The 203,761-nt window shown below is 72.2% G+C and carries 158 protein-coding genes, 6 pseudogenes and 1 riboswitch (1 of these 165 running past the window's edge); of the genes and pseudogenes, 91 read left to right on the forward strand and 73 right to left on the reverse strand.

Annotated features, from left to right (window positions below):
* The 3 genes from ACGF5U_RS24730 to hflX form a co-directional block, all read left to right on the forward strand.
* On the forward strand, positions 1-662 hold the end of the coding sequence (locus tag ACGF5U_RS24730; RefSeq protein WP_392713277.1) for a RelA/SpoT family protein. Its footprint begins 1,534 nt before the window's first position; only the last 662 of its 2,196 coding nucleotides appear in the window; its start codon lies beyond the left edge, outside the window; the stop codon is at positions 660-662.
* A 161-nt stretch (positions 663-823) separates the two neighbouring features.
* The gene (locus tag ACGF5U_RS24735) at positions 824-2,317 is read left to right on the forward strand and encodes a M1 family metallopeptidase (protein WP_392713279.1); all 1,494 of its coding nucleotides are present in this window, start codon (positions 824-826) and stop codon (positions 2,315-2,317) included.
* Between the two features lie 201 nt (positions 2,318-2,518).
* Entirely contained in the window at positions 2,519-4,012 is a 1,494-nt protein-coding gene (gene hflX, locus ACGF5U_RS24740) for a GTPase HflX (RefSeq protein WP_392713281.1), read from the forward strand.
* A 213-nt stretch (positions 4,013-4,225) separates the two neighbouring features.
* Here hflX and ACGF5U_RS24745 read toward each other — a convergent pair whose 3' ends face one another.
* A complete protein-coding gene (locus ACGF5U_RS24745) occupies positions 4,226-5,404 on the reverse strand; it encodes a trypsin-like serine peptidase (RefSeq protein ID WP_392713282.1) in 1,179 nt (392 codons plus the stop codon).
* A 328-nt stretch (positions 5,405-5,732) separates the two neighbouring features.
* Between ACGF5U_RS24745 and ACGF5U_RS24750 the strand changes: the two genes are divergently transcribed.
* The 3 genes from ACGF5U_RS24750 to ACGF5U_RS24760 all read left to right on the forward strand — a co-directional run bounded on the left by ACGF5U_RS24750 (position 5,733) and on the right by ACGF5U_RS24760 (position 10,336).
* Positions 5,733-7,196, forward strand: coding sequence for a diaminobutyrate--2-oxoglutarate transaminase family protein (locus ACGF5U_RS24750; RefSeq protein WP_392713283.1), 1,464 nt, complete (start codon positions 5,733-5,735; stop codon positions 7,194-7,196).
* Positions 7,197-7,230: 34 nt separating this feature from the next.
* Entirely contained in the window at positions 7,231-8,082 is an 852-nt protein-coding gene (locus ACGF5U_RS24755; RefSeq protein ID WP_392818906.1) for a GNAT family N-acetyltransferase, read from the forward strand.
* 283 nt (positions 8,083-8,365) lie between these two features.
* Complete coding sequence (locus ACGF5U_RS24760) at positions 8,366-10,336, forward strand: ATP-dependent DNA helicase (protein ID WP_392713285.1); 1,971 nt, start codon at positions 8,366-8,368, stop codon at positions 10,334-10,336.
* Between the two features lie 175 nt (positions 10,337-10,511).
* Here the strand turns inward: ACGF5U_RS24760 and lexA are convergent, their stop codons facing one another.
* A complete protein-coding gene (gene lexA / locus ACGF5U_RS24765) occupies positions 10,512-11,297 on the reverse strand; it encodes a transcriptional repressor LexA (protein ID WP_392713286.1) in 786 nt (261 codons plus the stop codon).
* Between the two features lie 476 nt (positions 11,298-11,773).
* On the opposite strand from lexA, the gene nrdR reads away from it, so the two are divergent.
* On the forward strand, positions 11,774-12,286 hold the full coding sequence (nrdR, locus tag ACGF5U_RS24770; protein WP_392713287.1) for a transcriptional regulator NrdR: 513 nt from the start codon (positions 11,774-11,776) through the stop codon (positions 12,284-12,286).
* A gap of 143 nt (positions 12,287-12,429) precedes the next feature.
* Positions 12,430-15,312 carry a vitamin B12-dependent ribonucleotide reductase gene (locus ACGF5U_RS24775; RefSeq protein WP_392713288.1) on the forward strand — a complete coding sequence of 961 codons (2,883 nt, stop codon included), beginning with the start codon at positions 12,430-12,432 and terminating at the stop codon, positions 15,310-15,312.
* An 87-nt stretch (positions 15,313-15,399) separates the two neighbouring features.
* Here ACGF5U_RS24775 and ACGF5U_RS24780 read toward each other — a convergent pair whose 3' ends face one another.
* Complete coding sequence (locus tag ACGF5U_RS24780; protein ID WP_392713290.1) at positions 15,400-15,930, reverse strand: TerD family protein; 531 nt, start codon at positions 15,928-15,930, stop codon at positions 15,400-15,402.
* 195 nt (positions 15,931-16,125) lie between these two features.
* Here ACGF5U_RS24780 and ACGF5U_RS24785 point away from each other — a divergent pair, with 195 nt between their 5' ends.
* The 5 genes from ACGF5U_RS24785 (at position 16,126) to ACGF5U_RS24805 (ending at position 20,499) form a co-directional block, all read left to right on the forward strand.
* Entirely contained in the window at positions 16,126-16,731 is a 606-nt protein-coding gene (locus ACGF5U_RS24785; protein ID WP_392713292.1) for a YdbC family protein, read from the forward strand.
* Between the two features lie 237 nt (positions 16,732-16,968).
* Positions 16,969-17,628: a histidine phosphatase family protein gene (locus tag ACGF5U_RS24790; RefSeq protein ID WP_392713293.1), complete on the forward strand. Its 660-nt coding sequence runs from the start codon at positions 16,969-16,971 to the stop codon at positions 17,626-17,628.
* 12 nt (positions 17,629-17,640) lie between these two features.
* Entirely contained in the window at positions 17,641-18,552 is a 912-nt protein-coding gene (locus ACGF5U_RS24795) for an ADP-ribosylglycohydrolase family protein (protein WP_392713295.1), read from the forward strand.
* A gap of 516 nt (positions 18,553-19,068) precedes the next feature.
* Positions 19,069-19,779 (forward strand): ribonuclease HII, encoded by a 711-nt coding sequence (locus tag ACGF5U_RS24800; RefSeq protein WP_392713296.1) that lies wholly within the window; start codon positions 19,069-19,071, stop codon positions 19,777-19,779.
* 90 nt (positions 19,780-19,869) lie between these two features.
* Positions 19,870-20,499 carry a hypothetical protein gene (locus ACGF5U_RS24805; RefSeq protein WP_392713298.1) on the forward strand — a complete coding sequence of 210 codons (630 nt, stop codon included), beginning with the start codon at positions 19,870-19,872 and terminating at the stop codon, positions 20,497-20,499.
* 481 nt (positions 20,500-20,980) lie between these two features.
* Here ACGF5U_RS24805 and ACGF5U_RS24810 read toward each other — a convergent pair whose 3' ends face one another.
* Positions 20,981-21,619: a hypothetical protein gene (locus ACGF5U_RS24810; RefSeq protein WP_392713299.1), complete on the reverse strand. Its 639-nt coding sequence runs from the start codon at positions 21,617-21,619 to the stop codon at positions 20,981-20,983.
* A gap of 218 nt (positions 21,620-21,837) precedes the next feature.
* Positions 21,838-24,075: a RecQ family ATP-dependent DNA helicase gene (locus ACGF5U_RS24815; protein WP_392713300.1), complete on the reverse strand. Its 2,238-nt coding sequence runs from the start codon at positions 24,073-24,075 to the stop codon at positions 21,838-21,840.
* Between the two features lie 405 nt (positions 24,076-24,480).
* Between ACGF5U_RS24815 and ACGF5U_RS24820 the strand changes: the two are divergent.
* The 7 genes and pseudogenes from ACGF5U_RS24820 to ACGF5U_RS24850 form a co-directional block, all read left to right on the forward strand.
* Positions 24,481-25,791, forward strand: a pseudogene (locus ACGF5U_RS24820) (DUF4192 domain-containing protein); the annotation flags it as partial.
* A 392-nt stretch (positions 25,792-26,183) separates the two neighbouring features.
* Positions 26,184-28,205 carry a glycogen debranching N-terminal domain-containing protein gene (locus ACGF5U_RS24825; RefSeq protein WP_392713302.1) on the forward strand — a complete coding sequence of 674 codons (2,022 nt, stop codon included), beginning with the start codon at positions 26,184-26,186 and terminating at the stop codon, positions 28,203-28,205.
* A 98-nt stretch (positions 28,206-28,303) separates the two neighbouring features.
* Positions 28,304-29,074 carry an NUDIX domain-containing protein gene (locus ACGF5U_RS24830; protein ID WP_392713303.1) on the forward strand — a complete coding sequence of 257 codons (771 nt, stop codon included), beginning with the start codon at positions 28,304-28,306 and terminating at the stop codon, positions 29,072-29,074.
* A 277-nt stretch (positions 29,075-29,351) separates the two neighbouring features.
* Positions 29,352-31,460, forward strand: coding sequence for an ATP-binding cassette domain-containing protein (locus tag ACGF5U_RS24835; RefSeq protein WP_392713305.1), 2,109 nt, complete (start codon positions 29,352-29,354; stop codon positions 31,458-31,460).
* A 157-nt stretch (positions 31,461-31,617) separates the two neighbouring features.
* Positions 31,618-32,562: a FadR/GntR family transcriptional regulator gene (locus ACGF5U_RS24840; protein WP_392713307.1), complete on the forward strand. Its 945-nt coding sequence runs from the start codon at positions 31,618-31,620 to the stop codon at positions 32,560-32,562.
* Between the two features lie 397 nt (positions 32,563-32,959).
* A complete protein-coding gene (locus tag ACGF5U_RS24845; RefSeq protein WP_392713308.1) occupies positions 32,960-34,510 on the forward strand; it encodes an RNA polymerase sigma factor in 1,551 nt (516 codons plus the stop codon).
* Between the two features lie 160 nt (positions 34,511-34,670).
* Positions 34,671-35,576 carry a S1 family peptidase gene (locus ACGF5U_RS24850; protein WP_392713712.1) on the forward strand — a complete coding sequence of 302 codons (906 nt, stop codon included), beginning with the start codon at positions 34,671-34,673 and terminating at the stop codon, positions 35,574-35,576.
* A 139-nt stretch (positions 35,577-35,715) separates the two neighbouring features.
* On the opposite strand, the gene ACGF5U_RS24855 is transcribed toward ACGF5U_RS24850, so the two are convergent.
* Positions 35,716-35,946: a hypothetical protein gene (locus tag ACGF5U_RS24855; protein WP_392713309.1), complete on the reverse strand. Its 231-nt coding sequence runs from the start codon at positions 35,944-35,946 to the stop codon at positions 35,716-35,718.
* A 438-nt stretch (positions 35,947-36,384) separates the two neighbouring features.
* Here ACGF5U_RS24855 and ACGF5U_RS24860 point away from each other — a divergent pair, with 438 nt between their 5' ends.
* From ACGF5U_RS24860 to ACGF5U_RS24870, 3 genes are all read left to right on the forward strand, one after another.
* Positions 36,385-38,502 (forward strand): type IIA DNA topoisomerase subunit B, encoded by a 2,118-nt coding sequence (locus ACGF5U_RS24860; protein ID WP_392713311.1) that lies wholly within the window; start codon positions 36,385-36,387, stop codon positions 38,500-38,502.
* Positions 38,503-38,833: 331 nt separating this feature from the next.
* Positions 38,834-39,334 (forward strand): DUF485 domain-containing protein, encoded by a 501-nt coding sequence (locus ACGF5U_RS24865; protein WP_392713312.1) that lies wholly within the window; start codon positions 38,834-38,836, stop codon positions 39,332-39,334.
* Positions 39,331-40,923 (forward strand): cation acetate symporter, encoded by a 1,593-nt coding sequence (locus ACGF5U_RS24870; protein WP_392713314.1) that lies wholly within the window; start codon positions 39,331-39,333, stop codon positions 40,921-40,923. The genes ACGF5U_RS24865 and ACGF5U_RS24870 overlap by 4 nt, the downstream gene beginning before the upstream one ends.
* Positions 40,924-41,026: 103 nt before the next feature.
* Here ACGF5U_RS24870 and ACGF5U_RS24875 read toward each other — a convergent pair whose 3' ends face one another.
* Positions 41,027-42,697, reverse strand: coding sequence for an ATP-binding protein (locus ACGF5U_RS24875; protein ID WP_392713714.1), 1,671 nt, complete (start codon positions 42,695-42,697; stop codon positions 41,027-41,029).
* A 277-nt stretch (positions 42,698-42,974) separates the two neighbouring features.
* Between ACGF5U_RS24875 and ACGF5U_RS24880 the strand changes: the two genes are divergently transcribed.
* The gene (locus tag ACGF5U_RS24880) at positions 42,975-44,165 is read left to right on the forward strand and encodes a CobW family GTP-binding protein (protein ID WP_392713315.1); all 1,191 of its coding nucleotides are present in this window, start codon (positions 42,975-42,977) and stop codon (positions 44,163-44,165) included.
* Positions 44,166-44,397: 232 nt separating this feature from the next.
* Here the strand turns inward: ACGF5U_RS24880 and ACGF5U_RS24885 are convergent, their stop codons facing one another.
* Positions 44,398-46,851 (reverse strand): DNA topoisomerase (ATP-hydrolyzing) subunit A, encoded by a 2,454-nt coding sequence (locus tag ACGF5U_RS24885; RefSeq protein ID WP_392713316.1) that lies wholly within the window; start codon positions 46,849-46,851, stop codon positions 44,398-44,400.
* A 428-nt stretch (positions 46,852-47,279) separates the two neighbouring features.
* Here ACGF5U_RS24885 and ACGF5U_RS24890 point away from each other — a divergent pair, with 428 nt between their 5' ends.
* From ACGF5U_RS24890 to ACGF5U_RS24905, 4 genes are all read left to right on the forward strand, one after another.
* A complete protein-coding gene (locus ACGF5U_RS24890; RefSeq protein WP_392713318.1) occupies positions 47,280-48,635 on the forward strand; it encodes a M16 family metallopeptidase in 1,356 nt (451 codons plus the stop codon).
* 26 nt (positions 48,636-48,661) lie between these two features.
* A complete protein-coding gene (locus ACGF5U_RS24895; protein WP_392713716.1) occupies positions 48,662-50,029 on the forward strand; it encodes a M16 family metallopeptidase in 1,368 nt (455 codons plus the stop codon).
* Between the two features lie 327 nt (positions 50,030-50,356).
* A riboswitch (cyclic di-AMP (ydaO/yuaA leader) is annotated at positions 50,357-50,518 on the forward strand.
* Between the two features lie 13 nt (positions 50,519-50,531).
* Positions 50,532-51,308 (forward strand): M23 family metallopeptidase, encoded by a 777-nt coding sequence (locus ACGF5U_RS24900; protein WP_392713320.1) that lies wholly within the window; start codon positions 50,532-50,534, stop codon positions 51,306-51,308.
* Between the two features lie 302 nt (positions 51,309-51,610).
* On the forward strand, positions 51,611-52,309 hold the full coding sequence (locus ACGF5U_RS24905; RefSeq protein WP_392713321.1) for a GntR family transcriptional regulator: 699 nt from the start codon (positions 51,611-51,613) through the stop codon (positions 52,307-52,309).
* A 306-nt stretch (positions 52,310-52,615) separates the two neighbouring features.
* On the opposite strand, the gene ACGF5U_RS24910 is transcribed toward ACGF5U_RS24905, so the two are convergent.
* Positions 52,616-52,897, reverse strand: a complete 282-nt coding sequence (locus ACGF5U_RS24910; RefSeq protein WP_053655224.1) for an HPr family phosphocarrier protein — start codon at positions 52,895-52,897, stop codon at positions 52,616-52,618.
* Positions 52,898-53,082: 185 nt separating this feature from the next.
* Here ACGF5U_RS24910 and ACGF5U_RS24915 point away from each other — a divergent pair, with 185 nt between their 5' ends.
* From ACGF5U_RS24915 to ACGF5U_RS24930, 4 genes and pseudogenes are all read left to right on the forward strand, one after another.
* Positions 53,083-56,085, forward strand: a complete 3,003-nt coding sequence (locus tag ACGF5U_RS24915) for a GNAT family N-acetyltransferase (protein ID WP_392713324.1) — start codon at positions 53,083-53,085, stop codon at positions 56,083-56,085.
* A gap of 219 nt (positions 56,086-56,304) precedes the next feature.
* Positions 56,305-56,889 (forward strand): DUF5998 family protein, encoded by a 585-nt coding sequence (locus tag ACGF5U_RS24920; protein WP_392713325.1) that lies wholly within the window; start codon positions 56,305-56,307, stop codon positions 56,887-56,889.
* On the forward strand, positions 56,889-58,094 hold the full coding sequence (locus tag ACGF5U_RS24925) for an alkaline phosphatase family protein (protein WP_392713327.1): 1,206 nt from the start codon (positions 56,889-56,891) through the stop codon (positions 58,092-58,094). Before ACGF5U_RS24920 ends, ACGF5U_RS24925 begins: the two co-directional genes overlap by 1 nt.
* Before the next feature lie 134 nt (positions 58,095-58,228).
* A pseudogene (locus ACGF5U_RS24930) lies at positions 58,229-58,870 on the forward strand (thymidine kinase); the annotation flags it as partial.
* A 163-nt stretch (positions 58,871-59,033) separates the two neighbouring features.
* On the opposite strand, the gene ACGF5U_RS24935 reads toward ACGF5U_RS24930, so the two are convergent.
* Positions 59,034-59,807, reverse strand: a complete 774-nt coding sequence (locus ACGF5U_RS24935) for a VOC family protein (protein WP_392713329.1) — start codon at positions 59,805-59,807, stop codon at positions 59,034-59,036.
* Between the two features lie 245 nt (positions 59,808-60,052).
* Here ACGF5U_RS24935 and ACGF5U_RS24940 point away from each other — a divergent pair, with 245 nt between their 5' ends.
* Positions 60,053-60,943 carry a sulfurtransferase gene (locus ACGF5U_RS24940; protein ID WP_392713718.1) on the forward strand — a complete coding sequence of 297 codons (891 nt, stop codon included), beginning with the start codon at positions 60,053-60,055 and terminating at the stop codon, positions 60,941-60,943.
* Positions 60,944-61,193: 250 nt separating this feature from the next.
* Here ACGF5U_RS24940 and sepH read toward each other — a convergent pair whose 3' ends face one another.
* Complete coding sequence (gene sepH, locus ACGF5U_RS24945; protein WP_392713331.1) at positions 61,194-62,279, reverse strand: septation protein SepH; 1,086 nt, start codon at positions 62,277-62,279, stop codon at positions 61,194-61,196.
* A gap of 444 nt (positions 62,280-62,723) precedes the next feature.
* Here sepH and ACGF5U_RS24950 point away from each other — a divergent pair, with 444 nt between their 5' ends.
* Positions 62,724-63,527 (forward strand): hypothetical protein, encoded by an 804-nt coding sequence (locus tag ACGF5U_RS24950; protein ID WP_392713332.1) that lies wholly within the window; start codon positions 62,724-62,726, stop codon positions 63,525-63,527.
* A gap of 3 nt (positions 63,528-63,530) precedes the next feature.
* Here ACGF5U_RS24950 and ACGF5U_RS24955 read toward each other — a convergent pair whose 3' ends face one another.
* Both ACGF5U_RS24955 and ACGF5U_RS24960 read right to left on the reverse strand, forming a co-directional pair.
* On the reverse strand, positions 63,531-64,838 hold the full coding sequence (locus ACGF5U_RS24955; RefSeq protein ID WP_392713720.1) for a D-arabinono-1,4-lactone oxidase: 1,308 nt from the start codon (positions 64,836-64,838) through the stop codon (positions 63,531-63,533).
* Entirely contained in the window at positions 64,810-66,108 is a 1,299-nt protein-coding gene (locus tag ACGF5U_RS24960; protein WP_392713333.1) for an MFS transporter, read from the reverse strand. Before ACGF5U_RS24960 ends, ACGF5U_RS24955 begins: the two co-directional genes overlap by 29 nt.
* A gap of 384 nt (positions 66,109-66,492) precedes the next feature.
* Between ACGF5U_RS24960 and ACGF5U_RS24965 the strand changes: the two genes are divergently transcribed.
* Positions 66,493-67,620 carry a ferrochelatase gene (locus tag ACGF5U_RS24965; protein ID WP_392713335.1) on the forward strand — a complete coding sequence of 376 codons (1,128 nt, stop codon included), beginning with the start codon at positions 66,493-66,495 and terminating at the stop codon, positions 67,618-67,620.
* 33 nt (positions 67,621-67,653) lie between these two features.
* Positions 67,654-68,490, forward strand: a complete 837-nt coding sequence (locus tag ACGF5U_RS24970) for an inositol monophosphatase family protein (protein ID WP_392713722.1) — start codon at positions 67,654-67,656, stop codon at positions 68,488-68,490.
* 102 nt (positions 68,491-68,592) lie between these two features.
* Here the strand turns inward: ACGF5U_RS24970 and ACGF5U_RS24975 are convergent, their stop codons facing one another.
* Positions 68,593-68,766: a hypothetical protein gene (locus ACGF5U_RS24975; protein WP_392713337.1), complete on the reverse strand. Its 174-nt coding sequence runs from the start codon at positions 68,764-68,766 to the stop codon at positions 68,593-68,595.
* A gap of 314 nt (positions 68,767-69,080) precedes the next feature.
* Here ACGF5U_RS24975 and ACGF5U_RS24980 point away from each other — a divergent pair, with 314 nt between their 5' ends.
* From ACGF5U_RS24980 to ACGF5U_RS24995, 4 genes are all read left to right on the forward strand, one after another.
* Positions 69,081-69,734 carry a response regulator transcription factor gene (locus tag ACGF5U_RS24980; protein ID WP_392713338.1) on the forward strand — a complete coding sequence of 218 codons (654 nt, stop codon included), beginning with the start codon at positions 69,081-69,083 and terminating at the stop codon, positions 69,732-69,734.
* Between the two features lie 3 nt (positions 69,735-69,737).
* Complete coding sequence (locus ACGF5U_RS24985; RefSeq protein ID WP_392713339.1) at positions 69,738-70,976, forward strand: sensor histidine kinase; 1,239 nt, start codon at positions 69,738-69,740, stop codon at positions 70,974-70,976.
* A 393-nt stretch (positions 70,977-71,369) separates the two neighbouring features.
* Positions 71,370-71,666, forward strand: coding sequence for a DUF4193 domain-containing protein (locus tag ACGF5U_RS24990; RefSeq protein WP_345688234.1), 297 nt, complete (start codon positions 71,370-71,372; stop codon positions 71,664-71,666).
* Positions 71,667-71,679: 13 nt separating this feature from the next.
* Positions 71,680-72,591 (forward strand): hypothetical protein, encoded by a 912-nt coding sequence (locus ACGF5U_RS24995; protein ID WP_392713341.1) that lies wholly within the window; start codon positions 71,680-71,682, stop codon positions 72,589-72,591.
* A gap of 346 nt (positions 72,592-72,937) precedes the next feature.
* On the opposite strand, the gene ACGF5U_RS25000 is transcribed toward ACGF5U_RS24995, so the two are convergent.
* Entirely contained in the window at positions 72,938-73,423 is a 486-nt protein-coding gene (locus ACGF5U_RS25000) for a DUF3093 domain-containing protein (RefSeq protein ID WP_392713343.1), read from the reverse strand.
* Here ACGF5U_RS25000 and ACGF5U_RS25005 point away from each other — a divergent pair.
* The 6 genes from ACGF5U_RS25005 (at position 73,422) to ACGF5U_RS25030 (ending at position 77,758) form a co-directional block, all read left to right on the forward strand.
* The gene (locus tag ACGF5U_RS25005; RefSeq protein ID WP_392713345.1) at positions 73,422-74,057 is read left to right on the forward strand and encodes a PaaI family thioesterase; all 636 of its coding nucleotides are present in this window, start codon (positions 73,422-73,424) and stop codon (positions 74,055-74,057) included. The two genes, ACGF5U_RS25000 and ACGF5U_RS25005, sit on opposite strands and share 2 nt — an antisense overlap.
* A complete protein-coding gene (dut, locus tag ACGF5U_RS25010; protein ID WP_392713347.1) occupies positions 74,057-74,569 on the forward strand; it encodes a dUTP diphosphatase in 513 nt (170 codons plus the stop codon). The genes ACGF5U_RS25005 and dut overlap by 1 nt, the downstream gene beginning before the upstream one ends.
* Before the next feature lies 1 nt (position 74,570).
* A complete protein-coding gene (locus tag ACGF5U_RS25015) occupies positions 74,571-75,338 on the forward strand; it encodes a DUF3710 domain-containing protein (RefSeq protein ID WP_392713349.1) in 768 nt (255 codons plus the stop codon).
* Between the two features lie 527 nt (positions 75,339-75,865).
* Entirely contained in the window at positions 75,866-76,552 is a 687-nt protein-coding gene (locus ACGF5U_RS25020; RefSeq protein WP_392713350.1) for a response regulator, read from the forward strand.
* A 45-nt stretch (positions 76,553-76,597) separates the two neighbouring features.
* Positions 76,598-76,996 (forward strand): OB-fold nucleic acid binding domain-containing protein, encoded by a 399-nt coding sequence (locus ACGF5U_RS25025; protein WP_392713351.1) that lies wholly within the window; start codon positions 76,598-76,600, stop codon positions 76,994-76,996.
* Positions 76,997-76,999: 3 nt separating this feature from the next.
* Entirely contained in the window at positions 77,000-77,758 is a 759-nt protein-coding gene (locus ACGF5U_RS25030; RefSeq protein ID WP_392713353.1) for a DUF3159 domain-containing protein, read from the forward strand.
* Positions 77,759-77,935: 177 nt separating this feature from the next.
* On the opposite strand, the gene ACGF5U_RS25035 is transcribed toward ACGF5U_RS25030, so the two are convergent.
* Entirely contained in the window at positions 77,936-78,598 is a 663-nt protein-coding gene (locus tag ACGF5U_RS25035; RefSeq protein ID WP_392713354.1) for a potassium channel family protein, read from the reverse strand.
* Entirely contained in the window at positions 78,598-79,266 is a 669-nt protein-coding gene (locus ACGF5U_RS25040) for a TrkA family potassium uptake protein (protein ID WP_064071475.1), read from the reverse strand. The genes ACGF5U_RS25035 and ACGF5U_RS25040 overlap by 1 nt, the downstream gene beginning before the upstream one ends.
* Positions 79,267-79,659: 393 nt before the next feature.
* Here ACGF5U_RS25040 and ACGF5U_RS25045 point away from each other — a divergent pair, with 393 nt between their 5' ends.
* From ACGF5U_RS25045 to ACGF5U_RS25055, 3 genes and pseudogenes are all read left to right on the forward strand, one after another.
* The gene (locus ACGF5U_RS25045) at positions 79,660-81,708 is read left to right on the forward strand and encodes an APC family permease (RefSeq protein WP_392713355.1); all 2,049 of its coding nucleotides are present in this window, start codon (positions 79,660-79,662) and stop codon (positions 81,706-81,708) included.
* Between the two features lie 87 nt (positions 81,709-81,795).
* Complete coding sequence (locus tag ACGF5U_RS25050; RefSeq protein ID WP_392713357.1) at positions 81,796-83,121, forward strand: class I SAM-dependent RNA methyltransferase; 1,326 nt, start codon at positions 81,796-81,798, stop codon at positions 83,119-83,121.
* 455 nt (positions 83,122-83,576) lie between these two features.
* Positions 83,577-83,657 (forward strand): annotated as a pseudogene (locus tag ACGF5U_RS25055) (SAM-dependent methyltransferase); the annotation flags it as partial.
* On the opposite strand, the gene ACGF5U_RS25060 reads toward ACGF5U_RS25055, so the two are convergent.
* From ACGF5U_RS25060 to ACGF5U_RS25075, 4 genes are read right to left on the reverse strand one after another with little or no spacing between them, the layout of a single operon-like run.
* Entirely contained in the window at positions 83,641-84,066 is a 426-nt protein-coding gene (locus ACGF5U_RS25060) for a hypothetical protein (protein WP_392713359.1), read from the reverse strand. The pseudogene ACGF5U_RS25055 and the gene ACGF5U_RS25060 overlap by 17 nt on opposite strands.
* A gap of 14 nt (positions 84,067-84,080) precedes the next feature.
* Entirely contained in the window at positions 84,081-84,971 is an 891-nt protein-coding gene (locus ACGF5U_RS25065; protein ID WP_392713360.1) for a virginiamycin B lyase, read from the reverse strand.
* Complete coding sequence (locus ACGF5U_RS25070) at positions 84,968-85,606, reverse strand: CatB-related O-acetyltransferase (RefSeq protein ID WP_392713361.1); 639 nt, start codon at positions 85,604-85,606, stop codon at positions 84,968-84,970. The genes ACGF5U_RS25065 and ACGF5U_RS25070 overlap by 4 nt, the downstream gene beginning before the upstream one ends.
* Before the next feature lie 11 nt (positions 85,607-85,617).
* A complete protein-coding gene (locus tag ACGF5U_RS25075) occupies positions 85,618-86,004 on the reverse strand; it encodes a nuclear transport factor 2 family protein (RefSeq protein WP_392713362.1) in 387 nt (128 codons plus the stop codon).
* 121 nt (positions 86,005-86,125) lie between these two features.
* Between ACGF5U_RS25075 and ACGF5U_RS25080 the strand changes: the two genes are divergently transcribed.
* The 11 genes from ACGF5U_RS25080 to ACGF5U_RS25130 all read left to right on the forward strand — a co-directional run bounded on the left by ACGF5U_RS25080 (position 86,126) and on the right by ACGF5U_RS25130 (position 98,601).
* A complete protein-coding gene (locus tag ACGF5U_RS25080) occupies positions 86,126-88,849 on the forward strand; it encodes an ATP-binding protein (RefSeq protein ID WP_392818909.1) in 2,724 nt (907 codons plus the stop codon).
* A gap of 775 nt (positions 88,850-89,624) precedes the next feature.
* Positions 89,625-90,287 (forward strand): hydrolase, encoded by a 663-nt coding sequence (locus ACGF5U_RS25085; protein ID WP_392713365.1) that lies wholly within the window; start codon positions 89,625-89,627, stop codon positions 90,285-90,287.
* Positions 90,288-90,292: 5 nt separating this feature from the next.
* Entirely contained in the window at positions 90,293-90,799 is a 507-nt protein-coding gene (locus ACGF5U_RS25090; RefSeq protein ID WP_392713367.1) for a DoxX family protein, read from the forward strand.
* 91 nt (positions 90,800-90,890) lie between these two features.
* Entirely contained in the window at positions 90,891-91,469 is a 579-nt protein-coding gene (locus tag ACGF5U_RS25095) for a Dps family protein (RefSeq protein WP_392713369.1), read from the forward strand.
* Complete coding sequence (locus ACGF5U_RS25100; protein WP_392713371.1) at positions 91,469-92,893, forward strand: dihydrolipoyl dehydrogenase family protein; 1,425 nt, start codon at positions 91,469-91,471, stop codon at positions 92,891-92,893. Before ACGF5U_RS25095 ends, ACGF5U_RS25100 begins: the two co-directional genes overlap by 1 nt.
* Positions 92,894-92,939: 46 nt before the next feature.
* Entirely contained in the window at positions 92,940-93,770 is an 831-nt protein-coding gene (locus ACGF5U_RS25105) for an alpha/beta fold hydrolase (protein ID WP_392713373.1), read from the forward strand.
* Positions 93,771-93,796: 26 nt separating this feature from the next.
* Entirely contained in the window at positions 93,797-94,618 is an 822-nt protein-coding gene (locus ACGF5U_RS25110) for an alpha/beta fold hydrolase (RefSeq protein ID WP_392713375.1), read from the forward strand.
* Between the two features lie 55 nt (positions 94,619-94,673).
* Complete coding sequence (locus ACGF5U_RS25115; protein WP_392713377.1) at positions 94,674-95,627, forward strand: alpha/beta hydrolase; 954 nt, start codon at positions 94,674-94,676, stop codon at positions 95,625-95,627.
* Positions 95,624-97,513 carry an amidohydrolase gene (locus ACGF5U_RS25120; RefSeq protein WP_392713379.1) on the forward strand — a complete coding sequence of 630 codons (1,890 nt, stop codon included), beginning with the start codon at positions 95,624-95,626 and terminating at the stop codon, positions 97,511-97,513. The genes ACGF5U_RS25115 and ACGF5U_RS25120 overlap by 4 nt, the downstream gene beginning before the upstream one ends.
* 18 nt (positions 97,514-97,531) lie before the next feature.
* Positions 97,532-98,263, forward strand: a complete 732-nt coding sequence (locus tag ACGF5U_RS25125) for a GPR1/FUN34/YaaH family transporter (protein ID WP_392713381.1) — start codon at positions 97,532-97,534, stop codon at positions 98,261-98,263.
* 23 nt (positions 98,264-98,286) lie between these two features.
* Positions 98,287-98,601, forward strand: a complete 315-nt coding sequence (locus ACGF5U_RS25130) for a GNAT family N-acetyltransferase (RefSeq protein ID WP_392713383.1) — start codon at positions 98,287-98,289, stop codon at positions 98,599-98,601.
* A 19-nt stretch (positions 98,602-98,620) separates the two neighbouring features.
* Here ACGF5U_RS25130 and ACGF5U_RS25135 read toward each other — a convergent pair whose 3' ends face one another.
* The 5 genes from ACGF5U_RS25135 to ACGF5U_RS25155 all read right to left on the reverse strand — a co-directional run bounded on the left by ACGF5U_RS25135 (position 98,621) and on the right by ACGF5U_RS25155 (position 105,697).
* The gene (locus ACGF5U_RS25135; RefSeq protein ID WP_392713724.1) at positions 98,621-99,370 is read right to left on the reverse strand and encodes a carbohydrate ABC transporter permease; all 750 of its coding nucleotides are present in this window, start codon (positions 99,368-99,370) and stop codon (positions 98,621-98,623) included.
* 85 nt (positions 99,371-99,455) lie between these two features.
* Positions 99,456-100,391: a carbohydrate ABC transporter permease gene (locus tag ACGF5U_RS25140; RefSeq protein WP_392713385.1), complete on the reverse strand. Its 936-nt coding sequence runs from the start codon at positions 100,389-100,391 to the stop codon at positions 99,456-99,458.
* Entirely contained in the window at positions 100,372-101,601 is a 1,230-nt protein-coding gene (locus tag ACGF5U_RS25145; RefSeq protein ID WP_392713387.1) for an extracellular solute-binding protein, read from the reverse strand. Before ACGF5U_RS25145 ends, ACGF5U_RS25140 begins: the two co-directional genes overlap by 20 nt.
* 68 nt (positions 101,602-101,669) lie before the next feature.
* Positions 101,670-104,522, reverse strand: coding sequence for an AAA family ATPase (locus ACGF5U_RS25150; RefSeq protein ID WP_392713389.1), 2,853 nt, complete (start codon positions 104,520-104,522; stop codon positions 101,670-101,672).
* A 122-nt stretch (positions 104,523-104,644) separates the two neighbouring features.
* On the reverse strand, positions 104,645-105,697 hold the full coding sequence (locus tag ACGF5U_RS25155) for a helix-turn-helix domain-containing protein (protein WP_392818911.1): 1,053 nt from the start codon (positions 105,695-105,697) through the stop codon (positions 104,645-104,647).
* A 378-nt stretch (positions 105,698-106,075) separates the two neighbouring features.
* Here ACGF5U_RS25155 and ACGF5U_RS25160 point away from each other — a divergent pair.
* Positions 106,076-106,432, forward strand: a pseudogene (locus ACGF5U_RS25160) (SsgA family sporulation/cell division regulator); the annotation flags it as partial.
* 141 nt (positions 106,433-106,573) lie between these two features.
* Positions 106,574-106,981: an SsgA family sporulation/cell division regulator gene (locus ACGF5U_RS25165; RefSeq protein WP_392818914.1), complete on the forward strand. Its 408-nt coding sequence runs from the start codon at positions 106,574-106,576 to the stop codon at positions 106,979-106,981.
* 256 nt (positions 106,982-107,237) lie between these two features.
* Here ACGF5U_RS25165 and ACGF5U_RS25170 read toward each other — a convergent pair whose 3' ends face one another.
* The 3 genes from ACGF5U_RS25170 to ACGF5U_RS25180 form a co-directional block, all read right to left on the reverse strand.
* The gene (locus ACGF5U_RS25170; protein WP_392713395.1) at positions 107,238-107,852 is read right to left on the reverse strand and encodes an FMN reductase; all 615 of its coding nucleotides are present in this window, start codon (positions 107,850-107,852) and stop codon (positions 107,238-107,240) included.
* Positions 107,849-108,934 (reverse strand): LLM class flavin-dependent oxidoreductase, encoded by a 1,086-nt coding sequence (locus tag ACGF5U_RS25175; protein ID WP_392713397.1) that lies wholly within the window; start codon positions 108,932-108,934, stop codon positions 107,849-107,851. The genes ACGF5U_RS25170 and ACGF5U_RS25175 overlap by 4 nt, the downstream gene beginning before the upstream one ends.
* Before the next feature lie 218 nt (positions 108,935-109,152).
* On the reverse strand, positions 109,153-109,989 hold the full coding sequence (locus ACGF5U_RS25180) for an alpha/beta fold hydrolase (protein WP_392713399.1): 837 nt from the start codon (positions 109,987-109,989) through the stop codon (positions 109,153-109,155).
* Positions 109,990-110,683: 694 nt separating this feature from the next.
* On the opposite strand from ACGF5U_RS25180, the gene ACGF5U_RS25185 reads away from it, so the two are divergent.
* From ACGF5U_RS25185 to ACGF5U_RS25195, 3 genes are all read left to right on the forward strand, one after another.
* Entirely contained in the window at positions 110,684-112,255 is a 1,572-nt protein-coding gene (locus ACGF5U_RS25185; protein ID WP_392713401.1) for a sigma-70 family RNA polymerase sigma factor, read from the forward strand.
* A 568-nt stretch (positions 112,256-112,823) separates the two neighbouring features.
* The gene (locus ACGF5U_RS25190; RefSeq protein ID WP_392713403.1) at positions 112,824-115,181 is read left to right on the forward strand and encodes a non-reducing end alpha-L-arabinofuranosidase family hydrolase; all 2,358 of its coding nucleotides are present in this window, start codon (positions 112,824-112,826) and stop codon (positions 115,179-115,181) included.
* A gap of 41 nt (positions 115,182-115,222) precedes the next feature.
* On the forward strand, positions 115,223-117,838 hold the full coding sequence (locus ACGF5U_RS25195; protein WP_392713405.1) for an RICIN domain-containing protein: 2,616 nt from the start codon (positions 115,223-115,225) through the stop codon (positions 117,836-117,838).
* Between the two features lie 348 nt (positions 117,839-118,186).
* On the opposite strand, the gene ACGF5U_RS25200 is transcribed toward ACGF5U_RS25195, so the two are convergent.
* The 5 genes from ACGF5U_RS25200 to ACGF5U_RS25220 form a co-directional block, all read right to left on the reverse strand.
* Entirely contained in the window at positions 118,187-118,921 is a 735-nt protein-coding gene (locus tag ACGF5U_RS25200; RefSeq protein WP_392713407.1) for a DJ-1/PfpI family protein, read from the reverse strand.
* Positions 118,922-118,964: 43 nt separating this feature from the next.
* Positions 118,965-119,573 (reverse strand): DJ-1/PfpI family protein, encoded by a 609-nt coding sequence (locus ACGF5U_RS25205; RefSeq protein ID WP_392713409.1) that lies wholly within the window; start codon positions 119,571-119,573, stop codon positions 118,965-118,967.
* A 92-nt stretch (positions 119,574-119,665) separates the two neighbouring features.
* Positions 119,666-120,313, reverse strand: coding sequence for a DJ-1/PfpI family protein (locus ACGF5U_RS25210; RefSeq protein ID WP_392713411.1), 648 nt, complete (start codon positions 120,311-120,313; stop codon positions 119,666-119,668).
* A gap of 161 nt (positions 120,314-120,474) precedes the next feature.
* A complete protein-coding gene (locus ACGF5U_RS25215) occupies positions 120,475-121,422 on the reverse strand; it encodes a GlxA family transcriptional regulator (RefSeq protein ID WP_392713412.1) in 948 nt (315 codons plus the stop codon).
* 480 nt (positions 121,423-121,902) lie between these two features.
* Positions 121,903-122,505 (reverse strand): TetR/AcrR family transcriptional regulator, encoded by a 603-nt coding sequence (locus ACGF5U_RS25220; protein ID WP_392713414.1) that lies wholly within the window; start codon positions 122,503-122,505, stop codon positions 121,903-121,905.
* A gap of 149 nt (positions 122,506-122,654) precedes the next feature.
* Here ACGF5U_RS25220 and ACGF5U_RS25225 point away from each other — a divergent pair, with 149 nt between their 5' ends.
* Both ACGF5U_RS25225 and ACGF5U_RS25230 read left to right on the forward strand, forming a co-directional pair.
* Positions 122,655-123,284: a flavodoxin family protein gene (locus tag ACGF5U_RS25225; RefSeq protein WP_392713416.1), complete on the forward strand. Its 630-nt coding sequence runs from the start codon at positions 122,655-122,657 to the stop codon at positions 123,282-123,284.
* Positions 123,281-124,366, forward strand: coding sequence for an NAD(P)H-dependent flavin oxidoreductase (locus ACGF5U_RS25230; RefSeq protein WP_392713418.1), 1,086 nt, complete (start codon positions 123,281-123,283; stop codon positions 124,364-124,366). Before ACGF5U_RS25225 ends, ACGF5U_RS25230 begins: the two co-directional genes overlap by 4 nt.
* A gap of 681 nt (positions 124,367-125,047) precedes the next feature.
* Here the strand turns inward: ACGF5U_RS25230 and ACGF5U_RS25235 are convergent.
* A complete protein-coding gene (locus ACGF5U_RS25235) occupies positions 125,048-125,347 on the reverse strand; it encodes a hypothetical protein (RefSeq protein ID WP_392713420.1) in 300 nt (99 codons plus the stop codon).
* Positions 125,348-125,451: 104 nt separating this feature from the next.
* Here ACGF5U_RS25235 and ACGF5U_RS25240 point away from each other — a divergent pair, with 104 nt between their 5' ends.
* From ACGF5U_RS25240 to ACGF5U_RS25270, 7 genes are all read left to right on the forward strand, one after another.
* Entirely contained in the window at positions 125,452-125,997 is a 546-nt protein-coding gene (locus ACGF5U_RS25240) for an ABATE domain-containing protein (protein ID WP_392713422.1), read from the forward strand.
* Positions 125,998-126,445: 448 nt separating this feature from the next.
* Entirely contained in the window at positions 126,446-127,078 is a 633-nt protein-coding gene (locus ACGF5U_RS25245; protein ID WP_392713424.1) for a TetR/AcrR family transcriptional regulator, read from the forward strand.
* The gene (locus ACGF5U_RS25250; protein WP_392713425.1) at positions 127,068-127,685 is read left to right on the forward strand and encodes a hypothetical protein; all 618 of its coding nucleotides are present in this window, start codon (positions 127,068-127,070) and stop codon (positions 127,683-127,685) included. Before ACGF5U_RS25245 ends, ACGF5U_RS25250 begins: the two co-directional genes overlap by 11 nt.
* Positions 127,678-128,280: a GNAT family N-acetyltransferase gene (locus tag ACGF5U_RS25255; protein WP_392713427.1), complete on the forward strand. Its 603-nt coding sequence runs from the start codon at positions 127,678-127,680 to the stop codon at positions 128,278-128,280. The genes ACGF5U_RS25250 and ACGF5U_RS25255 overlap by 8 nt, the downstream gene beginning before the upstream one ends.
* Before the next feature lie 293 nt (positions 128,281-128,573).
* Positions 128,574-130,958, forward strand: coding sequence for an NACHT domain-containing protein (locus ACGF5U_RS25260; RefSeq protein WP_392713429.1), 2,385 nt, complete (start codon positions 128,574-128,576; stop codon positions 130,956-130,958).
* Positions 130,959-131,369: 411 nt separating this feature from the next.
* Positions 131,370-132,245 carry a universal stress protein gene (locus tag ACGF5U_RS25265; RefSeq protein ID WP_392713431.1) on the forward strand — a complete coding sequence of 292 codons (876 nt, stop codon included), beginning with the start codon at positions 131,370-131,372 and terminating at the stop codon, positions 132,243-132,245.
* 224 nt (positions 132,246-132,469) lie between these two features.
* Positions 132,470-133,129 (forward strand): phosphatase PAP2 family protein, encoded by a 660-nt coding sequence (locus tag ACGF5U_RS25270; protein ID WP_392713433.1) that lies wholly within the window; start codon positions 132,470-132,472, stop codon positions 133,127-133,129.
* A gap of 22 nt (positions 133,130-133,151) precedes the next feature.
* Here the strand turns inward: ACGF5U_RS25270 and ACGF5U_RS25275 are convergent, their stop codons facing one another.
* The 25 genes from ACGF5U_RS25275 to ACGF5U_RS25395 form a co-directional block, all read right to left on the reverse strand.
* A complete protein-coding gene (locus ACGF5U_RS25275; protein ID WP_392713435.1) occupies positions 133,152-134,540 on the reverse strand; it encodes a glutamate-1-semialdehyde 2,1-aminomutase in 1,389 nt (462 codons plus the stop codon).
* A gap of 7 nt (positions 134,541-134,547) precedes the next feature.
* A complete protein-coding gene (locus ACGF5U_RS25280) occupies positions 134,548-135,099 on the reverse strand; it encodes a dTDP-4-dehydrorhamnose 3,5-epimerase family protein (RefSeq protein ID WP_392713437.1) in 552 nt (183 codons plus the stop codon).
* Positions 135,096-136,313: a polysaccharide pyruvyl transferase family protein gene (locus tag ACGF5U_RS25285; protein ID WP_392713439.1), complete on the reverse strand. Its 1,218-nt coding sequence runs from the start codon at positions 136,311-136,313 to the stop codon at positions 135,096-135,098. Before ACGF5U_RS25285 ends, ACGF5U_RS25280 begins: the two co-directional genes overlap by 4 nt.
* A complete protein-coding gene (locus ACGF5U_RS25290; RefSeq protein ID WP_392713441.1) occupies positions 136,310-137,266 on the reverse strand; it encodes a glycosyltransferase family 2 protein in 957 nt (318 codons plus the stop codon). The genes ACGF5U_RS25285 and ACGF5U_RS25290 overlap by 4 nt, the downstream gene beginning before the upstream one ends.
* On the reverse strand, positions 137,263-138,561 hold the full coding sequence (locus tag ACGF5U_RS25295) for a hypothetical protein (RefSeq protein ID WP_392713443.1): 1,299 nt from the start codon (positions 138,559-138,561) through the stop codon (positions 137,263-137,265). The genes ACGF5U_RS25290 and ACGF5U_RS25295 overlap by 4 nt, the downstream gene beginning before the upstream one ends.
* A gap of 5 nt (positions 138,562-138,566) precedes the next feature.
* Entirely contained in the window at positions 138,567-139,820 is a 1,254-nt protein-coding gene (locus ACGF5U_RS25300; protein WP_392713726.1) for a DUF4910 domain-containing protein, read from the reverse strand.
* A 77-nt stretch (positions 139,821-139,897) separates the two neighbouring features.
* On the reverse strand, positions 139,898-140,932 hold the full coding sequence (locus ACGF5U_RS25305; protein ID WP_392713445.1) for an NAD-dependent epimerase/dehydratase family protein: 1,035 nt from the start codon (positions 140,930-140,932) through the stop codon (positions 139,898-139,900).
* A 6-nt stretch (positions 140,933-140,938) separates the two neighbouring features.
* Positions 140,939-141,586: a PIG-L deacetylase family protein gene (locus ACGF5U_RS25310; protein WP_392713447.1), complete on the reverse strand. Its 648-nt coding sequence runs from the start codon at positions 141,584-141,586 to the stop codon at positions 140,939-140,941.
* On the reverse strand, positions 141,583-142,410 hold the full coding sequence (locus ACGF5U_RS25315) for a glucose-1-phosphate cytidylyltransferase (protein WP_392713448.1): 828 nt from the start codon (positions 142,408-142,410) through the stop codon (positions 141,583-141,585). Before ACGF5U_RS25315 ends, ACGF5U_RS25310 begins: the two co-directional genes overlap by 4 nt.
* Positions 142,407-143,726, reverse strand: coding sequence for a class I SAM-dependent methyltransferase (locus ACGF5U_RS25320; RefSeq protein WP_392713449.1), 1,320 nt, complete (start codon positions 143,724-143,726; stop codon positions 142,407-142,409). The genes ACGF5U_RS25315 and ACGF5U_RS25320 overlap by 4 nt, the downstream gene beginning before the upstream one ends.
* Positions 143,723-144,934 carry a glycosyltransferase gene (locus ACGF5U_RS25325; protein ID WP_392713728.1) on the reverse strand — a complete coding sequence of 404 codons (1,212 nt, stop codon included), beginning with the start codon at positions 144,932-144,934 and terminating at the stop codon, positions 143,723-143,725. Before ACGF5U_RS25325 ends, ACGF5U_RS25320 begins: the two co-directional genes overlap by 4 nt.
* A 2-nt stretch (positions 144,935-144,936) precedes the next feature.
* Positions 144,937-146,187, reverse strand: a complete 1,251-nt coding sequence (locus tag ACGF5U_RS25330; protein WP_392713451.1) for an O-antigen ligase domain-containing protein — start codon at positions 146,185-146,187, stop codon at positions 144,937-144,939.
* A gap of 1 nt (position 146,188) precedes the next feature.
* Positions 146,189-147,709, reverse strand: coding sequence for a right-handed parallel beta-helix repeat-containing protein (locus ACGF5U_RS25335; protein ID WP_392713453.1), 1,521 nt, complete (start codon positions 147,707-147,709; stop codon positions 146,189-146,191).
* 9 nt (positions 147,710-147,718) lie between these two features.
* Complete coding sequence (locus ACGF5U_RS25340; protein ID WP_392713455.1) at positions 147,719-149,680, reverse strand: alginate lyase family protein; 1,962 nt, start codon at positions 149,678-149,680, stop codon at positions 147,719-147,721.
* On the reverse strand, positions 149,677-151,860 hold the full coding sequence (locus tag ACGF5U_RS25345; protein WP_392713457.1) for a bi-domain-containing oxidoreductase: 2,184 nt from the start codon (positions 151,858-151,860) through the stop codon (positions 149,677-149,679). The genes ACGF5U_RS25340 and ACGF5U_RS25345 overlap by 4 nt, the downstream gene beginning before the upstream one ends.
* A 19-nt stretch (positions 151,861-151,879) precedes the next feature.
* Positions 151,880-153,802, reverse strand: a complete 1,923-nt coding sequence (asnB, locus tag ACGF5U_RS25350) for an asparagine synthase (glutamine-hydrolyzing) (RefSeq protein WP_392713459.1) — start codon at positions 153,800-153,802, stop codon at positions 151,880-151,882.
* Positions 153,803-153,805: 3 nt separating this feature from the next.
* Complete coding sequence (locus ACGF5U_RS25355; RefSeq protein WP_392713460.1) at positions 153,806-155,335, reverse strand: Wzz/FepE/Etk N-terminal domain-containing protein; 1,530 nt, start codon at positions 155,333-155,335, stop codon at positions 153,806-153,808.
* Positions 155,332-156,729: a Wzz/FepE/Etk N-terminal domain-containing protein gene (locus tag ACGF5U_RS25360; RefSeq protein WP_392713462.1), complete on the reverse strand. Its 1,398-nt coding sequence runs from the start codon at positions 156,727-156,729 to the stop codon at positions 155,332-155,334. Before ACGF5U_RS25360 ends, ACGF5U_RS25355 begins: the two co-directional genes overlap by 4 nt.
* Positions 156,726-158,006: a glycosyltransferase family 4 protein gene (locus ACGF5U_RS25365; protein WP_392713464.1), complete on the reverse strand. Its 1,281-nt coding sequence runs from the start codon at positions 158,004-158,006 to the stop codon at positions 156,726-156,728. Before ACGF5U_RS25365 ends, ACGF5U_RS25360 begins: the two co-directional genes overlap by 4 nt.
* On the reverse strand, positions 157,996-159,321 hold the full coding sequence (locus tag ACGF5U_RS25370; RefSeq protein WP_392713466.1) for a nucleotide sugar dehydrogenase: 1,326 nt from the start codon (positions 159,319-159,321) through the stop codon (positions 157,996-157,998). The genes ACGF5U_RS25365 and ACGF5U_RS25370 overlap by 11 nt, the downstream gene beginning before the upstream one ends.
* A gap of 82 nt (positions 159,322-159,403) precedes the next feature.
* The gene (locus ACGF5U_RS25375) at positions 159,404-160,882 is read right to left on the reverse strand and encodes a sugar transferase (RefSeq protein ID WP_392713467.1); all 1,479 of its coding nucleotides are present in this window, start codon (positions 160,880-160,882) and stop codon (positions 159,404-159,406) included.
* 497 nt (positions 160,883-161,379) lie between these two features.
* Positions 161,380-161,709 (reverse strand): sulfurtransferase TusA family protein, encoded by a 330-nt coding sequence (locus ACGF5U_RS25380; RefSeq protein ID WP_392713468.1) that lies wholly within the window; start codon positions 161,707-161,709, stop codon positions 161,380-161,382.
* Entirely contained in the window at positions 161,706-162,383 is a 678-nt protein-coding gene (locus ACGF5U_RS25385; RefSeq protein WP_392713470.1) for an ArsR/SmtB family transcription factor, read from the reverse strand. The genes ACGF5U_RS25380 and ACGF5U_RS25385 overlap by 4 nt, the downstream gene beginning before the upstream one ends.
* Positions 162,384-162,557: 174 nt before the next feature.
* Positions 162,558-163,487: a M56 family metallopeptidase gene (locus ACGF5U_RS25390; protein ID WP_392713472.1), complete on the reverse strand. Its 930-nt coding sequence runs from the start codon at positions 163,485-163,487 to the stop codon at positions 162,558-162,560.
* A 7-nt stretch (positions 163,488-163,494) separates the two neighbouring features.
* Positions 163,495-163,899: a BlaI/MecI/CopY family transcriptional regulator gene (locus ACGF5U_RS25395; protein ID WP_392713474.1), complete on the reverse strand. Its 405-nt coding sequence runs from the start codon at positions 163,897-163,899 to the stop codon at positions 163,495-163,497.
* Positions 163,900-164,332: 433 nt separating this feature from the next.
* On the opposite strand from ACGF5U_RS25395, the gene ACGF5U_RS25400 reads away from it, so the two are divergent.
* From ACGF5U_RS25400 to ACGF5U_RS25430, 7 genes are all read left to right on the forward strand, one after another.
* On the forward strand, positions 164,333-164,554 hold the full coding sequence (locus tag ACGF5U_RS25400) for a hypothetical protein (RefSeq protein WP_392713475.1): 222 nt from the start codon (positions 164,333-164,335) through the stop codon (positions 164,552-164,554).
* Between the two features lie 121 nt (positions 164,555-164,675).
* The gene (locus ACGF5U_RS25405; protein WP_392713476.1) at positions 164,676-165,707 is read left to right on the forward strand and encodes a sporulation protein; all 1,032 of its coding nucleotides are present in this window, start codon (positions 164,676-164,678) and stop codon (positions 165,705-165,707) included.
* An 83-nt stretch (positions 165,708-165,790) separates the two neighbouring features.
* Positions 165,791-166,246: a tellurite resistance TerB family protein gene (locus tag ACGF5U_RS25410; RefSeq protein ID WP_392713477.1), complete on the forward strand. Its 456-nt coding sequence runs from the start codon at positions 165,791-165,793 to the stop codon at positions 166,244-166,246.
* A gap of 24 nt (positions 166,247-166,270) precedes the next feature.
* Positions 166,271-166,534: a GlsB/YeaQ/YmgE family stress response membrane protein gene (locus tag ACGF5U_RS25415; RefSeq protein ID WP_392713478.1), complete on the forward strand. Its 264-nt coding sequence runs from the start codon at positions 166,271-166,273 to the stop codon at positions 166,532-166,534.
* A 165-nt stretch (positions 166,535-166,699) separates the two neighbouring features.
* Positions 166,700-167,146, forward strand: a complete 447-nt coding sequence (locus ACGF5U_RS25420; protein WP_392713479.1) for a hypothetical protein — start codon at positions 166,700-166,702, stop codon at positions 167,144-167,146.
* Positions 167,147-167,233: 87 nt separating this feature from the next.
* Positions 167,234-167,899 (forward strand): ABC transporter ATP-binding protein, encoded by a 666-nt coding sequence (locus ACGF5U_RS25425; protein ID WP_392713730.1) that lies wholly within the window; start codon positions 167,234-167,236, stop codon positions 167,897-167,899.
* On the forward strand, positions 167,896-170,316 hold the full coding sequence (locus ACGF5U_RS25430; protein WP_392713480.1) for an FtsX-like permease family protein: 2,421 nt from the start codon (positions 167,896-167,898) through the stop codon (positions 170,314-170,316). Before ACGF5U_RS25425 ends, ACGF5U_RS25430 begins: the two co-directional genes overlap by 4 nt.
* Positions 170,317-170,441: 125 nt before the next feature.
* On the opposite strand, the gene ACGF5U_RS25435 is transcribed toward ACGF5U_RS25430, so the two are convergent.
* The 6 genes from ACGF5U_RS25435 to ACGF5U_RS25460 all read right to left on the reverse strand — a co-directional run bounded on the left by ACGF5U_RS25435 (position 170,442) and on the right by ACGF5U_RS25460 (position 178,554).
* Positions 170,442-172,436 (reverse strand): anthranilate synthase family protein, encoded by a 1,995-nt coding sequence (locus ACGF5U_RS25435; protein WP_392713482.1) that lies wholly within the window; start codon positions 172,434-172,436, stop codon positions 170,442-170,444.
* Positions 172,433-173,116: an isochorismatase family protein gene (locus tag ACGF5U_RS25440; RefSeq protein WP_392713484.1), complete on the reverse strand. Its 684-nt coding sequence runs from the start codon at positions 173,114-173,116 to the stop codon at positions 172,433-172,435. Before ACGF5U_RS25440 ends, ACGF5U_RS25435 begins: the two co-directional genes overlap by 4 nt.
* Positions 173,117-173,279: 163 nt before the next feature.
* Complete coding sequence (locus ACGF5U_RS25445) at positions 173,280-174,482, reverse strand: 3-deoxy-7-phosphoheptulonate synthase (RefSeq protein WP_392713485.1); 1,203 nt, start codon at positions 174,480-174,482, stop codon at positions 173,280-173,282.
* Positions 174,483-175,130: 648 nt separating this feature from the next.
* The gene (locus ACGF5U_RS25450) at positions 175,131-176,324 is read right to left on the reverse strand and encodes an IS701 family transposase (protein WP_392713487.1); all 1,194 of its coding nucleotides are present in this window, start codon (positions 176,322-176,324) and stop codon (positions 175,131-175,133) included.
* 154 nt (positions 176,325-176,478) lie between these two features.
* Positions 176,479-177,702: an IS701 family transposase gene (locus ACGF5U_RS25455; RefSeq protein ID WP_392713488.1), complete on the reverse strand. Its 1,224-nt coding sequence runs from the start codon at positions 177,700-177,702 to the stop codon at positions 176,479-176,481.
* A 198-nt stretch (positions 177,703-177,900) separates the two neighbouring features.
* Positions 177,901-178,554: a ScbR family autoregulator-binding transcription factor gene (locus ACGF5U_RS25460; RefSeq protein WP_392713489.1), complete on the reverse strand. Its 654-nt coding sequence runs from the start codon at positions 178,552-178,554 to the stop codon at positions 177,901-177,903.
* Positions 178,555-178,740: 186 nt separating this feature from the next.
* Here ACGF5U_RS25460 and ACGF5U_RS25465 point away from each other — a divergent pair, with 186 nt between their 5' ends.
* Positions 178,741-179,643: a ScbA/BarX family gamma-butyrolactone biosynthesis protein gene (locus ACGF5U_RS25465; RefSeq protein WP_392713491.1), complete on the forward strand. Its 903-nt coding sequence runs from the start codon at positions 178,741-178,743 to the stop codon at positions 179,641-179,643.
* Positions 179,644-179,679: 36 nt separating this feature from the next.
* On the opposite strand, the gene ACGF5U_RS25470 is transcribed toward ACGF5U_RS25465, so the two are convergent.
* Positions 179,680-180,444 carry an SDR family NAD(P)-dependent oxidoreductase gene (locus ACGF5U_RS25470; RefSeq protein WP_392713492.1) on the reverse strand — a complete coding sequence of 255 codons (765 nt, stop codon included), beginning with the start codon at positions 180,442-180,444 and terminating at the stop codon, positions 179,680-179,682.
* Positions 180,445-180,634: 190 nt separating this feature from the next.
* Positions 180,635-182,017, reverse strand: a complete 1,383-nt coding sequence (locus tag ACGF5U_RS25475) for an MFS transporter (protein ID WP_392713732.1) — start codon at positions 182,015-182,017, stop codon at positions 180,635-180,637.
* 204 nt (positions 182,018-182,221) lie between these two features.
* Between ACGF5U_RS25475 and ACGF5U_RS25480 the strand changes: the two genes are divergently transcribed.
* Together ACGF5U_RS25480 and ACGF5U_RS25485 are read left to right on the forward strand one after the other, a co-directional pair.
* Positions 182,222-182,902, forward strand: a complete 681-nt coding sequence (locus ACGF5U_RS25480; protein ID WP_392713493.1) for a TetR/AcrR family transcriptional regulator — start codon at positions 182,222-182,224, stop codon at positions 182,900-182,902.
* 6 nt (positions 182,903-182,908) lie between these two features.
* Positions 182,909-183,907, forward strand: a complete 999-nt coding sequence (locus ACGF5U_RS25485; protein WP_392713495.1) for an aminotransferase class IV — start codon at positions 182,909-182,911, stop codon at positions 183,905-183,907.
* Positions 183,908-183,958: 51 nt separating this feature from the next.
* On the opposite strand, the gene ACGF5U_RS25490 is transcribed toward ACGF5U_RS25485, so the two are convergent.
* Positions 183,959-184,612 carry a ScbR family autoregulator-binding transcription factor gene (locus ACGF5U_RS25490; protein WP_392713496.1) on the reverse strand — a complete coding sequence of 218 codons (654 nt, stop codon included), beginning with the start codon at positions 184,610-184,612 and terminating at the stop codon, positions 183,959-183,961.
* Between the two features lie 476 nt (positions 184,613-185,088).
* Here ACGF5U_RS25490 and car point away from each other — a divergent pair, with 476 nt between their 5' ends.
* The gene (gene car, locus ACGF5U_RS25495) at positions 185,089-188,586 is read left to right on the forward strand and encodes a carboxylic acid reductase (protein ID WP_392713734.1); all 3,498 of its coding nucleotides are present in this window, start codon (positions 185,089-185,091) and stop codon (positions 188,584-188,586) included.
* Between the two features lie 46 nt (positions 188,587-188,632).
* Here the strand turns inward: car and ACGF5U_RS25500 are convergent.
* Positions 188,633-189,673, reverse strand: a pseudogene (locus ACGF5U_RS25500) (arabinogalactan endo-beta-1,4-galactanase); the annotation flags it as partial.
* Between the two features lie 50 nt (positions 189,674-189,723).
* On the opposite strand from ACGF5U_RS25500, the pseudogene ACGF5U_RS25505 reads away from it, so the two are divergent.
* Positions 189,724-189,987, forward strand: a pseudogene (locus ACGF5U_RS25505) (substrate-binding domain-containing protein); the annotation flags it as partial.
* Positions 189,988-190,200: 213 nt separating this feature from the next.
* On the opposite strand, the gene ACGF5U_RS25510 reads toward ACGF5U_RS25505, so the two are convergent.
* Positions 190,201-193,581 carry a BTAD domain-containing putative transcriptional regulator gene (locus ACGF5U_RS25510; protein ID WP_392713498.1) on the reverse strand — a complete coding sequence of 1,127 codons (3,381 nt, stop codon included), beginning with the start codon at positions 193,579-193,581 and terminating at the stop codon, positions 190,201-190,203.
* A gap of 176 nt (positions 193,582-193,757) precedes the next feature.
* Between ACGF5U_RS25510 and ACGF5U_RS25515 the strand changes: the two genes are divergently transcribed.
* The 4 genes from ACGF5U_RS25515 (at position 193,758) to ACGF5U_RS25530 (ending at position 198,671) form a co-directional block, all read left to right on the forward strand.
* Entirely contained in the window at positions 193,758-194,366 is a 609-nt protein-coding gene (locus ACGF5U_RS25515; protein ID WP_392713499.1) for an NADPH-dependent FMN reductase, read from the forward strand.
* A gap of 8 nt (positions 194,367-194,374) precedes the next feature.
* Entirely contained in the window at positions 194,375-195,178 is an 804-nt protein-coding gene (locus tag ACGF5U_RS25520) for a thioesterase II family protein (protein ID WP_392713501.1), read from the forward strand.
* Between the two features lie 66 nt (positions 195,179-195,244).
* Positions 195,245-197,977 carry a BTAD domain-containing putative transcriptional regulator gene (locus ACGF5U_RS25525; RefSeq protein ID WP_392713502.1) on the forward strand — a complete coding sequence of 911 codons (2,733 nt, stop codon included), beginning with the start codon at positions 195,245-195,247 and terminating at the stop codon, positions 197,975-197,977.
* Between the two features lie 58 nt (positions 197,978-198,035).
* Positions 198,036-198,671, forward strand: coding sequence for a hypothetical protein (locus tag ACGF5U_RS25530; protein WP_392713503.1), 636 nt, complete (start codon positions 198,036-198,038; stop codon positions 198,669-198,671).
* Positions 198,672-198,820: 149 nt separating this feature from the next.
* Here ACGF5U_RS25530 and ACGF5U_RS25535 read toward each other — a convergent pair whose 3' ends face one another.
* The gene (locus tag ACGF5U_RS25535) at positions 198,821-201,118 is read right to left on the reverse strand and encodes a BTAD domain-containing putative transcriptional regulator (protein WP_392713505.1); all 2,298 of its coding nucleotides are present in this window, start codon (positions 201,116-201,118) and stop codon (positions 198,821-198,823) included.
* A 118-nt stretch (positions 201,119-201,236) separates the two neighbouring features.
* Positions 201,237-202,877 (reverse strand): aspartate aminotransferase family protein, encoded by a 1,641-nt coding sequence (locus ACGF5U_RS25540; protein WP_392713736.1) that lies wholly within the window; start codon positions 202,875-202,877, stop codon positions 201,237-201,239.
* A gap of 202 nt (positions 202,878-203,079) precedes the next feature.
* On the opposite strand from ACGF5U_RS25540, the gene ACGF5U_RS25545 reads away from it, so the two are divergent.
* Positions 203,080-203,628 (forward strand): flavin reductase family protein, encoded by a 549-nt coding sequence (locus ACGF5U_RS25545; RefSeq protein ID WP_392713507.1) that lies wholly within the window; start codon positions 203,080-203,082, stop codon positions 203,626-203,628.
* Positions 203,629-203,761 lie beyond the last annotated feature (133 nt).

Raw genomic sequence — 203,761 nt, forward strand, 5'->3', positions numbered from 1 at the left:
TCGGCACGGTCCTGCGCGACGGCGACACGGTGCAGCTGCTGCTCGCCGGCGACAGCACGTCCGGGCCCTCACCCGACTGGCTGGGCCACGCCAGGACGCCCGCCGCACGGATCGCCATCAGCCGCTGGCTCGCCGCCCACCCGGAGAGTACGAAGGACGCCACGGCCACGCCCCGCCCGCCCGCCGCCGTCACCGCCGACCGGCACCGCACCGCGAACGCCGTGGTGGACCTGCCCGACGCGACGGTACGCCTGGCCGGGTGCTGTACGCCCGTACCGCCCGACGCGGTCACCGGCTTCTCGGTACGCGGCGGCGCGGTCACCGTGCACAGGACCGGGTGCCCCGCCGTACGGCGCATGGAGTCACTCGGCCGGGCGCCGGTCACCGTCCGCTGGGACGGGGCCGCCGAATGCCGGGTGACGCTCGTCGCCGAGTCGTTCGGACGCCCGCGACTGCTCGCCGACCTGACCGAGGCCATCGCCACCGCGGGCGCCGCGATCGTCTCGGCAACCGTCGAACCGCCCAGCGAGCAGCGGGTCAGACACACGTACACGCTCCAGCTGGCCGACGCGGCGGAACTGCCCGCGCTGATGCGCGCCATGCGCGATGTGCCGGGCGTGTACGACGTGAGCCGCGCCCAGCACCCCGCGACCACCGGCTGACCGCCCGCCGCACCCACGTCCGCACGGACCACGCGACTCACGTCCGCACAGGCCCCATGTGACCCGCCGACGCCATGGCCGGTCGGCCAGGCGGACGCTGTTCGGGTGCGTGGGTAGCGCGCCGCCGAGGCCGCAGGCGGGGGCGCTGGTAGCGGTTGTCCATGTCCCTCACCACTCGACGACTGCGCGCGGTCCTGGTGGCCGCGACCTCGGCCGGGCTCATCGCCGCGGCCCTTCCGTCGCCCGAACCCCTCGGTATCGGCGACCGGCTCTTCCCCCACCTCGGCAACCCCGGATACGACGTCACGTCCTACGACATCGCCTTCACCTACAAGGGTGACAACAGCAAGCCGCTGGACGCCGTGACCAAGATCCAGGCGCGCGCCACGGAACGACTCGACCGCATCAACCTCGACTTCACGCACGGCACGGTCCGCACCGTCGAGGTCAACGGCGCCCCCGCCGAGTTCGCGACCACCGCCGAAGACCTGGTGATCGAACCCTCCCGGCCGGTCGCCGCCGGAACGGACCTCAGGATCTCCGTCGCCCACACCAGCGACCCGACCGGCCCCAACACGGCAGGCGGCTGGATCCGCACCGCCGACGGCCTGGCCATGGCCAACCAGGCCGACGCCGCGCACCGGGTCTTCCCCTGCAACGACCACCCGGCCGACAAGGCCTACTTCACGTTCCGCATCACCGCGCCCAAGGACCTGACCGCCGTCGCCAACGGCCGCCGGGTCGCCTGGAGCCTCGCCGGTAACACCGCGGAATGGCTGTACCGCTCCAGTCACCCCATGGCCACGGAACTGGCCCAGGTCTCCATCGGCAGCTCCGCCGTCGTGAACCGCCGGGGCCCGCACGGACTGCCCCTGCGGGACGTCGTCCCCGTCGGCGACCGCGAGCTCATGGAACCCTGGCTGAAGAAGACCCCCGGCCACATGGAGTGGATGGAGCGGCAGATCGGCCGCTACCCCTTCGAGACGTACGGCGTGCTGATCGCCGACGCCGAGACCGGTTTCGAGCTGGAGACCCAGACCCTCTCCCTCTTCGAGCGGCGGCTCTTCACCCACCAGGACATTCCCCGGTGGGCCGTGGAGTCGATCATGGTCCATGAGCTGGCCCACCACTGGTTCGGCAACAGCGTCTCGCCCCGCACCTGGTCCGACCTGTGGCTCAACGAGGGACACGCCACCTGGTACGAGGCCCTGTACGCGGAGGAGACCGCGAAGCAGCCGCTGGAGCGCCGCATGCGCGACGCGTACACCGCCTCCGACCAGTGGCGGTCCGCCGGCGGACCCCCGGCGGCGCCCCGCTCGCCCGCTCCGGGCCAGAAGATGAGCCTCTTCCGGCCGGTCGTCTACGACGGCAGCGCCCTGATCCTGTACGCGCTGCGGCAGGAGATCGGGAAGGACGCGTTCCAGCGGCTGGAGCGACGCTGGGTGACCGAGTACGCACACTCCACCGCGTCCACCGCCGACTTCGTGCGCCTGGCCTCCGACGTCGCGGGACGGGACCTGGCCACGTTCATGGAGGGATGGCTGTACGGGGACAAGACGCCGCCCATGCCGGGACACCCCACCTGGCGCAGCAAGGCCCCCGTCCCGGACAAGGCCGCCGCGAGGAAGCCGGAGAAGGCCGCGGCCAAGGGGTAGGACCGCAGGTGGGGCCGAGGGGTGGGACCCCGCGCGAGGGGTAGGAAACCCGCGTGACGCGCCGGGCGGGGCCGTGCGACCATCGACAGGTCGCGCGGCGCCGCCGGGCCCGGGGAAACCACCGGACCCGCCTCGGGAATCTTCCCGGGGCATCACGCGTTGTGACAGACGAATCGGACTTCCCATCGACGTAAGGATCCAATGACCTCCTCTTCTTCCCCTTCCCAGGCCGAGCAGAGCTTTGCGGACACCAACCGCGCCGAGAGCCTTCGGGCCGATGCCCTGATGGAAGAGGACGTCGCCTGGAGCTACGAGATCGACGGAGAGCGGGACGGCGACCAGTTCGACCGTTCGGAGCGCGCGGCGCTGCGGCGTGTGGCGGGCCTCTCCACCGAACTCGAGGACGTCACCGAGGTCGAGTACCGGCAGCTGCGCCTGGAGCGTGTCGTGCTGGTCGGCGTATGGACCTCGGGGACCGTGCAGGACGCGGAGAACTCCCTCGCCGAGCTGGCCGCGCTCGCGGAGACGGCGGGCGCCCTGGTGCTGGACGGTGTGATCCAGCGCCGCGACAAGCCGGACCCGGCCACGTACATCGGCTCGGGCAAGGCGACCGAGCTGCGGGACATCGTGCTCGAAACCGGGGCCGACACTGTCGTCTGCGACGGTGAGCTGAGCCCCGGCCAGCTGATCCACCTCGAGGACGTCGTCAAGGTCAAGGTGGTCGACAGGACCGCCCTGATCCTCGACATCTTCGCCCAGCACGCCAAGTCCCGAGAGGGTAAGGCGCAGGTGGCGCTCGCGCAGATGCAGTACATGCTGCCGAGGCTCCGAGGCTGGGGTCAGTCGCTCTCCCGGCAGATGGGTGGCGGCGGCGGTGGCGGCATGGCCACGCGTGGTCCCGGTGAGACGAAGATCGAGACGGACCGGCGACGGATCCGCGAGAAGATGGCGAAGATGCGCCGGGAGATCGCGGAGATGAAGACCGGCCGTGACATCAAGCGGCAGGAACGGCGCCGCAACAAGGTGCCGTCGGTGGCGATCGCCGGCTACACCAACGCCGGCAAGTCGTCCCTGCTCAACCGGCTGACCGGGGCGGGCGTCCTGGTGGAGAACGCGCTGTTCGCCACCCTCGACCCGACCGTGCGCCGGGCCGAGACGCCGAGCGGCCGCCTGTACACGCTCGCCGACACCGTCGGGTTCGTACGGCACCTGCCGCACCACCTGGTCGAGGCGTTCCGCTCCACCATGGAGGAGGTCGGTGACTCCGATCTGATCCTCCACGTGGTGGACGGCTCGCACCCGGCCCCGGAGGAGCAGCTCGCCGCCGTCCGCGAGGTGATCCGCGACGTCGGCGCGACGAACGTGCCCGAGATCGTCGTGATCAACAAGGCGGACGCCGCCGATCCGCTGGTCCTCCAGCGCCTGCTGCGCATCGAGCGCCACTCGATCGCGGTGTCGGCGCGGACCGGCGCGGGCATCCCCGAGCTGCTGGAGATGATCGACGCCGAGCTGCCGAGGCCGCAGGTCGAGATCGAGGCGCTCGTGCCGTACACACAGGGCGGGCTGGTCTCGCGCGTGCACGCCGACGGTGAGGTCCTCTCCGAGGAGCACACCGCCGATGGCACCCTCCTGAAGGCGCGGGTCCACGAGGAGCTGGCCGCGACGCTGGCTCCCTACGTCCCGGCCGCGTACTGACGGACCCGTACAGAGGGACCCGTACAGACGGACCCGTACCCACGGGACCCGTAGTGACGGATCCGTACGGACGGGACCCGTCGTACGACGGGGGCTGATCGATCCGTCGTACGACAGGCCGACAGAACACAGCGCTCCGCCCCTCCTCGACCCGTCGAGGAGGGGCGGAGCGCGTTCAGGGACCGGCTCGGAGCCGCCCGTGCCCAGCCGGGCTCAGCGGCCGGCGAACTTCTCGCTCACCGCGTTGTAGACGCCCTTCGCCTCCGTGCCCAGCCTCGGACCGGCCAGCCAGCCGGCCGTCACCGGGCCGATGGAGGTGTTGGACACCAGCGTCGGCTTGCCGTCCTTGCCGGTGGCGACCCAGCCGCCACCGGACGAACCACCCGTCATCGAGCAGCCGATGCGGTGCATCGTCGGCTGGTCGGCCTTCACGGACAGCCGGCCCGGCTTGTCGGCGCACTGGAACATCTTCTGGCCGTCGTACGGCGGCGCCGCCGGGTAGCCGGTGGCCTCCATGCTCGCGATCTTCGGCGTGGCGGGGGCGTTGAACTCCACCGGCAGGGCCGTACCGACCGTCTCCTCCAGCGACTTGCCGTTGCCGCCCTTCTCCGGCGTCACATGGATGACGGCGAAGTCGTACGGCGCGCCCTGGCCACCGGTCGAGGCGCCCTCGGCGATCCACTGCTCGGACGTCTGCGCCCAGTCGCCCCACCACACACCGTAGGGAGCGACCTCCTTGCGGGACGCCTTCTCCAGCTCAGCGGTGGACATGCCGCTGTCGTTGTACGACGGGACGAACGCGATGTTGCGGTACCAGCCGCCGTTCTTGCCCGCGTGCACACAGTGGCCCGCCGTCCACACCAGGTTGGACTTGCCGGGGTTCGCGGGGTCCTTCACCACGGTCGCGGAGCACACCATGGGGCCCTTGGGCCCGTCGAAGAGCAGCTTGCCGGCCTCCGGCGCGGCCGTGTGGTACGGCGTCTTCACGGGCGTCGCCTCGACCCGGCGCGGAGTCGGGTCGGTCACGCCGTCGTCACCGGAGATGTCCTCCTCCTCGACCGGCGGCTGGTCCGGCTCCTCCGCCTCCCGCATCCGGTCCGGGTCCCACAGGTCCTCGATGATCGGGTTGACGAAGTCCTTGGCCTCACGCAGCCAGGTGTCCTTGTCCCAGTTCTTCCACTCGCCGTTCTTCCACTTGTCCAGATCGATCCCGTGCTCCTTGAGCCGGTCCTTCAGATCGTCCGGAATGGTGATCTTCCCGTCCGTGGTCTGGCCGGCGGACGCGGTGGGCGAGCCGCCCACGTTCTCCTCGGCCGGACCGCAGGCGGTGGCCGTCAGCGCCAACGCGGCGGCGACGGATGCCGCGGCGAGCAGCGGACGAATGGGTCGCATGTCGTGATCCCCCTGGGAACTTCGTGACCAACCACTTCAAAGAGCACTTCCGCGTGGCCGGCACCGGAGCGCGTCACCACCCTGGGCGCGGCGATACCGGAGTGCGGCAGCACCGGAGTGCGGCCCCCACTATGCCGGTGCCGTTGGGGACGGTGTGCGGCAGGTCCGCGGTTCCCCAGCGCAAGGATCTTCGAAATGCCCGTGATCAGCCGCAGATGCCGTCGTTGCTACGTACGGGGGACAGAAGGTCGACGGCCGGAACCCCTGTGCGGCGGAGCCGCCGTGGACCGATGTGCAACGCAACCGTTACGCGGGAGGACCCGAAGACGTGGCCGTGACCGAGACAGCCCCGACGGCGCCACCGACCGCCGCGCAGCACGAGGGAATCCTGCGCCGGCAGTCGCTGCGCGAATCGGCCGCCCGTACGTACGCCCGCGCGCTGCCCATCGTTCCCGTACGCGCGCGGGGGCTGACGATCGAAGGCGCCGACGGCCGACGCTACTTGGACTGCCTCTCCGGGGCCGGCTCCCTGGCGCTGGGCCACAACCACCCGGTGGTCCTGGAGGCCATCAAGAAGGTCATCGACTCCGAGGCGCCGCTGCACGTCCTCGACCTGGCCACGCCCGTCAAGGACGCCTTCGTCACGGAGCTGTTCGCGACGCTGCCCCGCCAACTCGCCGATGACGCCCGCGTCCAGTTCTGCGGGCCCGCCGGCACGGACGCGGTGGAGGCCGCGTTCACCCTGGTCCGGGCGGCGACGGGACGCGGCGGGCTGCTCGCCTTCAGCGGGGCCTACCACGGGATGACCGCCGGAGCCCTGGCCGCGTCGGGCGGCGCCACGGTCGGCGGCGTCACCCGGCTGCCGTACCCGCACTCCTACCGCTGCCCGTTCGGCGTCGGCGGCGAGCGCGGGGCCGAACTCGCCGCCCGCTGGACGGAGAGCCTCCTCGACGACCCCAAGGGCGGAGTCCCCGCCCCGGCCGGCCTGATCCTGGAACCGGTACAGGGCGAGGGCGGCGTGATCCCCGCCCCCGACGGCTGGATGCGCCGGATGCGGGAGATCACCGCGTCGCGTTCCGTCCCCTTCATCGCCGACGAGGTGCAGACCGGAGTCGGCCGCACCGGGGCGTTCTGGGCGGTCGAGCACAGCGGTGTCGTACCGGACGTGATGGTCCTGTCCAAGGCCATCGGCGGGTCCCTTCCCCTGGCCGTGGTCGTCTACCGCTCCGAGCTGGACTGCTGGCAGCCCGGGGCTCACGCCGGTACGTTCCGCGGCAACCAGCTCGCCATGGCGGCCGGCGCGGCCACCCTCGCGTACGTACGCGAGAACGGGCTCGCCGAACGCGCGGCGACCCTCGGCGCGCGCATGCTGGCCCGGCTCCGGGAGCTCGCCGCCACACAGCCTCGCGTCGGCGACGTACGGGGCCGGGGCCTGATGATCGGCGTCGAACTCGTCGCCCCTGACGGTGACACGGGCCCTGCGGCCCCGAGCCACGCGCCGCCGCCGCCCGCACCCGCCCTCGCCGCCGCCGTACGGCAGGAGTGCCTGGACCGGGGGCTCATCGTGGAGCTCGGCGGGCGTCATTCCGCCGTCGTACGACTCCTGCCCCCGCTGACGCTCACCGACGAGCAGGCCGAGGCCGTCCTCGAACGCTTCGCCGACGCGCTGGCCGCGGCCACGGCCGCGGAGGAGCGCGGGGAGGGGAGGGAGCGGACGGACCGCAGGGACCCCACGGACCGCATGGAACGCAGGAACCCCATGGACCCCAGGGACCGCATGGGGCGGACCTGACCGGCCCCGGACCTGACCGGCCCCGGACCGACCGATGCCCGGACCCCGTAGGCCGGCACCCCGAGGCCCACACCCGAGAGGCAGGAGCCCCGTGCCCCCACCCGACGCGAGCCCCGGCACCTCGCACCCCGTCGACCCCACCAACCCCTCCCATCCGTCCGGCGCCTCCCCTCCGCCCGGTACCGCTACGGAGGACACGCTGGACCTGCGTCTTCCCGGCGACTTCCTGGCCCGGCTCGGTCACCCGCCGGGCCGCCCCCCGTCAGGCGCCCCCTTACCTACGGGCCCGGCTGGCGGTGTGACGGCCGCCGGGTCCGATCTGCTCGACGGGCTCGCCGACTGGGGCCCGGTCTCCACCCCGGCCGGTGACTTCCGGCTCGTCCCGGTACGCGTCGAGCGCGACCTGGCCCTGATCACGTACTGGATGAACGACCCCGCTGTCGCGGCGGTCTGGGGCCTGGCGGGCCCCGAAGCCGTCACCGCCGCCCATCTGCGGGCCCGACTGGACGGCGACGGACGCAGCGTGCCGTGTCTCGGCGTCCTCGACGGCAGTCCCATGAGCTACGTGGAGGTCTACCGGGCCGATCTGGACCCGCTGGCCCGCCACTACCCGGCTCGCCCCCACGACACCGGCATCCGCCTTCTGATCGGCGGCGTCGCCGACCGGGGCCGGGGCATCGGCGGCGTCCTGCTCCGCGCCACGGCGGGTGTCGTCCTCGACCGGCGGCCTCGCTGCGGGCGGGTGGTCGGCGAACCGGACCTGCGGAACACCCCCTCGATCGCCGCCTTCCTGACCGCCGGTTTCCGGCTCCTCGCGGAGATCGAACTCCCCGGGAGGCAGGCGGCGCTCATGATCCGTGACCGGAGCATCGCGCACCTGCTGTGACCACCGGTACCGCCCCGCCCCGCGCCCACCGGCGGTCCCGGCCCGAGCCCGCCGTACAACTGCGGGATCACAGAGGCGACTTCAGGTCACTCGTACGAGTAAGCCGTACCGGACGAGATCGTCTGCTCCCATCTTCCGCCGCCCTGCCGTGTGCCCTCGGTGTGCCCTCGGTGTGTCCTCGGTGTGCGTGCGGTGCGACGGGTGCCCGACCGCCCTCGACAGGTCACCGTGATCGCGCGGCCGTGAACCGGATGTCAGTGGCGCCCCGTAGGGTGGACTGGCTATGACGAAGCCATCCCTCCCCGAGCTCCTCCACTCCGCCGTCAGTGCTGTCGGCGGTATGGAGAGGCCAGGCCAGGTCGCGATGGCCGAGGCCGTCGCCCAGGCCATCGACGACGGTTCCCATCTCCTGGTCCAGGCCGGCACAGGCACCGGTAAGTCCCTCGGCTACCTGGTGCCCGCGCTCGCGCACGGGGACCGTGTCGTGGTGGCCACGGCCACGCTCGCGCTCCAGCGTCAGCTGGTCGAGCGCGATCTTCCGCGGACGGTCGACGCGCTGCATCCACAGCTGCGCCGCCGCCCCGAGTTCGCGATGCTCAAGGGCCGCTCGAACTACCTGTGCCTGCACCGTCTCCATGAGGGCGTTCCGCAGGAAGAGGAGGACGGTCTCTTCGACCCGTTCGAGGCGGCCGCCCCCACCAGCAAGCTCGGCCAGGACCTGCTCCGGCTTCGGGACTGGTCCGACGAGACCGAGACCGGTGACCGCGACGACATGACACCCGGGGTCTCCGACCGGGCGTGGGCGCAGGTGTCCGTGTCGTCCCGCGAGTGCCTGGGCGCGACGAAGTGCGCGTACGGTGCGGAGTGTTTCGCCGAGGCGGCGCGTGAGCGTGCCAAGCTCGCCGATGTCGTCGTCACCAACCACGCCCTGCTGGCGATCGACGCGATCGAGGGTGCCCCGGTCCTCCCTCAGCACGAGGTACTGATCGTGGACGAGGCCCATGAACTGGTCTCCCGGGTCACCGGCGTCGCCACGGGCGAGCTCACCCCCGGGCAGGTGAACCGCGCGGTCCGCCGTGCGGCCAAGCTGGTGGACGAGAAGGTCGCCGATCAGCTCCAGACCGCCGCTGAGGGCTTCGAGCGGCTGATGGAGCTCGCGCTGCCGGGTCGCCTGGAGGAGATTCCCGAGGACCTCGGTTACGCGCTGATGGCGCTGCGGGACGCGGCCCGCGCGGTCATCTCCACGCTCGGCAACACCCGTGACCGGTCCGTCCAGGACGAGGACGCCGTCCGCAAGCAGGCCCTCGCCTCCGTCGAGAACGTCCATGCGGTGGCGGAGCGGATCACCATCGGCTCGGAGTACGACGTCGTCTGGTACGAGCGGCACGACCGCTTCGGCGCTTCCCTGAGGGTCGCTCCGCTCTCGGTGTCCGGGCTGCTGCGCGAGAAGCTGTTCGCCGACCGGTCGGTCGTCCTCACGTCCGCCACCCTGAAGCTGGGCGGTGACTTCAACGGTGTGGGGGCGTCGCTCGGTCTCGCCCCCGAGGGCGTCGAGGGTGAGGACGTCCCGGTGTGGAAGGGCATCGACGTCGGCTCGCCGTTCGACTACCCGAAGCAGGGCATTCTGTATGTCGCCCGGCATCTGGCCACGCCGGGCCGGGAGGGAAGCCGCGGCGACATGATGGAGGAGCTCGCCGAGCTGATCGACGCCGCCGGTGGGCGCACGCTCGGGCTGTTCTCGTCGATGCGGGCCGCCCAGGCGGCGGCCGAGGAGCTGCGGGGCAGGCTCGACAAGCCGCTCCTGCTCCAGGGCGAGGACACGCTCGGTGAGCTGATCAAGGCGTTCTCCGGTGATCCGGAGACCTGTCTGTTCGGGACCCTGTCGCTGTGGCAGGGCGTGGACGTGCCAGGGCCGAACTGCCAGCTGGTCGTCATGGACCGTATCCCGTTCCCGCGCCCCGACGACCCGCTGATGAGCGCCCGCCAGAAGGCGGTCGAGGAGGCCGGGGGGAACGGCTTCATGGCCGTCGCGGCGACGCACGCCGCGCTGCTCATGGCGCAGGGGGCGGGCCGGCTGGTGCGGGCCACGGGGGACCGTGGAGTGGTCGCCGTACTCGATCCGCGGCTGGCCAACGCCCGGTACGGCAGCTACCTGCGGGCGTCACTGCCCGACTTCTGGTACACGACGGACCGTCATCAGGTGCGCCGCTCGCTCGCCGCGATCGACGCCGCAGCGAAGGCCGGCAAGGACTGACCGCTCGGGGGCCGGCCTGGTCCCGGGCCCGCTGCGGCGACGGACCGGGCCGAGCCAGGCCAGCCCGACGGGCAGCGCGGTGCCCGTCGGCGCCCGTAGGGCCGTGGCGGGGGCACAGCAGGGCCCCGGGACCGGCGCAGGGGGTCCCGGGGCCCGGTCGGAGCCGGCGGGCGTGTCACACCCGCCGCAGTACGGCGACCACCTTGCCGAGGATGGTGGCCTCGTCACCAGGGATCGGCTGGTACGCCGCGTTGTGCGGCAGCAGCCAGACGTGGCCGTCCTCGCGCTTGAACCGCTTGACCGTGGCCTCACCGTCGAGCATCGCCGCCACGATGTCGCCGTTCTCGGCGACGGGCTGGCGCCGTACGGTCACCCAGTCGCCGTCGCAGATGGCCGCCTCGATCATCGAGTCGCCGACGACCTTGAGGACGAAGAGCTCACCGTCACCGACGAGCTGGCGGGGGAGGGGGAAGACATCCTCGACCGACTCCTCGGCGAGGATCGGCCCACCGGCGGCGATCCGGCCGACCAGCGGGACGTACGAGGCGGCCGGCTTGCCCGTGGTGTCCGTCGGCTGGGTGCTGGGCTGGTCGGAGCCCCGGACCTCGTACGCCCGGGGGCGGTGCGGGTCGCGGCGGAGGAAGCCCTTGCGCTCCAGCGCCATCAGCTGGTGGGCGACCGACGATGTGCTCGACAGGCCCACCGCCTGGCCGATCTCACGCATCGACGGTGGGTAGCCGCGCCGCTGCACGGAGTCGCGGATGACCTCGATGACCCGGCGCTGCCTGTCCGTGAGTCCGGAGCTGTCCGCCCGGATGCCGGGAGGTCGTCCAGGGAGCGAGCGCGTGGGCTTGGCGGGGCCCTCCGCGGTCGTGGTCACGTCGTTCATGGCGTGCACCGGCTCGAAACGCTGGGAGCGGTCCTGGCCAGTGATGGTGGCACTGTCTGCGGTGGTGGTCACGTCGGCCCCTCTCGAAATGGTCTCCCTGGCTGCACAACGGTAGTTGCTTTCGAAAGGTTGCGCCAAACACACGTTCGAGTGAAAAATTGCAGATTGGCTTACGTGTGCGTGTAGCTAGGTGTATGTGCGACCGCGGGGCTTCCCGGCGATTCCGGTCCTCACGGTAACCGTCGGCGTCGGCCGCCCCGTGTCCGGGTGGTGATCCCAGTCTGTCACCCGGTGCCCCGGAATTCGCGGCGCCGCGCCTTCCCGTAGGCTCGTGGCCGCTCGGTCGACGTGGCGGTGCGCGACACGCGCCATAAGCCGAATAAGCGGGCCAGACACCAGATCTAGTGGTTCCATGGTCCCCGCCGCCCACAAGTTGTGGTCCCCGTCCGACGGGGGTTCGGCGATCGCCTATGCTTGTGGCTGCTTCGAGGGGTCCGGAAGGGCCTGTCGAGGCTATTCAGTCGTGCTGTGAAGGAGGGTTGGGAGCCATGCACTGCCCCTTCTGCAGGCACCCCGACAGCCGGGTCGTCGACAGTCGGACCACCGATGACGGGACGTCCATCCGGCGCCGCCGCCAGTGCCCCGACTGCTCCCGTCGCTTCACGACGGTGGAGACCTGCTCGCTGATGGTGATCAAGCGCAGCGGGGTCACGGAGCCCTTCAGCCGCACCAAGGTCATCAACGGCGTGCGCAAGGCGTGCCAGGGGCGCCCCGTCACGGAGGACGCCCTCGCCCAGCTCGGCCAGCGGGTCGAGGAGGCGGTGCGTGCCACCGGGAGCGCCGAGCTGACCACGCATGACGTCGGGCTCGCCATACTCGGACCACTCCAGGAGCTGGACCTCGTCGCGTACCTGCGCTTCGCGTCCGTGTACCGGGCGTTCGACTCGCTCGAAGACTTCGAGGCCGCCATCGCGGAGCTCCGCGACCGGCGTCCTTCCGCTGAGGGAGGCGGGACCGGAGGGACCCCGGAGGTCCCCGTTCCCGCGGGTGCCGCCGACTGACCGACCGGTCCGGCGGCCGGCCGCCGAGCGGCCACAGACCTGCCATGGGTGCCGGGTATCGGCGCGCATGGCGACAGACAGAGACTGTGCCCTGGGAAGATCTGGGCACTTAAGGGTGTTTTTGCCCGTATATGGGAGGCGGCATGACAGAGACGACGAGCGGCCCGGCACGAGGGTCCCGCGCCAAGGGAGCCAAGGCGAGCAAGGGCCTGCGTATCGAGCGCATCCACACGACGCCCGGCGTGCACCCGTACGACGAGGTGGCCTGGGAGCGCCGTGACGTCGTCATGACCAACTGGCGCGACGGCTCGGTCAACTTCGAGCAGCGTGGCGTCGAGTTCCCCGACTTCTGGTCGGTGAACGCGGTCAACATCGTCACCAGCAAGTACTTCCGCGGTGCCGTCGGCACGCCGCAGCGCGAGACCGGCCTCAAGCAGCTGATCGACCGGATCGTGAAGACGTACCGGAAGGCCGGCGAGGACTACGGCTACTTCTCCTCGCCCGCCGACGCGGAGATCTTCGAGCACGAGCTCGCCTACGCCCTCCTGCACCAGATCTTCAGCTTCAACTCGCCGGTGTGGTTCAACGTCGGCACGCCGCAGCCCCAGCAGGTCTCCGCCTGCTTCATCCTGTCCGTCGACGACTCCATGGAGTCGATCCTCGACTGGTACAAGGAAGAGGGCATGATCTTCAAGGGCGGCTCCGGCGCCGGCCTGAACCTCTCCCGTATCCGCTCCTCCAAGGAGCTGCTCTCCTCCGGCGGCAACGCCTCCGGCCCGGTCTCCTTCATGCGCGGCGCCGACGCGTCAGCGGGAACCATCAAGTCCGGCGGCGCCACCCGCCGCGCCGCCAAGATGGTCATCCTCGACGTCGACCACCCCGACATCGAGGACTTCATCGAGACCAAGGTCAAGGAAGAGGAGAAGATCCGCGCCCTGCGCGACGCGGGCTTCGACATGGACCTGGGCGGCGACGACATCACGTCCGTCCAGTACCAGAACGCCAACAACTCGGTCCGGGTCAACGACGAGTTCATGAAGGCCGTCGAGAACGGCGACAAGTTCGGGCTGCGCGCCCGGATGACCGGCGAGGTCATCGAAGAGGTCGACGCCAAGAGCCTCTTCCGCAAGATGGCCGAGGCCGCCTGGGCCTGCGCCGACCCCGGCATCCAGTACGACGACACCATCAACCACTGGCACACCTGCCCCGAGTCCGGCCGCATCAACGGCTCGAACCCGTGCAGCGAGTACATGCACCTGGACAACACCTCGTGCAACCTGGCCTCGCTGAACCTGATGAAGTTCCTCAAGGACGACGGCGAGGGCAACCAGTCGTTCGAATCCGAGCGCTTCGCCAAGGTCGTCGAGCTCGTCATCACCGCGATGGACATCTCCATCTGCTTCGCGGACTTCCCGACCCAGAAGATCGGCGAGAACACCCGCGCCTTCCGCCAGCTCGGCATCGGCTACGCCAACCTCGGCGCCCTGCTGATGGCGACGGGCCACGCGTACGACTCCGACGGCGGCCGTGCGCTCGCCGGTGCCATCACCTCCCTGATGACCGGCACCTCCTACCGCCGCTCCGCCGAGCTGGCCGCGGTCGTCGGCGCGTACGACGGCTACGCCCGCAACGCCGACGCCCACAAGCGCGTCATGAAGCAGCACTCCGACGCCAACGCCACGGCCGTCCGCATGGACGACCTGGACACCCCGGTCTGGGCCGCCGCCACGGAGGCCTGGCAGGACGTGATCCGCCTCGGCGAGAAGAACGGCTTCCGCAACTCCCAGGCGTCCGTCATCGCCCCCACCGGCACCATCGGTCTGGCGATGTCCTGCGACACCACCGGCCTCGAGCCGGACCTCGCCCTGGTGAAGTTCAAGAAGCTCGTCGGCGGCGGCTCGATGCAGATCGTCAACGGCACGGTCCCGCAGGCGCTCCGCCGCCTCGGCTACCAGCCGGAGCAGATCGAGGCGATCGTCGCCCACATCTCCGAGCACGGCAACGTGATCGACGCCCCCGGTCTCAAGCACGAGCACTACGAGGTGTTCGACTGCGCCATGGGCGAGCGTTCCATCTCGGCGATGGGCCACGTCCGCATGATGGCGGCCATTCAGCCGTGGATCTCCGGTGCCCTCTCCAAGACGGTGAACCTGCCGGAGACGGCCACGGTCGAGGACGTCGAAGAGGTCTACTTCGAGGCGTGGAAGATGGGCGTCAAGGCGCTCGCCATCTACCGCGACAACTGCAAGGTCGGCCAGCCCCTCTCCGCCAAGAAGAAGGAGCAGGAGAAGGCTGAGGTCACCGAGAAGGCCGAGGAGACGATCCGCGCCGCGGTCGAGAAGGTCGTCGAGTACCGCCCCGTCCGCAAGCGCCTCCCCAAGGGCCGTCCCGGCATCACCACCTCCTTCACCGTCGGCGGTGCCGAGGGCTACATGACCGCCAACTCCTACCCGGACGACGGTCTCGGCGAGGTCTTCCTGAAGATGTCCAAGCAGGGTTCGACGCTCGCCGGCATGATGGACGCCTTCTCCATCGCCGTCTCGGTCGGCCTCCAGTACGGTGTCCCGCTGGAGACGTACGTCTCCAAGTTCACCAACATGCGCTTCGAGCCGGCCGGCATGACGGACGACCCGGACGTGCGGATGGCCCAGTCGATCGTCGACTACATCTTCCGCCGCCTGGCCCTCGACTTCCTGCCCTTCGAGACCCGCTCGGCGCTCGGCATCCACTCCGCCGAGGAGCGCCAGCGCCACCTGGAGACCGGCTCCTACGAGCCGACGGAGGACGAGGTGGACGTCGAAGGACTGGCCCAGTCCGCCCCGCGCCAGCAGGAGATCAAGGCCATCGTCCCGCCGAAGGCCGAAGTCCCGGCCCCCCAGCAGGCCCACACCTCCGCCGAACTCGTGGAGATGCAGCTCGGCATCAGCGCGGACGCTCCGCTCTGCTTCTCCTGCGGCACGAAGATGCAGCGCGCGGGCTCCTGCTACATCTGCGAGGGCTGCGGCTCGACGAGCGGCTGCAGCTGAGCACTGACGCGGCGAGCCCTCATGAGGGCGTGAAGCGTGGAAGGTGATGCGGCAGGCACCCCTCGGTGCCTGCCGCATCACCCTTTCTCAGGGGTGACGCGCACCCATCAGCGCGGTGAAGGACTGCGGATCGGTGTCGAAGCCGCGCAGGACGCTGCGGTAGGCCCACACGCCCGCGCCGTCGCGGGTGAACTCCACGATGGTCGCCGCCGTGGCGTCGGCGACCGCCCCGAAGTCATGGCTCTCCAGCTCCGTGTAGCCCTCCCGGACGGCGACCACCGTGTGGGGGATGTCCCCGAACGTGATCCGCCCGCCGCCCTGTTGTATCGCCACGCCCACCACCACGCGCGCGTAGGTGGCGGAAAGCCGGTTCAGCTCCAGCGTCATGGACTCGTCGACACCGAACCCCAGACCGGTGCGGCTGTCCCTGCTGAGGGTGATGGTGCCGTCCGGAGAGCGGCTGTCGAAGTGCACCAGGTAGACCGGCTCACCATAGGGCGCCTCCGCCGGGTAGACCGCCGCGATGATGTCGAGGTCGTGGTCGGGTGCGCCCGCCGGGCTGGGGTCCCACTTGAGCGTCACCTCGACCTTGCCTACCCCCTTGTTGAGACTGCTCACAGGTTCCCCTCTCTCGTACGGACTCGGCCAACTCGCGGTGGCCCCAAGCTCCTTGTCCATGGTGTCACGTACACCCATCCCACCCGGCGTCCATGGCGGACTCCCACCGCCCGGCGGGCGTCGCCGCGGTGTGGCCGGATGAAGCGGTCCGCCGTACAGGGGCCGTGGCCGCTGTCGGCCCCGTACGATGGCGCGGTGCTGGTCAAGTGGATTCGCTGCACCGTGGTCGACCGTCGGGGGTTCGAACGCGCGCAGCGGAAGTGGGCGGGGCTACTGGGTGAGCCGGGATTCCGGGGGCAGGGCGGCGGGTGGAGTCGGCTGCGGCCCGGCGTCGCCCATGTCTTCGCCTTCTGGGAGAGCCGGCCCTTCTACGATTCGTTCATGGCCCGCTCGCACGACCGGCTGGCCGCTGCGCAGTCCGGCACGTACAAGGACATGCAGGTCAAGCTGTTCGACCACCGTTTCGATGTGAAGACCGGCTTCGAGCCGCGGTTCACCGACGCCGACGTGGTCCGGGTCGCGCACAGCAGGATCCGCGAGGAGCGTGTCGAGCACTACGCGCTCATGCAGGAGAAGGTGTGGAATCCGGCGATGGCCGGTTCCCCGGGGATGCTGCGCGGGCTGTTCGGGGAAGCGCCGGGGAACGAGTTCCTGGTGCTGTCCATGTGGCGGTCCGCGGCCGAGCACGGCAAGTACCGGGCCGAACGCGTGGAGCGACTCGCCCTGCGCGCCCAGCTCGCGGCGGACGTCGCCGCGCTCACGGGCGACGTCGTTGACCTCGAAGCCGCCTGGACGGTCTGACCGGCCGCCGTACGACGGACGGCGCACCGCCCGGTACGCCGCTGGACTGCTCTCGGGTGGGCGTTCCACCCCGCGACCGGCCGGCCGCCTCACCGTGTCCGGCCGTGCCGTCTCTACCGCGTCCCGCCGCACAGCCGCTGCACCGCGTGAGCGCGTCACCCACCGCGTACGCCGGACGGCGTCCGGCGACCCGGCCGGCCGAGCCCGACCCGGGCCGCCGAACTAGTGTGTCGTGCCATGGCGCGACCCCGGCGAATCGTCCTCGTCCGGCACGGAGAGTCGGAGGGCAATCACGACGACACGGTGTACGAGCGGGTGCCCGACCATGCGCTGCGACTGACTGGGACGGGCCGCGGGCAGGCCGAGGCGACGGGCGAGCGGCTGCGCGGGCTGTTCGGCGACGAGCGGGTCAGTGTCTACATCTCGCCGTACCGGCGGACGCATGAGACGTTCCAGGCGTTCCGGCTGGACCCGGCGCTGGTACGGGTCAGGGAGGAGCCGCGGCTGCGCGAGCAGGACTGGGGGAACTGGCAGGACAGGGAGGACGTACGGCTCCAGAAGGCCTACCGCGACGCCTACGGGCACTTCTTCTACCGGTTCGCGCAGGGCGAGTCCGGCGCCGACGTCTACGACCGGGTGGGCGCCTTCCTCGAAAGCCTCCACCGCAGCTTCGAAGCCCCGGACCATCCGCCGAACGTGCTCCTGGTGACCCACGGCCTGACCATGCGGCTGTTCTGCATGCGCTGGTTCCACTGGACGGTCGCCGAATTCGAGTCCCTGTCCAACCCGCGCAACGGCGAGACCCGCACCCTGCGGCTCGGCGATGACGGGCGCTACACCCTGGACCAGCCGTTCGAGCGCTGGCGAACCCCCGAGCCGTACGGCACCACCGGATAGAGTGGAGTTGCGATGACCGCTGACTCCTCTCTCGACCGGCGCTTCGAACGCGCCCTGGCCAGCCTGCGCGGGCTGGCCGTGGGAGACGCCCTGGGCTCCCAGTTCTTCGTCCCCGCCAACTATCCGCTGCTGAAACGCCGCGAGCTGCCGCCCGGCACCTGGCAGTGGACCGACGACACCGAGATGGCCTGCTCCGTGCTGGCCGTGCTCGCCGAGCACGGCCGCGTCGACCAGGACGCACTCGCCCGCTCCTTCGCCGAGCACCACGACTTCGACCGGGGCTACGGCCCCGCCGTCAACCGGATGCTCCGACTGGTCCGGGAGGGCGGCGACTGGCGTGAACTCGCCGCCGGCCTCTTCCAGGGCCAGGGCTCCTGGGGCAACGGCGCGGCGATGCGGATCGCGCCGCTCGGCGCCTGGTACGCCGACGACCCCGAGCAGGCGACGCACCAGGCGGAGATCTCCTCGTACACCACGCACCAGCACCGGGAAGCGGTGGTGGGCTGCATGGCGGTCGCGGCCGCCGCCGCGCTGGTCGCCGACCCCGCAGGGCCCCCCAAGCCCGCCGACCTGCTCGACGGAGTCGTCGCGCTGGTGCCGCGCAGCGCCGTCGGCGCCGGACTGCGCAGGGCGCGCGACATGCTCGACTACGACGACGCCCAGACGGTCGCCGCCGTCCTCGGCTGCGGGCGGCGTACGAGCGCGCACGACACCGTGCCGTTCGCCCTGTGGTCCGCGGCGCGGGCGCTCGGGGACTACGAGCGGGTCTTCTGGACCACGGCGCAGGCGGGTGGCGACGTCGACACGACCTCCGCGATCGCGGGAGGCGTCGTCGCCGCGGGCCGCGTCGGCGCCCCTCCGGCGGCCTGGCTGGAGCGGACCGAGGACCTTCCCGGCTGGCTCCCCTCGGGTCCGGCCCGCTGACGCCGTTCCGCAGGGTCCCCAGTGCGGTCCCGTGCTGTGGTCCGTCCATGATCAGCCGGGTGCACCGTCGTGCGACCACCCTGGACCTGTGATTCCCGTCATGATCTTGGTTTTCGGAGGTACACGGGAACTCGGAGGTACACGGCAAAGGAGTCGGGAACCCGAGGACCGGTCGGCATCCGAGGACCGGTCGGCAACCCGGCGACCGGTCGGCAACCCGAGGACCGGTCGGGCACGCGAGGACCGGTTCGGAATCCAAAGACGCGCGGGAGATGGTCCACGGTGTCGTGCACGGGGCCACGGTCCCCAGGCCGTGTCCCGCCCCCGGCCGACGCCCGGCGGGCTCCGGCGAGTTCCCCGGAGGGCGGCAGGGGCGGCGGCCGGTCGCCGGCATGCCCACAGGCCGCCCGGGACACCCTTGACGCCGGTCGGCCGGGCTGCGGAGAGCGGCCCGGTGCACGGGAACGCAATCCGGGTGTCGCGGGAGGGGGCGGGCGGCGTAACCTGTCTGGCGCCATGCCGTACGAACAACCCACCCACACCGTCGAGCGCTCGATCAGAGCGACAACCGGTGCCAAGATCATTGCCGGTGTCGACGAGGTCGGACGCGGGGCGTGGGCCGGGCCCGTGACCGTCTGCGCCGCAGTCACCGGACTGCGCCGCGCACCGGACGGACTCACCGATTCCAAACTCCTCACCCCCAAGCGCCGCGGCGAGTTGGCGATCGTGCTGGAGAACTGGGTGACGGCGTACGCCCTGGGGCACGCCTCACCGCAGGAGATCGACGAGCTCGGCATGACGGCGGCGCTCCGGCTGGCCGCCGTCCGCGCCCTGGACGGCCTGCCGGTACGTCCGGACGCGGTCATCCTCGACGGCAAGCACGACTACCTGGGGCAGCCCTGGCGAGTGCGTACGGTGATCAAGGGTGACCAGTCCTGTATCGCGGTCGCGGCCGCCTCGGTTATCGCCAAGGTCCGACGGGACGCGATGATGGCCGAACTGGCGGTGGCGTCCGAGGAATACACACCCTTCGAGTTCGATGCCAACGCCGGCTATCCGTCGCCTGTGCACAAGGCGGCGCTCAAGCAGTGGGGCCCGACGCCATCCCACCGGATGACCTGGGCCTATCTGGACGCGCTGCCCCAGTGGCGGCATCTCAAGAAGGTCCGTCTCTCCCCGGAGGCGGCCGCGCTGGAAAGCGGGGGCCAGCTCGGTTTCGACTTCTGAACTGTCCGGCAGAGTCCGGCCGTACGGCACCGTCGTGCCTACACACCACCCGCCGGTGCCCTGCGCACCGAAGTTTGATAGACATCCCGTATGCCTCTCACCCCCGAGGAGCCTCAGATTCACGAGAGTGCCCAGGGTCCCCGCGCCACCCCGGCCGCAGGCCGTCCCGCGCCGACCCCCCGTCCCGTCCCCGGTCCGCGTTCCGCGGCCTCGCCGCGTCCCGGTCGCCCGGGCCCCGGCCCGGCCAGGCCCACGCCGCCGGCGCAGCGCCCGCACCCCGGTGCCGGGCAGTCCGCCTCCCGGCCGGAGAATCGTTCCGCGTCGCGGAGCCAACCGCAGATCCAGCTGATCCCCGCCCCTGCGGACGGCGCGCTCGACGCCGCCGAAGAGGCGGTCGACCTGCTGCTCGACACAGGCCGCCCGCCCGGCGACATCCTGGTCCTCACCACGGGCGAACCGCACCCGTGGGCGGCTCACGAGCTGTCCTTCGGCGACGCCGCGTACTGGGCGCAGCACGACGCGGGCGAGGACGTGTTCTTCGCGGACGCCGCCGCCGTGGACCGCGCGTCCGCGCGACCCGTCGTCGTCGTCGCGGTCAACGGCGGTGACGACGACGCCGCTGCCCGTGTGCTGCCCTCCGCTCTGACCCGCGCGAGCGCCCTGCTCATCGTCTGCGGCGATCCGCAGCGGATCAACGCCGTGCTCGGAACGGGCGTCTGAGCGAGCTGAGGCCGGCCGCGGCCGACGGCGTCACCCGACGCGAGAGGTTCGCGGGATGCCCGACGGGTCCTCGGGCGGTACGTCTGCGGTGGCGCGTCTGCGGTAGTACGTCTGCGGTGGCGCGTCCCGGTGGCGCGTCGCCCGTGGCGTCCGGTGGCGCGCCCGAAGTGGCGTCCCCCCGGCAGTCCGAGAGAGCGTCCCAAGAGGGCGTCCGAAGGGATGCCCTCGTCCGGTAGCGCTGTTCCCGCGCGGCAGCGGCGACGCCGGAGAGAGGGCCGACTCGCGTGCCCCGACGCGCGTCCCCTGGACGCGGGTCCGGGGCGGCGGCCGGTGCCGGCTGTCCCGTGCCGGCTGTCCCGTGCCGGGCGTGGGCGTCCCCGCTGTGTACTGGCACACCGATGCTTTCGGACACCCCGATGTGTTCAGGCGCCCCGATGCGTACGGACACGCCGGGTGCTCGGTACCCGGGGTGCCCGTCGGCTCAGCGGGCGGCCGTGCGGCGCAGCGGCTCAGTCGCACCGCTCGCCGTACGGGGCCCGGACGATCCACCGCCGGCCATGCTGTCCGCGAGGCCCGCGAGATCCTCGGGCGGTGATCCCGCGTGCGGCCGCCGCCCGCCCCTTCCGTCGCCCAGCACCTGCCAGCCGCCGCCGGTCAGGGTGATGTACGCGCCGCAGCGCAGCCCGTGCAGTGTGCAGGCGTCCCGCAGCCCCCACATCCACGCCCCGTCCTCCTCCGTCCACCGCTCGTCGCCGTCGCGGCAGTAGAGCAGGACGGCCGTGCGCACCGGGGTGCGGCGCCGCAGGTCATGTGGGATGACCCGGCGCAGATGCGCCAGCAGGGCGTTGCGGAACTCCCAGCCGTCCGGGGGTGCCTGGCGACGTGTGAACGAAGCGCTGGCGGCGAGTCGTTCCTCGTGGTCGAGCACGGCGATGACGGCCGTCGCGGGAGTCGGCCGGTGACGTGCGTGCAGTCCGTTGACGACATCGCGTGGGTTGCCCAGGAGCGGAATCCCGGCCGCCGCCCATTCGGCCGGTTCGAGCATTCGGGCGAGCCGACTCGTGGAATCGGCATGGGCGATGGTCGCTGTCGCTGCGGACGGAGCGAATCCGAAGGTCATGGTCCTCCCTTCGCATACGCGCCCACAGAGCGGGCAGAGTCGGGTGAGCCGCACCACGGCACAGCCCTTCCGGACCGCGAACAGGCCGAGCGGCGGGGCGGATTCCAATTCTTGCGGGCATCATGGGTGAGCGGCAACGAGCAAATGGGGCCGCTGCCTGGAATGAGTTGGTATGCCACTCATATCCTGCCCAGTGGTTTCGCGGATGACTCTTCTGCTCACCCTTGAACGGCAAGGACCAGCGGAAACACCCCCTTCGCCCCGGCCCTGCGCAGCAGTCGCGCGGCGACCGCCAGCGTCCAGCCGGAGTCCGAGAGGTCGTCGACCAACAGCACGGGCCCGCCGTCCACCGAGGCCAACTCATCGGCGAGAACGGCCGGAACCACGAGGGCCCTGTGCAGACCGCTCACCCGCTGTGCGCTGTTGGTCCGGGAGATCCGCTCATGCTCAGCCTCCGGCGCGTACGTGACGGAGCCGAGCAACGGCATCCGGCCCACTTCGGCGATACGGCGCCCGAGGGAGCCGACCAGTTCCGGGCGGCCGCGCGAGGCGACCGTGACGACCCCCGCCGGGCGTGGCGGAGCGTCGGGCGCACCCGACGCCCAACCGCCCGGGCCCTTCGCCCAGTCGGCCAACACGCGCACCACGGCGTCCAGTACGTCGTCGGGTACGGGGCCGTCCGGCGCCCGCTCCGCCAGCAGCGGACGCAGCCGGTTGCCCCAGCCGATGTCGGAGAGCCGGCCCAGCGCCCGGCCGGGGAACGCCTGCTCCCCGGCCGGAATGCGCCCCTTCAGATCGATCCCCACGGCGGGGAGCCCGGTGGGCCACATCTTGCGGGGCTCGACCTCCACACCGGGCCGGCCGAGTTCGCCGCGTGCCGCGTCGAGGGCGGCACCGGACACCTTGATGTCGAAACGGGGCCCCGCGCAGTTGTCGCAACGGCCGCACGGCGCGGCCGCCTCGTCGTCCAGCCGCTGGCGCAGGAACTCCATGCGGCAGCCCGCCGTCGCGACGTAGTCGCGCATCGCCTGCTGCTCGGCCCGGCGCTGGCGGGCCACCCACGCGTAACGCTCCGAGTCGTACGACCAGGGCTGTCCCGTGGACGTCCAGCCGCCCTTCACCCGCCGTACCGCTCCGTCCACGTCCAGGACCTTGAGCATCGCCTCCAGCCGGGTACGGCGCAGATCGACCAGCGGTTCCAGCGCGGGCAGCGACAGCGGCCGGCCCGCGTGCGCCAGGGCGTCCAGCGTCCGGCGCACCTGCTCCTCCGGTGGGAAGGCCACCGAGGCGAAGTACTCCCAGATCGCCTCGTCCTCCTTGCCGGGCAGCAGCAGCACCTCGGCGTGGTCCACGCCACGGCCGGCGCGGCCGACCTGCTGGTAGTAGGCGATGGGGGAGGAGGGGGAACCCAGATGCACGACGAAGCCCAGATCCGGTTTGTCGAACCCCATGCCGAGCGCGGACGTCGCCACCAGGGCCTTGACCCTGTTGGCCAGCAGATCCTCCTCCGCCTGCTGCCGGTCGGCGTTCTCCGTGCGGCCCGTGTACGACGCGACCGTGTGACCGCACTGGCGCAGGAACGCCGTGACCTCCTCGGCCGCGGCGACGGTGAGTGTGTAGATGATCCCGGAGCCCGGCAGTTCACCGAGGTGGTCGGCGAGCCAGGCCAGCCGGTGAGCGGCGTCGGGAAGGCGCAGCACGCCCAGACTGAGACTCTCCCTGTCCAGGGGGCCACGCAGGACGAGGGCGTCGCCGTCCCCTCCCGTGCCGAGCTGCTCCGCGACGTCCGCCGTCACGCGCGCGTTGGCCGTGGCGGTCGTCGCCAGGACGGGGACGCCCGGGGGGAGCTCAGCCAGCATCGTGCGAAGCCGCCGGTAGTCGGGCCGGAAGTCGTGGCCCCAGTCGGAGATGCAGTGCGCCTCGTCCACGACGAGCAGACCGGTGGCCGCCGCGAGCCGAGGGAGTACCTGGTCGCGGAAGTCCGGGTTGTTGAGGCGCTCAGGGCTGACCAGCAGGACGTCCACCGCGCCGTCGGCCACCTCCCGCTGAACGGTCTCCCACTCCTCCGGGTTCGAGGAGTTGATCGTCCGAGCGTGGATACCCGCCCGCGCGGCGGCCTCCACCTGGTTGCGCATGAGCGCGAGCAGGGGCGAGACGATCACGGTCGGCCCGCCGCCGCGCCGGCGCAGCAAGGCGGTCGCGACGAAGTACACCGCGGATTTGCCCCAGCCCGTTCGCTGGACGACCAGCGCCCGGCGCTTGTGCGCGACCAGCGCCTCGATCGCACGCCACTGGTCCTCACGCAGCCGTACCGGGCCACGGCCGCCTCCGCCCTCGTCACCCTCGCCGCCTCTGCCGGTGGCGCCCGGGTGGCCGGGATCGCCGACGAGCCGGGCGAGCACGGCGTCGGCGGCCTCGCGGAGCGTGTCCGGTCCTGCGTCGCTGGTGAACTCCATGCCCCCCATGCAACAGCACGGGTCTGACATCCGGCGAACCGGCGAACCGGCGAAGCCCGAGATATCGGCGGAGCGAGGGTAGGGCAACCCCCACCGGCGGAAAAGCCCTGTGGACGACGTTATCCACAGGGGTCGACGGCTCGGGCGGACCACGAGACCGTCGTGACCATGAACCCCTTTCACCACAGCAGCGGACACAACGGACCCACCGAGCCGACGGGCGTCACCGAGCCGACCGGCGTCACCGAGCCGACGAGGGTCACCGAGCCGACCGGCGTCACTGGACCCGCCGGATCCTCCGAACCCGCTGGATCCTCCGAACCCGCCGGATCCTCCGAACCCGCTGGATCCTCCGAACCCGCCGGACCGAACGGACCCGGCGGGCCGAGGGGCGCCACACCCGGGATCGCGCCCGTCGGCCAGCCGCAGATCACCCTTCGCGGCCCGGCGGAACTCGCCGACGCCCTGCCGTACATGCTGGGCTTCCACCCCACTGATTCGGTGGTGATGGTCGCGCTCCACGGCGACCGGGGCCGCTTCGGCGGTCGGCTGAGGCTGGGCATTCCGCGCTCGCCCCGTGAATGGCCGTCCGTCGCCGAGCAACTGGCGGAGTGCCTGATCGAGGGCAGCGAACGGCGCGGCGCACGCCCGGACGGCATCGTCGTCTTCCTCTGCCAGGACCCGGCCGAAGGGGAATCCGCCCGGCAGGTGATGGAACGGCTGCGCCCCTTGGCGCAACGGCTGCGCACCGCCTGCGGAGCACTGGACGTCCCCGTGTACGAGGCGCTCTGCGTATCCGGTGGCCGCTTCTGGTCCTACTGCTGTCCCGACCCCGTGTGCTGCCCCTCGGACGGCAGGGAACTCGTCCCGCCCGGTACGTCGGTGATGGCCGCGGCCGCCGCGTACGCCGGCGTCCATGTACGCGGCTCGCTGAAGGAGATGGAGCGGCGGCTCCGGCCGGCGGCAGCACTGATCGGGGACGAACAGTCGCGGGCGATGGAACAGCAGGCACGTTCACTGGACATGGCCGGCGCCGCGCTGACTCCCCGGATCCTGGACGCGCAAGACCGCGAGCGGGTGCGCGACGACACGATCCGGCTGGCCCGCGAACTCACCCGACGACTCGCGCGGAGCGTCCCGGCAGCCGACCACGCGGCCGCCGACGCCCAGGACGACGGACTGATCGGGGACGATGAGGCCGCCGCGGTCATCATCGGCCTTCAGGACCGGGACACGCGGGACCGCGCGGCGGAGTGGATGGAAGGCCCGGAGGCCGAGCCCGCCCTCCGGCTCTGGCGCGCCCTCGCCCGGCGCTGTGTCGGCCCCTACGTCGAGCACGCCGCCGCACCGCTGACTCTCGCCGGATGGGTGGCCTGGTCGACGGGCGACGAGCCGAGCGCCCGCGTGGCGCTCGGTCTCGCACTGGACGCGGACCCCGAGTACGTCTTCGCCAGGCTCCTGCACCAGGCCTGCAACGACGGCCTCGACCCCGAGTCGCTGCGACAGTGCCTGCGCCAGGAACGCGGTACCCGCGCGGCGTCCCGCGAGCCGTGCGGGAGGCCGCCGACAGAGGAGCACCGCGGTGACCGGGCGGATGCGGTCTGCCGTACCGAGCAGGACCGGGAGGAAGGCCCGCAGGGCGGGGCGGCGCGGAACGAGCGCGACCACGGAGCTGACGGACAGGGCCGCCCCGATCACGCCGACCGCCCCGGCGGCGCCCGCTGTCCCGAACGCTCCGGAAGTGCGACCTGCGCCGACCGCCCCGGTCGCGTCGCCTGGGGTCGCCACCCGGAGTGCGACGGCCGCACCGGTTCCTCCCGCCTCGGCGGAACGCCCCGAGGGGTCCGGTCGCCGGACGGGGGCCAAGGCACGACCCCGGGGCACCGGCCCGCGCGGCGGGCCCCGCGAGAGCGGAAACGGCCGATGACGGGCGTGACCAGTGCGCCGGTGCCGCCGTTCACGTCAGTGGCGGAGTCGCACGACCCGTGCCGCCGTACCTCCAGCGGCTGTCCGGAGCGCACAGAAGGCTCAGCAGACCATCCATGGATCGCACCTTTCCGTCCCGGCCCTCCCCAAGGCCCCCGGGCCCGCCCCGCCCTCCCAGGGCCATGGGCGAGGCCCCCGTCCCTCCGTCCCGGCCGCCGTCCACCGCCGGGCACGGACCACCGCCCGGCGGCGCCACGACCGGCGAACTGCCATCGGTGCACGAAGCGCTCATCTGCGTCGCCCTGCCGTCCATGGCGGTCTCCGCGCGGGACGGACAGCTCATCGGCCGGGGGCTGGAAGGCGTCTACCAGTCGGGCCGCCGTCTCCTCTCCCGCTGCCGACTACGGGTCGCCGACCGGGATCCCGTGGCCGTGCAGGGCAGGCTGGTCTCGGCCGACCGCGCCCGGTTCATGGCCGTCGTGCGCACCCCCGCCGACCGGGGCCCCGACCCGGGCGTCGGAGTGGAGCGCTCACGGCACGCGGACGGAACCGAACGGATCACCTTCCGCAACGGCGCCGGCCGCCCTGTCCGGCTCCCCGTCGAAATCGCCCTCGGCACCGACCTCGCCTCCCTGGGCGCGGTGGCGTCCGGCCGGTCAGGACCCGAACTGCGGGCCAGCGTGTACGGCTCCGGCATGCGCTGGTCGGCGGCGGACGGTGCCCTGGCGGTGGTCACGGCCGAGCCGCCGCCCAAGGACGCCCTCGCCTCCGCCGGGCTCCTGCGCTGGGAGCTGGAGCTGCGGCCCGGGGCAGCCCGCACGATCGAACTGCGGGTCCGCTCCGGGCGCACCGTCAGGCCGGTGGGGAGCACCGGGGGACACGGCTTGTCGGACGCCCAGGCCGAGGGCGACGACCCGCGTGTGGCGCGGCTTCTTCGCGTGGGCCTCGACGACCTGCGGGCGCTCCTGGTCCGCGACCCTGCGCACCCGGGCGACCTCGCTCCGGCAGCGGGTGTTCCCTGGCGGTGCGGCGTGGCGCCCGCGGAAGCCCTGTGGGCGGTCAGGATGGCCCTTCCGCTCGGCACCCGGCTCGCTGCCGGCACGCTGCGGACCCTGGCGCGCGGCCAGATGGACGGTACGGGCCCCGACGGCGGCCGCATCCCCGGGCCGGTGCGGGACGCGGGTCCGCACACCCCGCCCAGCTGCACCGGAACCGAAGCGACCCTCGCCTTCCCCACCGTGCTCGCCGAGGCCAGGCTGTGGGGCCTGCCGGACCAGGACATCGAGGAGCTGCTTCCTGCGGCCGAGCGCTGCCTGGACTGGCTGCGCGGCCGCGCGGGCGGCGGCGTCCCGGTCCGCGAGCCGGGCCCTACCGGACTGCTGCGTGCCGAGACCCAGGCACACGCACACCGGGCCGCGCTCCTCGGGGCGGATCTCCTGGAGGCGTGCGGCCGCCCCGGGGCGGCGGAGTGGCGGGACTGGGCCCGCGCGCTGCGGGAGAGGTTCCGGGAGGGCTTCTGGCTCGACGACCGTTTCGGCGGCCGTCCGGCCGTGGCCCTCGCGGCGGACGGCAGGCCCCTGCCGTACCTCGGGGGCGGTGCGGCCCACCTTCTCGACACCGGGCTGCTCGGTGCCGGGCGGATCGCCGACGGCCTGCTGGACAAGGTGCAGACAGAGCAGGTGGCGCGACTGCTCGGCGGTCCGGCACTCGACTCGGGGTGGGGGCTGCGCAGCCTCGGCGCCAAGGAACCGGGACACAACCCGTTCGGTCACCGGGCCGGGGCCGTCCGGGTCCATGAGACGGCCGTCGCGATCGCCGGCCTCGTGGCCGCCGACTACGAGCGGGAAGCGTCCGGTCTGCTGCGGGGGCTCCTGGACGCCGCCGATGCGTTCGGCCACCGACTGCCCGAGATGTACGCGGGCGAGCAGCGTACGGCGGACGGCGCGCCCGTTCCGCACCCGGCCGCCTGCCGCCCGGCGGCCGTGGCCTCGGCCGCCTCCCTCCATGTGCTGGTCGCGCTCGCGGGTATCCGCCCCGACGCCCCGGCCCGCACGGTGTCGCTGCAGCCCATGCGCAGCGCTCCGCTGGGCGAGCTCCGGTTGTCCGGGCTGACCGTCGCGGGCGAGCCCTTCGCCGTACGGGTCAGCAGGCTGGGCCTCGGCATGGTGGAGGAGGCCGCCCCCGGTCTCCAGTTGGGGGTGTGACCCGCGTGCGCGCCACCGGTATCGATGTTGTGCGGGAAGTGCCTGTCGGAGATCGTGAGACGCGTGTTTATCGTCAGGCAGACGACTATGATCGCGGCATGTCCCCCTACGACCCCTCGGCCTTTCCGCCCTTCGCCGTCACCGTCGACCTGGTCGTGCTCACGGTGCGCCGTCACGCCCTGTGCGCCTTGGTCGTACGGCGTGGAGAGCCGCCGTTCCAGGGGCGCTGGGCGCTGCCCGGTGGCTTCGTACGACCGGACGAGGACCTCGGTTCGGCAGCGGCCCGTGAGCTGGCCGAGGAGACGGGGCTCTGTGTGCACGACCCGGGAACACCGGCGCCCACGCCAGGGAACGGTGCCCACCTCGAACAGCTCGCCACCTACGGAGATCCCCAGCGCGACCCCCGTATGAGGGTGGTCAGCGTCGCCCATCTCGCGCTCGCCCCGGACCTGCCCGCGCCCCGCGCGGGTGGCGACGCCAACAGCGTGCGCTGGGCCCCCGTCGAGGAACTGCTCAGCCAGGAGGGCGGCCCCGGACGCGACGGGGAGTCGCCCGCCCCGCTCGCTTTCGATCATGCGCAGATCCTGGCCGACGGCGTGGAGCGGGCCCGTTCCAAGATCGAGTATTCGTCGCTGGCCACCGCGTTCTGCCCCACCGAGTTCACCGTCGGGGAGCTGAGAAGGGTGTACGAGGCGGTCTGGGGAGTGGCCCTGGACCCGCGGAACTTCCACCGCAAGGTCACCGGTACGCCGGGGTTCCTCGTTCCCGCCGGAGGGACCACCACGCGGCAGGGCGGCCGGCCCGCCCAGCTGTTCCGGGCGGGCGGCGCGCCGCTGCTGAACCCACCGATGCTGCGCCCCGAGGTCTGACCCCCGGCGCCCCCACACCGCAGGGCCGACACCTCGAGGTCCGAAGGCCGTGGCCGGAACGTCGTGGCGTGGTGGGGCGGCTCGGGCACGGGCGGCCGCCACCGTCGACTCGATGGCACGCGCCCGGCCGTGGGCGGCCTCGGGCCTGCGGTTCGCCCATCAGTCGGCCATCCGCGTCCATGCCCGTGACCCTGCACAAAAAGTCCGGATTGTCGCGTTATCGTGCTGCGGTACCCGCCCCTGCCGCCGAGCGGTCTCATCTACCGCGAGAGAAGCGATGCTCCAGGCAATCGGACTCACCAGCATGCCCCGCCGGGGCCTGCCGCCCGCCGTGGACGATCTCACCTTCGAGGCCGCGACGGGCGATGTCACCGCCCTCCTCGGCCCTCCGGGCTCCGGCAAGACCACCGCCCTGCGCTTGATGCTCGCCCTCGAACCCGGCCGGGGTGTCACGTACTTCCGGGGGCGCGCCCTCCACCGCGTCGCCCATCCCGCCCGCGAGGTCGGCGTGCTCTTCGGTGATGTCCCCGGACACCCGTCGCGGACCGTACGCGGTCAGCTCCGCATGCTCTGCGCGGCCGCCGGGGTACCCGCGTCCCGCGCCGACGACCTACTCGACGTCGTCGGACTCGCGGGCCTCCAAGACCAGCGGCTGGGCACCCTCTCCCTCGGCATGGACCGCCGACTGGGGCTCGCCTCGGCCCTGTTGGGCGATCCGCACACCCTGCTCCTGGACGAGCCGGCGGCCGGCCTGTCGCCGCGTGAGAGGAGCTGGCTGCACGGGCTCCTGCGCGCGCACGCCGCTCACGGCGGCACGGTGCTGTTCACCACCGACGATCCCAGAGAGGCGCTCCGCACCGCCGACCGCGTCGTCACCATCGCCGAAGGCCGACTGGCCGCCGACCAGCCCGTGGACGTCTTCGCCCGCAGCCGGTACCGCCCCCGCATCGCGGTTCACACGCCGCACGCGGTGCGCCTGGCCGCGCTCGTGAGCCGCGAGGCCCACGCCGCCCGGCGCCCGGTCGAGGTGGTCGCCGAGGGCGGCACCCGCCTGAGCGTCTACGGCGGCGACTGCGCGGAGATCGGCGAGACCGCGTTCCGCCACGGGATCCTCCTCCACCGCCTGGCCGAGGAGACCGTCGACACCACCCAGCAGGCCGCCGTCCCCCCGGCCGCCCCGGAAGCCGCCACCCGTCCGTGCGCGGAGCAATCCACAGCGCCCCGAGTGCCCCGGGCGGCAGCGGCCGCGACCGCCTCACCGTCCTCCGCCGTATCGACGACCGCCCCACCCACCCAGCCCTCTGCGGTCACTCCGCCCGCCGCCCCGCCCCCCGGAGCCACCCCGTCCCCTGCCGCCGCTGACGCCACCCCGCCCCCCGGAGCCACCCCGTCCTCTGCCGCTGCTGACGCCACTCCGCTCCCCGGAGCCACCCCGTCCTCTGCCGCCGCTGACGCCACCCCGCCCCCGGCAGCCGCCACCCCGCCCCCCACGGCTCTCCCATCGCCCGAGAGCCCCCCATTCCCCAGTGCCGTTCGGGCCGCGCCCGGCCGCGTCTCCAGCGCCCGCCGTGGCGGCGACATCCCGCCACCCCTGCCCCGTGCCCCCAAGCCGCTACGCGGCCCCCTGCAGCCGCTGCGCTACGAACTGCGCAGACTCCTCGGCGTTCCCACGGCGCTGCTCGTCATCGCCGCCGCTCTCGCCGCCTCGGCCGCCATCGCCGTCCTGCTCGCCCGGTCCGGCCGCACGCCGCTGCCGACGGTGATCGCGGCCTGGCACGGGCTCCTGCCCCTGCCCCCCGCGGCCCTGGCCGCGGGCCTCATCGGCGCCCTCTCCTTCGGCGACGAGTACCGCTACCCCGCACTCTCCTTCGGTCGCGGCACCGTCCCGCGACGCCTCGGGCTGCTCGGCGCCAAGCTCGCCGTGACGGCGGTGACCGCTCTGCTGATCGCCCTGCTGGTCGCGGTCGTCGACCTGGAGATCCTCCGCCTCGTGTACGGCGGCGCCTTGATCCCCGTACCGGAGAACTGGGCCATGATGTGTGTGAGTTGGGTGGGGCTCTCGATCGGCTGCGCCTGGGCGGGGCTGCTCGGAGCGGGCGTGTTCCGGGTGACCGCGGCAGGCGTGGCCGCGGTGCTCGCCGTACCCGTGCTCGTCACCCCGCTCGTGCGGAAGGCGCTGCTGGAACCGGCGGCGCGGTCGATCGCGGGGCTGCCCGGCCGGCTGCGCGAGCTGACATGGGCCCAGGGGCCGCAGGACCTCGATCGCTGGCTCGGTGGAGCGATGAAGGTCGTGGCACAACCGGTCGGTACCGCACTGGTGTTGTCGCTGACCGCGCTGCTGTGTGCATATGTGTTCACGACCGCCCGCCGTCGAGCCCGCTGGTGACGACCGGCCGAACACCACGGTCGGGGACCGGCCGAAGGGCGACGCTCGGTGACCAGCGGTTGGGCAATGCGCCTCAATCGGTCGGAACAACTTGGAAATTGCCCGGTTCCTTCCGATAAGGCGTCAATTGAGGAGCGAGCGCCGATCACCCTTTCGTGTGCTTTTCACCAAAGACCTCAAGGGCCGTGGAGGCCGCGCCGACAAAGGATGCGTGAGTACCCTTGCGCACACCATGATGACCGCCGCCCGCCCCGCCGAGGCAGGCATCGCCGCCGCTCCGGGCGGCCTCGACCGCTACCCCTACGCGGAGGCCCCGGCCGTCGACCGCGTCGGTCCGCCTTCCTGGGACACCGCGGACACCGACCTGGGCCGTGTGGGCCGACGGGCGGCGGGCAGCCGCGGCCGCGGACTGCACGGCCAACTCGTCCAACAGCTCGGACAGATGATCGTATCGGGGGACCTCGGCGCGGACCGTCCGCTCGTACCCGAGGAGATCGGCCAGCGCTTCGAAGTCTCCCGAACCGTGGTACGGGAGTCGCTGCGCGTGCTCGAGGCCAAGGGCCTCGTCAGTGCCCGTCCCAACGTCGGTACGCGCGTGCGGCCCGTCAGCGACTGGAACCTGCTGGACCCCGACATCATCGAATGGCGGGCCTTCGGCCCCCAGCGCGACGACCAGCGCCGTGAGCTCGCCGAGCTGCGGTGGACGATCGAGCCGCTGGCCGCGCGCCTCGCCGCCGGCCACAGCCGCGAGGACGTCCAGCAGCGCATCGGCGACATGGTCGAGATCATGGGCCACGCGCTCGCCCAGGGTGACGCGATGACCTTCTCCCGCGCCGACGCCGAGTTCCACTCCCTGCTCATCCAGCTGGCCGGAAACCGGATGCTCGAGCACCTCTCCGGCATCGTCTCCGCCGCCCTGCAGGTCTCCGGTTCCCCGACCATCAGCTGCGACCGGCCCAGCGAGCAGTGCCTCGCGCACCACGCCCGCATCCTGGAGGCCCTGGCCGCCGGGGACGGCGTGGCCGCCGAGTCCGCGATGCGGCAGCTCCTCACCGTCCAGCCGGACGTCGAGCGCGTCGTACCGGCCCCGCGCGAGCACTGAACCCCGGACCGTGACCGGAAACCAAGCGCATGGTGTGCCGCCGGACCCGATGGGTACTCGGCCACGTCGGTGACCGAGGGTCGCAGGCCGGCGACCCGAGGAAACCTTGCCGAGACCCACGAGGTCCGGCGCACAAATGCGGGGTCTTGTCCCTGTCCAAACCGTTCATCCCTTATGGGGTGTGACTCGGGCCACGCGGATTGGGCGTAACGCTCCTCGAAACACTGCGATGACCTAAGAGGTGACAGCCGAGGAGGGAATACAGCCGCCGTTCATGGCGCTGTGCACCTCCGAGGTTCAGCCCGCGTCGTCGGCACATCCCCAGCCGGCGGTCGTCGGCTCCGGCCCGATCATGGGCGGGGCCGGAAGCCGTTTCCATCGTTCCGAGAGGTTGTTCGTGTCGGCCAGCACATCCCGTACGCTCCCGCCGGAGATCGCCGAGTCCGAGTCTGTGATGGCGCTCATCGAGCGGGGAAAGGCTGATGGGCAGATCGCCGGCGATGACGTGCGTCGGGCCTTCGAGGCTGACCAGATTCCGCCAACCCAGTGGAAGAATGTTCTGCGCAGCCTCAATCAGATCCTCGAGGAAGAGGGTGTGACGCTGATGGTCAGTGCAGCGGAGTCGCCGAAGCGCGCCCGCAAGAGCGTCGCAGCGAAGAGCCCGGCCAAGCGCACCGCCACCAAGACCGTCACCGCCAGGTCGACCGTGACGAAGTCCGTTGCGGCCGCGGCGGCGGCCCCCGCGGCGCAGAGCGCGGACGCCCCGGCCGACGAGGCCGGAACCCCCGCCAAGAAGACGGCCGCCAAGAAGACCGCGGCCAAGAAGACGGCGGTGAAGAAGACCGCCGCGAAGAAGACGACCGCGAAGAAGACCGCGTCCAAGAAGGACCCCGAAGAGGTCATCGAGGGCGAGGAACTCCTCGAGGACGTCCAGCCGGGCAAGGGCGAGGAGGAGGAGACCGACGGCGAGGCCAAGGGCTTCGTCCTGTCCGACGAGGACGAGGACGACGCGCCCGCACAGCAGGTCGCCGTCGCCGGTGCCACCGCCGACCCCGTCAAGGACTACCTGAAGCAGATCGGCAAGGTCCCGCTGCTCAACGCCGAGCAGGAGGTCGAGCTCGCCAAGCGCATCGAGGCCGGCCTGTTCGCCGAGGACAAGCTCGCGAACTCCGACAAGCTGGCGCCGAAGCTCAAGCGTGAGCTGGAGATCATCGCCGAGGACGGGCGCCGCGCCAAGAACCACCTGCTGGAGGCCAACCTCCGGCTGGTCGTCTCGCTCGCCAAGCGTTACACCGGCCGCGGCATGCTGTTCCTGGACCTGATCCAGGAGGGCAACCTGGGTCTGATCCGCGCGGTCGAGAAGTTCGACTACACCAAGGGCTACAAGTTCTCCACGTACGCCACGTGGTGGATCCGCCAGGCGATCACCCGGGCCATGGCCGACCAGGCCCGCACCATCCGTATCCCGGTGCACATGGTCGAGGTCATCAACAAGCTCGCGCGCGTCCAGCGCCAGATGCTCCAGGACCTGGGCCGTGAGCCCACCCCGGAGGAGCTGGCCAAGGAGCTCGACATGACCCCCGAGAAGGTCATCGAGGTCCAGAAGTACGGCCGTGAGCCGATCTCGCTGCACACCCCGCTGGGCGAGGACGGCGACAGCGAGTTCGGTGACCTGATCGAGGACTCCGAGGCGGTCGTGCCCGCCGACGCGGTCAGCTTCACGCTCCTCCAGGAGCAGCTGCACTCGGTGCTCGACACGCTCTCCGAGCGTGAGGCCGGCGTGGTCTCCATGCGCTTCGGTCTCACCGACGGTCAGCCGAAGACGCTGGACGAGATCGGCAAGGTCTACGGCGTGACCCGTGAGCGGATCCGCCAGATCGAGTCCAAGACGATGTCGAAGCTGCGTCACCCGTCCCGCTCGCAGGTCCTGCGCGACTACCTGGACTGAGTGAGCCGGTAGCCGGACAGAGTCGCACCGGAGGGCCCCGAATCCGAACAGGATCGGGGCCCTCCGGCGTTGCGCGGGTGTGATGACGGCATGATTGTCTGACTCTGAGTGAACACGTGGTATCCCAGAGTCAGGAGACCGAATGCGTCGTGTACGTCGTATGCGTCGTCCCATCGGCCGCAGGCGCGCGGGCGCCGTGGCCCTGATCGCCTCGGGGCTGCTCGGCCCCGTCCTCCCGGCGGCTCCCGCCGGTGCCGAGAGCGGGGGCGTCCGCGCCGACCGCGCGGTCGTCGGAGGGCAGTCGGTACGTATCGAGGACAGCCCCTGGGTCGTGGCACTGTCCAGCCGTGAACGGTTCGGCGGCAAGCGGTCGGGGCAGTTCTGCGGCGGTGTGGTCGTCGCCCCGACGAAGGTCGCCACGGCGGCGCACTGCCTGCGGGAGGACATCCTCGGCAGGGAGCCCGCCCGGATGCGGGACCTCAAGGCCATCGTCGGCCGCTCCGACCTGCGGGGTCGTGAGGGGCGTGAGATCCCCGTGGCCGGCACCTGGATCAACCCGTCGTACGACCCGGAGACCAACGCGGCCGACCTGGCCGTCCTGACGCTCGCCGAACCCCTGCCGGCCGCCTCCGTGCTGCCCGTGGCCGGCCTCGGAGACCCGGCCTACGCGCCGGGAACCGAGGCCGCGGTGTACGGATGGGGCGATACGACCGGTATCGGCACGTACGCGGCGGGGCTGCGCTCCACGCAGGTGCGGGTGCTGCCGGACGAGTCCTGTGCGCGCGCCTACGACGAGCGGCGGAGCGGCGAAGGCGGGCACGGCGAACGCGGGCACGGCGAACGCGGGCACGGCGAACGCGGGCACGGCGCTCTGTACCGGCCCGACACGATGCTGTGCGCGGGCGACGAGCGGGGTGGCCGGGATGCCTGCCAGGGGGACAGTGGTGGGCCCCTGGTGGCCCGGGGGCGCCTCATCGGGCTCGTGTCCTGGGGGAGCGGCTGCGGGCTCGCGGGCAGCCCGGGGGTGTACACCCGGGTGTCGGCAGCCCTGCCGCCCCTGGCCTGACGCGTCAGGAGGTCATGTGTGGCGCCGCGTAGGGGCGTCGGGGCGCGTGTGGGCGTGAGAACGGGCGGCGACCCCCCTCAGGGGGTCGCCGCCCGTCGGCCGGTCGGAACCGGCCCCTGGCTCGTCGTGGAAGCGCGTGTCAGCGTTCCTGTTCGGCTGCGCCGGCCGGCACAGCGCTGAGCCGGTCCGTCTCATCCTGTATTTCCGCGGCGATCTTCTTGAGTTCCGGCTCGAACTTGCGCCCATGGTGGGCACAGAAGAGCAGCTCACCACCGCTGGTCAGCACGACGCGCAGGTACGCCTGGGCGCCGCAGCGGTCGCAGCGGTCAGCGGCCGTCAGCGGGCTCGCGGGGGTCAGAACAGTAGTCACGTCGCCTCTTCTCTAGCTCGACGAGCTGTCGTACCAGGGTCAACATCCAACCAGGCCGAAAACGTTCCCGCTCGTGGCTTTTCCTTGAAACTTCTTCCAAGGTGGCTGTCTGCTGCCGGTTGGCGGCGAATGAGCCGTATTGCTGTTTCGCTGGCTTTACGGGTTTCGCGTTGCTTGTGTGGGTCGGCCCTCCCGGCTGGGTTGCCGGTTGTTCATGAGGACGTGCCCGGAGCCTAAATGGTTCATGCCTGGAAGGGAACGTGATGTCCACGTCACCCCATCGAGGGATCGAACAGGTATGCGACTCTGGACTAGCATGAGTTTTCACGAGGGTGGCGTGACAACGGCTCTACCAGGCATCTGTACCCTCGGACCGGCGACCGACGCCGACCTCTACCCCACAGAGCCAGATCCCAAATTAAGCGAGGAGCGAACCGCGTGACCGCCGAGACGTCCGTTCCGTCCAGTGCGCTGCTGACCGCAGACCGTGACGGTTCCAACTACACCGCGCGGCACCTTCTCGTTCTGGAGGGGCTGGAGGCCGTCCGCAAGCGCCCCGGCATGTACATCGGCTCCACGGACAGCCGTGGCCTGATGCACTGCCTGTGGGAGATCATCGACAACTCGGTCGACGAGGCGCTCGGCGGGTACTGCGACCACATCGAGGTCATCCTCCACGACGACGGGTCCGTCGAGGTCCGGGACAACGGCCGCGGCATCCCCGTCGACGTCGAGCCCAAGACCGGACTGTCCGGCATCGAGGTCGTCATGACCAAGCTGCACGCCGGCGGCAAGTTCGGCGGCGGCTCGTACGCCGCGTCCGGCGGTCTGCACGGCGTCGGCGCCTCCGTGGTCAACGCGCTGTCGGCCCGGCTCGACGTCGAGGTCGACCGGAACAGCGCCACCCACTCGATCAGCTTCCGCCGGGGTGTGCCCGGCATCTTCACCGAGTCCGGCCCCGACGCGCCGTTCGACCCCGCCAACGGCCTCCGCAAGGGAAAGCGCGTGCCCAAGAACCGCACCGGCACCCGCGTGCGGTACTGGGCGGACCGGCAGATCTTCCTGAAGGACGCCAAGCTCTCCCTGGAGACGCTCCACCAGCGCGCCCGCCAGACCGCCTTCCTCGTGCCCGGCCTCACCATCGTCGTACGGGACGAGCGCGGCCTGGACGGCGAGGGCAAGACCGAGGAGATCTTCCGCTTCGACGGCGGCATCAGCGAGTTCTGCGAGTACCTGGCCCAGGACAAGGCCGTCTGCGACGTCCTGCGGCTCACCGGACAGGGCACTTTCAAGGAGACCGTGCCCGTCCTCGACGAGCGCGGGCACATGACCCCCACCGAGGTCACCCGTGAGCTCGGCGTCGACGTCGCCCTGCGGTGGGGCACCGGCTACGACAGCACGGTCAAGTCGTTCGTGAACATCATCGCCACCCCCAAGGGCGGCACGCATGTCACCGGCTTCGAGCGGGCCGTCACCAAGACCGTCAACGAGGTGCTGCGCGCCGCCAAGCTGCTCCGCGTCGCCGAGGACGACATCGTCAAGGACGACGCCCTCGAGGGCCTCACCGCGGTCGTCACCGTCCGACTGGCCGAGCCGCAGTTCGAGGGCCAGACCAAGGAGGTCCTGGGTACGTCGGCGGCGAACCGGATCGTCGCCAATGTGGTCGCCAAGGAACTGAAGGCCTTCCTGACCTCCACCAAGCGAGACGCCAAGGCGCAGGCCCGCGCGGTGCTGGAGAAGGCCGTCGCCGCCGCCCGCACCCGGATCGCGGCCCGGCAGCACAAGGAGGCGCAGCGCCGCAAGACCGCGCTGGAGACGTCCTCGCTGCCGGCCAAGCTGGCCGACTGCCGCAGCGACGACGTGGACCGCAGCGAGCTGTTCATCGTCGAGGGAGACTCCGCCCTCGGTACGGCGAAGCTTGCCCGGAACAGCGAGTTCCAGGCGCTGCTGCCGATCCGTGGAAAGATCCTGAACGTTCAGAAGTCGTCCGTGTCGGACATGCTGAAGAACGCCGAGTGCGGCGCGATCATCCAGGTCATAGGAGCGGGTTCCGGCCGCACCTTCGACATCGACGCCGCGCGCTACGGGAAGATCGTCCTCCTCGTGGACGCCGACGTCGACGGTGCGCACATCCGCTGCCTGCTGCTGACACTCTTCCAGCGGTACATGCGACCCATGGTCGAGGCGGGCCGCGTGTTCGCCGCGGTGCCGCCGCTGCACCGGATCGAGCTGGTCCAGCCCAAGAAGGGCCAGGACAAGTACGTGTACACGTACTCGGACAGCGAGCTGCGCCAGACCCTGCTGGAGTTCCAGCGCAAGGGCGTCCGGTACAAGGACTCCATCCAGCGCTACAAGGGCCTCGGCGAGATGGACGCCGACCAGCTCGCGGAGACCACCATGGACCCGCGGCACCGCACCCTGCGCCGGATCAACATCGGCGACCTGGAGGCGGCCGAGCAGGTCTTCGACCTCCTGATGGGCAACGACGTGGCGCCCCGCAAGGAGTTCATCACCAGCTCCGCTGCGACGCTGGACCGCTCGCGCATCGACGCCTGACGCGGGCGCGCTCCAGGGCTCGACGCGTCCCTGACGCACGCGGGCCGGAACGGGGACACCCCCGATCCGGCCCGCAGTCGTCTTCTCCCACGGCTCGTCGACCCGCTTTCTCCCCGTCCAAAAACCCGCTCCCTCCCCGTCCAACGGCCTGCCGCCTCCCCTGCGGTCCATAGGGCTGCTCCCTGCCCAGCAGTCGGGTCCGCCGCCGCGACACTCCGGCAACGTCACCTAATGGAGTGAAGAGCAAGGGGAGAAGAGTCCGGGATGCGCCCGGTCTGCCCATCCTTGGGCCACGCGGCCGAAACGGTTCGCTGACAAGGAGAGTTGACCGGTGGACAACAGGGAAGGACTCGACACCGCGGCAGTGCGGATCGATGACCCTTGGTATGACGCGCTGGCCTCCGGCTGGGGCGAACTGGACGGCTCGGGCACGTCCGCCGACACGGTGCCGCCCCGGCAGCAGCCCCCGCCGCGGGGGCGCGGCGCGGCCGACATCTATCTGGAGACCCAGCGCAGCGCCGCCTTCCAGGAGGTACGCCGCAGATACCGCCGCTTCGTCGTCCCGGCGGCCCTCGCGTTCCTCACCTGGTACCTGGCCTACGTCGTCGCCGCGACCACGGCACCCGGGCTGATGTCCCGTCCGGTGGCCGGCGCGGTGAACGTGGCGATGATCGCCGGGCTCGGGCAGTTCCTCACCACCTTCCTCCTGACCTGGGCGTACGCCCGCCACGCCCGGGTGCATCGCGACAGACCCGCCCTCGAACTCCGCTGGGCCGTGTTCGACCAGGGGCGGGCGCACGGCCCGGAGACGGGGCGGGGGAACGAGCGTTGACCCGTGACCACCAGACCCTCGCGCTCGTGCTGTTCAGCGCGTTCATCGCCGTCACCCTGGCGATCACGACCTGGGTGAGCCGCAACAGGCGTGGCTCAGCGGAGGAGTTCTACGCGGGTGGCCGGCTGTTCTCGCCGATGGAGAACGGTTTCGCCATCGCCGGGGACTACATGTCCGCCGCGTCCTTCCTCGGCATCTCCGGCCTCATCGCCCTCTACGGGTACGACGGCATGCTGTACGCCGTCGGCTTCCTGGTGGCATGGCTCGTCGTGCTCATGCTGGTCGCCGAACTCGTCCGCAACTGCGGCAGGTTCACCCTCGCCGATGTCATCGCCGCGCGGATGAGCGAACCGAGGATCCGTATCGCGGCGGGAACTTCCTCGGTCACCGTGTCCGTTCTCTATCTGGTGGCGCAGATGGTGGGGGCGGGCAGCCTGGTCGCGCTGCTGCTGGGCGGTACGAGCGAAGCCGCGCGCGCGTGGACCGTCGTCGGCGTGGGCGCACTGATGGTCATCTATGTGTCGTTGGGAGGGATGCGGGCCACCACCTGGATCCAGATCGTCAAAGCCGTCCTGCTGATGTCGGGCGCGCTCGTCCTCACCGTGCTCGTCCTGCTCCGCTTCCACGGCGACTTCGGACAGCTGCTCAGCTCCGCCGCCGAACGCAGCGGCCACGGACGGGACTTCCTGGCACCCGGGCTGAAGTACGGCGGGAACTGGACATCGCGGCTGGACTTCATCAGTCTCGGACTGGCGCTCGTCCTCGGGACCGCGGGGCTGCCGCACATCCTGTCCCGCTTCTACACCGTGCCGACCGCGCGGGCCGCCCGCCGCTCGGTCGTCTGGTCCATCGGGCTCATCGGCTCCTTCTACCTGATGACGATCGTGCTCGGTTTCGGCGCGGCGGCCCTGCTCGGCTCGGACCGGGTGCGCGAGTCCAGCGCCGCCGGGAACACGGCCGTACCGCTGCTCGCCCTCGACCTCGGTGGCGGGACGGGATCCACCGGAGGCACCGTGCTCTTCGCGGTGGTCGCCGCCGTGGCCTTCGCGACGATCCTCGCCGTCGTCGCGGGCATCACCCTCGCGTCGTCGGCCTCCGTCGCCCACGATCTGTACGCCTCGCTGAAACGGCCCGGCGGACGGCAGTACAGCGAGGTGGCGGTGGCGCGCGTCGCGGCGGTGTGCGTCGGAGCGGCCGCGATCGGACTCGGCCTGCTGGCCCGGGACCTGAACGTGGCGTTCCTGGTCGGGCTCGCCTTCGCGGTGGCGGCGTCGGCGAACCTGCCCGTACTGCTGTACTCGCTGTTCTGGCGGAGTTTCACCACGCGCGGTGCGGTGTGGTCCGTGTACGGCGGACTCGTTCCTGCGGTGCTCCTGGTGCTGCTGTCCCCGGTCGTGTCGGGCAGCCCGCAGGCGCTCTTCCCGGGGGTGGACTTCCAGGTCTTCCCACTGGAGAACCCGGGCCTCGTGTCCATCCCGCTCGGCTTCCTGGCCGGCTGGCTCGGCACGGTCACCTCGCCGGAGCCCCCGGACGAGGCCAGGCACGCTGAGGCCGAGGTCCGCTCCCTCACGGGCGCCGGCGCGGTGTAGCGCCCCCGGCGGGACGCCGGCGGGCAGCGCACAGCCCGGTGCGCCGGTGCGCCCCATGGCGCGCTCGGCGCACCGGTGCCGACCGGTGAGGCGGCCCGCGTCCCTACGGCGCGGGATGCGGGACGCCCGCGCCTGTGGCGGGCTCCGACGGCGGCCCCACCGGAGCGGGCTCGGCGGACGGCCCCGGCGGAGCGGGCTCGGCGGACGGCTCCCGCGGGGGTTCGGCGGACGGCTCCGGCGCGGTCAGGGCATCGGGCAGTACGACGGTGAACACCGCGCCTCCCGTGTCGGAGTCGGCCACCCGCGCGCTGCCGCCCTGCCGCTCCGCAAGCCGGCGCACGAGCGCGAGCCCGAGCCCCCGCTTGCCGCCGTGCGACGGCCGTTCCTTGGTGGACCACCCCTCCAGGAACACCGCCTCCCGCTGCCCCGCCGGCACGCCCGGCCCGCTGTCCGCGACCCGCAGCACCGCCGTACGCCCCTCGGCGGACAGTTCCACCTCGACCAGCGGATCCGGGGAACCGACGGCCGCGTCCAGAGCGTTGTCGACCAGGTTGCCGACCATGGTCACCAACTCCCTCGGCTCCACCAGCCGGTCGGGCAGCAGCGTGCCCGGAGCGATCCGCAGCGCCACGCCCCGCTCCGCCGCCACCGTCGCCTTCCCCACCAGCAGCGCGGCCACCAGCGGGTCGCGTACCTTCTCGGTGACCTGCTCGGCGGTGGTCCGGTGCACCCCCGCCACCTCGGTCACGAACTCCGCCGCCTCCTCGTACAGGCTGAGTTCCAGCAGCCCCAGCACCGTGTGCATCCGATTGGCGTGCTCGTGGTCCTGCGCCCGCAGGGCGTCGATCAGCCCGCGTGTGGAGTCCAGCTCACGCCCCAGCCGCTCCAGCTCCGTACGGTCGCGCAACGTCGCCACGGCGCCGCCGTCGTCCGTCGGCATCCGGTTGGCGACCAGCACCCGCTGTCCGCACACCGTGACCAGGTCCTCGCCCGTGACCCGGCCGGCCAGCACGTCCGCCGTACGGCTTTCGCCGAGCACGTCGTCCAGCGGGCGGCCGATCACATCGGGGCCCAGGCCCAGCAGACGCTGCGCCTCGTCGTTGAGCAGCCGGATGCGGCCCGCCGCGTCCAGGGCGACGACACCCTCCCGGATGCCGTGCAGCATCGCCTCGCGTTCCGTGAGCAGTGCCGCGATGTCGGAGAACGCCAGGTCGCGCGTCTGCCGCTGGAGCCGCCGGGAGATCACATACGCGGCGAGCGCACCCGCGGCGAGGGCTCCGCCCGCGTAGGCGAGCAGCCCGGGGATCGTGGCCAGCAGCCGGGCGCGCACGTTGTCGTACGCGATACCGACCGACACCGCGCCGACGATCTCCCGCTCCGGGCCGCGCAGAGGGACCTTGCCGCGCGCCGAACGCCCGAGTGTGCCGCTGTCGATCTCCATGACGTTCTGGCCGGCCAGGGCGTCGCTCGGGTCGGTGGAGACGACGCCGCCGATCCGCCGGGTGTCGGGGTGCGACCAGCGCACTCCCCGTGTGTCCATGATCACCACATACTCGGCGCCGGTCGCCCGCCGGATCCGTTCCGCCTCGGCCTGCACCGGTCCTCGGGGCGTCGGCGGGGAGTCCAGGAGCGCGTCCGCGACCTCCGGCGACGCCGCGGTCTGTGCGATCGCCAGCGCCCTGCGCATGGCCTGATCGTCGAGATGGGCGCTGAGCGGCGCCAGGAACAGGCCGGTGGCCAGAACGGTGACCCCGGTGGCGATGCCCAGCTGCATCAGCAGCACCTGAGAGAAGACCCGCCGCGGCCGCCCCCGCCGCCACCACCGGTGTGCGGGCGCGCCGCCGACCGGGCGGCCGGGCAGGGACGAGGCGGGACTCATGGGGCGAACGGTAAGCGGTGACGCCACCCGCGCGGAATGGCGGCGGTCACGTACGCGTGCCTCCGCCACCGCCCGGCCGCCCGCCCCGCCCTATCCTGAGCCCTCGGACCACAGGCAGCCCCGCCGGAGCACAGGCAGCCCCGCCGGGCTCCACGATCGAGAAAGGTGCCGCGTGAACGCGCAGCAGATTCCCGTCGTCGTACTCGCGGGATTCCTGGGATCGGGCAAGACGACCCTCCTCAACCATCTTCTGCGCAGCGCACGAGGCACCCGTATCGGCGTCATGGTCAATGACTTCGGGTCCATCGAGATCGACGCTATGACCGTCGCGGGGCAGGTCGGCTCGACCGTGTCCCTCGGCAACGGCTGCCTCTGCTGCGCCGTGGACGCGGGGGAGCTGGACACCTATCTGGAGACCCTGACCAGGCCCTCCGCCCGCCTCGACGTGATCGTCATCGAGGCCAGCGGACTGGCGGAACCGCAGGAACTGGTACGGATGATCCTCGCCAGCGACAACGAACGCGTCATGTACGGAGGGCTCGTCCAGGTCGTCGACGCGGCCGAGTTCGACGCCACCCGTGCCCGGCACCCCGAGACCGACCGGCACCTGCGCATCGCCGACCTGGTCGTGGTCAACAAGGCCGACCGCGTCGCCGGGGACGAGCTCCTGCGCGTTCACGAGACCGTCGCCGGGCTGGTGGACCGGGCCGCGGTCGTCAGCGCGGCGTACGGCCGCGTCGACCCCGAGCTGCTCTTCGACCGGGCCGTCCGCGACGAGGACACCGACGGCGTCCGTCAGCTCTCCTTCGACGACCTGGACGCCTACGCCGACGCGGATGACGACCACGACCACGAACCCGGGAGCGGGCACCACGACCACCCGCACGCCTCGTACGAGACCGTCTCCTTCACGGCGGACGCGCCGATGCACCCCCGCCGCCTCATGGACCTGCTCGACTCGCGGCCGGAGGGGCTGTACCGCATCAAGGGGTTCGTGGACTTCGGCGTCGGCGACCCCGCGAACCGGTACACCGTGCACGCGGTCGGCCGCTTCCTGCGCTTCCAGCCGCAACCCTGGCCCCGTGGCGAGCGGCGGCTCACCCAGCTGGTCCTGATCGGCTCCGGCATCGACGGTGAGGCCCTGCTGAAGGCGCTGGACGACTGCCGGGTGCGAGGGGCGGACGACCTCCCCGACGAGCACCACATGTGGGGTGTGCTGCGCTACGCACCGGACAGGGACACCCCGGCCGACGCGACACACGACGCTCCGGCCGACGCGACGCCAGACGCCCCGGACGACCCGATGGCCGACGTCCCGGCCGCGCGGGGCGGCTGGGCGGCGGGCGGCGAAGACATCCCGTGACGCGGGGGGGGGGGGGGGGGGGGGGCGGGGGGGGGGCGCGGGCGCGCGCCCCCCCCCCCCCCCCCGGCGGCGGGGGGGGGGGGGCCCCGGCCGCCGCCGGCGCCCCCCCGGGGGGGGCGGGGCGGGGGGGGGGGGGGGGGGGGGGGGGGGGGGGGCCCCCCCCCCCCGCCCGGGGGGGCGCCCCCCCCGGGGGGGGGCCCCCCGCCTCCGCGTCGATCACACTCCGGCCGGCCTACGAGGCGGGTCCGGCCAGCACCGCCACCGGCTGCGGCAGCGGCGTTCCCGACCCGTCGCGGCGCGGGTCCGTGTCCGGCAGCTCCACCGGCGCACCGTTCTTCTGCGCCGCCCTGGCCGGGGCCGCCCCCGCCCAGGCCAGTACGAGCACGTCCTCACCCTTCAGGAAGCGCTGGCAGCGCACACCACCCGTCGCCCGGCCCTTGCGCGGGTACTGGTCGAACGGGGTCAGCTTCGCCGACGTACCGACCGAGGCGTCCAGGGCGCCGGTCGAGCCGGCCACCGTGAACACCACCGCGTCCGCCGCAGGATCCACGGCCGTGAACGAGACGACCTCGGCGCCCGCCGTCAGCTTGATGCCGGCCATGCCGCCGGCCGGACGGCCCTGCGGCCGCACCTGAGCCGCCGGATAGCGCAGCAGTTGCGCGTCGGAGGTGATGAAGACGAGGTCCTCCTCGCCGGTCCGCAGCTCCGTCGCCCCGACGATCCGGTCGCCCTCCTTGAGGGCGATGACCTCCAACTCGTCCTTGTTCGCGGGGTAGTCGGGCACGACCCGCTTCACCACGCCCTGGAGGGTGCCGATCGCCAGACCGGGCGAAGCCTCGTCCAGCGTGGTGAGACAGACGATGCTCTCGTCCTTCTCCAGCGTCAGGAACTCCGACAGCGGCGCCCCGCCGGCCAGGTTCGGCGCGGTGGCCGTGTCCGGCAGCTGCGGCAGATCGATCACCGAGATCCGCAGCAGCCGGCCGGAGGACGTCACGGCCCCCACGTCGCCGCGCTGCGTCGCCGGAACGGCCGAGACGATGACGTCGTGCTTGGTCCGCTTGCCGCCGCTGTCCGGGAGCGGCTCCCCGCTCGCCGTACGGGCCAGCAGGCCCGTCGATGACAGCAGAACCCGGCACGGGTCGTCCGCTACCTCCAGCGGCACCGAGGTGACCGCCGCGCCCGCCGACTCCAGCAGGACCGTACGCCGCTCCGTACCGAACTTCTTCGCCACGGCGGCCAGTTCCCCCGACACCAGCTTGCGCAGCTCGGCGTCGGACTCCAGGATCCGGGTCAACTCGGCGATCTCGCCGTTCAGCCGGTCCCGCTCGCTCTCCAGCTCCAGCCGGTCGAACTTGGTGAGCCGGCGCAGCGGCGTGTCCAGGATGTACTGCGTCTGGATCTCGCTCAGCGAGAAGTGCTCGATCAGCCGCTCCTTGGCCTGCGCCGAGTTCTCGCTGGACCGGATCAGCCGGATGACCTCGTCGATGTCGAGCAGCGCGACGAGCAGGCCCTCGACCAGGTGCAGCCGGTCGCGCTTCTTGCCCCGCCGGAACTCGCTGCGCCGCCGGACGACCTCGAAGCGGTGGTCGAGGTAGACCTCCAGCAGCTCCTTCAAGCCCAGCGTGACGGGCTGTCCGTCCACCAGCGCCACGTTGTTGATGCCGAAGGACTCCTCCATCGGCGTCAGCTTGTACAGCTGCTCCAGGACGGCCTCCGGGATGAAGCCGTTCTTGATCTCGATCACCAGACGCAGGCCGTGGGCACGGTCGGTGAGGTCCTTGACGTCCGCGATGCCCTGGAGCTTCTTGGCGGAGACGAGATCCTTGATCTTGGCGATGACCTTCTCCGGGCCCACCGAGAACGGCAGCTCGGTGACGATCAGGCCCTTGCGGCGCGCCGTGACGTTCTCGACGGTCGCGGTAGCGCGGATCTTGAAGCTGCCACGGCCCGACTCGTACGCGTCCTTGATGCCGGACAGGCCGACGATCCGGCCGCCGGTCGGCAGGTCGGGGCCGGGCACGTACCGCATCAGGGTCTCGAGATCCGCGCCCGGGTGCTTGATCAGGTGCCGGGCGGCCGCGATGACCTCGCCGAGGTTGTGCGGCGGCATGTTGGTCGCCATGCCGACCGCGATCCCGGAGGCGCCGTTGACCAGCAGGTTCGGGAAGGCCGCCGGCAGGGCGACCGGCTCCCGCTCCTGCCCGTCGTAGTTCGGCGTGAAGTCGACGGTGTCCTCGTCGATCGACTCGGTCATCAGCGACGTCGCGTCGGCCATGCGGCACTCGGTGTACCGCATGGCGGCCGGCGGGTCGTCGTTGCCGAGCGAGCCGAAGTTGCCGTGGCCGTCGACCAGCGGCAGGCGCATGGAGAACGGCTGGGCCATGCGCACCAGCGCGTCGTAGATCGACGCGTCGCCGTGCGGGTGGAGCTTGCCCATCACCTCGCCGACGACACGGGCGCACTTCACATACCCGCGCTCGCGGCGCAGGCCCATCTCGTTCATCTGGTACACGATCCGGCGGTGCACCGGCTTCATGCCGTCGCGAGCGTCCGGCAGGGCCCGGGAATAGATCACCGAGTACGCGTACTCGAGGAAGGAGCCCTGCATTTCGTCGACGACGTCGATGTCGAGGATCCGCTCCTCGAAGTCGTCGGGCGGCGCGGTCTTCGTGCTGCGGCGGGCCATCGCTGCTGCGGCTCCTTCACCAACAAGATTGCTCTGACGCGGACCATTGTGGACCGTCGCACTGACAACGCCGACCGCGACCCGGACAGCGCGGCCGTCCGCGGTCCCGCAGCCGCGCTCTCGGCGGTCCCGGACGGCGGCCGCCAGGCGCCATGTCGGCGGTCCCGGACGGCGGTCCCGCAGCCGCCACGTCGGCGGTCCCGGGCGGCGGTCGCCAGCCGCTCATGTCGGCGGTTCCCTCTGCGGGCCTGTCGGCGGTCCCGAGACGATCACGGGCGCGGCCGGCGCCGAGGCCGAGGTCAGGATCATGCCCGTTCGCGACCCGGAAGAGGGACGTCGGGATCCACCGGGAACTTCGCGGGGCGCCGGTGCGCTTGCATACAGTGGCAGGACTTTTCCATATCGCGATCGAAGGGACGTACATGCCCATGGGTCACACGGCCACAGCCCAGGCCGGCTCCGGCGGCCTGACAGCGACCGAGCACCGGCTGGCCAACGGCCTGCGCGTGGTGCTCTCCGAGGACCACCTGACCCCGGTCGCCGCGGTGTGCCTCTGGTACGACGTCGGCTCGCGCCACGAGGTCGAGGACCGCACCGGCCTCGCCCACCTCTTCGAGCACCTGATGTTCCAGGGTTCCAAGCAGGTCCAGGGCAACGGCCACTTCGAGCTGGTGCAGGGCGCCGGCGGCTCGCTCAACGGCACCACCAGCTTCGAGCGGACCAACTACTTCGAGACCATGCCCGCCCACCAGCTGGAGCTCGCCCTCTGGCTGGAGGCCGACCGCATGGGCTCGCTCCTCGCCGCCCTGGACGACGAGTCCATGGAGAACCAGCGCGACGTGGTCAAGAACGAGCGCCGCCAGCGGTACGACAACGTGCCGTACGGCACGGCCTTCGAGCGGCTGACTGCCCTCGCGTACCCCGAAGGCCACCCCTACCACCACACGCCCATCGGCTCCATGGCCGACCTCGACGCCGCCACCCTCGAGGACGCGCGGAACTTCTTCCGTACGTACTACGCGCCGAACAACGCCGTCCTGTCGGTCGTCGGCGACATCGACCCGGAGCAGACGCTCGCCTGGATCGAGAAGTACTTCGGCACCATCCCGGCCCACGACGGCAAGCCGGAGCCGCGTGACGGCACGCTCCCGGAGATCATCGGCGAGCAGCTCCGGCACGTCGTCGAGGAGGAGGTGCCGGCCCGCGCGCTCATGGCGGCCTACCGCCTCCCGCACGACGGCACGCGCGAGTGCGACGCCGCCGACCTGGCGCTCACGATCCTCGGCGGAGGCGAGTCGTCCCGTCTGCACAACCGGCTGGTGCGCCGGGACCGTACCGCCGTCGCCGCCGGCTTCGGCCTTCTCCGGCTCGCCGGCGCCCCGTCGCTCGGCTGGCTGGACGTGAAGACGTCCGCCGGCGTCGAGGTGCCGGACATCGAGGCCGCCGTGGACGACGAGCTCGCCCGGTTCGCCACCGAGGGACCCACGGCCGAGGAGATGGAGCGCGCCCAGGCCCAGCTGGAGCGCGAGTGGCTGGACCGGCTCGGCACGGTCGCGGGCCGCGCCGACGAACTGTGCCGCTACGCGGTGCTGTTCGGCGACCCGCAGCTCGCGCTGACCGCCGTCCAGCGCGTGCTGGACGTCACCGCCGACGAGGTCCAGGCCGTCGCGGCCGCACGCCTGCGCCCGGACAACAGGGCCGTACTCGTCTACGAGCCGGTCGACGCCGACGCCGAGTCCGGTACCGACACCGACACCGACCAGGAAGAGGGGGCGGACCGGTGAGTGACGCTGCCGTGTCTTTGACCAGCATGGAATTCCACCCGCAGCCGCAGCCGGGCACCGCCCGGCCGTGGGCCTTCCCGGCCCCCGAGCGCGGCAGGCTCGACAACGGCCTGACCGTGCTGCGCTGCCACCGGCCCGGCCAGCAGGTGGTGGCCGTCGAGATCGTCCTCGACGCCCCGCTCGACGCCGAGCCGCAGGGCCTCGACGGCGTCGCCACCATCATGGCGCGCGCCCTGTCGGAGGGCACCGACAAGCACACGGCGGAGGAGTTCGCCGCCGAGCTGGAGCGCTGCGGGGCCACCCTCGACGCGCACGCCGACCACCCCGGCGTACGGGTCTCCCTCGAGGTCCCGGTCTCCCGGCTGCCCAAGGCCCTCGGGCTGCTCGCCGAGGCGCTGCGGGCGCCCCTGTTCGCCGACGACGAGGTCGACCGGCTCGTGCGGAACCGGCTGGACGAGATCCCGCACGAGACCGCCAACCCGGCCCGCCGCGCGGCCAAGCAGCTGTCCGCCGAGCTGTTCCCGTCCGCAGCCCGTGTCTCGCGCCCGCGCCAGGGCACCGAGGAGACGGTCTCGGGCATCGACTCCGGGGCCGTACGCGCCTTCTACGAGGCGCATGTACGCCCCGCGACGGCCACCGCCGTCATCGTGGGCGACCTGACAGACGTCGACCTCGACGCGGTGCTCGCCGACACCCTCGGCGCGTGGACCGGCGACACGGCCGAGCCGCGCCTGATGCCGCCGATCACCGCCGACGACACCGGCCGGGTCGTCATCGTGGACCGGCCGGGCGCCGTACAGACGCAGCTGCTCATCGGCCGTATCGGCGCGGACCGGCACGACCGTGTCTGGCCCGCCCAGGTGCTCGGCACGTACTGCCTGGGCGGCACCCTCACCTCCCGCCTGGACCGGGTGCTGCGCGAGGAGAAGGGCTACACCTACGGGGTGCGGGCCTTCGGCCAGGTGCTGCGCTCCGCGCCCGACGGGACGGGCGCCGCGATGCTCGCCATCAGCGGATCCGTGGACACGCCCCACACCGGCCCGGCGCTGGACGACCTGTGGAAGGTGCTGCGCACGCTGGCCGCGGAGGGTCTCACCGACGCCGAGCGGGACGCGGCCGTGCACAACCTGGTGGGCGTCGCCCCGCTCAAGTACGAGACGGCGGCGTCGGTCGCGGCCACCCTCGCCGACCAGGTCGAGCAGCACCTCCCGGACGACTACCAGGCGCGGTTGTACGCCCGGCTGGCCGAGACCGGGACCGTCGAGGCCACCGCGGCGGCCGTGAACGCCTTCCCGGTGGACCGGCTTGTCACCGTGCTCGTCGGCGACGCGGCACAGATCAAGGAACCGGTCGAGGCGCTGGGCATCGGTGAAGTGACGGTCGTCGCCGGCTGATCGGAGCCCGCCGAACAGCGCCTACCGCACGGCGCTCGCCGAAGCGTGCCTGCCCGCACAGCGCTCGCCGAGCGGTGCCTCGCCCGACGTCCGGGCGTGGAACTGGCGCGAAACCGGCGCAGAACGGACGAACCATCAGGAACTCCGGCTTCCATCAGGAAGCCGGAGTTCCATTTGCGTGGCCGTATATGTCCGGTTTATTGGAGAGGTTGACTGTCTGACCTGTGGCATGCGCTACAAAAAACCGTGTTCGTTTGGTGATTGAAAGATCGGCCGCTTAGCGTCTGATGCGCTGTCCGACCGGTTCACCGCCGCACCCGCGGCACCGGGCAGCCATCGCCGAGTCCCCGTCAGGCGCGAGCCTGGGGAGCCGGGGACCCACACGTCCCTGGGGTGAATCGGACGCCTTCGCACCGCGCGGAGGGGCCCGTAGGAGACCTTCCTGCTCCGAACCCGTCAGCTAACCCGGTAGGCGAGAAGGAAGGAAAGGATCAGCCACTACATGGCGTTCACCCGTGCCACCGGGAAGCACCGTGCCTCGAACCGCCTGACGCGCAGGGGCGCTCATGTCGCCGGCGTCGCGGCTCTCGCCACCACCGGCGTCATCGGCAGCCTCGCCGCCCCGGCGTTCGCCGCCGACGCGGACGACAGCAGCCGCTCCCTGGAGGACACCGGCCTCAACCAGGCCGTGATCACCGACGCGCTCGCCGACCAGGTCGACGTGCAGGCGGCCGCCCAGGAGCGGGCGGCCGTGGAGGCCCAGCTGAAGGCCAGGGCCGAGGCCGAGGCCAAGCGCAAGGCCGAGGCCCGCGTCAAGGAGGCCCGCGCGGCCGAGGAGCGTGCCGCCCGCGAGGCCGAGCGCAAGCGCCTCAACTCCTTCCAGCTCCCCGTGGCGGGCTCGTACGTCACCACCGCCTACAAGGCGGGCGGGTCCCTGTGGTCGTCCGGCAGCCACTCCGGTGTCGACTTCCGCGCCGCGTACGGCTCCTCGGTCGTCGCCGTGGGCTCCGGAACCGTCGTGGAGGCCGGCTGGGCCGGCGCGTACGGCAACAACATCGTGATCCGTATGAACGACGGCACGTACACCCAGTACGGCCACCTCGCGTCGATCAGCGTCTCCGTCGGTCAGACCGTGGTCCCCGGCCAGCGGATCGGCGTCTCCGGCTCGACCGGCAACTCGACCGGGCCGCACCTCCACTTCGAGGCCCGCACCAGCGCGGACTACGGCTCCGACGTCGACCCCGTCGCCTATCTGCGGGCCCGCGGCGTCAGCGTCTGACCCCGCCTCCCCGACTGGACTCCGCAGCCGCACCGCGCCCCGCAGCCGCACCGCGGCCCCGCAGCCCGCGACCCGTACCCCGCGCTCCGCGTTCCGGCGCGGTCGGCACCTCTCCCGAAGCCCCGGCTCCTCGCGAGCCGGGGCTTCGGCATTGTCGTCGGTCGGCCAAAAGATATCCGTGGATGCCGTGAAGGCGTCGGAAATCGCACCTCGTTGCAATAGAGTCACGGGACGGGTGGAGAACACCCGAGTTTCGCGTGGATTAAGACCAGGTCTAAGCGGATCAAAATCGGAGGTTCGGTATGCGCATTCCGGCGCACTCGGTATGCACGGCGATCCGCGACGACATCGTCTCCGGCGTCTTCCCGCGGGGCAGCCGGCTCACCGAGGAGCAGCTCGCGCGCCGCTACGGCGTCTCACGCGTGCCGGTCCGGGAGGCGCTGCGGACCCTGGAGTCGGAAGGGTTCGTCGTCACGCGCCGGCACGCGGGGGCGTGCGTCGCCGAGCCGACCGAGCAGGAGGCCGCCGACCTGCTGGAGATGCGCGCGCTCCTGGAGCCGCTGGGTGCCGCGCGCGCCGCCCAGCGCCGTACCGACGCCCATCTGAAGGTCCTGCGTGGCCTGGTGAGGCTGGGCCAGGAGCGGGCCCGTCGCGGCCAGGGCGAGGACCTGCGGTCGCTCGGCGCCTGGTTCCACGAGACGCTCGCGCAGGCGTCCGGCAGTCCCGCGCTGACGGCGCTGCTGACCCAGCTGCGGCAGAAGAGCGCCTGGATGTACGCCGTCGAACAGCCCGCCCTGCCGGTCGAGGCTTGGGCCGAACACGGCGCGATCGTGGACGCGGTCGCGCGTGGCGACGCCGAACGGGCCCGTGCGCTGACCGCCCTGCACGCCGAGCGTTCCTTCGGCACGTACCGGCTGCGCCGACCGGACCGGGGTGAGCGGGCCTCCGGGCGCGTGAGGACTTCGCAACATCCTGTAAACAGTGCGAGTGCCGGGAATTAACAGTGCCGCCGTATACAAAGAGAATGCGGCCGGAGGTGAATTCAGGCTGCCCGAAAACAGTCTGAATAAAGTGCCCTGCCGTGTCCGGGTCTTTTGGAATCGGACGCGCATAACGCGAACGACCCGAGTAAGCGGTCCCTAGGCGACCCCGGAAAGCGGACGGGGTGAAGGGGGACGGCGACGGCACAGGACGACCGGGCACGACAACGGCGGAGCCGCACCGCCCGGAGGTCCGGGGCGGTGCGGCTCCGCCGTACAGGGGTTCGGCGCTGTGCCCCGCGGGGCGGCCGAGGGGGTGCCGGAGGCTCAGACGGTCTCGGGAAGCTCCTCGAGGCCCTCGGCGACCAGCTTCGCCAGGCGGTCCAGGGCCACGTCCGCGCCCTCCGCGTCCGAAGCCAGCACGATCTCCTCGCCGCCCTGCGCGCCCAGGCCGAGCACCGCGAGCATCGACGCGGCGTTCACCGGGTTGCCATCGGCCTTGGCGATCGTCACGGGGACGCCGGCGGCCGTGGCGGCACGGACGAAGATGGAGGCGGGGCGGGCGTGCAGGCCCTCGGCCCAACCGACGTTGACGCGGCGCTCAGCCATGGTGTTGCCCTTCAATCCTAGCGGTTGTCTAGACCAGTCTCTCATGTCCTGCGGGGTGCTCGAACCGGGCCATCGGCCCCTTCTCGTCCACCGTCCGGCCCTGCCCGACGGCCGACCGACCCTCCCTTGCCTCGCCCTGCTCCCGAGCACCTACGCGACCGGTGTCCGCACCGTACCCTTGGCCCATGCGGAACCCGCCGGATCAGACGGATCAGCCGGATCACCCGGATCGGCCGGACCATGCGTACCCCGACCACTGGGAGGCCGACGTGGTGCTGCGTGACGGCGGCACCGCACGGATCAGGCCGATCATGACCGACGACGCCGACCGCCTGGTCAGCTTCTACGAGCAGGTCTCGGACGAGTCTAAGTACTACCGGTTCTTCGCACCCTACCCCCGCCTCTCCGCGAAGGACGTACACCGCTTCACGCACCACGACTACGTGGACCGGGTGGGCCTGGCGGCCACGGTCGGCGGCGAGTTCATCGCCACCGTCCGGTACGACCGGATCAACGAGCGGGGTCGGCCCGCCACCGCGCCCGCCGACGAGGCCGAGGTCGCCTTCCTGGTCCAGGACGCCCATCAGGGCCGTGGCGTCGCCTCCGCGCTGCTCGAACACATCGCCGCGGTCGCCCGCGAACGCGGCATCCGGCGGTTCGCGGCCGAGGTGCTGCCCGCCAACAACAAGATGATCAAGGTGTTCACGGACGCCGGGTACACCCAGAAGCGCAGCTTCGAGGACGGCGCCGTACGCCTCCACCTCGATCTGGAGCCCACCGACCGGTCGCTCGCCGTGCAACGGGCCCGCGAGCAGCGGGCCGAGGCCCGGTCCGTGCAGCGGCTCCTCGCACCCGGTTCGATCGCCGTCGTCGGTGCCGGCCGTTCGCCCGGCGGCGTCGGCCGCACCGTTCTGCGCAACCTGGTCGACGCCGGGTTCTCCGGCCGCGTGTACGCGGTGAACCGCGCCCTGCCGGAAGGCCCGCCCGGCGGCCCGCCGGCCACCATGGACGGCGTCCCCGCGTACCGCTCCGTCGCCGACATCGGCGAGCCCGTCGACCTCGCGATCGTCGCCGTACCCGCGCAACGGGTCCCGGAGGCGGTCGCCGACTGCGGCGAACACGGCGTCCAGGGGCTGGTCGTCCTCTCCGCCGGCTACGCGGAGAGCGGCGCGCCGGGCCTCGAGCGGCAACGCGAGCTCGTACGGCAGGCCCGCTCGTACGGCATGCGCATCATCGGGCCCAACGCCTTCGGCGTCATCAACACCTCGCCCGACGTCCGCCTCAACGCGTCGCTGGCACCGCAGCTGCCGGCGCGGGGACGGGTCGGACTGTTCACCCAGTCCGGCGCCATCGGCATCGCCCTGCTCGCCGGACTGCACCGGCGTGGCGCGGGCGTGTCCTCGTTCATCTCGGCCGGCAACCGCGCGGACGTCTCGGGCAACGACATCCTCCAGTACTGGTACGAGGACCCCGACACCGATGTCGTCCTGCTCTACCTCGAATCCATCGGCAACCCGCGCAAGTTCACCCGGCTGGCCCGCCGCACCGCCGCCGTGAAGCCCGTGGTCGTGGTGAAGGGCGCCCGGCACAGCGGCAGCGCACCGGCAGGACACGCCGTTCCCGTCACTCGCATCCCGCACGCCACGGTCTCGGCGCTGCTGCGCCAGGCGGGCGTCATCCGCGTCGACACGGTCACCGAACTCGTCGACGCGGGTCTGCTGCTGGCCGGACAGCCGCTGCCCGCCGGGCCCCGGGTCGCCATCCTCGGCAACTCGGAGTCGCTCGGGCTCCTGACGTACGACGCGTGCCTGACCGAAGGGCTGCGCCCGCTGCGGCCGCGCGACCTCACCACCGCCGCCACGCCCGAGGACTTCCGCGCGGCGCTCGCGGAAGCCCTCAGGGACGACGCGTGCGACGCGGTCGTGGTCACCGCGATCCCCTGGGTCGGCGAGAACGGGGCGACGGAACTGTCGGACGAGGGCGAGGTCCTGGCCGAGGCGCTGCGCGAGGCCTGCGCCGCGTCCCCCGCCAAGCCGGTCGTCGTCGTCCATGTCGAGCTCGGCGCGCTCGCCGACGCGCTGACCGTCGCCACGAGCACGGCGCCGAGGCCGGAGGAGCCGCACACCGCGCCCGAAGCGCCACACGCGGCCCCGACCGCCCCGACGGACCCACGAAGCGCCCCCGCCACACCCACCCCATCAGTCCCACCCGCCCCATCAGCCACACCCGCCCCTCCAGCCGCACCGACCCCGGCAGCCCCCGTACCGTCGGCGGTCACTCCGGCCCCACCCGCCGTGGAAGCACCACTTCGTGAGCCCGGCCCCATCCCCGCGTACCCCGCCGCCGAGCGCGCCGTACGGGCGCTCGCCGAGGCCGTGCGGTACGGGCAGTGGCGCCGGCAGTCCGCCGACCCGGGGCGCGTGCCCGAGTACGAGGGCATCGACGAGGCGGGCGCCGCCGCGCGGATCGACCGGCTCCTCGGCCCGGACGTGGGGGAGCGCGGCATCACCCTCACCCAGGGCGACGCGGGCGAGCTGCTCGCGCGTTACGGCATCCATGTCCTGCCGACCCTGCCCGCCCCCGGGCCCGACGAGGCCGTCCGGGCGGCCGCCGGCCTCGGCTACCCGGTCGCGCTCAAGACCACCGCGCCTCATCTGCGGCACCGCCCCGACCTCGGCGGTGTCCGCCTCGACCTGGCCACCGAGGAGCAGCTGCGCGCCGCCTTCGCGGAGCTGACAGACGCACTGGGCAAGCCGGAGGAGCTCCAGCCGGTCGTCCAGGCCATGGTCCCGCGCGGTGTCGACACGGTCGTACGGGCCGCCATCGATCCGGCGGTCGGCGCCGTCCTGTCCTTCGGCCTCGCGGGCGCGCCGTCCGAGCTGCTCGGCGACATGGCCCACCGGCTGGTCCCCGCCACCGACCGGGACGTCGCGGAGCAGATCAGGTCCATCCGCACCGCTCCGCTCCTGTTCGGCTGGCGCGGCTCGGCCCCGGTGGACACCGCCGCCCTGGAGGAGCTGCTGCTGCGGGTGTCCCGGCTGGTGGACGACCACCCGGAGGTCGTCGCCGTCGGTCTGGAGCCGGTGGTCGTCGCTCAGCAGGGCCTCGCCGTACTCGGCGCGACGGTCCGTCTCGCCCCGCCACCCGCCCGCACCGACCTCGGCCCCCGCCGCCTGCCCAGCTACTGACGCCCCCCGGCCACGCACGCCCCCGTCGCCGCCCCGGCCACGCACGCCCCCGCCTGCCCGCTACTGACACCACCCGGTCACCCACGCCCCCGCCCCCGCCCCGGCCACGCACGCCACCCGCCGCCCGTCCGGCCAGGCGTACCCGCCCTCCGCCGCCCGGTGCCGACGCGGGGCCGTGAGCGTCCCGTGCAGTCACTGTGCCCCCGTAGGATGGAGCCCATGGCGAAGACCGGTACGACGACCCAGGGGCTGCGCGCGGCCATCGAGCGCAGCGGCTACTACCCGGCCCTCGTGGCCGAGGCGGTGGAGGCCGCCGTCGGTGGCGAGCCGATCGCCTCGTACCTGGTGCACCAGGAGACGACCTTCGACGCCAACGAGGTACGTCGCCACGTCACGGTCCTCGTTCTCACGGCCAACCGCTTCATCGTCAGCCACACCGACGAGCAGAACGCCGACACCAGCTCCCCGACGCCGTACGCGACGACCTCGACCGAGTCGGTCAAGCTCGACCGGATCTCGTCGGTCGTGCTCAGCCGGGTCGTCGCCAATCCGGAGTCGTACACGCCCGGCACGCTGCCGCGCGAGGTCGTCCTCACCATCGGCTGGGGCGCCGTCTCCCGTATTGACCTGGAGCCCGCCGCCTGCGGCGATCCGAACTGCGAGGCCGACCACGGCTACACCGGCAGCTCCACCGCCGACGACCTGAGCCTGCGCGTGAGCGAGGCGGGCGACGGTCCCGAGACGGTCCGGCAGGCCCTGCTCTTCGCCCAGGCCCTGTCCGAAGCCACCGCGGTCACGCGCTGATGGTCCAGCCCACCGCCACGGCCGCCCGCTGGCCCGACGACCCGGTCCCGCTCGCCCTCGACACCGCGCCGGTCCCCGAGTACGGCTCGGGCGCCCTCGCCGACCTGCTGCCCACGATCGCCGCGGGACTCGGTGTGCCGGGCTTCGGGCACCGTATCGCCGAGCTGACGCCCGCCGACCGCAACTGCGTCTTCCTGATCGACGGGCTCGGCTGGGAGCAGATCAAGGCCCACCCGGACGAGGCCCCGTACCTCACCTCCCTGCTCGCGACCTCGCGCGGCGGCACGGGCCGGCCGCTCACCGCCGGTTTCCCGGCCACCACGGCCACGTCCCTCGCCTCTGTCGGTACGGGACTGCCGCCCGGCGAGCACGGACTGCCCGGCTACACGGTGCGTGACCCCGCGACCGGTGAGCTGATGAACCAGCTCCGCTGGAAGCCGTGGACGTCGCCCGCCGCCTGGCAGCCGTACCCGACCGTCTTCCAGCTCGCCGACGCGGCGGGCGTCCACACCGCGCAGGTGTCGTCCCCGACCTTCCGGGACACCCCGCTCACCAAGATCGCGCTCAGTGGCGGAACGTTTCACGGCCGGCTCTCCGGCGAGGAGCGCATGGACCTGGCCGCCGAGCAGCTCGCCGCCGCCGACCGGTCGCTGGTCTACACGTACTACAGCGAGGTGGACGGCGCGGGGCACCGCTTCGGTATCGGCTCCGACGCGTGGCGCGGCCAGCTGATGCACGCCGACCAGCTCGTCCAGCGCCTCGCCGAGCAGCTCCCGCCGCGCACCGCGCTGTACGTCACCGCCGACCACGGCATGGTCGACGTCCCGTTCGACGAGGAGTCGCGGATCGACTTCGACGAGGACTGGGAGTTGCGTGCCGGCGTCGCCCTGCTGGGCGGCGAGGGCCGCGCCCGCCACGTCTACGCCGTCCCCGGTGCCAGGTCCGACGTGCTGGCGTGCTGGCGCGAGGTGCTCGGCGAGCGCTTCTGGGTCGCGGGCCGGGACGAGGCGATCGCCGCGGGCTGGTTCGGCCCGCGGATCGACGAGCGGGTGTACGGGCGGATCGGCGATGTCGTCGCGGCCGCGTACGACGACGTGGTGATCACCGCATCGGTCAACGAGCCGCACGAGTCGGCGATGGCCGGCATGCACGGTTCGATGACGGCCGCCGAGCAGCTCGTACCGCTGCTCGAAGTACGCTCGTAGCCCCGCTCGTAGCCCCGTCCGCCGTTCCCCTCCGCCGCTCCCGTCCACCGTCCCCGGCCGGCCCGCCGCGCGTGGTCCACGGCCCCGCCGGACCGCCCTCCTGCCCCACGGACCCGAAAGGTCGTCACCTCCCCATGCCCGAGCTGGTGTTCTTCTCCGGAACGATGGACTGCGGAAAGAGCACCCTCGCTCTTCAGATCGAGCACAACCGCTCGGCCCGCGGCCTCCAGGGAATGATCTTCACAAGGGACGACCGGGCGGGCCAGGGCAAGCTCTCCTCCCGGCTCGGGCTCGTCACCGACGCCGTCGAGGCGGCGGAGGGCTTCGACTTCTACGCGTATCTCGTCGCCCATCTCTCCCGGGGCGGCCGCTGCGACTACGTGATCGCCGACGAGGCGCAGTTCCTCGCGCCCGAGCAGATCGACCAGCTGGCCCGCGTCGTGGACGACCTGGAACTGGACGTGTTCGCGTTCGGTATCACCACCGACTTCCGCTCCCGGCTGTTCCCCGGCTCGCAGCGGCTCGTGGAGCTCGCCGACCGCGTCGAGGTGCTCCAGGTCGAGGCGCTGTGCTGGTGCGGCGCCCGCGCGACGCACAACGCCCGTACGGTCGGCGGTGTGATGGTGGTCGAGGGCGCCCAGGTCGTCGTCGGTGACGTCAACGCCGGCGACGAGGTCGGGTACGAGGTGCTGTGCAGGCGCCATCACCGGCGCAGGATGACCGCCGCGTCCGCCCGCGCGGCCGCGCTCTCCCCTGACGTCCTCCCGGTCGAGTCCCCTTCCCCGCACCCGTCCCCGTCCCCGTCCCTGTCCCCGGCCGTGACCGGGACCGGGACCGGGACCGTGACCGGGACCGGGAGCGTCGGGCCCACGCCGTCCGGAACGCCCGTGGAAGCCCCGGGCGACGCGCCCGCCCCCGGGCGCCGTCACCCCGGACAGATCACCGAGCGTCCGATCGTACGATCGTGAAAACCGCGCCCTCCGGGTCGGCGACCGTCGCCCGTCGCCCGGCCGCGTCGTCGTACGGCGCCCGGAGCACCTGACCTCCGAGTTCCGTGATCCGCCGCGCGGCGGCGTCGGTGTCCGCCACCTCGAACCAGGTCATCCAGTGGGCGCCCCGGTCGCGCGGCAGGTCGGTGCCGACGCCGTGCAGCGCCGCGACCGGCTCTCCGTCCACGTGCAGGGTCACGTAGTCGTCGTCGCCCGTGACGAGCGGCGTCGGCTCATGGCCGAACACCGTCCGGTAGAACTTGCCGACCGACTCCGTCTCCTGCGTCTGCAGTTCGTTCCACACCGGAGTGCCGGGCGCACCGGCCACCGCCGTACCGAGGTGGGCGGCGGCCTGCCACACCCCGAAGATCGCGCCCGTCGGGTCGGAACAGATCACCAGACGCCCGGCGTCGGCGGCGTCGAGGGGGCCCACGGCCACCGTTCCGCCGCTGCACCGGATCGATTCGGCAGTCTCGTCGGCGTCGTCGGACGCGAAGTACGTCGTCCAGGCGATCGGCAGATCACGATCGGCGGGAAGCTGGCCGATACCGGCCACCTCCTTGCCGTCGACCAGCGCGCGCACGTACGGGCCGAGCTGCTGCGGTCCGGGCCGGAAGTCCCAGCCGAACAGCTCCCCGTAGAACTCCTGCGTCGCGTCAAGGCCGTGCACCATCAGGCTCACCCAGCAGGGTGTGCCGGGCTTGCGCCGAGTCGCCTCGGTCATCGTCACTCTCTCCTCGGACCATCGTCGTGGCCGTGCGGGGGGACCGGGGCGGCGACCACACCGGCCGGCGGCTTCACGCCCCGTCAGATGCTCGCACCACAGGCCGAGCGGTGCGCCCCGGCCGCGCCGTGATGTGGCGCGATCCCGCAGGAGGATGCCCGAAAATTCCGTCGCCCATCCTCCGACGCCGTCCCGATGTCGTCCTGATCTGCGCCAGGATGGTACGCATGGGAGCCAAGGCAGGCATGAACGCGATCATCTCCGCACATGAACTCGAAGCGGTACTCTCCGGGGCCGAGGTGTCCGCCGGGGCCGAGACCTCCGGGGAGCCCGCCGGCCGCCCGGATGCCCGCGCAGCGCGTACGCCCGTGGTGCTGGACGTCCGCTGGGAGCTCGGCGGGCCGCCCGGCAGGCCGGCGTACGAGGCGGGCCACATCCCCGGCGCCGTCTACGTGGACCTCGATGCGGATCTGGCCGGCCCGCCGGGCGCGGCCGGCCGGCATCCGCTGCCGGACCCGGAGGTGTTCGGCGCGGCGATGCGCGCGGCGGGGGTCTCGGCCGGTTCACCGGTGGTCGTGTACGACGGCGGCCAGGGCTGGGCGGCCGCGCGGGCGTGGTGGCTGCTGCGCTGGACGGGCCACACCGATGTCCGGGTGCTGGACGGCGGCCTCGCCGCCTGGCGCGGTGCCCTGTCGACGCGGGTTCCGGTTCCGGTGCCCGGGGACTTCACCCCGAGGCCGGGCGCCCTGCCGCTGCTGGACGCGGAGGGGGCGGGGGCGCTGGCGCGGTCGGGGCTGCTGCTGGACGCGCGGGCGGCGGAGCGTTACCGGGGTGACGTGGAGCCCATCGACCCGGTCGCCGGGCATATCCCGGGCGCGGCGTCGGCGCCGACCACGGAGAACGTGGCGGAGGACGGCCGGTTCCTGCCGGCCGAGGCGCTGGCGGCGCGGTTCAGGGAACTGGGTGCGGGTGACGCCACGGAGGTCGGTGTGTACTGCGGCTCCGGTGTGTCCGGCGCCCATGAGGTGCTGGCGCTGGAGATCGCCGGCATCCGCGCGGCGCTGTACGCGGGCTCGTGGTCGGAGTGGTCGCGCGATCCGTCCCGCCCGGTCGCCACGGGCCCGGCCCGAGGCTGACCCGACCGGCCGGTGCCGCCGGCCGGGGATGACCTGACCCGCCTCTCTGCGCGCGCCCCTGCGGGGCGCTTCCCGTGGGCGGGGCCGGACATGGGTGAACCGTCTCCCCGGCCAGAGCCCCAAGGCAGGGGCCGACCGTCTCCCGGGCGCGGGACCGGCGGCCCCACGCCTCCCGGCCCGCCCCTCCCGGCCCGCCGCCCCTCCCGGCCCGCCGTCCCTGATCGGGAGCGGCCGGGGGAAGGGCCGAGGGTCACTCCTGTTTCTTGCGGCGCGTACCGAAGACGATCTCGTCCCAGCTGGGGACCGCAGCCCGGCGGCCCGGACGGACGCCGTCCGCCTCCGCCTGACGGTCCGTCGTACCGGTCAGCCGGTCGCGGTGGCCGCTCACCGAGCGCGGCATCAGCACGTCCGCGTACGCCGAACCCGCACCGGCCGACGCCGCGGGCGCCGGGGGCTCCTCGGCCTCCGGCTCCTGCTCCGCCTCTGCGGCGGGCGCGTCGGACGAGGCCGGCCTGTCCGGTACGACCATGTCGCCCCGGAAGCTCGGCACCGCCTCAAGGAGGCTGGTCAACGAGTCGCGCTCGGGCTCTTCCTCGGAGTCGGCGGCACCCGGCCCGGGCAGCACGGGGCGCTCCGACGGCCGGTCGAGCGTGCGGTCGAGGGGCCGGTCGCGGGGCAGCCGGGCGATCCTCGGGACGAACGGGAACGTCGGCTCCTGGACGGCCACCGCGTCGTCGGTCTCACCGATCAGCGAGCGGGCCTCGTCGTCCACGGCCTGGACGAGCCGTCGCGGCGGGTCGTACGTCCAGCTGGCCGAGTGGACCTCGCCCGCCACCCGGTAGACCAGCAGAACCTCCCAGGTGCCGTCGTCGCGGCGCCAGGAGTCCCACATCACGGTGTCCTTGTCGGCGCCGCGCAGCAGCAGCCGCTCCTGCACGGCCTCGCCGAGCTGCGGGCCGGTGTTCTCACCGGGCCTGCGCACCGGGGTCTTCCGGGCCCGCTCGGCCATGAAGGCACGCTCGGCGAGCACGGGACCCTCGAAGCGGCGCACGCGCTCGACCGGGATGCCGGCGAGCTGGGCGACCTCTTCGGCGGAGGCGCCCGCGCGTATACGGGCCTGGATGTCGCGGGGGCGGAGATGGCTCTCCACCTCGATCTCGATCTGGCCGAGCCGGGCGCGGTCGTTGCGTACCGCGGCGCGCAGTCGCTCGTCGATCGGAAGCGTGTACTCCGTGTTGTCCGCAGCCTTGAGCACCAGTCGTGTGCCGTCGTTGGAGACGGCCACGACACGCAGTTCGGGCATGGGGACCTCCCGGGTGGTGCCTGCCGACGTCACGTGCGTCGCTGCTTCCGCTAGTCGAGTGTGGCCTGCCCGGGTGCAGCCTGCCACAACCTTGCCGAGTTGCCCGGCGTGTCGGGCATGGGCCCTGAACGCCGTTATGGCACGGTTACCTGTTTCGCAACACAGCGTGACTGGTCGGTCACTCTGCGCAGTCGGCCCCCGTGCGGTGCCGCGGCGCCGCCGGATCGAGTGCCACTTTCGGCCCCCTCCCGTTGTTCCCGGACACCAGTGCAGGACTGAGGCCCAGGATTCGCCACAGTACTCCATTCGGGCCATCTGGGTGGACCGGCACGCCGCCGAAGTTCTCCGGGGGCACGGCAGTTGGACGTCCGCAGGACACCTCCGTACGTGGCCTCCTTCACACAATCCACCGAAGTGGAACCAATCGATCTCCCCATAAGTCCCTTTCCGTTGCATGCCGGACAGATGGGTGAAGAGATGCTGACGACGGATCAGGGCGGGACGAGCGGAACGGAACGGAGGAAGCGACTGGACCTCAGTGCCGCCCAGGTCGCGGGCAGCGCCGTCGCGGCGGTCCTGGCGGCGAAACTCGCCGCGAATCTCGGCGTGTACGGCACCGTCATCGGCGCCGGTGTGATCAGCGTCGTCGCCACGTGCGGCGGTTCGGTCCTCCAGCACCTGCTCACGCGCACCGGCGAACGCGTCCGCGGCGTCACGGCCGCCCGTGGCCCGGCGCCGAACCCGCAGGTACCGCCACCGGAGGGCGAGTTCGGCGCCCCCACCACGCACGGGTCCCGTCTGCGCGGCAGGCGGCGCTCGGCGATCGCCGCGGCGGTCGTCTTCGGCCTGGCGATGGCGGGCATCACGACGTACGAGCTGATCTCGGGGCAGGACCTCAGCGGTACCCGGGGGACGACGACGTTCGGCGCGGTCGTACGGGGCGGCGGCGCGCCGCCCTCCGCCGACCCCGCCCGGGACACGGCCGATCCGGACGCGACCACGGCACCGGGCCGGGGCGAGCAGCCGGACCAGGAGCGCGACCGGAAGCCGAGTGGCTCCGGGGGCACCGCCGACCAGGATCCGTCCGCCCCGCCCGTCCCCTCCGCACCGCCCTCGTCGTCACCGACGCCGTCCGATCCGTCCGGACCCGCCCCGCGCCCGACTCCGACTCCAGCCCCGGCCTCCACGCCCCCACCGGCCTCCCCCGGTCCGTCGGCGTCGCAGGCGCCGCCCCCGGGGGACACCGCCACGTCCGGAGCCGCGGTCGGCGGTGGCGAGTAGTCGTCAGTCGCCCAGTACCCGGCGCAGATAGGCGTTGCCGAACACCCGGTCCGGGTCGAGCCGGTCACGCAGCGCCGTGAACTCGCCGAACCGGGGGTAGACCTCGGCCAGGTACGCCGCGTCCCGTGTGTGCACCTTGCCCCAGTGCGGCCTGCCGCCGTGCGCCGTCATGATCCGTTCGGCCGCCGTGAAGTACGCCTGGTACGGCGTCCCGCGGTACATGTGCACCGCGATGTAGGCGGTGTCCCGGCCGGACGCCGTCGACAGCGCGATGTCGTCGGCGGGAGCCGTCCGCACCTCCACGGGGAAGCTCACCCGCAGCGGCGACCGGTCGACCATGGCCCTGAGTTCCCGCAGGGCCGCGACCGCCGCGTCACGCGGAACGGCGTACTCCATCTCCACGAAGCGCACGCGGCGGGGGGATGTGAAGACCTTGTAGGGAATGTCCGTGTACGTACGGGCGGACAGCGCCCGGCTGGACACCTTGGCGATCGCGGGGACGGCCGTCGGTACGGCCCGGCCGAAGGAGTTGGCCACCTGGAAGACGCCGTTGGACAGGAACTCGTCCTCGAACCAGGCGCTGACGCGGCCGGGCGGGGCGGCGGGCCCCGCGCTGCGGTTGTTGCGCTTGGTGTTGCAGTTGCCGGTGTGCGGGAACCAGTAGAACTCGAAGTGCTCGTTCTCCGCGTGCAGCGCGTCGAACTCGGACGTGACCCTGTCGAAGGTCATCGGCTCCTCGCGGGCGGTCAGCAGGAAGAGCGGCTCCACCGCGAACGTGATCGCGGAGACCACACCGAGTGCGCCCAGACCGATCCGGGCGGCGGCGAAGACCTCCGGGTTCTCCTTCTCCGAGCAGGTCGTCACGCGGCCGTCCGCCGTGACCAGTTCGAGCTCCTTGATCTGCGCGGCGATCGACGCGGAGTCCCGTCCGGTGCCGTGGGTCCCGGTGCTGGTGGCCCCGGCGACCGTCTGTTCCATGATGTCGCCCATGTTCGTGAGCGACAGCCCCTCACGGGCGAGGGCGGCGTTGAGCCGCTTCAGCGGCGTGCCCGACTCCACGGTCACGGTCATCCCGGCACGGTCGAAGCGCCGGATGCCGGTGAGCAGGTCGGGACGGATCAGCAGGCCGTCGGTGGCCGCGATCGAGGTGAAGGAGTGCCCGGTACCGACGGTCTTGACCCGCAGCCCGTCCCGTACCGCCGTCCGTATCGTCTCGGAGAGCTCCGCCACGGACGCCGGACGGGCCTCCCGTACGGGTGAGACGGCGACGTTCCCGGCCCAGTTACGCCAGGTGCCGCCCGGACTCCTCAGGCCGACCTGACCGCTCCGGCCGCTCAGCCCCCGCCACGTCGTCCAACTGCTGTGGGTCCTGCTCACGCTGCCCCTCCCGCGTCGGCACCGGCCTGCGCAGCCGGCGGTACCCCAGGAACGCCACCGCGGCCGCGAGCACCCCCGAGATCCCGGGCACCACGAACCCCGCCGGAGCTCCGTGCGCGTCGACCACCCAGCCGGCGGCCGACGAGCCGAGCGCCACGCCCACCGCCAGCCCGGTACCGGTCCAGGACATGCCCTCGGTGAGTTTGCCGCGCGGTACGTGCGCTTCGACGAGGGCCATCGTGGTCACCATCGTCGGTGCGATGGCCAGGCCCGCGACAAAGAGCGCCACGGCCAGGAACGGCAGGCTCCCGGCCAGTTGGAGGGGGATCATACTCACGGCCATCGCGCAGACGCCCACGACCCATCTGCGGGCCGGGTCGCCCTTCAGGTGCAGCAGGCCGAAAACGGCGCCCGCGAGGCAGGAACCCAGCGCGTACACGGCCAGTACCAGGCTGGCCGCCCGCTTGGCGCCGCTCTCCTCCGCGAAGGCCAGCGTCACCACGTCGACGGCGCCGAAGATGGCGCCCGTGGCCACGAAGGCGGCGACCAGCACCTGGAGGCCGGGGGAGCGGAGGGCCGAGCCGCCGGACGCGTGCTTGTCCACGGGATGAGGCGCCGGCTCGGTCGCGCGCTGGGCCGTCAGCCACCAGACACCGACGAGCAGGAAGAGCGCGGCGAGCAGGGGGCCCGCCTCCGGGAACCACACGGTCGACAGACCGATCGACACGATCGGGCCGAAGATGAAGCACACCTCGTCCACGATCGACTCCAGCGCGTACGCCGTGTGCAGCCGGCGCGGCTCGCCCCGGAATATGTCCGCCCACCGGGCCCGGGTCATCGCGCCGACGCTCGGCACGCACCCGGCGGCCGCCGTGAAGACGAACAGCGTCCAGTCGGGCAGCCCCTGCTGCGCGCAGACCAGCAGGCCGGCGACCGCCATGACGGCGATCAGCGTCGCCGGGCGCAGCACCCTGCGCTGGCCGTGCCGGTCGACCAGCCGGGACACCTGCGGGCCCAGCACGGCGGCGGAGAGCGCCAGCGCGGCGGCCAGCGCGCCCGCCAGTCCGTACCTGCCGGTGATCTCGGACACCATGGTCACGATGCCGATGCCGAGCATGGACAACGGCATGCGGCCGATGAGACCGGCGGTGGAGAACCTCAGGGTGCCGGGGGCGGTGAAGATCGCGCGGTAGGGGCTGGCCAACGGGTACTCCGGGAAGGAACCCGGGGACTGACCCGGGGAGAGGTGGAACGGGGGGCTGGTGGAACAGAGGGGGGCTGACGGGGCTGACGGGGCTGATGGTGCGAGCGGTTCGAGTGGTTCGAGTGGTTCGAGTGGTCCGAGCGGCCGGTCGGTCCGAGCGGCCCGAGGACACAGACCGGACCGAGGAGACCGAGCGGCCCGAGGAGACCGGGTGGACCGGCGGAACCCACGGGACCGGCGGTGTCGAGGAGTCCGAGCGGACGGCGGGTAGTCGAAAGCCGACAATCGGTAAGGCGTATCGACAGCTTTCACAGATTACGCGCGAAGGAGCCGGAGCGCACGGCGGTTTTCCGGCTGTCAGTGCCGGGTGGCAGGATCGGCACCATGTCCGATCAGCGTGATCCAGCACCCTACGACGCTCTCCTGCTGCTCTCCTTCGGCGGGCCCGAGGGCCCGGACGACGTGGTCCCGTTCCTGGAGAACGTGACACGCGGCCGGGGCATCCCGAAGGAACGGCTCAAGGAAGTGGGGCAGCACTACTTCCGCTTCGGCGGGGTCAGCCCGATCAACGCCCAGAACCGCGCCCTGCTGGCCGCGCTCCGCGAGGACTTCGCCGCCGCGGGTATCGACCTCCCGGTCTACTGGGGCAACCGCAACTGGGCGCCGTACCTGACGGACACGCTCCGCGAGATGGTCCTGGACGGCAGGCGCCACATCGCCGTCCTCGCCACCAGCGCGTACGCCTCCTACTCCGGCTGCCGCCAGTACCGCGAGAACCTCGCCGACGCGCTGGCCGCACTGGAGGCGGAGGGCCTGCCGCTGCCCCGGGTCGACAAGCTCCGGCACTACTTCAACCACCCCGGGTTCGTCCGGCCCATGGTGGACGGGGTCCTGAAGTCCCTGGCCGAGCTGGACGAGCCGGTCCGCGCGGGCGCGCACCTCGCGTTCACCACGCACTCCATCCCGGACTCCGCGGCCGACACGTCCGGCCCCGTCGACCAGCACGGCGAGGGCGGGGCCTATGTGCGGCAGCACCTCGACGTCGCGGCCCTGATCGCCGACGCCGTCCGGGACGAGACCGGCGCCGAGCACCCCTGGCGGCTCGTCTACCAGTCGCGCAGCGGCGCCCCGCACATCCCCTGGCTCGAGCCGGACATCTGCGACCACCTGGAGGAGCTGAGCAAGGCCGGAGCCCCGGCGGTCGTCATGGTGCCCATCGGCTTCGTCTCCGACCACATGGAGGTCCTCTACGACCTCGACACCGAGGCCATGGCCAAGGCGGAGGAGCTCGGGCTGCCGGTGCGCAGGTCCGCCACCGTGGGCGCCGACCCCCGGTTCGCCGCCGCCGTCCGGGACCTGCTCCTGGAGCGGGCCGCGACCGAGCGGGGGACGGTGGTGAAGCGGTGCGCGCTCGGCGCGCTGGGGCCGTCCCACGACCTGTGCCCGGTCGGCTGCTGCCCGGCCCGTGCCGAGCGGCCCGCGGCCGCCGGTGCCGACAGCCCGTACGCGTAAGGAGACACCGTGACCGACCCCGTGAGCGACCCCCTGACCGGCCCCCTGTCGGACGAGCCGTCGGACGAGCTGTCGGACGAGCTGTCGGACGAGCTTCTGGAACTGGCCCGGGAGGCGGCCCGGCGCGCCGGAGCGCTGCTGCGTGACGGCCGCCCGGCCGACCTCGGGGTCGCGGCGACCAAGTCGAGCCCCATCGACGTCGTCACCGAGATGGACATCGCCGCCGAGAAGCTGATCACGGGCTTCCTCGCCGAGCACCGCCCCGACGACGGCTTCCTCGGCGAGGAGGGTGGCACGACCGAGGGCCGCAGCGGTATCCGCTGGGTCGTCGACCCCCTGGACGGCACGGTCAACTATCTGTACGGCCTGCCCACCTGGGCCGTGTCGATCGCCGCCGAACGGGACGGCGTGACGCTGGTCGGCGTCGTGGAGGTGCCGATGCGCGGCGAGAGCTTCCACGCGGTCCTCGGCCGCGGCGCGTTCCTCGGCGACCGGCGGCTGCGCTGCCGGCCGGCCCCGCCGCTGGACCAGGCCCTGGTGTCGACCGGTTTCAACTACGTGGCGGAGGTCCGGGCCCACCAGGCCGACGTGGCCCACCGCCTCATTCCGCGCCTGCGGGACATCCGCCGGGGCGGCTCGGCGGCGATCGACCTGGCGGACGTCGCCGCCGGCCGCCTGGACGGCTACTACGAGCGCGGGCTCCACCCCTGGGACCTGGCCGCCGGAGACCTCATCGCCCGCGAGGCGGGCGCCCTCACCGGAGGCCGTCCCGGCACACCGCCGTCCCGGGAGCTGACGGTCGCGGCCTCCCCGGGGGTGTTCGAACCGCTCCAGAAGCTGCTGGAGGAGTTCGGCGCCTGGCACGACTGACCGCGTGCCCCGCCCCGACGCCTCCGCGCGCGTCCCCGACGGCGCGGGCACGCGAAAGGGCCCCGGCGCCGTCCCATGACGCCGGGGCCCCTCACACGTCGGTCAGGCCGTCGCGGTCGAGACCTCCACACCGTGCTCGGCGGCGAGGCGGTGCAGGTCGTCCAGCTCGGCCTGCTCCACATCCGCGAGGAAGTCGTCGCCCGACTCACGTGCCCGCGTGAGGTCGGTCTCCGTGGCCCTTATGCGCTGCAGCAGTCCTGCGGTGAAAGCGTCCATCGTGTGCCCCCTCGTCATGGGTCGGTGGCACGGGGGTGTGCCGAGGGTCGGTCGGATCACGCACCAGCGCCTCTGGGGGACAGAGCGGTTTGTGGCGCGCCACATACAGGGCGTGATCTCGGGTGTGCAGTCGTCCTCCCCAGGGGCTTCCCCGGGGAAACCTCGAAGGGGCCGTCAGTCCGGTATCCACCGGTCCGCCTCGGGCCCCCACGAGCCGCCTTACAGCCGGTTTACGCGTGTAAAGGGCAGGATGAGCACGCACAATCGATGGAAGAGAACTGCCCGGAAACGGGCTCGGAGGAAGGACAGACGCCGTGCGCGTACTCGTCGTCGAGGACGAGCAGCTGCTCGCCGATGCGGTGGCCACCGGACTGCGCCGGGAGGCCATGGCCGTCGACGTCGTGTACGACGGGGCGGCCGCTCTGGAGCGTATCGGCGTCAACGACTACGACGTGGTCGTCCTCGACCGCGACCTCCCGCTCGTCCACGGGGACGACGTCTGCCGCAAGATCGTCGAGCTGGGCATGGCCACGCGCGTGCTGATGCTGACGGCCTCCGGCGACGTCAGCGATCGCGTCGAGGGGCTGGAGCTCGGCGCGGACGACTACCTGCCGAAACCGTTCGCCTTCAGCGAGCTCACCGCGCGCGTACGGGCCCTCGGGCGGCGCACCACCGTGCCGCTGCCACCGGTCCTGGAGCGCGCCGGGATCAAACTCGACCCCAACCGCCGGGAGGTCTTCCGGGACGGCAGGGAGATCCAGCTGGCGCCCAAGGAATTCGCGGTCCTGGAGGTACTCATGCGCAGCGAGGGCGCGGTCGTCTCCGCCGAGCAGCTGCTGGAGAAGGCCTGGGACGAGAACACCGACCCCTTCACCAACGTCGTCCGCGTCACCGTGATGACGCTGCGCCGCAAGCTCGGCGAACCCCCGGTCATCGTCACCGTGCCGGGCTCCGGCTACCGGATCTGAGCCGTGGCGACGACACCCGCGCCACCGGAGGCGCCACCGAAACCCACCTGGGACCCCAGGGGCCCGGTCCGGCCGCTGCTGCGCCCGACCATCCGCATACGCCTGACGCTGCTGTACGGCGGGATGTTCCTGATAGCCGGCATCCTGCTGCTGTCGATCATCTACCTGCTGGCCGCACAGGCCCTGCACATCGGCAACGACCTCCCGTTCCGGATCGGGGTCGAGCGCGGCCAGGTCGTGGTCCTCAGCAAGGAGTGCGTCTTCCCGGAGACCGCCGACACGGACACGTTCAACGCCGCGATGAACGAGTGCGTGAACCAGCAGCGCCAGCACGCGCTGGACGACCTGCTGCGCCGCTCCCTGTTCGCGCTGCTCGGCCTGAGCATCATCGCCTTCGCCTTCGGGTTCGCGATGGCGGGCCGCGTGCTGTCCCCGCTCGGCCGGATCACCCGCACCGCACGCCAGGTGGCCGGCTCCGACCTGACCCGCCGCATCGAGCTGGACGGCCCCGACGACGAGCTGAAGGAGCTCGCCGACACCTTCGACGAGATGCTGGGCCGGCTGGAGCGGGCGTTCACCGCACAGCAGCGGTTCGTCGCGAACGCCTCGCACGAACTGCGCACGCCGCTGGCGATCAACCGCACGCTGCTGGAGGTCCACCTGTCCGACCCGGGCGCGCCCATGGAGCTCCGGGAACTCGGCAAGACGCTCCTGGCCACCAACGAGCGCAGTGAGCAGCTGGTGGAGGGCCTGCTGCTGCTCGCCCGCAGCGACAACCAGATCGTGGACCGCAAACCCGTCGACCTCGCCGAGGTCGCCTCGCGCGCCATCGACCAGGAGCGCGCGGAGGCCGAGCAGAAGGGCGTGGAGATCCGCGGCGCGTGCGCCCCGGTGATCGTCCAGGGCAACGGTGTGCTGCTGGAGAGGATCGCCCTCAACCTGGTCCAGAACGCCGTGCGGTACAACGTGCCGGAGGACGGCTGGGTCGAGGTCACCACCGAGGCCCAGCACGGCCAGGCGGTGCTGGTGGTGGCGAACACCGGCCCGGTGGTCCCGGCGTACGAGATCGACAACCTCTTCGAACCGTTCCGTCGGCTGCGGCAGGAGCGCACGGGCAGCGACAAGGGCGTCGGGCTCGGTCTGTCCATCGCCCGGTCGGTCGCACGGGCCCACGGCGGGCGCATCGGCGCGGAGCCCCGAGAGGGCGGCGGACTCGTGATGCGCGTCACGCTGCCGATCTGAGTAAAGGATCCGGGGGCATTCGTGTTCGCTGTCCGCAGAATTTTCGGGGGCATCCGAAGACCGCCCCCTGTGTGATCGATCACAGCGGCGCAATTCCGGCCATCTACGCTCCGTGATCGGAAAAACCCCCGGAAAACCAGGAAAAGTCGGGGTTTTCCAGGGGTGTCATCACGGGAAGTACACGGGGTGGCGCCTGTGAAGCGCACCATCCCGACCGTGTACGGTCCCGTTCGCCACCCAAACCCGATCACTCTCGAGGGGTCCGGTTGGGTGTCGATTGAGTAACAGACCTTGATGTGAGGCAAAATCTCCGCCTCAGGTCGGGCACAAGTCCGGCCTCTCACGCGTTACGTGCGCTGGAGACACCGCAAACACCCAGAGGGGGAGAGTGACATGGCTACGGACTACGACACCCCACGCAAGACCGACGACGACGTCGACCAGGACAGTCTCGAAGAGCTGAAGGCCCGGCGGAACGACAAGTCGACCTCGACCGTCGACGTCGACGAGTTCGAGGCCGCCGAGGGCCTGGAGCTGCCCGGCGCCGACCTCTCGAACGAGGAGCTGGCCGTCAGGGTGCTGCCCAAGCAGGCGGACGAGTTCACCTGCATGAGCTGCTTCCTGGTGCACCACCGCAGCCAGCTGGCTCGGGAGAAGAACGGTCAGCCGATCTGCCGAGACTGCGACTGAGGTCCGGTCGGCCGTGGCAGGCGACAACCCGTCTCGGAAGCGACGCTTCCGGCTCCCTGGGAAGCCGGAGGCGTACAAGGGCGGCGAAGGCCCGGCGCGCGACGCTCATGAGGCGTCTGCCGAGCACTCCGCCCTCCTGCCCTCCCCCGCCGCACGTGACGACGAGCGAGGCCGCCCGGCCTCGCTCGAAGCGACAGGAACGGCGGCCGAACCCGCCCGCGGTCCGGCGGCGCGCTCACGCCGCCTGGCAGCCGTCAAGCGCGGCGTGCAGAGGAGTGGCGAGGGCGCCAGGGCGGGCATCGCGCATCTGGCCGACCGGATCATCGAGAACGCCCCGCGCGTTCCCGTCCGCGACCTCGCCACCCTGCGCAAGCAGTTCCCCGGCCTCGGGCCCGAGCAGCTCGCGGACAAACTGATCGCGGGAGCAGCGAGCGCCACCGCCACGGTGGGCGCCGGGATCGGCGCGGCCGCCATGCTCCCCGTACCGCCCGCGATGCCGGCCGAGCTGGCCGCGGAGGTCACGGGCGTCGCCGCGATCGAGCTGAAGCTCATCGCCGAACTCCACGAGGTCTACGGCCTGCGCCCGCCGGGCAACCTCACCCAGCGCGCGATGGCCTGCCTGACCTCCTGGACGGAGGAGCGCGGCATCGACGTCACCAAGCCCGCGACCGTGAACGCGGCACTCGGCGGCCGGATGAAGCGCGAGCTGCGCCAGCAGATCATGAAGCGCATGGTGCGCAACCTGCCGAACCTGATGCCGTTCCTGGTGGGCGCCGCCGTCGGCGCCGTGATGAACCGCCGCGACACCAAGAAGCTCGCCGAGCGCATCCGCGCCGATCTCCGCGCCCGCCAGGTCCCGTGGGACGCCCTCCCGGCGCTCCCGCCGCTGGACCAGCCGGAGAACCCGAAGCAGATCGAGTTCTGAGCCGCGGCCCACCGTTCGCCGCCCCCAGTCCCCGCTGCCCGCCCCTAGCCCGGTGCGTGCTGCCCCGCCCGGCTGCCCGCAGCCCGGTGCGTGGTTCCCCCGCACGGCTGCCCGGCGCGTGCTTCCCGCAGGCTGGTGCCCGACCGTCCCGCCTGGCTGCTCGCTGCCCGCAGCCGGGCGCCCGCTACCTGGTGCGTGCTGGACGCTGCCTGCTGGACGCGGCCCTGCCCGCATCCCGCCACTCGTGCCGGCTGCGGCGGACGTGCGCTGCCCCGCCGGACGCAACAGAGCCGTACGGACCCCCGGCAGGGCCCCCACGGCCCTTCAGGCGCCCGCCGCGCGGTGCTCAGCCCCGGGTGGCCCCGTTCGCGCGGAGCCGCTCCAGTGCCGCCGCCAGCGCCTCCGGGTCGCGGGTGGACAGGTAGACGTACGGCGTCGGGTCGTCGACGTCGGTCACCTCGATCCGCAGCGCCGTCGGAATGTAGCTGCGCATCAGCATGAACGCGCGCGGGTCCGCCCGGTGCGTGCGCCAGGCGCGCGCCGCCGCGGCGTCCAGGACCTCCGGTTCGCCCAGGGCCCGCACCGGGATCCGGGCGTCGCCCGCGACCAGCGAACCCGCCACCACGCGGATGCGCGCCGAGCCGTACGAGCTGACCCCGGCCGCCGCCAGCGCCGCCGCCACGATCACTCCGCCGAGCATCGGCAGCGGACCCAGCGGCAGCATGACGATGCCGCCGGAGAGCGCCACCAGGGCGGTGATCGCCCACCACGAACGGGGAGCTGTCAGACGTTCGTCGTACTGCGGGGCCGTGCCCGGTGCGGAAGGCTGCATGCGGTCAAGCTTGGCACGGGGCGGCCACCGCCCGGCCGCGCGGGTAAGGTCTGCGGCTGTGAGCACTGCACTGACGCCTCCCGCCGACGCCATACCGCCGGTACGGCACCCCGAAGCGCCCGCCCCGGGTGAGCTCCTCGGCGCCCACTACGAGCACTGCTTCGGCTGTGGCGGCGGCCAGCCCCACGGGCTGCACCTGGAGGCCAGGGCCGGCGACGGCGTCACCGTCACCGCCGAGTTCACCGTGACCACCGACCACCAGGGAGCGCCGGGCCTCGCCCACGGCGGCGTCCTGGCCACGGCGCTCGACGAGACGCTCGGCTCCCTCAACTGGCTGCTGCGGGTCATCGCGGTGACCGGCAGGCTGGAGACCGACTTCGTGCGTCCCGTCCCCGTCGGCACCGTGCTGCACCTGCAGGGCGAGGTCACGGCCGTGCGGGGCCGCAAGATCTACTCCACGGCGACCGGCAGGATCGGGGGGCCCGACGGCCCCGTCGCGGTCCGTGCCGACGCCCTCTTCATCGAGGTCAAGGTCGATCACTTCATCGACAACGGCCGCCCGGAGGAGATCCGGGCCGCCATGGCCGACCCCGACCAGGTCCGGCGCGCTCGCGCCTTCGAGGTGAACCCCTGATGCGTAACCCTGTCGACGTGCTGATCCGCCGCGTGGACCCGGAGGTGCCGATCCCGTCCTACGGGCACCCCGGCGACGCCGGAGCCGATCTCGTCACCACCGAGGCCGCCGAACTCGCGCCCGGCGAGCGTGCCGTCCTGCCCACCGGAGTGTCCATCGCCCTGCCCGACGGGTACGCGGCCTTCGTGCACCCCCGTTCGGGGCTGGCCGCACGCTGCGGGGTAGCCCTCGTGAATGCCCCAGGGACCGTGGATGCCGGGTACCGTGGGGAGATCAAGGTGATCGTGGTCAATCTGGACCCGCGCGAGGCAGTGCGGTTCGAACGGTTCGACCGGATTGCTCAACTGGTCGTCCAGCAGGTCGAGAAGGTCCGCTTCCACGAAGTGGCGGAGCTTCCCGGCTCGGCGCGGGCCGAGGGGGGCTTCGGGTCCACCGGCGGTCATGCCGCCGTGGACGGCTGGACGGGTGGGAATCGATACGCTTCGGTCGTATCCGACCGGGAAGGACAGTGACGTGTTCGGACGTCGCAAGAAGAGCGGTAACGCCGATGACTCGGCGCGCGAGGCCGAGCAGGTCGTCGACGAGGTCGACACTGACGACGCGGAGCCCGCGAGCGAGTCGCGCCGGGTGAACCTTCCGCCGGCGCCGCGGCCCGACGGGCCCTGGGACATCACCGAGGTGACCCGGCCCGACGAGGGCCGCGTGGACCTGGGCGGCATGTTCGTGCCCGGCGTCGAGGGCATGGAACTGCGCGTCGAGGTCGCCGGGGACGCGATCGTCGCCGCGACCGTGGTGCTGCGTGACAGCGCCATCCAGCTCCAGGCGTTCGCCGCTCCGAAGAAGGAAGGCATCTGGGGCGAGGTCCGCGAGGAGATCGCCTCCGGCATCACCCAGCAGGGCGGCATCATCGACGAGGTCGAGGGCGCTCTCGGCTGGGAGCTGCGCGCTCAGGTCCCCGTCCAGCTGCCGGACGGCACCGGCGGTGTCCAGCTGGTGCGCTTCGTCGGCGTCGACGGCCCGCGCTGGTTCCTGCGCGGTGTCATCTCCGGGCAGGGCGCGGTGCAGCCGCAGGCGGCCGGGCTGCTGGAGCAGATCTTCCGGGACACCGTCGTCGTCCGTGGTGAGGGCCCGATGGCGCCCCGCGACCCGATCGTCCTGAAGCTCCCGAACGACGCGCAGATGGTGCCCGAGGGCATCCAGCAGGAGAGCCAGGAGGGCTCGCGCTTCTCCGGCGGCATGGGCCAGCTCCAGCGGGGCCCGGAGACCACCGAGGTCCGCTGAGCGGATCGCACGCCGCGCGCAGCGGTGGACGCGGTGGCCCGCAGCCGCCGGGGACCCACGGAGGCAGTGGCCTGCGGGCGCCGCGGACCTGCGGAGGCGGTGGCCGCGCGGGCGCTGCGGACCCGCTGACGCCGTGGCGGCGCCACAGGCGCTGCGGACCCGTGACGCGGTGGGGCCACAGGCGCGGCGGACCCGTGGACGCGGTGGGGCCGTGGACGCCCGTATCGATGGACCGGTGTGGGCCGTACCCCGAACGACAGGGGTGCGGCCCACCGTCCTGTGCGGTACCCGCGCCGTCCTGTGCGGTGCCCCCGCCGTCCTGTGCGGTGCCCCCGCCGTCCTGTGCGGTACCCGCGTCAGGGCGGGGCGGCCCCCCGGGGCGTCGCCCGCCGTCGCGCGTCAGAATCACGTCAATACGCGTCCGGGAGCCACACACTCGTCCGATTCCGCGCCGGTGACCGCCGTAAGGTCGACGCTGCGCGGCCCCGGCCGCCGTGATGTCCCACCTCCGGAGAAAGCAGGACCCCATGACGCGGGTGCTCGTGGTCGACGACGAGCCACAGATCGTACGTGCCCTCGTGATCAACCTGAAGGCGCGCAAGTACGAGGTCGACGCCGCGCCTGACGGGGCGACCGCACTCGAACTCGCGGCCAACCGTCACCCCGATGTGGTGATTCTCGACCTGGGGCTGCCCGACATGGACGGCGTCGAGGTGATCAAGGGTCTGCGCGGCTGGACCCGGGTGCCGATACTCGTGCTCTCCGCCCGCCACACCTCCGACGAGAAGGTCGAGGCGCTGGACGCCGGCGCCGACGACTACGTCACCAAGCCGTTCGGCATGGACGAGCTCCTCGCCAGGCTCAGGGCCGCCGTACGCAGGGCCGAGCCGGTCGGCGGCGGCGAGGACGGTGTCGTCGTGGTGGAGACGGACGGCTTCACGGTCGACCTCGCGGCGAAGAAGGTCAACCGGGACGGCCGCGACGTCCGGCTCACCCCGACCGAGTGGCACCTGCTGGAGGTCCTGGTCCGCAACAGCGGCCGGCTCGTCAGCCAGAAGCAACTGCTCCAGGAGGTCTGGGGCCCCTCGTACGGTACGGAGACGAACTACCTGCGGGTCTACATGGCGCAGCTGCGGCGGAAGCTGGAGGCCGATCCGTCGCACCCCCGGCACTTCATCACCGAGCCGGGAATGGGCTACCGCTTCGAGCGCTGACCACGGCCCCGGTTCGGTGACAGCGGTGCCCGGTACGCTTTCTGTATGACTGCTGCACCGCGTACAGACAAGCCGGCCGGCCGCTTCCGCCGGATGCTGGACCGGCTGTCGACTTCCCAGGGCGACCTGGAGTCGGAGGAGCTCCAGCAGGACGCCGACGCGTCGGGGTGCACCCGCATATGCGACTGCGGCGACCGGCAGATCGTGAAGGTGACTGGTACCTTGCGGACGGTCACCCTGCGTCCTCGGGCCGGAGTGCCGGCGCTGGAGGCGGAGCTCTTCGACGGCACGGCGCCGCTGGACGTGGTGTGGCTGGGCAGGCGCTCCATCGCGGGCATAGAACCGGGCCGCAGGCTGATCGCCTCGGGCCGGATCTCCCTCAGCCAGGGACGCCGGGTCCTCTTCAACCCCAAATACGAACTCCGACCGCTCGGACAGGAGTAGCCGGTGACGTCTCTCGACAAGCCGACCACGGATCAGGACGACCAACGCGCGAAAGCGGTGACCGAGGCGGCGCTGTTCGACGCGTTCGGCGGCGTGCGGGGCATGGTGGAGACGGTTCTCCCCGGCCTGCTCTTCGTCACGATCTTCACGATCAACAAGGACCTGCACATCTCGGCCATCGCGGCCCTGGCGGTGTCCCTGCTGCTCGTCGTCGTCCGCCTGATCCGCCGCGACACCGTCAAGCACGCCTTCAGCGGCGTCTTCGGTGTCGCCTTCGGTGTCGTCTTCGCGATGATGACGGGCAACGCCAAGGACTTCTACCTGCCCGGCATGCTGTACACGCTCGGGCTGGGCGTCGCGTACATCGCCACCACCCTCGCGGGCGTCCCGCTGATCGGTCTGGTCCTCGGCCCGGTCTTCAAGGAGAACCTCTCCTGGCGCACCAGGAACCCCGGCCGGAAGAAGGCGTACGCCAAGGCGAGCTGGGCGTGGGGCCTGATCCTCCTCGCCAAATGCGCGATCCTCTTCCCGCTGTACTGGTGGGCCGACACCACGCAGCTCGGCTGGGTGCTGGTCGCCCTGAAGATCCCGCCGTTCCTGCTCGCGGTGTACCTGACGTGGGTCTTCCTGGCCAAGGCGCCGCCGCCGATCGACGTCTTCGCCGAGATGGAGGCGGCCGAGCGCGCCGAGAAGGAACGCAAGGCCGCGGCCTCCGCCCAGTCGACCGCCGCCCCGGCGCAACCCCACCAGGGCGAGGCCTGACGGCGAGGCCCGGCACCGTACGCCGCCGTACGCCCGCTGTACGACGAGCCGTACGAGCCGTACGAGCCGTACACGCCGTATAGCCGTCCGCGCCGTACGGGACGTACGCGCCGTCCGCACCGTACGGAAAGGGGCTCGGGACCGTGACCGGTCCCGAGCCCCTTCCGATTGCCGTGCCTAGCGGCGTACGGACAGCAGGTCCTCCAGCTGCTCCTCACGCGCCTGCGCCGCGACGAACAGCAGCTCGTCACCCGCCTCGAGAGTCTCCTCGGCGCTCGGCGTGAGCACGCGGGAGCCCCGGATGATCGTCACCAGCGAGGTGTCCTGCGGCCACGCCACATCGCCCACCGGCGTACCGGCGATCGCCGACTCCGGCGGCAGCGTCAGCTCGACGAGGTTCGCGTCACCGTGGCTGAAGCGCAGCAGCCGCACCAGGTCGCCGACGCTCACCGCCTCCTCGACCAGCGCCGACATCAGGCGCGGCGTCGAGACGGCGACGTCCACGCCCCACGCCTCGTTGAACAGCCACTCGTTCTTGGGGTTGTTGACCCGAGCAACGACCCGGGGGACCCCGTACTCGGTCTTCGCGAGCAGCGAGACGACCAGGTTCACCTTGTCGTCACCGGTGGCCGCGATGACCACGTTGCAGCGCTGGAGCGCCGCCTCGTCCAGCGAGGTGATCTCGCAGGCGTCGGCCAGAAGCCACTCCGCCTGCGGCACCCGCTCCACCGAGATGGCGGTCGGGGCCTTGTCGATCAGGAGCACCTCGTGCCCGTTCTCCAACAGCTCGCCCGCGATGGAACGGCCCACCGCACCGGCGCCCGCAATAGCGACCCGCATCAGTGACCGCCCTCCTCGGGACCCTCGGCGAAGGCCGCCTCGACCTTCTCGATCTCGTCCGTCCGCATCATCACGTGCACCAGATCGCCCTCCTGGAGCACCGTCTGCGACGTCGGCAGCACGGCCTCGCCCAGCCGGGTGAGGAACGCGACGCGGACCCCGGTCTCCTCCTGGAGCCTGCTCACCTTGTGCCCGATCCACGACGGAGAGGTGTGCACCTCCGCGAGCTGCACCCCGCCGCTCGGGTCCCGCCACAGCGGCTCAGCACCGGAGGGCAGCAGTCGCCGCAGCATCTGGTCCGCGGTCCAGCGCACCGTCGCCACCGTGGGAATGCCCAGCCGCTGGTAGACCTCGGCGCGGCGCGGGTCGTAGATACGGGCCGCGACGTTCTCGATGCCGAACATCTCCCGGGCGACCCGCGCGGCGATGATGTTGGAATTGTCACCGCTGCTGACCGCGGCGAACGCCCCGGCCTCCTCGATCCCCGCCTCGCGCAGCGTGTCCTGGTCGAAGCCCACCCCGGTGACGCGCCGCCCGCCGAAACCGGAGCCCAGGCGCCGGAACGCGGTGGGGTCCTGGTCGACCACGGCGACCGTGTGCCCCTGCTGTTCCAGGGTCTGCGCGAGGGCGGCTCCCACTCGTCCGCAGCCCATGATCACAATGTGCACGTCCGCCTACCCCGCACTCCTGGTCGTCGCCTTGCCGACCTGCGAAAACACCTTGGTCACTCTTCTCTCTCAGCCTGCGTGCGGTGTTGCCTCGGCACGAGCTTATGCCGCGACCCGGCGGTTGCCCTCATCCGTCACCGACTCCGTCATCGCTCCGTCACCGACACGGACACTGGCCGTGACCGACCCGTTCACCGACTTCGTCACCGCCACCCACCGCGTCGCACCGTCACGGTCACCCACCTCGACACCGTCACGGTCACGGTCACGGTCACCGGCTCCGCCTCCGCCGGGCGCGCGCCCGGCGCGCGGCCATGCGGCCGCGAGGGAGATTCCGTGGCGATCACGGAGGGGGGTGGGCGTGGCCCATTTCGAACGCTTACGATCCTCTCCGTGTCCAAACTGACCGACGTGCCCAAACGGATCCTGATCGGCCGGGCCCTGCGCAGCGACAGGCTGGGAGAAACGCTCCTCCCCAAGCGGATCGCGCTCCCCGTCTTCGCCTCCGACCCGCTTTCGTCCGTGGCGTACGCGCCGGGCGAGGTCCTGCTGGTCCTGTCCATCGCCGGTGCGTCGGCCTACGCGTTCAGCCCGTGGATCGCGGCCGCCGTCGTGATCCTGATGTTCACGGTCGTCGCGTCCTACCGGCAGAACGTGCACGCCTACCCCAGCGGCGGCGGCGACTACGAGGTGGCCAACACCAACCTCGGCCCGAAGGCCGGCCTCGGCGTCGCCAGCGCGCTGCTGGTCGACTACGTCCTCACCGTCGCCGTCTCCATCTCCTCCGGCGTGGAGAACCTCGGCTCAGCCATCCCCTTCATCGTCGAGCACAAGACGGCCTCGGCCGTCGTCATCATCGTGCTGCTGACCCTGATGAACCTACGGGGCGTCAAGGAGTCGGGCCGGCTCTTCGCCATCCCGACCTACGTCTTCGTCACCGGAGTCTTCGTGCTGATCGTCTGGGGCGCCTTCCGCGGGCTCGTCCTCGGCGACTCCATGCAGGCCCCGACCGCGGACCTGGAGATCAAGGCGGAGCAGCAGGGCCTGGCCGGCTTCGCCCTGTTCTTCCTGCTGCTGCGCGCCTTCTCGTCCGGCTGTGCCGCCCTCACCGGAGTCGAGGCCATCAGCAACGGCGTCCCGGCCTTCCGCAAGCCCAAGAGCCGCAACGCGGCGACCACCCTTGCCCTCATGGGCGGCTTCGCGGTCACCATGTTCTGCGGCATCATCGGTCTCGCCCTCGCCACCGACGTCAAGATGGCCGAGAACCCGGCTCACGACCTGCTGCGCGACGGCACCCCGGTCGGCGCCGACTACACGCAGGAGCCGGTGATCTCCCAGGTCGCGGCGGCCGTCTTCGGCCACGGCAGCTTCATGTTCATCCTGCTCGCCGCGGCCACCGCGCTGGTCCTGTTCCTCGCCGCCAACACGGCGTACAACGGCTTCCCGCTCCTCGGCTCGATCCTCGCCCAGGACCGCTACCTGCCGCGCCAGCTCCACACCCGCGGCGACCGGCTCGCCTTCTCCAACGGCATCGTGCTGCTCGCCGGCGCGGCCGCCGTCCTCGTCTACGTCTACGGCGCGGACTCCACCCGGCTCATCCAGCTCTACATCGTCGGTGTGTTCGTCTCCTTCACGCTCAGCCAGACCGGCATGGTGCGGCACTGGAACCGCCACCTGCGCACCGAGACCGACCCGGCGGCGCGGCGCCGCATGATGCGCTCGCGGGCCATCAACACCTTCGGCGCCTTCTTCACCGGACTCGTGCTGATCGTGGTCCTGGTGACCAAGTTCGAGCACGGCGCCTGGGTGTCGCTCGTCGGCATGGCCTTCTTCTTCGTCCTCATGACGGCGATCCGGAAGCACTACGACCGGGTGTCCGACGAGCTGGCCGCGCCCGAGGGGCCCAGCGACGACAGCCTCCGCCCCTCCCGCGTGCACTCCATCGTCCTCGTATCGAAGATCCACCGGCCGACGCTGCGTGCCGTCGCGTACGCCAAGCTGATGCGCTCCGACACACTGGAGGCCCTCAGTATCAACGTCGACCCGGCCGAGACCAAGGCGCTCCAGGCCGAATGGGAGCGGCGCGGCATCAACGTACCGCTCAAGATCCTCGACTCCCCGTACCGCGAGATCACGCGCCCCGCCGTCGAGTACGTCAAGAACCTGCGCCGCGAGAGCCCGCGCGATGTGATCAGTGTGATCATCCCCGAGTACGTGGTCGGCCGCTGGTACGAGCACCTGCTGCACAACCAGAGCGCCCTGCGCCTCAAGGGACGGCTCCTGTTCACGCCGGGCGTCATGGTGACCTCCGTGCCGTACCAGCTCCAGTCCTCCGAGCTCGCCAAGGAGCGGGCCAAGAAGCGCCAGGACTGGAACGCGCCGGGCGCGGTACGCCGGGGCCCGGTCGAGAAGAGCGGCAGGGAGACGCCGACCAAGCGCTGAGGATCGGTGGGGCTCGGCGGCACGTAGACTGGAGGGCTGTTGTCCCGCCGCACCGTCGGCCCCTCAGACCTCTGGAGTCACCCCGCCATGCAGAACGCACCCGAGTCCTCGCTGGTCGGCGAGGAATACGAGGTCGAGGTCGGGCCCGTCGCGCATGGCGGCCACTGCATCGCCCGCACCGACGAGGGGCGCGTCCTGTTCGTCCGGCACGCGCTCCCCGGCGAGAAGATCGTCGCCCGCGTCACGGAGGGCGAGGAGAGCTCCCGCTTCCTGCGCGCGGACGCCGTACGGATCCTCACGGCGTCCAAGGACCGCGTCGAGGCGCCCTGCCCGTACGCCGGACCCGGCCGCTGCGGCGGCTGCGACTGGCAGCACGCCAAGCCCGGTGCGCAGCGGCGCCTCAAGGGCGAGGTCGTCGCCGAGCAGCTGCGCCGCCTCGCGGGCCTCACCCCCGAGGAAGCCGGCTGGGACGGCACCGTCGTACCCGCCGACGGCGACAAGCTCCCGGCGGGCGAGGTCCCCCAGTGGCGGACCCGAGTCCAGTACGCGGTCGACGAGACCGGCCGCGCGGGGCTGCGGCGCCACCGGTCGCACGAGGTCGAGCCGATCGACCACTGCATGATCGCCGCCGAGGGCGTCTCCGAGCTGGGCGTCGAGAAGCGCGACTGGACCGGTATGGCGTCCGTCGAGGCCATCGCCGCGACCGGCTCCCAGGACCGCCAGGTCATCCTGACCCCGCGCCCGGGCGCCCGCCTCCCGATCGTCGAACTCGACAAGCCCGTCTCGGTCCTCCGGGTCGCCGAGGACGGCGGCGTCCACCGCGTGCACGGCCGCCCCTTCGTCCGCGAGCGCGCCGACGACCGCACGTACCGCGTCGGCAACGGCGGCTTCTGGCAGGTCCACCCGAAGGCCGCCGACACCCTGGTGCGCGCCGTCATGCAGGGCCTGCTGCCCCGCAAGGGCGACATGGCACTCGACCTGTACTGCGGCGCCGGCCTCTTCGCGGGCGCCCTCGCCGACCGCGTCGGCGACAAGGGCGCGGTGCTCGGTATCGAGTCCGGCAAGCGCGCCGTCGAGGACGCCCGCCACAACCTCCAGCAGTACGACCGGGTCCGCATCGAACAGGGCAAGGTCGAGCAGGTCCTGCCGCGCACCCGGATCTCGGAGGTCGACCTGATCGTCCTCGACCCGCCCCGCGCGGGCGCCGGCAAGCAGACGGTCCACCACCTCGCCGCCCTCGGCGCCCGCCGCATCGCCTACGTCGCCTGCGACCCGGCCGCCCTCGCCCGCGACCTCGCCTACTTCGGCGAGGCCGGCTACAAGCCCCGCACGCTCCGCGCGTTCGACCTGTTCCCGATGACCCACCACGTCGAGTGCGTGGCGATTCTTGAGCCTGCCACGAAGGGCCTCTGACCTGCTGGTTCTTCTTGTTCCCAAGTTCTGGGCGGGTGGGGCCGACCTGTTTCCCAGGGTGCACGACGTGGACCTTTTCACGGTACCTGGGGTGCGGCTGACCTGCAGCTTTGTGGAATTGTGTGGGGATGACGGATGCGTTGCCGCGACTCGGAGGGCGCGGTCGTTAACGGTCGTGACGCCCGTTTGACGCTGATGTTGACGGCGCTTCAGGTGTGAGATGGACGGTCGATTGATCGACGGCCGGGCCGAGGGCGACGATGCTGCGTGCGCCGAAGCTCTCGGTGATCCAGCGGCTCTCCCCTCCTGTGGATCTTTCACGCGTATGGACCATTCGCGAAAGCAGCCACCGCGTCCACAACCCGATCACCGCTGACAGGCTCGCCGCACTGGGCCAGTCGCTCCATCTGGCACCTGGCACGCGGGCGCTCGACCTCGCCAGCGGAACGGGCGAAATGTTGTGCACCTGGGCGCGTGACCACCGCGTCACGGGAACGGGGGTGGACATCAGCACAGTGTTCACCGAGAAGGCCCGCGCCCGTGCCGCTGAACTCGGAGTCGCCGACTATCTCGACTTCGTTCACGGCGATGCCTCAGGCTACGTCGTCTCGCCTCGTGTGTCGGCGCCACCTGGGTCGGGGGCGGCGTGGCCGGCACCGTCAGCGTCATCTGAGGATCGGCCCAGTGCTTGGTGCCACCCGCCTGGAGGCGGGCGTAGGCCCGGTCGAACAGGTCGTCATCGACCAAGAACGCGTAGTGGTGCATCTGGATCTGGTCGACGCCGGGCAGCTCGGCGAATTGCAGCAGTACGCCTTGGCCGAGCTGAATGTTGGTGAACGGGCCCCACGACGGCGCCTCGGAGAGTTCGAACAGCTCGCGGAAGAACCGGGCCGACTCATCGCGGTTCCTGGCGGGGATGATCGTGTGGTTGAACGTCACGGGCAAGGTTGTCTCCTGGGCTACGGCAGCGGTTTTTGGGTGATGCGGGCGAGGGCACCGGTTTCGAGCGCCGTCCACAGGGCACCGTCAGGGCCGAGGGTGATGCCGTGCGGTTCCGAGCCGGATGTGGGCAGGTCGTGCACCTCGATCACTCCATCGGCGGTGATGGAGCCGACGCGGTTGCCACCCCACTCCGTGAACCACAGGGCGCCGTTGGCGCCCGGAGTGATGGCGTGCGGTCGGCCGGCGCGGTCGGGCAGCGGGAATTCTCTGATCTCGCCCTCGGTGGTGATGCGGCCGATGTGGCCGGCGGCGATCGCGACGTACCAGACGGCGTCGTCGGGGCCGAGTGTGATGCCGACCGGTGCGGCGGCCGCGGTGGGCAGCGGGTGGACGGTGACCGTGCCGTGGGTGTCGATCCGGCCGATCGCGTTGGCCTGGTTCATGGTGAACCACATCGCGCCGTCCGGGCCTGCGGTGATCGCGGACGGGAACGCGCCGGTGGCCGGGAGCGGGAACTCGGTGACCTCACCGTTGATGGTGATGCGACCAATGCGGTCGGCGGCGGTCTCGGTGAACCATAGCGCCCCGTCGGGTGCGGCCGTGATGCCGAACGGCCCGCTTTCCGCGGTGGGCAACGGGAACTCCGCGACGGCGCCGTCGACGGTGATCCGGCCGATGCGGTGTGCTCGATACTCGGTGAACCACAAGGCGTCGTCCGGCCCCGTGGTGATGATCGTCGGCCCGCAGCCCGGGTCGAGCTGGTAGCTCGCCGGTTCGCAGCCGGGCACGAGCCGGCCGATCTGGCCGCTGTGGACCATCGTGTACCACAGCGCGCCGTCCGGGCCGGTGGTGATCGCATACGGTCCGCTGCCGGCCACGGGGTGTTCCTCGATCGACACCTCTGTCATGCGGCCTCCATTCCGTGGTCGGTGGCGATACGGGCGACGTCCGCCGGGGTGCCGGCCATGATGGTGTGGGCGTGTTCGGTGACCAGTTCGACCGGCCAGTCCCACCAGGCGGCGTGCAGGAGCCGGTCGATGTCGGCGCCGTCGAACCGTTGCCGGATCGGGCGGGCCGGGTTGCCGCCGACGATCATGTACGGCAGAACGTCCGCAGTGACGACCGCGTCGGCGGCGATGATGGCGCCGTCGCCGATGCGTACGCCGGGCATGACGGTGGTCCGGTGGCCGAACCAGACGTCGTTGCCGACCACTGTGTCGCCCCGGCTCGGCATGCCGGTGACGATGTCGAGAGTCCGCTCGGCCCACTCACCGCCGAACATGGTGAACGGGAAAGCGGATACGCCCATCGTCGGGTGCTCGGCTCCGGCCATCAGGAACCGGGTGCCCGCGGCGATGGCGCAGTACTTGCCGATGATCAGCTGTTCCGGTCCGTAGGCATAGAGCACGTTGTGGTGCTCGAAATCGGTGGCACCGTCCGGGTCGTCGTAGTAGGTGTACTCTCCCACGACGATCTTCGGTGAGCTGACCAGCGGTTTGAGGAACACCACCCGGTCATGTGCCGACAGCGGGTGAAGGGCCATCGGGTCAGGTGTCAACTTCCAGCTCCTGGTGAAGGGGTGTGTGCGGGGACGGGGTCGAGGAAGCCGTGAACATGGCGCAGGCGGGTATGCCCGGTGACCATGACGACAAGCCCGGTGATCAGCGGAGGACTGCCTACCGGCCCGGGTTCCCAGGCCGGGCGCGCCACACCGTGTTGGCCGTCGACGTTCCCGGCCGGCCGGTACACCGGGCCGGGGCACTGCCGATGGGCCGTGGCCACCAGGGCCTCGATGGCGTCGCGGTCCTCGGCCGACACGAGCGGCTCGAGGTGGCCGGCGTCGTCGGTCCAGAGTTCATCGACGAGCGCCTGGCGCCTGGCCGGGTCGCGCTCGTTCCAACTCGCCGGGTACCACCTGGCCGGCTCATCGATGCCGGACATGGTCGATCTCCCTCCGCCCGTGCTCTGCTCATCAAGCTACGGCCGGGGACGGAGTGCGGAATCTGTCACGCCCCGGCAATCCTGCCGGGGTTTCCCGGACGGCTTTAAGTACCCTCGGCACGTGTTGCACGGACGGAGTGACGAGATATCAGTCATTGACCGGTTGCTGGCGGACTGCCGGACCGGTCGCAGCGGTTGCCTGCTCATCACCGGGGAGCCGGGCGTAGGCAAGACCGCGCTGCTGGGGTACGCGGCGTCCGCGGCCGGCCGGCTGCGGGTCGTGCGCAGCACCGCGATCGAGTCCGAGGCACATCTGCCGTTCGCCGGCTTGCACCTGCTGCTGCGACCCGCTCTCGACCGGACCGACGCCCTCCCCGCACCGCAGGCGCGTGCCTTGCGCGGGGCCTTCGGCCTCGCCCCGGCCGAACCGGGCGACCGCATGCTCGTCGGCCTCGCCGTCCTCTCCCTCCTCGCCGAATTCGCCGTCGGTGGGTCCGTCCTGTGCCTCGTCGACGACGCGCAGTGGCTGGACCGGGCGTCGGCAGAGGCCCTGCTGTTCGCCGCGCGGCGGCTCGACGCCGAGGGCATCGCGTTGATCATCGCCGCCCGGACCGGCTTCGACGCCCCCGGACTCGCCCACATGCCCCTGACCGGGCTCGACGCGCCCGCCGCCGCCGGACTACTGGCCGAGCACGCCGCCACGCTGTCCCCCGCCAACCGGTACCGGGTACTGGCCGAAGCACAAGGCAACCCACTCGCCCTCCTCGAACTACCGGTCGCTCTCGCCGCCGAGCGGCAGGTCGCCGCTGGTCAGGCCCTGCCCATGACCGACGCGGTCCAGGCGGCATTTCTCGACCGGGTGCGTCGGCTACCGGAGCCGAGCCAACACCTGCTGCTCGTCGCGGCCGCCGAGGACACCGGCGACCGGGATGTCGTCCTGCGCGCGGCCGCTCCTCTCGGCTGCCGCCCCGCGGATCTGGTGCCCGCGGAAACGGCGGGACTGCTCCAGGTGGACAACCACACCGTGCGCTTCCGCCACCCCCTCGTGCGGTCAGCCGTCTACCAGGCGGCGCCGGTCAGCCTCCGCCTCGTGGTGCACACAGCACTCGCCGAAGCCCTCCACAAGCCGGAAGACGCCGACCGGCGCGCCTGGCACCACGCCGTGGTGGCCACCGGCCCCGACGAGCAGGTGGCCGCGCAACTGGAGAGCACCGCCCAACGGGGCCGCGAGCGAAGCGGATACGCCGCCGCCGCGGCGGCCTACGAACGGGCCGCACAGCTGACAGAGCCCGGCACGGACCGGGCCCGGCGCATCGTGCTGGCCGCAGAAGCGATCGCAGAGGTAGGTGACATCGAACGCATGGTGGAGCTCGCCCGTCACGGCGCCGCGAGCACCGACGACCCGGACTTGACCGTCCGCGCCATCCGGGTTCGCGCCGCCGCGGCGTTCCACCACGGCCTGCTCCGCACGGCCCGCCGGTTGCTGACCGAGGCAGCCGAACTCACCCAGGCCGGTGACCCGGCACTGGCCGCCCACATGATGCTCGACGCGGTGCACGCCGCCTGGTATCTCGGGGAGCACGAGATCGCGGACTCCGCGGACCGGCTGGATGCCTTGCCGTTGCCGCCCGACGACCCGCTCACCCACGTCGCCCGCCTGCTGACTTGGGCGGTGCGGTCCGCGAGCGGACAGGGGGACCGGGATCCCGAGACCCTCAGACGACGGATCGAAGCCGCCGAACGGACCGGATTCGGCGGCCCGCACGACACGATCCTGGTCGGAGCCACCAGCCTTCAGACCGCCGGCCAGGACACCGAAGCACACCGGGTGACCGGCGAGCTCCTCGCCCAGTGCCGAGACCGTGGATGGATCGGCCGAACGCCACCGATATTGGCGTGTGCAGCCCGAGCGTCGATGTTCCTCGGCCGTCACACCGACGCCTGGGAGGAGGCGACCGAAGCACTGCACATCGCACAGGAGCTGGGACACCGGCAGTGGACCGCTGAAATCAAGGGCGTGCTGGCCTACCTGTCCGCGGTGGCGGGCGACGAGCGACGCTGCCACGCCTTCGCCGATGACGCGCTGGCCCCGCCAGAGCCTGGCGCGGCCCCACCCGGCATGGCCTGGGCACACTGGGCACTGGCCCTGCTCGACCTCGGTCACGCCCGATGGGATTCCGCCCGCACCCGCCTGACAGCCCTTCACGCCAGCCCCGTGAGACATCAGCTTCCCGGCCTGCGCAGCATTCCCGACCTGGTCGAGGCAGCGGTGCGGCTCGGTCGGCCGGCCGACGCCCATGAGCCGCTCGCACGGCTCACGGACTGGGCACACGAAGCCACGCAGCCGTGGATCGACGCGCACGTCCAACGCTGCCGCGCACTGCTCGCGCCGGAAGCGGACGCTGCGGAGCTGTACCAGGCCGCATTGCGGCTGCACCCCGACGACCGGCAGTTCGAACGCGCGCGAACCGCTCTGCTCTACGGAGAATGGCTGCGCCGCATGCGTCGCAAGTCCGAGGCCAGGATCCATCTCCGCGACGCGATAGAGACCTTTCGGAGACTCGGCGCCACGCCTTGGACGGAGCGAGCCCGCGCCGAGCTCGACGCGACCGGGGAAGCCGTACCGAAGCCCGAGGCCGCGGGCGGAGCACTGGCCAGGCTCACCTCGCAAGAACGGAAGATCATCCGGCTGGCCGCACGCGGCCTGTCCAATCGGGACATCGCCGCACAGCTGTTCCTCAGCCCACGCACCATCGGGTATCACCTCTACAAAGCGTTCCCCAAGCTGGGCGTCACCGCACGGACCGAACTCGCCGCTCTCGAACTCACAGATGCCGCACCATGACCCTGCTTCGTTACCCGGGCACGCCTTGGCCCCGCCGGGCACGGCATTGGTGTACTGCCTGCCATCGGTCCGCAGTACGACGTCACAGCGCAGCGGCTGTGACGCTCATTTGACGCTTCGGGCATCCGACAGCCCGCTGACTGGACTGAAAAGCCGGGCCTGACCTGCACGTCCTCCCATCTCGGGGCATCGTGACATGCTTCCGATGACCCACCACGTGGAGTGCGTGGCGATCCTTGAGCCTGCCGAGAAGGGGCGCTGACATGCGGCTTTGTCGATTGTGCGTTACGTGCGTGACGTGCGATATCTGACGCATATCTGACGCACGTGACGCACGCCTGACGCACGCTCGATGGGTGAGCTGACGCACCATCAACAGCAAAAGGCCGCCTCTCTGACCGGTGAGACATTCCGGTTGGAGAGGCGGCCTTCTGTTGTCCACGCACCCATTGCGTGCCCTGTCCCAGGGTGCCAACCGCCCCTCGGCGATCGACCGCTCTCGGGGCAAGCCACGGCGCCTCTCAAGGGCTGGCGCCTGCTTCGGAAGCTGCGCGGCAGCGCCAATCCATCACCATGACCTTGAAGGCCGTCCTCGCTCTGTACATCGCAGCCGGGCCAGGGTGAAAACCCCTCAGTGCGAGGGAGTGTGCACTGTGGGGTCAGGGGCTGTGCACGAGTGGACCAGCATGGGGGGCGTGGCGGTCATAGCTTCGTGGAGTTCCGTTCGTCGCACCATCGCGGTCGACGGGTTCCCCCAGCTTCGAGAGGACCCCACATGTTCGACATCACCCAGGTGCAGGCCGCCCCGAGCGCGGATCTGCTCACGCCCGACAACTCGGTCATGCTCTTCGTGGACCACCAGCCGCAGATGTTCTTCGGCACCGGGAGCGGTGATCGCGCCGCGATCATCAACAGCACCGTGGGTCTCGCCAAGGCGGCCCAGGCGTTCGACGTCCCGGCCGTCCTCACCACGGTGGCCGCCGAGTCGTTCTCCGGTCCGCTGCTGCCGCAGCTCGCCGAGGTGTTCCCCAAGCAGGAGGTCATCGACCGTACGACGATGAACGCCTGGGAGGACGAGGCACTCGTGGCGGCGGTCAGGGCGACCGGCCGCAAGAAGATCATCCTCTCCGGCCTGTGGACCGAGGTCTGCCTCGTGCTGCCCGCGCTCTCCGCCCTGGAGCAGGGATACGAGGTGTACGTCGTCACCGACGCCTCCGGCGGCGTCAGCCCGGCCGCCCACGAGCACGCGATCCAGCGGATGATCGCCGCCGGTGCCGTCCCGGTGACCTGGGTGCAGGTGCTTCTGGAGCTCCAGCGCGACTGGGCGCGCCAGGAGACGTACCCCGCGGTCATGGAGATCGTCAAGGCCCACGCGGGCGCCTACGGCCTGGGTGTCGTGTACGCGCAGAGCGTCATCGGCGCGCACGCGGCAGGCTGATCTTCGTGGACACCGGCATTCTGATCCTGCGACTGCTGGTGGGCCTGCTCGTCACCGGCCACGGGGTGCAGAAGGTCAGCCGGCACCTGGGTGGCAGAGGACTGGAAGGGGGCGCGGAGGAGTTCCGCGCCGATGGATTCCGTGGCGGAGTCCTCACCGCGGTCGCGGCGGGCGGCGGTCAGATCGGGTCGGGTCTGCTGCTCGCTGCCGGCCTCCTTACCCCGCTCGCGGCGACCGGCGCCATCGGGGTCATGACGGTCGCGCTCACCGTGAAATGGCGCCACGGGCTCTGGGTGCAGAACGACGGGTACGAGTACCCGCTCGTTCTCATCGGATCTGCCGCCGCCCTCGCCGCCACCGGGCCAGGTGCCTGGTCCCTCGACGCGGCTCTCGGCCTCGCGTCGTACCCGCTGTGGTGGGCGGCCGTCGCGCTCGTGGCCGGTCTCGGCAGCGGGCTGCTCACCCGGCTCGTTCTGCACCGGCCGGCTGCCTCGGTGATCAGCGAGCGTTGAGCACGAGCCGCGCAGACCGGGTCCGGCCGCCCGTGCACCCCCGACCGGGCGGCTGGGCCCTCTCACTCTCATTCCCCGACAGGAGTATTCGATGGACGCCCTCACAACCTCGCACGGTGGCGGCCAGCCGCTGCTGCACCAGAAGGGTGCCGAGACCCAGACGTTCGGATCGCTCAAGCAGCTGCCGATCGGCCTCGGCCACGACACCCGCATGTACGCGTGCCAGCGGCTGAACCGCGTGCTCGCCGACACGCAGATCCTGTACTCCCTCTACAAGAAGCACCACTGGCTCATGCGCGGGGCGACCTTCTACTCGCTCCACCTGATGCTGGACAAGCACGCGGAGGCCCAGCTGGCCATCGTGGACGCGCTGGCCGAGCGGGTCCAGAGCCTGGGCGGCGTCGCTGTCGGGGACCCGCGCCACGTCGCGGAGATGACCGCGATTCCTCGGCCGCCGGACGGTGTGGAGCCGGTGCCTGTCATGCTGTCGCGGCTCCTCGACGCGCACGAGCGGATCCTCATCGACGTCCGGGACGCCGCCGCCCGCATCTCGGCGGAGGGCGATGAGGGCAGCGCCGACCTGCTCATCTCCCAGGTCATCCGCACCGGTGAGGCTCAGGTGTGGTTCCTGGCCGAGCACCTCGTGGACACCCCTCTGGTGCGCGGCTGATGGACACGTACGACGTCGTCGTGGTTGGCGGTGGTCCAGGCGGCGAGGTCGCGGCCGACCGGATCGTGCGGTCCGGGCTGACTGCCGTCGTCGTCGAGGCGGAGGCGGTCGGTGGCGAGTGCTCCTACCGTGCCTGCGTGCCGAGCAAGGCCATGCTGCGCCCCGGCGCAGCCCGAGCGGAGGCCCGGTCGGTCGACGGAGCCCGGCAGGCCGTCACGGCGGCACTCGACCCGGCACGCGTCCTGGCCCGGCGGGACCGTTTCACCGGGCGCGGTGACGACACCGGCCAGGCCGACTGGCTCGCCGGTGCGGGCATCACCCTCGTACGGGGACACGGACGGCTCGCCGGTGAGCGGCAGGTGGAGGTGACCGGGGCCGACGGCGCGGTCCGCACCCTGCGGGCCCGGCAGGCGGTCGTGGTCTGCACCGGCACGCAGCCCGCCCTTCCGCCGGTCGAAGGGCTCGACCGGATCGGCGTGTGGACCAGCCGACAGGCCACCACGGCCGATGCGGTGCCCGAGCGGCTCGTCGTCATCGGCGGGGGAGTGGTGGCCTGCGAGATGGCCACGGCGTGGAGCTCGCTCGGTTCCTCCGTCACTCTGCTGGTCCGGGACCAGGCCCTGCTGACCGGCTGGGAGCCGTGTGCCGGAGAGGAGGTCACCCGGGGACTGAGCGATCTGGGGGTCACGGTCCGCTTCGGCGTGTCGGCCATCCGGGTCACCCGTGACGCCGCCACCCGCACGGTCACAGTGGACACGGACGACGGCACCGCCCTCCACTGCGACGAGGTCCTCGCCGCCGTCGGCCGGCGCCCCCGCACCGCGGACCTCGGGCTGGAGTCCGTCGGACTGACGGCGGGCGACTGGCTCTCGGTGGACGACACCTGCCGTGTCACGGCAGCCGAGGGCGACTGGCTCTACGCCGTCGGCGATGTGAACCACCGCGCGCCACTGACCCACATGGCCAAATACCAGGCCCGTGCCTGCGCAGCGGCGATCGCGGAGCGGGCTGCGGGCAGACCGCCCGCCGACGGTCCCCACAAGCCCTGGAGCGTAGCCGCGGGCAGTACCGCCGTGCCCCAGGCCGTCTTCACCCATCCTGAGATCGCGTGCGTCGGCTTGACCGAACGCGCGGCACGCGAGGCCGGGCTCTCGGTCCGCGTCGTCGAGTACCGCACCGACGAGGTGGCCGGCGCCGCGCTTCACGCGGACGGCTATCGGGGTCTCGCCACCCTCGTCGTCGACGAGTCCCGCCGGGTCGTCGTCGGCTGCACCCTCACCGGCCCCCTGTCCACCGAACTCATCCACACGGCAACCGTCGTCATCGTGGGAGGGGTGCCGCTCGAACAGCTGTGGCACGCGGTCCCCGCCTTTCCCACGGTCAGCGAGGTCTGGCTGCGCCTCCTGGAAGCGTACGGCCTCTAGGACCGGCCCTGCCCCTCCCTCCCCGCCACGCACAAGGAGTACGGCCATGCCCTTCGTCAACGTTGCCGACCGTGAGTCCGCTCCCGTCGAGCTCTATTACGAGGACCACGGCACCGGGCAGCCGGTCGTCCTGATCCATGGCTGGCCGTTAAACGGAGCCTCGTGGGAGAGGCAGAGCGCCGCGATCCTCGCTGCGGGATACCGGGTCGTCACCTACGACCGTCGCGGCTTCGGGCGTTCCGACCAGCCGGCGTACGGCTACGACTACGACACCTTCGCCGCCGACCTCCACGCCGTGCTCACTGTCCTCAATCTGCGTGACGTCGTGCTCGTCGGCTTCTCCATGGGCAGCGGCGAGGTCACGCGCTACCTCGGTGCCTACGGCTCCGAGCGCGTCCTCAAGGCCGTCATGATCGGCGCCGTCCCGCCCTTCCTGCTCAAGACCGACGACAATCCCGGCGGTCTCGACGGCAGCGTCTTCAAGGGCATCCAGGAGGCCATCGTCGCCGACCGCCACGCCTTCATGGACGGCTTCCTCGCCGACTTCTACAACGTCGACGACCTGGGCGGCGAGCGCATCAGCGAGCAGGCCGTGCGGGCGAGTTGGAACGTCGCCGTCGGCGCCTCCGCCAAGGGCACCCTCGACTGCGTGCAGGCATGGCTCACCGACTTCCGGGCCGACCTGCCGCGCATCGACGTGCCCACACTGATCATTCACGGCGACGCCGACCGCACTCTGCCCGTCGAAACAACCGCCGTGCCGCTGGCCGGCCGCATCGCGGGTGCCGAGCTGCGGATCGTCCCGGGAGCCCCGCACGGCCTGCTGTGGACCCACGCCGCCGAGGTCAACTCCGCGCTGCTCGCCTTCCTCGGCTGAGCACCCTCACCCGTCAAGGAACTCTCATGTCTGTCCCGAAAACCCTCACTGCCGTCGCCCTCGCGGCGACCATCGCCTCCCTCACCGCCGCCACGGCCCCCGCGAGCAGTGCCGACGTCACCCGCGCGTATGGCGGGCCCAAGCCCACCATCGTGCTCGTCCACGGTGCCTTCGCGGACGCGTCCAGCTGGAGCGGAACCGTCAAAAGGCTTCAGCGGGCCGGTTATCCGGTCGTCGCCACGGCCAACCCCCTGCGCGGCCTCGCCGCCGACGCCTCCTCCCTGCGCGCGGTCCTTGCCGGGATCGACGGCCCCGTCGTCCTCGTCGGCCACTCCTACGGCGGCGCCGTCATCTCCACCGCGGCGACCGGCGACCCCCGGGTCAAGGCCCTCGTCTACATCGCCGCGTTCACCCCCGACAAGGGCGAGAGTGCCGCCGAGCTGGCCGCGAGATTCCCCGGGTCCACTCTCGGTGAGACGGTGAACCCGATGCCGTACCCGCTGCCTGGCGGCGGCACCGGCACCGAACTCGTCATCGACCAGGCCAAGTACCCGCGCCAGTTCGCCGCCGACGTGCCCGCGGCGGAGGCAGCCGTACTGGCCGCCACCCAGCGGCCGGTCGCCACCGCTGCGCTCGAGGAGAAGGCGGCCTCGGCCGCGTGGAAGACCATTCCGTCCTGGGCGCTGATCGCCACCGAGGACCGGAACATCCCCCCGGCAGCCGAGCGATGGATGGCCCGCCGCGCCGGCTCCCACATCACCGAAGTGGCCGCCTCGCACGCCGTCCCCGTCTCCCGGCCGGGCGTCGTCGCCGATGTCGTCCTCGAAGCCGCCCGTACCGCCCGCTGACCTTCACCCACCTCCACCTCCCGATTCCCGGTCTTCCCGAGAAGGAGTACCCGTCATGTCGCAGCCGCCCGTCCTCGAAGCCGCCGCCCAGGCTTTCGCCGACGCCACCGCCCAGCCGCCGTACCTCTACCAGCTCCCCGTCGCCGACGGCCGCAAGGCCGTGGACGGCGTCCAGAGCGGCGAGGGCGTTCCCCTGCCCGATGCCGACGAGGAGTGGATCACCGTGCACGGCGGCCCGGCCGGCGACGTCCGTGCCCGGATCGTCCGTCCGCGCGGCGCCACCGGCGCCCTTCCCGTCGTCCTCTACATCCACGGCGCCGGCTGGGTCTTCGGCAACGCCCACACCCACGACCGGCTCGTCCGCGAACTCGCCGTCGGCACCCGGGCGGCCGTCGTCTTCCCCGAGTACGACCTGTCGCCGGAGGCCCGCTACCCCGTCGCCATCGAGCAGAACTACACGGTCGCCCAGTGGGTGGCCCGCGAGGGGCGCCACAAGGACCTCGACGGCACCCGCATCGCCGTCGCGGGCGACTCGGTGGGCGGCAACATGACCGCCGCCCTCACTCTCATGGCCAAGCAGCGCGGCGACCTCCGCCTCGCCCACCAGGTCCTCTTCTACCCGGTCACCGACGCGGCCTTCGACACCGACTCGTACCACCGGTTCGGCGAGGGCTACTTCCTGCGCCGCGACGCCATGAAGTGGTTCTGGGACCAGTACACGACCGAGGAGGCCGAGCGGTCCCAGATCACCGCCTCCCCGCTGCGCGCGACGACCGAGCAGCTCACCGGCCTGCCGCCGGCGCTGGTGATCACCGCCGAGGCGGACGTGCTGCGGGACGAGGGCGAGGCGTACGCGGCGAAGCTCCGCGCTGCCGGGGTCCCCGTCACCGCGCTGCGCGTCCAGGGGGCCATCCACGACTTCGTCATGCTGAACGCCCTGCGCGAGACGCAGGGCGCGGAACTCGCCATCGGCCTCGCCGTCGACACCCTCCGCAAGGCTTTGGCATGACGGGGCCGTCGACGAGCATGCCGGTGGCGGGCCTGGTGCCCGCCCCGAGCAGGGAAGCCGCGCACGCCGACCTCCTGGTCCGCAACGCCAAAGTGTTCACCGGCGATCCGCACCGCCCCCACGCCGCTGCCGTCGCGATCCGCGACGGCCGGGTGACCGCCCTGGGCGACGACCACGAACTCGCGCCCCTCGTTGGCCCGGGCACCAAGGTCATCGACGCGCTTGGCCGACGGGTGGTCCCGGGCCTCAACGACTCGCACCTGCACGTCATCCGGGGCGGCCTGAACTACGTACTGGAACTGCGCTGGGACGGCGTGCGAAGCCTCCGTCAGGCCCTCGCCATGCTGCGCGAGCAGGCGGGGCGCACCCCGAGGGGTCAGTGGATCCGGGTGGTGGGCGGCTGGACCGCCGAGCAGTTCGCCGAGCGCAGGATGCCGACCGTCGCCGAGCTGAACGCCGCCGCCCCCGACACCCCCGTCTTCGTCCTGCACCTCTACCAGTCGGCGCTGATGAACCGGGCGGCCCTCCGCGCCGCCGGGTACACCCGCGACACCCCCGACCCGCGCGGTGGACAGATCGTCCGGGGCCGGGACGGCGAGCCGAACGGCGTGCTCCTCGCCGCCCCCGGCGCGCTGCTCCTCTACTCCACCCTCGCCAAAGCGCCCGCCCTGGACGCGGCCGACAAGCGCACGTCGACCCGGCACTTCCTGCGCGAGCTCAACCGGTTCGGACTGACCTCGGCGGTCGACGCCGCAGGCGGCTTCCAGAACTTTCCCGACGACTACGCCACCGTCGTCGACCTGGCCAGGTCGGGGGAGCTTTCGCTGCGCATCGCCTACCATCTGTTCCCGCAGACGGCCGGGCAGGAGCTCGCCGACCTCCGCCGCTGGACGGAGACGGTGAAGCCCGGGGACGGTGACGAGTGGCTGCGGCTCAACGGCGCCGGCGAAAACCTGACCTGGGCCGCCGCCGACTTCGAGAACTTCTCGGAGCCCCGGCCCGAACTCGCGGCGGGTTACGAGACGGAGTTCGAGCAGGCGGTCCGGCTTCTGACGGAGAACGGCTGGGGCTTCCGACTGCACGCCACGTACGACGAGACCATCCGCCGCGACCTGGCCGTCTTCGAGAAGCTCGCCGCAGAGGGCCTCTTCCCCGGTGACGGACGTTGGCTGTTCGACCACGCCGAGACGGTCTCGGCCGGCAGCATGGACCGGATCGCCGCCCTCGGCGGCGCCGTGTCCGTGCAGAACCGCATGTCCTTCCAGGGCAGTGCCTTCCTGGCGCGGTACGGCGCCGCGGCGGCGGGCCGCACACCGCCCGTGCGGGCCATGCTCGACCGGGGACTCGTCGTCGCCGCCGGCACCGACGCGACCCGCGTCTCCTCGTACAACCCGTGGGTCTCGCTCCACTGGCTGGTGACCGGGCGGACCGTCGGCGGCACACCCCTCCGCCCGGGCCCGGAACTGCTCGGCAGGGAGACGGCCCTCGCCCTCTACACCCGGGGTGGCGCGCGGCTCACCGGCGAGGAGGACGTCAAGGGTGTGCTGCGGGAGGGCTTCTACGGAGACCTCACGGTCCTCTCGGACGACTACTTCACCGTCCCCGACGCCGCGATCCCCGACATCGAGTCGGTCCTCACCGTCGTCGGCGGACGCATCGTGTACGCGACCGCCGAGTATGAGGGCCTCGACGAGGCCCTGCCGCCGATCGCCCCGGATTGGTCGCCAGTCGCCCGCTTCGGCGGGTACGGGGCGGGCGGCGCGCGCCAGGCCGAGCGGATGGCAGAGGCTGTGGCCGAGTCTGAGGAGCATCGCCACTGGCGCGCGGCCCGGGGCTCCGTACCCGGGGCTTCGCAGCCCTTCGTGGACCCGTGCTTCACTCACTGAATCGAACGAGGAACCCGTATGAATGCCAAGACCGACACGGAGTCGGGGACGGAGCCGGATCCCGTCCCCGGCGTCCCCGGGCGCCGCTTCGAGCCCGACCTGCGGGCGATGACCCGGATCACCCTCCGTCCCATCGCCTCGCCCATGCCCCTGGGCTTCTTCACGGTGGCTATAGCCTCCGTGATGACCGCCTGCCTTCAGCTCGGAGTCTTCGAGGCCGGGGACCGTACGGCCGTCGCCCTGTGCGTGGTCCCCGCCTTCGCACTGCAACTCCTGGTAAGCGTAATGGCCTTCGGCGCCAGGGACGTCATCGCGGCGACCCTCATGGGCACCTTCGCGGGCAGTTGGCTGGCGTACGCGCTGGTTATCGGCACCAACGCGGCTGGCGGACATCGGGTGCTAGGCGTGTTCAACCTGGCATTCCTATGCTTCGGAGCGCTGATGGTGGCCGTTACCCGGCCCAAGCGGGCCCTGTGGGCTGTGCTGGTGGTCTCCCTGCCGCGCTGGGCGGCCACGGGCGTGGCGGGGCTGACCGGTGCCGAATGGCTCACCTACACGGCCGGCGCCCTCGGAATCCTGGTCGCGCTCGTGGCCACTTACGCCGCCTTCGCCCTGATGCTGGAGGACATGCGCAGCGAGGAGGTCCTGCCCATCGGGCGCAGTGGACCGGCCCACACAGCGGTCGAGGGAGACCTCTCCGTGCAACTGCGCAATCTCGAACGCCAGGCCGGCGTGCGGCGGACCTTGTGAACACCGGTCACGAAGGAGGAGAAGTGGAATCACGCGTGGTGGACCGTCCCGATCGGTCTCGGTACGAGATCCTCTCCGGTGAGGCGGGCGGCGAAACCGCCGGCTTCGCCGACTACCTCCTCGGGCCGGGCGAGATCTCGTTCGTCCACACCGAGACCGATCCGCGTTTCGCCGGTCAAGGGCTGGGCGGCCGGCTGGCACGTGGGGCCCTGGACGGCGCCCGGGCTCGGGGACTGCAGGTCCTGCCGTACTGTCCCTTCATTCGGGGGTGGATCGGGAAACACCCGGAGTACGTGGACCTGGTGCCCGAGGCGCGTAGGGCGGAGTTCGGCCTCTGATCCAGGGACCGGCGGCCTGTCACCGGATGTCCGCAGCGGTGCTGTCAGCGATGTGGCGCTGGGCCACGACGATCAGCACGGCTGCTGGAAGGGATGCGAGCACGGCGGTGGCCATGGTCGTGTCCCACCGGGTGCTGTGGGCACCGAGGTAGTCGTAGACGCCCAGGGTGACCGGCCGCACGGCGTCGGAGGTCGTCAGGGCCAGGGCGAACAGGGTGTCGCCCCACGCGAAGAGGAACGCGAAGACACCTGAAGTGACCAGTGCGCTTCTGCTGAGTGGCAGCACCACGGAGAGGAACAGGCGTAGCGCCCCGGCGCCGTCAAGACGCGCCGCGTCGACCACCTCTCGGGCTATCGACCGCATCGCGGACCTCAGCACGAGGATCGCGAGCGGGACACCGGCGGTGGAGTCGGCGAGCACGAGGCCCAGACGGGAGTCGAGGAGTCCGGCATCGTCATAGGCGCCGTGCAGGGCGTTCGCCACGGTGATGCCGGGCACCGCCTGGAGCAGCAGAACGCCGAACAGGAACGGGCCTGCTCCCCTGAACGGCCGCAGTGCCAGCGCATGGGCCGCCGGGGCGGCGAGCGCGAGGCTGAAGAGTGCCGCTCCGAGGGACACGACCAGGCTCGTGGTGAGATGGCCGCCCTGTTCCCTCAGCGCCGTCGCGTAGCTGGCGACATCGGGATCAGCGGGGAACCAGGAGCCCTGCCGCACGCCGTTCGCGGGTTGCAGGGACGTGCTCACCATCCACTGGACCGGCGACAGCATCAGCGCCAGCAGGACGATGGCGACGAGAGTGGAGACGGGGTCTCGGGCCCATCGTGGCCGTGGGGGAAGCAAGGGTTTTCCTCCGTCAGCTGGTCCGGCCACGGCGGTCGGCGCGCAGATGGAGCAGGGCGAGGACAAAGGCGACCAGGACGAGCACGTTGCCGGCTGCGGCGGCGCGCCCGAAATCGAACTCCCGGAAGGACTGCTCGTACGCCAGGACGGCCAACGTCCGGGTGGCGCCGGCGGGTCCGCCACCGGTGAGGGCGAGCACGATGTCCGGAGACCTGAGCGTGTAGACGGCGCCGAGGACGAGGACGACACCTGCGGTGGGTCGGAGCAGGGGCCAGGTGACGTACCGGAAGAGCGCCACGGGACCGGCCCGGTCCATGAGCGCCGCCTCGTGCACCTGACGCGGGACGCTCTGCAGGCCGCCGTACAGGAGGGCCGTGCAGAAGGGCACGCCGACCCAGGTGTTGACGAGGACCGCCGCCACCAGCGCCTCGTCGGTGCCGGTGAGCCAGGGAACACCGGCGTGGACGAGGTGGAGCGCGCGCAGCACCTCGTTCACGGCTCCGCCGTCGGTCTCCAGCAGCCACCGCCACACCGTCCCTGTCACCACCAGCGGCATCAGCCAGGGCAGCAGCATCAACGCGCGAATGGTCCCGCTGAGCGGAAAGCGGCGGTGGAAGAACAGGGCGAGGCCCAAGCCGATGGCGAACTGTGCGGCGAGGGATCCGACGGTGTAGAGGGCGGTGGTGGTGAGTGTCTGCCGGAACGCCTCCGAGCGCAGCAGCAGGAGATGGTTCTCCGCTCCGGTGAACGGCGCATCCTCCGTGAGGAAGGAGGAGACGGTGACGGCTCGCAGACTCGTCGACAGGTTGTCGACGAGCGGGCGCCCCAAGAACAGCAGCAGGAACGCGGCGGCCGGGAGGAGGAACGCCGTACGGACCGCGGCTTCACGCCGCCGTACCCGAGCTGTCGCGCCGGACCTGCCCCCGAGGTCAGGAGCCCGTCGCCGCACGCTGTGCCTGCCGCAGTGCATCCTCGGGTGTCTGCTGCCCTGATACCGCGGCCTGGACAGCGGTATGGATCGCCGTGGCCGTCCGCGGCCAGGCGGGGCCCAGTGCTCGGGTTCGAGCCCGAGCACCCTCGGCGCTTCTGACGAAAGCGGCCATCGCGGGGATCTCCTCCGCGTACCGGCCGGCCACGTCCGGGCGCGACGGGACTGTGTGGTGCCAGCGGGCCAGGGCGAGCATGCTCGCGGGCTCATGGAGACAGGCGAGGACCGCGGCCGCCTTCTTCTGGCGGGCCTCGGAGCCGGTGCGCGGTACGGTCCACACCTCGCCGCCCAGGGGAGTGACCAGGGTGTCGCCCACTTGGGGCACGGGCAGCGGGACCACACCCCAGTCCAGGTCCTTCGCGGTGTCGAGCGCGGGAATCCGCCAGGGGCCGTTGACCATCATGGCCGCCTTGCCGCCGATGAACTGCTCGTGGACGTCCGCCTGGTTCCAACCGAGCACAGACCGTGACATGGATCCGTCGGCCACGAGATCGGTCCACAGGCGAAGGGCCCCCGCAGCCTGCGGAGAGTCGAGGTGCCGTTCGTCGCCGCCGTTGGACCACAGGAACGGCAGGAACTGGAATGTGGCCTCGAAGGAAGCGTCGGCATCGACCGCCAGGCCGTACCGGCCGGGCTGGGTGGTCGCCGCAGCGGCCTTGCGTAGCTCGCCCCAGGTGCGGGGAACGGGTACGCCGGCTTCGGCGAGCGCGGTCTTGTCGTAGAAGAGCGCCAGGGTGTTCACCGTGGGGGCCAGGCCGTACAGCTCGCCCTGATGAGTGCCGGCCGACAAGATGCCCGCGCCGAAGCCGTCGCCCTGGACGCCGTACTCGCGGAGCGGCGCGAGCACGCCGGACCGCGCGAACTGCTGGAGGTCGGGGTTGTCGAGCATCAGGAGGTCCGGGAGGGCCCCGGCCTTGGCCTGCCGCAGGGCCGTGGGGACGAGCGAGGCCCCGGGAACGCTGCGGTGTTGGATGCTCACCCCGGCCTTCCTGCCGCAGGAGGCGAGGAGTTCGCCCCAGTGGGCATGCTCGGATGTGTCCGTGTAGTAGTCGAGCACGGTGAGGGACGTCACCGAGCCCTTACCGGCGTCGGCCGGTACGCCGGCACTGCATCCGCCGATGACCAGGACCAGGGCGACGGCCGCCGCGAGTGCGGCGAGGGGTCGCTTCATCGGCCCTGCTGCTGCTTTCACGGTGGTGCCCTTCCTGCGGGAGCTACTGCTCTCGAATACGCGTCCGGTCAGCCTAGACGCCCCGTCGGAACCTCTGGCTCCGCACCCTCCCTGGCCAGGACCACGTGAGCCAGCTGCACACGGGACCTCACGGACAGTTTGCGGAAGACGGCCGTGAGGTGGGCGTTGACCGTGTGAGGAGAGACGACGAGCACCTCGGCGGCCGAACGGTTGGTGTGGCCCGCCGCAATCAGCCGGGCCACCTTCCGTTCGGAAGCGGTGAGGGATTCCCACCCCTGGACGGGCCGAGACCCCGCGGCGGAGCGGCGCCTTCGGCCGGGACCGCCGTCGCGTGCACCGATCGCCCCGGCATCGTCCAGCAGCCGTCGCATCGCGGCCGAGGCCGCGAGAGCGCCTGAGGCGGCGAAGCCGTTCTGGGCGTCCGACAGAACACCCACGGCCTCTCTCGCCCGTCCTGCCGTCAGCAGAGCGCGCCCGAATTCCGCCCGGGCGGCAGCGAGGACCAGTGGCCGGGGGCCGGCGGCGAGCAGAGACACGGCTCGGTCGAGGAGCGCGAGGTTGTCAGAGGCGAGCCCGGCCGCCAGCGCCGCGACGCCCGCCGCTGTGGGCACCTCGGGATTCCGCGCGGCGTGCTCGGCCGCCTGCACCGCAAGGCCATCCGCCAACTCGCGGTCCCCGGCCCGCACAGCCGTACTGACCGCGATGCCGACCCATGGGCGCAGCAGCCGCCAGCGTATGAACGGGCCGATCTCCTGAAGCCGCCGGAGCGCCTCAGCTGCCGCCGAGACGTCCCCGTCGTGGGCCGAGACAACGGACTCGAGGAAGCACACAGCGGCGCGGTTCCCCGCGTTTGGCTTCACCGCCATCCGCTCGCGCGCCGCCGCCAGATGTGCCCCGGCAGCCGCACGGTCTCCCCGCACCAGCGCCATCCTGGCCCGTATCACGCGTGCATTCACCTGTTGGACCGGCGTCCTCAGATCGTCCTCCAGACGCTCCATCGTCACGAAGTCCGCCTCCGCGTCGTCGAGCCGCCCCAGCCCCAGATGTTGCTGGGCTCGCGCCCACAGGAACATGGCCTGGCGGTGCGCGCCCCCCTCGTCCACGGCGCGCCCCAGCAACTCCTGGGCGTGGTCGAAACGGTCCATGTGCTGGTGGGCGACGACCTCCTCAGGCAGGAATGCGCGGTCGACGGAACTCAGTGCGGTGAACCTTGCCACCGCGGCGACCCCGTCGCCCGCGTTCAGAGCAATCTCACCGAGGGCGGACAACGCCTGGACATGGGCCGAGCGATCCCCCGTCGCGATCGCCGCACTCAGTGCTTCCTCGCCGGCAAGCCGTGCCGCATCCAGGTCCGGGCCCCGTGACAGGGCGAGCGAGCGCAGCGCCGACAGCCGGGCACCCACCGCCGGCGGCACCCCGCCAACGGACAAGGCGGCCTCGGCCCGGCGACGCAGCTCCTCGGCCAGGTCCATGTTCCACAACGCCCCGCCCAGTACGGCCTGCAGCCGACCGAACACCGCCATCGGAGGCTGCTCGGCGAGGAGCCTGTCACATACCGTCAGAGCCTCCCTGTTCCGTCCCGACCGAGAAAGGCAGACGATCGCCTGTTCGCCCACGTCGAACCGGGCTGCGTCCGAGGGGCGTACGAGTTCCAGGGCCCGCGTCATGAGGTCGGCTGCCAGCCCGGGCGTCACGGGCAGGACGTCGTCAGCCGCTCGGCGCAGGAGTTGGACCGCCTCCTCGTCACCGGGTTTCGCGCCGAGCAGGATGTGCGACACCGCGTCGATCGGCCGGTGGCCGGCGGCGACGAGCAGCCGGGCGGCGGCCCGATGTAGGGCGTTGCGCGCCGACGGCGAGATGTTGGTATAGACGGCCTGGCGCAGCAGGTCGTGGCGGAAGGACAGCAGTGCACCGTCGTCGTCGAGCAACCCCGCCTGCACAGCAGTGTCGAGCGCGGGGAGCAGAACGGCCGGAGGCAGGGCGCTGAGCGTGACCGCGTCCTCGAAGGCGAAGCGGCGCCCGAGTACGGCTCCCATCTGCAGGAAGCCCAGGACCTCTGGGGCAAGGGAACCGATTCTTCCTCGCACCCCGGCCACGAGCCCAGGCGGCATGGGTCCCATCCCTGGGGGGAATGTGTCTCGATCGGCGATCCAGTCGATGGTTTCGCCACCGGCTCCCGGTGCCGGCAGCCCACGGAGCAACTCCACTGCGAGAAACGGGTTGCCGGCGGCGCCGTTGAGGAGGCGTCGAGTCGCTCCGTCGAGGTCGAACCCGAGCGTGTCGCCGGCGATCTGGTCGATGGCTTTGGAGGCCAGCGGGCCCAGCGCCAGCGTCGTCACCGGCAGCCGATCGCGCGCGGCGGCGAGGATTTCCCCACCCGCTCCCTCGGGCCCCGACCGTTCGGTCAGCAGCCACAGCACCGGCCACGTTCCCAAGCTGCCCGGCAGCTGCTGCAGGACGAACAGGCTCAGAGGATCGGCCCATTGCACGTCGTCCAGGGCGAGGAGCACCGGACCTCCAGCTGCTCGGGCCGCGACCGCCTCGCCGAGCCGCTCCACGAGGCGGATCCGCTGATCGTGGTGACGGGCGAGGTCGGTGAGGGCATCACCGGAGAGCAGAGGTCTCTCACTGCCCTGGAGGCACCCTGCCAAGGAGGAGAGCGGCACGAGATGATGCAGTTCATCAGCCCTGCCGACCCCGGTGGAGTACCCGAACCGCTCGGCCAGTGCGACGGCCTCCGCGAGCAGGGTGCTCTTCCCGATGCCCGCCTCGCCGCGAAGGAAGACCAGCCGGCCGCTGCCTGCCCGAGCGACAGAGGCGACGAGCGTACGCAGCTCAGCGAGTTCGGCCTCCCGGCCGCGCAGCCCACTTCGGGACAGCTGCTCGCGCGCCCCCGCCACCCTGCCCTCCCCTGGTCCGTATGGACCGCCCGCGGCCGCCGTAGCCAGCTCCGGAGCGTTCTCAGGGGGTCACTATGGCAAGCAACCGCAACCCAGCGCACATTGGGCGAGTGAACGCACGGTTATGCGGCTCGATCGGGCAGGGTCTCCTCTCGCTCCGCCCGATCGGCCCGGGCCACCCGTGCCGAAGCGTTGACGTTGCGCCAGTCCGCCGGTGTCAACCCGTACGCATCGCGGAACACCCGGCTGAAGTGGGAGGGGCTGCTGAAACCCCAGCGATGGGCGACGCCCGCGACGGTGACGCTGGCCGCACTCCGGCGGGACAGAGCGCGGCGGCATTCCTCGAGCCGGCGTCGTTGAATCCAGCGGCTGACGGTGATCTTCTCGCCCTCGAAGAGTTTGTGCAGGTAGCGGACGGATATGTGGTGGGCGCGGGCAATGGTCGCCGGACTCATGTCGGGATCGGCCAGGTTGGCGTCGATGTGGGCCCGAATCCGCGTCATCAGCACGCGAGCTCCGCTGGGTGAATCTGTGGTGGCCGTGCCCTGCTGTTCGTCGGCGAGCACCGTCAGGAGGTCTACCACGTTGCGGGTGACCAGCTCGCCGACCGGCTCCGGGCAGGCTTCGGCGGTGTCCACCAGCCGTGACAGGAAGGGGACGAGCAGCCCGCCGAGTGCTGTGTCGGACCCGAGCGGCGAAGCCGTTATCCGGCACACGTCCGACTCTCCGAGACCAAGAACGGACCGCGGCAGCACGAGGGACTTCGTGAGAAAGGGTTCCGGGAGGGACAGACGGATGGGACGGGCCATGTCGTACACAAAGAGCTGTCCCGGGTGCACGGCGCTGTCCCGGGAGTCCTGCTCGACCCGCGCGCCGCCTCGGCTCAGCAGCTTCACCACCACGAAGTCCTCGTTGTCGCTGCACGCGATCAGGCTCCGGGTGCGCCGCGCCGTCTGGGGATCGCTCTCCACGGTGACGGCCTGGACCCGCCCCAGCGCCGTCGCCCTGATGGTGCCGGACTGGACTTCGTCCGGTACGGCCATGTCCACCGACCCGAAGGTCATCGCCAGGGCCTCACGCCAGTATGCCCGGCGCCGCATGGCGGGCACCCCGTCCGTAGTGAATCGAACACTGCCGGGAGACTCGGCGTTCGGCATGGGCGCGGGTGACGACATGGCTTCGGTCCTCCAGGGCTGTTCCTGGGAGCCAACCTCTCAACCGGCCGCACGGAGGGCATCGCGTGAATCCGCTAGATCGGTGCTTCCTCGATCACATGCCGGAGGAACTGCTCGGCGCCGGCACGGCGTGAGCCCGCTGGGCGCCGGCCAGAGCGTTGCTCGAATGGCCCGCCTGAGCCCCTGGCAGGGTGCCCTCTTCACATGGGCGCAGCGCAAGCGCAGCCCACGGCCCCGGGTAGTCGACTCGTTCTCCGCGGTGCGGACAGCAGTGCCTTCCTGGGCAACCTCCCATGCGCGCCCCGGCAAGCACCCCAGGACTAGTGGACCTAGGTTCACGGACGGAATGACACGTCCGTAACCATTTCGGGGGCCATCATGGAACAGAGTCATAGAGCGATCACATGCTCGGTCACGGCATACGTCAGTACCCCGGACGGGCCGCGGCTCCCCCTTCCCGCGGAGCTCCACTACGAGCTCTCGGCCCCCTATGCCGTCGGACTTTCTCTCGCCTCGTCCGTGGGGCCACCCATCACGTGGGTCTTCGCCCGTGAACTGCTCGCTGACGGGACCGCGCGTCCCGCTGGGTCCGGTGACGTCCACGTGGCCCCCGGGGAACGGCGTCATTCCCGCTCTCTGCGCATCACCCTCGGCAATTCGACGGGAACGGCGCTGATCGATCTGGAGGCCGCGAAGGTGGCCCACTTTCTTCATCGGACATTCGTCCTGGTACCCGCGGGGACGGAGAGCGATCACCTAGACCTCGACCGAACCATCCTGGCGCTTACGGGGCACACCCAGCCTATGTCGAAGGGCAGTTCCACCATGAACCCGCACTCGCTCCCAGAGGAAGGGCCACAAGAATCGGAGGACACCATGGCCGTGACGGTCACGGCCGTCTCGGTGATCAGCCGGACCGAGACAGAGCCTGTCGTGCTGCGTTTCTCCTACGACCGCCGACAGCCCTTCGCCGTGGTCCTGGACATGTCGGGGCCCTCGGATCGGGGGAACTCACGGTGGTCCTTCGCTAGGGAGCTCCTCCAGGCGGGCCTGCAACGGCCGTCCGGAGAAGGCGACGTACGCATGTGGCCGCCGTGCCGCTGCAACAACAGGCCCGGCGCACGTCTCCTTCTCGGCGGAGGTACAGGCACGGTTCTGCTGGACGTCCCCGTCCGACCCCTGAGTGGATGGTTGAAGCGCACCTGGGAGGCCGTTCCGCCCGGCGAGGAGGACGCTGGGATCGACTGGGACACCCTCTTGGAGAAGCTCCTCGGCGACCGCTGATCCTTGCGCCGGCGGGCACGTCCTGCCGGGCGTGCTGATGGGTCTACGGTTGACCCACTCCGCCGGTGCGTCAGAGCGGCGCGCAGGGGGGGACGGCATCGCCCAGACGCACGGAGGTGTACGCCTGGGACCTGCCCCCGCCGAGGTAGGCGAACCCTGCCGTGGCGCCGGTCGGGCTCAGCGAACTCGGCCACTTCCCCCGGGTTTCCCGCGCCGGTCGCATACCCGACGGCACGGGCACGGTGCCGCGAGCGCGTCAGTCGAACCGGAGGTCGGAGAGCCCGTGCTCCAGCGCGGCGATGTCGTCCTCGGGCCCCTCCGTCGCTGGCCGGGCGGTCATCAGCGCGGCCAGTTCGGCGCCCGCCCTCCGTATGCGGGCGGGCAGGCCGTCGGTGTACTCGTCACCGTTGGCTCCCCAGTCCTCCGAGGCCGCGTAGACCGCGGTGGGCACCACGGCCGCCCTCAGATAGGCGAAGAGCGGGCGCAGGGCGTGCTCCAGAACCAGGGAGTGGCGGGCGGTTCCGCCCGTCGCCGCGATGAGGACCGGCGTGCCAGTCAGGGCCGCGGGGTCGATCAGGTCGAAGAAGGACTTGAACAGCCCGCTGTAGGAGGCGGTGAACACAGGCGTCACGGCGATGAGCCCGTCCGCCGCTGTCACTGCGTCAACGGCCGCGGCCAGTTGCGGCGCGGGAAACCCGGTGACGAAGTTGTTGGCGATGGCGATGGCGAGCTCGCGGAGTTCGATGATCTCCACGTCCACCTCGTGCCCCCGGGTCTCGAGCTCGTCGCGGACAGACCCGGCGAGACGGTCGGCGAGCAGACGGGTGGAGGACGGGGTGCTCAGCCCCGCGGACACGCCGATCAACTTCATGCCACGGCCTCTTCCTTGGTGGGGCGCAGCGACGCGTGAGTGGGAGCGTCCGGTACGTCGGTCGGGCGCCCGACGGCGAACTCCTTGCGCAGCACCGGCACCACTTCCTCCCCCAGGATGTCGAGCTGCTCCAGGACGGTTTTCAGCGGCAGGCCGGCGTGATCCATCAGGAACAGCTGCCGCTGGTAGTCGCCGACCGTTTCCCTGAAGGACAGCGTCCGCTCGATCACCTGCTGCGGGGAGCCGACCGTCAGCGGGGTCTGCTCGGTGAACTCCTCCAGCGACGGACCGTGGCCGTACACCGGAGCGTTGTCGAAGTACGGGCGGAACTCCCGTACCGCCTCCTGGGAGTTCTTCCGCATGAAGACCTGTCCGCCGAGGCCGACTATGGCGTCCTCCGGGCGGCCGTGGCCGTGGAAGGCGTACCTCCGCCTGTACAGCTGGACCATCCGGCGGGTGTGATCGGCTGGCCAGAAGATGTTGTTGTGGAAGAACCCGTCGCCGTAGAAGGCGGCCTGCTCGGCGATCTCCGGCGACCGGATGGAGCCATGCCACACGAACGGTGGAACTCCGTCCAGTGGACGCGGCGTTGAGGTGAATGCCTGCAGCGGGGTGCGGAATCTTCCCTCCCAGTCCACGACGTCCTCGCGCCACAGCCGGCGCAGCAGCGCGTAGTTCTCCCTGGCCAGGTCGAGGCCCTGGCGGATGTCCTTGCCGAACCAGGGGTACACCGGGCCGGTGTTGCCACGGCCCATCATGAGGTCTACGCGCCCGTCGGCCACATGCTGGAGCATCGCGTAGTCCTCGGCGATCTTGACCGGGTCATTGGTGGTGATGAGCGTTGTGGCCGTGGAAAGGATCAGCTTCTCCGTGCGGGCGGCGATATAGCCGAGCATCGTGGTCGGCGACGAGGGCACGAACGGCGGATTGTGGTGCTCGCCGGTCGCGAACACGTCCAGACCGACCTCCTCCGCCTTCAGCGCGATGGCGATCATCGCCTTGATACGCTCCCGCTCCGACGGGGAATGACCGCTTGTCGGGTCGGGGGTTACGTCTCCTACGGAAAAGACTCCGAACTGCATACACGCCTCTTTCATCGCAACGGCACTTTCCCGCACCCTAGGTGCCTTCCAGGAGGCCGCCATGCTTCTGCGCGCAAGTGCACTTGCCTCTCAGCGCCCGACTCGTGACGTGGTCGGGACCGCTTGCGGAAAGAGGAACTGCCCGTCCGGACGACCGGACGGGCAGGGGGCATGCGGCCCCGCCCCCTCTCGCTGTAGAGGGCGACGGACCGGCAGTGCTACTTCCGCAGGAAGGCCAGGACGGCCTCGTTGACCTCTTCCGCGTGCGTCCACAGCAGTCCGTGCGGGGCACCCTCGATCTCGACGTAGTCGGCGGACGGGAGCGCCTTGTGGAAGAGGCGCGCCGTGCCCTCGACGGGCAGGATCCGGTCGCCGGTGCCGTGCAGGATCAGGGCCGGCACGTCGACGGCGGGGATGTCGGCGCGGAAGTCGGTGTACCAGGTCGACGGCGCGGCGGCTGCGGCGAAGAACCCACCGCTGGCGGCGACGTTCCAGCTGTTGCGCACGGCCTCCTCGCTGATCCTCGTGCCGAGGTTCTCGTCCAGGTTGTAGAAGTCCTCGTAGAAGGCGGTGTAGTAGGCATAGCGGTCGGCCTTGACCGCGGCGACGACACCGTCGAAGAACTCCTTCGGGGCCACCCCGTTCGGGTTGTCGCCGGTCTTGAGCAGGCAGGGCTCGAGCGAGGCCAGGAACGCGACCTTGGCGACCCGCGCGGAGCCGTACGTCGATACGTAGCGGGCGACCTCGCCGGTGCCCATGGAGAAACCGACGAGGACGGCGTCCCGCAGGTCGAGGGTCTCCATGATGATGTTCAGGTCGGCTGCGAAGGTGTCATAGTCGAAGCCCGTGGTCGGCTGGCTCGACTGACCGAAGCCACGGCGGTCGTAGGTGATGACGCGGTAGCCGGCGTCCAGCAGCGCGGTGCTCTGCCGCTCCCACGAGTGCCCGTCGAGCGGGAAGCCGTGGATGAGGACGACCGGCTGGCCGGTGCCGTGGTCCTCGTAGTACAGGTCGATGGCTGTGGTGTTCTCGTGACCCACGGTGATGAACGGCATGCTAAGAAGGCTCGTTTCGATTGTCCGACAGGGAACTCGAGCACGCTAAGACGGATACCGGGTCACCGATCGCCGCGCCGCGCACTGGCTCTTGCCCACGGGTGCAACGCTGATCCTCAGCGCATCGCTCGGGCATGCCGGCCTCGACGACACATGACGAAGCTGGTTCATGGGCTACTCCGTAGTCCTGCGGCCGGTCGCATGGGGTGGCCATCCCGTCATCAGTCGGCTGGTTGACCAGCGAGTCCGAGTGCCTGGTCCACGACCAGATCGGGGGCACGGCCGCGTCCCAGGTGCTGTGAAGCGGAGCGCGCCGGATCTACAGGGCCAGCCACTTCACCCGCTACGACAGGCACGTCGTCTGCGAGCACCCTGGTGGACGCCGTCGCCTGTCAGGCGGCAGTCGCGGAGGATGTTCCAGCCCACAACGTGCGGACGAGACGTGATGGCGGCAGGGGGTGCGATGCTGCCGGGGCACCGAGGCCCAGTGGGCGGCGTCAAGGCGTGGTGGAGCGTCACGTTCGTGTCAGCGCCGCCTTGTGGCTGCCCTTCGGCAGCGGGCTGTCGAGCGGCGATCGCCCGGCAGTCGCTTCCTCGTGCGGCCCTCCACCTTGGGCCGCGTGCCTTCGCCGACACTAAGGTATGGCGCCGTACTCGGCGAGATCGCTCTCCTGAAGGGGTGGGAATGAGGCTCATGGACGCGGATCACGCGGAGCTGGTTGTCGCGGCGCAGGCCGGTGACGATCGCGCGCGTGAGAAGCTGATCGCCGCATACCTGCCCTTGCTCTACAACATCGTCGGGCGAGCGCTGCACGGACATGCCGACGTCGACGACGTCGTCCAGGAGACCCTGCTGCGCGCGGTACGCGACCTGCCGGCCCTGCGCGCCCCGGAAAGCTTCCGGTCCTGGCTGGTGTCCATCACGCTCCGCCAGCTCCATACCCACTGGCACCGGCAGCGCACTCTCGCCGACCGGACCACGGACATCGACGAGGCACTGCTGGTACCGAACGCCGGCGGCGCGCTCGAGGACGTGACGATCCTGCGTCTGCACATGTCGGACGAACGCCGCCAGGTGGTCGAAGCGGGCCGGTGGCTCGACCCGGATCACCGGGTGCTGCTGTCGCTGTGGTGGCAGGAGTGCGCCGGCCTGCTGAGCCGTCAGGACATCGCGGACGCAATGGGGCTCAGTGTCGCCCACGCCGGAGTCCGCGTGCAGCGCATGCGCGAGCAGTGGGAACTGAGCCGGACGATCGTCGCCGCGCTGGAGGCGGACCCGCGCTGTCCGCGGCTGAACGAGACCGTCGTCGGCTGGGACGGTCTGCGTACATCCGTGTGGCGCAAGCGGATCGCGCGGCACACCCGCGACTGCCCCGTCTGCACGGCGACGACGACCGAACGGGTTCCGGCCGAGCTGCTGCTCCTCAGCCTCGCGCCGCTGGCCGTCCCGGCCGCACTCGTCGCCGCGCTGACCGCCAAGGGCCTGCTGCCGGGTACGGCCGCGACCGCCGCCGGGCTGGCCACGGCACATGCCACCGCCGGCACGGCGACGGGGGGAGGCGGTCTGCACGGCACGCTGCTCGGCAAACTCCACGCGGTGACCGCCCATCCGCTGGTGAGTCTCGCCACCGGCGCGGTGCTCGTCGTCGGGACCGCAACCTACGCGGTATGGCCCGAACAGGCGCCTCGGGAGCCCGGCGCCATGGCCGCTCCCACGGTCGCCGCTTCCCCGAGCGGTACTCCCACGGTCGGTACTCCTACGCCGGTCCCGTCGCCCACCACCCCGCCGGCCACACCGTCCCCGGCGGGCCCGTCCGCCGTCACCGGCACTGTTCCGCTGGGCGCGCGGTCACTGGAGTCCGTGGACCAGCCCGGCCTGTTCGTCACGTATGACGGCGACTTCGCGGCGCTCGGCCCGGTCTCCGCGTCAAGCGGCGAGCGGACACGGCAACGGGTCACCTTCACGGTCGTCAGGGGGCTGGCCGACACACGGTGCGTCACCTTCCGCGCCGCGGACGGCCGGTATCTTCGCCACCATTACCTGCGGCTACGGCTGAGCACCGACGACGGCAGCCAACTGTTCCGTGATGACGCCACCTTCTGCCCGCGCGCCGGGGCGGTCGCCGGGTCGGTGACCCTGCACGCGCACAACTATCCCGGATCGGTCATCCGCCATCGCGACGGCGGCATCTGGCTCGACGGCTCCGACGGCACCCGGGCCTTCGCCGGACAGGCTTCCTTCATCGTGCGCGGGCCCTCGGCCTGAGAACCGTTCCTCGATCAGCAGGGGCCGGGCTGCCTCAGTGACTTCGGGTGATTCCCCAGTACGGTCTCCCGCACCGAGCCTTCTTCACCCGGCGATCGGCCGGGTGCCGTGCCCGAACCGGCTCCGATCCTCGTGGCGTCGACGGCTGCTCCGCCGTGAGCGGATGCCGTCACTGACGGGCGGCGCGGTGCGCCGTTCCCCAGGGACGACCAGCTTTCGGGACCTCGCATAACGCTTTCCACCTGCGAGATGCATCACCGGGCAATCGTCCGGACGGGGCGACTTTTCCGTTACGAGACCGCGAGTCCTCAAGCCTCCACTTCAGGGGTGCCTTTCCCGCTGCTCAGCATGACGTGCCGGCGTGGCGGGTTTCCCGGCTTCCCCCATAGACCTGTCCCCTGAAGAAGGCCACTCCCATGACACGACACACCGACGAACCTGGGGCGACCGGTGCGCAGGAACGACCACGCATCCCGCACCGCGCCCACCTCGCGGCAGATCAGGCCGCCCTGGCCGACGCGCGCACGATCACGGCACCCGGGATGACCCGCAACCTCCGAGGAGAATCATGAAGGGCCTGCACCGACTCCGCCGGCGTCGCCGGACACTGACGATAGGACTGTCGGCCACGGCGCTGGTGGCCGGTGTCGTGACGTTCCTCCCCAGCTCCGCCGGAGCCGCGAGCCTGGGTACCCAGGCGGCCTCCTCGGGCAGGTACTTCGGCACCGCCGTGGCCGCCGGCAGGCTCGGCGACCCGACGTACACCGCGATCGCGGACCGGGAGTTCAACATGATCACCCCGGAGAACGAGATGAAGTGGGACGCCATCGAACCGTCCCGCGGCAACTTCCAGTTCGGCCCCGCGGACCGGATCGTCAACCGTGCCCTGGCGCGCGGCCAGCGCCTGCGCGGCCACACCACGGTCTGGCACTCGCAGCTCCCCTCCTGGGTCAGCGCCATCCGCGACGCGGGCACGCTGCGCAGCGTGATGAACCACCACATCACCACCCAGATGACCCGCTACAAGGGCAAGATCTACGCCTGGGACGTCGTCAACGAGGCCTTCGCCGACGGCGGCAGCGGCCAACTCCGCGACTCGGTGTTCCAGAAAGTCCTCGGCAACACCTTCATCGAGGAAGCGTTCCGCACCGCCCGGGCGGCCGACTCCTCGGCCAAGCTCTGCTACAACGACTACAACATCGAGAACTGGTCGGACGCCAAGACCCAGGGCGTCTACCGCATGGTCAAGGACTTCAGGTCCCGCGGCGTGCCCATCGACTGCGTCGGCTTCCAGAGCCACTTCGGTGCGGGCGGCCCGCCGGCGAGCTTCAGGACCACCCTGGCCAACTTCGCCGCCCTCGGCGTCGACGTCCAGATCACCGAGCTGGACATCGCCCAGGCGTCACCCACCCACTACGCGAACACGGTCAGCGCGTGCCTGTCCGTGGCACGGTGCACCGGCATCACGGTGTGGGGCGTCCGTGACAGCGACTCCTGGCGCAGCGGCGAGAATCCCCTGCTGTTCGACAACAACGGCAAGCCCAAGCCCGCGTACACCGCCGCCACGCAGGCGTTCGGCGCCGGCTCGGGTACCCCACCGGTCACCCCGGCCGACAGTACCGGGGAGATCAAGGGCGTGGCTTCCGGCCGCTGTATCGACATCCCCGGCTCCGCCACGGCCAACGGCACCCAGGCGCAACTGCGGGACTGCAGCGGACAGACCAACCAGCGCTGGACCTACACCGCCGCCAAGCAGCTGAAGGTCCACGGGAACAAGTGCCTGGACGCCAAGAGCAAGGGCACCACCAACGGCACGCCGGTGGTCGTCTGGGACTGCAACGGCGGCGCCAACCAGCAGTGGAACATCAACACCAACGGCACGATCACCGGCGTCCAGTCCGGCCTGTGCCTCGACGCCATCGGCGCGGCCACCGCGAACGGCACCAGGATCCAGCTGTACACCTGCGCGTCCGTCGACAACCAGAAGTGGACCGCCCCGTCCGGGACGGGCGGCGGTACGTGTGCTCTTCCGTCGACGTACAAGTGGAGTTCGACCGGTCCCCTCGCGCAGCCGTCGAACGGGTGGGCCGCGCTGAAGGACTTCACCCATGTGACGCACAACGGCAGGCACCTGGTCTACGCGTCGAGCGCGGCGGGCACCTCCTACGGCTCGATGGCCTTCACCCCCTTCACGAACTGGTCGGACATGGCGGCGGCCGGGCAGACCAGGATGAACCAGAACGCGGTGGCGCCCACGCTGTTCTACTTCGCGCCCAAGAAGATCTGGGTGCTGGCGTACCAGTGGGGGGCATCGCCCTTCAGCTACCGCACGTCGAGCGACCCCACCAACCCCAACGGGTGGTCCGCGCCGCAGCCGCTGTTCACCGGAAGCCTGCCCGACTCCGGCACCGGCCCGATCGACCAGACACTGATCGCCGACGACCGCAACATGTACCTCTTCTTCGCTGGTGACAACGGCAAGATCTACCGGGCGAGCATGCCGATCGGGAACTTCCCGGGCAACTTCGGCTCGTCGTACACGACGGTCATGAGCGACACGGCGAAGAACCTGTTCGAGGCGCCGCAGGTCTACAAGGTCCAGGGCCAGAACCAGTACCTCATGATCGTCGAAGCTCGGGGTGCGAACGAGCACCGCTACTTCCGCTCCTTCACGGCCACCAGCCTGAGCGGCTCGTGGACCCCGCAAGCCGCCGGCGAGAGCAACCCCTTCGCGGGCAAGGCCAACAGCGGTGCCACCTGGACCAACGACATCAGCCACGGTGATCTGATCCGCACCAACCCCGATCAGACCATGACCATCGACCCCTGCAACCTGCAGTTCCTCTACCAGGGCAAGTCCCCGCAGGCGGGCGGACCCTACGACCAGCTGCCGTACCGGCCGGGTGTCCTCACCCTGCAGCGCTGAGCTGCCCGACCCACGGTGATACGCAAGGAGCGCACCTCCCCATGAACAACCCCACCCGCGGCCGGCACCGCCGCCGCTGGAGCGCCACCGCCCTGCTGCTCGCAGTGCCCGCCGCCGTCGTGCCGTACCTCCTGTTCACCCAGGACGACTCGCAGGCCGCGACGGTCGACGGCAACGCCTACTACAGGCTGGTCTCCGTACGCAGCGGCAAGGTGATGGACGTCAACGCCTTCTCCACCGCCGACGGCACGCGCATCCAGCAGTGGACCGACCAGAACACCGCCAACCAGCAGTGGCGGCTGAGGCCCACCGGGAACGGCTTCTACGAGCTGGTGAACCGCAACAGCGGCAAAGTGCTGGGCATAGCCGGCGGCTCGACCGCCCGGTCGGCCGCCGCCGAGCAGCAGACCGACAGCTCGTCGCCCTCCCAGGAGTGGCGAATCGACACGGTGAGCGGTACCGACGCCGTCACCTTCACCTCCCGCGCCAGTGGTCTGGTCCTGGACGTCTCCGGTGGTTCCACGGCGCAGGGCGCGGCGATCATCCAGTATCAGGGCAGGGGCAGCACCAACCAGCAGTGGAAGCTGGTGAAGGTGGCCGCTGCCCAGTCGGCCGCGACCGGACCGTACACCTGGAGGAACGCCCACGTGGTCGGTGGCGGTTACGTCACCGGGCTGGTGTTCAACCCGCGCGAGCGGGGCCTGCTGTACGCGCGCACCGACATGGGCGGCGCCTACCGCTGGGACACCGGTGCCGAGCAGTGGATCCCGCTGACGGACTGGGTCGGTGAGAAGGACTGGAACCTGCTGGGCATCGACGCGGTGGCCACCGACCCCGTCGACCCCGACCGGCTCTACCTCGCGGCGGGCACCTACACCAACGAGTGGGCCGGCAACGGTGCGATCCTGCGCTCCACCGACCGGGGCCGCACCTTCCAGCGCACCGATCTGCCGTTCAAGCTGGGCGGCAACGAGGACGGCCGAGGGGCGGGCGAACGGCTCGTGATCGACCCCTCGGACAACCGCACCCTGCTGCTCGGCACCCGCAAGAACGGCCTGTGGCGCAGCACCGACAGCGGTGTGACGTGGCGGCAGGTCTCCACGTTCCCCGTCAGGAACGGGGCGAGCAGCGGCGCGGGCATCTCCTTCGTGACCTACGGCCCGGCCGGCAGCAGGACGATCTACGTCGGCGTCGCCGACCGGTCCACCTCGCTGTACCGCTCCACCGACGGTGGCAGCACCTGGCAGGCCGTTCCCGGGCAGCCCACCGGTCAGATGCCGCAGCACGGGGTGCTCTCCGGTGACGGCTCGCTGTACCTGACGTACACCAACGCCCTCGGACCCAACGGCGTGACGGCGGGTTCGGTCTGGAAGTACAGGCCGACCGGCGGCGCGTGGAAGAACGTCTCCCCATCCCAGGGCGGCTACGGGTTCTCCGGCCTGGCCGTCGATCCGAGCAAGCCGTCCACGGTGATGGTCACCACTCTCGACCGCTGGTGGCCCGAGGACGAGATCTACCGCAGTACCGACGGCGGCGCGACGTGGACGGCGCTGGCCGGGAAATCGGTACGGAACGCCTCGGCCGCTCCGTACGTCGGCACCCACACCGGGCACTGGATGACCGCCCTGGCCATCGACCCCTTCGACTCCGGGCACGTGCTCTACGGCACCGGTAACGGCATCTGGCGCAGCAAGGACGCCGACGCCACCGACAAGGGCGGAACCAGCCACTGGGCCGTGGGGGCGCGGGGCCTTGAGGAGACCGCGCTGATGGACGCGATCGCCCCGCCCGGCGGTGCCGCCGTCATCACCGCCATGGGTGACCAAGGCGGCTTCCGCCACGACGACCTGACCAAGGTGCCCGCCGGGCGGCTGAGCAGGCCGATGATGACCAACAGCACCGACATCGATTTCGCCCAGTCCAACCCCTCGGTGATGGTCCGTGTCGGCCGTGGCGGCGCGCAGGACGGTGCCTACTCCACCGACGGTGGCATCAGCTGGAACGGCTTCCCGGCGGAGCCGGTGGCCGGCGCCCAGGACGGGCGCGTCGCGCTTGCGGCGGACGGCTCCGCCGTCGTCTGGACGCAGGCCGGCCAGGCCCCGTACCGCTCGGCCGACAAGGGGACGAGCTGGACGAAGGTCAGCGGCCTGGGCACCGGCGCCGTGGTCGTCGCCGACCGCTCCTCGGCCAGGACGTTCTACTCGCTCTCCGGCGGCACGCTCCACGCCAGCACCGACGGCGGAGCGTCCTTCACCGCCCGGGCCACCGGGCTCCCCACCGACGGCCGTCTGACGGCCGTGCCCGGCGTCGCAGGGCACCTGTGGATCTCCGGCGGCAGTCAGGGTCTGCTGCACTCCACCGACGGCGGCCGCACCTTCACCACGCTCACCACGGTGAAGTCCGCCTCCGCCCTCGGCTTCGGAAAAGCCGCACCCGGCGCCTCCTACCAGGCCCTGTACCTGATCGGCACAGTCAAGGACGTCACCGGCGTCTTCCGCTCCACCGACAGGGGCGCCACCTGGCTCCGCGTCAACGACGACGCCCATCAGTGGGGCGGCATCGGCGGCGTCGGCGTCATCACAGGCGACCCCGACACCTTCGGCCGCGTGTACGTCGGCACCAACGGACGCGGCCTCCAGTACGGCGACCCGTCCTGACCCCGACGTTGGAGCGGACGCACGTCCAACGTAGGGGCTGACGCACTACCAGTAGCGGAAGGCCGCCCTCTCGACCGGTGCGACACATCGGTGGGAGGGCGGCCTTCCGAAGGCCCGGCCTCCCCTGCCGACCATGGCTTGGCTCTCCGCTGACGCGGCCAGCACGTCCCGGCTGGCGACAGCCCACGCGGCGGTGAGACCGGGGCGCCTCGCGTCATGGGGAGGCGCTCGGCGAACGCGGCTGGCTTCTCCTCGTCCTCGTTCCCAGGCGGTCCGCAGAAGGCGTCGACGGCCGGACCGGCGAGGGCCGTCGGCGTGCGACGGCCCCGAGCCGGGCCGGTGCCGGGGTCAGGCGCTGTTCCGGCGCGCGGTCCAGACGGTGCCGCGGGCCTCGTACTCCAGCATGCTCTCCAGGCCGAGCGCGGCGTCGACGCCGAGTTCGCGGCGGACCAGCCGGAGTGCGAGGTCCAGGCCGGAGGTGACGCCCCCGGCGGTCACCAGGTCACCGTCGTCGACGACGCGGGCGTTCTTCAGGACCCCGCCCTGTCGTTCCAGGTCGGCCTTGGCCCGGTGGTGGGTGGTGCAGGGCCGGCCGTTGGTCAGGCCGGCGGCGGACAGGAGCATCACGCCGGTGCACAGGGCGCTGATGGTGAGTCCCGGCCGGGGGGCCCGCGCCAGCGCCCGGGGCAGGACGCCCCGCTGGATCTCGGCCCAGACGCCGGGGTCCTCCCGGCGGGCGTAGCCACCGCCGGGAACGACCAGCAGGTCGGCCTCTTCCGGGGCCCAGGCGTGGTCGGCGCGCAGGCGGGTGCCGTAGGCGGCGGTGACGGTGCGAGGGCCGCCGAGGGCCACGTAGCGGACCTCGACGGTGCGGTCGGTGAAGTAGTCGGACGCGGCGAACACCTCGTAGGGGGCCGCGAGGTCGAGTTCCTCGACGCCATCGAAGAGCACGACGTGCACGCGAAGGGAGTCGGCACTCTCGCGTCGGAGTGGTGCTGCGGCGGAGCTGTGCGTGGGGGCGCCGGCGGCGATGCCGGCGGCTCCGAGTGCGGTCGCGGTGCGCAGGAGGGTGCGTCGCTTCACGGATCGTCTCTTTCCGGGTGGTCGGCAGGGAGCGGGAAGGGCCTCAGTGGGCGGGGGGCTCGTCGGCGAGGTAGGGGGGTGCGGGGTCGTACTGGAGCTCACGCCTCACGGCGCGCGCGTGGTCCCGGCCGTGCAGGTGCCCGACGAGCCAGAGGGCGCTGTCGATTCCGGCGGACACGCCCTGGCTGGTGAGGAGGTTGCCGTCGACGACGTATCGGGGTTCGGACAGGACGGTCACGTCCCCACGGGCCGCCAGCGCCTCCTCGTACCGCCAGTGGGTGGCCACGCGGCGGCCGCGGGCCGGGCCGGCGGCGTGGAGGAGGAAGGCGCCCGTGCAGACGCCGACGACCCAGTCGGCCCGCTCGGCCCGGTCGGCGATCCACTCCGTGACACGGGGGTTGTGCGGTTCGGCCTCCCGGGCCCCGGACCCACCGGGGACGAGCAGGACGTCCAGGGGCGGGTGGCCGTCGAGTGCGTGGTCCGGCAGGATCCGCATGCCGTTGGCGCAACGTACCGGGCCGGGGCTCTCGGCGAGCAGCAGAACGGTGTCGGCGCGGTCGCGCAGTGCCGAGGAGGTGGTGAAGACCTCCCAGGGTCCGGAGACGTCGAGTTCCTCGGCGGTGTCGAAGAGGAGAATGCCGTACGTGGTCATGGCGCAGCCGTTCGTGAGAGGAGAGCGGGGTTCCGCGTCAGCGTGGCGAAGAGGCCGGGGGAGGACGGGCAGCCGGGGAGAAGGGGTTGCCGTCAGCGGGTGTTGACGATGCCCCGGCGTTCGTACTCCAGGACCTCCTCGGCGAACAAGGCCGTGTCCGGGCCGAAGAACCGCTCCAGGAGCCAGATTCCGAGGTCGATGCCAGAGGTCACGCCCCCGCAGGTGACGAGGTCGCCGTCGTCGACGACCCTGCCGCCGACCACGTGTCCGCCGTCCCGGCGCAACTCGTCCCGGGCGATGTGGTGGGTGGTGCAGCGGCGCCCGGCCGTCAGGCCCGCCGCCGACAGCAGCATGGTGCCCGTACACACGGCGCCGAGGACGAGGCCCTTTCTGGGGGCCGCCGCGAGGGCCCGGGGCAGGACGCCCCGCCGGATCTCCCGTTGGAGCCCGGAGCCGTCTCCGTACCCCGCGCCGGGCACGATGATCACGTCCGCCGAGCGGGGCGCCCAGGCGTCCCGGCACACGATCTCCATACCGGCGGACGTCGTCACCCGCCGGGGGCCCTCGGCATGGACGAAGGACTGTGTGACGAGCTTCTCGCCGGCGATGCCGAGCACCTCCACGTGACCGGCGAAGTCCTGTTCCTCGGCGCCGTCGTACAGGACGGTGTGGACGCGCAGCGGGCGTGCGCGCGGGGGAGTGGCTTCGGGGCGCGAAGTCGCGCTGGTGCGGGTGGACATGGGGCCTCCGTGAGGAGTGGCGGCGTGGTGTACGAGGCCGCCGGGACGTGGGAACACGCCCAGTCTTCCGGCGGCCCGAGACCCGCGAAACGGGCACGCGTGCCGCTGGTGCGCAAGATGCGGCCAACCTCCGCGCGCCTGACGGCCCTCCGCCCCGCCGCTCAGACGCGGAAGGCCGCCCGGTAGGCGGACGGTGTGGTGCCGACCTGCCGTGCGAAGTGGTGGCGCAGCGTCTCGACGGAGCCGAACCCGCACTCCTCCGCCACCCGGGTCAGCGGCAGCGCCGTCGTCTCCAGGAGTTCCCGGGCGCGCTGGACGCGCTGCGCGAGCAGCCAGCGCAGCGGCGTGGTCCCGGTCTGGGCGCGGAAGTGCCGGGCCAGGCTGCGGCGGCTCGTCATCGCGTGGGCGGCGATGTCGGCCAGGCTCAGTGGTTCGCCGAGTTTGCCGCGCATCCACTGCAGGGTGTCACCGAGGTCGGCCGTGTCCTCCTCGGGCGCCCGGTACTCGATGTACTGCGCCTGTCCTCCCGTTCGCTGGGGCGGCATCACCAGCGTGCGCGCGGCCTTCGCGGCCACCGCCGCGCCGTGGTCGCGGCGGATCATGTGCAGGCACAGGTCGAGCCCGGCGGCGATCCCGGCCGAGGTCAGGATCCGGCCCTCGTCCACGTAGAGCACCGACGGGTCCACACGCGTGCCCGGAAACTGCTCCGCGAGCACGTCGGCGAACCGCCAGTGGGTGGTCGCGCGGCGCCCCTCCAGGAGCCCGGCGTGGGCCAGAGCGAAGGCGCCCGTGCAGATCGAGGCGATGCGGGCCCCGCCGGCCGCCGCCTCCCGTAACAGTCGGAGCGCCCGCGCGGACGGGACCTGGTCGTGCGGGATGCCGGGTACGACAACGGTCCCCGCGCCCAGGACGTCGTCCCAGCCGTACGAGGAGGAGATACGGAACGGCTCGACCGGGCCGGCCATCGCCGCCACCGCCCGATCGGCACAGACGCGCACCTCGTAGGCTGGTGTTCCGTCGTGGCCTGTGGGGATCGCGAACGCCTGGCAGGGGATGGCCAGATCGAGGGCTGACACTCCGTCGAGTGCGAGAACGGCGACCACGTGCATACGTCGGGAGCCTACGTGGTCGGAAGAGGCTCATCCATGACACGGAGGCATATCGAGCACGGCAGATTCCCCCTCTCCGCTGTTCGCCCTCACCAGCCTCACCACGGACGACGGACGACGGAATCCGGCCGCCTGTCGCAGCCCGGGACACCGAGCGCCTCACCGCCGGCGCGCCGAGGCCGGGCGATGAAGGCCGCGCGGTGACCCGTCCACTCCGGCCGCGCGGCTCCCGCTGGGCGGCCGTACGGGCGGTTGAAGGGCGGTCGACGAGTTCGGGTACGCCGGAGGCCCCTGACGCCATCGCCTCCACCACCGGCCCCGTCCGCCCCACCGGCGTCCGTGCCACCGTCCCACTCCGGGCCCCGCGCAACGGCCGCGTCACGACGGTCCCTCTCCCGCACGGGCGCGGCCCCTGGTGGGTGCGGCCGCCGCTGCCGTCGTGTCGCAAGGCCCGCCAGTCCGTGTCCGTACCGGGGCTGTCTACGGCCCTTCGGCGCTGAGGAGGAGCAGTGTGTGGGGCCAGAGGGTGTCGAGGACCGCGGGGTCGTTCTTGAGTTTGGCGAACAGCACCAGCCCCTCCAGATGGGCGATCACTGCGCGGGCGACCGACTGTTCGGCGTGCTCGCGAGGGATGTCGCCTTCGTCCGCGGCCTGGGCGAGCACGCCGCCGATCAGCGCGGTCTGCTCGTCGAAGATCTCTTCCAGCCTGGCGCGCACGTCGGGTTCCTGCGTGCTGAGTTCGAGGGTGAGGTTCCCGAGCAGGCAGCCGTCGACCGTGCCGCACGTCTCCTTTCTCTGCCGCTGGACCTGCGCCATGCCCTCCAGCAGTCGGCGGAGCCGGACGAGGGCGGGGTCCGGACCGTCCAGCTCGACGGTCCAGGCGCGGCGCTGACCAGCCCAGTAGGCGTTGACCGCCTGCAGTGTGAGGTCCTGCTTCGAGGTGAAGAAGTGGTAGAAGCTGCCCTTCTTGACCTCTGCCGCGGCGCAGATCTCCGCCACTCCGAGGCTGCTGTACCCCCGGTGCTGCATGAGTTCGCCGGCGGCGTCGAGGAGCCGCTCGCGTGCGGTGCTGGTGCGTCCCATGGAGGTAAGTATACGGTCGGTCAACTAATTCAGGAGGTGCGCCGGGTGGCGTAATAGTTGACCGGTCGTCTAGTGTGGTTCTCGCGGGACGGCCCCGACATCCGCGTCCGGTCGCCCGTTCACCCCGATTCCGGGGCGTACACCACTTCATGGAGGGCCACGTGTCCGTACCCATCTCTGTCGTCATCGCCTACCACAGCGGATACGGGCATACGGCCCGGCAGGCGGCGGCCGTGGCCGAGGGCGCCGCGGCGGTGCCCGGCGTCCTGGCCGATCTGCGGGACGTTTCCACGCTTGACGAGGGCCTGTGGGCGGCCCTGGCGGAGGCGGAGGCGATCGTCTTCGGCTCCCCCACGTACATGGGTGCCACCTCGGCGGAGTTCCAGCGCTTCGTGGAGGCCAGTGCCCCCATCTGGGCCGCGCGCGGGTGGCAGGGCAAGCTCGCCGCCGGTTTCACCAACTCGGCGGGAGTGAATGGCAACAAGGACAACGCGCTGCTGTCGATGACGGTGCTGGCGGCCCAGCACGGTATGAACTGGGTTCCGCTGGGCCTGATGCCCGGCTGGATCTACAGCTCCGGCGGCAGCCCCGATGACCTGAACCGGCTGGGCTCGTTCGTGGGAGCCATGGCGCAGTCGCCCTCCGATCTCGGACCGGAAGAGTCCCCCGCAGAGGCCGATCTGCGGACCGCACGGCACCTTGGCGAGCATGTCGCCAGGACCGCGCTGCAGTTCGCGCATGGCCGCACGGCCGTCGAAGCCCTGGTGGTGACGGCGTGAGCGCCGGGCGCCTCGGTGATCTGCTGGGCATCGCCCTTCCCGTCGTGCAGGGCCCGTTCGGCGGGGGCCTGTCCTCGGTCGCCCTGGCCGCAGCCGTGTCCGAAGGAGGCGGACTGGGCTCCTACGGGGCGCACATCCTCGCCCCGCGAGAGATCACGGACCTCGTCGGAGAGCTGAAGACCCGCACCAGCCGCCCGTTCGCCGTCAACCTGTGGATCCCCCGGCAGGACGAGGTCGGACCGTGGCCGGACACTGCCGAACTGGCTCCGCACATCCGGCGGTTGCACCCCTACTACGACGAACTCGGGCTGCCCGCCGTGGCGGCCGATGACGTCACACGGGGGCCGGACTTCGACGCCCAGGTGGACGCGCTGCTCGCGGCGGCGCCCCCGGTCATCAGCTTCGTGATGGGCCTCCCGCCCCGAAGAGTCATGGACGAGGCCCGCCGCCGCGGCATCGCGGTGATCGGCACGGCGACCACCGTGGACGAGGCCGTCGCACTGGAGCGCGCCGGCGTCGACGCCGTCGTGGCCTCCGGCGCCGATGCCGGCGGCCACCGGGGCGCCTTCCTGCGGCCGGTACGGGAGTCGCTCGTGGGGACGTTCTCGCTCGTGCCCCAGGTCGCCGACGCCGTGAGCGTCCCCGTCATCGCGGCCGGCGGGATCGCCGACGGCCGGGGGATGGCCGCGGCTCTCACCCTGGGCGCCGACGCCGTCCAGATCGGCACCGCCTTCCTCGCCACCCGCGAATCAGGGGCGAGCGCTGCCCACAAACGGGCGCTCGGCTCCCCTGAGGCGCGCACCACCGTTCTCACGCGCCTCTTCACGGGCCGCACCGCCCGCGGGATCGCCAACCGGTTCGTCCATGAAATGACCCCGTATGAGGAGATCGTGCCCGCGTACCCCGTGCAGAGCGCACTGATGCAGTCCATCCGTCGTGAAGCCGGTGCCCAGGGGCGGGAGGATCTCAGCAGCCTGTGGGCCGGCCAGGCCGCGGCACTCGCCGACGGCGGACGCGGGGCGCGGGACTACCTCAGCCGGCTCATGGACGACTTCCGGGCGCGAGGAGGTCAAGGAGCCTGACGGGTCGGATCGTCGACGACGACGGTGGTGGCGGGGGGCGATGACGGTGTTGGCGGGGACGATGAAGGGCGGATCGTCGTGCCGCACACCGCCGGCCGGGGGCCGCCTGATCGGCTCGCAGGACATCCACCGGCACACCACCTGCGCCGCCCGGGCTCGGGCCGGGCGCGGGCCGGGCGCGGTCGCGCGCAGCTCGCTCCGTAACGGGTCCCCGACCGGAAGGTGAGGGGTGCTGCCGGTGAGGGCCGCTTCCGGGCTCCGTGGTGAGCAGGGGGGAGGGGCCTGCGAGCGGATCGAGCGCGGACTCGAACATGCCGGCCCCAGGCGCGTTCGGCGACTGCCGCGTCGGACGGGGAAGGCCATCCAGCCGGCGGATTCGGGTCGGCGCAGGGCCGCTCGGACGATGTCGGCGAAGGCCGGGCAGGCGTCCGGAAGGTCGGCGGGGACGGCTTCCTTCACGGTGGTGACGCGTCGGTTGGCAGCGAGACCCTCCACCAGGGCCCCGCAGCCCGAGGAGGGCAGTGGCCGGTGCGGGGCCCGCCGTGATGACGGAGGCCGACAGGTCCGAGGCGCGAGGGGTGATCAGTTCGTCGGCCGTGGGTACGGCTCTGCCCTCTCGTCCGGTTCCGGCACCTGCGGCCTGCCCGCCCACGCGGTCGCAGGCCGCAGGTGCCGGTTCGGCTACTGCTGCGTGCTGTGCAGTACTTCGGCGTGCCGCATCTCGTGGACCTCGCCGATCAGGCTGAAGAACTCCCCGGCGGCCGGGTCCCCGGGCATCTCCTCCGCCGCGCGGGCGGCTGCCTCCGGGGAGGCCCAGAGGATGAGGTCGAGCAGGGAGCCGTCCTCGTACCGGGCGAGGTGCGCGCCGAGGAAGTCGGACCCGTACCGCTCGCGCAGGAGGCTTATCAGCCTGGTGCGGTGGGCGGTCAGCTGGTCGGGGTCGGCGCAGGCGAAGCGGACGTATTCGATGGTCGTGCTCATGGAACCCTTCCCTTATCGTCTCACGGATTTGGATTGCTGAATCCGTGAGTGGAAGCTATCACGGATTCAGCCCAGCGAATCCGTGGGTCCGGTAGGTTGGTGGCATGTCCCTCAAGAACCTGCGCGAGATGCCGTGGATCGGCGAGCGTCCGGTCCTCGACGTGGCCAACACCGTCGTCGTCGGAGCGGGTCACGGGGGCGGCGACGTCGACCTGCTGGCCGAACCGGAGCTCCTGGCGTGCTGGCGGGAGAAGGCGTGCGACCGGGAGCTCGCCGACCTCCCCCTGGAGGATCTGGCGGAGCTGCGCGCCCCCGTCAGGGCCGCGCTGGACGCGGCGGCGCGGCAGGCGCCGCTACCCGGGCCGGCGAGGGCGCGACTCAACGCGCTGGCCGCGCGGGCCCCTGTGACCTTCCGGGTCGACGACGCCGGCCACCTCGCGGAGCGGGAGGCCGGCGGGCCGGTCGCGGCGGCGGTCGCCCGGCAGGCGCTCGTGCTGGCCGCCGGGCCGGAGCGGGCGCGGTTGCGGCGCTGCCCCGCGCCGAGCTGCGGAATGTTCTTCCTCGCGCGCAGGCGGGATCAAGCGTGGTGCTCGATCGGCTGCGGCAACCGGGCGCGTGCCGCCCGCCGCAGCGAGCAGCGCGCGGACTGACCCCCGGCCCCTCCCCTCGCCGGTGGTCGGCGAGTTCGCCGTAGAGGCGCGTCAGGCGGTGCGGCGAGACGAGGTGGGCGGGAATCGGTCCGAGATGGCCGTCGAGGCGGCAGAGCGAGCGGATCGGCGTGGGGAATCGCCGGCGCCGGCCTCACGCGGCCCCTCCTCGCCGACCACCCAGACGTCGCTGGTCTCGACGGTGTCGCCGCCGGCCCGGGGCGGCGTCGTCGTCCGCTGCTCCAGCACGTCGGGGCGGAGTAGCTCCTTTGTCACCAATCACGGATTTGGAAGATAAATCCGTGAGGCGTGTTGTCGGTCTCCCTATGTGTCGGCGTCGCCGGTGGGCCCGTGTCAACGTGCCGCACGGACGCGGGCGTCGCGACATGCCGGGCCTCGCCTGCTCATGGGTGTACTGGTGGTGCACCCCGCTGGTGCGTAGTATGAGTACATGCCTTTGCCTCGATTCGATCGCCTTCCCGCCGAACGCCAGGAGCGGATCCTTGGCGTGGCGCGCCGCCATTTCGCCGACCACGGCACCGAGGCCGCCTCCTACAACAAGATCATCGAGGCCGCGGGGTTCTCGAAGACCGCGGCTTACCACTACTTCGACGGTCGGGAGGACCTGCTCTCCGCCGTGCTCGACGGCGTGCTCGGGCGTCTGCTCGGAGCCCTTGGCCCCTGGGTCGCGGCGCACGAGGAGGCCGCGTTCTGGTCCCGCCTCGACGCGAGCGCCGGTGCGCTCGCGGCCCATCTGCGGGACCACCCGGACGATCTGGCCCTCGCCGACGCGGCCATCGAGAACACGCGTGACGGGCCGTGGCTGGACTGGTTCGACGACCTGGTCTCGAACGGGCAGACGTTGGGCGTCATCCGTACCGACGTGGACCACGGGCTGCTGGTGACGGTGACGGCGGCGGTCGTCCGGGCCGCCGACACGTGGGCGCTCGCACGCATGAAGGCTTCGCCCACCCCCGAAGGCTCGGTGGAAGGCGAGGAGAGTGCGCAGCTGTGGAGTCTGCTGCGCGGACTGTGGACCGAGACCACGCCCGTCTTCGGCGAGGGGAACACCGATGCGCACTGACCTCAAGATCGTCTGGGACATACCCGCGACCCCGCCCGGGCTCGCGGGCCGTGTGGAGCGGTTCATGGGGCCGGGCAAGTCGCGTTCCGAGTCGGCGGTGGAGATCGCCGGCCTCGTCGGCTGCGGCCTGCTCCTGGCCGTCGGCGTGTGGTCTTCGGCAGCCTGGCACGAGTGGTCCGGAGTGCGGTTCGCCGTGGTGGCGCTGGTGGGACTGGATCTCATCGGCGGAGTGCTCACCAACGCGACCAACGCGGCGAAACGCTGGTACCACCGCCCGGATCCCGGGGCCAGGCGGGCGCGGCTGCTGTTCGTCGCCGCGCACCTGATCCACCTCGCGGCCATGGGGTTCGTCGTCCTGTCGGGTGACTGGCGTTGGGCGCTCGCCAATGGTGCCCTGCTGCTCGCCGGGGCGGCCGTTGTGGAGTTCACGCCGCTGCACCTCAAGCGCCCTGTCGCGATGGCGGTCCTGATGGCCGCCGTCCTGGTCAATCTGTTCTGGCTGGAGGTGCCTGCCGTACTCGGCTGGTTCGCACCGCTGTTCTTCCTGAAGCTGGTCGTCTGTCATCTCGTCCCCGAGGCGCCGCTGGAGAGGAGGCGCAGTGTCTGAGGCCGCCCCGAGGTGGAGCATCGTTTCGAACCCGGATCCCGCCATCTGCGCCCGCACCCTGGCCGCTGCCTTCGCCCGGGAGCCGGCCGTCTCATGGATCTGCGGTGTCTCGGAGACCGTACGGGCCCACTGGTTCGAAGCCACTCTGCGGGCCCACGCCACACTCCCCGGTGCCCTCCGGTACACGCTCACGACCCCAGGCGGGCAGCCGGTCGCCTGCGCGGTCCTCACGCCGTCAGAGGCGGTGCCAGGGGCGTCGGACCGTGCGGTCTGGGCGGCCCGGACGGGCGTCCGCTGCGGCCCGGCCGCCTTGTGGAGGACGTTGCGCTATCTGCACCACACCGAAGCCGTGGCGCCGGCAGGCGCGTGGACGCTGGAGTTCATCGGGGTCCGGCCCGACACCGCGGGGCGCGGCGCCGGACGATTCCTCCTCGACCATGTGCTCGAGGCCACGGCTGCCCCTGCGGGCTTCTTCCTGACTACGGCCGACCCCGCGAACGTGCCCTTCTACCGCCGCTTCGGCTTCACCGATCTGCGGCGGACGGTGCTGGGGCCGCTGGACGTCACGGCGATGGCGAGACCGGGCACGACCTGAACGAGCAGCACCCCCATGGCCGCCTTACCCGATCCCGTGGAACTCGTTCGCGACGTCGGCAAGGTGACGCCGGTCGGGAAGTGCTGGAGCCGGCCGGCTCCGCACGGGTGGCCGGGCCGGGCGCCGACGCCGCAGGAGAACGGGGCGTTCCTCGCCCTACCAACCACAACGCCCCCCTGGCATAAGGGGGATGGGTTGCCTGGGCGACGCTTCCGGCTAACGTGGGTTCCGCGATCTTCGCGGGCGGACGCGGAGGGCGACGGCGGCCGGGGAGCCGGGGCGGAGGGTTCTGCGTGACGGTACGGGGGCGCACTCGCTGGTGGCGTGCGGGGGCCGTGCTGGGCGTCGTGCTGTTGTGCGCCGGGGCCGTCAGCCTGTTCCGCTCGCTGCCGAAGGGGGACGTGGACCCGTTCGGCGCGATGATGGGCGGGCTGGGCGCCCTCTTCGCGGCTCTGGGGCTCGTGATCCCGGTCCGCCAGTACCTGCGCGAGCGGGAGAACGGCGCGGAGGGCGTTCTGGCGAAGGCCGTCCGCGCCCACGAGCGGCGGCAGTACGACAACATCCTGGGCCCCAGCCGGGTGGTCATGCCGGTCCGGTTCCGCTTCACGCCGCCGCCCGGTGTCCTGGACGACGGGGCCGGAGCCGTATCCGAGGGCGAGTGGGAACGCATCGCGGACCACTATCTGGCACTGCCGGACAACGGCGGCCGACGGCTCGCGGTGACCGGCGGGCCGGGCGGAGGCAAGTCGCTGCTCGCCAAGGCCCTGACCCTGGAACTGGCGGCCCGGCACGCCGAGGGCGCGTGCGGAGTCCCCGTCCTGCTGCGGCTGTCGTCGTGGTCCGGCCCCCCGGAACAGGTCGGTCCGGCGGACGAGGGATATCACCGGGCGTTCCGGAGCTGGCTCGTGGAACAGGTCTCGGTCACCTACGGACGGTCCCGGGGGCTCGTGGAGCGGGTGATCGACGACGCGGTCCTCGTGCTCGACGGGCTGGACGAACTGGACGGCCGGGACGACACCGCCCGTCCCCGCGCGAGGGCGCTGCTCGCCTATCTGCGCGGCAACCGGAGGCGACCGGGAAACGTGGTCGTCACCTGCCGGACGAACGCGTACGAGAGTCTCGGGGTACCGGTACCGCTCGCCGGCGCGGCCCGCGCCGAACTCCTGGACGTACCGGTGGAGACGGCGCTGGCGTACCTCAGGCGGCAGAGCGCATGGCTGGACGGGGGCGGCTCCGACAGGTGGGAGCCGCTGCTGGAGGACGTCCGCACGGCCCCCGGCGTGCCGCTGGCCCGGGAACTGAACACGCCCTGGCGGCTGACGGTCCTCGCACACGCCTACCACGCCTGGACGGACGAAGCCCCGGGTGGCCGCAGGGACCCCGCCGAGCTGGTGTCCCGTTGGGGCCACCAGGCGCTGCTGCGGCGCTTCGAGGCGGAAAGCGGGGACCGGTCGTGGGAGTGGCAGCGGATGCCGTTCCGGGAACAGCTGCGCCTCGCCGCCGACTCCCTCGTCGCCGAGGACATGAGGACGGAGGCCCAGGAGTACCTGATGTCGCTGTACGTACCCTCCGTCCTGGCCTCGCACCCGCGTCCGCGCCGCCGCTACGACGCCGAGCGGGTTCACTCCTGGCTCGCCCTGCTGGCCAGGCACCGAGAGGTCGACGCGTACCGCCTGACGCGCGGGACCCTCTCCCTCTACACGCTCTCCCTCGCCCGTGCGGATCTGGCACCGCACCGTCTGTGGCCGCTGGGCGGCCGCCGCCTGGTGCGCGTCGTGGACGCGGCGCTGGCGAGCGCCGTGGCCCTGTTCGTCACGGGGTTCGCGCTCCGCACCGTCGGGCTGACCGTGGACCTGGCTCTGTGCGGGCCGCTGATCCTGGCCACCTGGCTCGCCGCCGCCGAGGCGTGGCGTCATGACCTGCTCCCCGGGGGAGTGCTGCACGTCAGCGCGCCCAGACATCTCCTGGGCGTCCCCGTCCGCCAGCTCATCAGGGTCCACTGGGTGACGTTCGGCGCCACGGCCGGTGGTGGTTACGGGTTGGCAGTGGGGTATCACCTCGTGGGCGTCGAAGCGACCGAACTGGCGGACATATCCGCGTCCGTGTGGGGAGCGGCGGCCGTGGGCGCCGTCCTCGGGATCCCCCTCGCGACCTGGTCGGTCGAGAGCTGGAGCACCGTCAAGGGCGCGGCGCACGGCAGGCGGCACCGCGTCTTCCTCGCGTGTTCGGCCCTGCGCCGCCGCCTTCCGCTGCGGCTCGGGCGCTTTCTGGACTGGGCTCACGAGGGCGGCCTCCTCCGGGTGGACGGCATCTCCTACCGCTTCCGGCACGACGAGTTCGAGCAGTACCTGTGGCGGCGGTACTGGCGTCCGCGCCTCGTCCCGGCGGCGATCGGCGCCGCGGGGCGGACGCTCCGGGACGGCGACGACGCGCCGGACCGACGGGCCGCGGCACGCCGGATACGGCAGGGCGTGCGCGGCTTCGCAGAGCGCCGCCGGGATCTGTCGGTGATCTGCCCGGACAGCGTCATCCGGGCGGCCCGGGAGGCCGAGGAGGAGCTCGCCTCCTGGGCCGTGCGGCTCGACTCCGACGCCGGCGAGACCGAGGTGGCCGCACAACGCCGACTCGCCCGGCAGGCGGTCCGCCGTTTCCTGGAGGCGGCGCAGAGCATGCGCTGACCGCGCCGTGACGCGCGGACGGCCCCGCGAACGGCAGCGGGCTCAGGACGTCGGCGGAAGGACACGCCGGGATTCCGTGGCCCCCGGGCGGGGCCCCCGGGCCGAGCCGCAGCCCCGAGGCGCGCTGAGCACGCCGACCGGCCGACAGGGACTGTTCTGGGATACTGGACATCTGGGACGCCGACCGAAGACGCGCAAGCAGAAGAGACGCCGGCCGACGACCGCAAGCAGACCGGCCGACGACCGCAAGCAGAAGAGACGCCGGCAGAGGAGTCGAACAGTCGGCTGCCCGTGCCCCGGCCGGAGCCCTGGGCGGCTCGGCTCGCGGACCGTGTGGCGGCGGGAGCGACGCGCGTCCGCCCCGGGGATGAGCGCCCGCTGTCGCCCCCGTCTTCCGAAGGGAGGTGCCGCATGTCCCGTCCGGTTGCCGTCGGTGTGGACGGGTCGCCCGAGAGCATCGCGGCCGCCCTGTGGGCCGCGCGCGAAGCGGAACTGCGCGGTGTGCCGCTGCGGATCGTGCACGCGGACGAGTGGTCGGGCGCGGTGACCGTACCGGAGGTCGGCGCCGACGCGCGGGGCCGCTGGGCCGTGGAGCTGCTGGCCGAGGTCACGGACACGGTGAGGCGAGAGCACCCGTCTGTGGAGATCGACACGCGGCACCTGTCCGGGCGGCCCGCCGCCGCTCTGGCCGGTGAGGCGGCCGAGGCCGGTCTTCTGGTGCTCGGCTCGCGGGGGCTGAGCGGTGTGCGGGGTTTCCTCCTCGGCTCGGTCGGCATGGCGACGATCAGTGCCACGGAGCGACCTGTCGTGCTGGTCCGGGCACCGGAGCGGGAGACCGGGCCGGACCAGGACGCCGTGGCCGGTTCCGCCCGGGACGTGGTCGTCGGCGTCGACATCGACCAGTTCTTCGACCCGCTCCTCGACTTCGGTTTCCAGGAGGCCGCGCGCCGTGGTGTCCGCCTGCTCGCGCTGTACGGATGGTCGATTCCCCCCGTGGTGCGCGACGCCTCGGCCCTTGTGGCAGCCGAGCGGGAGATGGGCCCGGACATCGCGCGGCGTCTCGCCGAGGCGGTGGGGCCGTGGCGGCAGAGGTTCCCTTCGGTGGACATCGTGGAGCGATCGTCCGTCGGCGGGCCCGCCCCCCTGCTGCTGCGCGCGGCGGCGGACGCGGACCTGGTGGTGGTCGGCCGACGCGTACACAGGGGGGTGGGCGCGCACATCGGCTCCGTCACCCATGCGGTGATCCACCACAGCGCCGTGCCCGTCGCCGTCATCGCTCATGAGTGACGCGGCCGCGACCCGGACCACTCCGCGGCTCCGGCACGGCAGAGTGGTCGGGGCATGCGGGTTTCCCGACGCCCGGTTTGCCGCGACCGCGCCGGTGGGCAGGGTGGCGAGGAGGGCCACGTCGGAAGCGGTGGGGGGCGTTGGTGGTGGGGGCGGCGTCAGCGGAGACCGAAGACCACGTCGATGAGCGACAGCGTGGTGGGCCGCTCGGACAGAGCGGGTGCGTGACCGGCCGGTCGGCGCGCGCGGTGCTCGTCCCGTCGCTGCGCGTGTCGCTCGGGCTGATCGCGGCCCTGGCCGCGCTGGCGGTCGCCGCGCTCGGCGTCCTGTACGCCGGTCGGGGCGAGCCCGGCGAGGTGGACGCGCGGATCCTGTCGGCGGTGGACGGCGCGGGTCCGACGTGGCGGTATGCCGCCCTGGCCACGGACTTCCTGGGAGAGCCCGTGGGAGCGGCGGCGCTGGTCGCGGCCACCGTGACGGGCTGCCTCCTGCTGCGGCGTCCGCGCGCGGCGGTGCTCGTCCTCGTCGGGCCAGGTCTGGCCGTGGTGACGACGACGGGGCTCAAGCCCCTGGTGGGGCGCACCATCCATGGTGGAGGCAACCTGGCCTTTCCGAGCGGGCACACCGCCTTCCTCACCGCGCTCGCCCTCGTGGTGGCGCTGCTCGCGGTCCGCCGGCTCGGTCTCGGCAGGACGGCCGGGACGTCGGTCGTGTGCGGCGCGGCGCTGGTCGCCGGCGCCGCCATGGGCTGGGCGCAGGTCGTGCTGGGCGCGCACTACCCGACCGACGCCATCGGCGGCTGGTGCACCGCGCTGGCGGTGGCGCCCGCGGCCGCCTGGCTGGTCGACCGTTCGGCCGACGCCGTGCGGCCGCGGCGCCGCTGACCACACGGCATGTCACGTCACGTCAGGCCAGGCGGCGGAAGACCGGCTTCACCGGGCGTCCGCCCATCCACGGGCCGGGGTCGCCCGCGTCCAGCGCCTTCCGGTACACCGCGCATGCCTGGGCCACCACGTCGACGGTGTGGTCGATGTCGGCCTCGCTGAGCGCGCTGCTCACCACGAACGACGGGGCCAGCACCCCGCCCGCGATGAGCCTGCGCAGGAACAGGGTGCGGTACTCCTGCGACGGCCGCAGGTTCTGGTCGAGGGTGGCGAAGACCAGGTTGCTGGCCCGGCCCCGGACGACCACGTGGTCGCCGACGCCCATGCCGGCCGCGGCGTCGCGGACACCGGCGGCCAGCCGCTCGCCGAGGGCGTGCAGCCGCGCGGTGACGCCCTCTTCGGCGTAGGTGGAGAGTACGGCCATCGCGGCGGCCAGGGAGTGCGTCTCCGCGCCGTGCGTGGTGGACAGCAGGAACACCCGTTCGCCGGAGTGCCGCAGTCCGCCCCGCTCCATCAGCTCGCGGCGTCCGGCCAGCGCGGCGACGGCGAATCCGTTGCCGAGGGCCTTGCCGAACGTGGAGAGGTCGGGGACGACGCCGTACAGGCCCTGGGCGCCCGCCTCGGACCAGCGGAAGCCGGTGATCATCTCGTCGAAGACCAGCACGCAGCCGTGCCGGTCGGCCAGCTCGCGCAGACCGGCGAGGTAGCCGGCGGTGGCGTCTGCCCCGCTCGGGGGGTACCCCCCGGCTCGTAGCGCCTGGGGGAGGAGCCGAGAGCCGGGGGAGGGCTGGGTGTGGGTGGCGGGTTCGAGGACCAGGCAGGCGATCTCGTCCCGGTAGCGGGTGAGCAGTTCTTCCGTGGCGGCCAGGTCCCCGTACGGGAACGCCACGGTGAGGTCGGTGGTCGCCGCCGGGATGCCGGCGGACATCGGCGTGGTGCCGATGAACCAGTCGTCCACGGAGAAGAACGGATGGTCGGCGCAGACGGCCACGCGCGGGCGCCCGGTGGCGGCGCGGGCGAGGCGCACCGCGGCCGTGGTGGCGTCGGAGCCGTTCTTCGCGAACTTCACCATCTCGGCGGTCGGCACCGTCGCCAGGAAGCGTTCCGCGGCCTCGGCCTCCACGATGGACGGCCTGACGAAGTTGCCGCCCCGGTCGATCTCCCGCCGCACCGCCTCGACCACGCGCGGGTGGGCGTGGCCGAGGCTGACCGACCGCAGGCCGGAGCCGTACTCGACGTAGCGGTTGCCGTCGACGTCCCACACGTGGGCACCGCGCCCGTGGCTGATGACCGGGGCCAGGTGCTCGGGGTACTGGTCGTCGCCCTTGGCGTAGGTGTGCGCGCCCCCGGGGATCAGGGCGTGCAGCCGCTCGTTCGCCACCCGTGACCGGGGGAGGAGGAACTCTTCCACGTCGGCGTCACCCTTCCTGTCGTCGCAGGGCGTCGGCGAGGCCCGGCGCCTCCCGGTCACGCCGGGACATCGACGTGACCGGCAACGGCCAGGGAACGGCGAGCTCCGGGTCGTCGAAGGCGATCGCCACGTCCTCGGCCGGATCGTGCGGGCGGTCGATCCGGTACGAGGTGTCGGCGGTCTCGGTCAGCGCCTGGAAACCGTGCGCGCAGCCCGCCGGTATGTACAGGGTCGCCTGCGTCTCGTCGGACAGCTCGAAGAAGGCCCGGTCGCGGTAGGTCGGCGAGTCCGGCCTGAGGTCCACGACGACGTCGAAGATCCTCCCGTACGAGCACCGCACCAGCTTGGCCTCACCGGCGCCGGAGCGCAGGTGCAGGCCGCGCAGCACGCCCCGGGCCGAGCGGGACACGCTGTCCTGGACGAAGGCGTACGGGTCGAGGCCCGCCGAGCGGACCACGTCGGCGTCGAAGGTGCGGCAGAAGAAGCCGCGTTCGTCGGGGTAGGGCGTCGGCTCGAAGAGGTACGCGCCCGCGATCTGCGGGACTTCGGTCGCTTTCACTGGGTCTCCCGAGGGGGGTGGTCGGCGGTGGGGAACAGGGCCGTGGTCAACGCGTCGAACTGCTCGCGGAGTCGCCGCGCGGCGACCAGGTTCCGTTCCGCGAGCGTCTGCCGCAGCTGAGCCGAGTGCTTCTCCAGCGCCCGGAACCGCTCAAGCAGCCGGTCGGCGTCGACCTCGCGGGCCGGGTGGCGGTACGCGCCGAGGCCCATCCGGTCCATGAGCGCGTCGCTCTTCGCCGCGTAGCTGAGGGCGAGCGTCGGCGTGCCGGCCTTCAGCGCGCAGACGAGGTTGTGGTACCGGGTCGCCACCACGGTGTCGGCGGCCGCCGTCTCCTTCATCAGGTCGGCCAGCGACCCCGCGTCGGCGGCGGTGACCAGCGGCGAGTCCACCGCGTCGAGGATCGCGGCGACCACCGGGGCGTCGCACGCGTCGCCGGTGAGCAGCCGGACCGGCCTGCCGTCGTCGACCAGCGCGCGGACGAAGCGGGTCGTCCCGTCGAGGTAGCGCCGGTGGATCTCCTCGGCCCGGGCGCGGTCGTCGTTGCCGCCGTGGAAGTCCATGACCCCGACGCAGACCAGGCCGGGCGGACCGGGCGGACCCGGGGCGCCCGCCGGTGGCACCGGCAGCGCGAACGCCAGGTCCGGGTAGACCTCGTCGCGCGCGGTGTCCACGCCCATCGCCCGCATCGCGTCGCGGGACAGGGTGTCCCGGTACGACCGGTACGCGGCGAGCCGCGCCGACCAGCGCACCAGGGCGCGGGTCGGCCGGTCGCCGATCGCGGCGGCGCCGACGCCGACGAGCGCGACCCGGGTCCGCAGCAGCCGGCCGGTCGCGCAGAGCAGGAACAGCGCGTACGGGAAGCCCCACGGCCGCAGTGGCAGCGTGGCCTCCAGCACGCCCATGCCCGGCACGATGACCACGTCGTGCCGGCGCACCCAGGCGGCGGTGCGGAAGACGTCGAGGAGTTTGCCGATGCCCTTCGCCGCGATGGCGCCCGCACGCGACGCGGTCCGGTACTCGCCGCGGTACCAGTGCAGCCGCGTCGCGGGGATCCCGTACCGGGCCGTGACGACTTCGGGTCCGCCGCACAGCGCGTCCACGACCGCCTCCGGGTGCTCGGCGCGGAGGTAGCCGAGCACGGCCTCCAGCGACCCGTCGTTGCCGAGGTTGCCGGAGCCGAGCAGGCCGAACACCCCGACGCGGGTGGCGGTCACGCCTGCCTCCCCGTACGGCCCTCACGCCCGGCGACGAGGGCGTCGACGGAGACGGCGAGCCCGGCCGGGTCGACCGGCGCCCGGTCCTCGACCCGCTCGCCCGCGCCAGGCCGGACCCGGCTGGCCATCCAGGCGGCCAGATGGCGGTGGCACGCGCGCCGGTCGGCCGGGGACAGCGGCGCCCGCCGGATCGCCGAGACGAAGCCCCAGACGTACTCGGCGATGAGCCGGGGCGTCGGGTGCAGCGGGCCCGCCCGGCGCGGGTCCAGGTTGACGCACCGGGAGCGCTTGGACGGGTTCGCCCGCTCGGCGCGGGTGGGGTGGTCGCGGCGGAAGTACAGCAGCTCCGGCACCTGGTGGAAGGGCCCGTGCAGGGTGATCTCGGCGACGAACGTGCGGTCCGCGTGGTGGTAGCTGTCGTGCGGCTTCACCCGGCGCAGCACGTCGGCCCGCATCACCCCGTAGAAGTCGTCGCCACCGGGCTCGAACAGCAGGCTGCGGAATCGCTCCGGCGCGTGCGGCGAGTCGGTGGCGAGGCCGTACGCGTACGGGACCTTCACCCGGCCGTCGCCGTCGACGACCGCCTGGCCGCTGTGCGCCAGGATCACGTCAGGCCGCTCGTCCAGCGCCGCCACGCAGGCCCGCAGCAGGTCCCTGGCGTACAGGTCGTCGTGCGACGCCCACTTGAACAGCTCGCCACGGCACTCGGTGAACACATGGTTGTGGTTCGGCGCGGCGCCGATGTTCCGGGACAGCCGGATGTACCGGATACGCGAGTCCTTCGCCGCGTAGCGGCGGCAGATGTCCCGGGTGCCGTCGGTCGACGCGTTGTCGGAGATGACCAGCTCGAAGTCCTCGTAGGTCTGGCCGAGCAGGGCGTCGAGCGACTCGGCGAGGTACTCCTCGCCGTTGTACACGGGCAGGCCGATGCTCAACCGGGGAAGGGCGGTCATGGCGTCCTCACTTCACGAAGGGGATTTCGGTGGCGCTCGCGCAGGGCGGACCGCAGGTGCAGCCACCACACGGCCGAGCCGCAGACGGTCGCGGCGGCGACGCCCCACGCCGAGCCGACCGTGCCGGCCGCGGCCGCCCCGCCGAGCCCACCGCCGACATAGCAGGCGGAGGCGAACAACTGGCAGCGCAGGCTGCGCCGGGCCGCGCCGAGCGCGCGCAGCCCGGCCGCCGCGCCGGTGCCGAGGCCGGCGCCCGCCACGCCCAGCGTGGCCGGCACGATCAGCTCCGACGCGGCGTGCCAGACCCCGCCGAGCACGAACTCGCCGGCCCTGTCCGGCACCAGCAGCAGCGCCGCGCCCCAGAGCAGCGCGGCGACGGCCTGCGCGCCGCCCAGCAGGAGACAGAAGGCGCCGAGCCGGTGCGGGGCCCGCCGCAGCACCCGTGCCGCCTCCGCGACGGCGACCAGCGACAGCCCCATCAGCACGGCGAGGAACGGGCCGAGCAGCAGTTCGGCGCCCCGGATGACGCCCACCGCGCTGACCCCGGCGATCGCGCCGAGCCCGTACGCCCGCACCTGGCCGGCGCCGCTGACACAGGTGTTCTCGACCAGGTACCGGTAGCCGAGGTCCCGGTGCTCACGGAGCCAGTCGCGCGCTCCGGCCAACCGGGGCCGGATCCCGGACTGGAAGCAGCCGTACACCGCGGCCGCGGCGGCGGACCCGCCCCAGGCGAGCACGAAGGCGGCCACGCTGCCCACGCGGGCCGCCACCACCATGGCCGGGACCAGCGTGACGCCCCACACGCAGTCGTTGACGAACGCCTTCCGCCCGGCGCCCGCGGCGAAGAACGCGTACCGCCAGGCGTCCTGCAGCAGCAGCCCCGGCAGCATGACGCCGAGGCACGCGAACGCGGGCCCCACGCCGCCGCCGACAGCGAGGCCGACCACCAGGCACGCGGCGCCGATGGCGGTGCCCACGCCGAGCGCGGTACCCGACGACCGGGCCACCGCCCCGCGCCAGGAGGTGTCCGACACGCCGCTGAAGCGCACCACGAGCGGGTCGGTGGCCAGCCCCCGGGAGACGCTGAGCACCACCCCGTAGGTCACCCAGGCCAGGCTGAACACGCCGAACGCGGCCAGTCCGAGCGAGCGTGCCACGTAGATGCCCACCGCGAAGTTGGTCATGCTGGAGGCCGCCTGGTCGGCCAGTCCCCAGGACAGCCGGCCGGCGATGGCCCTGCGGGCCGATCCGGCCGTCGCCGCCTTCGCCGTGGGCTTCTCCTCCTCGGTGGTCATCGGCGTCACGCCTTGATCAGCCCGGCGCCGCGCAGGGCGTCGGCCGCGGCGGCGACGGTGTCGAACGGCAGCCCCGACCGCTCGGCGACGTCCAGCAGACTGTGCTCGCCGTCGGAGAGGTTCAGCACCCAGAGCATGGCCATCTGGGCCTGCTTCGCGTCGCTGCGGCCGCCGAGCGAGTCGTACAACCCGCGTCTGCCGAGCTGTGGTTCGCCGTAGGGGCTGAGGTTGACGTACCGCCGGTTGCGGTCGAGGACGGCGAACGCCTCACGGCAGACGGCGAGCGTGTCCGCCATCGCCGCCGGGGAGACGAGGTCCAGGTCGTCCGCCGAGGTGTGGTACTCGGGGTACCCCGCGTACGGGGTCCGGGTGAGCGAGCCCACGCCGAGGTCGAACCCGGGCGAGCAGAACTGCCGCTCGTCGTAGCCGTACGGAGTGAACTCGGTGACGCGGTGCGGGCGTTCCGAGGCGGCCAGCACGTGCCGCATCACCCGGTCGATCTCCGCGTCGCCGCGCCTGCTCCGCTTGTACGTCAGGCTGCCAGGGTCGCCCGCGCAGGCCAGCACCAGGCCGTGCTTGACCCGGTCGATCCGCTCCGCGTTGCGGGCCAGCCAGGTGATCGCCCCGATGGTGCCGGGCGCGAAGACGAACCGGTAGGTGTAGTACGGCGTCCGCTCCGCGAGCGCCCTGGCCAGGAACGTCGCCACCGCGATACCGGCCAGGTTGTCGTTGGCCAGCGACGGGTGGCAGACGTGGCAGGAGACGATCACCTCGTCGGCGACCTGCCCGGGGACCAGGTGCTCGGCGTAGGTGAGGTGGCCATCGGCGAGTGTGGAGTCGACGCGCACCTCGTAGTCGCCGTCCGGCAGCGCGTCGAGGGTCTCCTGGGCCAGGCAGAACCCCCATCGCGGCTGGTAGTAGCTGGTGCGGTACGGGATCCAGCCCGGGTGGTCCGGCAGGGTGTGCAGATGCGCGCGCAGTTCGGCCAGCGGCATGGTCCGCGCCACCGGCACGCTGTAGCCGAGCACGTGCAGGCTGGACGCGGCGAAGTCGACGACCCGGTTGCCCGCGCTGTCGGCGATGTACGCGTCCCGGATGTTCCACTCCTGCGGCACCGTCCAGTCGAGCACCTGGGTCCCCGTCGGCACCTCGTGCACCCGCAGCGGGACGTACTCGCCGACGATCTCCAGGGTGGCGCGCACACCGTCGCCTGTGATCGACCGGCACAGCGGGTACAACCGCTCCACCAGCGCGTACATCTCCTCGCCGGGGCCGGGGCCGGGGCCGGGGCCGGGGCCGGGGCCGGGGGCGGTCACCGGCCGCTCGCCGGGCGCGGTCACCGGCGCCACCGCAGGGTGGCGTCGACGGTGCCGGCGTCGGACGCGGCGCGCAGCACGGCGAGACGGGTGTAGCGCCGGTCGAAGTCCTCCCGGGTCAGCCCGTGTTCCCGGTAGGCGTCGGCGAGTTCGAGCGCGCCCCGCTTCACCGTCCACTCGCAGTCGAAACCGGGCACCGCTGCCCGGAACCGGGAGAAGTCCACCCGGTACGACCGCGGATCGGCACCGGTCTCGCCGGTGATCACCACCTTCGCGCCGGACACCGCCTCGGCGACCTGTCCGGCGATCTCGGCGACCGTGACGTTGTTGGTCTCGCTGCCGATGTTGAACGCCCGGTCGTGCACCGCCTCCCGTGGCGCCGTCAGCGCGGCCGCGAAGGCCCGCGCGATGTCGGCGGCGTGCACCAGCGGGCGCCACGGGGTGCCGTCGGAGAGCACGAGCACCTCGCCGGACAGGAGCGCGTGACCCACCAGGTTGTTCAGCACGATGTCGGCGCGCAGCCTGGGGGAGTAGCCGAACGCGGTGGCGTTGCGCATGAACACCGGGCTGAAGTCGCCGTCGGCCAGCGCGTGCAGGTCGTCCTCCACCCGTACCTTGGACTCCGCGTACGGAGTCACCGGGCGCAGCGGGGCGTCCTCGGCCACCAGGTTCGCCGGGTCGGGGTCGCCGGCGGCGCCGTAGACCGAGCAGGTCGACGCGTACAGGAAGCGCCGCACTCCGGCGTCGCGGGCCAGCCGGGCCAGCCGTACCGACGCGTGGTGGTTGATGTCGTACGTGAGCTCAGGCGCCAGTGACCCCAGCGGGTCGTTGGACAGCGCGGCCAGGTGGATCACGGCGTCCACCCCGGCCACCTGCTCGGCCGTGACGTCCCGCAGGTCGACCCGGTGCCCCGGCGGGTCCGCGGGCGGCGGGCCGAGGACGCAGTCGGCGAACAGGCCGGAGTCGAGGCCGACGACCTCGTGCCCGGCGGCCGCGAGGACCGGGGCCATCACGGTGCCCAGGTAGCCCTGGTGTCCGGTCAGCAGTACGCGCAAGGTGGTTCAACCCCCCAGGTTGAGAGTGAGTTTGGTGACGGCGTACGCCTCGGCGTAGCGCGCGTGGCATTCGATGCCGCGGATCCGGGCGAGCCCCAGGAAGGCCTCCCGGTCGTACCAGGGCCGGTGCCGCTGCGAGGGGTAGTGCTCCTGCAGCAGCCGCACCTTCTCCTCGGCGAGCTCCGGCGCCAGCGGCTGGTACGCCACCGGACGGCCGAGATCGCCGTCCCATTTGACGATCTCGTAGCCGAGCACGAGGTGGTCGCGGAACGCGGTGGACACCAGCTTCGCCAGACCTCGGTGGTCCTGGTGCGCGTCCTCGGTGCGCGGCGCCAGCACGAGATCCGGCTCGGTCCGCCCGCGCAGCTCCTCCACCGCGGCCTTGGCCTCGTCCCAGTGCGCGGGCATCCGCCCGTCCGGCAGCTTGAGCACGGTCAGCCGCAGGTCGGCGCCCGGGCAGAAGGCGGCGAGCGCGGCCCGCTCCTCCCGCTCCCGCTCGCCGCCACCGCCGGAGAGCACCAGCGCGTCGACGCGGACACCCGGCCGCGTGAGGCACAGCGTCAGCAGCGTGCCGCCCGCGCCGATGGCGATGTCGTCGCAGTGCGCGCCCACCGCGACGAGCCGGTCAAGGCGCCCGGCCCCGAGCCGGATCACGCCCTCGCTCCGGCGCCGTCCCTGCCGCCGGTCGCGCCCGCCCCCGCGCCGTCCCGTTCCCATACGGCCCACGGGCGGTCGCCCCGGGTGTAGGCGGCGTCGAGCGCGGCCCGCTCCTTCACCGTGTCGGTCGGCTTCCAGAAGCCGCGGTGCTGGTACGCGGCCAGCCGGCCGCGCTTGGCCAGTTCGGCGCATCCGTCGGCGACCAGGTCCCCGTTCTCCGGGATGTGGTCGAAGACCTCCTGGCGGAGCACGAAGTAGCCGCCGTTCTCCCACAGCGGCAGTTCGCTCACCGGGGTGATGCCCCCCACCAGGCCGTCCTCGCCCAGGTCCACGCAGTGGAACGACGACTGCGGCGGCACCACCATCATCGACGCACCGGCGTCGCGCCGGGCGAACCGGTCGATCATCTCCGGCAGCGGGGCGTCGGTGAGCACGTCGGCGTAGTTGGCGAGGAACATCTCGTCGCCGTCCAGGTGGTGCCGCACCCGGCGCAGCCGCTCGCCGATCGGTGACTCGATGCCGGTCTGCGCGAACGTGATCGTCCAGTCGGCGATGTCGGTGGACAGCAACTCGGTCCGCCCGCCCCGCAGCACGAAGTCGTTGGACGTCGTCTCCTCGTAGGTGAGGAAGAAGTCCTTGATGTGATGGGCCCCGTACCCGAGGCACAGGATGAACTCGGTGTGGCCGAAGTACGCGTAGTAGCGCATGACGTGCCAGATCAGCGGCCGTGGGCCGACCATCGCCATCGGCTTGGGCATGTCGTCGGCGGATCCGTTGCGCATGCGCAGCCCGTAACCGCCGCAGAACAGTACGACCTTCATGGTGTGACCTTTCGCGACGCGACCTCGACAACGCTCAGTTCCGGGATGGGGAAGACCAGCCGGCCGCCCCAGTCGCCGATGAAGGACAGTTGCTCGACCAGCTCGGCCCGCAGGTTCCACGGCAGGACGAGGACGTAGTCCGGCCTGTCGGCGCTGATCCGCTCGGGCGGCAGGATCGGGACGCGGGTGCCGGGGGTGAACCTGCCGTGCTTGTACGGGTTGCGGTCGACCGTGTACGGGAGCAGGTCGGGCCGGATGCCGCAGTGGTTGAGCAGGGTGTTGCCCTTGCCCGGGGCGCCGTAGCCGACGACCGTCTCGCCGCGCTCGGCCGCCTCGATCAGGAACCTCAGCAGGTCCCGGCGCACCTTGGCCACCCGGGCGGAGAACTGCGTGTACCCGGAGAGCTCCTGGAGCCCGGCGGCCTTCTCCCGGTCCAGTACGTCGGCCACCCTGCTTCGGGCTCTCGGCTCCTCACCCGAGCCCTTCGAGCGCGGAGGAGCCCCCGGAGCGGGGGTGAGCCCGTCGGCCGGCTCGCCGGCGGCCTCGGTCGGCCGGGCCCACAGCCGGACGGAGCCGCCGTGCGTGGGCAGGAGTTCGACGTCCACGAGCGCGAGTCCACCGCTCGCGAGGGCTCGGGCCGCGGAGGCGACCGTGTAGTACTGGAAGTGCTCGTGGTAGATCGTGTCGTACTGGTTCTGCTCGATCAGCGTCAGCAGGTGCTGCACCTCGATGGAGACCCAGCCGTCGTCGGCGACCAGGGCGCGCAGCCCCTGGGTGAACCCGACCACGTCGGGGATGTGCGCGTACACGTTGTTGGCCACGACCAGGTCCGCCGGGCCGTGCTCGTCGCGCACGGCGGCGCCGGTGTCCGGGGTCAGGAACTCCGTGAGCGTGGGCACACCCGCGTCCCGCGCGGCGGCGCCGACGTTCACCGACGGCTCGATGCCCAGGCAGCGGATCCCCCGGTCCACCACGTGCCGCAGCAGGTACCCGTCGTTGCTCGCGACCTCGACCACGAAGGCGTCGGCACCGAGAGCGAGCCGCTCCACGGCGCCGGCGACGAACGTGCGCGCGTGCTCCACCCAGGAGGTCGAGTACGAGGAGAAGTACGCGTACTCCTTGAACGTCTCCTCCGGCGTGATCAGCGGAGGGATCTGTGCGAGCCAGCAGTCGGTGCAGACCCGCAGGTGCAACGGGTACGCGGGCTCCGGCTGGTCCAGTCGGTCCGCCGCGAGAAAGCTCTCACACGGCGGGGTCGCCCCGAGGTCGACGACGCTCGCGAGCGCCGCCGAGCCGCAGAGTCGGCATCGTGTCATCTACTGCCCCCCATCGATTCCGTCCGACCCGCGATCGCGGTGCGGTATCCGTCCACCAGGCGCTCAAGACCGACCGCCGGGCTGAAACCCTGCTCGTAACGGCGCCGGGCCGCCTGCCCCATCTCCCGGTTGCGGTCCGGCCCGGCCGTGATCCGGCGTATGCCGGAGGCGAGCGAGGCGGGCTCGCCCGGCCGGTGCAGCAACCCGGTCACCCCGTCGTCGACGAGTTCGACGAAGGCGCCGTGACCGGCGGCGACGGCCGGGACCCCCGCCGCCATCGCCTCCACGACCACCAGACCGAACGCCTCCAGCCACGTCGAGGGAGCCACCACGGCGACGGACCGCGCGATGGCCCGCCGGCACTGATCCGGGTCGTACAGGCCGACGTACCGCACGTCGTCCCGGCCTGCGGCCCAGGCGGTCACCTCCGGCTCCAGCGGCCCCGCGCCCGCGATCACGAGCGGCACGCCCACACCGCCGTGCGCGGCGACCTCGTCCCACGCGGCCATGAGCAGCCGCACCCCCTTGGCCTCCGCGAGCCGGCCCAGATAGAGCAGATGCTCACCCGCGCCCACCCGGCCGGAGCCCGGATCGGGCACGAAGTTGTGCTTCACCGCTAGCCGCCCGGCCGGCATGCCCGCCCCCACCAGGACGTCGCGCTGCGCCGCCGAGATGCAGAAGAACCGCTCCACGCCGGACCACCACCGCCGCCGGTTGACCGACAGGCCGACCGCCAGCGGCACCGTCGCGAGGCGGGAGTTCCGGTAGCAGCCGTGCCGGACGGCGGGCAGCGGCACCGCGGCCCCGACGCACTCGGCGCACGGCCGGCCGTCCCGCTGCAGCGTGCCCGGCGGGCAGACCTGCGTGTAGTTGTGCAGCGTGGCGACGGCGGGCACCCCGGCGTCGGCGCAGGCGGCCAGCACCGCCGGCGACAGCAGCGGGAAGACGTTGTGGACGTGCACCACGTCCGGCCGCTCGGCCCGGAGCCGGGCCGCGAGCTCCTTGCGGACCCCCGGGTTCCACGGCACGAGCAGCGGTACCGCGGCCTTGCCGAGGAGGGACCGGGCGGCGATGTCGTCACTGCGCCGCTCGAACACCTCGACCCGGTGGCCGGCCCCGCGCAGCAGCGCCACCTCCTGGTCGACGACCTTGTTCTCGCCGCTCGGCTGCGCCGACGCGTACCGGTTGTGCACCACGAGGACGCGCATGGTCAAGGAACCTCCGTTCTCCGGGCCCCTCGCGGGACGTGTCGTCGGGGGACTTCGGGCGGCGGCGGGGGAGCGGCGGCGGCAGGTGCCGCCAGCAGCGAGGCGGCCACGGCCAGGTGCAGCAGGTACGGCGAGGCGTCGCCGAGCCCGGCCTCGGTGTACGAGGCGATCACGCAGTAGCCGATCAGGAAGATCGCGCAGGCCCTCGCCGGCGAAGGCGGCCGCAGCAGCGCGACACCGCCCGACACGATGATGATCGCCGCCACGAGCGCGACACCGGTCACACCCTGCTCGTGGTAGACGGCCAGCCAGCTGTTGTCGATCGGCAGCCCGCCGAACGACTTGTCGCCGAGGCCCGCGCCGAACAGGTACTCCGATGTCGTACGGGGCGCGGCCAGCAGGGCGTCCCAGACCTTCGCCCGCCCGGTGAGGCTGGTGAAGTTCTCCTGGCTCTGTCCGCGCAGGAACCACGCCTGCAGCGCGGAGCCGAGCCCCACCGCGGCGACGGCGGCGCACAGCACCGCCCAGGCGAAGAACCGGCGGGCGGCGGCGCTGGTCGGGACGAGCGAGCCGATCGCCGCCGCCAGCCCGATGAGCAGGCCGAGCGTGGCCGTCCGGGTATGGGTCAGCGCGAGCAGGACGAGCGCCGGCACGATGACCACGGCCGCGCTGCCCCTGTCGGTCCTGCCGCCCAGGACGAGCAGCACGGTCAGCCCGATGACCACCGCCGCGTACTGTCCGATCTGCGGTGGGGTGAGCGGCCACAACGCGCCGACGAGCCGCCCGCCGTAGAGCTCGGGCATGGCGGCGCCCGGCGAGACGACCGCACCGACCGCCACCGACGCGAGTACCGCGAAGTACATCCGGATGTGATGCCGGACGAACGTCAGGCCGCCGTCCCACCAGCGGCTGAGCAGCCACAGCGTGGCGACGAAGAGAGCCAGCCGGGCACAGCGGAACAGCGCGCCGAACCCGGACTCCAGGTGCACGCTGGAGATGACGCTCGGCACCAGCAGCAGGGTGAGCAGGAGCAGGAAGGAGCCGGCCCGGATGCGCGGCCGGAGGTTGACGGCGAGCGCCAGCGCGAACGCGGCGACCAGCGCGCCCATGGTGACCATCTGGATGAGGGAGCGGGGGAGCGGGACGAGGGTCTTCGCCCCGGTCGAGCCGAGCGTGTTGAGGACCAGCAGCCCCCAGACCGTCCCGACGATCTTCGGCGTGTGGTCCGTCCTCCACGTGTGGTCGGGGGCCATCTCAACCACCGTCCCGCGCGCGCAGGACACTGCCCTCGTCCTGCTGGTACGGCGTGCCCTGCCACTGCCCGAAGTCGAGTATCCGGCTCGGGTCGTGGGCGACGAACGTCCACGCGCCGAGGTAGACGTTGTCGTGCCAGCGGTTGTGCTGCTCGCGGGTGATCGCCTCGGCCACCCGCTCGCCCTGGTACGGCGACCAGGCCGGATACGTGCCGTAGTTGGCCAGCACCGCCATGCGGTCGCACTTCACCGTGCAGTCGACGACGGACTTGTCCAGCACGAAGCGGTTGCCGTGGATGTCCACCCGCTGGGTCTTCCACCGGCAGTCCGCGTAGAGGGGTGCGGTGGCGATCGCCGGTGGTGCGCAGCGGTCGGTGTCCTTCACCAGCAACGTGCAGACGCCGGACGAGGTGTTGGCCGGGCTGTTGCAGAACCGGTCGGCGTTCTCCCACAGGGTTATCCCGGACCAGTTGTTCTCCAGCACGTTCCGGTAGATCTCGATCTTGTCCGTGCGGGCCCGGATCCGTGGCTCGCCACCGGACTCGGACACGTAGACCGTCGCGAACGGGAAGCTGTCGCCCCGGTCGGCGTACCTGCGGCCCTCGACCCAGTTGTTCCGCCGGATCGTGTTCTCCCGGATGACCGCGTTGTAGCTGGTCTCGTAGATCAGCGCGGCACCGTCGTTGGCGTCGAGCACGTTGCCCTCGATACGGAAGTCGTTGTTGTTGGTGTCCGCCCACAACCCGGCTCCCCGGTTGTCGTGCACCCAGTTGCCGCGTACGTCGGCGCCGTCGACGGCCCAGAACTTGACGCCGCCGGTGCAGCCGCAGCCCGGCCGCCGCCGCTCCCAGTCGTCCCTGTTGTTGCCCGTGATCTCGTTGCCCTCGACCACCAGGCCGCTGATGCGGCCGGTGGCCTTGTACGCGTTCATGCCGTACTGGCCGTTGCCGCGCAGACAGCTGGCGCGGACCCGCTGGCGGGCACCGGCCATCAGCCCGGCGCCGGAGTTGTACTGGATCGTCGCGTGCTCGATCAGCCACCCGTCGGCCGAGTCGTGGTTGACCACGCCCTCGTCGTGCGGCGCGACGAACCCCTGCACGGTCAGGTGGCGGATGACGACGTCGCGGGCGGAGCCGCCGAACGCGTACTGGTTGGTCCTCCGGCCGTCGAGCACCGCGCCCGGCGCGCCGAGATAGCTGTTCCCCTCCTTGGGGATGACCTGGGCGTAGCGGTCGGGCTCCAGCCTGTGCCTGCCCGGCCGCAGCCAGAACGTGGTGTTCGGCGGGCTCTTCCTGGTCTTCGCGGCCAGGTCACCGGCGACCGCGGGGTCGACCGTCACCGCCCCCTCCGGCGCCCGCACCGGCCCGGTAGCGGGCCTGGCACACACCCGGGCCACGGGCGCGCCCGGCGCGGCGCTCGGCTCCGGCCGCGCGCCCGGCGCGCCCTCGCAGCCGGTCGCCGCCAGCAGGGCCAGCGCCGGCGGTGCCGCCGCCCACGCCCAGTGCCGCCTCTTGACCCCCACGCGCCCTCCCTAGCCGTGGAACCGGAGGACGGTGGTGAACCCCTCCGCCGCATCGCTGAAGCCGGTGCCGACCAGGGTGGTGGCGGGTTCCCTGCGCCCGAATCCGGGGGAGTACCAGCCCAGCGGCGGATCGGTCTCGCCGCGATGCGCCCGCCAGCTCAGCCTGCCGGGCAGGTCGAGCACCGCGGAGCGCTCGTCGCCGTCCCGGGTCCAGGTGAGCACGGCCCGGTTCCCCACCAGGTCGGCGGCGATCGCCGGTCCGAGGTGGAACACCAGCCGCACGGCCCGGCGCGGGCCGCGTACCTCGTCGACCACCCTCAGCTCCCGGCTCGCGGGAGTCAGCTCCACCCGGCGGCGGTGCACGGAGGGCCGGTAGCCGTCGTGTTCGGCGCACCAGCGGGCCACACCGTCATCGGACGTGTCCGCGAACAGGACGCGGCTGCGGGCATGCCGGGTCCAGAGGAACGGGCCGCCGGAGACGGACTGGTCACCGCCGTCCAGGCACAGGGTGTTGTGGCCGAGGGTCGACCTGAAGTACCGCCGCCACTCGGGCTGCCCGTGGTAGCAGTACGTCCCCGGGTCGGCGAGCACGTCGACCCCGTCGTGCCGGACCTCCACGGACAGCGCGTCCGCGTGGGCGTGCGCGGCGATCGACAGGAACCCGTGCGGACCTCCGTCGCAGCGGCACCAGATCGCCCCCGGCCCCTCGGGACCGCGCAGGATCGTCATGCCCGCGTCGGTGAAACGAGCCGGTCGGCGTGGAGGGCGGGCCGCGGACGGTTCGCCGGGCCTGATGAGCGCGGCCAGCAGCGGGGTGCGCACATCGGTGCCGGCGACCGCCGGCCACCAGGCGAGCCGGCCGAACACGGCGTCCCCGGTCGCCAGCAGCGAGGCCCAGCGGTCGGTGCCCGCGCCGTCCAGGACCAGACCGTGCCCGTCGTCCGCGTCGCCCTGGCGCGGCGGCCGCAACCGGCCGTCCACGACGGCCGCGAGCGCGTCGGTCATCCGCAGCAGCACCAGCCGGACCGACGCGGGGACCGGCAGGCCCGCCGCGTCCGCCTCGGCCACCGCGGCCAGGCCGAGCTCCAGCACCAGGCCGTGGTACTCGGTGGCCAGCTCGCGGTTGAGGCCGGAGGCGAAGGTGTTGGCGCGCAGATGCCGCTCCAGCGACCGCAGCGCGTCGGCTCGCCAGCGCGCCGACGACGGGAACCACCCGAACGCGCAGCCCGCCGCCAACTGCCCGGCGGCCTCCGCGACGACGTGGTTGTTCGCCGACGACCCCCGGCTGGGGAAGGCGGCCAGCCAGCGCTGGTGGTGCCAGATCTGGTGCACCGCCACCGGGTTGTCCTCGAACAGCCCGGCCGCGCCCGGCCAGCCGTCGAGCAGCCGGCGGACCCACACCCAGGACAGCAGCCGGATCCCCAGCTCGATGCCGCTCGTCCAGTGCACCCCGCGCAGCGGCGCGTTGGCCGCCCACCACGACCGCAGGTGACCGGCCACGCGCTCGGCGTACCGCTCGTCCCCGGTGACCGCGTAGGCGGCGGCGAGCACCGTCAGGTACTGATGCCGGGACAGCTCCCAGATCTGCTTGATGTCCCCGACCGCGTCCTCGTTCCGGTACGGCACGTCGAAGGCGTAGCCCCACGGAGCCCGGCGCCCGGTCTTCGGGTCGTACCACCAGTCCGGGTCGGCCAGGTCGTCGCGGACCACCCCGAAGTACTCGGCGTGCCCGGCCATCAGCCGGTCCGCCTCGGCGACGAGACGTTTCGCGGCGTCCGGTGGCACCGTGGCGATCGTCCCCTCGGGCAGGGTCGCGGTGAACCGGGCGCCGGTCACGCGCGGGCAGTCCGGCCGCGCCGACCGCCACCGCTGCCTGCGTATCGCGTCACCCACCCGGCCGCCGACCTCCCGCGGCCCCATCCGGGACAGCCGGCGCAGGTACCAGCCCGCGCTCCCCGCGCCCACCGTCATCGCGCCCCCGCCAGGGCCACCGGCGCACCGCCCGCCAGGCCGGTCCGCACGGCGAGGGTGGCCGCCGTGGTGGCGACCAGCGACTCCAGCGGTACCGGCATCGGCCCGCCGGTCCGCACGGCCTTGACGAACGCGGCCAGCTCGGCGTTCTGGCCCTTGTCCCGGGCCTTCGGCAGCCGTGAACTGACCCACCGTCCGCGGTCGTACACCGAGGCGCGGACGAAGTCGTCGAGCCGCAGCGCGCGGCCGTCGGCGACCAGGTCCAGCGTCTCCTTGGGGAAGCCGGCCGGGCCGGTGGTGACGTAGCTGATGGTCGCGGTCGACCCGTCCGGGTAGCGCAGGACGACCTGGAGGTCCTCGTCGCCGGACGTGCCGACCGCGTACACCGACACCGGGTCGGCCTCCAGCAGCCAGCTCGCCGTGTCGATGAAGTGCCCGCCCTCGCCCGCGAACCGCGAGCCCTCGGTGCTCTGTCGCAGGTACCAGCTGCCGTGGTCGAGGCGGCCCGCGTTGACCAGGTAGCGCAGGCTGGCCGGGCCGGTCCTGGCGCCGAACCGCCGCCGGGCCTCCCGCAGCAGCGGCGCGAACCTGCGGTTGAAGCCCACCTGGAGCCGGTCGTTGCCGGACTCCTCCACGGCGGCGAGCACGTCGGCCAGTTCACCTTCGGTGAGGGCCAGGGGCTTCTCCACGAACACGGCCTTGCCCGCGAGCAGCGCCCGCCGGGTCAGCTCGGCGTGCGAGCTGTGCCGGGTGACCACGAACACCGCGTCGATGGACGGGTCGCCGAGCACGGCGTCGAGGTCGGTGGTCGCCTCGGCGAAGCCGAACCTCCGCCGCGCGTTGGCCGCGGACAGCGCCGTCGTGGTGACGACCGCCGACAGCTCGACGCCTTCGCGGCGGGCGAGGTGCGGCAGCAGCATCGAGCTCGCGTAGTTCCCCGCGCCGACGAACGCCAGGCGCACCGGCGACCCGGCGGCCCGGACAGGGGCGGACGCGGCGCCGCCGGGCCGCCTCACCGCGGGCACGGCCACTTCCGGGGCCGCCACATCCGCCGGGTGGCCGGCGTACCGGAACAGCACGGCCACGGCCTTCAGACCGCCGTCCTGCAGGCTCCGGTACGTCTCGACGGCGTCATCGAAGTCGGCGACGTGGGAGATCAGGGGCTCCACGTCGACGCTGCCACGGGCGAGCAGATCGAGGAAGCACGCCAGGTTGCGGCGCTCGGTCCAGCGCACGTAGCCGATCGGGTAGTCCCGGCCCTGCAGTTCGTACTCCGGGTCGTAGCGCCCGGGGCCGTAACTGCGGGAGAACCGTACGTCGAGCTCCTTCTCGTAGTACGCGTTCCACGGCAGGTCCAGGCGGCACTTGCCGATGTCGACGACCCGGCCCCGGTCCCGGCAGAGCCGGGCGGCCAGCTCGACGGGCTGGTTGCTGCCGCCGCCCGCTGCCAGGTACACCTGGTCCACGCCGTGACCGCCGGTGAGTTCGGCGACGGCGTTCTCCACGGCCGGCGATGCGGGATCGCCGCAGGCCGCCGCGCCCAGACGCTCGGCGAGCCCGCAGCGCGCCGGGTCGGGATCGGCCCCGACGACGCGGACTCCCGACGCGGCGAGCAGCTGCACCACCAGCTGCCCGATCAGCCCGAGGCCGATGACCAGTGCCACCTCGCCGAGCCGTGACCCGCCCTGGCGGACGCCCTGCAGCGCGATCGATCCGACGGTGCCGAAGGCCGCGTGCCGTGGCGCGAGCCCGTCCGGCACCGGGGTGTAGAGGTTCTTCGGCACCCAGTTCAGCTCGGCGTGCAGCGCGTGCTCGTTGCCGGCGCAGGCCACGAGGTCGCCGACCTTCACATCGTCGATCCCGGCGCCGACCTGCTCGACCACCCCGCACAGCGAGTACCCCAGCGGCGTGTAGGAGTCCAGCTTGCCCATCACCTTGCGGTAGGTGGCGGGCACCCCGTTGGTGGCCGCGCTCCGCATGACCTTGGCCACCTGGTCCGGGCGTGAGCGGGCCTTGCCGAGCATCGACATGCCGGCCTCGGACACCTTCATCAGCTCGGTCCCGGTGGATATCAGCGAGTAGGCGCTGCGGACCAGCACCCCGCCCGGCTCGCACCCCGGCACCGGCACGTCGAGCACCGCCAGCTCGCCGCTCTTGTAGTTCTGCACAACCTGTTTCACCCGAACTCCTCTGAGATTCCTAAGCCGTTGCCCGAGTGCTCTGGCCGGACCCCGAGGTCGCGTCGCGATACCAGTACTCGAGGGTCAGCACATGCCACAGATGCTTGGAGTAGTCGTGCCGCCCCGCTGCGTCCTCGGCGACCATCCGCGCCAGCGCGTCGCGGCGCAGGAACCCGGAGCGGACGAGCTCGCCGTCCTCGACCACCTCGCGTACCAGCGGTGCCAGATCCCGGCTCATCCAGGCCCGCAGCGGGGCGCTGAACAGGCCCTTGGGGCGGTACACGATCTCCCGGGGCAGGATCGAGGCGGCCGCCTCCTTCAGGACGGCCTTGCCCTGCCGTCCGACGATCTTGCGATCGCCGGGCACGGCGAACGCCGCCCTGACCACCTCGACGTCCACGTACGGCACCCGCACCTCGGTCGACGCGGCCATGCTGGAGCGGTCCGTGTACGCGAGGTTCAGGCCCGGCAGGAACATCCGGGCGTCGCCCAGGCACATGCGGTTGACGAAGTCGTCGAGCTCGTTGTCCCGGTAGACGTCCGCGTGCTCGGTCAGCACGTCGTCGACGGTCCCTGCCAGGTCCGGATCGACCAGGGCGAGCAGCTCACCCCGGTCGTACATGGTGTAGCTGCGCCGGAACGCGGTCTCCTCCGGCAGCTCGGCGAAGGACAGGAACCGCTTCGCGAAGCGCACCGACCGGTACCCCCGGCGGGCCGTGGCGACCGGCAGCCGGTCCACGGCCCTGGACACCCCGCGCCGCAGGGGCCGAGGAACGCGCTGGTAGCGCAGCGCGAGCAGGTTCGCCAGGTGCTTGCGGTACCCGGCGAACAGCTCGTCGGCGCCCATCCCCGAGAGCATCACCTTGACCCCGGCCTCCCGGGCCGCCGAGCAGATCAGGAACGTGTTGATCGCGGCGGGGTCGCCGATCGGCTCGTCCAGGTGGTACGTCATCCTCGGCAGCAGGTCGAGCACGTCCGGGGCGATCTCGATCTCCCGCAGGTCGACGCCGAACCGCTCGGCCACCTGCCGGGCATAGCGCAGGTCGTCCGGCATCGCCTCGAACCTGGCGTCCTCGGCGCGGAACCCGATCGTGTACGCGGAGATCCCGGGCCGGTCGCGGGCCGCCAGCGCGGTCAGATAGCTGGAGTCGAGCCCGCCGGAGAGGAAGGTCGCCACGGGTACGTCGGAGAGCAGGTGGCGCCGGGTCGACTCCTCGACGACGGCGGCCAGGTCCGGCTGTCCGCTCTCCCGGGCCTCGGCCGCGACATCCCGGAGGTTCCAGTACCGGCCGCGCTCCACCCGGCCGTCGGGCCGGCACCTCAGCCAGCTCCCCGGCGGCAGCTTCTCCGCCTCGCGGAACGCGCACCGTGAGTCAGGCACCCAGTAGTACAGCAGCGAGGCCACCAGCGCCGCGTGGTCCACCTCCAGCGTCCCGCCGGTCGCGGCGGCGAGCGCCTTGAGCTCGGAGGCGAACACCAGACCCTCGCCGCGCCGCAACAGGAACAGCGGCTTGATGCCCAACTGGTCGCGGACGAGGACCAGTTCGCCGGTCCGCTCGTCGAAGACCGCGAACGCGAACATGCCGCGCAGCCGGGGCAGGCAGTCGGTGCCCCAGCGCCGCCACGCCTCCAGGAGCACCTCGGTGTCGGAGGTGCCGCGGAAGCGCACCCCGGCCGCCGCCAGTTCGGTACGCAGCTCGGGCGCGTTGTACAACTCCCCGTTGTACGTCAGGACGAGGCCGTCCGATGCCATCGGCTGGGCGCCGGTCTCGGACAGGTCGACGACGGCCAGCCGGCGGTGCCCGAGGTGCACTTCGCCGTCTCCGACCGGGTGGCCGTACCGGCCGGCCCCGTCCGGGCCCCGGTGGGCGAGGGTCTCGGTGAGCCGGTCGGTCACCAGCTTCCCGTCCGGCCACCGGTACGTACCCGCGATGCCACACATGTGCTACCGCACCTCCTGGTCGTTGTCCGGGACCCGTGCGGCCCACATCGGCAACCGCTCCGTCCGCGGCCGGTCCGCGCCGTTCCGCCGGGCCGTCCCCTCGCTCCGGCCGCGCGGCGCGGGGTGCGGCCCGTTCCACAGCGTGCCGTCGGTCCGGTCACGCGGATCGGGGTCGATCAGCACCACCCCGATCACCGCGACGCCCCGGTCCGCGAGTTGCCGCGCCACGGTGTGCAGCCACGCGGCGGCGCCGTGCCCGGCACGCACGACGAGCACGGTCCGGGCGCCGAGGTACGGGAGGTCGGTCCACGCCGTGCCGGGCGCCACCGAGCCGACGCCGAGCCGGCGCTCCTGACGCGGCACGTCCCCGGCACGCTCACCGCTGACCACGGTCGGGTCTCCCGGCTTCGGGCGGCGGCCCGCGAGCCGCGCGCCGGGCAGGCCGTCGACGACGACCACCGGCCCCTCGGGCGCCAGCGCCGCGGCGAGGTCCAGGGCGATCAGGCCCGTGTCCCGCGCACAGCCCAGTTCCAGCAGCGAGACCGGTTCCGCCGAGCCGCGCACGGCGCGGGCGAGGGTCGCGGCGAGCCGGGTCCGTGCCGCCCGGGTCCGGCGGCGCCGCCACGGCCTGTCCGGCCTCAGGGACGCGCGGCGCAGCTCCGCGACGACCGAGGCGCCCAGGTGCGCCGCGATGTCCCGGCGCAGCACGGGGCGGTCCGCCACCACCGTGCCGACCGCGGCCACCGCGAGCCCGATGACGAGCCCGAGTACGAGGCCGATCGCGGCGTTCTTGGCGGCGGCCCCGGGCAGGGAGCGCCGCACCGGGCGCGGGGCGTCCACGATCTGTGTCCCGGCGACGAGCCGGGGCGTGCCGATGCGTGCCGTCGCGGCGCGCTGGTCGAAATCGGCGATCCGCGAGGTGAGTTCGGCCCGGCGGGCGAAGAGCGACTCCAGGTTCGCCGCCGCCTTCGGCCCGCTCTCCGTCGATCCGTCCTCGATCGCCGTGCCGACCTGGGCGAGTTCCTCCCGCATACGGTCGCGCTGGTCGAGCAGGCTCTGGGCCTCGGCGTTCGCGGCTTCCCGTATCCGCCGCACATGGTCCGCGACGAACGCGTCGGCCAGCGCCCCGGCGCGGGACACCGCTTCCGCGTCGCTGTCACCCGTCGCGGTGATCTGCAGCAGGTTGTTGGTGAGGCCGACGCCCTCGTAGTCCCGCATGAAGTCCTGCGGTTCCTCCGGGGACCCGAGGGACCGCAGGGCCTCGCCGGCGATCCGCGTGGTGTGCAGCAGAGCGGCGTCGGTGCGGATCAGCGTTCCGGGGTCGTTCGGCTGGTCCTCCTGATGCGCGACCAGCACCTTGGTCACCGCGGTCGGCGGCTGCGGCAGCAGGACGGCCACCGCCGCGCCCGCGAGCAGCCCGACGAGCGCCACCGAGCACCAGAGGCGGCGTCGCCTGCGCACCGCCACCACCAGCGCCTGAAGATCGATGAGGGGAGCGGCGGCCGACGGCTCCGGCGTCGTACCCGTCGTCACCCCGGACCTCCCGTCGCGGTGTCGCCCACCGCGAGCGCCGGTGCGGCGGCGTCCCGGGGCAGGCCGGCCGACCGCGCCGGACGGGCCAGGACCGGGTCGGCGACGACGAAGCCGACGACCTCGTGCCGGGCGTCCGCACACGCCCCGGCGATGCCGGCGAGCTCCTCCCACGTCCAGGTGCCCGCGCTGAGCACGACCAGGGCACCGGACTCGTCGTCGCGGTCCGGCACCATCGGCCGGTCCACCGCGACCGTCACCACCCGCGGCACGGGGGATCCCCCGCTCGCGGAACCCGGGGAAGGACCGTCCCCGGCCTCGGCGGCGAGCAGCCCCGCGGCCCGGCGGGCGATCCCGTCGCCGTCCGGGACGACGACCAGCAGCCCCCCGGGGGCCGGCAGCAGGTCCCGGAGGCGGGCGCACACCCGCCGGTAGCGGATCCGCCTGCCCGCCTCGTCGCCGGACGGCTGCGGCGTCGGCAGGTCCCACCGGGTGTCGACGCCGACGAGCCGACGGAGCCGGTCCCGTGGCCCCCCGCCGTCCGGCGGGCGCCCGCGCCGCTCGTCCGGCACGTCGACGGTGCCGAGCGGCGCCGAGCCCAGCGCCGCGGCGATCTCCGGTTCGGTGCGCGGTCGGCGACTCATCCGTGCGGCGGTGAGATGGCCGACGACCGCGACCAGGAGGAACAGCAGCGCCCCGCCGCCGACGAGCTGCGTCCTCGTCGGCGCTGTCTCGCCGGCCGGCCGGGGCGCGGGCCCCATGACGACCATGTTGGCCTTGGAGGCGGCCGGGTCGGCCTCGTCCAGCTTGTTGACGGCCTCGTGCAGCGCGGTACGCAGCTTCGCGAGCTCGGTGCGGGTCTGCACGCTCTCCACGGTCCGCCCCGGATCCGCCGCGTCGGCCAGCTCGGTGATGCGGCGGCTGGTCCGCACCACCAGCTCACGCAGAGCCTCGGGCCGCGCCGCCGCTTCGGGATCGGTGGTGTCGCCCGCGATCCGCGCGGCGAAGGTGACGAACTGCCGGGCCACCTGGTCGGAGAGCTGCTGTGCGCGCTCCGGGGTGTCGGCCGTGCCCGAGATCGTGATGATGTTCCCGTCGGCGGCCTCGGCGCTCACCCGGTCCCGCAGCTCGCGGTCGCCGATCCCGGCCCAGCCGAGCGCGGCGGCCGCGCGGTCGAGCACCACCGAACTGGTCGCGATCTCCGCCTGGGTCAGCAGCTCGCGCTCCTCCCACGCCCCCGGCAGCAGTACCGACGCCGATGTCGTGTAGCGCGGCGGGAACAGCACGGAGACGCCGTAGCCGACGAGCGCGCCCACCACGGCGAGGATGGTGAGGAACCGTCGGCGCCGACGGATAATCCGCCCGATCGTGACCAGGCGTATCGTGTCGTCGCTCAACGGCGCGGCCTCTTCCCCGCCCGGCCCCGGGCGCCCGCCGGCACCGGAGCGCGGTCACGGCGGGCGGCGGCGTAGGCGGCGAGCAGCGCGGCCTGCGAGTTCCGCCAGGAGAGCGGCCCGCTGATCCGCTCCCGGCCGATCTCGCCCATCCGGGCCCGCCTCTCCGGATCGTCGAGCAGCAGGGCGATGAGCCGCGCGAACTCGGCCTCGTCGTCGGCGGGCGCGTAGAGGGCGGCGTCACCGGCGGAGACGCGCGCCTCCTTCAGGTCGAACGAGACGATCGGCCGGCCCATCACCATGTACTCCAGGACCTTGTTCATGGTCGACACGTCGTTGAGCGGGTTGCGCGGGTCGGGGGAGAGGCACACGTCCGCGGTGGACAGGTAGCGGACCAGGTCGGCGTCCGGGACGCGCCCGGTGAACCGCACCTGATCCGAGAGCCCGAGCCGCCGGGACAGCTCCACCATCGCGTCGAAGGTGTCGCCGCCGCCGACGAACACCGCGTGCCAGTCGGTCCGCCCGAAGTCGTCACGCAGCCTCGCGAGGGCCCGCAAGGCGTAGTCGACGCCGTCCTGCGGGCCCATCACCCCGAGGTAGCACAGCAGATGGGGCTTGCCCCGCTTCAGCTCAGGCTCGGGCGGTACGGGGTGGAACCGGTCGATGTCGGGCGCGCTGCGCACCACGAAGACGTCCGCCGGCCGTCGGCCGCCACGGCGCACCGCGACGTCCCGGTAGCTCTCGTTCGTGGCGAGGACGACGTCCGCGGCCCGGTACGTCCGCCGTTCCAGCGCGCACACGGCGCGGTAGAGCAGGTCCTCGCCGCGCCCGAACCGGGAGAGGTACAGCTCGGGTACCAGGTCGTGCTGGTCGAACACGAACCGCGCGCCGCGCCGCTTCAGCCACAGCGCGGGCAGGAACAGCAGGTCGGGCGGGTTGCAGGCGTGGACCACGTCGACCGGGCCGACCTTCCGGGCCAGCCGCACCGTATGCCACAACGCCGACCCGTACTCCCGCAGGTAGCCGGCCGGACCGCCGGTGGCCGCGCGCAACGGGTAGCGGTGGATGCGCACCCCGTCGATCTCCGCCTCCGGCTCGGTGTCCCGCTTCTCCCCCCGGGGACAGATGACGTGCACCTCCCAGCCGGCGTCGCGCAGCGTCGTGCACTCCTGCCACACCCGCCGGTCGAACGGCACCGACAGGTTCTCCACCAGGATCAGCGCCCGCCCGCCCCGCGGGTCGCCGCCGGCCGCTTCACGCGACGTCGTGTCACCAGGCAAGGCCCACGTACCCCGGTTCGGTCCGGCGCGCCTCGGCGTCGGGAAGGCGGACGAGGTCGACGATCAGCGGCCCTTCGCCATGCGGCAGGGCCGCGAGCACGGCCGGATCCCTGGTTCCGACGAGGCACACCTCGGCGTGGCCGAGCACCTCGTCGACGGAGTCCGCGAGCAGCTGCGCGAGGTGCGGCAGCCGGGACTCGATGTACTCGCGGTTCGCGCCGATCAGCCGGGAGAGGCTCACGTTGGCGTCATGGATCCGCAGGTCGTACCCCTTGCCGAAGAGCCTCTCCGCGAGTTCGACCAGCGGGCTCTCGCGGAGGTCGTCGGTGCCGGGTTTGAAGGACAGCCCGAACAGGCCCACCCGGCGCTTGCCGGTGCGTTCGACCAGCTCCACCGCGCGCTGCAGATGGTCGGAGTTGGAGGGCAGCACATGGGCGAGGATGGGCACCGAGACATCGGCCCGCCGTGCCGCGTGGACCAGGCTGCGCAGGTCCTTGGGCAGGCAGGAGCCGCCGAAGGCGAAGCCGGGCCGCAGGTAGGCGGGGCTGATGTTGAGCTTGCGGTCGGCCAGGAACACGTCCATCACCTGGTGCGAGTCCACCCCGAGCGCCTGGCACACCGCGCCCAGCTCGTTCGCGAAGCCGATCTTGAGGCCGTGGAAGGCGTTGTCCGCGTACTTGACGGCCTCCGCCGTCGGGACCGGCACCCGGAACACCTCGCCGGGCAGGCCGTCGTACAGCGCCGCCACCACGTCGCCGCTCGCCGTGTCGAACTCCCCGATGACGGTCTTGGGCGGGTCGAAGAAGTCCCGCACGCTCGTGCCCTCGCGCAGGAACTCCGGGTTGACCGCGACCCCGATGTCCACCCCTGCCGTGCCGCCGACGTACTTCTCCAGGATCGGCACCAGCAGGTTCAGGCAGGTGCCGGGGAGCATGGTGCTGCGGAACACGACGGTGTGCCGGCCCCCCTGCCCGGCCCCCTCGGCGAGCGCGGCACCGATCTGCTCGGTGACCCGCTCCAGGTACGTGGTGCACAGGCTGCCGTTGGCCTCCGACGGCGTGCCCACGCAGACCAGCGACACCTCACTGCCCTCGATCGCCTCGCGGACGTCGCCGGTGGCGCGTAACGCCCCGCTGCGCACGACATCGGCGATGAGCTCGCCGATCCGCTCCTCGACCACCGGGGCTCTGCCCTCGTTGACCAGGTCGACCTTCACCGGGTTCACGTCCACCCCGATGACCTCGTGCCCCATGCTGGCCAGGCACGCGGCCGACACACAGCCCACGTAGCCGAGACCGAAAACGCTGACTCTCATGACCCGTTCCTCCCACCAGGCAGGCCCTCCCGGCCCGCGGTCCCCGCGCCGGCGCGACCGTCGAGTCGCCGACCCCCGCGCATCAGTAGGCCCCCTGCCCGTGCAGCACCGCACGCAGCGTCTTCCACAAGATCACTGTGTCCAGGGCGAGCGACCAGTCCTCCACGTACCGCAGGTCCAGCCGGACCGCCTCCTCCCATGACAGGTCGCTGCGTCCGCTGATCTGCCACAGACCGGTGAGTCCGGGCTTGACCAGCAGCCGCCGCCGGATGTCCGGGCCGTACGCGGCGGACTCCTCCGGCAACGGGGGCCGAGGGCCGACCAGCGACATCGATCCGGTGAGCACGTTGAAGAGCTGCGGAAGCTCGTCGATCGAGTACCGGCGCAGCACCGCTCCCACCCGGGTCACCCGCGGATCCCGGCGGAGCTTGAACAGCAGCCCCGCGCCCTCGTCGCGGTCGGCCAGCTCGGCGCGTGCCGCGTGGGCTCCGGCGACCATGGTGCGGAACTTGAGGATGGTGAACTCGCGGCCGTCCTTGCCGACCCTGCGCTGGCGGTAGAACGCCCCGCCCCGGCTGTCCGCCAGCACGAGCAGCCCGACGCACACCATCAGCGGCGCGAACAGCACCAGCAGGACCGCCGCGCCCAGCCGGTCGACGACCCCTTTGACCGCCCGGCGGCCCCCGGTGAAGGCCGGCATGCTGACCCGCAGCAGCGGGATCCCGAGCACCGCGTCGACGTGCAGCCGAGGGCCGGCCACCTCCATCAGCACGGGGGCCACGACCATCTCGGCGTCACTGCCCTCCAGGTTCCACGCCAGCCGCTGCAGCCGGTCCGGTGACCAGTGCGGGTCCGGTGTGATCGCGACGACACGGTAGCCGTCCCTGCGGACGTGGCCCGCGACGTCCGCCAGGCGGCCGACGACCGGCACTCCGTCCAGTCGGTCACCGTCGAGCCCCAGGCCGTCCGGTGTGCACACCGCCTCCACCCGCCAGCCGAGGTGCGGGAACTTGCGTGTCCGGGTGATCAGGTCGCGTACGGTGACCGGGCTCCCGGCGGCGAGCACCGGTCTCAGGCACCGTCCCTCCTTCCGCTGCTTGTGCAGCCAGAGGCGGAGCAGATACCGCGTGGTCATCGTGACGAGCGCGATAGCGGGGATCGCGACGAAGATCCAGAGTTTGATATTGCGCGAGGTGAGCGCGATTCCGCCGAGGGCCAGTACGACGGTCGCCGTGAACAGTGAGCGCCCGAGCCGGCGGAATTCCTCCGCGCCCTGGCCGAGAACGGCCGGAGCCCACGACCTGCTCACCGCGAGAGCCCCCAGCACCAGCAACTCGGTGCCGAATGCGAGAATTCCCCACTTCTCATGCCAGTCGGCCGCGTCCCTGACCCCGAAGAAGTTGCCGATCGCCGCCACCACGAAGGCGGTGGCCACGGTGTCGCTCATGATCACGGTACGGCGGTACCGCTGTTCCCAGTCGGTCGCGGGCCGGCTGATCGCCCCGTTCGCCAGACGCCCGCGTGCCGACGGGAACGGGTCGACTAATTCCCCTTGCTGCACAGGACCCCCCCAGGTCACCAGTGGTACGACGTGGTCGCCTCACACTGCTTCTCCCCCGGGAGGCACCCCCGCCTCCCGCGCCGCGCTGTTCCTCCCCGCAGGAGGCCCCCGCCCCTCCGCGCATGACGTCCCGGCTGGTTCAGCGCCCGCCGGGACCTCGGATGCTCCCCGCACCCAGGCCCTCATGCGGGCTCGCCGTATCGATACCCCGACGGCTATCGGCGGGGACGGGACTACCGGCTCTTCGTAGCGCTGGATCTGTAGATCATCAAAGGTCGCTTCGTACCCGAACAGCCGAAGCACGGTCAATCTAGAGCATCGGGGGTCGGTATGTAGAGGGGATGTGTGGAATTTGTGCTCGATCTTTGCGGCCGGATTCTGTGATCCTTGATCACCTTTGATCGGCGAACCGTGGAGGGCCTTCTGTGGCACCCAGTTCGGCAGCGATTTTCCGCAGGGCGGGCCTGATCAGGACCGTTTCTTTTCGGTCGTGGAGGCTATTTCTCGGCGGTGTGCCATGGTGCGTCGGGCCGGGTGGCGCGGGAGCCGGCGGCGACGCGGAGCGCGTACACCGGGCGGCCCGCCGCGCTGGACGCGGGGCCGAGGTATGCGTGACCGGTCATATGGCACCAGGCCGGCAGGTCGAGCGGTGCCGCCGGGTCGGTGGCGATCACATGGACGACGGTGCCCGGCGCGACGCCGTCGATCTCCTTGCGCAGGCGGAGCAGGAGGGTGACGCAGAGCAGGCCGGTGCCGTCGACGACCAGGGGGGATGCCTCGCTCGGGGTGCTCGGGGTGCTCGGCCGGAGCGCGGTGTCGTCGGTCACGCTGCCCGCCCGTCTCGCACGGGCAGGGCGGCCAGGCGCCATTCGAGCATGCCGTCGTTGAGCCGGATCGCTCGCCGTCCGTGTTCCGCCAGCAGCCGTACGGCGTCGTGGGCGAGCACGCAGTACTCGCCCCGGCAGTAGACGACGACCTCGGTCTCCTCGGGCAGCTCGCCGACACGGCCGGCCAGTTCCGCGACGGGGATCGAGAGCGCGCCGGGGATGTGACCGGCGACGTACTCCTCCACCGGCCGCACGTCCAGCACCACCACGTCGCCGGACCCCATCCGGGCCAGCAGTTCCTCGCGGGTGACCTCGGCGGCGCCGTCCTCGCCCAGGTAGGCGTCCCGGGCCGCCGGGACAGCCGACTGGTGACGGTCGGCGACCTTGCGCAGCAACGCGAACAACGCGGCGACGTCGTCCCCGGCGAGCCGGTAGTGGACCCGGACGCCCGCACGGCGGGTGGCGACGAAACCCGCCTGCTTGAGCGTCTGCAGATGAGCCGACGCGGTCGTCAGGTTCAGCCCCGCGGCCTTCGCCAGCGCGTCCACCGTGCGCTCGCCCTGCGCCAGCAGATCGAGCAGCTCCAGGCGCTTTCCGCTGGCCAGTGCCTTTCCGCTGGCCGCGAACGCGTCGTAGAGCGCGGCCTTCGCGCGGCTCGGGGTGGTATCCCGCATCGCTTCCTCCAGATATCCATGGATTACTGTAGTCGACATCGGAGGTGGCGGCCCTCCGCCCGCGTGGACCACCGGACGCGGGAAGGCGTCGCGCGCCAGGGCAGGCGACCCGCCGGTGACGGGGGCGGTCGCGACGGGACGTGCCGGATTCCGTATCGCCGCGGGCCCGCCCCGTCACAGCGGGGTGGCCGCCTTCAGGACGAAGAACAGGGTCACCGCCGCGTTCGCCGAGGACAGCGCCGAGACGGTGGCGCCCGCAGCCGCGGCCCACGCGGCCATGCCGACCGCGGTGAACACCGGAGGCCAGCTCCGGGACGAGGGAGCCGGGCGCAGCAGGGCGGCGACCCGGCGGGGGACCGGCCCTGGGACGGCGAAGCCCGCGAGGGTCGTGGCGGGCGCTCCCCGGGACACCAGCGCGGTCTTGCCGATCGCGCGCGCCACGGTCCTGCGGCTGCCCACCCGCGCGGCCGCGTCTTCGTCGGCCCACCGCTCGGTGGTGTAGGTCACCGCGGTGCGCAGGGGCCGCAGGAACGGGTTCGCGCGGGACGCGAGCAGGGCGGCCAGCAGGAACCGGTGGTGACGGCCCGCCAGGTGAGCCCGTTCATGGGCGAACACGGCGCGGCGCTCGGCGCTGGTCAGCCCGTTGAGCAGCCCCGTGGTGACGACCACCCGGTCGCGCCTGCCGGGCAGCGCGTACGCGTACGGCGTGTCGTCCGTGAGTACGGCGACCGGCCGGTCCGGCAGATCCGCGAGGGCCTTGCCCGCCCGGATCCGCACGCGGTGGTGGTGCCAGGACGTCCTGGCGCAGGAGGCGAGAACCGCGATCAGGGCGGGGATGGCGACCCTGCCCGCGATCTCGTCGTACGGAAGAGCCGCCCGCACCTCCGGGTCCGACCAGCCGTCCGGCAGCGGGTTGCCGGGCAGTTGGGCCGTGCCGACCACCATGAGCAGTGCGAGGCACAAGGTGCTGCACACGGCGAGCACGGCCGCGACGACGGTCAGCAGCCAGGTGGCGGCACGTGGGTGCAGGTGCTGTTCGGCGAGCCGGGCTATCGGCCAGGCGGTCAGGGGCAGGACGAGGGGGAGGAAGACGAAGACACCCATGCGGTCCTCAGCTTTCGTCCTCGTCCGCCGTCTGGGCCAACAGGTCGCGCAGGAGTCGCTCGTCGCCCGGGGACAGGGCCGTCACGAAGCTGGCGAGTACCGCCTCGCGATCCGACTCCGCGTCCAGGACGCGTCGCATCCGCAGCGCGGCCAGCCCGGCCTCGTTCGCGACCGGCGTCCACCGGAAGGAGCGGCCCGCCCGTTCGCGGGCGACCACCCCCTTGGCGTGCAGCCTGGTCAGGATGGTGACCACGGTCGTGTACGCCAGGTCGTCGCCGAGGCGTTCTTGCACGTACGTGGCGGTGACCGGCTCCCCGGCGTCCCACAGGACCGTCAGGACCTGGCTCTCCAGTTCACCCTGGCCACGGCGGCGGGACGGCTGCCCGGCACCGCCCCGATTCCGCACTGCCATGCCGTCGACCTCCCGCCTCTGGGCCCCGCCGGTTCACTTCCGCGGGGCGGTACATCGTACGGAATCCCGCGCGGAACCCGTACACGCGCGCCCCCATGGTGTCGTCGAGCGGGGGTGTCGAGGACGGCCTTGGTGACCGGGTGCGGCGCGGTGTGCGGGAACGGCCGGGTGCGGTCGGCCGCGCCGAGGGCGTCCCCCGGTTGTTCCTCCCGCTCCGCCGTCATCCGGGGGTGAGGCGCCGCAGCCGTGCGCCGTTCGTTCACGCTCTGGTCGCCCACACGAGCCCTTCGCACACCCTATGCTTCTACATGTATGTAGATTCTCATTGGTTACGGCACGTCAGCAACGTGAGGGAAACGCCCTGTTGTCCGGGGCGGATCTCCCGCGCGGCGCCGTGCCGCAGCCGATCCGACACTCTCCTGGGAGGGCCTTCGTGGCTTCGATCGATCTGAGCAAGGTGCTGGACAAGGCGTGGGCGGACAAGAGCCTGCCGGAGATACTCGCCGCGCCCGTGGGTGCGCTGAAGGGCGTCTCCGGCAAGGACGGTGAGCTCCTGGACCAGGCGTTCGGCGTCAAGACGGTGGCCGACCTGGCCGACCTCAAGTACGTGCGCTGGGCCCAGGCGCTGGCCGCGCTCGACGCCGCGTCGAAGTAGCCGTTCCGTCGCCACCCGTCCCGCCCCGCGCGGGCCGGGTGGCGACGCCTTCCTCTCCGTACGACAAGCCCGTACGTCAACTCCGTACGGCACAGCCCGATATGAAGGAGTGAACGCCACGATGGTGTTCAAGCGACTGCTCGGGGCGGTCGGCATCGGCGGCCCCTCGGTGGACACGGTCCTCACGCCCGGGGTGGTCCGGCCCGGTGGCAGCCTCACCGGCGAAGTGCGCCTCCAGGGCGGCAAGGCCGACTTCGAGATCGAGCACATCACCCTGGAACTCGTGGCCCGCGTCGAGGCCGAGCACGACGGCGGGGAGTCCGAAGGGGTCGTCGCCTTCGAGCGGTTCACCGTCGCCGGCGGCTTCCGCCTCGTCGAGGGTGAGCGGCGCTCCATCCCGTTCAGCGTGAACCTGCCGTGGGAGACCCCGGTCAACGAGCTGTACGGGCAGTCCCTCGGCGTCGTCCTGGGCGTCCGCACGGAGCTCGGTGTGGCGGGCGCGAAGGACAAGGGCGACCTCGACCCGCTCACCGTCGGGCCGCTGCCCGTCCAGGAGGCGGTCCTGGAGGCGTTCGGGCAGCTCGGCTTCGGCTTCACGTCCGCCGACCTGGAGTACGGGCGCATCGGCGGCACGGGCCAGCGGCTGCCGTTCTACCAGGAGATCGAGATGACCCCGGCGCCCCGGTACGCGCACCAGGTCGAAGAGATCGAGGTCACCTTCCTGGCCGGCCCGAGCGGTATGGAGGTCGTCCTGGAGGCCGACAGGCGCGGCGGCCTCCTCTCCGGCGGCCATGACGCGCTGACCCGCTTCACCGTGGGCCACCAGGATGTCGCGCACACCGACTGGAACACCACCGTCGAGGGCTGGGTGCGCGCCCTCGTCGAGGGCCGCGGATCGCACGGCGGGTACGGCGCGACGCACGGTCACGGCGACCCGTACGCCGGCAAGGACGGCCACCACGGTCACGGCGGCCACCCGGGCGGTCACGGGCACTCCCGGCCGGGCGTGGGTACCGCCGTCGCGGCCGGTGCCGCCGGGCTGGCGGTCGGCGTCGCGGGCGGCCTGATCGCGGCGGAAGTCGTCGACGAGGTCGGCGACTTCCTCGAGGGCGACGAGGGTGACGAGGGCGAGGACGAAGGCGACGAGGGATGACCCTGCTATCTTCTACATTGCTGTAGAAGATAGCGGCCGGGGGCGGCTGCTCCGCCCCCGGCCACCGCCGCGAAGGAGTTCTCATGGCCCTGTGGGACCGTCTCAAGGAGTCCGCGTCGACGATGCAGACCCAGCTCATGGCGAAGAAGAACGAGCTGACCAGCGGTGCCTTCCGCGACGCCTCGATGGCGATGTGCGCGCTGGTCGCCGCCGCCGACGGCCATGTCGACCCCAGCGAGCGGCAGCGTGTCGCCCAGCTCATCGCCAGCAACGACGTCTTGCGCAACTTTCCCGCCGACGACCTCCACCGCCGCTTCGAGGGCAACCTCGACAAGCTGACGGCCGACTTCGCCCTCGGCAAGGTCAGCGTCCTGCAGGAGATCGCCAAAGCGAAGAAGAAGCCCGCGGAGGCCCGCGCCGTCATCCAGATCGGCATCGTCATCGGCGGCGCCGACGGCGACTTCGACAAGGACGAGCAGGCCGCCGTACGCGAGGCCTGCTACACCCTCGACCTGCCGCCGCACGAGTTCGATCTGTAAGTCCCCGCGAGAAAGGGTACGGACATGGAGATCTCCGGCATCGTGACCGCCGTCGTCTTCGGTGCGGTCATCGGCGCGCTGGGACGGCTCGTCCTCCCGGGACGGCAGAACATCGGCTGGCTGTGGACCGTCGCCGTCGGCATCGGCGCCGCCCTCGTCGGCAGCGGTATCGCCGCCGCGCTCGGCGTCGCCGACACCAAGGGTGTCGACTGGATCGAATGGGCCATCCAGATCGGCCTCGCGGCGCTGGGTGTGACGGCGCTGGAACGCTACCGGTCACGCCCCTGACGCGCCGAGGCGTCGCGGTGCGGGCCGGATCTGATGGCGCGTCAAGCGCCGTCGTCCGACCCGGGTTCCGCCTCGGTGGTTGAACTTCGAAGAATCCCCCCGAATGGGGCTGATGTCTCAACTTCGCACGCCCGTGCTACCTTTCACTCCGGCCTTGATCAGCACGTGACCAACAAGGCCGACAAAAAACGGGAGAACATAGTGCGTAAGTTGGGAACCGGCCTGCTTGTGGCCGGCCTCTTTGTCGCTGGTGCCGGAACCTCCGTGGCCGCCTCGTGGCACAGCATTCCGAAGCTCACGACCAGTGGCGCGGAATTCCATTCCGGCAAGTACACCTTCTGGCCCGCCGGTCAGAACCACGGTGCGTTCCAGTGGTCCGGCACCCTCAAGGACGCCGATCACCGCGACGGCCACAACGTCTACATGCAGGTCAAGGTCGAGGGCTACGGCTGGAGCCGGTACAACGGCAAGCAGAAGGAATCGGTCTCCCTCAGCAAGCTGAACTGGGACGGCGCCGCCCGCTACACCAACAACGCGTACATTCGCGTGTGCCGGGACAAGGGCTCCTTCAACCCGGACAACTGCTCGCCGACCAAGCACTACAGGCGGTAGAGAAGCGCATAGGCAAGACCCGGGCCCAGGTGCGGGCAGCACCTGGGCCCCCTCGCTTCCTGGGGGAATTCCATCAGTACGCCAGAAATTCTGTCCGCCACAGGAGTCGACCTCTCCTACGGCACACAGAAAGCCGTCAGAGACGCACACCTTTCCGTCGCCCGCGGTGAAGTCGTCGCCATCACCGGGCAGAGCGGCTCGGGTAAATCCTCCCTGCTGTACTGCCTGGCGGGCGTACTGCCCGCGACGAGGGGCCAGATACGGTTCGAGGGCAGACAGCTCGGCAAGCTCAGCGACGACGAGATCAGCACGCTCCGCCGCGAGCGCTTCGGATTCGTCTTCCAGTACGGCGAGTTGCTGCCCGAGCTGACCATCGAGGAGAACACCGCCCTGCCCCTGCGGCTGGCGGGGCAGCGCAAGGGGCCGGCCTTCGCCGCCGCGGCGGAGGTGCTGGACCGGCTGGGCGTCGGGGAACTCCGCAAGCGACGTCCGGCGCAGGTCTCAGGCGGCCAGAGCCAGCGCGTCGCCGTCGCGCGGGCGCTCGTCCACAGTCCTGCGGTCGTCTTCGCCGACGAACCGACGGGATCGCTGGACAGTGCCAACGCCGAAGCCGTTCTCCGGGAGTTCCTCGGCCTGGCGCGGTCGCGGGGCACCGCCGTCATCCTCGTCACGCACGACACGGCCGTGGCCGCACAGGCGGACACCCACTACACGATGACCGACGGCGTGCTCGCCCCGAAGGGGGCGGCGTGAGGGAGTTCCTGCTCGGTCTGCGCCTGCTGCTCGGCGCCGGCCGTGGCAACCGTGTCCGGTTCCTGCTGATGGCGGCCGGTGGCTCCATCGGTGTGTGCTGCCTCGCGCTCGTCCTCACCATCCCGTCGATCCTGGACGCCCACGACGGCCGGGCAGCGGCCCGCGAACCCCGCACCACGTCCGCGTCCTCCGCCGACGGCACCCTGGTGCTCCAGCGCTCCGACCCCTACGGGTCACGGGCCTTCACCCGGGTGTTCATCGCCACGGGGCCGGGCGGAACCCAGGACCCGCCGCCCGGCCTCGGTGAACTGCCGCAGCCCGGAGAGGTGTTCGTCTCGCCCCGCGTCCGCGACCTCCTGAGCGACGGCGCCGGGATCGAGAGCCTGCTGCCGGGACAGGAGGCGGGCACCATCGGGGCGGCCGGACTGGCCCACCCGGACGAGCTGTTCGCGTACATCGGCACCACACACGACGAGATCGCCGACGAAGGCCGGGTGCTCCAGGGCTTCGGCTACGGCTATGCGCCGTTCCCCGCCGTCGAGCCCTCCACGCTCACCAACCTGCGGTTCGCGCTCGGCACCCTCGTCCTGCTGCCGCTGGGCATCTTCCTGTCCGTGTGCGCCCGGCTCTCGGCCGCGAGCCGCACCCGCCGCCTTGCCTCACTGCGCCTGCTCGGCCTGAGCACCAAGGGCACCCAACGGGTCAACGCCGCGGAGACGGTCGTCGCGGCGCTCCTGGGAGCCCTCCTCGGCCTCGGCGAATACTGGCTGCTCAACCAGGTGATGGCACGGACGGGGCTGCCCAGCCTACGGTGGTACCCGGCGGACGGCGCCCTGTCGTGGACGACCATCGCCATCTGTCTGATCGGCTGCCCGGCCCTCGCCTGGCTCGTCGGCCGGGCCGGCGCCAGGGACGCGGCCGCCAACCCCCTGGCGGTACGGCGCACGGCCGTGCCACGACCGCCATCGAAGTGGGGTGGCCTGGTGCTCGTCGCCGGCCTCGGCATCGTCTGCGGCTACTGCGCCACCGAACTGGCCGGACGTCCCGCGTCGAACCTCGGTCTCAACGCGCCGGTCATCCTCGCCGGCGTCCTCATGACCGGGATCGGGCTGGTCCTGACCCTGCCGCTGATCTCCCACACCCTGGCGCGCTGGATCGCGCGGTCCACGGAGTCCGTCACGCTCAACCTGGCCATGCGCCGCAACGAGGTGGAGCCGGGCAGCACCATGCGCGTGGTCACCGGACTCGTGCTGCTCGTCTACGCGGCGTCGCTGGCGCAGGGTGTCCTGATCCAACTGGCGCAGGTCACCCGCCCGTCCAGCCCGGTGCAGGACTACTCGATCTCGCTGACCGGCATCACCGAACGGCAGCAGCACGCCATCGGGGACGTACCCGGGGTCAGGGCCCACGCCCTGACGATGGAGTCGTGGGTGGATCTCGACCGGCCCGAGGCGGCCGTCCAGCCCCAGGCCACCGCTCTCGTCGCCACCTGTGCCCAACTGGCGCAGATGGTGCGGCGCGCCGACGGATGCGTCGACGGCAGGGTGATGCGGCTGTACGACCCCAACGTGGGGGGAGACCCCGGTGTGGAGCCGGGCGTGTCCTTCCCCTACCGGCTGACGGGCACGCCTCACGAGGGTGTGTCGCGGGGGAAGGCAGAGAAGGCAGAGAAGGCAGAGAAGGCAGAGAAGGCAGAGAAGGCAGAGAAGGCAGAGAAGGCAGAGAAGGCAGAGAAGGGCGAGAAGGGCGAGAAGGCAGAGGGGAAGGGAGGCAAGACCCTGACCATCACGCTGCCGTCCGAGCAGATCGTGTTCAGCTCCTTCTCCGCGTCCGTGGTGATCCCGGCGGACGTCCTCGTCCCGCCGTCCATGCTGCCCCCGGGCAGCCGTCCGGACTCGGCACGGCTCGTGCTCACCAGCGACTCGGAACCCGCCCAGGTACGGAAGGTGCTCGACGGCATCGGGGCCGTCGCCCCGACCGCCGAGATCGATCCCGTCGGCGTGAACATCCAGGGCCTCCAGCAGATCTCCGTCATCGAGACGCTGCTGGCGCTCGGCATGGTGATGGGGATGGTCATCGGGGTCGCGGCCTTCCTGGTGTCCGCCACCGACCGGGCCGTCGAGCGTCGCGCGCAGGTGACCGCCGTGACGCTGATCGGCGCACGGGCACGGACCCTGAGGGCCGTGCAGTGCGTACAGGTCGTCCTGCCCCTGAGTATCGGCCTCCTCCTGTCCCTGGTGCTGGGCAAGCTCGCCGAGTCCAGCTACCTGATCACCGGGGGAGGCGAGGTCGCCTGGGACTTCGCGGGCATCCCTCTGCTCGCGGCCTCGGCGGCCGGGGTGGTGGCGGTGGCCGTCGTGGGCACACTGCCGCTGGTGGGCCGGCGGATCGACCCGGAACTGATCCGCCGGGACTGACGGCCCGGCCCTCCCGGGTGCCCCTGCGCATCGCCCCGGTGGCCCCGGTCCCCGGGGCGATGACGTCGTGAGGGCGAGAAGCCCCGCATCGCGGGACTTCTCGCCCTCGGTCGCTCTGCCGCGGCTCACCTCGCGGGTGCCGGCACGCCCCCTCCGTGCACTCCGAGGACCTCGGACAGGAGAGCGCCGACGAGGTGTACGCCGTTCTCCGTCAGGATCGACTCCGCGTGGAACTGCATCGAGGCGAAGTGCGGGCCGCGCAGGGCGTGGACCTCACCGGTGTCGGTTTCCCGGCTGACCTCCACCAGGCCCACGCCCGCGCACTCGGCCTTGTCCTCGGCACTGTGGGCCGCGAACGTGTTGTAGAAGCCGACCCGCTCGCGGTCGCCGAAGAAGTCGATCTCGCGCTGTACGCCCTGGTTGGGGACGTCCCTGCGGATCAGGGGGAAGCCGAGGCGTGTGCTGAGCACCTGGTGGCTGAGGCAGACGGCGAGGAACGGCCGGCGTTCGGCGAGCAGCGTGCCGATGGTGGACCGCAGGTGCGCGATCTTGGGGTGACGCGTCTCGCGGGGGTCCCCCGGGCCGGGGCCCATGACGACGAGGTCGTGACCGTCCAGGGCGTACGGCTCGTCGAAGCGCCGGACCGTCACCGACAGTCCGAGCGAACGGAGTTGGTGGTCGATCATGGAGGTGAAGGTGTCCTCGGCGTCCACGACCAGCACCCGTCGACCCGCCAGGGCCGGTTCCGGCCGGACCCGTGCCGCGTCATCGGCCAGCCAGAAACCGGCGAGCGTCGTGTTGCGCCGTGCCAGGGCGGCCAGGACCCGCGGGTGGTCGGCGAAGCGGTCCGGCTCCTCCGCGACCGCCCGTACGGGACCTCCGGTGGGGCCGTCCGCCTCGAGGGCCGCGAGGAGCCCGGCCGCCTTCGCCCGGGTCTCGGCGACCTCCGACACGGGATCGGAGTGCCGTACGAGCGTGGCGCCCACCCCGATGCGCACCCGGCCCCGGCCGTCGATGTCGGCGGTACGGATGAGGATGGACGAGTCCAGGGCGTGTCCGCCCTGTTCGTCGCGGCCGATCAGGGCGACCACGCCGCTGTAGTAGCCACGGCCCTCCGGCTCGTACCGGTGGATCACCCGGCACGCGCTCTCCAGCGGGCTCCCGGTGACCGTCGGGGCGAACATCGCCTCGCGGAGGATCTCGCGCGGGTCGCGGGTGCTGTGCCCCTCGATGAAGTACTCGGTGTGCGCGAGCCGCGCCATCTCCTTGAGGTACGGGCCCACGACCCGGCCGCCCGCGTCGCAGATCCGGGCCATCATCTTGAGCTCTTCGTCGACGACCATGTACAGCTCGTCGGCTTCCTTGCGGTCGGCGAGGAACTCCATGACGTCGGGCAGCGACGGCCCGGACGGCGGGTAGCGGTAGGTGCCGCTGATGGGGTTCATCACGGCCCTGCCGCCGGAGAGGCTGATGTGGCGCTCCGGAGTGGCACCCACGAACGTCCGGTCGCCGGTGTGGACGAGGAACGTCCAGTAGGCGCCCGACTCCCCGCGTAACAGTCGCCGGAAGAACGACAGCGCGCTGTGCGGCGTGCAGTCCGTGATGTCGGCGACGAACGAGCGCTTGATGACGAAGTTCGCGCCTTCCCCTTCGCCGATCTCGTCGGCGATGACCCGGCGAACCGTCTCGGCGTAGGTGTCGTCGTCCACGTCGAAGCGGCCGTCGGACAGGGCGATCGGTACGTCGGGCAGCCGCCGCAGCGCCTCCGTCACCGGCAGCACGCCCTGCCCGGTGACCGTCATCGCGATCAGGGGCTCGCCGTCGTCGGCGCCGGCGAAGCCGCGCTCGGCGATCTGCCGGTACGGCACCAGAGCCAGTACCTCGTGGCGGGCGCCGCCGTCGCGCGGCGCCCCCTCGGGTGCGCCGGGTGCGTCGGGTGCGTCGGGTACGGGGAGCTCCGCCAGGGTCGCAGGCGTCGACACCTCGCCGACCAGGACCTCCAGCGTCTCCCGGCCCGTCGCCTCCGGGCGGTGCAGCAGGGCGAAGGCGGGCGGACGCGGTGCCAGCACCCGGTCGAACAGGTCCCAGGCCGTCGTGGCCGCCTCCCCGGTGCCGGTCATGCCCCCACCTCGCGTGCGCCGGATCCCGCCATGGCGGCGGTGCCGGACGCGTCGAGGCCGGCGAGGACGGTGTCCGTCGTGCCGACCACGGCGCAGCGCAGCGCCGCGTACTCCACGGCCATCCGGTGGTGCTCCTCGGAGAAGTCGGCGACGGCGTCCGCCACCAGGAACGGCTGGATGTCGAGCGTGAACGCCTCCACCGCGCTCATCAGCACACCCACGTGGGCGTACACACCGCAGACGACGAGCTGGTCGCGACCGCGCTCACGCATCCATTCGTGCAGACCGGACCGGAAGAAGGCGCTGTAGCGCCACTTCGTGAACACCGCGTCGTCCGGCCCCGGGGCCAGCGGCTCGACCACCTGCCGGTCCTCGGGGGACACGCGCATGCCCGGCCCCCAGAAGTCCTTGAGCAGACCGCGCTGTTCGTCCGTCATGCCACCGGGCTGCGCCGTGTAGGCCACGGGCATGCCCGCCGCGACGCTGCGTTCGCGCAGCAGGGCCGCGTTCCGTACGAGCGGGTCGCGGACCGCCGGGGGGAACGGGCGCAGGAAGTAGCGCTGCATGTCGTGTACGAGCAGCACCGCGCGGTCCGGGTCCACGGTCCACCGGGCGGTGTTGCCGGGCAGCTCGTCCGCCGACGGCAGCGGGTACGGCTCGATGGGGGGTATGCCCGCCATGACTGTCCTCTCCTGGGTCGCATCGCTGTTGTGGCCGCAAGGCCGGGGGCCATGGCCGGGCCGGGGCCGGGCCGGGGCCGGTGTACGCGGTCGACGCGGGGCCGACCGGTCGCCGACGCCGACGCCGACGCCGAACGTCGGCGCTGACGCTGCCGCTGTGCCGTCAGGCGGCGGCCGCGCGCACCGTCCGGCCGGTCACCCACCAGGCCGAGACCACGGAGAGGGCCTGGCCGGGGTTGAGCCGCGGGTCGCAGAAGCTCGTGTACCGGGTTCCGACCTGGTCGATCTCCGGTCTCCCCTGGACGCATTCGGTGACGTCGCCGGGCGTCGTCTCGAGGTGGAGCCCGCCGGCGACGCCGCCCGCCGCGCCGACCGCGTGCTGGAACTCCGCGACCTCGCGGGTCACCGTCTCCAGGAGACGGGTCTTGAGGCCGTCCGGAGTGCTGACGGTGTTGCCGTGCATGGGGTCGGTGAGCCAGATCACCGGATGCCCGGCGGCGCGGACGGCGTCGGCGAGTACGGGCAGCCGCTCGGCCACCGCGTCGGCGCCCATACGGGCGATGAGCGTGAGCCTGCCCGGCTGACGCGCGGGGTCGAGCCGTTCGCAGAGCGCCAGCAGCTCGTCGACCGTCATACGCGGGCCGACCTTGCAGGCCACCGGGTTCACGACGGCGGCGAGCAGGGCGACATGCGCGCCGTCGATCTGCCGGGTCCGCTCGCCGATCCACGGCCAGTGCGTGGAGGCGAGCAGCAGCCGCCCCTGCTCGTCCCGGCGCAGCATGGGCAGCTCGTAGTCGAGGAGCAGGGCCTCGTGACTCGTCCAGACGGGCGCGCCGATACGCGTCCGCCCGCGGGGGTTCCGCCAGCCCAGATGGCCCATGACGTCGTACGCGGCCTGATAGCCCGCCAACAGCCGCTCCGGATCCGGGCGCCTGAGCTCGGGATCGGCCTCCGGGCTGTTGACCATATGGCCGCGGTAGACCGGGAGTTCGAGGTCGCCCACCCGCTCGGTCGGCATGGAGCGGGGCTTGCCGAACTGGCCGGCCAGGCGGCCGACGCGTACCACCGGCTTGCCCGTGTCCATCTGCAGCGCGCCGGCGAGCATGTTCAGCAGCCCGGCCTTCCGCGCCACATACCCCGGGGTGCACTCGGCCGGGTCCTCGGCGCAGTCGCCCGCCTGCACCACATGGGCCTCGCCCGCGGCGACCCGCGCGAGCATGGACCGCAGGGTGTCCACGTCGTCGCCGGCCACGAGGGCGGGACGGGTCGAGAGCTCCTTCCGTACCTGCAGAACGTGTGCGGCGTCTTCCCAGGGTGGCTGCTGCAGCGCCTCCGCATGTCCAAGGTCGAGCAGAGCGTCGTCCACTGATTTCTCCAATCGCGAAGGGACGTGCGTCGGGAACAGCCGCACCCGCCGTGAGGTGAAGGGGCATGCGAAGAGGTCCGCCCCCGCGTCCGGGCAGGCCGGAACGGAACAGGAGCGTCAAGGGCGGCGAGAGATGTCGAGAGGGCCGAGAGGTGTCGAGAGGCGTCGAGAGGCCGCAAGGTGTCGAGAGGGCCGCAAGGGGCGAGAGGGGGCGAGAGGGATCGCGAGAAGGGCGAGAGGAAGGGCGAGAGGAAGGGCGAGAGAGGTGAGAGCGAGCGCGAGAAGGCGAAAGGGGCACGAGAGCGGTGCGAGAGGGGCGCGAGGGCGAGAGCCTGCGGGCCCCGTGGCGATTCAGATCATGTTATGGAACGCACATGCCGCCAACACCTGCCACCGCACTCCGTCAGGTGACGCGCACTCCGTCAGGTGGAGGGTGTTCCGTCAGGTGGCACGCAGTCCGTCAAGTGACCGCCGGTCCGTCAAATAGCGGTCGATTCCGCACGTGACGGTCGGTTCACCGGACAGCGGTCGGCTCGTCACGTGGCCATGCCGGTTCGTTCACGGGGCGGTCGGTCCATCGTGTGGCGGACGGTGCGTCACTCGCCGCGGCTCCCCGGTGAGTGAGGGGAACCGCGGCGCGTCGTCGGTTCATCGGCCCTGACCGGCCAGGGCGACGACCGCGTGAGCGGCCGATGCCAGGGTGACGTGCCGGTGCCATCCGTCGAAGGAGCGCCCGGTGAAGTCCCGTATGCCCACCGGGACCGCGATGTCCGTGAAGTCCCGTGCGACCTTGTCCGTGAGCCTGCTCAGCCGCACCAGGGAGGCCGGCGGCGTGGTGGTCAGATTGGTCAGCCACAGCCCGGCGGGCCAAGAACCGCCCTCGTCGCCGATGCCCATCAGCACCGGCGGTTCGCCGCGCCCGGTGGGCTGCGTGCCCGGGGCGGGCAGACCCACGCGGACGGTGGCGGCCCAGTGCCGGGGTCGTGCGGCGGCGGGGCCGTGGTCCCTCGCCAGCACCGGCCGCCGTAGGTCCTTGGCCATGCTCATGATCTGCTGCGCGGTGAGCGGTCTGCCGCCACCGGCCGGGAGGGCCGGGTCCGCCACGGTGAGCCGGACGTCGCCGTCGACCTTCACGAGGAGCGGTACGCCGGCGCCGCTGAGCCTGTCGAAGATCGTCACCGCGTGGGCCTCGCAGGCGTCGATCACCACCGGACGGACCGGCAGCTGCCACCTCGTCGTGGTGTCGAGGCAGGCCTCGACGACGCACTCGCTCAGGGTCTCCGCGCCCACTCCGTCCGGGATCGCCACCTGACTGCGTCTGAGATCGTCCTTGAGCCAGGCGTGCGGCAGATGCAGGCGCCAGTTGACCGGGGTGCTCAGGTCGCCCGATGCCGCCCAGACGCCGATGGCCCGCTGTGCGTTCAGCACTTGGCCCAAGGTGGGGAAGAAGTGCTTGTCCACCCCGACCGAGTGCCGGCCGGTCTTGGGGATGATCATCGGCTGTACCACCCAGGCCTGCGGCGGCGCCATGGCGGTCACATGGTTGGCGAGTGCCCGGCGAATGGGGACCCAGTCCCAGGTGGAACCGGAGATGAAGTGGTGGAGGTTCTGCTCGGAGACCTGGTCGCCCAAGAGGGCCGCGATGTTCCGTATGGACTTGCGGCCCTGCGTCTCCAGCAGCCCGCGCACGTACTGCATGCCCTTTCTGCACTGATCGCTGCGGGAGAGCGAGGTGAAGAGTATGGAGGAGAGTTCGGCGAGTACGGCGTCGTGGTAGCTGGACTGGAAGGGGGTGTGGACCCCTCGTGCCTCATGCGCGGGACGCTGGTCGAGGTTGAGCATGGGTTCTCCTAACTCCTGCCAGGACCGAAGCTGTTGCCAGGGCCCGATGCACCCGAGTCGTGCCTTTGGCCCTGTTCACGACAGTAAGGAGCACGGGGTGGCGCAGCTCTTGTACGGTGAGTGAGAGTGTCAAGTTACCGGACGGTAGTCCCTTTTATGTGGCCGACGTCACCGGAATGCCGGACGCTCCCTCGACAGGACGTGGCGGGCCGCCCTCCATCGTCCGGAGGGCAGCCACCAGGTGGGCGACGGACGCCAGGGTGATGTGGCGGTGCCAGCCGGGGAACGACCGCCCCGCGAAGTCCCGCACCCCCACGCCGTCGGAGATCGCGGCGAAGTCCCGTACGACGACGCCGGGCAGTCGGCTGAGCCGCAGGGCGCAGCCGACGGACGGGGCGTCGCCGCCGGTGAGCCACAGCCGGCGAGGCCGCCCGAGGCGCTCCAGGGCGCGTTCCCCGGGGCACCACTCGGCAAGGAGGAGCATCCTGTCGTTCCGTGACGGCGGGGCCAGTACGGGGATCGCCACCGCGGTCGTGGGGCCGTCGCCGGGGTTCACCTGCCGCCGAAGGCGGGGGAGGGACTCGACCAGTTCCCCGGCCGCACGGTGCCGGTCGCCGTACCTGGGCAGTTCCGACCGGTCGAGCCGCAGCGCTGCCGCCGGGTTCACCCGTACGACGAACGGCAGCCCCGTCGAGGAGAGGAAGCGGGCGATCGACGGGCCGTCCGCGTCCGGGACGTCCACCACCACCGGCAGGCGCAACGCGTCCCCCATCCCGAGCACGTTGCCGACCGCCGCGCGCACGCACTCCTCGACGGAGCCGCACGCCGCGTCGGCGGGAACGCCCGCACGCGCCCGTAGCGGATCGGCCATCCAGCGCTCGGGCAGCCTCAGTTGCCAGTCGACGGGCACGGCGGCGCGACCGGACGCCAGCCATGAGCCCACCGCGTGCTGGGCGTTGACGGTGCCCAGCGGTGTGGGCTGCGGGTCCACGCCGACGGAGTGGGCGCCCGCCTTGGGGATGAGGGTGGGCCGGATCACCCAGGCGTCCGGGGCCAGCGCCTGCCGCGCGTGCCTGGCCAGCGCGTGCCGTATCGGCATCCAGTCCCAGGGGGACGTGCTGATGAAGTGGTGCACGCTCTGCTGCGCGGCCGCCGCGTCGAACTGCGTCGCGATGCTCCGTAACGTCTTCCGGCCCGGTACGGACAGCAGGCCGTGGACGTACTGCCGCGCCTTGAGCCGCTGCCCGCTGCGCTGCAGGGAGTCGAACAGCAGCCGGCCGAGCTCCGCGTCCAGGCGGGCCGTCGGTGGGAGCGACCCCTTCGTCGCCGGGGCGGGGGACCCGGTCGTCGCGCCCGCGTGTTCGCCAAGGTGTCGCATCGTCGGTCCCTCTGTGACCCGCCGCTCCGGCCGGGCACAGGAGGCACCGGCCACACCGGTGCCGCCCACCCCCGACCCCAAAAAACAGGACTGACGTCCTTTTTCTTTATACAGGGCTCGTGGAGGAGGCGGCCGCAGCATTCGAGCCACGTGCGGCGCGCGGCGTCCGGGGGTCGGGCAGATGGCCTCGGGGCGGCGTCACGCAGGCCGGGAGGTGTCCCCGGGGTTCCGGGCGGCGGCCAGGAGGCGCTCGGCCCGATAGGGGGACGTGTCGAGTTTCGCCAGCACGCCGACACCGGCGATGTTGGGCAGGATCAGCTCGAAGAAGCACGACACCTCTCTGGACAGGTCCCCGTCCGGGAGGGTCTCGGTGATCAGCTGTATCCCGGTCCACGCCCCCACGAGCAGCCGCGCCGTCTCCAGCGGCTGGACGTGGACGAGCAGTTCGCCACGCTCCTTGGCCTCGGTGAGCATCTCCTCGCCCACACTGATCCAGTCAGGCCAGCGCGTACCGAAGAGACCGCGCGCCTTGACGTCGACGGACAGCCGGATCGAGGCGCTGAGCAACGGCTCCCTGGGCAGGCGATGAGCGAGGAGCAGCGCGAGGTCCACCCATTCCTGCAGCTTGAACGCCTGTGGGCGGAGTCCTTCCATGGTCACCGCCTCGTCGAGCACGGCCCGCGCGAGCTGCTCCTTGGACGTGAAGTGGAAGTACAGGCCGCCGCGGGTCAGCCCGGTCCGTTCGATGAGGCCCCCGATCGTGGTGGCGTCGTACCCGAGTTCGTCGAACATCTCGGCCGCCGTCTCGAGGATGATCCTGCGGGTCTGGATCGCCCGTTCCTGTCTCGCCACCTCGTGCCTCCCCCAGCACTCTCCCGTACTTTTCCGTGCTCTCCGGCACTCTTCCGTGCCCCTCCGCGCGTGCGCGCGACCCGAACTGACCTTGACTCAAAACCGACCGGAGGGTCGGTACTTTATCAGCCACACTTGAGGTCAGTACGCCGCACAGCCCAGACGGACCCTTGGGGGGGACCACCCGTGCACGACGTCGCTCTCGTACCGCCTTCGTCCATACCGTCGCCGACACCGCTCGGCGCCTACACCCACCTGCAGCACGATGAGTTCCTCCTCGTCACGGGCTGGCAGCGGGCCACCGACCGGGACTTCACCTTCCGGGTCACCTGGCCGGCCGTCCAGGGAGACCTGGCCTACGACCCCCGCCTCCTGGCGCAGACCGTCAGACAGACGGGACTGGTCGTCGCCCACGCCGAGTACGGCGTGCCGCTGACCCATCAGACGATGCTGAGCACCCTCGGCTTCACGATCTCCCCCGGGCTCCGCCTGCCCCGCGACCGGCCGTCGGCCCTGGACGTCCAGGTCACCGTGGCGGAGGCCGGCAGCGGCCGACGCGCCAACGGTTCGCTGCGCATGGACTTCCACGTCCTGCTGGGCGGGGCCACGGTGGCCCGCGCGGAGGCGGCGTTCGGCTGGATCTCACCGGGGGCCTACCGGCGGGTGCGCGGCGATCGCGTCGACGTGGACTGGGGGGCCTGGCCGCTGCCGGAGGCCATCGGCGCGGAGCACGTCGGCCGGGCGTCCGCCGCCGACGTGGTCCTCGCCGCCGGTGACCGGCCGGGGCGCTGGCTGCTGCGCAACGACACGGGCAACCGCCTGCTGTTCGACCACCCCGTGGACCACGTCCCGGGACTGGCCCTGCTGGAGGCCGCCCACCAGGCGGCGCACGCCCTGCCGGCTCCTGCACCCCTCGTGCCGTCCGGTATCGCCGCCGCCTACCAGCGCTACGTCGAGTTCGACCGGCCGTGCTGGATCGAGGCCGCGTCGCTGCCGGCGGCCGCCCCCGGCGAGCGCCTGGTCCGGGTCACCGGGACGCAGGACGGGCAACCGGCCTTCACCGTCGACTTCACCGGCCCGGGGAACTGAGGCCCGCGGCGGCCGACCGGCGGCCCCGGTGGCTGCTCAGCGGTTGACGAAGCCGCCGTCCACCGGCAGTACCGTGCCGGTCAGGAACGGGCAGCGGTCGCTGAGCAGCCAGGCGGCGGCCGCCGCGATCTCGTCCGGTTCCGCCGTACGCCCCTGGGGGGTCAGCGAGTTGGCCAGCTCCTCGATTCCCGGGTTGCGGGCGAACCAGTCGGTGGTGATCTCGCTGCGCGTGGTGCCGGGCGCCACCGCGTTGACGCGGATGCCCTGCCGGGCGTACTCGTCGGCGGCGGCCCTGGTGAAGCCGATCACCGCGTGCTTCGAGGCGATGTACGGAGCGGCGGTGGGAATGGCCACCAGGCCGCCGACGCTGCTGTTGTTGACGATGGAGCCCCCGCCGTGGTCCAGCATGGCGGCTATCTCGTACCGCAGGCAGTTGAAGACGCCACGGACGTTGGTGTCCATGATGGTGTCGTAGACGTCGTCGGTCATCAGGTGCAGCGGCGTGCGGTCACCGCCGATCCCGGCGTTGTTGAACGCGGCGTCCAGCCGTCCGTACGCGGCCACGGCGAAGTCCACGGCCCTGGCGGCGTCTTCGGCGACCGACACGTCGCCCACCACGTAGGAGGCCCGCGCCCCCTTGTCCCTGAGCCCGGCGGTCAGGGCGGCCAGCCTGTCCGCGCGGCGAGCGGTGAGGACCACGGCGGCGCCCTCCTGGGCGAACACGCGGGCCGCTGCCGCGCCGATACCGCTGCTGGCTCCCGTGACGAGGACGACTTTGCCGGTGAGGAGATCGTTTCCCATGGGCGGAGTCTCGCAGGTGAGCGTGGCCCGCAGGCGTGTCCCGGCCACGAGCGGCGCCCCTCGCCCCCTCGCGTCGGTGCCGGTCCGGCGGGGTCCCGCCGGACCGGACGCCTGCGGCCCTGTGGCCGGCCACCGGTGACGGTGGCGGACCGCAGGGCCGCAGGGGTTGCCGGCCACAGGGCCGCGGAGGTCACTTGGCGGCTTCCTCCCGGGGCACCCAGCGCAGGGCGAGTACCCCGAGCGCCAGTGACAGGACACTGGCGACGGCGATCGCCACGTGCATGCCGGAGAGGAAGGCGTCCTTGGCCTGGGCGATGGTGGCGGCCGAGAGGTCCGGCTTGTCCAGCGTCTCGTCCAGCGTCCCCGCGACATCGGGTCCGAGGAGCCGGAAGCACAGGGCGGCGAGGGAGCCGAGCAGAGAGATCCCGAGCGCGTTGCCGAGTTCGTTGCTCGTCTCGGCGATCGACGCGGCCGAGCCGGCACGCTCCGGCGGCACGGCCGCGACGGCGGTCTCCGCCACGAGGCTGAAGGAGAAGCCGTAGCCGATGCCCGCGACGACGGTCGAGGCGATGAACGCCGCCACGCCGCCGGTCACGCTGGTCAGGAGCAGAAGGAGGAGGCCGACGCCCATGAAGAAGTGCGAGGCGATGAGCGCCGCCCGCTTCCCGATGCGCTCGACGATCCCGTTGACCCCGATGCAGGCCGCCGTGAGCACGACCGCGCCCGGCAGCGCCAGCAGCGCGGCGGACAGCACGCTGAAGCCGAGGACCGACTGGAGGTACACGCCGCTGAGGTAGCCCGCCGCCGCCCACGCCACGAGCGAGAGGACGCCGGTGAGGATGGCGACGGTGAAGACCCGGTCGCGGAAGAGCCTGAGGTCGAGCAGCGGGTGTTCGAGCGTGAGCTGCCTGCGGACGAACCACCACAGAATGGCGATGCCGACGAGTCCGGTGACGGCCTGGGGCAACGAGAAGCCCTCGGCCGCGGCCGTCTTGACCGAGTACACGGCCAGCAGGATGCCGACGGCGGACAGCCCGACGCTCAGGGCGTCGACGCGACCCGGGTTCGGTTCCCGCACCTCTCGCAGAAGCGTGGGCGCGAAAGCGAGGAACAGCACGACGACCGGGATGTTGATCAGGAATACGGAACCCCATGCGAAACGGCTGAGCAGCAGACCGCCGATGATCGGGCCCGCCGCGAAGCCGGCCGCGAACGTCGCCGCGAAAATGCCGATCGCCTGGGCGCGCTGCTTGGGATTGTGGAAGAGGTTGCCGATGATCGCCAGGCCCGACGGAAGAAGCGTCGCACCGCCGAGACCCATGAGCGCACGGCACGCGATCAGTACTTCCGGGCTCGGTGAGAACGCGGCTCCCACCGATCCGATGCCGAAGACGACCGCCCCGCTGAGAAGGAACTTGAGCCTGCCGTAGCGGTCACCGAGATTGCCGAACGCGATGAGCAGTGACGACACCACGAAGCCGTAGATATCGAGGATCCACAGGGCCTGGTCGGTGCTGGGGGTGATCGCGGAGGTAATGCTCGGCATCGCCAGATAGAGGACGGAGCCGTCCATCGCGACGAGTGCGACGGGGCCGAGCACGATGACGAGGCCCAGCCACGCACGCCGGTCGGCACGCTCCGCGACTAAGTCGAGGGAGGTCACGGGGGCAACCTTTCAGGAGAGGGTGCGGGGGTCGTTCGTTCGACACGGTGGTTGCACACGGTGTCCGAGACTGTGGTGCGTACGGTGTACGCACAATGCTGGGTACACTACCTCATGGCCATCAACATGCAAGAAAGGCAAGAGAGTTCGTCAGGTCTGACGCGCGAGGCGATCGTCGCGGTCGCGGTCCGCATCGCCGACGCCGAGGGCATCGGGGCGCTCTCGATGCGTCGCCTCGCGACAGAACTCGACTCGGGTGTCATGTCGCTCTACCGGCACGTCGAGAACAAGGACGCGCTGCTCACGGCGATCACCAGAGCGGCCTGTGACGAACACCCGTACCCCACACCGCCCCCGCCGGACTGGCGCGACGCGATGAGGCTCGCCGCCGCGCTCGACTGGGAGGTGTACCGCAAACACCCGTGGGCGCTGGTGACATCGGCCTCGGCCCGCCATTTCTCGGACAACTCGTGTCTCGACTGGATGGTGGACGCACTCGGCGAGTTGACCGACGATCCGGAACTGGCGCGATCGCTCTCCATCGCCATCTGGTCCTATGTGCAGGGCGCGTCCATTCAACGCGTGGCCCAGCAATTGCTTCCCGGCGGTGACAAACCCGAGCAGTCTCCGCTCAGGGCGACCGAGGAGGACTTCTTCGTGGGACTCGAAACGCTCCTCGACGGTGTCGCGTTCCGGGCGAGGGCCGCGCTGCCCTCCGGTGGTGGCCGGGACGCCGGTCCGGAACAGGCCGTCCCGGACGGACGGGGGTGTCCGCCCGGGGGCGGGGGTCGTTGACACGGCATGACGACTCTTCCGCCGGGCGCCGGCGCCGACCACGCCGCGCCGCCGGCCGACCACACCCCGCCGCCGGCCGTACACGCCGCGCCGCAGGCCGTACACGCCGCGCCGCCGGCCGACCACGCCGTACCGCCGGCCGACCGCACCGCGCCGCAGGCCGTCGGAGCACCGCCGCCGGCCGTCGACGCGTCCCCGCTCCACTTCACGGTCCAGCGCGACGGCCGGACGGCGAGCGCGGCGGAGCTGGCGCCGCTCGCCTTCTCCGGGTACGCCCACTTCACCGCCATGCAGGTGCGCCGGGGCCGGGTACGGGGCCTCGACCTCCATCTCCAGCGGCTGCGGCACGCCTCAGAGGAGCTGTTCGGCCGGGACCTGCCCGACGACCGGGTACTGGCCTGCCTGCGGGCACCGCTGGAGGACGGTCCTGCCGACCTCTCGCTGACGGCCACGGTCTACTCCCCGGCCGGTGAGTTCACCGTGGCCCGGCCCGACGCGGACCTGGAGATCCTGGTCCGTACGGGACAGGCCGCGTCAGGCCCGAAGGGACCGCTGGCGCTGGCGACCGTCCCGCACGAGCGGTTCGTGCCGACCGTGAAGCACGTCGGCGAGCCGGCCAAGACCTACTTCCTCCGCCAGGCGGTCGCGCAGGGCTTCGACGACGTCGCCTTCGTGGACCGCCGTGGCCGGCTCAGCGAAGCCTCCATCTGGAACCTGGCCTTCTGGGACGGCACCGCCGTGGTGTGGCCGGGGCCGGAGACCGGGATGCTGAGCGGCGTCACGATGGGCATCGTCCGCCGGCGACTGGATCGCCTCGGCGTCCCCCAGCGCGTCCAGGAGGTCACACCCGCCGACCTGTCGGCCCTGGCGGGCTGCGCCGTCATGAACTCGTGGACGCCGGGTGTGGCCGTACACCGGATCGGCACGGCGGCCCTGCCCGACGCGCCGTCCTTCCTGGACCTGCTGCACCGGGCCTACGAGGCCGAGCCGCTCGTCTCCCTGTGAGGAACGGGTCGTCTCCCCGCGAGGGGCGGCGGCGCCCGCCGACGGCCGCGATCAGCCGCAGGGCACCGCATCGCGACTGCCCGCCGCGTCGATCCGGCCCTGCACCGCCCGCGCCGCCAACCGCGGCAGCATCAGCCGCCAGAACGGTGTGACGGCCTGCCGCGAGTGCCAGTGGGAGTCGCTGCGGCCCAGCACCTCAAGACCCGCGACCATGGCCGTGATGGCGGAGACGGCGTCGTCGAGCACGACGTCGGGGGCGAGGCTGCCCTGGTCCCTCGCCACGGTCAGCATCCACCGGACCCAGTCCTGCCACTGCCGCCACAGGTTCACGCCGCTCCGCCAGGTCGCGTCACTGCCGAGACCGAAGCCGGCCCTCAGCACCGGATCACAGGCGACCCCCTGCGCCAGCGCGTGGGACGTGTCGACAAGGAGTTGCAGCGGCGAGGACGCCCCGGCCTCCGCCGGATGCGCGGACGGTGGCGACTGCCCGGTGATCCGCAGCAGTGTCTGTGCGGCGGCGGACTCGACCGCCTCGCCGAGGGCCCGCTTGCTCCGGAAGTGGAAGTGCAGCGCACCCTGGCTGACACCGGCGCGGGCGCAGATCTGCCCGACGGAGGAACCCGCGAAGCCGCCGCGGTCGAAGACCTCGGCGGCCGATCGGATCAGTTGCCGCCGCGTCCTTACGGCACGGTCCTGCATGGCCATGGGGACGCTCCGGGAAAGTGATCAACGGCGGGTGGACGACAGCACTGCGGCCGGGGCGGCGACGAGGGCGGGGACGGGGCGCGGGCCCCGTCCGGCACGCGGCCCCGTTCGGCCGGCCCCGTCCGGCACGCGGCCCCGTTCGGCCGGCCCCGTCCGGCGCGCGGCCCCGTTCGGCCGGCCCCGTTCGGTACCCGGCCGGCGCCACGTCGGCCGGGCGTGAGGGAAATGCCTCCGTAACACCGCGTGCACCATCCCACTCTTACCACCTCGACACCGTTCACCGTACGGACGGTTACCGATCCTGGCGCGATGTCGTACCCGTCATGAACGGCACGCACGGCGGCGCCGGCACCCGTTCCGCCGGACCTGACAGATCGTCCCCTGGTTGTTCAGGAACCCGTTCCCCCTGTGGTTAGCATCGGTCGACGCGCTGGGGTCAGGAACGGACGGTCCCGAGAAAGAGCGTGGCGTTGCCGATGTGTACGCCGCCACGCCGGTCCTCCCATTCTCAGCGACAAGAGTCGGCCAATGATGCGACGCGGAGACCCAGAATGCGACTTGCGCAAGTGTTGGCAACGGTAATGGAGCGCCACGCGGATCGGCCCGCCGTCGGTGAACGGGCAAAGGAGTTCGCACGGGACCCCGGCACCGGGGACGTGTCGATACGTCTGCTGCCGCGTTACGAGACGACCAGCTACCGAGAACTGTGGGCACGGATCCGCGCGGTGGCGAGCGAATGGCACCACCATCCGGAATACGCGCTGAGCCCGGGAGCGCGCGTCGCCCTCCTCGGCTTCACCAGCCGTGACTACGCGACGCTCGACCTGGCCTGCATCCATGTGGGCGCGGTCGCCGTACCGCTCCAGACCAGCGCCCCCGTACCCCAACTGGCGTCGATCACCGCGGAGACCGAGCCCTTCGTCGTCGCCGCGAGTCCGGCACGTCTCGACACCGCCGTCGAATTGACCCTCGCCACCCCGTCGGTCCGGCGACTCGTCGTCTTCGACCACCACCCGGAAGCCGACGCGCACCGCCGGGAATTCACATCGGCGCGTGAGCGGCTGGACCGGGCGGGCCGTACCGATGTGACGGTCGATTCCCTGACCGATCTCATCGGGAGAGGGTCCGCGCTGCCCGATGCGCCGTTGTTCACGGCGGCGGACGACGACGATCCGCTGGCCATGCTGATATACACGTCGGGCAGTACCGGCACCCCGAAGGGTGCCATGTACACCGAACGACTGGCCGGTGCGATGTTCGGCGGGGCCTGGTCGAAGCTTTTCGCCGACACGCACGCGGTCAACATCAATTACATGCCGATGAGTCATGTCGCGGGACACTCCTCGCTGAAGAACACCCTGGCGCGCGGCGGAACCAGCTACTTCACGGCCAGCAGCGACCTTTCCACATTCTTCGACGATATCGCCCTGGTGCGCCCCACCGAACTCTCGCTGGTGCCCCGCGTATGCGAAATGATCCACCAGAGATACCAGAGCGAGGTCGGCCGGCGGACCCCGCACGGCACCGACCCGCACACGATCGAGGCGATCGAGGCCGACGTCAGGGCGGACCTCCGCGACAACCTCCTCGGCGGCCGTATCTCCTGGGCCAGTTGCAGCTCCGCGCCCCTCTCCGCCGAGCTCACCGCGTTCATAGAGGACCTGCTCGGCATCCCGCTGCACAACGTCTACGGCTCCACGGAGGCCGCCGGCGTCTCCGTCGACGGCGAGCTGCTGCGCCCCCCGGTGATCGACTACAAGCTGGTCGACGTGCCCGAGCTCGGCTACTACCGCACCGACTCCCCGCACCCGCGGGGAGAGCTCCTGCTGAAGACCGACGCCATCATCCCCGGCTACTACCGGCAGCCCGAGCTGACGGCGCAGCTCTTCGACGAGGACGGCTACTACCGGACGGGCGACATCGTCGCCGAGACCGCCCCGGACCGGCTGGCCGTCGTGGACCGCCGCAAGAACGTCCTGAAGCTGTCCCAGGGCGAGTTCGTGGCCACGTCGCGCCTGGAGGCCGTCTTCGCCGCCGGCCCGCTGATCCGGCAGATATTCGTCTACGGCAACAGCGAACGCTCCTACCTGCTCGCCGTGATCGTGCCCACGCCGGACGCCCTGCAGCGGTCGCGTGCGGAGGGCGAGGCCGTCCTCAGGCGGCTGCTCGGCGAGTCGCTGCAGCAGACGGCGAAGGAGGCGGGGCTCAACTCGTACGAGATACCCCGGGACTTCCTGGTCGAGACGGAGCCCTTCAGCCAGGCGAACGGCCTGCTGTCGGACCACCGCAAGCTGCTGTGGCCGCAGTTGCTGGCCCGGTACGGCGAGCGCCTCGAACAGCTCTACGCCGACACCGCCGCCCAGGAGACCCGGGAACTGCTCGACCTGCGCCGCACGGGCGCGGACCGGCCCGTCCTGGAGACCGTCCAGCGGGCCACGCGGGCGCTGCTCGCCGGTACGTCCGCCGAGGTGAGCCCCACCGCCCACTTCAGGGACCTGGGCGGCGACTCCCTGTCCGCGGTGACCTTCTCCAACCTGCTCCACGACACGTTCGGCGTCCGGGTCCCCGTCGACGTGGTCATCAGCCCCGCCTACGACCTCCAGCGGCTGGCCGACTACATCGAGGCGAAGCGCGAGGCCGGTCTCGAGCGGCCCACCTTCGCTTCGGTGCACGGCGACGGCAGCACCGAGGTGCACGCCAAGGACCTCACCCTGGACAAGTTCATCGACGCCCGGACGATCAGCGAGGCACAGGCCCTTCCCCGGCCCACCGCACCGCCCAGGACCGTGCTGCTGACCGGCGCCAGCGGCTACCTCGGCCGTTTCCTGTGCCTGGAGTGGCTGGAGCGGCTGGCCCCGACGGGCGGGAGACTGATCTGCCTCGTACGCGGGAAGGACGCGGCGGCGGCCAGGCGCCGGCTGGACGACGCCTTCGGCAGCGGCGACGCGGAACTGGTGCGCGAGTTCGAGGAACTCGCCGCCGGGCACCTCCAGGTCGTGGCGGGCGACATCGCGGAACCGAGACTGGGCCTGGACGAGCCGACGTGGGAGCTTCTCGCCGAGCAGGTGGACATGATCGTCCACGCCGGCGCCCTGGTGAACCACGTCCTGCCCTACAACCACCTGTTCGAAGCCAATGTCGTGGGCACGGCCGAACTCATCAGCCTGGCGCTCACCGGCCGGATCAAGCCGTTCACCTACATCTCCAGCGTGGCCGTCGCCACCTCGAGGGCCGGACAGCCGGCCCTGGACGAGGACGCCGACGTCCGGGTCGTCATGCCCGTCCAGGAGGTCGAGGGGGCCTACGCCGGGGGATACGCGACCAGCAAGTGGGCGGGCGAAGTGCTGCTGCGGGAGGCGCACGACCTGTGCGGACTGCCCGTCACCACCTTCCGGTCGAACATGATCCTCGCGCACAGCCGGTACAGCGGACAGCTGAACGTGCCGGACATGTTCACCCGCCTCCTGTTCAGCGTCCTCGCCACCGGCATCGCACCGCGCTCCTTCTACCGGCCAGGCGCCGAAGGAAGGCGCGACCGGCCCCACTACGACGGTCTGCCCGTGGACTTCACCGCCGAGGCCGTCGTGGCCCTCGGCGGTGACCCGACCGCCGACTACCGGACCTTCAGCCTGGTCAACCCGCACGACGACGGGATATCGCTCGACACCTTCGTCGACTGGCTCGACGACGCGGGCCATCGCATCGAGCGGGTGGACGACTACGCGGACTGGCTCGCCCGGTTCGAGACGGCCATGCGCGCGCTGCCCGAGGAGCAGCGGCGGCATTCGGCGCTGCCGCTCCTCCACGGGTTCGCCCGGCCCGATGAGGCGGTGCCCGGCTCCACCATCCCGTCCGCCCGGTTCCGGGCCGCGGTGCGGGAGGCCGGGATCGGCCCGTCCTCGGACATTCCCACGCTGTCTCCGGCCCTCATCGGCAAGTACGCGACCGACCTGCGGCGTCTGATGGCCGCGTGAGCCGGTGCCGGCCCTGCGGGATACCGCACGGCCGGCACGTCGTACGTCAGCGGTGGGCGAACCAGGCGGCTGCGGGGAGCAGCCGGTCGTTGTAGTCGAACAGGGCCTGGTTCTCCCAGCCGTTGCCCGACTTCGGGTCGGTCGGGTCCCAGCCGTTGCCCGCGACGGCCGTCCAGGTGGGATCCCAGTAGAGGACGCCCAGGCCGCGGCCGTTCGGCACGGCTTCGACCACGTTCATCACATCGCGCAGCCATGCCGCCTGGCCCGCCGGGGTCGCCGGGTAGCCGGAGACCAGCTCGCTGCCGAGGTCGATGATGTTCTCGTGGCCGTCCTTGCTGTCCAGCCGGAACGTGTAGGCGGTCTCCGCGACCAGGACGGGCTTGCCGTAGCGGACGGAGATGTCGTCCAGGTTGGCCTGGAGGTCGGACAGCGGCCCGTGCCAGTACCCGTAGAAGGACAGGGCGATGACGTCGAAGGCCACGCCCCGGGCGGTGGCGTTGTCGAACCACCAGCGGTAGAGGCCGTTGTCGCCGCCGTGGGCGAGGTGCAGGGCTACCCGGGTGGACGAGGAGACCGCCTTGGCCGCGTTGATGCCGGACCTGAGCAGCCCGGCGGTCTGGTCCCAGTTCTTCGTGGACCCCTCGGGCCACAGGAGGCCCGTGTCGATCTCGTTGCCGATCTGGACCATGTCGGCGGTCGTCCCCTGCGCCCTCAGCGCGTTCAGCACGTCGTACGTGTGCTGGTACACGTCCGTCGTCAGCTGCGCGTAGGAGTGCGAAGCCCAGGCGGCGGGCTTGGTCTGGGCACCCGGGTCGGCCCAGATGTCGGAGTAGTGGAAGTCGACGAGGAGCTTCATGCCCTGCGCCTTGATGCGCTTCGCCATCTGCAGGGTGCGCGCCTTGTCGCTGTAGCCGTCGGCCGGGTCCACCCAGACCTTGAGCCGTCCGTAGTTGGCGCCGGCGGACCGCAGGATGCCGAGCGCGTCACCGGCGGTGCCGCCGCCGGTGCGGTAGACGCCGCCGAAGTCCTCGCTCTTCTTCAGCATGGAGACGTCGGCGCCCTTGACGCTGAGCCCGGTCGTACCGGGGGCGAGGCCGACGTCGTCCCTTCGACGGTGGAGGGAGGGGAGAGTGGTGTGTGTTCGTGGCGTCCGACCTCATGGCCCACGGCGTCCTGGACGCGCTGGCCCGCGCCGGGCGGCGCGTGCCGGAGGACGTCGCCGTCGGCGGGTTCGACGACTCACCGGCGGCGCTGTCCACCCGCCCCCCGCTCACCACGGTCCGTCAGCCGTGGGAGCGGATCAGCGGCGAGATGGTCCGGATGCTGCTCGGCCGGATCAACGGCGACGACCCGTCCGCCGTCATCCTCCCCACCGAACTGGTACGCCGGGACTCCGCCTGACACGACCGCGCACCGCGCACGCCGCGACCACCGCGCCCCGCGCACGTCTGAGGCCGCGCACCGCGCACGCCGAGGCGACCGCCGCTACCGCGCATCGCGACCGGCACCGCGCACGCCGCGACGGCGCACGCCGCGACCGCGCACGCCGCGACCGCGCACGCCGCTTTTCTGCGGCGCGGCCGCCGAACCGACCGCCGACGTGGGCGCGGCCGCTCAGCGCGGGTGGACACAGAGGTCGTCGACGCCCGTGCGGGCAGAGCCGGGGCCGTGTTCGGCCGCGCTCGCCCCGGCGGACCCTCGGGCGAAGCCGTCGGCGAACCCCTCGGCCGCCCCCCGGGCGAACTCCCGGCCGAACGTCTCGTCGCCCAGCGCCTGCCGCACCCGCGCGGCGATCCGCTCCACATCGCCCTGTTCGGCGGTCGGCTGCGGAGCACCGGCGGCGCGCCGCGCGGCCGCCGCGGCCCCCAGCAGACGCGCGGCCGGAGCCGCGTCGCCCGCCAGCGAACGCGCGCCCGCCAGCCCCTCCAGAGCCAGGGCGACCGAGCGCGGGTCCTCCGTCGTCCGCGCCGCCGCCAGCCCCTCCTGGTGCAGGGCGAGGGCCTGGGCGGCGTCACCGTACTGCTCGGCGATGAAGCCGAGTTCGGCCAGGACCAGCGCGAGCCCCGGCGCGTCGTGCCGGCTGCGGTTCCACGCCAGCCAGGGGCGCAGCAGCTCCCGCGCGGTGTCCAGCCGGCCCTCACGCCGCGCCCCCAGGGCCAGGCCGAGCGCGGCGAACTGCTCCGCCGGCCGGTTGCCCTGCTCGGCCGCGAGCCGCAGCGCCCGCCCGTGGAAGTCCTCCGCCTCCCCGTACCGCCCGTCCAGCAGCGCGATCCGGCCGAGCCCGGACAGCTTGCGGGACACCGCGGCCCACAGCTCCAGCGACTCCGCGATCCGCAGCCCCTCGCGGTGCAGCCTGGCGGCCTCCTCGTAGTCGCCGTTGATCTCGGCCAGCACGCTCAGCACCTCGATCGCCTGCAACTGCCCCCAGCTCTCGCCCAGCGCCGCGAACCGGGCCCTGACCTCCAGCGCGTCGTCGTGCAGCCCGTCCAGATCACCACGGGCCAGGGCCAGCGCCACGCGGGTGCCGAGCGCGGCGGCCGTACCCCACGCGTCCCGCCGGACCCGGAAGTCGTCCATCGCCCGCCGTACCCGCCGCTCACCGGCGGACAGGGCACCCACGTTCCACTGCGCGAACGCCAGGAACCAGTCGGCCCGCGCCCGCTCCACCGTCCGTTCGGCACCGGCGGGCTCACGGGGCGGCGCGACGTCCGCGTCCCGGCCGTGCCCGCCCAGCAGCAGCGCCAGACCCGCCTGCCACGTCCTGGCCTCGGCCCGGGCCTCCGGCGCGGCATCGCCCGCCGTGTCCAGCGCCGTCGCCAGCGCCCTGCGGCCCTCGTACAGCCGTCCGCGCAGGAACCGGTACCAGGTGAGCGCGTTGGCCAGGCGCAGCGCGACATCGGCGGCCCCCGTCCTGTGCGCCTCCTCCAGGGCCCGCTGGAAGTCGGCCGACTCGGAGTCGAGCCGCCGCAGCCACCGGCGCTGCTCCCGCCCGTACAGCAGCGGCCGGGCCCGCTCGGCCAGTTCGGCGCAGTAGCGCATGTGCCGGGCGGCCACATCGGCGCTCTCGCCCGCGTCCCGCAGCTTCCGCGCGGCGTACGCGGCGACGGACTCCGGGAGCCGGTACCTCGGTCCGCCAGGGGTGTCGACGCGCAGCGCGAGCGAGCGCTCCACCAGCGAGGCCATCACCTCCAGCACGTCGTCCGCCGCGCCCCCGGAGGCCCCGGCGCCCGGGCTGTCGGGAGCACGCGTGCCGCCCGGTCCCCGCGTGCCGTCGGCTCCCAGCCCCGCGCACACCCGCTCGGCCGCCTCCAGGCCGCAGCCGTCGGCGAACACGGCCAGCCGTCGGAGCACCGTCTGTTCCCGCACGCCGAGCAGGCTCCAGCTCCAGTCCAGCGTGGCCCGCAGCGTGCGATGACGCCGGGGCGCGTCCCGGTAGCCGCTGGTGAGCAGCCGGAAACGGTCGTCCAGCCGGTCGTGCAGCTCGTCGACGCCCAAGGCCCTGACCCGGGTGGCGGCCAGCTCCAGCGCCAGCGGGATGCCGTCCAGACGCCGGCACAGATCGGCGACCTTCGGCGCGGTGGCGGCGTCGAGGACGAACCCCGGGTCGGCGGACCTCGCCCGTTCGGCGAACAGCCGCACGGCGCTGGACTCCCGCAGCGCGTCGAGGCCCTTCTCGTCCGGTGACGGCGCGGTGAGCGGCGGAACCGGCCAGACCGTCTCCCCGCTGACCCGCAACGGCACTTGGCTGGTCGTCAGGATCCGCAGGCCCGCCGCCCCGCTCAGCAGCCAGGAGGCGAGCCCCGCCACGGCGTCCGTCACATGCTCGCAGTTGTCCAGCACCAGCAGGAGCCGCCGGCAGGCCAGGGCGTCCGCGAGCCGCTGCGCCGAACCGCCCGACCGCCCGTCGAAGGTGGCGTCCCGTACCCCCAGCACCGCCATGACCTGCTCGGCCAGCAGCTCCTGCGACGCCATCCGCTCCGCCGAGTCCCTGACCCCGGCCAGCTCCACCAGCCAGGCACCGTCGGGGAACGCGTCGGCCGACTCCCCGGCCACGGCGGTGGCGAGCCGCGTCTTGCCCACACCGCCGGGCCCCGTCAGGGTCACCAGCCGCCGGTCGGCCAGCAGCGCCCGCACATCGGCCACCGCCTCGTCCCTGCCCACCAGCGCGTTCACCGGAGCGGGCAGGTTCGTACGCCTCCGCGTCCCGGACGCCGGCGGTGTCCGGCGGCGTGACTCCGGAGGGGCGACCTCCGGACCGTGCCGGAGGATCGCGCCCTGCAGCGCGTCCAGCGCGGGGCCGGGCGTCAGCCCCAGCTCCTCGTCGAGGCGGCGGCGCAACTCCCGGTAGCTGTCGAGCGCTTCGGCCGGACGACCCGCCCGGTACAGGGCCCGCATCTGCGCGGCCCGCAACCCCTCCCTGAGCGGAAACCGGTCCACCAGCTCCGTCAGCTCACCGATCAGCAGACTGTGCTCACCCAGTTCGAGCCTGGCCTCGGCATGCTCCTCGACCGCGGTGAGCCGCTCCTCCTCCATGCCCGCCGCCGTCGCCCGCACGAACGGCTGCTCCGCGAAGTCGGCGAAGGCGGCGCCCCGCCACAGCGCCAGCGCCTCGGTGAACAGCCGGGCGCGCGCCCCCGCGTCGGCGGTGGCGCGGGCCTCCGCGACGAGCGAGCGGAACACGCCGACGTCCAGGGCGTCGGCCGGCACGTCGAGGACGTAACCGGGGCTGCGGTGCGCGACCAGATCGCGCGCACCCGGCTCGGCGTCCTCCAGGGCGCGCCGCAGCTGGGACACCTTGGCCTGGAGGGAGGCGGCCGGCCGGGCCGTGAACGTCGAACCGCCCCAGAGGTCCTCGATGAGCCGCCCGCTCGGCACCACATGACCGTGGTGGGCGAGCAGATCGGCCAGCAGCGTACGGACCTTCACCTCGGGGACCCGTACCACCCTCCCCTCGGCCGTCCACACCTCCAGTGGCCCAAGCACCCCGAATCGCATGTCCTTCACAGTATCTCCGGACCACCCGCCCGGTCCGGCCTGTCACGCAGGTCACAGGCCCTTTCGGGCCGCTGTGACCGGCCCGGGGCGCATCCGAAGCAAACCCGAAGAGCCATCGGCGACAGTGATCACGGGCCAGGGCACGCAGACCCGACCGACGTGGGGAGACAGAGCAGATGGCCGAAACCGACCGACTGCGGTTGGTGATCATCATCGGGAGCGTCAGAGAGGGCAGGTTCGGGCCCGTGGCGGCGGAGTGGATCGCGTCCCGGGCACGGTTGCGCCGCGACTTCGAGGTCGACGTCATCGATCTGGCCACGGCGTGGCTGCCCGACGTGATGCCCGCCGAGCCCACCGCACCCAGGCCGCAGGCCGTCAGGGACCTGGCGCCATGGCTGGCCGCCGCCGACGCGTTCGTGGTGGTGACACCCGAGTACAACCAGAGCTTTCCGGCCTCTTTGAAGAACGCGATCGACTGGTACGACGAGGAGTGGCACGCCAAGCCCGTCGCGTTCCTCTCCTACGGTGGCGCCTCCGGAGGGCTCTGCGCGGTCGGCCAGCTCCGGCAGGTGTTCACCGAGGCGCACGCCGTCACGGTGCGCGAGACCGTCAGCTTCCACGACTACCGCAGCCAGTTCGGTCCCGACGGGCGGCCCGTCGCGCCCGAAGCCTGTGACGAGGCGGCCCGCAGGCTCCTCGACCGGCTCGGCTGGTGGGCCCGGGCGCTGCGGCACGCGCGGGCCCACGAACCCTACGAGACACCGCGGTTGAGCGCGGGGGAGTGAGGAAGACCATGGACAGTCGGTGGTTCAGACGGTTCGGACAGCCGGGTGACCCCGGACCGGCGGGCCGGTCGGGGGCGTCCCTGGCAGGCGGACCCGAAGCCGATGCCGTCCGGCTGATCTGCTTCCCCCACGCGGGCGGTTCGGCCGGCGCCTACCTGCCGCTGACCCGCGTCCTGGCCCCCCGGCTCGACGTCGTGGCCGTGCAGTACCCCGGACGTCAGGACCGCCGGCGCGAGCCCGGTGTCGCGGACATCACCGAGCTCGCCCGGCTCGTCGCCGAACGACTGACCGCCACGTCGTCCGACAGCCGGCCCTACGCCTTCTTCGGCCACAGCATGGGCGCGCTCCTCGCCTACGAGACGGCCCGCGCGCTCAGGGACAGGCAGGCCCCCGCCCCGGTGCGGCTCTTCCTCTCCGCGCGGGGAGCGCCGTCGACGGCCCCGAACCCGCACGACTCCCTCCCGGACGACACGGCGATCCTCGCCGCCGTCCGCGCCCTGGGGGGCACCGGCGCCGCCGTACTCGACGACCCCGAGCTCGTCGCCATGGCCCTGCCCGCCCTGCGGGCCGACTACCGGGCGCTGGCCTCCTACACCTGGCGGCCCGGCGACCCGCTCGACACACCGTTCAGCGTGCTCTGCGGCCTGGACGACCCGGTCGTCGGCACGGCGGAAGCGGCGCGCTGGGGCGAACACACCCGGGCGGGCAGCGACCTGACGCTCCTCCCCGGCGGCCACTTCTATCTGGACCAGCGGCTGGGCGACGTCGCCGAGCTGATTCTCCGCGGGGTCCGCACCGCGGTCACGCGGTAGCGGGCGGGGGCGCGGCACGGCGCCCGGCCCGTGTTCGTACGGAACTGCTCACATGTGGGGGGAGACATGGAGTTCGGAATCCTGGGACCGCTCGAGGTGACATGGGGTGGCCGCGCACTGCCGCTGGGGGGTTTCAAGCAGCGGGCCGTACTCGGGCTGCTGCTGTTACGGGCGAACCAGGTGGTCGCCACCAGTGAACTGCTCGGCGCCCTGTGGCCCGGCGACAGCCGCCCGGTCACGGCCCGCAAGATCGTGCAGAACGCGGTGTGGGGGCTGCGCGCGATCCTGCCCGATGCCGATACGGCGGCCGAGAGCGACGCCGCGGCCCCGGGGCGGGCGCCCGGCGACACCGCCGGCGCCGTCCGGCCGCAGCTGCTGACCCGGAGCCCCGGGTACATGCTGCGCGTGGATCCGGCGCGGCTCGACGTGACCCGCTTCGACCGGAAGGTCGAGGCCGGCCGGGCGCGGATGGAGGCCGGAGACCCGGCGGGGGCGGCCGAACTCCTGCGGGACGCCCTCGACGAGTGGCGCGGCAACGCGCTGTCCGACCTGGTGGAACAGGGCGTCGAGTGGCCGGAGTTGGCCACACTCCGCCAGTCCCGCCTGGACGCCATGGAGGACCGCTTCGACGCCGAGCTGGCCTGCGGGCGGCACCACGCCGTCCTCGGGGAGATGCTGTCGCTGGCCGAGGCGGAGCCGCTGTGCGAACGGCTGTGCGGCCAGCTGATGCTGGCTCTCTACCGCTGCGGACGGCAGGCCGAGGCGCTGAGCGTGTTCAGCCGCGTACGGCTCACGCTGGTCGAGGAGTACGGCCTGGAGCCCTCACGAGAGCTCCAGGCGCTCCAGCAGCGCATCCTGTGCCATGACCGGACGCTCGCTTCACCCGTGCGACCGCCGTCGCGCATCGCGCCGCCGGGCCGCCTCGTGCCGTCGGACCCGGCGGCCGGCGCGACACCCGCAGACCTGTCGGGCCTGTCGGACCCGTCGGACCGGCCGGGCCCGCCGGGTGTCTCGGGCCCGCCGGGTGTCTCGGGCCTGCCGCCGTCGGACCCGGTGTCGTCGCCGCCCGCCGACGATGTGCCGGTGGAGCACGTGCGGGCCACGGACGAGCCGCGGGTGGCGGCCGTGCGGGCGCCCGAGGAGGCGGGGACGGATCCGGGCTCCAGGAGGGGCCCGGGCGCGGGCGGTGACGGGCGCACCGGCTACGGTCGGGCTGCCGGTGGCGACCGGGGCACGGGGTACGACCGTGGCACGGGGTACGACCGGGACCCGGGGCGCGGCGGGGAGGCCGGGCGTGGCGCGGACACGGGGGCGGAATCGGCCGCCGGGGCCGACCAGGACGGCGCCGGGAACGACGGCGGGCCTGTGCTGCTGCGGCGGGACGTCTGCGTCCTGCTGGTGCGGGCGGCCGCGCCCTGTGGCGGTGACATGCCGTCACCCGAGCGGCTGGACGCGCTGCTCCACGGCGCCGTCACCTCGCTCGCGGGCGCCATCGAGACGCACGGCGGCACCGTCGTGGGCTCCATGGGCTGTGTGTCCGCCGCCGTGTTCGGCCTGGCGGACGACGACACGGCGGCGGCGCCGCTGGACGCGGTACGCGCGGCGTTCACGGCGCGGGACCGGCTCGCGCGTGCGTCGGGGTGCGCCGTCCGCGCCGTCGTCGTCAGGGGCGGCGCCCTCGTCCGGTACACCCCACGGGACCCGTCGGCGGCCGTGTCGGTGACCGGCACGCTGCTGGACACCGCGCAGACCCTGCTCGGTCACGTACCCGAGGGGGAGGTGTACGTCGGTGACGAGGTCGTCCGTGAGACCCGCGCCCACGTGCTGTACCGCCCGGTACCCCCCGACACGGCGACGACCGGTGTCCGGCAGGCGGTCTCCCTGTACGCGGCCCGTGCCCCGCACGACCCGATGGGCCCGGCCGCCGATGCGGGCGGTCCCGACGAGCGTAGCCACGAACTGTCCATGCTGGGCAGCCTCCTCGACCGCTCCCTCCACCACGGCGTGCCGTGCCTGCTGACAGTGCTCGGCGAGCGGGGCGCGGGCAAGTCCCGGCTCATGGCGGAGTTCGCGCGGCGTGCGGAGGAGCGGCCCGGCGACGTGCGCGTGCTCCGGCCGCCGGTCCCTCGGTGCGGTCCGGACGGCACGCTCGACGTGACCGGCGCGCTGCTGGCCGCCTGGCGGGACGCGGACGGCGAAGCCGGTGAAGACGGTGAGGACGCCCCGGTGGAACGCCGGATCGCGGAGCTCGTACGGGCCGCGGCGGGCGACGAGGACGCGGTGCAGCGGCTGCTCGCGGCCCTGCTGCCCGTCGCCGCCTCCACCATGCCGAGCCGCAGGCCCCGCGTCCTGGACGCCTGGCGGGAGCTGCTCGTGCTGTGGGCCGGTCGGCGGCCCCTGGTGCTGTGCCTGGACGATGCCCACCTGGCGCACCGGGACGTACTGGACTGGGTGGAGGACCTGGTCGCGGCCGCCGACGGCGTACCGCTCCTGGTGGTCGTCTGCGCCCGCCCGGAGCTGCTCGAACGCCGGCCCTCGTGGGGGCGGGGCGCGTTCCACACCAGCACGCTGAGCCTGCCCCGGCTGGCCGCCCGGACGCCTGTTCCGCTGCGCGTGGTCTCCGACCCCGGCGCGGCTGCCTCCGTCGCGCCCGCCGCCCCGGCCGCCGCCGTCGGGCGGTCGCGGAGGCCGGGGGAGCGGGTACGGGTGGTGGAGCTGACACGGCCGTCCCACCCCGCCGCCCGGGGGCGGACGCGGCCGGCCCTCGACGAACGTCCCGGGCGGCAGGCCGCGCGATGACCACGTCGTTGAACGGCGAATGGGTCGGCGGTGTACGGGACTTGGTTGGCTTTCTCCCGTGGATGACAAACCCGCCGGTCCGGCTCTGCCGGAGCCCGGCCTTTCGACACAGCCGGTTCACCCGACGTCCGCCGAACGGGGTTCGCCGTTCGTCGCTTTCGTCGGGAAGGAGTTCGCGGCCGCCCTCCACGAGGGGCTGCGACGAGCGAGGACCACGCAGCGGGGCGGCGGCCGGGAGCCGGTTCGCCGGCCGGCCCCGCCACGGCCGGTCACCCGGGGCGGAGCCCTGCTCGGGGAGTACGCGGGCGTGATCGCCCGCCGGTTCGAACAGACCCTGCCGACGGCGCCCGCCCTCGCGGGTGACGGACGCGGCAGGGTCCGGCGCCTGCTCGTGGGATGGGCACGGCATGTGCTCACCGTCGCCCAGGGCGTGGGCCGGCCCGGCGAGCGCGTCGCGGTGCCGTTCCCCGAACCGGCGGCCCACCAGCACGCGGTCGCCGTGTCCCTGCTGATCGAGGCCGTGGTGGTGTGCCTGCCGCCCGGTGCGCCGGAGGGACAGGACGCGATCCGTGCGGTGGCGTACGCCGCGCGGCAGGGAGGCGCGACGGCGCCGCCAGGTCGTCGGCCCCCCGCCCCCGCACCGGAGGCGCGGGAGCGCGCGCGCCGGACCGCCGCCCGCCCCCGTACGGGATGAGGGGCCCCGGCGGCGGGGCATGCCGCCCGGCGGTCCGGTGACGGCCCGCCACGCCGGAGGCCCCGGACGCCTGGGGCGTGCCGGGGCCGTGCCGGGGGCGGAGACGGCGGGGGAGCGGGGCCGCCCGGGCCGGGCCCGGGCCCGGGGCGTCAGGCCACTTCGGCGTCCTGGTCCGACAGGAAGAGCGAGGCGAGCAGCCCGTCGAGGGCGTCGTCGGCCACGGGCGTGAGACTGATGGTCAGGGTGTGCGGCCCGCCCGCCCAGCCGGGACGGCGCTCCAGGAGCGGGCTGTCGGCGCCCACCACGTTCAGCAGGGGGACGCCCGCGTGCTCCTCGGCCAGCCGCTCCACCGCGTCGAGCAGCGGGTCGTCGGCGAGGTGCAGGTCGTCCCAGATGACGACGAGGGCCTGCTCGCGGGCGGCCAGGGCGAGGAAGTCCGTCCAGGCGGTCAGGACGTCCCGCCGTGTGGAGGCCCGGACCGCCGAGGGGCCCCGGGTGGCCAGCGGCAGCAGGGCGGACAGCAGGGCTCCGCGGGTCCCCTCGTCGCCGGCGAGCCGGGCGAGGACCGCGCGCAGCTTGCCGTGCGCGGACTCGACGGTGTCGCCGGGGACGATCCCGCAGTACGCGGCGAGCATGTCCGCCGGGGCCGACGAACCCGTCCCGCCGGCCGCCGGGGTGATGGTGCCGGCCAGGACCCGTACGGGATCGGCCGAGTCCGCCTCGACCCGCCGCTGGAACCGCATCAGCAGACGTGTCTTGTCCCGGCCGGCCGCGCCCAGCACGGTGATGAGATGGGAGGCGCCGCGCTGCCGGGTGCGCAGCAGCATGCCCCGCATCAGGTCCAGTTCGCACTCCTGGCCGCCGCTCCCGTCCGCGCAGGGCTCCGGTGCCTCCGGGTCCGAGCCCACGGTGTGCACCTGCCAGGGCGCGAACGCCGACGCGCAGGCGTGGTGGTACGTGACACGGGGCTCGGTCAGCCGCCGTGTGAGGTCGCAGACATGGACCTCGCCCGGCTCCACGTGGGCCAGCATCGAGCGGCAGGTGTCCACGAGGCCGCCCCCGATCCACGGCGGCGTCGTCCCGCTGCCGGGCCAGCGGCCGACCACCGCGTCGCCGGACGCCACGGCCGCGTGCACGGTGAGGCCGCGGACGGCGGCGCGCGGCGGGGCGAAGGGCCCCACGCGGACGCTCAGGCAGTCGCGGACGGAAGCCGCCGCCCGTACGGCGCGCTCGGCACCGGGCGTCTCCCCCGGACGGTCCTCGAAGAGGCCGAGAAGTACGGAGCCGAGCGAGGAGGTGGCGGTGCCCCGGTGGGTCTCGATCTTCTCGGCCGCCAGCTGCGTCACGGCGTCGAGCACCCGGTCGACGCCGTCCGGCGGCAGCGAGCCGAACTCGGGGCCGAGCCCGAAGCGCAGCAGCAGCACGCTCGTGGGGCGGCGCCCGCCCGCGTCATCGGCGTCCGCGCCATCTGTCGCGCCCGTGGCGCCCGGGAGCGCCGAGGCGCCCTGCGCGAGGCCGGCGGACGTGTCGTCCCCGGCACCGGCGGCGGGCACGGGGGGCACGGCGGCCGGGGCGGCCGGGACCGCGGCGTGGGCGGCGGGGGCGGCGGGGGGCGTCGGGGGAGCGGCCGGGCGGGTCGGGAGCGAGGGGACCACACGGTCGCGGACCGACTCGGTCCTGGGGACGTCCAGGGCCGGGTCCTGGTTGAGGATGGACTGCTGGAGCCGGCGCAGCTCACGGCTGGGCTCCAGACCGAGTCCGTCGACGAGCGCCTCACGCACCCGTCCGAAGACCGCCAGGGCCTCCGCCTGACGGCCGCACCGGTACAGGGCGAGCATCAGCTGCCGTGCGGCCCGCTCCCGCAACGGCTCGGCCTCCACCATGGCCTTGAGGTCGCGCAGCACCGTCTGGTGGCCGCCGCAGGCGAGCTCGGCGTCGAACCGGTCCTCCATGACGTCAAGGCGCCGCTTCTGCACGGCGGCCACCTCCGGCCAGCAGGTCCCCTCCTCCACCAGGTCGGTGAGGACCGGGCCGCGCCACAGCGAGAGGGCGTCGCCCAGCAGGTCGCGGGCCTTCGGCATGTCGCTCTCGGCCAGCGCCGCCCTGCCCGCCGCCACGCGCTGCTGGAACACGAGCAGGTCGACCTGTTCCGGTCGTACGCGCACCATGTAGCCGGGCGTCCGGGTCAGCAGCTCGGCGCCCCGGCCGGAGGCCGGCGTACCGGCGAGGACGCCGCGCAGCCGCCAGACCGCGTTCTGCAGGATCTTGCGGGCGGTCATCGGCGCGTCCTCCTCGGGCCACAGGGCACCGAGCAGGCGGCTGGTGGAGACGACCTGGTTGGCGTGGAGCAGGAGGAAGGCGAGCGCGGCCCGCTGCCGCATGCCCCCGAGCTCCACCAGCCTTCCGTCCCGCGAGACTTCGAGCGGACCTAAGAGACGAAATTCCATGACTCCCCCGTTCGTTATGCACGACGGTATAGACCAATAGCCCGGTTTGCCAAGGTATGGCTGGAATTGGTCTCACCGCATATGCCACCCCTACGGTGGAACGAGGCGAGAGCGCCGCTCAGTTCCCCGGCGCCCCGACGAGCACGTCCCCCGCCCCCCGCCGCAGCAGCGCGCACACATCCCGCAACCCCGCCTCCAGCCGCGCCAGTTGCTCGTCCGACACCTCGACCGACGGTTCGAAGCGCAGGGTGTTCACCGCACTCGCGGTGGGGAAGGTCCGCACCCGGTGCCGCCGCAGCAGATGCCCGGCGAGCACGTACCCGAACATGCCGCCCCGGGCGACCTCCCGCACCGTCCCGGCCGGCGACTCCGACTGGTCGTGGAACTCCAGCCCGAGCATCAGCCCCTGGCCGCGTACGTCGGCCACCACATCGGGGTGGTCGGCCCGCACCGATTCGAGCACCGCCCGCAGCGCCTCACCCCGCTCGACCGCCCGTCGGTAGAGCCGGCCCCCGTCCCGCTCCAGCAGCTCCAGCACCTTGAGCGCGATGTGGCAGGAGAAACTGTCCTTCGCGAACGTGGAGCTGTGCACGATCTCGAACTCCCGCCGGTACCACCGCTCCCGCACCAGCATCACGGACGTCTTCGCGATCCCGCCGCCCAGGGTCTTCGCCAGCGTGTAGTAGTCGCCCCGCAGCCCGATCTGAGCACCGGCCAGGAGGGCGCCGGTCCTGCCCATGCCGCTCTGGATCTCGTCCACCACGACCGGACAGCCGATCGCCGCGCAGAACTCCTGGATCTCACGGGCGAACTCCGGCGACAGGACCCGGATGCCGCCCTCCCCCTGGACCGGTTCGACGAGGAAGGCGCAGAACACCGGGAACTCCCGCTCCGTGACCGAGACCACGCCGTCGACGGCGGTCAGCCCCAGCAGGACGCCCCGCTCCCGCGCGTACGTCTCCTTGAGCACCTCCGGCCGGTCCTGCGGAACGAACCTCGCCTGCGCGGCGAGGGACCGGAACGGCAGACGGTACCCCTCGTTGTGTGTCAGCTGGACGCTCGCGGCCAGCTTGCCGTGGAAGCCGCCCTCCAGCGCCAGGAACAGCGGCGGACGCGACGTCTGCGCGCCGTTGCGACGGGCGAGTTCCGCCGCCACGGCGGCGAGCGCGGCGGACGCGTCGGCCGGGTCCTGCGGGGCGGCGAGCCCCAGGCGGTCGAGGACACCGGCCGGTACGGTCGCCGCGCCGCTTGCCACCGCCGCCGCCACGGCCGCGCCATCGGCCGCGATCTCGTCCAGCAGGGCCGCGATCCGCATGCCCCGGTCCAGCTCGGCGTGTTTCACGGCGGCCTCCACCGCCTCGGCGCCGCTGTTGGCGAAGATGGCGTAATAGGGCTCGTCCGTGCCGAGCTCCCGGTGGATGATCCGGTTCAGTTCATGGGCCAGCCGGTTCGCGTACGGATGCCGGGAGAACTGCGCGTGCACCGGGGTTCCCGCGGCGAGCAGCTCCCGGGCCCGCGCCACGATCTCGGGATGGTTGTGCCCCAGCAGGACCGATCCGTAGCCGCCCGCGAAGTCGTCCACGGCCGTCTCGGTCCCGTCGTCCTCCCGCAGGTACAGCGTGTTGCCCTCGGCGCGTACGTAGGTGACGGCCAGCCCGGCGCCGTCCAGCACCTCGCGCAGGAACGGCTCGGCGAGCTCGGGCCCTTCGAAGGCGGGACCGCCGCCGCTGTCCGCGCCGCCCGTGTTCCTGTGATCCATGTCGGTGTCAGCCATGGCCACAGCGTGCGCGGAAGGGGTAAACCGGCGTTCATCGCGGGGTAATCGGCGGAGCTCGCCACAAGGTGGTGAACCGGTTACCCGGCGATGGAACGGGTACGACGCCGCGCCGGTACGTTGAAAACGCCGACTGCCATTCCGTGTGGACGGCATGTGCCCCGCACATCGTTTCGGAGAGGGTGGCATGAATTCCGCGTCCGTTGAACTCGATCCCGCGGCCCAGCATTCCGGGCCACGGCCGGTGGAGCCCGTCCGGCTCAGAGAAGTGATGTCCCGCTTCGCCACCGGTGTCACGGTTCTCACCGTCGGCGGGGAGCATCTTCACGCCATGACGGCGAACGCTTTCAGCTCGGTGTCCCTGGAACCGCCGTCGGTGTTGTGCGGTGTGGGACACAGCGCGGTGATGCACGGCGCGCTGTCATCGGCCGGGCGGTTCGCCGTCAACATACTCGGGGCCCGGCAGGAACCCCTGGCCCGGCATTTCGCCGACAAGCGGCGCACGCTCGGCGCCGCACAGTTCGACGGCCTCGACTGGCGCCCCGGCGACCACACCGGCGCACCGCTGATCGCCGGCTCGGTCGCCTGGCTCGAGTGCGAACTGACCGCGTCCCACACCTTCGGCGATCACACGATCTTCATCGGCACCGTGCTCGCCGCGGGGCAGGGCGACGCCGAGGACGAGCTGCTGTTCGTCAACGGCCGCTTCGGCAGGCCGTCTCCGGCCGCCCCCTGATCCGGGGCGGCGGGGGGGGGGCCCGGGGGGGGGGGGGGGGGGGGGGGGCCCCGCGGGGGGCCGGGGGGGGGGGGGCGCGCCCGGGCGGGCGCGGGGGGGGGGGGGCGCGGCGCCGCGCGCGACAGCGGGGGCG

Source organism: Streptomyces sp. NPDC047886 (assembly GCF_043204435.1).
Lineage (GTDB): Bacteria > Actinomycetota > Actinomycetes > Streptomycetales > Streptomycetaceae > Streptomyces.

Excerpts from the sequence above, each read along its gene's own strand:
- ACGF5U_RS24910 (WP_053655224.1), bottom strand. The coding sequence starts at position 52,897 with ATGGCTGAGCGCCGCGTCAACGTCGGTTGGGCCGAGGGCCTGCACGCC.
- ACGF5U_RS25145 (WP_392713387.1), bottom strand. The coding sequence starts at position 101,601 with ATGAAGCGACCCCTCGCCGCACTCGCGGCGGCCGTCGCCCTGGTCCTG.
- ACGF5U_RS24965 (WP_392713335.1), top strand. The coding sequence starts at position 66,493 with ATGTCCGATCAGCGTGATCCAGCACCCTACGACGCTCTCCTGCTGCTC.
- ACGF5U_RS25370 (WP_392713466.1), bottom strand. The coding sequence starts at position 159,321 with ATGAGAGTCAGCGTTTTCGGTCTCGGCTACGTGGGCTGTGTGTCGGCC.
- ACGF5U_RS24850 (WP_392713712.1), top strand. The coding sequence starts at position 34,671 with ATGCGTCGTCCCATCGGCCGCAGGCGCGCGGGCGCCGTGGCCCTGATC.
- ACGF5U_RS24835 (WP_392713305.1), top strand. The coding sequence starts at position 29,352 with ATGCTCCAGGCAATCGGACTCACCAGCATGCCCCGCCGGGGCCTGCCG.
- ACGF5U_RS25330 (WP_392713451.1), bottom strand. The coding sequence starts at position 146,187 with ATGGCCCCCGACCACACGTGGAGGACGGACCACACGCCGAAGATCGTC.
- ACGF5U_RS25155 (WP_392818911.1), bottom strand. The coding sequence starts at position 105,697 with ATGTCGTCACCCGCGCCCATGCCGAACGCCGAGTCTCCCGGCAGTGTT.
- ACGF5U_RS25405 (WP_392713476.1), top strand. The coding sequence starts at position 164,676 with ATGGTGTTCAAGCGACTGCTCGGGGCGGTCGGCATCGGCGGCCCCTCG.
- ACGF5U_RS24810 (WP_392713299.1), bottom strand. The coding sequence starts at position 21,619 with ATGACCTTCGGATTCGCTCCGTCCGCAGCGACAGCGACCATCGCCCAT.
- ACGF5U_RS25250 (WP_392713425.1), top strand. The coding sequence starts at position 127,068 with ATGCGCACTGACCTCAAGATCGTCTGGGACATACCCGCGACCCCGCCC.
- ACGF5U_RS24900 (WP_392713320.1), top strand. The coding sequence starts at position 50,532 with ATGGCGTTCACCCGTGCCACCGGGAAGCACCGTGCCTCGAACCGCCTG.
- ACGF5U_RS25340 (WP_392713455.1), bottom strand. The coding sequence starts at position 149,680 with ATGACGGTGGGCGCGGGGAGCGCGGGCTGGTACCTGCGCCGGCTGTCC.
- ACGF5U_RS24935 (WP_392713329.1), bottom strand. The coding sequence starts at position 59,807 with ATGACCGAGGCGACTCGGCGCAAGCCCGGCACACCCTGCTGGGTGAGC.
- ACGF5U_RS25390 (WP_392713472.1), bottom strand. The coding sequence starts at position 163,487 with ATGGGTGTCTTCGTCTTCCTCCCCCTCGTCCTGCCCCTGACCGCCTGG.
- asnB (WP_392713459.1), bottom strand. The coding sequence starts at position 153,802 with ATGTGTGGCATCGCGGGTACGTACCGGTGGCCGGACGGGAAGCTGGTG.
- ACGF5U_RS25300 (WP_392713726.1), bottom strand. The coding sequence starts at position 139,820 with ATGTACGCGCTGGTGGAGCGGTTGTACCCGCTGTGCCGGTCGATCACA.
- ACGF5U_RS25070 (WP_392713361.1), bottom strand. The coding sequence starts at position 85,606 with ATGGCCCTTCACCCGCTGTCGGCACATGACCGGGTGGTGTTCCTCAAA.
- ACGF5U_RS25440 (WP_392713484.1), bottom strand. The coding sequence starts at position 173,116 with ATGGCGGGCATACCCCCCATCGAGCCGTACCCGCTGCCGTCGGCGGAC.
- ACGF5U_RS25095 (WP_392713369.1), top strand. The coding sequence starts at position 90,891 with ATGGACGCCCTCACAACCTCGCACGGTGGCGGCCAGCCGCTGCTGCAC.
- ACGF5U_RS25185 (WP_392713401.1), top strand. The coding sequence starts at position 110,684 with ATGGACGCGGATCACGCGGAGCTGGTTGTCGCGGCGCAGGCCGGTGAC.
- ACGF5U_RS25545 (WP_392713507.1), top strand. The coding sequence starts at position 203,080 with ATGAATTCCGCGTCCGTTGAACTCGATCCCGCGGCCCAGCATTCCGGG.
- ACGF5U_RS24735 (WP_392713279.1), top strand. The coding sequence starts at position 824 with ATGTCCCTCACCACTCGACGACTGCGCGCGGTCCTGGTGGCCGCGACC.
- ACGF5U_RS25210 (WP_392713411.1), bottom strand. The coding sequence starts at position 120,313 with ATGTCCACCCGCACCAGCGCGACTTCGCGCCCCGAAGCCACTCCCCCG.
- ACGF5U_RS24915 (WP_392713324.1), top strand. The coding sequence starts at position 53,083 with ATGCGGAACCCGCCGGATCAGACGGATCAGCCGGATCACCCGGATCGG.
- ACGF5U_RS24805 (WP_392713298.1), top strand. The coding sequence starts at position 19,870 with ATGCCTCTCACCCCCGAGGAGCCTCAGATTCACGAGAGTGCCCAGGGT.
- ACGF5U_RS25125 (WP_392713381.1), top strand. The coding sequence starts at position 97,532 with ATGAATGCCAAGACCGACACGGAGTCGGGGACGGAGCCGGATCCCGTC.
- ACGF5U_RS24745 (WP_392713282.1), bottom strand. The coding sequence starts at position 5,404 with ATGCGACCCATTCGTCCGCTGCTCGCCGCGGCATCCGTCGCCGCCGCG.
- ACGF5U_RS25025 (WP_392713351.1), top strand. The coding sequence starts at position 76,598 with ATGACTGCTGCACCGCGTACAGACAAGCCGGCCGGCCGCTTCCGCCGG.
- ACGF5U_RS25050 (WP_392713357.1), top strand. The coding sequence starts at position 81,796 with ATGCAGAACGCACCCGAGTCCTCGCTGGTCGGCGAGGAATACGAGGTC.
- ACGF5U_RS25220 (WP_392713414.1), bottom strand. The coding sequence starts at position 122,505 with ATGGGACGCACCAGCACCGCACGCGAGCGGCTCCTCGACGCCGCCGGC.
- ACGF5U_RS25385 (WP_392713470.1), bottom strand. The coding sequence starts at position 162,383 with ATGCGGGATACCACCCCGAGCCGCGCGAAGGCCGCGCTCTACGACGCG.
- ACGF5U_RS25035 (WP_392713354.1), bottom strand. The coding sequence starts at position 78,598 with ATGCGGGTCGCTATTGCGGGCGCCGGTGCGGTGGGCCGTTCCATCGCG.
- ACGF5U_RS24940 (WP_392713718.1), top strand. The coding sequence starts at position 60,053 with ATGAACGCGATCATCTCCGCACATGAACTCGAAGCGGTACTCTCCGGG.
- ACGF5U_RS25325 (WP_392713728.1), bottom strand. The coding sequence starts at position 144,934 with ATGCGCGTCCTCGTGGTGCACAACCGGTACGCGTCGGCGCAGCCGAGC.
- ACGF5U_RS24925 (WP_392713327.1), top strand. The coding sequence starts at position 56,889 with ATGGTCCAGCCCACCGCCACGGCCGCCCGCTGGCCCGACGACCCGGTC.
- ACGF5U_RS25540 (WP_392713736.1), bottom strand. The coding sequence starts at position 202,877 with ATGGATCACAGGAACACGGGCGGCGCGGACAGCGGCGGCGGTCCCGCC.
- ACGF5U_RS25395 (WP_392713474.1), bottom strand. The coding sequence starts at position 163,899 with ATGGCAGTGCGGAATCGGGGCGGTGCCGGGCAGCCGTCCCGCCGCCGT.
- ACGF5U_RS25525 (WP_392713502.1), top strand. The coding sequence starts at position 195,245 with ATGGAGTTCGGAATCCTGGGACCGCTCGAGGTGACATGGGGTGGCCGC.
- ACGF5U_RS25165 (WP_392818914.1), top strand. The coding sequence starts at position 106,574 with ATGGCCGTGACGGTCACGGCCGTCTCGGTGATCAGCCGGACCGAGACA.
- ACGF5U_RS25100 (WP_392713371.1), top strand. The coding sequence starts at position 91,469 with ATGGACACGTACGACGTCGTCGTGGTTGGCGGTGGTCCAGGCGGCGAG.
- ACGF5U_RS24975 (WP_392713337.1), bottom strand. The coding sequence starts at position 68,766 with ATGGACGCTTTCACCGCAGGACTGCTGCAGCGCATAAGGGCCACGGAG.
- ACGF5U_RS25520 (WP_392713501.1), top strand. The coding sequence starts at position 194,375 with ATGGACAGTCGGTGGTTCAGACGGTTCGGACAGCCGGGTGACCCCGGA.
- ACGF5U_RS25410 (WP_392713477.1), top strand. The coding sequence starts at position 165,791 with ATGGCCCTGTGGGACCGTCTCAAGGAGTCCGCGTCGACGATGCAGACC.
- ACGF5U_RS25315 (WP_392713448.1), bottom strand. The coding sequence starts at position 142,410 with ATGAAGGTCGTACTGTTCTGCGGCGGTTACGGGCTGCGCATGCGCAAC.
- ACGF5U_RS25005 (WP_392713345.1), top strand. The coding sequence starts at position 73,422 with ATGCGGTCAAGCTTGGCACGGGGCGGCCACCGCCCGGCCGCGCGGGTA.
- ACGF5U_RS24760 (WP_392713285.1), top strand. The coding sequence starts at position 8,366 with ATGACGAAGCCATCCCTCCCCGAGCTCCTCCACTCCGCCGTCAGTGCT.
- ACGF5U_RS25065 (WP_392713360.1), bottom strand. The coding sequence starts at position 84,971 with ATGACAGAGGTGTCGATCGAGGAACACCCCGTGGCCGGCAGCGGACCG.
- ACGF5U_RS24800 (WP_392713296.1), top strand. The coding sequence starts at position 19,069 with ATGCCGTACGAACAACCCACCCACACCGTCGAGCGCTCGATCAGAGCG.
- ACGF5U_RS25435 (WP_392713482.1), bottom strand. The coding sequence starts at position 172,436 with ATGACCGGCACCGGGGAGGCGGCCACGACGGCCTGGGACCTGTTCGAC.
- ACGF5U_RS24775 (WP_392713288.1), top strand. The coding sequence starts at position 12,430 with ATGACAGAGACGACGAGCGGCCCGGCACGAGGGTCCCGCGCCAAGGGA.
- ACGF5U_RS25470 (WP_392713492.1), bottom strand. The coding sequence starts at position 180,444 with ATGGGAAACGATCTCCTCACCGGCAAAGTCGTCCTCGTCACGGGAGCC.
- ACGF5U_RS25475 (WP_392713732.1), bottom strand. The coding sequence starts at position 182,017 with ATGGACGGCTCCGTCCTCTATCTGGCGATGCCGAGCATTACCTCCGCG.
- ACGF5U_RS25190 (WP_392713403.1), top strand. The coding sequence starts at position 112,824 with ATGAAGGGCCTGCACCGACTCCGCCGGCGTCGCCGGACACTGACGATA.
- ACGF5U_RS25120 (WP_392713379.1), top strand. The coding sequence starts at position 95,624 with ATGACGGGGCCGTCGACGAGCATGCCGGTGGCGGGCCTGGTGCCCGCC.
- ACGF5U_RS24815 (WP_392713300.1), bottom strand. The coding sequence starts at position 24,075 with ATGGAGTTCACCAGCGACGCAGGACCGGACACGCTCCGCGAGGCCGCC.
- ACGF5U_RS24825 (WP_392713302.1), top strand. The coding sequence starts at position 26,184 with ATGGGCGAGGCCCCCGTCCCTCCGTCCCGGCCGCCGTCCACCGCCGGG.
- ACGF5U_RS24830 (WP_392713303.1), top strand. The coding sequence starts at position 28,304 with ATGTCCCCCTACGACCCCTCGGCCTTTCCGCCCTTCGCCGTCACCGTC.
- ACGF5U_RS24990 (WP_345688234.1), top strand. The coding sequence starts at position 71,370 with ATGGCTACGGACTACGACACCCCACGCAAGACCGACGACGACGTCGAC.
- ACGF5U_RS24950 (WP_392713332.1), top strand. The coding sequence starts at position 62,724 with ATGCTGACGACGGATCAGGGCGGGACGAGCGGAACGGAACGGAGGAAG.
- ACGF5U_RS25490 (WP_392713496.1), bottom strand. The coding sequence starts at position 184,612 with ATGGCCATGCAGGACCGTGCCGTAAGGACGCGGCGGCAACTGATCCGA.
- ACGF5U_RS24755 (WP_392818906.1), top strand. The coding sequence starts at position 7,231 with ATGCCCGGACCCCGTAGGCCGGCACCCCGAGGCCCACACCCGAGAGGC.
- car (WP_392713734.1), top strand. The coding sequence starts at position 185,089 with ATGTGTACGCCGCCACGCCGGTCCTCCCATTCTCAGCGACAAGAGTCG.
- ACGF5U_RS25195 (WP_392713405.1), top strand. The coding sequence starts at position 115,223 with ATGAACAACCCCACCCGCGGCCGGCACCGCCGCCGCTGGAGCGCCACC.
- ACGF5U_RS25415 (WP_392713478.1), top strand. The coding sequence starts at position 166,271 with ATGGAGATCTCCGGCATCGTGACCGCCGTCGTCTTCGGTGCGGTCATC.
- ACGF5U_RS25075 (WP_392713362.1), bottom strand. The coding sequence starts at position 86,004 with ATGTCCGGCATCGATGAGCCGGCCAGGTGGTACCCGGCGAGTTGGAAC.
- ACGF5U_RS24905 (WP_392713321.1), top strand. The coding sequence starts at position 51,611 with ATGCGCATTCCGGCGCACTCGGTATGCACGGCGATCCGCGACGACATC.
- ACGF5U_RS25205 (WP_392713409.1), bottom strand. The coding sequence starts at position 119,573 with ATGACCACGTACGGCATTCTCCTCTTCGACACCGCCGAGGAACTCGAC.
- ACGF5U_RS25000 (WP_392713343.1), bottom strand. The coding sequence starts at position 73,423 with ATGCAGCCTTCCGCACCGGGCACGGCCCCGCAGTACGACGAACGTCTG.
- ACGF5U_RS25510 (WP_392713498.1), bottom strand. The coding sequence starts at position 193,581 with ATGCGATTCGGGGTGCTTGGGCCACTGGAGGTGTGGACGGCCGAGGGG.
- hflX (WP_392713281.1), top strand. The coding sequence starts at position 2,519 with ATGACCTCCTCTTCTTCCCCTTCCCAGGCCGAGCAGAGCTTTGCGGAC.
- ACGF5U_RS25450 (WP_392713487.1), bottom strand. The coding sequence starts at position 176,324 with ATGCTCAACCTCGACCAGCGTCCCGCGCATGAGGCACGAGGGGTCCAC.
- ACGF5U_RS25105 (WP_392713373.1), top strand. The coding sequence starts at position 92,940 with ATGCCCTTCGTCAACGTTGCCGACCGTGAGTCCGCTCCCGTCGAGCTC.
- ACGF5U_RS25235 (WP_392713420.1), bottom strand. The coding sequence starts at position 125,347 with ATGAGCACGACCATCGAATACGTCCGCTTCGCCTGCGCCGACCCCGAC.
- dut (WP_392713347.1), top strand. The coding sequence starts at position 74,057 with ATGCGTAACCCTGTCGACGTGCTGATCCGCCGCGTGGACCCGGAGGTG.
- ACGF5U_RS24875 (WP_392713714.1), bottom strand. The coding sequence starts at position 42,697 with ATGCAGCTGGGCATCGCCACCGGGGTCACCGTTCTGGCCACCGGCCTG.
- ACGF5U_RS24885 (WP_392713316.1), bottom strand. The coding sequence starts at position 46,851 with ATGGCCCGCCGCAGCACGAAGACCGCGCCGCCCGACGACTTCGAGGAG.
- ACGF5U_RS25455 (WP_392713488.1), bottom strand. The coding sequence starts at position 177,702 with ATGCGACACCTTGGCGAACACGCGGGCGCGACGACCGGGTCCCCCGCC.
- ACGF5U_RS24895 (WP_392713716.1), top strand. The coding sequence starts at position 48,662 with ATGGAATTCCACCCGCAGCCGCAGCCGGGCACCGCCCGGCCGTGGGCC.
- ACGF5U_RS25290 (WP_392713441.1), bottom strand. The coding sequence starts at position 137,266 with ATGACCGCCCTTCCCCGGTTGAGCATCGGCCTGCCCGTGTACAACGGC.
- ACGF5U_RS25320 (WP_392713449.1), bottom strand. The coding sequence starts at position 143,726 with ATGACACGATGCCGACTCTGCGGCTCGGCGGCGCTCGCGAGCGTCGTC.
- ACGF5U_RS25240 (WP_392713422.1), top strand. The coding sequence starts at position 125,452 with ATGTCCCTCAAGAACCTGCGCGAGATGCCGTGGATCGGCGAGCGTCCG.
- ACGF5U_RS24920 (WP_392713325.1), top strand. The coding sequence starts at position 56,305 with ATGGCGAAGACCGGTACGACGACCCAGGGGCTGCGCGCGGCCATCGAG.
- ACGF5U_RS25170 (WP_392713395.1), bottom strand. The coding sequence starts at position 107,852 with ATGAAGTTGATCGGCGTGTCCGCGGGGCTGAGCACCCCGTCCTCCACC.
- ACGF5U_RS24890 (WP_392713318.1), top strand. The coding sequence starts at position 47,280 with ATGGGTCACACGGCCACAGCCCAGGCCGGCTCCGGCGGCCTGACAGCG.
- ACGF5U_RS24795 (WP_392713295.1), top strand. The coding sequence starts at position 17,641 with ATGACCGCTGACTCCTCTCTCGACCGGCGCTTCGAACGCGCCCTGGCC.
- ACGF5U_RS25110 (WP_392713375.1), top strand. The coding sequence starts at position 93,797 with ATGTCTGTCCCGAAAACCCTCACTGCCGTCGCCCTCGCGGCGACCATC.
- ACGF5U_RS25245 (WP_392713424.1), top strand. The coding sequence starts at position 126,446 with ATGCCTTTGCCTCGATTCGATCGCCTTCCCGCCGAACGCCAGGAGCGG.
- ACGF5U_RS25480 (WP_392713493.1), top strand. The coding sequence starts at position 182,222 with ATGGCCATCAACATGCAAGAAAGGCAAGAGAGTTCGTCAGGTCTGACG.
- ACGF5U_RS24790 (WP_392713293.1), top strand. The coding sequence starts at position 16,969 with ATGGCGCGACCCCGGCGAATCGTCCTCGTCCGGCACGGAGAGTCGGAG.
- ACGF5U_RS25535 (WP_392713505.1), bottom strand. The coding sequence starts at position 201,118 with ATGGAATTTCGTCTCTTAGGTCCGCTCGAAGTCTCGCGGGACGGAAGG.
- ACGF5U_RS25115 (WP_392713377.1), top strand. The coding sequence starts at position 94,674 with ATGTCGCAGCCGCCCGTCCTCGAAGCCGCCGCCCAGGCTTTCGCCGAC.
- ACGF5U_RS25295 (WP_392713443.1), bottom strand. The coding sequence starts at position 138,561 with ATGACCACCGAGGAGGAGAAGCCCACGGCGAAGGCGGCGACGGCCGGA.
- ACGF5U_RS25265 (WP_392713431.1), top strand. The coding sequence starts at position 131,370 with ATGTCCCGTCCGGTTGCCGTCGGTGTGGACGGGTCGCCCGAGAGCATC.
- ACGF5U_RS25175 (WP_392713397.1), bottom strand. The coding sequence starts at position 108,934 with ATGCAGTTCGGAGTCTTTTCCGTAGGAGACGTAACCCCCGACCCGACA.
- ACGF5U_RS25215 (WP_392713412.1), bottom strand. The coding sequence starts at position 121,422 with ATGCACGTGGTCGCCGTTCTCGCACTCGACGGAGTGTCAGCCCTCGAT.
- ACGF5U_RS25020 (WP_392713350.1), top strand. The coding sequence starts at position 75,866 with ATGACGCGGGTGCTCGTGGTCGACGACGAGCCACAGATCGTACGTGCC.
- ACGF5U_RS25135 (WP_392713724.1), bottom strand. The coding sequence starts at position 99,370 with ATGCTGTCGCCGGTCCAGTGGATGGTGAGCACGTCCCTGCAACCCGCG.
- ACGF5U_RS25225 (WP_392713416.1), top strand. The coding sequence starts at position 122,655 with ATGGAGGGCCACGTGTCCGTACCCATCTCTGTCGTCATCGCCTACCAC.
- ACGF5U_RS25085 (WP_392713365.1), top strand. The coding sequence starts at position 89,625 with ATGTTCGACATCACCCAGGTGCAGGCCGCCCCGAGCGCGGATCTGCTC.
- ACGF5U_RS25515 (WP_392713499.1), top strand. The coding sequence starts at position 193,758 with ATGGCCGAAACCGACCGACTGCGGTTGGTGATCATCATCGGGAGCGTC.
- nrdR (WP_392713287.1), top strand. The coding sequence starts at position 11,774 with ATGCACTGCCCCTTCTGCAGGCACCCCGACAGCCGGGTCGTCGACAGT.
- ACGF5U_RS25485 (WP_392713495.1), top strand. The coding sequence starts at position 182,909 with ATGACGACTCTTCCGCCGGGCGCCGGCGCCGACCACGCCGCGCCGCCG.
- ACGF5U_RS25180 (WP_392713399.1), bottom strand. The coding sequence starts at position 109,989 with ATGCCGTTCATCACCGTGGGTCACGAGAACACCACAGCCATCGACCTG.